This is a genomic window from Antarctobacter sp., from assembly GCF_965277915.1.
Lineage (GTDB): Bacteria > Pseudomonadota > Alphaproteobacteria > Rhodobacterales > Rhodobacteraceae > Antarctobacter.
In genome coordinates this window covers 1,753,910-1,984,595 of the sequence record NZ_OZ255849.1, presented here as the reverse complement: position 1 = coordinate 1,984,595, position 230,686 = coordinate 1,753,910, and the positions used below count along the sequence as shown (strand labels likewise).

Genomic DNA, 230,686 nt, shown 5'->3' with positions numbered 1-230,686 from the left:
AGCATCTCGCTGACGGCGGCGCGATCGCGGGTCGGCACCAACTGGATAGCGGTTTCCGGCAGGCCGGCGGCGCGCAGCCCCTCGACCAGGCAGGCATGGATCGCGCCGGAGGAATGAAAGCTCTCGGACCCACCGCGCAGGATCACCGCGTTGCCCGCCTTGAGACAGAGCGCACCGGCATCCGCCGTCACGTTGGGGCGGGATTCATAGATCACCCCGACCACGCCAAGCGGCGTGCGCACGCGCTGGATGTGCAGGCCTGTGGGACGGTCCCATTCCTCGATGACCTTACCCACCGGATCGTTCTGCGCCGCGACCGATCGCAGGCTGTCGCAGATCCCCTGGATGCGCGCCTCGTCCAGCATGAGGCGGTCCATCATGGCCTTGCTCAGGCCCTTTTGCTGACCGAAATCGAGGTCGCGGGCATTGGCCTCGATGACCTGTGTTCGGGCCTCCCACAGCTTGTCCGCCGCGACCTCCAGCGCCTTGCGCTTGGCCTCGGCTGGGGCAAAGGCCAGTTCCGCTGCGGCGGCACGCGCCTTTTCTCCGATGTCCTGCATCAGGGCGGGGATGTTCTCGAGATCTTTCATGGGACGAACCCTCTGGCCAGAAGTGACTGCGTCTTTAGTAGTGGGATCGGTGGGACGGGTCAAAGAAAGCCGTCACACCGCCATGTCGTCGCGGTGGATCAGGACGGCGCGACCTGGATAGCCCAGGATGCGCTCGAAGTCGCGGCTGTGATGCCCGGCGATGGCCGTGGCTTCCGAGGCGGTATAGCGTGTCAGACCCTGCCCCAGTGTCAGGCCGTTCATCGTCCGGATCGTCACCGGCTCACCGCGCCCGAAATCGCCCTCGACCGCACGCAAGCCGGCGGGCAAAAGCGACTTCCCCGAGGCCAGCGCCTGCGCCGCTCCCTCGTCCACCTGCAGCGTGCCTTGCGGTTTCATCGCCGCGATCCAGCGTTTGCGCGCCGCATGCGGGTCGAGATGCGGGGTGAACAAGGTCGATGGCGCGCCGTTGGTCAGGCGTTTCAGCGGATGCAGTTCGGCGCCGTGCATGATGATCATGGCACAGCCCGAGGCGGTGGCCGTCTTGGCCGCCATGACCTTGGTCTTCATCCCGCCCTTGGACAGGCCCGAGCCTGCATCACCTGCCATCGCCTCGATCTGGGGCGTGATTTCGTCCACGGTATCAATCCGTTGCGCGCCCGGATCGCTGTTCGGATTGCCGGTATAAAGGCCATCCACATCCGACAAGAGCACCAGAAGGTCCGCGCCAACAGTCACCGCGACCTGTGCCGCCAGCCGGTCGTTGTCGCCATAGCGGATCTCATCCGTGGCCACGGTGTCGTTCTCGTTCACGATGGGCACGGCGCCGAACCCCAGCAGGGTTTCCAGCGTGGCGCGCGAGTTCAGGTAGCGACGACGGTCGGAACTGTCTTCCAGCGTCACCAGAACCTGCGCGGTCGTCAGCCCGTGCGGTGCCAGCGCCTCTTGCCAGGCGCGGGCCAGGTGGATCTGACCGACAGCGGCGGCCGCCTGCGATTGTTCCAGTGGCAGGACGGAGGGCGGCAGTTGCAGGATTCCGCGGCCAAGCGCGATCGAGCCGGACGAGACCAGCACAACGTCGGCGCCACGCGCTTTCAGGTGCGCGATGTCCTCGGCAATTGCATCCAGCCAGCTGCGGCGCAAATCGCCACTTGCGCGGTCCACCAGCAGGGCCGAGCCGATCTTTATGACAACCCGACGCGCCTCTGTCAGGGCTGCCATGTCCCGTCCTCCTCGGGGTCCGCAGGACGGTCCGCCGCGCGGCGGGCCTCCACATGCGGACGCAGCGCGCGCAGCACCTCGGTCACACCCTCGCCGGAAGCCCCGGACATGAGCATGACGTTCTCGGCCCCTGCCGCCTCGAGTTCCTCCTTCAGAAATTCTCGCTCCTCGGCGTCCAGCGCGTCGATCTTGTTCAGAACGGTCACGCGGGGCTTTTCGGACAAGCCGGCGCCATAGGCGTCCAGCTCGTTGCAGATGGTCTGGTAGTCCTCGATCAGGCTGCCGGACGTGCCATCGACCAGATGCAGCAAGACCGCCGACCGTTCGACATGGCCCAGGAAGATGTCCCCCAGGCCCCGCCCCTCGTGCGCGCCCTCGATCAGGCCGGGAATATCGGCCACGACAAACTCGGTGTTGTCGACAGAGACGACACCAAGGTTCGGGTGCAGGGTGGTAAAGGGGTAATCCGCGATCTTTGGCCGGGCGTTCGAGGTCGCGGCCAGGAAGGTGCTCTTGCCGGCATTGGGCAGCCCCAAGAGACCCACGTCCGCAATCAGTTTCAGACGCAGCCACAGCGTCCGTTCGACCCCGTCCTGCCCGGGGTTGGCATTGCGCGGCGCCTGGTTGGTGGCGGTCTTGAAGCGCAGGTTGCCCCAGCCGCCATTGCCGCCCTTGGCAAGCTGCACCCGCTGACCCAGTTCCGTCAGATCGGCAATCACGGTTTCCTCGTCTTCCTCGAGGATCTCGGTGCCCACGGGCACGCGCAGGACGATGTCGCTGCCGTCGGCGCCGGTGCGGTTCTGCCCCTTGCCCGCCTGCCCGTTCTGGGCAAACCAGTGCTGCTGATAGCGGAAATCGATGAGCGTGTTCAGCCCGTCCACCGCCTCGGCCCAGACAGTGCCGCCGCGGCCTCCATCGCCCCCGTCCGGCCCGCCGTATTCGATGAACTTTTCGCGGCGGAAACTGACACAGCCGTTCCCGCCGGAACCGGAACGGATGTAGACCTTGCAGAGATCGAGGAATTTCATGATTGGGGCTTTCGGCGAGAGACAGGCGGCGGTTTACCGGGGTTTCCCCCGGCGCTCAAGCGGGCCTTGCGCGACGCCTCAGGCCAGCTTGCAGATATATGTCCAGGTTGGGACCTTGGCCTGGCGGGCCACGGAATAGGCCTCGGCATCGCCGATGTATTCGAACCCGCAGTTCACCAGCACCCGCGCCGAGGCGGCGTTGTCCTGGAAGACGCTGGCGAACATCGTGGCATTGCCCATCGGGTTGGCCTCGACCAGCGCGCGCACGGCTTCGGAGGCCAGCCCGGTATTCCAGAAGGCCGGCGCGACCCAGTACCCGACCTCGGACTGGTTGCGGTCCATCCGCTCCAGCGCGATCACGCCCATCAGCTCGGAGCCGCCGACCTTGGTGGCATCCATCGCCCAGACGTCTTCGTGCCGGTCAGGTGCGGTGACGCGCGCGACAAATGCCTCTGCCGCGCCCGGCGGCAGCGGGTGCGGAATGGATGTCGTCATCCGGGCCACGCGTTCGTCGCCGGTGTATAGCTCCATCAGTCCAATGTCGGACCGGCGCACGGGGCGCAGATCGAACCGCTCGGTCTTGACGACCGGCTGATCCTGGGTTGCATCAAGGCCCATGTGCACTCTCCTCTCGTGCATCGGACGAGATCGGCTCTGCCTGTTCTGTGACAGGTCATTTTGTCATTGGCATGACCGACCGGAGGCCCGTGACCGGGCCAGAAAAACAGCACCAGGAAACAGCGAAGGGGACCGGCGGTGCCGCCGATCCCCTGTCCGTTTCCGTGACACTGATCTCGGCGTTATTCCGCGGCTTCCGCCACCGGCAGGACCGAAATGAACGTGCGACCCTTGAGGCCCTTGCGGAAGGTCACGGCGCCTTCGGCAGTTGCAAAGATGGTGTGATCCTTGCCCATGCCAACGCCTTCGCCCGGCCAGAACTTGGTGCCGCGCTGACGCACGATGATATTGCCGGGGATCGCGGCCTGCCCGCCGTACAGCTTGACGCCAAGACGGCGTCCGGCTGAGTCGCGACCGTTGCGGGAGGAACCGCCTGCTTTTTTATGTGCCATTCGTTTCTCTCCTTAACTGTCTCAGACCAGAGTCTTGGCCTGTTCGACCCACTCGGGCTTGACCTTGGCGGCCTCGAAGGTTTCGGGGTCCACGGTCGCCAGCTGGGCAAAAGTGGTGATACCGGCCTCGGCCAGCTTCTTGGCGGCGGCGGGGCCAACACCAGTAATCTGGGTCAGGTCGTCGCCGGATTCAACCGCTGCGGGGGCTGCTGCCTTGGGGGCGGCGGCCGGCGCGGCTGCCTTCGGGGCCGAACCTGCGCCCTGTGCGGCCTTGACGCCGGTCGCATCTGCGCCTTCGGCGAGAATCTCGGTCACGCGAACCAGCGTCAGTTGCTGGCGGTGGCCCTTGGTGCGCTGCGAGCTGTGCTTGCGGCGGCGCTTGACGAAATGGATCAGCTTGTCACCCTTGACCTGGTCGATGACCTCGGCCTGCACGGCGGCGCCGGCCACGAAGGGCGCGCCGACGACGGTGGTGTCGCCACCCAGCATCAGAACGTCATTGAACTGTACGGTTTCACCCGCGTCTGCGGCCAGCTTTTCCACCCGGAGCGTATCGCCCGACTGGACCTTGTACTGTTTGCCGCCGGTTTTCATCACCGCGAACATGGTGCGTCATTCCTTTTCTGCCGCGTTCTGTGGCCCCGTCATCCGGAGTTTACAGGGTCCTTGCCCCGCCTCGAACAGCGCGTCCATTCGGACGATCGTTGAACGAAAACAAAAGGCGGGGCCAAAAGCCCCGTCTATTCGTGCGCGGCTTATGATCCGCGAAGCCCGTGGTTGTCAAGCCATTGTTGCAAGAGCCGGCCTCAGAGTTCCTGCTGCTGCATCTGCCGCGAGGCCGCCAGCCCGAGGGCATAGGAAATCTCGTCGTACATGGCGTTGAATCCGGCAAACAGCGCCCGGTTCAATGCCCGCCCCTGGGTGGTTTCGGACAGGGCGATATAGGCTTCCAGTTCCTCGTCCTCCAGCGGTTCGTAGGCGAGAAGGAGGTAGGCGAAAAGCCATTCGCGGGTGTCCTCGCGCGTGTCCTCCTCCTGGCTCCAGACATCGGAGAGGATATCGCCCTCGGCCATCTGCAAGCCGCCCCCGTCGACCAGGCCGGAGTAGAAGCGGAACGACGCATTCAACGCACCGGTCACGTTGGTTTCGAGAAGGTCGTTTACTTCGACGAAGCGGCGCAGCTGATCCAGGCGCGGGTCCTCGCTGCCCTTGATGTCCAGATAGGCCTGACGCGCGGCCTGTTCGACCTCGTCATCGATCATGGCACGCCGCGCTTCGAGTTCCAGGGTGATGATCTTCTGCCCGAGGTCGGACGAGAAAAAGGCAATCAAAGGCGCCGGGTCGCTGTCCTCGATGGCCTCCGCAAAGCCCTCGCGAACGATGGCGCGCATCTTGTCCGGGTCATAGATCGTGTCCAGCAACTCCTGCCAGGCAGGATTGCTGCCGCCCGGGATCATCTCATCGGCCAGTTCGGCGCCGTAGGCCATGCCCTCGACGCGCATCACCTCGATCATGGAATCGATCTGCAGCGCCTCGGCCAACTCGTCTATGGGCTCGGCCCGCAGCGGCAACGCAAGACAGAGGCAGGTAAGCCATGCCAACAGCGCCGGGATCAGGTGCCGGGCCGTCAGGGCCTTGGGTGTCGGGGCGTTTTTGATCATTTTGTCCTCGCGCGGATCTGGGCCCTGTTAGTGGTAGAGCAGAGCCGCGCCTACAACAACTGTCACGGAGTGTGCAGGCGGGTGGACGCCGTCACGATCACGACAACTGCGGGCTCTTTCACCGGCACGCGAAAAACTTGTGATTTGGCGGTTGCGCCCCGCTGGGGAATTGTCTAAACGCCCCTCTACCCAGACCCCCGCGGAGAGGTGCCGGAGTGGTCGAACGGGGCGGTCTCGAAAACCGTTGTCCCTTCACGGGGACCCAGGGTTCGAATCCCTGTCTCTCCGCCACTTTCTCCAAGCCGCTGATGGTAAAGGAGAAAATCGCACGATGTCCAGCAAGTCGTTGTCCATAATGGACCACACAAAGGTGGCTGCGGACATGGACTATCTCATTCAACCACGCGGACCCGGCACCGGCTGGGTTTTCCGCATGATCACGCCCAAGGAGCTGGTGGGGCTGCCAAACCCATGGACCGGGAAGCCGTTCGGGAAAGAGATCAAGCGCGGGCTGGGAACACGCCACCCGGTCGAGGCACGCAAGCAACGTGACATCGTCCTTGGCCGCGTCCGTGAGTTGGTCGCCGAGGCCACGGGAGCCAACGACCTCAGCCTTGAGTCGGCGCTAGAGTGGCGGCAGATGATCGCTGAGGACACCAGCCGCGAACAGGGCGTGGCGATGGTCCTCGAAGACAAGCTCGAACGCGCCTCCCGGCAGGGCACGCCCACAGCCCAACTGCGGAGCTTCAACAAGGTAGCGCTGGGCAAGGGCTATCTGCTGAGCAAGGCGCTGCCGATGTACCTTGCGGACCGCGCTGACGGCAGCCGGAAGGGCTTCACAACTCTCAAGCCTACCACGGTCAACAACCTCCATACTGCAGTGAAGCACCTCCGGACTTTCCTCAATGACGACGACGAGCTTGCCTGCCTCGAAGATGTGACCCCTGCCCTAGCCGAAGAGTTCCGCATCGACTACCTGCCCAACCTCACCGGTCCACGCTCACCGAAGGGCATGACTCACAAGACCGTCGCCAAGAATGTCACCCTCCTCCGGTCGCTGTGGGTGTGGGCAGTCGAAGAGAAACACCTCACGCGGCGAGGCTATGCGCAGCCTTGGGTGATCAAGAAGGGAGGCCTGCGCAAGGCCAGCAAAGCGCCAGCCTCTCGGGACTACTTCACCGCCGCCCAGGTATCCACGTTGCTGGAGCACGCCGCGCCAGGCACTCGTGAGGGGGACCTGCTGCGCCTCGCTGTGGTGACGGGGTGTCGGGCGGATGAGATCGCAACGCTGCTGAGGGAGCAGGTCGCTCCAGACGGCTCGTCCTTCACGCTGTCTGACGGCAAGACCACCAACGCCTCCCGCTTTGTGCCCGTCCCAGAGGGCGCACAAGGCCTCCTCAGGGCGCGACTAGCCCCATCCCAAGGTGGGCCGAGGTTGTTCCCAGAGTGGCCCCTCCGGCCCTCTGTGGGCAAGGTCTATGCGCTACCCCAGTGGTTCACCCGTTACCGCAGGAAACACCTTGGAGAGGAGACCAATGACAAGCTGGTGCTGCACTCCCTGCGCCACACATGGCGGACAGTCGCCCGCCGTGCCGGGATCAACGAAGCGGACATCAACGACCTTGGCGGCTGGGCCGGTGTCCGGTCCTCCAACTCAGTCTATGACCACGGCCTGCTTGAGGAGCAGCTAGCGCAGGTGCAGGAACAAATATGGGCAGAGCTTGAGCGCTCCGGCTATCTAGCTTGCTTCTAGAAGCCGGTTTCCAAGCGGTATCGCAGAGACACACCTCCTACTCAAGGCGGCCCAATCCACCCATTTCCAGCCGCTGGCGCGAGCGAAGACGCACCCCTTGTCAGAAAATGCTTGTTCGGCAAGCAGGGTCAGGCGATCATCAGGTCCAAAGGGCTGGCCACTTGGGGAATGTCGGTTCATCCGGTCATTTTTGAGAAATCTGTTGAGGGGTGCGATGAGGGCAAAGCCGTTTGTCCTTCGGGTTCTTGATCGAAGGCCATTTTTTTCGTTTGCATTCGTGTTCGCTTCGTACATTGTTTTAGCTTGGATTGCTATCACCTTGTCGAGCAGCGCGTCCAACCACGTGAGGGCGTTGGGGAGAGCATTCGAAATTCTCTTTGTGTTATGGGGGCTTGTAAGTTCGCCATTAATCGTTGCCAGAATTGTGCGGCTCTTCGAGGGTAAGTAGTTTGAACCATCATTTTGAGTCATCCGACAGAGGTAGCTGTGGCTGCTGTTCCGCCTGAATTTCATGCCCGCACCGAGATGTGAATCCCTATTGTCAACACAACCTAGAATGGGCGCATTCCAAGAACCCGTTTTTCAAGGGTTTAGCCTTTGGCGATTGCTTGGTAATCTTTCTTGTAGGACCCTGTAGACGGAGGTCCGGGCGATCCCCAGCCTCCGCGCAATTTCGGTCGCACCCAGCCCCTCGACATCCCGCAGACGTTGCACTTCCTCCACGTCGATGGACGGCTTCCGGCCTTTGTAGACCCCTTCCGCCTTGGCCCTCGAGATGCCCTCCATCTGGCGTTCCTTGCGGAGGTTCGTCTCGAACTCAGCGAACACCCCCAGCATCTGGAAGAAGGCCTTCCCTGCGGCTGTGCTCGTGTCTACAGGCTGCTCCGTGGCCTTCAACGCCACACCCTTCTCCTGCAGTTCTCTGGCGATGCTGGAAAGGTCCTCCATGGACCGGGCCAAGCGGTCGAGCCGCGTGACCACCAGCGTGTCGCCCTCCCTGAGGAACTGGAGCAGGGTCTCCAGCTCTCGCCGCCCCTCGCGCTTCGCCCCGCTGACCTTCTCCTCGCGGATGATCTCGCACCCCGACGCCCTCAGCGCGTCACGCTGCAAGCCGAGGTCTTGGTCGGTGGTCGATACCCTTGCGTAGCCGTAGGTTGCCATGGCGGACTGTCCTTTTTGCCTCTAGACCCTGATTGCGTATCGTCCCGAAATGCAGGAAGCAACCCTAAAAGGACACTCGAAGTGTTCCGTCGCAGTGTTCCGCTACGGTATACCCATGCGGAACAGGGCGGGACGGCGTCCCTCTTCGACTTCAACGGCTCCGACATCCGTGTCATCGAGATCGACGGTGAGCCGTGGTTCGTCGGCGCTGACGCTTGTCGTTCTCTCAGCCTGAAACCGCACAAGACCAACGGGTCCTTCGCCAATCACTTCCGCAGGCTGGACGATGACGAACGCCAACCTACCCCGATTGAGGGTAGGGTCATGACGGTGGTGAGCGAGGCCGGTCTCTACAAGCTGATCGCCCGCAGCAAGAAGCCCGAAGCCCGTGCGTTCGACCGCTGGGTCCGCCACGTCGTCCTGCCCGCGATCCGCAAGGACGGCGGCTACGTCATGGGCGAGGAGAAGGTGGCGACCGAGGAGGACCTCTTGGTTGCGGGCATCAAGCCCCCATGCTACGGATCAAGGCAAGGCGAGCGATGCAAAGTGGCATTGCAATCAACACCTTGCACCAGTTGACACGCAAGGAGACTGCATTGCGCACCTACACTCTTCCCTTCCGCCTGTTCCACCTGACCTTGGTCATCTGCCCGTGCTTGAGGTGGCTGCCCCCAAAGGCGAGCATGGTCCTTGACGCCCCCAAGCCGGAGGCAGAGATCTACTGCGGCAAGGTCTCGCTCCTCATCACAGGAGGGAGGATGCCCCGCGTCTGACCTGATGTTGACCGGTGGGGGCACCCCCCGTCGCTAGGGCACGGGGGGAACCGCTCGCGCGGCCCCCATCGGTTACCGCCTCAAATGTGCGCTGCAAAACTGGTCCGGTGCCTGCCCTAGAAGGGGCTTCCGTCCAGTTCTGGGTACTCATCGGCCAGCCCAAGCTCGCCCAGGTGCTCCTCAATGAGGAAGCGGAGACCCTGCCTGCCCAGCCGCTTGGCGACGACCTGCGCCGCCGCTTCGATCTGGTGCTGTGCCATGAAGCCCAACGCCTTCCCGATCTGGTCATCCAGTTGCCGTGTCTTCTCTTCAATCATGGCCTCCCGATCCTCCTGTGTGTACTCACGCTGCCCGACCCCCTCGCGCCCGTTGGCTGCCATCAAAGCGGCTTGCCAGTTTGACGGGAGGAGGTCGCCCGTCTCATGGACAGTGAGCAAGTCGCGGTAGACCCTCCTCATCGTGGCGACCGTGCGCTCCGAGATGCCCGTAACCTGCGCCGTGTCGCGCTTGCTGTACGTACCCGGTCCACAACATACCAACCGCCAAGCCGCATCGCTGCGCTCCTGTTGCGTCAGGGGCAGCCGGGTCTTGCCGTTCTCCTTGAGCGCCAGCAGTCGCGCTTCCTCAAGGCTGCAATGGTGGACGATGACAGGGATCTTGCGTGTCCATCGCGCCCGCATGTACGCCACTCGCCTGTGGTGCCCGTCGATGACGATCAGCTCCCCCGTATCCGGGTCGGGCCAAACCGCGATGGGGTCGAGCGCTTGCCCGCTCGCCGGGATCTCCGAAAGAGAGCGCACGTGGTAGTCGTCGGTCTCGCAGTGCCGATACTGGAAGACCTCGGGGCGGCAAGTGATCTCGCTCATGCGGGCATTCCGCCGAACGGTCTTGCCATGCTGTTGATTCGGCATGGTTATTCCTTGAGTTGATGTGGTTGGCAGGGGTCGAAAGAGGCTTGATCTGCCTATGCAGAATGCACGCCCTGAGGCTGCATACCCAAGGTGCCCCCATAGCCCCCCTGTAGCCGCCCGCTTGGGCCGCACCTCAGCCGCCTTTAGCCGCGCTCCTCCACCATGCCACCACCATGGACAGCACTGCCACAGGGCAGCCACAGGACGGCAGGAGGGGCAGCCTGAGAGGAACGTTAGGAGGCCTCAGGACGCGGCTCAGGGCGGCGTTTCCGCCTCTGTGATGGTGGCCCCCAATGCCTTCCACCGCCCATGACCGCAACCCTTGCGTCCCTGCTACGCCTATGTCATTTTGCGTGGTACATCACGGACAACACCAAAAATGGACATCATCAGGCGGAATACTCTTTCAGGATCAAGCACTTAGTTGGGACGGCGTAGTATCCCTGTCTCTCCGCCACACATGCTTGAATTTAATAAGAAAAAGCCGCCCACGGCGGTCACACATGCCAACGCGCCCGTTATCCCATTTGCGCTTGAACGCGAAGTGTTGCGACACGGGGGGATAACCGCCACCCCCCACACCCCGCGCAACGCATTTGAGACGATCCGCCACCGGAAACCATCATGAGGCGCTCAATGCGACCTCGCAGAGAACCATGGCCCCGGACGGACAAACCGCTCACCCGCTTGACAAAGCCGCAATCAGAGCACGCTCTACAACCGATGAAAGCGCGGGAGAGAGATAGGCATCTTCGCGCGAATTCTCCCTGTGCTGGCCGACAGCCAAGTTTCTTTGTCAGTAAAAGCGAGCGGGCTCTCATGCGCCCACCCGCTTGTTTGCTGTTATCAGTCTGCGCGATGCCAGTCCGCAATGTTCCAGATCTGGCTGTCCCAGCTGTTCATCCGCACACCCTCCAGCGATTTCGCTTTGCCGGATAGGATCCGGCGATGGACCAAGGGAATGATGGAGTAGGAACCGACGAGCAGGTCGTTCATTTCGCGTGCGATGCGCCCGCGCTCCTCCAATGTGGCTGCAGTCCGGAATTCCGCGATCAACGCTTGGTAGGGTTCCGAACAGAAACGCTGGATGTTGTTGCCCTGCCACTGGGTTGTCGGGCCCGGAATGTCGTTGCAACTCCAATTCGCCAGAAAGCTCTCGGGGTCTTGGCCCTTGGAGTTGTCTGTGTACATTTGCACGTCGGCATAGAACTTCTGCCGGGTATCAGGCGAACCGGGATCACCTCCGAAGAAGACCGAGGCGTTGATGTTGCGAAGTTCCGTCTCGACGCCGATTTCACCCCACCATTGCTTGATAAGCGCCTGGGTGTCCTGGCGGACGCCATTCGTCGAGGTCTGGTAAAGGATGGACAGTTTCACGCCGTCCTTGTCCCGGATACCGTCGCCATCGCTGTCGACCCAGCCGGCCTCGTCCAGCAGAGCGGCGGCCTCTTCGAGGTCCTGGGTTTCGCAGCCATCAAACGTCGACGATTTGTAGAGCGCGGGGGCAGGCACGACAGCGCAGCCGGGCCGACCGGCTTCACCGTACAGAACTTCGGCGATCAGGGATCGGTCGATGGCCAGCGACAACGCCTTCCCGACCCGGGGATCCGTCAGGAAAGGATGCGCCCCGCCGTCAACGGTGGATCGCTGTTCGCCAAGGTCGGGATCGGGATCCGTCTGGTTGAGGAAGAGAAACTCAACGGCCGAACCGTTGCCTGCAATGACCTCACCCGGTCCGCCTTTCATCTGGTCCAGCACGTCCGGCGGCAGTTGCAAGTTCCAGGCGTAGTCCACCTCGCCGGTTTGCAGCACTGCCCGCGCCGAAGACGCCGGATCGCCGCCGCCCTTGATCGTCACAGTGCCGAAGGCGGGCTTGTCAGGATGACGGAAATTGGGATTGGCCGAGTAGGAGATGACGTCATTGGCCTGAAAGTCATCGACCACATAGGGGCCCGTCCCGATGGGGAAGGTGTTTTCGCGGGTGCACTGGGCCACGCGCGCACCTGTGCATTCGGCGAATTGCGCCTTTTGCAGGATCGGGGCTTCTGAACTGACAAAGGCCGTGTAGGGATAAGGTTTCGGCTCAGTAAAGCTGATCTTGACCTTTCGATCATCCAACGCGACGACGTCGGCGACATTGTCGAACATCGACAGGGCCGCGCATCCGCTGGCCTCGTCGGTACAGTATTTCCAGGTAAAGATAACGTCTTCGGGTGTAACCGCTGTGCCATCCGACCACTTGAGGTCTTCTTTCAGGGTCCATGTAATGCTTGTCAGGTCCGCACTCACGTCACCGTTCTCGACGGTCGGTATCCTGGCGGCGAGGATCGGTACAAGGGCCCCCTTTTCGTCGAACCGAGCAAGCGGTTCCAGAACGAGCGAGGCCGCCTCCACCTCCTTTGCGATCCCGGACAGGTAGGGATTCATGGTTGAGGCAGCCTGCCAGTAGAGGATCCGGAGATGTCCATCGCTGCCGCGTTCGGCGCCGACAGAGACCGGCGCGAGGGCCAAAGCCGCTCCGGCCAGTATTGTGAAAATCTTCATGATCCTAGTCTCCTGTTGGGGGTCTCTTGTTCGTTTGCGCCCACCGCTTGCAGTTGCTGCAGGTCTTTGTCGATTTGTATTAAATGTTGCAAACGACCCCTTTGCTAGTCAAGATGTAACAAACAATCCAGATTCCGCCGAGTATGATGTCGTCTTCACCAGATCTCGCCACACGGCTGCGCGAGACCGCGGTTTCGACCGCCGAGCGCAAAGTGGCCGCCGCCCTTGCCGAGAATTTTCCATCGAGCGCAGTGGGGACCGTTGAGACCCTTGCCACCCGCGCGGGCGTCAGCGGTCCTACGGTCTTGCGATACCTGGCCAAGCTGGGTTTCCCGCGGTTTGCTGCGTTCCAGGCCGCGGTCTTGGAAGAAATCGAACGGCAACTTGGGTCGCCGCTGCAGCAACTGAACGAAGAGGCCGGCCGCGAAACGGAAGGTGGGCACATCTACCGCAACACCCTCTTGATGCAATCAGAGGCACTCAGGAAAGCCGCCAACCAAGTTGTCCCGGCTGAATTCGACTCGATTGTCGAACTTCTGGCCAATCCGAAGTTGCGCATCAAGGCGCTTGGCGGCCGCTACAGCCGGAACCTGGCGGAACGGCTGGTCATGCAGATGAGCCAGGTGCGTGAAGGCGTTGTCCTGCTTCGGCAGGAGGTTGGCTTTGCCTATGACGCTTTGGCAGATATCGGCACGCGCGACCTTCTGATCATCTTCGACTATCGGCGCTACCAAAAAGAATTGCTGCAATTCGCCAGAGGCGCCTCGGATGCTGGGGCTCGTATCGTTTTGATGACCGATCCCTGGCGTTCGCCGATTGCGCAACATGCACAGGCGGTTTTGACCGCCCCCGATGACACATTGTCCCCGTTCGGCTCCCGGGTCGTTCCGACCGCTCAGATAGAAGCCCTTGTTGCGGCCGTGGTCGAACGTGACCGTGACGCCGCCCGCGCGCGACTGTCCCGCATGGAGGCGCTCCGTGCCCGGCCGGGAAAAGATGACACAGAGGTTGCCAATGATTGAGCATCCCGTCGTTTTGAACCCGGAAGGCCGTTTCCCGGGATTGATCGTGGTTGACCATGCCGGCACGGATCTGCCGGAACGGTTCGGCAACCTCGGTCTTGATCCGCACTGGCAGAGAACGCATCATTTCTGCGATCTGTGGATCGACGATGTTGCGCGCCGCCTCGCAGAGGTTCTCGACGCGCCGGTCATCCTGGGCACAGTCAGCCGGCTGGTGATCGATCTGAACCGCTGGCTGGAAGATCCTCGGTCGATTCCGATGCAGATCGAGGGCATTCCTGTAACCGGCAACATCGCCATGAGCGAGGCCGAACGGCAGGCCCGTCACGACGCGATCTTCTGGCCGTATCACCGGCGACTGACCGATCTGTGGACAGGAATTGCCGACCGGCATCCAGATCCGGTCTTTCTTGCGCTGCACAGTTGCACTCGCGTCTTCGACGGCCAGCATCGCCCCTGGGACTGCGGGACGATCTGGAACGACACCCCACGGTTCTCGAACGCCCTTTTGCGCCAATTGGGGCGCGATAGCGATCTGAACCTTGGAGACAACCAGCCGTATTCCGGGCGCAATGGCGTCTACACCATCGACCGGCACACACATGGCACGGGCCACTTGGCCTGCGGCCTGGAAATCTCCAATGACCTTTTGGAAAGCTCTGCAGACCGCGCAGCCTGGTCGGGTCGGCTTGGTTCTGCGTTGACGGCGCTGGTGAGCGAAGGAATGGCCCCATGACCCTAATCAAGGCTCCGCATTATGCCGAAACTGCACCGCCCGCGCCTCCGACAGCCCCGCTGACCGAGCATATCCAGGTGGATGTCGCCATCGTCGGTGGCGGGTTCAGCGGAACGATCTCGGCACTGGAACTTTGCCGAAAGGGACTGTCAGTAGCTCTGATAGAGGCGGGCGGGATCGGCAGCGGTGGCTCTGGTCGCAACCATGGTCAATGCATCCCTGTCTTCGGATACCTTGACGCCGAGACCTTGCCCCAGGCGGGCTTCGGGCTCTTGCGCGACTCAGCACAGATCGTATTCGATCAGATCGCCGATCTGGGCATAGAATGCGACGCGGTTCAGGGCGGCTGGCTGAATGCCGCCCACAGTTCTGCGGGCCTCGAACGTGCGAAGGCGGCCCATGCAAAATATGCCGCATTGGGAAAAGCCGGACCGTTTCTGGGCCCCGATGAGGTCACCCGGCTGAGCGGCGCGCCCGGGTACCTTGGCGGCTGGGTCCACAAAGACGGCGGACACCTCAATCCCTTGGCCTATGTGCGCGGCCTTGCACGGGCTGCACAAAAGGCGGGCTGTGCGATTCATACCGGCACACCGATGACAGGGCTGCGAAAGGCCCGCTCGGGGAAGTGGATCGTGGAGACGCCTGAAGGCGAGATTTCCGCCCGCAAGGTCGGCTTGACGACCAATGCCTACGGGACGGACGCGGTCCCCGCCCGGATGCGGCACAGCCTGGTGCCACTGACCTCCTATGCTGTGGTCAGCGCACCGCTTGGGGCGGATCAGAAAGACGCCGTGCTCCCTTCCGGCGTCACCTTCAGCGACACACGGCGCGACCCGATGTTCTTTCGCGTCGATACCTCTGGTCGCATCGTCACCGGGGGTCTTGTCGAACTGCGTCGGGGCCGCAAGAGCGGACCGACGGTCGAACAGGCCACGCGCAGGTTGGCTCGGCACTATCCCGTTTTGGAAGGCTTGCAATGGGAGTACCACTGGACCGGACAGGTTGGCGTCTCTGCAAAACAGCGCCCGGCAATCTTCGAACTGGATGATGGGCTCTGGGGGCTTCTGGGCTACTGCGGGCGGGGTGTTCCGACCACCGCGGTGCTTGGGCGTGCCTTTGCCGAGACCCTGCGCGATGCGAAGGCAGGGGCCGCGCTCTGGCCACAGGACCCGCCTGCACGGATACCCCTAGCCAGGGTCATAGGTACGGCCGTCCAAAACCTGCGCGGTCCTACGAACAAGGCGAGAGATCGTTTCGATTTATAGTTGTTTTTGAGGTTATTCGTTCACAACTCCAGAAAATGTCACAAAAGGATGGCACGTTCGCACTTCTAAAAGCCGCGACGGCCGCAGTTGGTCGGCGATCCCGGTAGCATCGTAGATCCTATGCAGATTTCGAGTTTCCGCAGCAGGCTCCTGACGGTGGATAAAAGCCAGCCCCCCCTGCCCTTGACGTACGTTTACTACTGCCTCGGGCATTGAATTGCTCCGCAATGGCCCGGCGAGAAGTGCGCACTTCGGAACGGATTGAGGCGGTGACCGGGGCAAGATCCAGGGCAAGCCCAAAATCAACCCGCTATCGCCGCGCCGGTTGAACGGGCGTTCACCTCGGCCAAGCACATGGCGAGGATAAAGAAAGCGGCAACGCTGCCCACGCTTCACCACAGCTTCGCGACCCATCTGCTGGAGGCGAATTCGGAGGTGCGGGTGATCCAGGTGCAGCTCGGCCACGCCAAGCTGACGAACCACTGCGCGTTATGCCATGTGGCCACCATCACATCGCCTATGGCTCTTGCAAGATACCGATGCCCGACAGGTGTATTGCGAGGCAATGTCCCGAAAGGGAGGCATTGCCCGAAGTGTCAGGGACCGGCGGTGCCCGACTGGATGGCGGCGCGCGCGGACGAATTGCTGCCGGTCGAGTGTTTCGACGTGGTCTTCACGTTGCCAGCCGAGGTCGCGCAAGTCGCCTGTTTGATCGAGCGGCAGCCTCACTACGGTTTCGAAGAAGCTACGCTGGCCCGGAGATCATCGCCGGTTGCTGCCTTTACGGAATGACGGTCGAAAATACCGCCCGTTTTCCGTCACACAGCAAGACCGCACATATCGAAGCCCGACCACCGCAAAGCAAGCTGTAGAAAACGAACGCAGAATCAGGGCTACCTCAACCCAAACAGAAGCAAGCTGATCCAGACAATAAGCCCCCCGGCAAAGGCCTGTAGCATGGGGAATGCAAGCGCCATCGCGCCGGCCCGATCCGCGGTTGCCCAGGTCATGCCGCGTGCGAAGGTACTGGAAACCGCCACCAGGCTGGTGAGTGCCGCGGTGCCCATGCCCATCACCATGACAGCGGCGGCGCCTGCGGTGCGGATCTCCATCTGCCAGGCAATCACCAAGAGGAAGATCGCGCCGGTACAGGGCCGTACCGCAATGCTTCCGACAAGCGCCAGCGCTTCGCGGAACGATGTCAGTTCAGAGACCTCTTGCGGCGTTGGCCCATGAGCATAACAGCCGCAGGCCCCGTGACCTTCGTGGACATGCTCATGTTGCCGGTTCTCCTCATGCCCATGATGCGCCTGCCGGTTTTCGTGGCGGCGGCCCGCCTGTCGACGGGCAAGGCCACGCACTCCGCGCCAGACCAGCACCAGACCGACCGAACCGATGGCGAGATAGCTGGCGGGGGCCAGAATATCCTCGGCCAATGCAGTCATGCGACGGGCCGACAGCTCAAACAGGGAAAACCCGCCATACACCAGCACAATAGCCCAAATCGCCTGGGCCAGGCTTGATGCAAGTGCCAGTCCCAAAAGCCGGGCGGTTGGTACAGAGGTTCCCAAGCCGACACCCCCGATCAGGTACTTGCCATGACCGGGTCCTACTGCATGGACGAAACCGTAGGATCCCGCCGCCGTCATCAGGGCGATCCAGGCCCCGGGTTGTCCGGTTTGCAGGGCGCGAACCGCGCGTGCCAAATCCGTCTGGAAGGCGCGCTGCCGTTGGGACGCCCAGGCCGCAAGGCTGGAGGTGTCGATCAGCATCGTCACGATGGCCAAGCTGGCCACGATCGCGACACAGGCAAGGATCAGCCGCATGTCAATGAAATCCGGTCAGCAAAGAGCGCGCCCACGTTGGCGATTTTCGGGGTTTCTTCCCGGTCCAGCGCCGCCAGGTCTGCCAACAGGCCGTCGGGCGCAGTCTCGGGATCGAAGCGAATGACCTTGGCGGCGCAGGCCGATTGTGCGGGCAAAATCCTTGGGGCGTTGGTGATGGAGAAGGCAAAGAAATAGGTGCTTTCGTAGAAGCCCACGTCGACCGACCGGCCGGCCAATGACACCGGAGTGGACAAGGGGCGGGTGAACGTCATCTGCAGGCGTCCGTCGATCACCTGCGCGTCGAGGCCCTGGGGCCAGTCAAGCGGCACCGGCAAGCCGTCAACGGACAAATGGGCCGAACCATCGAAATCCTCTGGCCAGTTGCTGAGGTGCCGGATCAACGCTTGGCGGTCGGAGTTGTCCAAGCCGCCCGAGCTGTCTAGTCTCAAACCTGCCTCGGCGATCATGTAGAGGGTTTCGAATTCATCGTAGAGCCAGGTGACCTGCAGCGCCTCGAGGATGTCCCCGTCCCGCATGGCAAAATCGACGCCCCCGTCGATCCACACATGAGGATGGGCCACGACCGGCCCCGCGACCGCAAGGGCCGCGAGACCAAACAGTGCCCATGATCTGCGTGCAATGCGCAAGGTTCAGGTTCTTTCGGCAGGTTGCGATCTCAGGTTGCCTTGCATCACACCTCTTCCTCCGGATCATCGACCGGATCGAGCACGAGCACGGCGCGTGTCTCGCCCGTGCCTTCGATCGGGGGAGAACGATGCAACAGTCCAGAGCGCGGATGCTCGGGCCACAATGTGCCGCGCAAGACGATCGGAGACCCGGTCGGGACAGTAAAAACCTTTTGCGGATCCGCACCGTCCGGCGAGATGGCGTATTGCGTGCCGGTGCCGCGGTAGGTGCAGACCAGCCGCGCCGTCACAGCGTCGATATGGAACTTGCGGCAGGCGTTCGTCGTGACAACGTCAAACCGCAAACGCAACCACCTGGCGCGCATGAGATCCGAAAAGGTGTCGGCAAGCGCCGCCACGTCGTCCACCAGGCGGTCCCGTTCGACATCTTCCGGCATCCCGGACGCTGCGCAGATCTGAGAGGCTGCGTCGCGAACGGCTTCGGGCCGAAGGAAGACACGGGCGCGCGGAAGCTGCGAAGGGTCGAGCGCGTCAATCCATGCCTGAAACGTCGGCATGGGCTGTCGTCGCCAGATCGCCGCGGCGCAACCCGGACGGTGGATCGCTGCAAGCCCTTCGGGTGTATCCGCGACCGCAACGCCAATCGCGGCATCCTTGACCGTTGTGCGGACCAGATTCATGCCGCAGCCTCGGCGAGACGCCAAAGCGGGAAGGGATCAGGCAGGTTCGGCAGGCTGTCCGGCCCGGCGGCGGCAACTTCGGGCAACAGCGCTGCGTCGAGCGCGGACTTCAGCGCGGGCCAGTCGATGCCGGCCCCGATAAAGACGATCTCCTGCCGTCGGTCGCCCCAAGGCTCCTGCCAATGCGCCTGCAAATAGGCGCGGGCGCTGTCGTGATCAGGCCAGCGTTCCTTCGGGACGGTCGCCCACCATGTGCCCAGCGGCTTGACCGAGGACAGCGCCCCGGCAAGCGAGAACTCGGCCACCCAGTCGGGCCTCGTGGCGATCCAGAAATGCCCTTTGGCCCGGATCACACCGGGCATGTCGCCATTCAGGACCGCCATGATCTTTTCTGGCACAAAGGGCCGCCGCGCACGGTAGACAAAGCTGGTGACGCCGTATTCCTCGGTCTCGGGCACGTGGTCGGCAAAGCCATAAAGCTCCTTGGCCCACATCGGGTGCTCATGCGCCTTTTCAAAATCAAAGAGCCCCGTGTCGAGGATCGCTTCGCTCGCCACTTCGGAATGGTTGGTTTCGATGATCTGCGCGTCGGCGTTCAGGCTGCGGATGATCTTGCGCGCCGCGTCGGTGCGTTCCGGCCCGGCATCGGCCACCTTGTTGAGGATCACCACGTCGGCGAATTCGATCTGTTCGACCAGCAGGTTGACCAGCGTGCGCTCGTCGTCCTCGCCCAGGGTTTCGCCCCGATCCCGCAGGAAGTCGTGGCTGGAATAGTCATTCAGCAGGTTCACAGCGTCGACCACCGTCACCATGGTGTCGAGCCGCGCCACGTCGGACAGGCTGTCGCCGTACTCGTCGCGGAAATCAAAGGTGGCAGCAACAGGCAGCGGCTCGGAAATGCCGGTGGATTCGATCAGAAGGTAGTCAAAACGACCCTCGGCAGCCAGCTTGCGGACCTCATCCAGCAAGTCGTCACGCAGGGTACAGCAGATGCAGCCGTTGGACATCTCAACCAAGGTCTCGTCGGTGCGCGACAGTTCGGTGTCGGCGCGCACGAGGTCGGCGTCGATGTTGACCTCGGACATGTCGTTGACGATCACGGCGACGCGGCGGCCTTCGCGGTTGTTCAGGACCCGGTTCAGTAGCGTTGTCTTGCCCGCACCAAGAAAACCGGAGAGGACGGTGACGGGAAGGCGGGTGTCTGTCATGGGATGGATACCTCTACGGGGATTTTCAGGTCGGCTGCGGCCAACCGATTGTGACCAGGTGCGCGGCGCACGCCGAGGCATGCGCCGCCGCGACGACCGGTCCGCTTACGACCCCAGCGCCTGCGCCAATGTCTTTGCATTGTGGCGCATCATGTCGAGGTACGTCGGTGCCGGTCCGTCAGGGCCGGAGAGCGCGCCGGGGTAGAGCGTGCCGCCGATGGTCGCGCCGGTCTCGTTTGCGATCTGCTGCAGCAGACGGCTGTCCGCGATGTTTTCGATGAAGACCGCCGAAATGCCTTGGTCGCGCATCTGCTCGATGAGGTGGGCGACATCTTGGGCCGAGGCTTCGGATTCCGTGCTGAGGCCCTGAGGTGCAAGGAAGGTCAGCCCGTAGTCGCGACCGAAATACTGAAAGGCGTCGTGGCTGGTGACAACGGTCCGGCGATCCGCGGGCAGTTCGGCGACGATGGCGCGAATTTCGGCATCCAGCGCCTCGATCTCCGCGACATAGGCCGCGCGGTTCTGATAGAAGGTCGCTGCATTTTCCGGATCGGCTTGCGCCAGCGCCGCGGTGATATTGTCCACGTAGATCACAGCGTTGCGCAAACTCTGCCAGGCGTGCGGGTCGAAGGCGCCATGGTGGTGATCGTCATGATCGTCGTGGTCGTCATGATGAGCATCTTTCGCGTGCTCGTCGCCGTGGTCATCATGGTGATCATGGTCATCATGATCGTCATGGTGATCGTCCTCAAAGGCGATCGGCTCGATCCCGGTAGTTGCCACAACCCGCGCCCCATCAAAATCCGAGGCGTCGACCAGACGATCCAGCCACCCCTCGAACTCCAGCCCGTTGACAACAAGCACCTGCGCTTCGCTGACCGAGCGTGCCGCTGCGGGGGTCGGTTGATAGACATGGGCGTCACCATCCGGACCGACCAGGGTGGTCACGTTGACGAACTCACCGCCAATACGCTCGACCATGTCGCCGAGGATCGAAAAAGTCGCGACGACGCGGGTCGGCTCGGCCGTCTGCGCGGCAACGGGACCGCCCAGTGACAACGCGACCATCGCGGCGGCGGATTTCAGAAAGCTTCTGCGAGTGGTCATGAATTTTTCCTTTCAGACTTCGAAGTGACGGCGCGGCAGAGCCTGCGCGATTAGGCCGCCCACCGGTCCGAAGACCAGCGACACCCCGTAGGCAATGCCCGCCACGAGGATGATCGCCGGCCCGGATGGCAGGCTGTAATGGTAAGACAAGAGAAGGCCGATCAGGCTTGACGCGATGGCGATGATGATCGCGATCAGGACCAGACCGCCGATGCCGGCCGCCCAGAACCGCGCGGCCGCGGCGGGCAGGATCATGATGCCCACCGCCATCAGCGTGCCAAGCGCGTGAAAGCCGCCGACGAGGTTCATGACAACCAGCGCGAGGAAGGTGAAATGCGTGACCGCGCTCAGCCCGCTGACAGAGCGCAGGAATTGCGGATCGGCACATTCCAGCACCAGTGGCCGGAACAGCAGCCCGAGGACCAGAACCGACAGGCTGGCAAACGCGCACAACAGGATCAGCGCCGCATCATCCAGCGCCAGAACCGTGCCAAAGAGGACATGCATCAGGTCCACGTTGCTGCCGCGTGTGGACACGATCAGAACGCCAAGCGCGAGACTGATCAGGTAGAAAGCAGCCAGGCTGGCATCTTCGCGCAGGGCGGTCACGCGGGTCACAAAACCCGACAGCAGCGCCACCGCCATCCCGGCGATCAACCCGCCAATGGTCATCGCGCCCAGCGACAGGCCCGACACCAAGTAGCCAACCGCCGCGCCAGGCAGGATCGCATGTGCCATGGCGTCTCCGGTCAGGCTCATCCGGCGCAACATCAGGAACACACCCACCGGTGTGGCGCCGACCGAGATCGCGATGCAGCCAAGCAGCGCCCGACGCATGAAACCGAAATCGGCGAAGGGTTGAAAAACCGCGTCCCAGATCATGCCGCGCTCCGTCCGCAGACATGGGGCGGGCCGTCGCAGGCCTCGCACATCTGGCGCGCGCGGAACTGGTTCTCGGCCGTCAGCACCTCATGCGTCGGCCCATGGGCCACCAGTTCCCGCGCCAACAAGAGCGTGCGTGGAAAATGGGCCCGGACCATATCGTAATCGTGCAGCACGGTCAGGACCGTGCGCCCCTCTTCGTGCCAGCCTTCGATCACGGCGATCAGGTCGGCCATGGTGCGTGCGTCGATCGCCGCAAAGGGTTCATCAAGCAAGACCAGCTGTGCATCCTGCAACAGCAGCCGGGCAAAGAGCGCCCGCTGCATCTGACCACCAGACAGCGATCCGATGGGCCGGGTTTCAAAGCCGGTCAGCCCGACGGCGGCGACTGCGGTTTCGACGCGGGGCTTCTGTTTCCGGCCCAGCCCGCCAAAGGCACCGATTTCGCGCCACAATCCCATCGATACCAAGTCCAGAACCGTAAGCGGGAAGCTGCGGTCGATGTCGGCTTGCTGTGGCAGGTAAGCGATGTCGTCGCGGTTCAGCCCGCCAAGGGTCACGCTGCCGCCGAGCGGTGACAAGGTGCCCATCACCCCCTTGAGCAGGGTCGATTTGCCAGCCCCGTTCGGCCCGACAACAGCGGTCAGGCTGCCTGCACCGATCTCGGTCTGCAGGTGGTGCACGGCTGGATGCCGGTCATACCCCAGCGTCAGATCCCGAAACGCAATTGCAGTGGTCATGTTGGCCCCGGCGTGGCTGTGGCCCAGAAGAATCCGGCCCAAAGAAGCGCCACAACCAGCGCCGCACAGCCCAGTCGCGGCCCGGCGCCCAGAAGAAGCAGGCGCAGGATCGGCCATTGATCGATCATGGGGATACCTCTTCGTTTTCGCAGGAGGCACATTGGCCACGGAGTTCAATCACATGGCGCACGGGTCTGAAGCCCGAGCGCCCCGCCAGCGTCGACAGTGCCTCAAGAACTTCTGGCGCCGCGGCTTCCTCAACCTGTCCGCACTCGTCGCAGATCGACAGAACCGCGCTGTGATCCTGTTGCCCCGAACGGCAGGCGATAAACGCGTTCAGGGATTCGAGCTTATGCACTCGGCCCGCTTTGATCAGCGCCGCCAGCGCCCGATAGATCGTTGTCGGTGCCATCTTTGGCGTCGCGCGCCGCATCTCTGCCAGAACCTTGTAGGCGGACAGGGGCGCACCCTCGCGGCGCAGAATGGCCAAGACGTCTCTCTGCACCTGTTGTCCCCGCGTGTTCACAGACATGCCTCCTGAAATGCCCGAGACGGTTGCTACGTTATAACATTACATTACGCAAGAGCGATCAGCACACAGGCGCGACGCATTTCACCACAAGAGCGGGGGCGCTCCCGCCCCCGAAAACCTGTTCTTCGAGACGCACTTACTCGGGCACCAGTACCCCGGGCAGCGAGTTCACAGTCATGGTTTCGTCCGGCCGGAAGTGGATCACGGAGCGAATAGAGTCCCCTGCTTTAAGCAAATCGAAGGCAGTATTGATCTGGTCATGGGTCATGTGGTGCGTGATGTAGGGATCGACGCTGAATTCGCCGCGCAGCCATTCGTCGACCATGCCCGGCAGTTCGCTTCGGCCCTTGACCCCGCCAAAGGCAGTGCCGCGCCAGACACGGCCGGTGACCAATTGGAAGGGACGGGTCGAAATCTCTTGGCCCGCGCCCGCAACACCAATCACCGTGCACTCTCCCCACCCCTTGTGACAGGACTCAAGCGCAGCGCGCATCAGGTCCACGTTCCCGACCGCTTCGAAGGTGTAATCCAGCCCGCCATCCGTCAATTCCACCAGCACATCCTGGATCGGGGCGTCGTAATCCTTGGGATTGATGCACTCGGTCGCACCGAGTGCCTTGGCCAGCAGGAACTTCGACGGATTGATGTCGATGCCCATGATCCTTGACGCACCGCTCATGACTGCGCCTTGGATTACCGCCATGCCGACCGCGCCAAGGCCAAAGACTGCAACGGTTGCACCGGCCTCGACCTTGGCGGTGTTGCGCACAGCGCCCATGCCGGTGGGCACGGCGCAGCCCATCACGGATGCCTTCGACAATGGCGCGTCCTTGGATATCTTGGCGACCGAGATTTCAGGCAGCACGGTGTATTCGCTGAATGTGCTGGTGCCCATGTAATGCTTGATTTCCCGTCCCTTGTAGGAAAAGCGCGAGGTGCCGTCGGGCATGACGCCGGCGCCTTGGGTCTTGCGAATTGTCTGGCAAAGGTTGGTCTTGCCGGACTGGATGTATCGGCAGTTCGGATCCTCGGGAATGTAAAGCGGGATCACGTGATCGCCCGGTTTGACCGAGGTCACACCGGGGCCGATTTCCTCGACGACACCGCAGCCTTCATGGCCGAGAACACAGGGAAAGAGCCCCTCGGGGTCTTCGCCCGACAGGGTGAACACGTCTGTGTGGCACAGGCTGGTGGTGACGATCCGGACGAGGACCTCGCCCTCCTTCGGGCCTTCGAGGTCGATTTCTTCGATTTCCAGCGGCTGGTTCGGCGCCCAGGCGATGGCAGCGCGAGTCTTCATGATTGTGCCCCCTGTGTTGATTTCAGTGCATGAATCCGGTGTTGGTTGCTTGTGCCGGGTCATCGACAGGGTCGAGCACGAGGACGAACCGAACCCTGCCTGTGCCCTCGATCGGCGGAGACCTGTGCAGAAGTCCGGACAGCGGCTTTTCGGGCCAATGGGTGCCGCGCAGCACAATGGGCGCGCCGGTTGGCACCGCGTGGATCCGATGCGGCGCGGTGCCCGTGACGGCGGTGCCATATTGCGTGCCGGGGCCGCGGTAGGTGCAGATCAGCCGTCCGGTCACGGCATCCAGATGAAACTTGCGGCAGGCGTTGCCGGTAACGGTTTCCAGCCGCAGGCGCACGTACTTCACCCGCATGACATCGGCAAAGATCGCCGCAAGGGCCGAGACATCTTCGATCAGCAGGTCGCGTTCCGGCCCCTCGGGCGTGCCATGCGCCTCTGCCATATTGAGCAAGGCCGCGCCCACCATTTCGGCGCGCAGGACAATCCGCGCGCTTGGCAACTGCTCGGGCGGGAGAGCATCGATCCAGGACTGAAACCGCGTCGTTGGCTTGCGCTGCCAGATCGTTGCGGCGCAGGAGGGCCGGCGAATGGCCGCGATTGCATCCGGCGTTTCCGCACGGAAGATAGCATTGCCCGCGTCTTCGAATATGTCCTGATAATACGTCATCTCGCCTCCTGAAGTGCTGTCCCGTCGCGTGAGTGTCCTGCCTTGATCCCGGGCCTATGGCTGAAACGGCAGGGACGAATGGTGCAGCACGATGCGCAACACACCGTTGGCGTCCCGCTTGTAGCCAAAGCTCTTGTCGACCGTGGTGTCGTTGCCGTCGCGGTCGGTCAGGGTGACCCAGCCCATCCACATCGCGACATCGCCCTCGATGAATTCGGCCGAGGTCACGCTGTCCATCGCGCGCCAGCCGCGGATCGCAAACCCGGCATCGCGCGGGTAATCGTCGGAATGGCCGCAGAAATAGGCCAGTGCGCCCTCTTTGGTCGGGCGAAAGGTCTGTTCGCCGCTAGCCATGGTGGGTTTGAACAGCACCGGGCCGAGGTTGTAGCCGTAATTCGCGTCCAGGTGCGCCGTTGCGGCTGCGCGCGCCGCCTCGATTCCGCCATCCTCGAAGGCCTTGGAGATGGCGATTTTCTGCGCGCCCCACGTGGTGCGTGCAGCCAGAAGATCTCGTGATGTAATCAAGGGTCTTTCCTTCCGTGTCGTGTCAGATTGGGTGTCGGGGGGCTCAACTGTCGCTGCACGGCGCCTGCGCCTCGGCCACCAAACGGGACACGACCTCGGTCAGGGCAAGCGTCTGCGTTTCATCGGTGCCGTGCCGGCGCAGCGTGACGGTCCGGTCCTCGGCCTCGCGTGCGCCGAGGGCGATCTGAACCGGCACTTTCTTCAGCGCATGTTCGCGCACCTTGTAGCCAATCTTTTCGTTACGCGTGTCACGCTCTACCCGCAGGCCCGCCTTGCGCATCGTTTCGGCCACCTCGACCGCCCAATCGTCCGCCGCGCCAGTCACGGTCGCCACCACCGCCTGCACCGGCGCGAGCCAGAGCGGCAGGTGGCCGGCGTGATGTTCGATCAGGATGCCGGTGAAGCGTTCGAGCGAGCCGAAGAGCGCGCGGTGCAGCATGACGGGGGGCAGTTTTTCGCCCGAGGCCGCGACATAGGTGGTGCCAAAGCGTTCCGGCAGGTTGAAATCGACCTGAAGGGTGCCGCATTGCCAATCCCGCCCGATGGCGTCGCGCAGCACGTGTTCCAGTTTCGGCCCGTAAAAGGCACCCTCGCCTTCGAAAATCGTATAGGGATGCCCGGCCTTGTCGAGCGCCGTGCGCAACGCCTCTTCGGACCGGTCCCAGCTTTCGTCGCTGCCGATCCGGTTTTCGGGGCGGGTCGAAAGCTTGATGCGCACGTCCTCGAACCCGAAATCGCGATAGATGGACAGAACCAGATCGTTGACCTTCAGACATTCCTCGGTCAGTTGTTCGGGCGTGCAATAGATATGCGCGTCGTCCTGGGTAAAGCTGCGCACCCTGAGAAGCCCGTGAAGCGCGCCCGACGGTTCATACCGGTGCACCTTGCCGAACTCGGCGATCTTCAGCGGCAGATCACGATAGCTTTTGACCCCCTGACCATAGATCAGCATGTGCCCGGGGCAGTTCATCGGTTTCAGCGCATAGTCGCGGTCGTCCTCGGTGGTGGCGAGGAACATGTTCTCGCGGTAGTTCTGCCAGTGACCCGAGGTTTCCCACAGAGCACGGTCCATGATGTCGGGCGAATTGACCTCGACATAGCCCGCCGCTTCCTGCCGGGTGCGCATATAGCCGATCAGGGTCTGGAACAGCCGCCAGCCGTTGGGGTGCCAGAACACCGACCCGGGCGCGACCTCTTCGAAGTGAAACAGGTTCATCTCGCGCCCGAGACGGCGGTGATCGCGTTTCTCGGCCTCGGCCATCATGGTCATGTGCGCGTCAAGCGCTGCCTTGTCGGCGAAGGCCACGCCGTAAATGCGGCTCAGCATCTTGTTGTTGCTGTCGCCGCGCCAGTAGGCGCCGGCCACATGCGTCAGTTTGAAGGCACTGCCTGCGTCGCCGGTGTGGCGCATGTGCGGGCCGCGACACAGGTCGAGCCAGTCGCCCTGGCGGTAGATGGTGACCGGCTCACCCTCTGGGATCGCATCGAGCAGGGCCAGCTTGTAAGTCTCACCCGCGGCCTCGAAATGCGCCTGCGCCTGATCGCGGGTCCATTCTTCGCAGGTGAAGGGCCTGCGCGCCTTGATGATCTCGCGCATCTTCTTTTCGATGACGGGCAAATCCTCGGGCGTGAAGGGCGTTTCGCGGTCGAAGTCATAGTAGAACCCATGCGCGATGGCCGGTCCGATGGCGGCTTTCGTGCCGGGCCAAAGCGCCTGCACCGCCTCGGCCAGCACATGGGCGAGGTCGTGGCGGATCAGGTCCGGCGCGCGGGGATCGTCGCGCGACATCAACTCCACCTCGGCACCATCAGGCAACGGTGCTGACAGATCTCGTATCTCCCCTTCGACCACCACCGCCACGGCGCGTTTCGCAAGGCTCGGGCTGATGGCCGCGGCAAGGTCGGCGGCGGTGCTGGACTTAGGCAAGGCGCGGGACGCCCCGTCAGGTAGGCGGACGTGGATCATTTCGTGTTCTTTCGATTCGAGAGAGGGGACACCAGATCATATCCAGTGCCGCCCAAAGGAGTGCAGCGGACAAGGCGCCGGAGGGTCAGCCAAAGGCCGCGCAGCGGGGCGTGGGTCTTCAGCGCTTCGGTGGAATTGGTGAAGTCGTTTGGTTGAAACCGACAGGGCTGGCCCAACCGCGACGACAGGACCGACCTGCGGTTCAGAGGTGTCAAAATGGCGCAACATTCCTCAGAACGGCATATCTGCTGTCTGGTGAGACTCGCCGCCTTCTTGCTCGTTGGCCCGTGTGGGGTGCACGCGCAGTGTTTCGAGATTGGCCTTGAGGTCGCTTTCGTCGATGTCCCGCGCAATCACGACGACCCGGCTGGTCGTATCTTTGCCAGACCAGGATTTCAGAGGCACCGGTGCGTCGAAGATGTGCTGAACCCCATGAAAGACAAAAGGCCAGTTCATGCCCTCTACATGCGCGATGCCTTTCATCCGCAGGATATCGGGGCCCTTGAGCGCAATCAGCGTGTCGAGCCAGAAATCGAAAATACTGGAGGGGATTGGATCATTCACCTCGATCGAGGCGGAGCAGATCCGGTGATCATGGGCCCCATGCGCGCTGGCGCCGGAGATTGGCATGGTGGCCGATGGGGTGGGCTTGGTCGGAAACCCGGACAGGCCCGCCAAGGGGTCGGGCGTTTCCTCGGCCATCCCCAGCCAGCTAGATACGTCGGACGACGTCACGCCGCCGCGCATGGCCGAGAGACCGAACAAGGTGCCGGTGGGTACCCGCCCATGATCGCCGTGCACGCGACGGGCCGAGCGATTGATGCTGGCCAGCCGGGCTTCGAACCTCTGGACCTCCGCCGGTGCGACCAAATCGGTCTTGGACAGGATGATCACGTCGGCCATCGCGATCTGGTGCACGGCCTCGAACTGGGTATCGAGCGTGCGCGGTCCCATGGCGGCATCCGCCAGCGTCACGACGCCATCCATTCGAAAATAGGGCCCGACGATCCTATCCACGATCAGACTGTGCAGGATCGGGCCCGGATCGGCGATTCCCGTTGTTTCGATGACCACGCGGTCGAAAGCCAGATCGCCCCGGTCGCGCCGCGCAATCAGCTTGCCGAGGGTTTTCAGCAGATCCCCCCGGATCGTGCAGCACAGGCACCCCGACTGCATCAGGATGGTTTCTTCGGTGGCTTCTTCGATCAGGTCGTGATCCAGCCCCACATCCCCGAATTCGTTCATGATCACGGCAACGCGCCCGGCCTCGGGATCGCGGATCAGGCGGTTCAGAAGGGTTGTCTTGCCCGCACCAAGAAAACCGGTGAGGAGAGTCACCGGAACGCGGGTGTCCTCAAATTCCATCATCTCCTCCTTCTTTACATTTCCGGGGTACTGCGCGACAGGTCGTTATGTTATAACATAACTAAACGCAAGAGGCGACGATGACACAACTCGAATTCAAACCACGAATCTCGGTCGAGCAGGTTGAGGAGGGAACGGATCTCGCGCCGAAATTCGATGAGAACGGTCTATTGCCCTGCATCACCTCGGACGCCGAAACCGGTGAGGTTCTGATGCTGGGCTGGATGACCGATGAGGCACTACGGCTGACCCTCCAGACCGGCGAGGCACACTATTTCAGCCGGGCAAGGCAGGTGCTTTGGCACAAGGGCGCCACGTCCGGTCTCATTCAAAAAGTTGTCGAGGCAAGGATCGATGATGATCAGGATGCCATTTGGCTTCGGGTCGCGGTCGCTGGGTCGGGCGCGTCCTGCCACGTGGGCTACCGGTCCTGTTTCTACCGAGAGGTGTCCGTCGGTCCCTATGCTGGCCAACCCTTGGCTTTTCTCGAAGACCAAAAGACCTTTGATCCTGAGAGTGTCTACGGAGATGCACCCAACCCGACACAGCTCTGACCTCCAACGAATGCAGCGCGCCCCGGGGAAAGTCACCGGAAAATGTCGGAATACCTGTTCCAATCCATCGCTTTGCTGCGCAATCGCCTAGGACGGCACGACCATCGGTGAGACCGCCACACATCCGCGCCAGTTGCGAAAGGCCGGTTCGGGGAAAGTTGCGCCACAGAGATGATTATCTTGGCGATGGTCCGCTGTGCGCTGGAAGCGGCGGTCCATCTTGCCATGGCGGCTCGTCCTAGCCTCTGTGCTGCGAAAAGTCCGCTCTGAGCCAAAGGTGTGATCTCTGCGCGTTGATCTAATGTCCAATTTCGGTTCGGAGCGAGGCATGAGCTATTGTCACGCTCAGTTTCAGGCAGAGATTTCCATGAATTTGACGTCGCGCTGCCTCTGTCGCAAGTGCACCGTCAGCTATTCTGCGTGAACCCTGTCGGCCTCCCATGTGCCAGCGGCGGCGAGGATGCGTTCGGGGTCAGCATAGGCGTCGCGCAGGATACGTTCGTAGAGGCCCCCCTCCGATTGCCGCGTCACCGGACCGACGATCAGGCTTTCCAGCGCGGCGCCCAATGCGTCCACGGTGCCCGAGCCTTCGTCGAACTGCGCCTTCTTTCGCCAGACGAGACCGGCGGGCAAAAGATCTTCGCAGGCCTTGCGCAGGATCCATTTCTCGGTCGTCGGGCCAGTCGCGTCGCTGGCATCGGGGTCCGTATGCCGCATCTTCAACTCCGCCGGGATGGACTGTGCGAAGTCGATGAGGTCGCGGTCGAGGAACGGCGTGCGTGCTTCCAGGCTTTCGGACATGGTCACTCTGTCAACGCGTTGAAGGTTGATGTTGTGCATGGTGCAAAGGCTGCGCGTGAGTTCATCGGCGAGCGCGCGGGGAGCGTCGGCGTAGGCATGGTGATAGGTATAACCCGCGAACAGTTCGTCCGCGCCTTCGCCGGTCAGTACAGCCTTGACCTGCGCCCTTGCAAGCCGCGCGGCAAACAGAGTGGGCAGCGCCGAGCGCACCAGGTCCACGTCCGCGGACTCAAGATGATAGATGACATGCGGCAGGGCATCGATCACGTCCTGCGCGGTAAAGACCGCCTCTTGGTGATCGGCACCGATATGATCGGCAACAGCACGCGCGGCAAGCAGGTCCGGGCTGCCTTCGGTGCCGACGGCAAAGGTCTTGAGCGGACCAAGCCCCTGCGCGATCCGAACCTTCTGCGCGATGGCCGCAATGATCGAACTGTCCAGACCGCCAGACAGAAAGCTGCCGACCTCGACATCGGCCACCATCCACTTGGCGACCGCGGCCTCCAGAACCAGACGCAGTTCACGCGAGGCGCGTCCGATGTCGAAGCCGGGTTCCGCCGTCGCGGCGCCCTGAGGAGTGCGGTACCATTGCCGCCAGCCGTCGCGGCTGTCGAAAAGATGACCCGGCGGAATGGCCTCGATGCCGGCCACCGGAATGCCGTCGAAAGCCTTCAGTTCTGACGCAAAGATGACTCCGTTCTTCAGATGCGCAACGTATAGCGGCTTGATGCCAAGCGGGTCGCGGGCGGCGATGATCCGGTCTTTGGTGGCCAGCACAAAGGCAAACATACCGTCCAGGCGGTCAATCCAGCGGGTCTTGCCAGAGCGGAAAAGGTGCAGGATCGTCTCGCTGTCAGAGGCCGTTTCAAACGCCGCCTCTCCGAGGATCGCGCGCAGGTCCGCATGATTATAGATCTCGCCATTGGCAACCAACATGTCGCCCGTCTGGCGTATCGGTTGCGCGCCATCCTCCGGGCCGATGATCGACAAACGGCAATGCGCCATTGTCACGGGCGCACCGGGCAAGGCGGAGACTTGGACTTCGTCAGGTCCGCGATGCGCGATCTTTTCGATCATCCGCTTGGCAAGCGCTTTGTCATCAATGTTCCAAAGGCAGACGAAACCGCACATGGGAAATCCTTTCGAAATCTGGCGTTACACGCTCGACGGTTGCGGAGTGTGGCGCGTACGGGGATAGACCAGGCAGGCGTAGAGACGCCGGATCAGGGGCGCGGGCGATGGCCAAGCGAAAGAGGCCCTCAGCCGGACATCCGCGATCTCGCGCTGCAGATCGGCGGGGGCCCAACCTTGCGCCATCATGCAAAGCTCCAACTCGCCTGGTGCCCGAGTCTTTTCCTGTGCCATCGCTGGTATCCAGTCGTTGTTTGTCGGTCTGAAGAACAATTAGGGGCTCAGCGGCGTAAAGAAAAATGAAACGATCTTTCTCTGTGGATGAGTTTCATTTACCCAAGTATCTATGACTCGCCGACTGCCCCCCATGACTGCCCTGCGCACCTTCGAGGCGGCGGCCCGCCACGAAAGTTTCAAGCGCGCCGCCGAGGAATTGCATGTGACCAATGCGGCCGTGAGTCATCAGATCAAGACCTTGGAAGACAATTTGGGACTGAGCCTCTTCCGCCGCCGGGGCCGGACGGTGCAACCGACCGATGCCGCTAAGCGGTTTGCCGCACGTCTCGCTCAGGCCTTCGATACCATCGAGAACGCGGCGATGGACCTTCAGGGCAATCCGATGTCCGGCACCCTGCGCATCGGCGTCACCCCGTTTTACGGCAACAGGATCGTCCTGCCGCGCCTTTCGCGATTCCATGCGCTCTACCCCGAGATCCGGGTCGAGCCGGAAATAAGCGTCTCCCCGAACGACTTTGCCAAGAGCGACCTGGACGGCGGGTTGCGTTATGGTGAGGGCAACTGGCCGGGTCTGACGACAATCAGCATGCAGGACGACCAACTGCTGCCGGTGGCGGCTCCAACCGTGGTGTCGGGCCGCGACTTGCCGCTTTCAGCCGCCGAGATCGCGCAGCTGACGCTTGGCTACATAGATGGGCAGAAAGACGATTGGTCCTCCTGGTTCGAGATGATGGGGTACGAAGGCGCGGCGCCCAAGCAGATGATCGGCTACGGCAGCCGTGCTCGGGTCGTCGATCTGGCCTTTTCCGGCCATGGCGTGGCGCTCGCCGACAGGCGCTTGACTGCCGCCGATGTCGCGGCGGGACACCTGGTGCGTCTGAACGAAACGCCCGTCTCGACCGGCAGGGGCATCTGGCTGGTCTATCCGGACACGGAGTTCCCCGACCCGAGGCTACTGGCTTTCGGCGATTGGTTCAGAACGGAAGTCGGGCAGATCTGACCGTCAGACGCGCATGCCTTAAAAGAAACCGGTTTCGTGGTCTGGCCTCAAAAGACATCCACGAAAGTCCAGCGAATTGGCACTTTGTCCGCGAGTCGGTCAACTGACGTGAGGGTGAGTTGCGCGATGCTCGAAGGTCCGCAGTGGCAAAGCTGCGATGGACGGACGTTAGGGGCAGGACTCATAGCCAATAGATGACGGTTGCGTCGAGAGCGATGGCTGAGAGGAAGACCTTCGGACAACGGTCGTATCGTGTTGCTACACGCCGCCAATCCTTGAGCTTGCCGAACATGATCTCGCATCGCTGCCCGGCAGTGCATTGCATGGCAATGTCACGAGAGGGGCGGTTGCGTCGCTTGTATCGGCGCTTGTCGTATTTGACGGTCTTCTTCCGTGGCTTCCGACCAGGGACGCAGGCGCGTATCCCTTTGTCTTTCAATGCTTCCCGGAACCAGTCGGCATCATATCCGCGGTCCCCGAGCAGCCAGTCGACATCCGGCAGGCTGCCCAGCAGCGCTCATGCGCCGATATAGTCGCTGACCTGACCCGCCGTGACGAACAGGTTCAGCGGCCGTCCTTGGCTGTCGCAGATGGCGTGCAGCTTCGTATTATGCCGCCCTTGGTGCGGCCGATCAGGCGTCCACGCCCTCCTTTTTCACGCCCATGCTGGTCGCTGTTCGGTGGGCCTTGAGATACTTGCGCAGGCTCACTCGAACGCATGGCGTTCGCCTGCTCACGTCGATCATCACGGTCTTCTTTTCGCCGTTCTCGGCGGCCAGACCGGCCATCATCCGGGCGAAGACACCCTTGTCACTCCACCGTTTCCAACGGTTGTATAACGTCTTGTGAGGCCCATGGGCAGCAGGGGCATCTCGCCAGCGTAATCCATTGCGATTGATGAAGATAATGCCGCTAAGGACGCGCCGATCATCGACACGAGGCTTGCCGTGGGCCTTGGGAAAGAAAGGTTCAAGGCGCGCCATCTGCGCCTCGGTCAACCAGAAGAGATCAGACATGTCACCGCTCCGTTTTCAGAGCCGTGAATCACTCAACGGACCTGAAATCAATGGGTCCTGACACTAACTTCAACCGCGTCGCGCCAGGCAAAGGCTGCCTGATCACCATGACGGTCTCACAATCCATCGACGAACGGGTACCGGGAAACGTGCGAGGCTTCAGGCCGCTGCAGACGACCACGGTCAACAATCTCGACACCGCGATCCGGCATCTGCGCGGGTTCCTGCAAGATGACTCTGTGATCGCGTGTCTTGAGCATGTGACGCCTGCCCCCGCCCTCAAGTTCATAATTGACCACCTCCCCTCACAGACCTCCAATCGTGGATCACCGGACACATGGTACAAGGTCGTCGCCAAGAACGTGCCCCACCTCACAGACAGGTGACATGGGCTTTCGGTCAACGCCGGTACATGTCGCCGAGGATCTTCAAGTCTAGCACGCCACGCGCCCCGGAGCCTGATCTGCCCACCTGATCCTCGTTCGACGCCGAAGAGATTGGCCAGCTCTTTGCCCATGTACAAAGGGGGACACGCGAAGGTGACCGCTTGCGCCTCGCACTGGTCACCGGGTGCCGCGCTGATGAACTGGCGATGCTGACCGCGCTTGGCTATCTGCCCTGACCAGTAAGCCGACACCAGACAGGGCGCGCCCAATGTGTTACCGACCAAGGCGCCCCCGGTTGTGCTGACCCTTGATGACGTGACGAAGCAGCCGCGTCGCCTAACCGGCGACGGAATGGCGGCTGGGCGGTTCGCCGAACCAGCGCGAAAAGGCGCGGGAAAAGGCCGTCTGGTCGGAATAGCCCAGCGAAAAGGCCACATCGCTGAGCGACAGTTCGGACCGTTTCAACAGCGCCAGCGCCATCGACCGACGGCATTCGTCGCGGATGTCGTGGTAACAGGTTTCCTCGGCTGCCAGCGTGCGTCGCAGGCTGCGTTCGGACATGCCCAGTTCGCAGGCGATCTCCGCCTGCCCGATGGAGCCCTGCCCTATCCGTTGCAGGATCTGCTGGCGCACCCGGCGCGACACCGGCAGGTGGCGCAAATGGCTGCTCAGCTGCTGGTCCGGCGCCCCCCCGTCTCCCAATGCATCGGGCCGCGTCAGTGACAGGCAACGCACCGGAAAGACGAGGTAATTCTCGCTCTCGTCACAGAGGGTATCGGTACGGTTGTAACGTGAGATCGACTGCGTGCCGTCATCCGCCCCATGCTCGAACCCGACGTCCAGCAGCGCATGACGGTCCATGCCGAACCGCATGCAAACCCCGTGGATCATCGCCAAAGTCAGTTCCGCATCCGCCCGCCGGGGCCAGATATCGGGGTCGAGGATGCGATAGCCCACGCGCACCCGGTCCTCGGCAACTTCCATCGACAGCGCCGTGTTGCTTTGCACCAGCGGGATGCCATGCACGAAACAGCGCAACGCCGATCCCAGCGTGGGCGCCCGCAGGATGGCATCGCCCAGCACCCCTAGCGCCTCCAGAGGCAGTTGCTCACCCAGGCTCCAGGCCGATTGCCCCGCCCCCGGCTGCGCGCGTTGCCGTTCCAGCCCGGTGACAAAGAACGACAGCGGCACATCCGCCCCGACAGCCGGGGTCAGCCCGTCAAAGACAGACCGGGCAATGGTCGAGGATATGACTGACGTCTCCATGACGTGGCTCCAAGTGTTGCTGCGCCGTTCATAGAACTTTCACACTATCACATTTTGCCAATCGGCACGGAAATTGCCCGCGCTCTGCATCGTCGTCCGATCCATCGGGCAACCCCCTGAAAGTGCAGGGTCAAGTGGACCTGCCCAATTAAGCGGCAAGCGGCGGATCACCCTGCCCGCACCAGCCGCGCCCGCGATTCTGGGCCTGGTGCCTGCGTCGTCTCGCCCTCCAGCGCGATGATTCGGTCAAAGTGCTGCGCGCGCACCGGCCCCGCGTGGGCGGTGAACAGGCACAGCGCGCCGGGCAGATGCACCCGCAGGCCGGACAAGATGCGGGTGCAGGTTGGGGCGTCGATCTCGGAAAAGCTTTCGTCAAAGACATAAACCTGCGCAGGTCGCAGCAGCGCACGGGCCAGCGTGATCCGCTGTTGCATCCCGCCTGACAGGTTGGCCCCGGTTTCCTGCAAATCCGTGTCCAGCCCATTCAACCCCCGCGCCCAACCGGCCAGATCGACCAGATCCAGCACCGGCCACAGCGCGGCCTCCTCCGGGGTGTTATTGCCCAACAACAGGTTGTCGCGCAGCGTGCCCTGGATCAGGCAGGGCCTTTGCGGCACGAAGGACACCGCCCGGCGGCGGCTGGTCAGGCTGAACCCGGCGACCTCCGTGCCGTCGATCAGGATCCGCCCCTCGGCCAGCGGCGTTTCCCCGATCAGGGCGGACAGAAGGCGAGATTTTCCGATGCCCGAGCGCCCGTCGACCAGCACCCATTGCCCGGCCTCCAGATCGGCACTCAACGGCGCATGTTGCCCCCCCTGCCCGCGCGCGCCCTCGAACGCCAGCCGGTCAAAGCGGGCCGGACATTGTGCGCCCGCCTCGGGGTCCATACCGTCGCCCACGACATCTTCCAGCCGCTTCAGCGCCACCCGCGCCCGCGCCTGCGCGTGGTACAGGCCCAGCAGGTTGCGCAGCGGCCCCGACATCATCGTCGCATAGGCCAGAAACGCCACCAACGACCCGATCTGCCAGTCGCCGCGAATGACCAGCCAGCCGCCCACCAACAGCACCGCCGACCGCATCACCGCCGTCAGCAGCTGGCTGACCGCGCCCACGCCTTCGGTCCACAGCCTTTGCCGCGCTTGCGCGTCGAACAGCGCGCCCTGTTGGCGACCAAAGACCTCGGCCCGGGTGCTCAGCGCCCCCAGTGCGCGCAAGCCGCCGAGTTGCATGAAGGTTTCCGCCAACTGCCCGTTCAGCCCGCCGCGTTCGGCGCGCACCGCCTCGGCCCGCGCCTGCGTGCCGGGGCGCGCCCATGTCAGGAACCACAGCTCGAACGGCGCGGCCAGCAGCGGCAACAGCGCCAGCCGCCAATCCAGCAGCAGCATAAGCACCGTGCCCCCGGCCAGCCGAAACAGCGCCGTGACCGCGACCAGCAAGGAATCGAACAGGAATTTCTGGATCTCGGCGGTGTCGCCGTCGATCCGGGTCTGGATTTCGCCCACCGTCACCGGCGGCATCGCCGGGTTGCGGTGCAGCGCAGCACCCAGCACCGTCATCCGCAGATCGCCCAGCATCCGCATCGAGGCGCGCAGGTGCTGCATGCCGTTGAAGATGCCCAGCCCGACCACCGCCAACCCCACCGCGAAACTGACCGCCGCCCAGAACAGCAGCGCACCCATGTCGCCGCCCATGATGCCCTGATCGATCACCGACTTGGTGATCATCGGCGCGGCCAGCCCCGCCGCCGCCGCCACCAGCGACAGGACCAGCACAAAGCCCGCCCCCGGCAAGGCGCGCGCCATGACCGGCTGCAACCAGTCGGCGCCGTGAAAGACGCGGACGATCATCATCCGGGCGAGGCGAGTGCGGAGGCTCATGCGCAACGCCTTTCGCGGCCCGCGTAAGCCGCCCGCTCCGTCAATGTCACCATGATCGCGGCCGCGTCCCTAGCGTGCCCCGCTGACAATAGCGCCGCCACATGGCCGGTCAGCCGCGCAGCGCCAAGGCTGGCCCCCGCCATCCCCTGCCCGCCATGTTCCGGCGAATTGCACCAGGCCCCAAACAGCCTGCCGCGCAGATGCGACACCTGATCCCAGGTACAGCGCGCATCGCCCGTCGCGGCGATGACACCGGGATAACCGGCGGGAAAGGGCGATTGGCCCTGCGCCGGATGCGCGGCCACCAGCACCACGCCCGCTGCGACGGCCCGCGACACCGCCTGCGCCAGCACCGCGCGGTCCGCGGCCAGCCCAAGGCTGAGGCCCACGACCTGCACGTCCCCAGCCCCGCACAGCCAGTCCAAAGCCGCCGCCACCCGCAGCGCCGAGGTCACGGCGCGATCATCGAACACCTGCGCATGGCGCAGCGCCGCCTGCGGGCAGGCCCGCGCGATCATGCGTTCCACCGCCGTTCCGTGGCCCAGACGATCCGGCCGGGCGGCCACCGCCCGACCGTCACCGTCAAACGCCATTGCGTCGGCCCCGCGCAGATCGGCGGGGCCACTGTCGATGATGCCAACCCGCACCATCACTCGTCGCGCTGGAAGATACGGATGCTGGCCAGCGACATGGCGGCACCGCCCGGCATGTCCACCTGCCCCTTCTTCTCCAGCGTCTCGGCGTCATAGGCCGCAAGGTCCGACAGCGCCCCGCCCAGCCAGACGGTCTGCCCATCGGACGACACGTTGACCGAGTAATAGCTGTGCGGCAGCGGCACCCGCTTGATTGGCTCTCCACTGACAAGGTCGAAGCTTTCCAGCACGTTATAGGCCCCATAGGCGCGGGTCCGGTCCGGGTTCGCGGCGGTCGAGAAATAGAACACGTCCAGCGTGCGCACGTCCCGCATTTCCATCTCGCCGCTGCGCAGGTCCATGGTCAGCAACCCGGTGCGATAGGCCTCGGGATCGTCAAGGCTCATGTCGCTGCGCGCGGTGTAGAACGGCGTCACCAGCATGTCCGAGGTTTCGAACTGGCTCCACGCGTCCAGCACATCCGAGGGGTAATAGCCGGCGTCAGTCCTCCAGTCCTGGATCGGGTAGTCGTCCACGTGTTCACCCGTGGCCACGTCGAAGACATGCATCGACCGGCCCAGCCCATAGACCTTGCTGCCATCGGTCGAGAACATCACCACCGTGATCTGGCGCGGCACCTCGAAGGTCTTCAGCGTCTCCAGCGTGCCGGTGTCGATCAGCGACATGCGCGTCGGCAGCACCTCGAAATGCGACAGGTGCTTTTTCATCGGCGTCTCGAACACCGCCAACATCGACCCATCCGGCGACAGGTCCATCCCGAACATGGTCTTGACCTGTTCGGTCGGTGTGCTGAGGTCGCGCCGCGCCACGGTCTCACCGGTTTGCAGGTTCACCTTCACGATGCTTTCGGACTTGTTCACCGTGACATAGGCAAATTCGCCCACCGCATCGATGACCGGGATCATCGGCGTCGGCCCGGCGTTTTCCAGCGTGATCACCTTGTCGACGGCCATCGCCTCGGCATCCACGATCACCAGCTTGTCAGGCCGCGCGGGCGCAAGGATGTAATCCTTGGCCACGACCGGCGCCGACATCAGCAGGCTGGCCGCAACACACAACAGGGGGAGTTTCGTCAGCATCGGGCTCATCCTTTCGGCTCGGGGAAGACGGATTGCAGGTTGCGCCAGTCCTCGCCGACGTTGTCGGCGCCCGCGCTCCAGTCCGGGTAGGTGTTCAGCGTGTCGGCCACCTGCGCGGGCCACCAGCAGGGATCGGCGCAACCGTACAGGTCCGCCTCCATCGGCTGGCACAGGTTGGACACCGCGCCAAAGGCGTCTACCTCCCAACCGGGATCGAACGAGGTGGTGCAGCCCACAAGGCTGTTCATCGCCACGACTTCCTCTTCGCGACCCTCGGCCTGCGCCTCGACAAAGGCCTTGGCCTTGGAATTTGCGGGGGTGAGATGTTTCATTGGGCAATCTCCTGAACGGTATCAGTGGCTTGGGCGCGCGCGGGGCCGGGTTTCGACAATCCCGGTTTCGATAGGCGCGGCTCCAGTTGCGAGCGGAAGAAATCCGGGTTGGCCTGCATGATGCGGACATAGGATTCGATGCCGAAATCCACCCAATCGCGCATCAGATCGCAGTAGTGATAGACCGGGGCAAAGGCATCGCCCTGCCGGGCATAGCTTTCGTGGTAACAGCCGCCCGCACAGATCGACCGGATGCGGCAGGTCTTGCAGCCAAAGGCCGACCGGTCCTGCGCCTTTTCGATGAACCCGGCCAGCTTCGGCACATCGATGCCGCTGTCCACATTGCCATAGGTCGGCTCATCCGACCCGACAAATCGGTGACACAGGTGCAGGTCGCCCTCCTTGTCCACGGCCAGCATTCCCAGCCCCGCGCCGCAGGGCACCGCCTTTTTCGTGCCTTGGGCAATGTCTGTCAGCAGCTGGTGCATGTTGGAAAAGCCGATATTCTCGCCCCGGCAGGCGGCGTCGGTATAGCGGCGGCCAAGTTCCTTCATATCGTCGAACACGCGTTTCAGCGCACCGTCATCCAGGTTGAACACCGCGATCGGGCCGGAGGTGGCGGGGCCGAAACCGACCTCGGCAAAGCCAAGGTCATTCTTCAGGTGGTCATGGATGCCGATCACATCCGTCACGCCGCGCGTCAGCGTCACGCGCACGCCCACGGGCCGCGCGGTGTAGCGCTCCAGCAGCATCCGCACCTTGCGTTCGACCACGTCATAGGTGCCCTTGCCGCCCACGGTCTTGCGGTTCTTGTCGTGGAGCGCCTTGGGCCCGTCCATCGACACGGTCAGGGCAAAGCGGTGCGCGTTGAACCAGTCCACCAGTTCCTCGGTCAGCAGGGTCGCGTTGGTGGTCAGGCTGAAATCCACCACCTTGCCCTCTTCGGCGGCGCGCGGCACCGCATAGTCCACCACCGCGCGGATCAGCGGCATGTTGGACAGCGGCTCACCGCCAAAGAACACTACGTTCACGCGGTCCCGGTCATGCGCTTGCTTCAGCAGCATTTCGAAACTCTGTCGCGCGGTTTCGAACCCCATCTTCTCGCCCTTGGACGGAACGGTCAGATCCTCCTTGTAGCAATAGGTACAGGCCAGGTTGCAGCCGGTGTTCACGTTCAGGATGATCGTGGACAGGGGAATTTCCTCGACCTTGACGATCTGGCGCGGCACTTCCGGTTCTGCCGCGTCGCGCAGGATGTCGAGATCCAGAAAGCTTTGGACGCAGTCCGACAGGTCGGACGGGGTGTGCCGCGCGCCCAGCGACGTGCGCATCGCCTCGGCGTCCACCGCCGGGGTCCGCTGAAACAGGTCGTAGACGTCCTGCGACACGGGATCGAGTTCGAACAGCGACGAGCTGGGCACATGCATCAGCATCGCGTGGCCATCCACGTCGACCCGATGCGCATTGTGCTTGATAAGGGTCAGTTCTCCCATGATGCCTCCTCAGCGGATCGGGGTGTCGACAAAGCGCTGCACGGTTGCGTACAGATGCGCCTCGGCGGTCAGGGGGGTGGCACCGGCGTCATAGGTGGCGATGACCTTCAGGTTGCCGGTGTTGTTGGTGCCCATGAAACGCTCGGGGTTCGGCCCCGCGCCCGCGGGCATGAACAGGCCCGTCTGGTCGATGCTGCCTGCGTATTTCGCATCCTCGATGGCGGCGGCGGCCTCGTCCCAGTTGTCGACGACCCAGCTGACCTTGACCACGCCAAGCGGCAGGTCGTCGTCGGTACCCGGCTCTCCGTCCGGGCCATCGGCCCATCCCATCGCCTCGAACTGCGCCGGGACCTTGGGGATCGGGCCGCCGTTGCCACCGATGCGCGCCATCGCCTCCTCTGGCACGATGGTGATGCGGTCCACGCCATCATGCGCCACCAGGTCGGCAGGCGCCGTCAGATCGCCCAGCCCGAGGGTCAGCGCGCCCTCGGCCTGCGCCGTTACCGACAGCACCACCTTGTTCGGGCCGCTCTCGACCACCTCCGCCGTCACGCCCTCGGGCAGCACCGGATCGCCACCCAGCCCGCTGCCGATCAGCGTGACCTCCGTGGCCTGACCCACGGGGACTGAGGCCGGGCTCATGGACAGGATCTGCGGCGCGGCCTCGGTGGGCAGCGCGGTCAGCCGTCCGCCCACCGTGTCCTGATCCGCCACGAACCAGCGCCCCGACAGCGCACCATCCTTCAGCGCCATCACCTGCCGGATCATCACGTCCCCGGATGTCAGCGTCGCGCGCCATTCACCGGCACCGTAGATGATGCCGCTGCCGGTATAGATCTCTGATCCATCGGCATAATCCAAGGTCATGCTGACATCATAGCCACCCTCGGCGGCGGTCAGATCCAGCGTCCCGGAGTAATCCCCGCGCCCCGGCTCATGCCCCGCCACGACGTAGCTGCCCGACAGATCGCCGGCAAAGGCTTCGGGCGTGTCGCCCAGGGGATAGGCCTCGGCGAGGTAGGGAATGATCTGCTCATTGGCGATGCCCCACCAATCGCGGTCCCGCGCCAGCGCCTGATACTCCAGCGAGGGGAACTGACCCAGGTGGAAGTGGATCAGGTGGTCCCAATCCTCTGCCGTGCGCCGTTGCAACGCGACCCGCGCGTAAGAGTGGCAGCGCCCGCAGGTTTCGGTCATCAACTGGTCCGGCCCGGCATCGCTGGCCACCGGCTCTTTCTCAAGGATATAGCGCCAGCCCTCGGTTTCCGCGATGGACAGCCCCCGCGTGTCGGACAGGTAGGCCACGATACTGCGGCGTTCGTCCGCGCTGAGCGCGACGCCGTGATTGCGCATCATTCGCACCACCGTCATGTCCCAGGCCTCTGGCGTCTTGCGCACCGCGTCGATGCGCTCGATCGTCCCGTCCTCTCTTGTCACGTGGCAGGCGGAACATACGTTCTCTAGTATCTCCGCGCCGGTTTGGGCAAAGGCGGGCGTGGCTGCCCCGGTCCCCAGCACGACACAGGCGGTCGAGACGGACAGGGAAAAACGCGATCTGGATGTCATTGGTGTGGTCCTCCGGCGGATCGACAGGCCGTGTGCCGTCGATGTGGCTGTGATCTGGACAGGCTGACGAAAGACCGGGCGACCCGTCCTGACATTTCCGGCCACCGCGCGTTTTTGGCCGGAAATGTCAGGACGAGGCGCAGGCCGCGCCGGTTGAGTGATCACATGACAGGCAACCCCGATATGATCGTGCTGGGCGGTGGCCCGGCGGGCGCGGTTTCGGCATGGCTGGCCGCGCGCGAGGGCTTGCGCGTTCTGCTGATCGACCCCGAAAAACCCTCAGGCCGGATCGAGGGGCTGAGCCCACGGCTGCACCACTGGCTGCGCGCCACCGGGATCGGCGACGGCGGCACCACGCTGGGGCCGTTTCCGCGCCGCGTCGACTGGGCCAACCAGCCGCAATCGGTGAACACAGAACATGCCGTAAACCGGGACCGCTTTGACGCGCATCTGCGCGCAGCGGCGGTCGACGCGGGTGCGCAGGTACTGACCGGCGCGGCGCAGCTGTCCGACCGACAGGTGACATTGCAGGACGGCCAAACCCTGACCGCGCGCTGGATCATCGACGCGCGCGGACGGCAGGCGCGACGGGCCGACCGCACCCCCCTGCCCATTTCCACCCTGTCGATCTGCGGCTGGTATCGGCAGGACACCCCCGGCCCGCCCGGTTTCGACATCACCGCCCTGCCCCAAGGCTGGCTCTGGCGGGCGGCGCTGCCCGATGGCCGCACCTGGGCGCAGCTGACCACCGACGCCCGCAGCCCCGACCCGATGGAGGACCGGCTGTCACAGGCCCTGACCCGCGCGGGAACAACGGGGTTCACCCTACAAACGCCGCTATTGGCCCGCGCCTCTGCCCCGCTGCTGCCCGCGCCGATCGCGGATCTGACCTGCCTGCCCGTGGGCGATGCGCTGGCCGCGATGGATCCGCTGTCCGGCCACGGGCTGTTCTGGGCAGTGTCCAGCGCGCTGTCCGCCGCCGCCGCGCGGCGCACACTGACGGCGCAACCGGGGTCCGACGCGCTCTGCCGCCGCTACCTGCAAAAACGTGCGCGCGACACCTATTTGCGCAACGCCCGCATCGGGCGCGATTTCCTGCGGCTGGAGACGCGCTTTGCCGATCAGCCGTTCTGGACTGCCCGCGCAGGCTTTCCCGATGATCTCCCCGCTCATACCCCTGTAGAGCGCCCGGAAATCCGCCCCGGCATGGCGCTGCGCAACGGCCTGATCGCGGAAATGGACCTGCTGTATACCCCGCAGGAAACCGAAGGCGTCGGATGGTTCGGCCAGATCCCCGCCGCGGCCTTCTGGCGCGCGATCTGCGCCGGCCAGCCCCGCAACCAACTGATTGCGGACCATGGCCCCCATGCCGCCGCTCTCTATGACCGGCTGGCCCCCTACGCCACTGGCCCCACCTCGACCCGCCGCACACCGGGGTCGATCTCGGCATAGGCCCTGAGTAGCTGCGGCAGGAAATGTGTGCGGACGTCATCGGCCACGAATCACGACGGCGCGGCCAGCGTCACGCGCCCGACCTCATGCACCATATCCGGCAGTTGCCCAAACCAGGCCTTGGCCAGCAAGAGCGACGCCTCCTGCCGCCATGCGCCTTCGCCCGAAATGGAGAAGTCACAAACTCAGTGAAAACCCTTTATGGAGTCAGCAGCTTGCGTGAAGGTCGTGAAAGGAACGCTGCTCGCCTAATCTGACCTTCGAAGAACGCCTAAATGGCATGATGCAAAGATGCCGACCCCGGAACTCGCGGATCGGTTGGGCGTGCGCGCCTTCGACGATTTATCGCAAATTGCGCCGGAACTTCCTTGAAGACAGGATGAGGCCTGACCTCAACGGCCACCACGCCCTCGTCGCATAAGAGGTCTACGAGGAAGGTCGGGCGCTCCATCGCGACCTGTTCCGCCATTCCGCAAAAAAGACCGCCGTCGAAGCTGCGCACAAACGCCCGGCGCGCCATTACCTTGGCCCCTCGAACGGAGGTCGCGGCCTGGTCACGACTGAAGGACGGCATGGGCCACCGATGGTGTCAACACACCAATAGGGAACGCAAGAGATTTGCATAAGGAGACGAGGCCGCGAATGGCGGCCCCGCACAATTTCCGCGGACAAATCAGAATATGAAGTTATCTTCCCCGAGGTCAGCCAAGTCGACCGACTTCAAGATCAGCTTGTCGCCAGCTTCACCACCATCCAGCTTGGACAAATCGATGATGGTCGCCCAGCCCTGATCCTGCGCCGCCCCAAGAACCGTCGCCAGATCGGTGTCGTATCCCGATAGGTCCAGAACGTCATGCTCGGCTTCGAAGTCGTGGACGAAATCCTTGCCGGAGCCGTTGGCAAAGACAAAAGTGTCCGCTTCGCCGTCCACGGACCAGTTGCCGCCCCACAAGTGATCGTTGCCTGCGCCGCCTTCGATGGTGTCGGCGCCGGTGCCCCCCACCAACTTGTCAGTGCCGATGCCCCCGTTCAATGCGTCCGAGCCGGAGCCGCCATTCAGGTAATCCTTGCCTTCTTCGCCCGAAAGCACGTCGCTTCCGGACTGGCCTTGCAGGCTGTCGTTGCCCTCTCCACCGGCCATGACATCGTTTCCATCGGCGCCGTGCATGTTGTCGTTGCCTTCGTCACCGAAAAGCCGGTCGTTGCCCACACCACCATTGATTTGGTCGTCACCCGCGTTGCCAGAGATGATGTCATCGCCTTCGCCTCCGTTCAGGGTGTCGTTGCTCCCTTCGACCAAGGTCAGGCTGGGCTCTCGCAGGAGAACCGCAGAGTCGGCATCGACCGTCACGAAGGCGTCCGAAGACCGGGGATCAACCGCACCGTCGTTGGACCCGGTCGCGGGTGCCTTGGACATGAACTCGGCATAGGCCTGCCCCCGGTCCCAATCCATGTTCACGCGGAAGATGGCGCCGGTGTTGGCAGTGCTGCTGACCAGATCGTGGTCACCGCGGTTCAAGCCGTAGTACAGGTTGCCGTCGCCATCGAAGAAGACCGCGCCATAGGCACCGCGGGCCATGCTGGACACCATGTCCTCGCCATAAAGCGTGCCGGTGATGGCGATTTCGCTGACAATCGGCGTTCCACCATCAGCAACCTCGGACATGTCGATCTTGACGACCTTGCCGTCGGCGCCGTTCGCTTTTGGGGAAATCACCGCATAGAACGCCTGCTCGGCCGCGTTGAAGGCCAGGTCATAGGTCCGGTCAGTGAACATGGAGGCGTCAAAATGGTAATAGGTGATCTGCGGATTGCCATTGGCGTCCAGGTTGTCGACATCGACAACGCTGATGCGATCCAGTGAGGTGTGGAAGGTCCAGAGGTTGCCCTGGTCATCAAAGTCGCCGACATAATCGCCGTAGAACCCTGCACCGATGCGATAGGTCGCCCCGTCCGCGTCGATCATCACGATGTCAGAACTGCTCACCGCCTGGCCGAGCGTGTCCGTCCCGGCGGACTTGGCCACCCCATAGATCAGGTCGTCCTCGATGTTGAAGCCGACGGCATTGATCTTGAAGCCCGGTGCGTTGCCCACGGCCGTGTACGCGCCCGTCTGAGTATCGAAGACGTGGAGATGACCGTCAATCACCTGGTAAAGGGCACTCTGGCCCGGGGCAAAGGCCGCAACCGTGGTCTCGGCGCCCGCGATCGTCATGGACTTGTCGTAGGAAACGATCGCGCCTGAATGGTCGTAGGTCACGGCGTCAACCGGTTCGACCGCGCGAAAGCTCAGTTCGCCCTCGGCCCCAGAGCTGACGACGTCGATTTCATAAGTGGTATAGGCCGCCGAACTGGTCCGGACCGTTTCGACGACTTCGCCATTCCAAAGCACCTCGACCTCGGCCGCGGAAAAACCGCCAGCCAGGTTTGTCGCAAGCTCAAAGGAAATGGTGTAGGTTTCACCGGCGACGGTCGCCGCAGACTGCGCGATCCGGTCTGTCCCCTCATCGTCGGAAAAGCTCCAACCGCCCTGGCCGGCAAGAGCTTCCAGCGCCACCGGCGCAGCACCATTGTCCAGCAGGTTCAGGCCGTGGTCATCGCCAAGGATCGTGTCGTCTCCCACACCGCCATTGATGAGGTCGGCACCAAGGCCGCCCTCTGCGTAGTCGTTGCCCTCTTCAAGGTTCAGGGTGTCGTCACCCAGCCCACCAAACAGGTCGTCCGCGCCCCAACCCGCGTTCAAAAGGTCATTGCCAAGACCGGCACGCAGGGTGTCATTGCCCCAGTTGCCCAGCAGGACGTCGTCTCCTGCGCCGGTTTCGATCAGGTCGTCAAAACTGTGTATGGAGCCCCAGGCACTGACCACCACGGCCGCCGCGTCATAGACCCAGCGCCCGTCGATGAACTGCCATTCGTCGCCGACCATGTCACCGGCTGCAAGATCGCTGCCGCCACCTGTCGCGATGACGTCATCGCCTTGCAGACCGTTCACACGGTCTACGGCCTCGCTCGACGTTGCGGCGCCAATTGCGTTTGCGATCTGGTCGTCATGCACGGTGCCCAGGGTCTCAAAAACCGTCTGGCTCAGTATGGTCGACAATGGATTATCCTCTTCAGGCCTTGGCGCGAACTGCTTGGTGCGTCGCACGAAATATGGGTGACGTTTGCTTCCCTCCTGATGTCACAGGCCCGGAACTGCCGCCATTTCGCGGGCGGATCAAAAAAGGGACAAAAGGATAGGTGTCCTCGCCTCGTATCCTCGGATCGCCAAAATGGGCTATGCGGCACACTTGGAATCTGCCGCCATGACCTGTTCGGCCATACCAAGGAGCGGGTACCAAGCCAGTGTCGGGGTTTGCCAGATTTTTGATTTCAGACGGTTGGTGGTTGTCGGACCGTTTTTGCGTTTTCCCTGCCCTGGGTACCGGCGAGATTTGCCAACCTGTGTTCGTGATGGCGGCGCGCCTGCATCTGACCGGGAAAAACGTGATCGCGGAGACTTGGACGGCGATTCCGCGTGCGGTATGTTACCCGCTTAGAACAGGGCGCGCCGAGTCAGACCCGAAGCAAGAGCACAAACCAAAATTTAGCGAGTTTTCTGCGGGCACGGACATGATGACAAGACCGCCCCGGACAGACACGCGCGATCGGGCAAGGCGCATGCAGGTGAAACGCCTTGGCAACCTGCCCCCACGTGTCATTGCAACCCTGATTGCCTGTCTCCACGCATCGCCCAGCGGTGGGGATGACTTGGAACCATCGCAAATGCCTTTCTCGTCGCGCCCGGCGTTTGTGAATACCGCAGAGCCAGCAACCCCCGGCGCTCGGGAAATCGTGCTGGACTTGCCGAGCGCCCTGTATTGGCCGCGTCACCAGCGGGGCGAAATCGGTCAATGGACATATGTCATATTCCCCGACGGATCGGCCAAGATCCTGAGCCAGGGCGAAAAACGCAGGCTTGTTGCCCAGCTGGATTGCGAGGCCGCTGTTGGTTGTGACGTGCGATTTGAGGATGGTCGGGTTCTCACCGTGGATGTCGGCGCCGGTGAACGCCCTGCGATGCCCTCCGACCTCAATTTGGATACGGTCGCGCGCTACCTGGCAGCGTGGATCCTTGCCGGGACGGCACCACCACCGCCGCCACCATCGCCGGAACCAGATCTCGAAGCGGTTGTCGATGAAACGGTTTTGGAAACCACGGCCAAGGCACCGCCTATTCCCGAGGGGCCCGCCGATCTTCCGGAAGGGGTGCAACCGGTCGACCCGGCTGGAGGAGCGGACACCGGCGATCTTGTTGCCCCCGCCTCGACAGCGGCGCCTTCGGGCGGACCGTTGCCGGAAGTGGCCCCGGTCTGCGCAGAGCAGGAGCCTTTTGTTCCCTTTGCATGCGCCGAACCTACCGGCCCGCTGCAACCCGCCGAGGACGTGCCAAGGGCACAACCGGCAACACCGTTGACCGCAGCGGCGCCACAGTCCGTTGCGCCGGGCGCCAGCAGGGCTGCATCACCGGCACCTCCTCCGACACCTGCCGCCCTGACAAAACCGAAGGACTTCATCGAGCGATTCAACATCAACTGCTCGCTGACCGGCTCGACGTCTCTGGCGCATCTCAACCCGGACGAGGATAGTCGTGGGAACGCAAAACCGCGTGTCAGCCTGGGCTGCAGTGCCCGACTGACCGACAAACTGTCGTTCCGGGGCGCACTGCTCGCCTACACGAACCCCAAGGATCAGAAGCCCTGGGATCCGGACTATACATATGCGTTCACCTATCGCGTGACCGAGAAATTGAGCCTTGGGTACAGCAATTATTCCGCCCGGTTCACGAGCGGTGGCAGTCCGGTGGCCGACCTGTTCCGCGGCAAGCTCCGGGCCAGTTACAAGTTGCCCGCGTTGACACTGCCGAACGACAAGAAAATCCCCTGTACTGCCAGCCTTGGTCTGCCGCAACCGCTCAAGGAAAGCCTGAACCTGTCCTGCGGATATGCCGTCACGGACAAGCTGCGCGTCAGTGGCACGGCATATTTCTACAAACCGGGAGAGCAAGGCACTTATCAACCGGACTACAGCTATACGGCCAGCTATCGTTTCAATGATGACTGGATTCTGTCGTACAACAACTACAGCAACAACCGGTGGCCGTGGAACAAGGGCGACGCGCCGGGACCGGGAATAACCGGCGGCAGCCTGTCGCTCACCTACAAGTTCAAGTTCTGAAACCGGGCTCCCGTTCGATCCGCGCTTGGATCGAAAGGCCTATGCCTGACCGCCCCTTACCCGCTCAACAAAGCGTCCAGGTCGTCCAGCTTCGCTTTGAACTTGGCTGCGGTCTGCTCGACCGTTTCATCGTTCAGGTGGGTTTCCCCGGTTTCGATCTGCCTCGCCCATTCGACCATGTCACTGAACCCGAAAGCCATCGCGGCGCCCTTGAGCGAATGCGCCTGTTCGCTGACCTCTTCGTGGTCGCCAGCCCGTTCGGCGGCAAGCAGGGCCTCGATCCGCGAGCTTGAATCCTTGACGAATTTACCTGCGAAATCCGACAGCCCCTCCAGGCCAAAAACATCGACCAGCCGTTCATGCACGTCGGGCGACAACAGGTCGACAAGGCTCCGCGCTTCCCTGGTGTCTGCTTCTGGTCGGCTCTTGGGCTGCGTGACGGGCGCATTGGTCAAGGACGCATTCGGAACCCCGGGGAACATGGCGACTTCGATCGCGCTTTTCAGATCCTCGAAAGGAATTGGCTTGGAAAGGATCCTGTCGATACCGACCAACTTGGCCTCTTCCTCGATCGCGTCCATGACATGCGCGGTCAGCGCCATGATCGGCGGGATCTGCGCGTCCGACCACTTGTCGCGGATCCGGCGGGTTGCTTCCAGCCCGTCCATTTCCGGCATCGCCACGTCCATCAGCACCAGATCGTATTTGCCCGGGGCGAATTTCTCGAGCGCGATCCGCCCGTTCTCGGCAAGATCCGCCTTCAGTCCCATGCGGTCGAGATAGGTGAGCAGGAGTTTCTGGTTGATGATATTGTCCTCGGCAATGAGGACCTTCTTGCCGGTGATGTCCCCGGTCTGGTCGTAGGCTTCCGGCAGAGGATCGTTCTGCCCCCGGGCTTCGGGTCTTACGACTACCCGCACCGGGATCTCGAACCAGAATGTCGATCCTTCGCCTTCGGTCGTGGTCACCGAAATCGTGCCACCGATGCCCTTGATGATCCTTTTGCAAATCGCGAGGCCCAAGCCGGTGCCCTGCGCCGCGGCGGTCAGCGGGTTGGAAATCTGGGTGAAGTCCTTGAACAGGTTTTCGACCTCGGACTCGGGAATGCCGACGCCGAAATCTTCGACTTCGACCCGCAGCAAGGCACCCTCGGGGTGATCGCGCGCGGTTGCCCGTACGATGATCGGCCCATCCGTCGAAAAGCGCAGCGCATTGTTTACCAGGTTCGAGATCACCTGCCGGATACGTGTCGCGTCCCCCAGGAAAAGCGTGGGCACGCTGTCGTCGATCCGCGCAAAGATCCTGCGGTTCGCGCCATGCTCATGCGACGCCACCAGTATCCGGATGCTTTCGATCAGCGCCCGGATGTCCACGTTCTCTTCCTCGAACAGGAATACACCGGCCTCCATCTTGGAGAAATCGAGCACATCGTTGACGATCCGGCCCAGACCCACGCCCGCGGTCTTGGCGAAATTCAGCAGTTCGAGCTTTTTCGGATCTTCCTCATCCATCGACAACAGGTCGATCATCCCCAGCAGACCACCCAACGGCGTCCGGATCTCATGGCTCATGGTCGCAAGGAACCGGCTGCGTGCCGTCGAGGCGGCCTCGGCCCTCTCAAGGGCGCTGCGCAGTTCCGCCGTGCGTTCCAGCACCGCCTGTTCAAGGTCGGCGGAATATTCGGACAGCTTCTGGTTTGCCAGAAACAGGTCTCGGCTTTTCTGCTCCAGCAGGGCCTCGGCCTCGGCCTGGGCTTTCAAAGCCCGCTCGTAGCGGGCGCGCGAAACGCGATCGTCAGGGGTATCCGTCATCTGTTCAGGCGTGCAACTTGATATCGAAAGTCATGACGTTGGGATTGCCGGGGTGCGCAACGCGCTGAATCTCCCCTTCTTCGCCGAAACGTTTCAGGCACGCCTCGATCAACCCTTGGCAGAAGGCGTCCAACGGCCTGGGCGATGAGTACACCATTTCCATGCGGTTCTCGCCATGACGTTCCGTTTCGAACCGCGGCAGTTCAGCATCCGGGTACAATTTTTTCACCTCGACGTGGATTTCCCGATCCACCGCCTCCAGCAGCGAAAACGCGGATGTCCGGTCCACGAAGAACTCGGGATAATGCTCGGCAAAGAAATCCATCATCCAGTGCCCGAACTGGATTTGCAGGGCCTCGGCGCTGAGGCCAGAGTGGTTGCTGAACGCCACGACCATCTTGACCAGCTCGGAACAGGGGTAGTTGCCCACGGTCGTAAAGGCGCCGCCGTTCTCAAGATCGGCCTTTTCTATGACCATGTCCACTGTGTCTTCGCCAAAAGCCTGTTCGGCCATCTTGACCAACTCAACGAAAATCACGCCCTTCATCAGCGATGACCTTTCCTTAGTGTTCAGATCGCAAAGGCGGCCTGAGTTCTGTCCCGTCGCCGCGCAGTCGTGCAGCGCGATGATGGCCTGTCTGCAGCCTCAGTCGTGCCGCGGGGCAAAGCCGAACATATCAGCGCGCCACGCCGACGCCAATATAGCGAGTTGGCCCAAGGCTCCAAATGGCGAAGTCGACTTCCCTTTCCCCGTTGCACGGGGCATCGGGATTGGTCATCTATCCGAATGAGAAGGCGTCGGGACACTTGCGCCGCTGAAGACCCATCCGGGGGCATTCTCGGATCGACCGGAGCACGTTATCAAAATGATATCAATACACGGCATAGCAATCTTACCGTCAAACAAGGTCAGTCGAATCGTGGTAGCACAACGCTTCTCCAACGCTCACGCCTTCCTGTGCGGGGATTTGCCGACGCCACGCGCGCCACTGTCCGGCACCTTCAATCCGAACAGCCCTTGAATGCCCAACCTTGCTCCGATGACCCAACCACTCGAAGTCATAGTTGCCGAAGACAACCTGATCCAGCGGGCTTTCCTCGCCAAGGTCATCGAAAATCTTGGCTACAAATGCTCTACTGCCGAAAACGGAAAGGTCGCTTTGGAGTTGGTCCAGCAGACGGGCGCACAGATCGTCATCAGCGATTTCCGAATGCCGGTCATAGACGGCATCGAACTTACCAAACGGTTGCGGGAACTCGACCTTGGCCACTATGTGCATATCATCCTGATCACCGGCAGTGCTGACGAAAAGGTACGCTCTGATGCGCTTGAGGCCGGGGCCGACGATTTTCTAAGCAAGGGCCGCGACACGGCCGCGCTCCAGGCACGGTTGCGCGCGGCATCGCGCCTTATCCATCACGCGCGTGAACTGGCGGAACAGCACAGGATCCTGAAAGAAGCCAACGACCGGATTCAGACCGATCTCAAGACCGCGGCCAATGCGCAGCGGCAGCTGCTGCCCGAGCTGCACGAGGACATATTCGGAACGCATATCGCATCGGCTTTCGTGCCCTCCGCCGTGGTTTCGGGCGACATGTTCGGTTGTTTTCCGCTCGACGGCAAGCGGGTCGGTTTCTACGCCGTGGATGTTTCCGGACACGGGATCCATGCCTCGTTGCTGTCGGTCGCGATCGGCCACCTGATCACGCGCGAGTATTTCACGAATATGGTGATGGCGGACGGCAATTCGCCAAATCCCGCGGCTTTGGTTTTTGATCTGAACAAACGCTTCAGTGTTTCGGAAAACGATGATTACTTCACCATGTTCTGCGGCGTTCTCGACAACGACACGGGTCGCTTGGACTTTTGCCAGGCCGCTTATCCGTCACCCTTTTACATCGCATCGAATGAAATCGCGCAAGCCGTCGGAGACGGGGGGTTTCCGGTGGGAATGTTTCCTGATGTCGAATATGAAAACAACACGATGAGCTTTGAACAGGGTGGAACCTTGGTGATCTGTTCCGATGCTGCGCAAGAGGCGGACAATCCCCAGCAAAACCCGTTCGGAGTTGAACGCCTCCGGCAGACCATCCACCAAAACCGCAATGCGGATACGCACGAATTGCCGGAACGTATAGTAGAGGCATTGCATGACTGGCGCGGAGGCGCAGCGCTCGAAGACGATTTGACCGTGCTGGTTCTGACGAGGAAATGAACAGATGATCCACTCCAATACCCATGGCAAGAACGATGTCACCGTTATCAGACCGGGTGTAGAACGCCTGACGGCCATACATGCCAAGACCTTCAAGGAAGAAGTCGTCGCGCTCGTGGATGCGGGGGCAAACCGGATCGTGATCGACTTCAGCGCCACGAATTTCATCGACTCTTCCGGTCTTGGGGCACTGACCGGGGTCCTGAAAAAGATCGGTCATCGCGGCGATCTGGTCGTCTGCGGCTTGTCCTCGGACGTCGAGCAGATGTTCAGGATCTGCCGGATGGACCGGGTGTTTACCTTGTACAGGGACGAAGCAGCGGCCATCCAAGGACTCAACGAAAAGTCATGACCGTGCAGACCTTCCATATGTCCAATGATCTGGAGGCGGTCGACCCCATGGTTGTCGCCCTCGGTCGACAGGTGGAAGGACGGCTTGAAGGTGTCGCGCAATCCCGTTTCGGCATCTGCCTGAGCGAGGCCCTGACCAATCTGGTCCTGCATGCAGAGACCTCCAACAAGGACATTCCGATCCAGATACACTTGACCACTACCCAGCATGAGGTCGTGGTCGAGGTGTTCGATCCGGTAGGCGCCCCGGCGTTTGACCTGCGTCAGCACGGGAATGTCTTGTCGCAGGTCGACGCATGGGCCGAGTCCGGTCGCGGTCTGGGCCTGATCATGGAATGTGCAGATCGGGTGGACTATGGGCCGGTCGCGCGAAAAAACCGTCTATTGCTTGGCTTTCAGGTGGGAACATGACCGCTAGAACGTATCGAGTATCCGCAGATCGAGATCGGAGCACGCTGATGAAGATCAAGACCCTCACCATGACTGCCGCAGCCGGCGTATCGGTCTGTTTTGCCCTGCTCGCACCCAACGGTGTCCATGCGCAGGATGACCCCAAGCCTTCGGGATCGAAAACCGTGACGATCGACAACGTGACGGTCAACGGCGCCAAGTACAACAGCGTCACGATCACCTCGGAATCTCCGCTGATCATCAATTTCGACGGTGCCGAGCCCGCGGCGGAATGCAATCGTGGTCCGGGCAACATGTCCAAGGCGCACTTTGGCCGTAGCGGGCCTTTGACAGAGCGCGAAGCCAAGATGGCACGCACGGCCTGGTCCTACTTTGAAAAGCGGTTTCAGCCTGAAACCGGCCTGGTGAACGCGGTAGGATCCTATCCCTCGACAACCCTTTGGGACACGGCGTCTTACATCAGTGCACTGGTTGCCGCCTACGAGCTTTGTGTCATCGACAAGCGCGAATTCGATACCCGCGCCACAAAGCTGATCAACACGCTGCGAAATCTTGACCTGTACCGGGGCGAGGCCCCGAACAAGGTGTACAACACCAAGACCGGGGCCAAGGTGAACTATGCCAACGAACCGGGAGAGGTTGGCATGTCGGCGCTGGACATCGGTCGAATGCTGGTCTGGCTGCGCATCCTCAAAGAGCGCCACCCACATCTTGCCAACAGTGTCGACAACGTCCCGATGCGCTGGAATTTCTGCAACCTGGTGAACGAGGATGGCCGCATGTTCGGTTCGTTCACCCAGGGCGACGGCAAGACCCGCTACGTGCAGGAAGGCCGGCTGGGATACGAGGAATACGCCGCCAAGGGCTTTGCGCTTTGGGGCTTTGACGTGTCGCGCGCCTTGTCGCCCGAACCTCTGGCCTATACGACGATCTACGACGTCAAGGTCCCCCACGACGGTCGCGATCCGCGTGTCTTCAAGAACCAGAACTATGTCCTGACTGAGGGTTATATCCTTGATGGGTTGGAACTTGGGTGGGATATGCCCACAGATCGCAGCAACGACGGCCTGACCGCCTCACATGGATGGCGGGCGGAATTCGCCAACCGGATCTATCTAGTGCAGCAGCGCCGTTACGAGCAGACCGGCATCATTACAGCGCGTTCCGAACACCAGGTGAACGGCAAACCCTACTTCGTCTACGATTCGATCTTTGCCGATGGCTATGCCTGGAACACCCTGGATCCAACGGGCGAGTATCAGCCAGATCGTGCGGCGATTGCCGCCAAAGCGGCGATCGGGATGTGGGCGCTGTGGGATACGGATTACACCGACCTGCTGTTCGAAAGCGTCGCCGATCTGTACGAACCGGATGTCGGTTTCTACGAGGGCCTGTACGAAAACGGAAACGGGTTTATCCCTCTTCAGTCGGCCAACAACAACGGGATCATCCTGGCAGCCCTTCTGTACAAGGTCCAAGGCCCGATCCTGCAGCAGGTTTCGACCAACACCCAATTCTGGAACACATCCTTCGCCGGCACCGACTTGCGCGACAACAAGTGTCATCCGCGCCTGATGGAAGAAGTCGTGAACTGCTGCAATTGCGAAGGCGTGGAGATCGCCCCCGTGATCCCGCTGGACGAATTCCTGTATTGCCGTCCGGTCGCGACGGCAGGAGAAACCGCCGCAACCGACTGCCGGCCCGAGAAACACAACCTGCCGGCACCAAAGCCGCGCCGCGTCTTGCCGAAGTCCTGTGTCGCCCCTGCAGCAGCGACCAACCCATGAGTGTAAAGTCTCGTCTCGTCTGGTTCGACGCCAATCGCGTTTTCGCTGCGATGGGCGTCGTGCTCATTCACTCGACGACGGACTTCGCCGGCAAACCCTTTGCCGATGCCGAACCGTCGGAACGTTTGATTCCCGTATTCCTGCGCTCTATCGGCGAATTTTCCGGCTCGGAGATGTTCTTCTTCTTCTCGCTGTTCCTGATGGCAATGCGGGTGGATCGAAAACTGCCAAGTTATAGCGCGGCCATCGGGACGCAGGCAAAGCGCCTTCTGGTTCCCTTTGCGTTCTGGGTTGTGTTCTACGCCTTCTTCCGCCTGCTAAAGGCCGAGGCGTTCAACTACACCGATTACATCTGGACGCAGGTGACCGAGGTTCAGAACTGGTTCGGCTATTTCCTGCTGGGCAAGGTGCAGTATCACATGCACTTCCTGCCGACGCTGTTTGCGCTGTTCCTGTTCTATCCTCTGATGCGCGGCGCCACGCGGTATCCGGTGCTGGGCATGACGCTGTTCCTGACGCTGGGCATCATGAACAACACCCAGGGCTGGGTCTGGGGCCTGGGGCTGGAGCCCGAGATCCGCGATTACATCCTGAGAGCGCTGAAGATTTTCGGCTATGTCGGATACGGGCTCGCGGCCTTTGCCATCTACGGTCTGTGGAAAGACGGAATCCCGCGCGGAGAAAGCCGCCTCTTGCGGAGGGGCGGGTTCTACTTTGCGGCACTCGCCTATGTCGCGACGATACCGTTCTTCGCAGTGGCCTATGAGACTGGAAACTGGGGTATCCGCACCGGCTGGGATTTCTACGGACACTTCCTGATGCCGATCTGTATCTTCCTGATCTTTATCGGCGGGCAGTATCTTGATTGGTCGTCGCGATGGTCAAAGCTGGCGAAATACACCTTCGGGGTCTACCTGGTGCACCCTGCCGTGATCGACCTCTATGACATCGCCCTGTTCACATCGGGCCTGTCCGACGCCATGTCGCCGACGGCCATCGTCGTCCTGCGATACGCAGTGGCGCTGCCGGGGTCTTTCCTCGTTGCACTGGGCATCTCCAAAATCGGCCTTCTTGCGTGGACCATCGGGCTGGGTCCGACCCCGTGGGAGGCGCGCAAGGCGAAAGCGGGCGCATGATCGAAGACGACTATTTCCTGAAGTTCGAGCACCGGACTCCGCCGCCCCCGCTGGTTTATGACCCGTGGAGAGAGGCGTTGTGGCAATTCCTCGTCACCGTCGCGCTTGTCGTGGGGGGCTGGTACATCTGGTGGCGATGGACAGGATCGTTGAACCCCGATGCGATGTGGTTTGCCGTGCCCCTGGCCCTGGCTGAAACCTGCGCTTACTTCGGGATGTTGCTGTTTGCGTTCAACCTATGGAAGGATGAACCGGTCAAGCTCGAAGAGCCGCCTGCCCTGCTGCGGGACGTGGACCCGAACCATCCCGAAGGCGACCGGTTGATCGTCGTCGACGTGATGTTTGCCACCTACAACGAAGACCCCGAATTGGTGCGCTTAGGCATACAGGACGCCAAGCGGATGACCTATCCGCATCCCATCGACGTGCGCATCCACATTCTGGACGACGGCCGGCGGCCCGAAATGCGCGCCGTCACCGAATCCGAAGGCGCCAACTATATCACCCGCACCACGAACGAAGGCTTCAAGGCCGGCAACCTTCGCAACGCGATGGAGGAAACGCACGGCGATTTCCTGGTGATCTGTGACGCCGACACGCGCCCCTTCCCCACACTGCTGGAACATACACTGGGCTACTTCCGCGACCCGAAAATGGCTTGGGTGCAGACGCCGCAATGGTTCTATGACCTTCCCGAGGGCGAGCGCCTGCCCGCGCGGCTGGCCAATTTTCTGGGCGCACCGGGGCGTCTGTTGGGGCGCGGCATCGAAAAGGTGATCGGGCCGGTGACCTATGGCGATGATCCCTTCGTCAACGATCCCAAGATGTTCTATGATATCATCCAGCGCAGGCGGAACTGGGTGAACGCTTCTTTCTGCTGCGGCGCCGGATCCATTCACCGTCGAGAGGCGGTGATGGAGGCAGCCCTGCGCAGTTTCGGCAAGAAGGTCGAGGAACGCACCTGGGCCGTCGAAGAGGTCGTCACGGTGTCGTCCAAGGAGCGCGACATCGCCCCCGAACTCATGGAGGCAATCAAGACCGAAGCCGCCGCCGACGAAGTGCTGACGCCGTACCGGTTTCACGTCTCCGAAGACATCTACACTTCCATCGTCTTGCACTCTGACCGGGAGCGCGGGTGGAAGTCCAAGATGCATCCGATTGTCGAAAGCAAAATGCTGTCGCCTCAGGATCTCGTAACATGGACGGTCCAGCGGTTTAAATACGCGGGCGGCAGCCTAGACATCCTGGTCAACGACAATCCGATCTTCCGCAAGGGCCTGACCCTGGGCCAGCGGTTGATGTATGGCACGACCTTCTATTCCTACCTCGCTCCGTTGTGGAACATCGTCTTTCTGTTTGCACCGGTGGTCTACCTGTTCACCGGCATATCGCCGGTGTCGGCCTATTCGGCAGAGTTCTTCCTGCACTTGATCCCGTTTCTTGTGACATTGGAACTGGCGATCATGGTTGGCACTTGGGGTATCGCCGGATACGCGGCCAAGTCCAGCTACCTTTCGTTTTTCCCCTTGGGCCTGAAGGCCATCATGACCGTAGCGCGTGGCGAGAAGATCTCTTTCAAGGTAACGCCAAAGGTCCGCCAGGCCGGGAACTTTCTCGGCCTTGTCCGTCCGCAGATCGCCGTCGTCGTCCTGACACTGGCCGGGATGGTTTGGGGCGCTGGCGCGCTCTGGTTGGGTACGACCAACCATTCGGCAAGCGGCGTCGTTGCAAACATGCTTTGGGGATTGAACAATTGTTTTGCCATGGCAGGCATAATAGCGGCGGCCATGTGGCAACCACCCGAACCCGATAAGGATCAAGCGGTATGAGTTTTCGTGAGAACCTGATAAACGCTCGCAGCCATATCATCTTTCTGGTGGCGCTGGGGTGTGGCCTTGCCCTTGTCATTTCCTTGGAAGAGCACATGCCCTCTGACCCACCCGTCGTCGCCAAGCCGTCTTCCCCGCGGGCGCAACCTGCGGAATTCTCGGTGCCGCTTGATGCGCCAGACCCGATCGAGGCATTCGACAAGATCGACCCCCTGCCACTGGCGGTGACAGGGGCCAGCAGAACCGGGGATCTGTCGCATGCGCGCATCGCCTGGACCTATTTCGAGAACAACACCAACCCCGAAACCGGGCTGGTCAACTCTGCCGATCAATACCCATCGACCACCATGTGGGAGACAGGCTCTTATTTCGTGGCGGTCATTTCGGCCGATCTGCTGGGTTTGATCGACTCGTCCGAGGCCGAAATGCGCCTTGGCCGCGCGCTGAACACCCTGGCAACGATCCGGCTGTTCGACGACATCCTGCCGAACAAGGCCTACAACGTGCAGACCGCCGAACTGGTGGATTACACCAATAAACCGGTCGAACGCGGCCTTGGCTGGTCGGCGCTGGACATCGCCCGCATGGTCGCTGCCATGAGCCATGCGGAAAACAGTTACCCGGCTCTGGCCCCGAAAGTGGCCGCCGTCATGGATCACTGGGACCTCGATCAGATGGTCGAAAATGGGCAACTCATTGGCGGCAACATAGGTGAGAACGGCTTGCGCCGGGATCAGGAGGGGCGGGTCGGCTATGGTCAGTACGCGGCCAAGGCGATGATGCTCTACGGGTTCGACGCCATAAACGCCTATGACGCCGAGGCGAACCTGATGGTGAAAGAAGTGGCCGGACAGCCCATTCCGGTGGACGATCGCCTTCACCGGAACGTGACCCCGGCCTTCACGGTGTCCGAACCCTACGTCTTTGACGGGTTGGAATTCGGGTTCGACGCACGGTCGCACCGTTTTGCCAGCGCCATCTACATGGCCCAAGAAGCACGCTGGCGGGAAACCGGACAACTGACGGCGGTGAGCGAGTCGCATCTCGATGAGGCGCCCTATTTCATCTACTCGACAATCTGGGGGGGCGGAGCGCCCTGGGCGGTCATGACATTCAGCGGCGAAAGACTGGACAGCAAGCGCACGGTCACCGTGAAGACCGCCTTCGCCTGGGACGCTCTGTTCGGTACCGAATACACACGCGAACTGGTCACGGCGCTGGCCCCCCTTGGGGATCCGGAACGCGGCTGGCCCGAAGGCCTGTACGAAGCTGATGGGTCTACAAACGGGTCGTATACCACGAACACCAATGCCGTCGTGCTGGCGGCTCTGGCGTTCCGGGTGCACGGCCCGCTGGCCCGAGCGGATCAATGATGCAACTCGGTCGAAACCTCCGGGCCGTCTGCGTGGTGGCCGCTCCCGTCTGGGCCGGGCAAGCGATTGCCGAACCCTGCGTTGGCGCCGCATTCGATAGGCAATTCCCCGGGGCGACAGGTGTTCAAACCCGACACGCCGATGTTCCGTCGCCGCGGTTTCCCGGGCTTTGGCAAGAAGGTCGGATCAATGGGGATCGATATGTCCTCTACGCCAATGGCGAGGCGAGCCTGCAGGATGGTGCAGCGGAACCGGAATGGTCGATCTTTGTGCAATGCGATCTTGAGGCCGCGACCTGCACCGAGACAGTTGACGGATCGCCACCAGAGGCGGCACTGCAACTCGCCGAGGTGCTGGGACAGTGTTTCGTCAATCCGGATCGGGTGACAATGGCAGAGGTCGTTCCTCCCGCGCCACCGCTGATTGCCCCGCAGACGGATGGCTGGGCCTTGGCCCCGACAGGCGGAACGCCCATTGTGGAGCCGACCGATCCCGATCCGACACCTGCATCCAATCCCGCAACTGGACCAGCGCCGGAACCTGGCCCCGATCCAGATCCTGCTGCTGTGCAATGCGGTCTGGCTGCCGTCTCAGGCGAGGATGACGGTACAACGCTTCAGCTTCTCTTGGTCGAGGCAGGTGCTGACCCCGGTCCAATCGACGGCCTGCCCGGTCGGAAAACACGCCAGGCATTGGCCCAAGTTCTGGGGCCCGACGCCAGCGAGCTCGGGGTCCAAGCGGCCATTGACGCACTGGACGAGTTTTTGTGTCGGCCATCCGACTAGCACCGGCATTTCTCAAGCAGATGTTAGGAGCCAAGGTTGCTCAGTTATGCGTGTAGCGATTGCGTGCGATCATCTGTGATGACCACCTTGTGCGTTTCTCCGGCGATACGAAACCGTTTAGCAAAGCTCTTCAGAACCGGGTTGTGATCGCAGGCAACGCGTCGATCAGTATGGCGGTGTAACACATCTCTGGCGACAAAAGACTCGCCACGCGAACCCAAGCCGCTTCACGACTTACATAAACAAGCCGCCCGCGACTGAACTACAAACCGGTCCAGCTACAACGCGTCACTGCCCAAGCAGGGAGTCTCTGCTGGTCAGGCCCTCTGCCGCACAGCCCGGCAAGTCGCGTTGGCGCACTCCTATCCCTTCGTGGCCCATTCGGATGCTGGAGAACAGCATTTGGCGAAGGGTGCCTCGAATCGAAATTTCGTGCTATGATTGTATGAGAGGTGATACCGTATGTGTCGTTTGTTCTAGAAAAGCTCTTGATGGGAAATTGAATTATGGATGACGCGCCAGAGTTTGGCAGCGTACCGTCCAGTCCCTTCGGCGAAGAAAACAGTAATCGGTCTCAGGCTCAGGGCAATTCAGGCCTTCAGCTGCCAGGTATAGAATTGCCGAAAGGTGGCGGTGCCATTCGCCCGCTAGGCGAAGCTTTCTCTACCAATCCGGCCACGGGAGCGGGATCGCTCTCCATTCCGCTTGATCTCACGCCGGGGCGCGGCGGTTTCGGGCCGAACCTGTCCGCGTCCTATTCGACCTCGACCGGCAACGGCATTCTTGGTTTCGGATGGTCGCTCTCGTCTGGATCGATCCGGCGGAAGACGTCCCGGGGCTTGCCCAAGTACAATACCGACGATGTGTTCGTGCTGGCGGGCGCGGAAGATCTGGTACCGGTGGACGATGCCGATGCAATGCGTGGCGCGTATCACGTCGTCCGCTTTCGCCCCCGCATCGAAGCCGCTTTTGCACGTATTGAGGCATGGATCCACCGCGGTACCGGAGAGATGCATTGGCGCACGATCACCGGCAACAACGTCACCTCGCTCTTCGGTGTCGATAGCTCCAGCCGGATCAGCGACCCCGCCGATCCCAGGCGCACGTTCGAATGGTTGATCGCCGAAAGCTACGACGACAAGGGCAACCTCATCGTCTATTCCTATGTTCCCGAAGACGACAACGGAGTCGATACCGAGGCACCCGGCGAAAACGGGCGGAGTGTCAGCGCGGGCCGATACCTGAAGACAATTCAGTGGGGCAACCGGGTATCCAATCTCGTCGATCCCGATTCCGCTCGGAGGGATTGGCTCTTCAGCGCCATCTTCGACTATGGAGAAGACCACCTGCGTGACCTGCCCCCGGACCCGGACCGTCCCGCAGAAGAACAGCATCGCTACGCCGACGCTTCATGGGCGGCACGAAAGCCATGGCCGGCCCGGCCGGATCCATACTCCACCTATCGATCGGGCTTTGAAATCCGGACCCGTCGACGCTGTCATCGCGTACTGATGTTTCACCACTTCGAGGAATTGGGCGAAACGCCTTGCCTTGTTTCCTCGACCGAATTCGACTTCGCAGACCTTGAGCATGCCGACGAAACCGGTGCCGCAGCGCGCGCCCATCAGGGCAGTTCGCGATATGGCAGTTTCCTGCGTTCGGTCACGCGGCACGGTTTCGTGCGCAGCACAGGCTCGACGTACCTCAGACGAGCAGTCCCTCCAATGGAGTTCGACTACTCACGCGCGATTGTCTCCAAGACCGTGGAACGGCTTTCGCCCGGAGCAATGGAGAACCTGCCACGCGGTGTGGAGGGAACAAATTACCAGTGGCTCGATCTGAACGGCGACGGTCTGCCGGGCATCCTCAGCCGCTCTGGTGGCATCTGGTACTTCAAACCCAATTTGGGCGATGGCGATTTCGGGCCCGTGAAACAGGTCTCGCCAGCGCCCTTACTTGCCCAGGGCGGCAGGGCGCGGACATCATTTGTCGACTTTTCGGGCGACGGCCAACTCGATGTCGCTGTGATGGACGGCCCGGTTCGCGGCTTCTACGAGCGGACGAAGACGGAAAACTGGGCGCCTTTCCGGCCTTTTGCCCGGATACCGAACATCGATTTCAACGACCCCAACTTGCGTTTCATCGACCTGACCGGCGACGGTTTGGCCGACATACTGATTACGGAGGACGATGCCTTTGTCTGGTACGCGTCAGAAGGCGAAAGGGGTTACGCCGACGCGCGACGAACGCACCAGCCGTACGACGATAATGATGGCCCGCGCCTCGTGTTCAATGATGGCGAAGCAAGTTTTCACCTGGCCGACATGTCGGGCGACGGGCTTTCGGACCTTGTGCGGATCCGAAACGGTGATGTGGTCTACTGGCCGAACCTTGGCTACGGGCGGTTCGGGCGGAAGATCCGTCTTGCCAATACACCCTGGTTCGATCGCCCGGACCGTTTCGAAAGCCGCCGCGTTCTGTTGGGCGATATCGATGGGTCGGGCACGACGGATATCCTCTATCTATCGCCAGACGCCGTCCGCATCCATTTCAATCTGTTGGGCAACAGCCTCAGCAAGCCCGCGGTCATCGAAGACCTTCCGATCGACCGGACCGCTATCGTTACTCTGACGGATGTTCTGGGCAAGGGGACCGCGTCGCTTGTCTGGTCCAGCCCGTTGACAGGCGGTGCACTTGGCCCGATCCGCTACATCGACCTGATGGCCGCGGGCAAGCCGCACCTGATGGTCGCCTCTCGCAACAACCGCGGCCTAGAAACCCAAGTCGAGTACGCCCCTTCGACACGGTTCTTCCTTGAAGATCGCGCCAATGGACGCCCCTGGCAGACGCAGTTGCCCTTTCCGGTTCATGTCGTGGTCCGCTCGACCGTCACCGACCGCGTGGCACGCACTCGGTTTAGCACGCGCTTCACCTATCACGACGGCCACTTCGACGGACACGAACGAGAGTTCGGCGGTTTCGCCCAGGTCGACCAGATCGATACCGAAAGCCTTGGCGCCCTCACATCCGACAGTGAATTGCCTGCGGCCAATATCGATGCTTCCTCGCACTCACCGCCGGTACTGACGCGGCGTTGGCATCACACCGGCGCGCATCTGGAGGCCGGGCCGCTATCTGCCTATTTCGCCGGACGGTTCGGTCGAGACCGGGGCGCGTACTTCCGGGAACCGGGGCTGACCGAAACAGAGATCAGGGCGCAACTTCTGCCCGATGGCACGCTTCCGGACGATCTGACCGATGACGAGGCCCGGCAAGCCAGCCGCGCCCTGCGGGGAGCAGTGCTGCGAGAGGAGGTCTATGCACTCGATGACTCGGACAGGGAACCCCTGCCCTACTCCGTAGCCGAACGCCGACAGGAGGTCCGGCGCCTGCAACCGATGGGCAGGAACCCTAGCGCCGTATTCCTGGTATTCGACGTAGAATCCCTTGCGTTTGCCTATGATCGCCAGGTCGTCCATGTCCAAGACCACCGTCTTGTGGATGCAGACCGGCCCGGGGCGATCGCCCGGCTCGACCCCCGGATTTCACATTCCATCGCGCTGGAACACGACCGTTTCGGGACGGCACTGAAATCGGTCCAGATCGGTTACCCAAGGCGTTTCACCGATCCGGCCTCGCCTCAGGATGTGCGCCTTGCACAGGCCGAAACAAAAATCGTCCTGAACGAGATCGACGTAACGAACGAGATTGATGATAGCGACACGCGGCGCCTACCGACGACGTGGCAATCAACGACCTACGAATTGACAGGATACCGGCCAAGCGGCGATTTGGGCTTCTTCCGGCCCAGCGACTTCGTGCGGCGAGGATCGGGTGACAGGTTCGAAATCATCCGCGATGCCGATGTTTCTTTTGACATGGCTCCGGCGGAGGGACGCACGCGCCGCCTTCTTTCGCGCCAGCGGACCCTGTTCCGGCGCGACGATCTGGACGGTCCGCTTCCTGTCGGCGTGCAAGGCACGCGCGGCCTGGTCCACGAAGCCTTTGACCTCACGACAACCGACAGCATCGCCCGGGCCGCCTATGGCAAACGGATCGATGCCTCGTCGATTGGTGACGCGACGGACTTGATCAGGCTGACACGTTTACCCGGCGATCCGGAGGATGGCTGGTGGACGCCATCTGGCCGCATGTTCCTCGCACCGAAGGGGATCAAGCCCCCGGCGGAGGAATTGGCCTACGCGGAACGCCATTTCTTCCTGCCGCACAGGCTCCGCGACGCACATCACAGCGCGACGCATGAGACCGAAAGCCATTTGCGCTATTGCCGCTACGATCTCTTGCCGGAAGAAGCCGAGGACGCCCTTGGGAACCGCGCAACCGTGGGCATACGGGCGCCCGATGGCACGATTATGGAACGCGGTCATGACTATCGTGTCCTGCAACCCGGCATCCTTTCCGATGAGAACCGGAATGTCTCGATGGTGGCATTCGACGCGCTTGGTTCGCCCGTCGCGGCGGCAACGGGCGGCAAACCCGAGGATAACGAGGGTGAGCGTCTGGACACAACGCTCAAGCTTGATCTCACGGAGGCCGAGTTTTCGGCACTGTTCGATGCCCCGGACGGCCCAATGGCGACCGAGTTGCTGGGCACGGCGACAACGCGCTCGATCGTCGACCCGCGGCCGGTTCCCGGCGGCGATGCTCCGCGTCCGTCAGCGGCGCTTTTGCTGGCCCGGGAACATCACGGCGCCGATCCCGGTCGGATCACAACCACGCTTGTTCACTTCGATGGCCTCGGGACTGCGATCCAGACCAAGTCACTTCGTGACAATACGGAAACCCGGCGCTGGACCTGCTCCGGCTGGGTCGTGCAGAACAACAAGGGCTTTCCGGTCCGCAAGTTCGAACCGTTTTTTGCCGACACGCACGAGTATCAGTTCGACGCGCGCAACGGCGTCAGTCCGATCATGCTGTATGATCCTCTCGGGCGGGCGGTCGCAACGATCCTTCCCGACCATACTTTCACCAAAGTGCGCACCACACCCTGGCGCGCGGAGGCATGGGACGCAGGGGATAACATCCTTACCTCCGACCCGTCCCGAGACAACGATATCGGCCCGTTCATCGAACGATTGCCACCCGCCGACTACCTGCCAACATGGTATGGCGCACGCATCGATGGCGCCAAGGGACCGGAGGCAGAGGAGGCGGCGCGCCGCTCGGAAATTTGTTCCGGCACGGCGGTCATATCTCATACCGACAGTCTGGGCCGGGTCATTGTCAGCCAGACCCTCAACCGGGTGCGTGACGAGAACGGTATCGTCACCGAAACGCAGGAAAGGTCATCGGCAACCCTGGATATTGCCGGTCATCCGCTGACCGTCAGTGACACCCTCGGGCGCCGCGCCATGACCTATGCCTACGACATGGCCGGGCAGCAGATCGCACAGGCATCGAACGAGGCAGGCAGACGCTGGGTGCTCGTCGATGCATCCGCCCAACCGGTCCTGACCTGGGACGACATGGGCCGACGAATGCGCACCGAGTTCGATCAGTTGCGTCGTCCGGTCGCGATCTGGATGTCGAAAGGTGGCGAACCCGAGGTGCAGATCGCCGCCACGACACACGGCGAGAAAATCGCCGATGCCGAAGCGCGGAACCTCCGAGGGCAGGTCGTGGAGACCCGCGACCAGTCCGGCGTGACCGCGGCGGACCGCTTCGATTTCAACGGTAATCTGATGCGTTCTGTCAGACGCATCGCGCAGTCGTTCGATACCCTCCTGGACTGGTCAGGCGACGTCCCTCTGGAGCCCACGCGCTTTGTCACCGAGGCCGTCTTCGACGCGCTCGCACGACCGATATTGAGCATCCCTCCACATGCCGAAGGTCGTGGCCCTCATCATGTGATCCAACCGCGCTTTGACCAACTGGGACAAGTCCGCGCCATCCACGTCTGGCACGATCGGCACGACAAACCCGAAGAGCCCCTCGATCCGGACAGAGATCCGCCCTCCGCAGTCGGGGTGAGCGATATCACCTACGATGCGCGTGGCGCGAGAACCGCAGTCCTCCACGCCAACGGTGTGCGCCGCCGCTACGAGTACGACCCGGAAACCTTTCGGCTGGTGCGGCTTACATCCGAACGCGCCGACGGCGTCCTGCAGGATATGCGCTACACGCACGACGCCGTCGGTCACCTCTCGCACATCGTCGATGCCGCGGCACGGACGGGCTTTTTCGACGGGACCGTCGTCGGGGCCGATCAGAGTTTCGAACATGACGCCAAGGGGCAACTTGTCCGCGCCAGCGGGCGTTTGCATCTGGGCCAGACCGGCGGAGAGGCCGGTGCGGGACCCGACGCGCCGGGACGGCCCCTGCCACACCCGAATGACGGGCTGGCGCTGGCCCGCTATGTCGAGACCTACACATACAACGCAGCGGGCAATATCCTGCAGATGCGGCGCCGCGTTCCGGCGCGGCCCGAGGCGAGCTGGACCCGGCGCTACGATTATGACGAATCCGGGCAGCTCGATCCCGAGTTTCCCTCCAACCGCCTCACCGCGACACATCTGTCGGCGGACACGGCCGAGCGCATCGGCGGCTACGACGCACATGGCAACATGCTGGGCCTGCCGCACCTGGCGGCAATGGAGTGGGACCATGCCGACATGCTGAGGATGACCGAACGCACCTTGAATGGCGACCGGACATGGTATGTCTATGACGGCTCCGGCGTGCGCATCCGCAAGGTCACCGTCGATGCCGAGGGGCGCCGCAGACACGAGCGGCTTTACCTGCCCGGCGGTGTCGAGATCTTCCGCCGTTACGGGACACACCCGCTGGTACGCGAAACCCTGCATGTAAGCGATGGTTCGGCGCGCTTTGCCGAAGTCGAGACACGCCTTGCCGGCGACGAACCGGGACAGGAGCTCCGGCAGATCCGCGTTCAGTTGGCGAACCACCAGGGCAGCGTCGCGCTGGAGGTCGATGACAACGCGCGAGTGATCTCGATCCAGGAATTCTCGCCCTACGGGGCACGCACTTTCCTGTCGGTGGCGAACGACCGCGAAGCCCCCCGCCGCGCCTATACCGGCCAAGAGCGCGACACGGAAACCGGGATGCAAAGGCACGGGCTGAGGTACTACGCGCCCTGGCTGGGGCGTTGGACCAGCGCCGATCCGGCGGGGATAGTGGATGGATTGAATTTGTATCGGTACTGCCGGAACGACCCACGGAACAGAGTGGACACCGGCGGGACGGATTCCGAGTGGTGCATACTCTGCAATCCGTTTTCAGACGATGTCTCATTTGAACCCGTGGAAGCGGTCGGTGCTGTCTGGTCAAATGCCGTGGAGGGTTCGCAGGTCATTACGGGCGCAATCAGCGAAGGCACCGATGCAGCCGGAGATTGGGTCTCTGACAAAGGGAACGACTTGGCTGCGGCTATTGACGACGCCGGTTTTTCAAGGACTGCGTCTTTTGTGAAGGGCACGACAATTCTTGCGGCAACCCTGACGAAAACAGTTGGCGAGGTTGGTGGTCAGACCCTGGCCATAGGCCCCAACGCAGTCTTGGGACTGGAATACGGCGGAACATCTATTGGCGAAGGCATTGGCAAGCTTGCAACTTCGAACACCACAGAAGGAAAATTGGAGGGAATTCAAGGTATCTTGGAGGGGCTAGGCGCAGGCGCATCTGTCGGTTTGATCTTTCTGGGCGCTGGTCGTCCTACGGGACCCAAATTACCACCCAAAGGGCCGGTCAGAGGTGTGGCGAGGACCAGAATCAACCAATCGAAAGGCCTGACGTCGCCGAAACCAGGCAATAAGCCGAAAGCCGGTCTAAGGTTCATGCCAAAGAAGACTGGGAAGGACGGTGTGAAGAGGCCCGTTCAGAACGGAATGGATCATGTACGCAAGGGGCACACTGGCGGAAACAATAAGCAATCTCAATTCACGGCACCTCCAGAAAAGGTTCTTGCAAATAAATCTGTTGTAAAATCAGAACCGCGCCCTCTGCCGCTCGGGGATGACGTTAGCTATGTCCGCCAGCAGGACCTGCCTACAGCGATAGGACGCACCCGACATGCAGATGGCGGCAGACTAACCAATGCAGTTCGAGTTCAGACAGATAAGGCGGGTAATGTAATCACCGCCTATACGATACCTGGGTGGCGGGCCGAATTCAATATCATGATGGCCGCGCTTGGGATCACTTTCTCCCAAAATCAAATCGCTAAAGACCGAAAGGAGAAGTGATCGAAGTGAAAACCACCCCCTTGGCTAGACCAGATACAATGCGCCCATATCAAAGAGACAAGTTGGACAATACAACTCCAAATTTTGGGTCCGGATCATTTGATTGCGCACGACATATTGGATTGACACTATGCCCCGAATAATCGCAATTCGCCTTCTTTCCGAAACGCCTGTGACGCCGGGGACGTTCACCAACTACCTCGAAGACCTCGAGATCACGGTCTTCGACGCCTCTTTCGACGACCCCGCGGCCGAGAACCCGGCGTCGGAACTGGGGACGGCAGAATACATCGCACCGGCAACGCCGCTTTCCACCCCGCCCGTCGATACGGACGTTCTCGAGCACGACCCGAACACGACCATTGTCCAGCATGACGGTGTCAATCCCGACAGTCTTCCACTGGCCCCCGTTCCCACGATGTTCGCGGTCGGCACCGCCGTCATTGAAGTGCCGGACGGTGTGCCTGCCGCCGAGCACGAAACCGTCGACCTCAGGATCACGATGGAGCGGAACGGCGCGACGATCACCCACAAGCGGCGCTATTTCAACGTCCCGACGACGAATGGAAATCTGCCCGGCGATCCGCTTGGTTTTCAGCTTATCCCTGCCAGCCTTTACCTCTTTCTGCCCGCCCCGGGAGTGGAGACCGGCGGCACGCTGAACGTGCCCGAGGACGGGACCGCGCCAAACTTCGATCAGCTTTTCGCCGCGGTTACGAACGTAATGGACGACGACCCCGGCGACACCATCGCAATCGACAACCTGAGCCCGATCCAGGCCCGGCACATCGCCTCCGAAATCGTCTGGGACCGTGCCGCCCGCCCACTGCCCGTGCCGGATGCCCACCTCAACCAGCTCTACACCCTTCCTTTTGCCGAGGGGGATGGACCCGAACGCACGCGTGCCATGTTCGAGGGCGATCTCAAGACCTATCAGGTCGGGAACGATGCCACGGCAGAGCGTCTGGCCAATTTCGTCTTCACGATGTCGGCGGCGCTTTCCATCGCCGACAGCATCCTGACAGGTCCCGAAGGAGACCGCGCGGCACTGACCATCCCGGCCGAACCGGGTGATGCGGAGACAGCGTCAACGCGTATCAAGCTCACCGGGCTCACCGGAACGGCGCCCTTCGTGGTGCCCGCCGGCTACATTTATGCCCTGACCGCGACGCTGCCCTTGCAGGTCACGGTCGAGCAGCGCTTCCGCATGGTGATCTTCGGCAACGAAACCGGAACGATCTCGACACTGCAAGAAGCCGTGCACAACGGCATTGTCGCGCTCGATCCCGGCACAAACCTGCACCAGGCCGCACGGCGCCTATCAGCCTTGGGGGGCGCACGAGAGAACGGGTTGCCGGAATGCCCCGCCGGGGACGAAGCGGATGTAACGGCTTTGATCGCCGGCTGGCTGGCCGAGCAGGATGAAGAAATTTCGACATTCTGGTCGGCGCTGGATCCTGCCGGAACGAGAGGTCATTTCCTGATGGTCCTCTGCGCGATCACGCACGACCACACGAACCTCGTAGCTGCCATCCGCAACGATCTGGATGGAGGCGTCACGACGATTTCGGCGCTACGTGCCGTCACGGACGAACAGTGGCTCGCCCTGTTTCAAGGCGATCCGTCGCTGCTGCCGCCATTTACCCACCCCGGTTCAATTGCCGAACAGACACGCACGTTTCTGCGCAACCTCCGAAAGTTCTTTGACGCGGCACTTGCCCTTTCCGCGCCGACCCCGGCGCAACCGGGGACCCTGCCGCTTCTCGGTGAAAACTGGGACGATATTCTGTCCAACCTCGGCGGTGATATCGAAAATTTCGATCCCGCGGCGAACGGTGCCCTGCTCGACAGTCTCTTTCCCGATGATCCCGCCGGTCGCACAGAGTTCATCGCCTGGCTGGAATGCCTGCAATCGGTGCTTGCGCTTACGGCGGGCATCGCTCCGGAAGAGCTTCGTTTTTCCGTGGCCGAGGCCCTTTGGGCGCGAGGTTTCGTGACGCCTGACCACTTCGCGGGTTTCGACCTGGACGCTTTGACCACTGCATTGATCGGAACCGTAGCACACGCGCATGCCTCGACCATCCTGGCGAACGCGACTGCAGCGGGGGCCGAACCGCTTGATCCGATCGGTCCGTTTGCACCTGTAAATCCCTGGGGTGCATTGACGAATTGCATACCCCCCAAGCATGTCTCGCCGCTCGGTCCGGTCGCCTACCTCAAGGAAATGCTCCAGGTTACCGAAGCTGCAACATGCGATGATCCGCTGGCGGCTACGGATGGCGCGAACACACTTGGCGCGGCGCTTTCGGGGCGGCGCGGTCCGATAGGCCAGCTAGCGGCGAGCCATTCCAATGCCTGCATTCCGCTTCCTCAGATCGACATGGTCAACGAAACGCTGGAACATGTCGTGGTTACCGGATCTCCGCCGGGTACGATCTGCGACACACAGCGGGACACACTCGGCGGTCATACGCTGGACACGCATCCCAATCCGCCCGCAGGTGCGACACCGCACGCGGCACAAACGCTGTTCTGTGCCCTGCCCGAGCATTCGACGCCCGCCATTCCGACCGCGGAACAAGCCGCCTGGGAAACGCTGGCAGAGGATTTTTCAGCCTGCACCCTTCTCTACAACCAACCGTTGGACGTGACTCGCAGCACGCTCAAGGCCCTGGGCACCAGCCGATATGCAACGATGCGGGCCTTCTCGCGTGAGATACACTCGTTTGTACATGCACCGGGGTCGGTGCCTGCTGATTTTCAGAACCACCTCTGGCGCTATCCCGTGCCACTGCCACTGGCGCTCGACTATCTGTGCATCACACAGGAAGAATACGACGTCCTGTATAGTCCGGGACAGCTTGGGCCTGCCGCTCTTCCCGAACACTACGGTTTTCCCGGCCTCCCCGGTGTCGATCCCGATACCTGGATGGAAGAGGTCGTCATCCTCTCGGTCTTCCTCGAACGCACTTGCCTCAGCTACTGCGAGTTCCGGGAACTCGTTCAATCGGGATTCGTCGATATTGTTGTCCGACATCGTCGGCAAGACGACCTGCCAGAGTGCGAGCCCTGCTGTCTGGACGAATATCGGTTGGAATTCCCCTCCGATCCCGGCCTCTTCGGTCCATTGAAGCGCCTGATCGTCTTCATCCGGCTATGGCGGCGTCTGAACCAGATGCCGAACGCTCGCTACTCGTTCGCCGAACTTGCCGACATCGCGACTGTATTGACGCTTTTCAACGGAAACACCGCCAATGCGATGTTCATCCCTCAACTGGCTGCGTTCCAAATGCTCCGCGACGATTTTGGGTTGGCCCTGGTCGATAAAAACGATCCGCCAGGTGCGGGGTCCGTCGGCGCGAACCGCACTCATCTTCTTGCGTTCTGGGCGCCCGGTGCAACCAAGGCGCAGTGGGCGCTCGATCACTTGCTGAACCGTATCCAGCAATATGCGATCGGCACCTATCATTGCCCGTGCCGCCCGCCGGAATTCATCAAGCTGCTGCGCAGCAACATGGACCCAGTGTCGAGACTCGCCGGGTTTGACCCGGATACCGCCGGGCGGGAATGGGACGCCTCGCCTCGTCACACCCTGCGCATGGCAGAGATCCTTGCCAAGATCTATGCCTCGAAATTCGAGGTCGGGGATCTGCTGTTCCTGTTCACGGCCGACCCGCAGCTTCAAGGCGGTGACCCCTTTCCTGCCCAAACCCGCAACGAAGCCCGCGACCTGCCCTTCGACCTTCCCGACAACGAGGACGAAAATACGCTCTTTGCCCTGCGCGACGTCCTGCGCCATGTGACAATCGATCCGCAGGAGGCCTCGACCTGGACATGGGCGAGAATGGGCAAGACCCTGCGCGAGACCTATGGCATGCCCGACGGGACGCCGGAATGGACAGCTTTGGGGACGCACTTCTTTCCGGACATCCTAGAAGCTGAAGGCCTGACGGTTGCCCCCGCCGACCGCGTATGGCGCGCCAACCTGCCGGCCGGGTCCACATCCGAGGCCATGTGGAACACGCCGGAAGGTCCCTTTCGATACCTCGCCGGATCGCAGGAACTGGAGACGCGCGTCCCGCTTGTCGATGCAGAAGTAATCGCCAAGCTGGCCCGTATCCGGCAATTGACCGCAGCGGAACAAGCCGTCGTGAGCACCCTCTACATGGCGCCGCGCGCACTTCTTGCGTTCTTCGGTTTTCTTTTTGAAAACCAAACTGACGCAGAATTCTCGCTGCTAGAGACCACCAGCCCGGCAGATCGCTGGGCATGGTTCCAGAACACGTTCGCACGCTTCCACGAGCGCAGCCTGGCCCTGGCCGATCATCTGGCCGCGCATATTTCGCGTGTGACGGGTGATCGCAAGAAGGACGGCGCGGAAACAGCCCTGCTTGTCCTCCGGCATCTCTGGGCCGACGAAAACGCGGCAACAGGCCCATGGGAGAACGATAGCGGCGCGGTTCCCGGAGTGCAGTGGACGCCACGACCGAACGGGGGCGCCTTTCACGCCCTTCACGGTGTCGTCGGCACCGGGCTAATCGCGGAATATCGCGGCGACACCCCTTTGATCCGGTGGCGCGAAACCCGGGGCGGCATCGAAGCGTTCGGCTCAGCCGAAAATGCCACCAACGGTCCCATTCCGACCGTCCTGCCGGCCATGAACACGGCGTTGACACAGGAACAACTGGATTACGTTTCGATCCGAAACGGCTATGCGATGGGCAATGAGGACGGCACGCCGGTCGGCGGCGCCGAACCGTTCGCGCTGACATGGCGCGGCCTGCTCTTGATCGAGGAAGGCGGGAAATACGGCTTCCGTGCCGGCGCGCCACGCCCGGGCAACGAATTCCCCGATTTCGAGGCGCTAGAGCGCTTCCATCGCTGGCGTGTGATGCTGCGCCAGGGTCAGAAAACCCTGGTCCTCCTTGCGCACGGCCATGAGGAAGAAGAAGCGCCGCCGGATTGTGCAAAGGCCATTTATCTGGAGCGCGGGTTCTATGAAATCGAGATCGAGTTCGAGCGGTTACCGCTTGTCTTCGACGGTCCGGAAGACATTTGCGCGCAGGAAACCGGCTTTCAGTTGAAATATGACGGCCCGGACTCTGGCGGCGACTGGCAGGTTATCCCGCATGACAAGCTTTTCATCGGAACCGGCGAGCGGCTGGATGCCGGTCTCGATACCGGAACGACCCAACCGGGCGTTTTCGGCGTGCTTGCGGCGCGACATGTGGTCAGCGTGCGCTCGATGCGGCGGACCTACCAGCGCGCGTTCAAGGCACTGCTCTTTGCCGATCGGTTTGCCCTGGGCGCCGTCCCGGTGGCCGACAGTGGACAGTCCGAGTTGGGATACATGCTGTCACAACCCGAGGCCTTCGCCGGGCAGTCCTATTTCGATCCGGGCGGCGGTTTTCAGCCACACCGGGCCAATTTCGACTTCAACCTGTTTCCGGTGCTCGACAACTACTTTCCGCCACTCCCGGCTGACGACCAGCGCGCTGCACCCACCGTCCAGCGCAGTTCGGCGCTCTTCGACTGGTGGGAGCGATTGTTCGACTACAGTGTCATGCGCGCCGATGTCGCCGGTGGCGACGAAACACATCCGGTCCTTCTCTTCCACGAGGCGGCGGAAGCACATGTGGACGAACCGGCGCAATTGCTGCGCCATATCAGGGTCGGCATTCGCCAAGTTCCTCTTGTCCTCGACTATTTCGATCCATTCGCGGCGGGACTGACCTTCGAAATCGACAGCGGCGATCTGATCGACGACCGCTGGGCCATCCGTGTCTGGCGCGCCGACAAGTGGATCGACCGCCTGCGCGACGACTTCCTCGAAGCGGATATCGACGTCGCCAAGCCCCATCTCTGGGCCGCGCACCCGGTCGATATGGGCGGCCTGTCCAACCTAGCCCAATTCTATCGTGACGGCCTGATCGAAAACGGCGATCCGCGCCGCTACAAGGAAATCGAAACGCTGAATGATGGCCTCCGTGAACGTGGTCGCGACGCATTGGTCGCCTATCTCACGGCGATGAACCGCCTGCCCCTTCCCTGGGGTGGCTTTGCAACGCGGGCGCGCGATCTCTCCGATCTGTTTCTTCAGGACGTCGACGCCGGTCTTTGCCAGAAACTTTCCCGCGTGGAAGAGGCGATCAGCGCGGTGCAGCAGTTTGTCGACAGGGCGCGACTGGGGCTGGAAGCAGGCTTTACACCCGGCCCCGCTTTTGCATCCGCCTGGGACCGCCACTTTGCCGATTTCCGCACCTGGCAAGCCTGCAAGCGCCGTGAGATCTATCGTGAGAACTGGATCGGCTGGAGTGAAGAGGCGGTCGTCAAAGGGTCCGAGGCCTTCCGGTTCCTGAAAAGCGAATTGCGCCGGAACGATCTGACACTGCCCATACCCGGTGGTGGCGTCCACTGGTCCGGGCCGGATGTGCCTCCGGCAACTGCGCTGACCTTGTTGCAAAAGCGCGAACCGGCGACCATGCAGCGGCTGGAAGCCCCGCGGCAGGGCATCGGTCTGAAAGGAACACCCGATCGTAACGCCCGACCTGATTGGTTGTCGCCCATTCCGGGCACCTCTCGCAGAGATGACGGCGTCATTCTTTCCGACACCTCTGCCGCTGCCGCGGCGGGCGGCCAAGGTGCCAGTTCCGAAAGGACGCCTGACCTGCCCATGTGGTTCGAAGCCCCGGTCCGCCTTGGCACGCGCTTCCTGCGCATCGCCGCGGCCGGACTGCCATATGCATCAGCCACTTACACGCCGAAGTGTACCACACCCGACCCGACGATCTGTTGCAAAGACTGTGGCCGCAACCATCCACCCGTCATGGAAGAATACTATTTCTGGTTAGACGTTTCAGAAGAGTTCCTTCCCGTCGAGCAAGTCGCAGAATGGGTCTCTGCCACAGATGGTGACGGCGACGATGTCGATCGGGACAGCCTGCCGGTCGATGGCACCGGAGCACCGATTGTCGATACCGTCTGGCACGATCCGCAAGCCCTGCCCTCCGCCCTTGCCTGGGCGCCGCGCCAGATCGCGCGCCTCAACTGGTGCCGCGTCCACAACGGCGAATTCCAAACGCCTCGGCGATCAAGCGAAGGGGTCCTGTTGCAACAGGACCTTCCGGCGGGACAACCCGATCTGACCTTCCGGGGACGCATCGCCGACTCGCTCTTTTTTGACGTGGTCGGCGGGGTCGAGCGTGTAGGAGTTCCCGGGCCACCCTCGCCGGGGTTCCGGTACGATCTCGCTCCGGACGAGGCGATCCCCCTCCCCGAACTGACCCAGACCGACGTGCCCCCGATCCCGGGCGGCCTGCCCGCCTTCCCGTGGTTCGCCTTTACCTGCCCCGGGGATCCGATCCTGCCCAACCGCACCTTCGCAACGGTTCTGGCGGTAGCCCAGCACCTGTCCACGCACTGCCGCTACGAGGAAGCGCTGAAGTGGCTCGAGCAAGAGTTCCCGCCACTCCAAGGAGACAATACCTGGGCCGAATGCGACCGGCCAGATCCGATCGATCCCGATCCGACGATCCCGGATGATACTCCCGACGACACCCCGAATACGCCTGTTCCAGTGCCGGCGGTGTTGCCGCCACGTCGCTCCAGCCATCCGGGCGAATGTTGCTGTGCAAGCGATCCCGTATCGGACCAGCGTGCCGAACGGCGGCTTATCATGATGACCTACGGAGAAATCCTGCTCGATTGGGCCCAGGCGCTCATCCGCAAAGACGCGCCCGAGGCGTATCAAAGGGCTCGGACGCTGACCGATACCGCGCGCCGCATCCTTGGCGACTTGCCCAAGACCGTGGTGACGGAGCCGGACGACATTCCGGCCGCTCCGATCCGGGATGTGACGCTTGCCTGTGCGCCACTCAATCCTCGGTTGATGTGTCTGTACAATCGGGCCGCGGATATCGAAGGTCAAATCCACGCGTGCCTGGATTCACGTCGCCACAAGTCCGGCCGGCCGAACGACGAACAGCCCTTCTTCGGCGATGACCCGCGCCGGGAATGCTGGCAGGTTTCGGGCGATGCCTGTCTTGACGCCGCTTTCTGGTGCCGCCGACGCAGCCCGCACCGCTTCAGCGTTCTTGTCGAAAGGGCCCGCCGCGCCGCGTCCGAATGCGCCACCATGGGTCGCCAGCTCTTGCAGGCCTATCAGCAGGGTGACGCGGAATACCTGTCGTCCCTGAACACCAAGCACCAGCGCCAGGTTGCCGATCTCACTCTCGACATTCGCAAGAACCAGTATCGCGACGCGGATTGGAACCGGCAGGCGTTGGTTCTGGCCAAGGAACACGCGATTACCAACCTGGCATTCTACCAGGGCCTCCTGGCCGCCGGATTGCTTTCGGGCGAAGCGCAATACGAACCCTTGATCGGCACCTCCACAGGTCTTCGTTCAGCCGGGAACGTCGTCGAGGCAATCGGTCAGGCAATGAACCTCATCCCCGATCCGAATGTCGGACTGATGAGTTTCGTGACGCTGCCGCCGGGAAAGAAACTGGCGATGATCTTCTCTTCCGCAGGAACGGTGGTGAACGTGGCCGCCGACATCGTCAATACCGTCGCATCGCTGGGTCTGACCAAGGACGGATGGGAGCGGCGCGCCGACCAATGGGAACACAACAGGGCTCTCAGCGAAATCGACGTCGCACGGATCGAACGGGAAATCCTGGCCGCCGAGCGCCGTCGCGACGCGGCGCTACGCGAGCTGAACAATCATCGCCAGAACATGGCAAACACGGCCGAAGTCGAGGATTACCTGCGCGACAAGTTCACGAGCCACGAGCTGTTCCTGTGGCTTCAGAAGGAAACCGCGGCACTTTATGCCCAGTGCCACGACCTCGCGCTTCAATGCGCATGGGACGCGGAACGCGCCTTCAATTTCGAGCGTGAACTGTCTGCCGACCGCTTCATCGCGATGGACATGCCGGACACCCTGCATGAACGACTACTGGACGGCGAGCGCCTGTCGCTTGCCTTGGCGCGCATGCAGAAAGCCTATGAGGATCGCGACCGGCGCCCCTACGAGTTGATGAAGCACATTTCCCTTCGGGAGCATTTTCCATCCGCCTTCCTGCAACTGATCTCCACCGGTCGCTGTGTGATCGAGCTTCCCGAATGGCTTTTCGATTGCGACAATCCCGGGCATTTCCTGCGCCGCATCCGCAGCCTTTCAGTTACCCTCCCCTGCATCGTTGGGCCGTATCAGGGCGTCAATTGCAAGGTAACGCTACTGGCGTCGAGTATCCGGGTCAGCCCCGAAGTCTTTGCCCCCGACCACCGCTGCTGCGACGACACGGGCTGCAACTCCGGCTACGAAGCCCTGCCCGACGACCCGCGCATCGTCCACCTTTACGGCGCCGCCGAGGCCATAGCCACGTCGTCCGGACAAAGCGACGCCGGGCTTTTTACCCTGGATCTCAACGATCTGCGTTACCTGCCGTTCGAGTACCAGGGCGCGGCCTGCAAGCTATGCATCGAACTCCCAGCGGAAACGAACCGGTTCGACATTGACACCCTGAGCGATCTTGTTCTCCACATGCAGTACACCGCACATGAAGGCGGTGACCGGCTGCGGGCTGCGGCGGCGGCATGCGCAGAACGTCATCTGCCGGGATCGGGCACGCGTTTCATAGACGCCAAGCGTGAGCTGCCGGGCCTGTGGCGCACCATGCCGGCACCGATGCGCCACGGGATTCCGGCCAGCCGCGACGGCGAATATCTTGGCCTGCGTCTCGATCGCGGCATGTTCCCGTTCCTGACCGGCAATCGCCGCCCCCTCGTCAATCGCATCCAGGTCCTGTTCGAAGCGCCGGGCGCCAACCCAAGCCGGCATCACGACGTGATTTTCTTTGCCGGCGAAGCTGTCGAGACGATCAAGCCGGACACCTGCCGCGAAGGCGTTTTCACGATCGATTGCGCGGCCGACGCAGCATGGCCCGGCTTCTTCCATGGCGTGCTCGACATTGATGCGGTTGAGATCGCAGGCCGTGACGGCACGTCGCTGGCTGTGCTTTCCTTCCATCCGGAAATCCGCCGATTGTGCAACGTATGGCTCCTGTTTTCCTATAGTGCGACCGAGGCGAAGGCGTCCTGCGACTGGACAACAGCTGTGCCGGAAAACGGGTGTCGGGTTTGACCAAGCGGCGCGGTTGGCCCTGGAGGTAGCCCGGCTCTGGAAACCGGCCTGCCGCCAGACACCCCGAAATCACGCCGCCCATGCACGAAGGGTCGAAACGTCAGCGTCAGTACCATTGCGGCCGTCGTCGAAGTTCGCAGGCGCGCTTTCGGCGCGTGATCCCGTCAACCCATCAAGTGCAGGCGGCTGCCACTGGAAAATCGACTATTAGGCGCTCGGCTCGGCAGATTTGAGAGCAACTGTCGCCTCCAGCATCACCGGCGCGTTTCGCGGCAGGCGGCTCACGCCGAGCACGGTCCTCGGGTGCCGCCCCGCGGGGCCCAGCGATGCAATGATCCTCTCGGATGCGGCATCGGCCACGGTGGAGATGTCGAAACCGTCATCCCCGACAGCAACATAGACCTGCAAGCGTAGGACGCGGTCGACCTCCTCGTCGGGAAGACGCTCCTGCGCCAGCCAGGCAAGAACCTGTCCTGCCGCAAGACGCGCACTCTCGCAGGCGGTCTCCATGTCGATCGCTTCTCCACACCGGCCTGACGCATGGATTGTCCGAGGGTCGGTCTTGGGGATCTGACTGGCCAGCAGGATGACGCGACCGTGCCGCGCCGCCATGACATATTGGTACTCGGTCCCGATTGGGTCCGGCAGGACGAGGTCTTGACTCATTGGGCAACGCTTTCTTTCATATGCAGGCTGCGACGCTGGAGGCCATAGACACCGGCCAGCAGAACAAGCCCCGTGAGCGAGGTCCATCCGCCCGGGTGCACCATCAGGATCGCCGTGCCGACCAGCCCCGCCCGTCCCACCAGTGACAGCCGCGCGCCGAACAGCCAGCCGATCACGACCGCCGACAGGGCGCCGACCGCCAGAACCGAGCGGCCCAGGGTGTAGAGCAGGTCCAACGACCCCTCAGGCGTCAGGAGGACGGTGTTCGAGACAAACATGAACGGCACGATGTAGATCGGCAGGCCGATCAGGAAGGCGGTCCAGCCCACCCGGCTGGCCTTTTCGCCGGCAATCGGCGCCGCCGCATAGGCGGCCACGGCCAGCGGTGGCGTGATCTGGCCAAGAACGGCGTAATAGAAGACGAACATATGCGCGGCCAGAGGATCGGCCCCCAGTTTCGTCAGGGCGGGCGCGACCAGCGTGGCCTGCACGATGTAGGCCGCGGTCGTCGGCATCCCCATGCCAAAGATGAAGGCCGCGATCATCGCCAGGACCAGCGCCACATCCAGCGACCCGCCGGCAAAGCCGGTGACCACCGAGCTGAACTTGAACCCAAGTCCCGAGATCTGGACGATCCCGACAATGATCCCCGCCGAGGCGCAGGCGACGGCGACCACGGCCGCACCTTCGACACCCAGTCGCACACCGGCGACCAACTGCCGCCAGCCGATAAAGGTTGAGGGCCGCAAATAGGGAACGGCGATCGCTGCCAAGACCCCGAAAAAGGCGCTGTACCCCGGCGAGTACCCCTGCAGCATCAGGGTGACCAGCAGGACGACCGGGATCAGGAAGGTCCAGCCAGAGGCCAGCACGCGACGGGTCGACCCTGCCTCTGCCTTGGCCAGCGGCTGCAGGTCCAGCTTGAGAGACGCCAGGTGCACGGCCAGCAACAAGGCGACGTAGAACAGCACGGCAGGCAAGAGAGCGGCGGCAACCACTTCGAGATAGGGAATGCCCAGGATCGCAGCCATGAGGAAAGCAGCGGCCCCCATGATCGGCGGCGTTATCTGACCCCCAGTCGAGGCGATGGCCTCGACCGCGCCTGCGAAGCGACGTGGATACCCCAGCTTGAGCATCATGGGGATCGTCATAGACCCCGTCGTGGCGACGTTGGCCACGGAACTGCCGGACATCATGCCCATGAGGCCACTGGCCACCACGGCGATCTTGGCCGGGCCGCCCCGGGTCTGTCCGGTCATGGCCCGGGTGATGGTGATGAAAAAGTCACCGCCCCCCGCGACTTGAAGAACGGCACCGAACATCACGAAAAGAAAGATGTATTCCGCCGACACGCCAAGGGCCGTGCCGAAGATGCCCTCGAAGCTGAAGTACATCTGGTCGACGAATTCGCTCAGCCCGACGCCGCCATGCGCCAGCGGACGCAGCCAGCTCACGAACCTCAACTCTGGCCCGACAAAGGCGTAAGCAATGAAGATCAGGCAGAGCCAGACAATGGCCATGCCAAGGGCGCGACGCGTCGCTTCGAGGACAACGACCAAGGCGCCCAATGCGACGAACAACTCTACTGGCGTGGCCTCTTGTGTCCAAGGTGGCCGGACCACGATCGACGGTTCGAACAGGACCGCGTAGCCAAGCGAAACCACTGCCAACACACCGAGGATCACATCGACAATGACCCCTGCCCTGTGTCGGGCAGCGGGCATCAGCAGCAGTATCACGATGACCGCCATCAAGGCATGGGCGGCCCGCAATACCAGGTTCGGCGCCAGCCAGAACGGCGAGGCCGCGGCAAGGTGAAATGCAATCATGATCAGGGCCAGGGCGGTGACTGCACCGTTCCTGTAGCCTTTCCCCTGAATCTGCTCTGCCGCGACCTCCGTCATGTGTCAGGCTCCCAGCGACGATTCAGAGTAAGGGATACCCATCTCTTCGAAATAGGCCTTGGCGCCGGGATGCAGCGGGATGATCATGCCGCGGCCCACCGTCTCCTCGGAGATATTGCCAAGCAGCGAATGCACTGCCTTGAAGTCGTCGAGGTTTTCCCAAAGCTGCTTGACGATGGCATAGGCCGTGTCGTCCGGCATGTCCGCAGACGCGAAGAGGATGGTGTTGGTCCCCACCGTATCGGCCGGAACATCCTGCCCTTCGAACAGTCCTGCGGGCAAGGTTACGCGCTCGAACCCGGCGCCGCTGTCCGCCATGAACTTGTCCAGAACCGCCGAGTCGAAGGACAGCGCACGCATCTTGCGCACGGTTTCGTTCTGCATGACCGTCGGATGCGGCCAGAGCGAAAGCCACATCACCGCGTCCAGCTGGCCATTGCGCAGCGCCTCGTGCGACTCGCTCCAGCTGAGCGGGTGCAGCTTGCCACCATCTGCCTCGATATCGTCCGTGGTCATGCCGGCGGCAGCCAGCAGGTTTTCGAAGGCCAGCCACGAGGTCTGTCCCGGCTGGCCGGCGCTGACCTGCTTGCCACGCAGATCGTCGAGCGAGCGGATGTCGCTGTCGGCATCCACCCAGATCTGGATGGCACTCTGCATGATGTTCATCAGCCCGCGTGCGTTTTGCACCGGACGGTCCGGAGTGGCCGGATCGCGGCCTTCCCAGGCGTCCAGGGCATTGTTTGCCGAGGTGATGCCAAGATCCGCCTTGCCATCCCGCACCCGCAGGAGGTTCGGGCCAGAGCCGCCGGGCTGCACATCGATGATCGACGAGGGGAAGACCCGGGACAGGATGTCGGCCACACCTGTGCCGACGATGCCAAACACACCGCCCGAAGGACCGCCCCCGATGGTCAGGAAGTCCGGCGCCTGGGCAACAGACAGTCGCGGCATCGCGGCAACAGGCAGCGCGGCGGCAGCCGTGGCAAGCAATCTGCGGCGGGTGAGTGTGTCGGTCATTTTGGTCTCCATCATCACAAGCACGGCATCGTCCGTGCGGCCGTAGGTATTGGCCACAGGAGACGCGGAGGCGCAGTTTCAATCAATTAAAAACTTATGTCTCAAACTTCAGATTCATTGAAGTCAGTTCGGAATGATCCTCTCTTCGCGCTTCGCGCGGTCGATACCTTCGATCACCGCCTTTTCAAAGGCGCTGGCGACCGGGACCATTTCAGACTGGGCACGGGTCATGATTTCGACGTGTCGGCGTGCTGTCGGATCGGCCAAGGGGACAAAGACCAAACCGGGACCCAGCCCTTCGATCGCGAGACGTGGCAGAACCGTCACGCCGACACCTGCCCGGACCATGCCCAGAACAGAAGCCGTATTGCGGATTCGCAGGTTTGCCGCCTCGTCTATGGCCCGGAAGGCGGCATTTTCGATCACGTCCCCGGAAGCGTTCGAGATGACGGGGACCCTGGCCAGATCCTCCCAGGACAATGGCGCCGTGGAGGCGGCCAGAGGATGATCGACCGCGCAGATCACGCCGAACGGTTCCGAAAACAGGACGACGCGTCTCAGCGCACCGGTCGGGCCCCGGCCGGATCCGATGCCGATGTCGATGCGGCCAAGTTCGACCTCTCGCTGAACGGTGCCGGAATCCATGTCGCGCACCTGGATCACCACGTCCGGCCGATCGTGCACGAAACTTTGCACCACGTCCGGCAGGATCGCCGTCGTCACCGAAGGAACCGCTCCAACCCTGACAATTCCACTGCGGGCCTGCGTCATCTGCACGATGGACTCGATGCATCGGTCGAATTGCGCTGTCCCGGCGCGCGCCTCTGTCAGGACCAATTGTCCCAGCGTCGTGAGGCGGTTCTTGCGGTCGCTTTCGAACAGCGGCGCTCCCAGATGATCCGTCAGTTGCTTGAGCGACATGGACACCGCCGAGGGCGTGCGCCCCAACCGGTTCGCCGCGTCATTCAGGTTGCCATGCTCCGCGACGGCGACAAAACAGCGGAGCATTTCGATCTTGATGGCCATAGTGATTCAACGATTCTTAAGTTGGGTTCAAATATTTGAGTGTGACTGAAGTCACCCTGGCGCGCCATAGTTGCATGACCTTTGCAGACTAGAGAGTTCCATGCCCCAGACTTACCGGATCGACTGCCTCCAATACGCCAATTGGTCTCCGAAAATCTTCGACCAGATGCGAAAAGGCGGTCTGGACGCAGTGCATGTCACCATTGCCTACCACGAGGATTTCCGCGCCACGGCCGCGAATGTCGCGGACTGGAACCTGCGTTTTCAGCGGCACAAGGACATGATTTTCAAGGGACGGACCGGGGATGATGTACGACGGGCCCGGGAAACCGGACGCACCGCGATCTTCCTTGGCCTTCAGACCCCTGCCCCCATCGAGGCCGACATCGGACTTGTCGAGGTCCTCCATGACCTGGGCGTGCGGTTCATGCAGCTCAGCTACAACAACCAGTCACTGCTTGCGACGGGTTGCTACGAAGCCGACGACCCCGGCATCACGCGGATGGGGCGGCAGGTCATCAAGGAAATGAACAGGACCGGGCTGGTGGTGGACATGTCGCATTCCGCCGACCGCTCGACACTGGAGGCAATCGAGATCTCGGACCGGCCCATTGCGATCACCCATGCCAACCCCTCGGCCTGGCACCCCGCCAAGCGCAATAAGTCCGACGATGTGCTGCGCGCGTTGGCGCAAAGCGGCGGCATGCTGGGCTTTTCGCTCTATCCCCATCACCTGAAGGACGGCAGCGACTGCAAGCTGGACGACTTCTGCGAAATGGTGGCGCGCACAGCAGACCTGATGGGCCCTGACCGCATCGGAATCGGCAGTGACCTCTGCCAGGATCAACCGGACAGCGTGGTGGAATGGATGCGCGTGGGTCGCTGGACCCGCGAAATGGACTATGGCGAAGGATCGGCCTCTGCCGCCGGCTTCCCGCCGCAACCGGACTGGTTCCGGGACAACCGGGACTTTTCCAACCTTGAATCGGGCCTGCGCCGCGTCGGTTTCTCGGAAGAAGACGTATCCGGTATCATAGGCGGAAACTGGCTCCGTTTCTACGACGAGAGTTTCGGACCTGTCACATGAACCACGCATGTCGGTTCATCGGTCCCGAGGATTGGACGGACATGGCATGGCGCAACGGAGGCGGCACCACCTCCGAGATTTGCGCGGAGATGCGCGATGGCACTCTGCTCTGGCGACTGAGTACAGCCATCGTCGATCGGGATGGACCTTATTCGGTCTTTCCCGGTCTGACACGCATCAGCACAGTAATCGAAGGCCAGGGCACGAGGATCGCGAAAGCTGGCACGGATGATTGGCACGAGATTGCCCCCCTCGTCCCGACCCGCATCGACGGAAACCGGCCAATCGACGGGCGCCTGGTGAACGGCCCGGTCCGTTACCTGAACCTGTTCTTTGACCCTGCGCGTCTTGGGGGACAGGTCTCGGTCATTCGGCTGAATGGCAGCGTGAGGTCAGAGAATGCGCCCAGTGCGATTTTCTGTGTCGCAGGAAGATGTGCAATCGCCACATCACCAAGGTTCTCGATCAATGCCAAGACCCTGGCCAGGGACATTGCGGCGAAAACGCTCCTCACCGGAGACGCAACCCTGCTGTCTGTGGTTCTGTACCCCACCTGAACTTTGACCACAGGGCCAATCAAGTGTTCGCAGCCCGAATGGGGCCGGAACACAAGGTCGGAAGGGATCCCCGCCCCCTCCGACCTTCATTGTCATGGCCATGTACCCGCGGCCTTGTCTGCCAGTGTGCTCGCCAGGACGCGCAGTCCGCCTCCAAACAGCATGTCCAGCGAAAAGGCGATTGGCAGGGCAATCAGGATGCTCGATCCCCAGACTTGCAGCCATTTCCAGGAGAGGCCGAACTCCAGCCAGCTGAAGACCCCCGATAGCGCCGCGGACATGAACAACGACATGACCAGCGATCCGACGATCCGTTGAAGGCGCTCAGGATTTCGCATGTCAGGCAACCTCCAGCACAGCGAGGGCCTTTGCCGCGGCGGTCAGCTCGTTCAAAGCGTTCCGCTCAGTGACGCGCCCTGTCGCGGTATCAAACAACTCATGGAAACTGGGCACGGAAACGGCCGCCTTCAGGTCCACACCAAAGAACCGGGCAGAGCCCTTGGCCGAGGCCAGCACGCTGGCCGCGCCACCGGGCCCCGGAGAGGTCGAAAGGAAGACGGTGGGCTTGTCCTGAAATACTTTCTGATCGATCCGACTGGCCCAGTCGAAGAGGTTCTTGTAGGCGGCGGAATAGGATCCATTGTGTTCGGCAAAGGAAACAATCACGCCGTCAGCGGACCCGATCTTGTCGAAGAACGCCTTGGCGGCCGGGGGATGGCCGATCTCTTTCTCCAGATCTGCGCTGAAGATCGGCAGCTCGTACTCTCTCAGATCCAGGACTTCGACCTCGGCCCCCGGGACAAGTGTTGCGGTGAAATGCGCCAGCGCCTTGTTGATGGACTCTTTGGAGTTGCTGGCACCGAATGCGATGATTTTCATGGGTGGTCTCCCGTCTGTATTCAAAGGTTCCAATGTTTGGCTCGGTCGAGGCGGCATCCGCCCTGCGTTTCCAGCACAGGGCAAACACCGCCTCCCCGGACTTGCCGGTATTGGTCAGGGACCTTGGCAAGGGTCAGCCCGACGACATTGTGCTTGAGCTCGGCGACCGAATAGTCGCGGACGCCAGTCATCAGTCCTACCAGGTGGTCAACAAGAACGAGCGCGGTGTTGTGCTGCGTCATCGGTTCGGGGTTGGAATAGGTCATTGGAATTTCCTTTTCTTAGGGGTGGTGGATGGGAGTTCTGTTCCGCAGGACGCTGCGGTTCAGTCGATGGAGCCAAGCTTTCCGGCCGCGTGGGCGGCGATCACCGCGTCCAGCTGCTCGGCATCGCGCATCGCGAAAGGCCCCTTTTGAACGAAGGGTTCGCGCAAGGGTGTCCCTCCAAGCAACACGGCCTGGCCGCCTTTGTCGCTCAGCAGGAGGATCTCCTCGGCACCATGGCTGGCCAGCGCCGTATCGCCGCTCAACCGATGACGGGTGCCGTCAAGCTCGACCTCGACCTCGCCGCGGATGAGATGCAGCCAAGTGGCCTCTCCGGGATCGGCGCGATGGGTGAAATTACCGCCCGCCGGCAAGACGATATCGAGGATGGTCAGGGGCAAGGCGGGCGGGATGGCCCCAGTGACGCCGTTGCTCTGGCCGGTCATCACCCGCACCCGGTGGTCCGGTCCTTCGATCAGCGGCATCTGGGTCGCGGGCACATGGCGCGCGTCAGGCGCCTGCAGCTTTTGCGCGGCCGGCAGGTTGACGAAGATCTGCAACGCATGTGTCCGCGATCCCGGCGTCGGCGCCTCGTCATGCACCGCACCTCTGGCCGCCTTCAGCCAGTAGAGATCGCCCGGCGCCAGGTCGATGTCGTTGCCCAGCGAGTCCCGGTTGCGAAAGCTGCCGGTGCTGTCCTCGAACAGCACGCTGACCGCGGACAGCCCGGCATGGGCATGCGCCGCAAATGTTGGCTGGGTCATGGTGAAATGATCGACCATGATCATCGGATCCATCAGCCCGTCGAGCTGGCGGTGAATGAAGCTGAGTGCCTCGAACCCCGTGCCCCGGGTCATCTTCTCCCCATGCTGAACCGCGGTGATCGCGGTGCCGGGGTCCTTGTCGTGAACTTTGTGTTGCAAGGTCATGTTTGCCTCCTTTGCTGAACATGAACCTACAAACGGGACACGAACCCGAAAATCCGTTGATTTCGGAACCCTTCGTTCTGTATTTGGAACGAGAATAACTGCGGAGAAGGTCGGGCAATGGATCTCAACCAAGCCTACTACCTTGTGCATGTCGTCGAGAAACAGGGCTTCTCAGCCGCGGCACGGACGCTCGGCATTCCCAAGTCACGGATCAGCCGACAGGTTAAGACCCTCGAAGAGGCTCTTGGCACGCGCCTGTTGAACCGGGATTCACGGCACATGTCCCTCACGGAAGCGGGAGAGGCTTATTACCGGCATGCCAGGATGGCGCTGGACTGCATGGCAGCCGCCGAAGCGGCGGTGCGCAAGGGCAAGGACGCCCTCGAAGGCACCGTCACCCTGTCCTGTTCGGTCGGTGTCGCGCAGTTCGCGCTCAGTCACATCCTGCCGCGTTTCCTGGCCGAGAATCCGCGCGTCGTTCTGCGGCTCCAGGCCTCGAACGACTATGCCGACATGATCGGCGATGGCATCGACCTCGCCATTCGCGGCCATGTCACGCTGCTGCCGGACTCCGGCCTGATCCAGCGACGTATCACGGATGTCCCCTGGCACCTGTTCGGCGCCCCGGATCTTGCTCACGAGATCGGAACCGGAGCAGCGCCGACAGACTTGCAGGGTCAGCCGGGTCTTGCGCTGGGGTGGCGCCCCGGTGGCAACTCATGGTCGCTGCAAGGACCGGGCGGCAGCACCGCCTCGATTCCATACGCCGCGCGGATGCGCAGCGATGACATGGTCTCGTTGAAGCAGGCGGCCGCGGCGGGGCTCGGCGTGGTGGCCCTGCCGGCCTATGTCTGCGCCGAGGATGTTTCGGCAGGACGGTTGAGCCGCCTTCTTCCGGACTGGACCGCCGGGTTGCCGGAGATCAGCCTGCTGATGCACGAACGGCGGGGCAACCCGCCACAGGTGGACGCACTCGCCGCCTTTCTTCGCCGCGAATTGCCCAACGCAATGAGCGGTACCGGAAGCTGAAAAAGGTGACTGCGACAAGAGCGTCACGAGACCGGGTGCAGACGTCCCCGCGGATGTGGCAAGATGCCGGGAATCCTCACCCGCGTCATGTCTACAGGCAGCGCGGGCAGAGAGCTTGCACCCGTATGGAGAAGGCACATGGCCGATAAATCCCCCTCATCGACAAAGGTGACCTCCAGCCATTGGGGCGCGTTCGAGGTGGACGTGGAGGGCGACCGGATCGTCGCGACCAGAGGGTTTGCCAAGGATCCGCACCCCTCGCGCATCCCCGACATTCTCCCGTCGGCTGTCCATCACAAGACCCGCGTCGCGCGCCCCTCGATCCGGCGTGGATGGTTGGCGGCGCGGGAACGTGGCGGACGGGGCGAACAGGAGTTTGTCGAACTGCCCTGGGACGAAGCGCTGGACATCGCGGCAGCAGAGATCGACCGCGTGCGCCACCACCACGGCAACGAGGCAATTTTCGGTGGCTCCTACGGGTGGGGATCGGCCGGTCGCTTTCACCATGCCCAAAGCCAGGTGCACAGGTTCCTGAATTGCATCGGAGGGTATGTCGCCTCCTTTGGCAGTTACTCGACCGGATGTGCACAATCCATCATGCCGCATGTGCTGGGCGTGAACTTCCTTCAGTTGCTTTACGAGCACCAGGACGGATGGCAGACGATCCACGACAACACCGAGACCCTGGTGATGTTCGGCGGCATCAACCCGAAGAATTCTCAGGTCAGCATGGGCGGCATCACCGAGCACGAGACTGCCGGCTGGTTCGATCGTATTGCGGCCAAGGGCACGCGATGCATCAACATTGGCCCGCAACGCACGGACGCGCCGGATGGCTGTGAATGGATGCCCGTCCGGCCCGGGTCGGATACCGCACTGATGCTGGCGCTGGCCTATGTGCTCGAAGCAGACGGCCTGGTCGATCGCGGCTTCCTGGCAAGCCACACGGTTGGCTACAACAGGTTCCGGCCCTACCTGTTGGGCGAAACTGACAGCGTGCCCAAGACGCCTGACTGGGCGTCGCCCCTGTGTGGCGTGGGCGCCGACACGATCCGCGCGCTCGCGCGCCGCATGGCCTCGACCCGGACGCTGATCACCGTGGCCTGGTCGCTGCAGCGCGCCGAACATGGCGAGCAGCCCTACTGGATGTCGGTTGTCCTTGCGGCGATGCTTGGCCAGATCGGCCTGCCGGGCGGTGGCGTCGGCTATGGCTACGGAGCAATCGGCGGCGTGGGCAAATCGCTCGTTGGGCTGCGCGGCATGACCTTCCCGCAACTGTCGAACCCGGTCGAGGAAACGATCCCGGTGGCGCGTATCGGCGACATGCTCCGCAATCCCGGGCGCCCCTACGAGTTCGACGGCCAACGCAGGACATACCCCGATGTCCGGCTGATCTACTGGGCCGGGGGCAATCCCTACCATCATCACCAGGATCTCAACGCCTTGCACGAGGCATGGCAGCGGCCCGAGACGATCATCGTCAACGATCCGTGGTGGACGGCGACCGCCAAGCGCGCCGACATCGTCTTTCCCGCCACGACCCCCTACGAACGCGAGGATATCGGTCGCACCAACTTGGACGACTACCTGTTTCATATGCCCCGGCTGATCCCGCCCGTGGGTCAGGCCCGCGACGACTACGACATCTTCAGCGGCCTCGCGGAACGCTGTGGCGTGGGTGACCAGTTCACCGAAGGTCGCAGTGCCGAAGAATGGATCGAAAAGCTCTACGCGGGATACCGGGAAGCGGCGGCGCATGTCGGTATCGACGTGCCCGAGCTGGATACCCTGCGAGAGCGCAACTGGATAAAGCTGCCAATCAAAGCCGAAGGACCGAACCGCACGTTCTTTGCGCCTTTCCGCGAGGACCCCGAGGCGTTCCGTCTGGGCACTCCGTCCGGGCGGATCGAGATATTCTCGGACGCCATAGACAGCTTCGGCTACGACGATTGCCCCGGACATCCGGTCTGGTTGCCGCCGTCGGAATGGCTGGGCAGCGCCACCGCGGCGACGCCCCTGCACCTGGTTTCTCCCCAGCCGGGCGACAAGCTTCACAGCCAGCTTGAGTCCGCGCTTGCCGATGTCGAAGAAGCACGGCCCGAGACCCTCGTCATCCATCCCGACGACGCAGCGACTCGCGAAATCAGCACCGGCGACCTGCTGCGGGTCTACAACGCGCGGGGCGCCTGCCGCGCCCGGGCGTCGGTATCGCGCGACATCAATCCGGGCGTCGTGGCCCTGCCGACAGGGGCATGGTTCGGCGACCCGGGCGGCAACATCGACCCCGATGGCAACCCCAATGTCCTGACCTTGGACAAGGGCACCTCTCGGCTTGGCCAGGGATGCAGCGCCCATACCGCCCTGGTGCAGGTTGCGCGGCTTTGAACAGGCCAAAGTTGAACTGAGAACAAGCCCCGGCGCGGTCAACACCGCCGGGATAATTACTTTGGAACAGAGAAGAGAGAGGGGCCGGCATGACCCGTCCTCTCCCTCCCCGGCCTAGGATCGCGCGCGGCGGCCCGCCCCAATGCCAGTTGCGCTGGCCACTTCGTCCGGCGCGGTTTCCAGCGACAAGGCGATCTGACGGTCGGTTGCCTTGGCGATCAGCCCAGGGTCGTGACTGACCAGCAGCACCGCAATCCCCTTGGTCCTTGCAAGATCGGTCAAGAGGCGCATGACCTGCTGTTGCGTCAGAGGATCGAGGCGAGAGGTCGGCTCGTCTGCGAAGAGCAACACCGGATCCAGCAACAGCGCGCGAACGATGGACAGGCGTTGCAGCTCACCGCCCGAGACCGCATCGGGGCGGCGATCCAGCAGGGCCGGTTCAAGCCGCAGCTGTTCCAGCAAGGGGGTCAGCCGGTCGCCAGGGATCCGGTGCAAGGAAATGAGATCTTTCAGCGCCCTGCCAAGCGAGAGCTTGGGCGCAAAGGCCGCCGGAGGATCCTGCCACAGCTTCTGAAACCTCTCGCGCGCCAGGCCGGCTCCGCGCAGGACAGTGCCCGCCGCAGGCGCCGTGATGCCAAGCAACGTGTCCCCAAGCGACGATTTCCCGACGCCGGACGGGCCACAGAGACCGACGACTTCGCCGGCACGCAGCGACAGGTCCAGCCCGTCGATCAATCGGCGTCCGCCGCGCGCCACCGACAGCCCCCGTGCCGTCAGAACCGGCGCACCGGCCTGTGCCGCGGGTTTGTCCGGCCAGTTGCGCGGCTGGGCCGCGACAAGTTCGGCGGTGTAGGACTCCGAGGGGCACCGCAGCACCTGTGCGGCCGGGCCGCGTTCCACGAGGCGCCCGTTGCGCAACACCAGGATCTCGCCGCCAAGCGCCTCGGCCAGGTCAAGGTCATGGGTGATCGTCAGCAGCGCCCCGCCATCCCGCGTCACGCTTTTCAACCGCCGGGCAACCTCGTCCCGGCGGGCGATGTCGAGACCCTTGGTCGGTTCATCGGCCACGACGATCCTTGCGCCACCGGCCCGCGCGGCGGCAATGGCCAGGCGCTGCGCCATGCCGCCCGACAGTTCAAAGGGGTAGCAGTCTGCCGCCTCGCCGAGATCCAGCGCCGCCAGATCCGCCTGCGCCGCAGCCTCCGGGTTCTCCTGTCCGGTGACAAGGGCATGGACCTCTGCCACCTGCTGCCGCGCCCGCATCAGGGGATCGAGCGCGCGCCAGGGTTCCTGTGGCAGGACGGAAATCACCTTGCCCCAGAGACCGGCCAGCGCCTGCGGATCGTCGAGGGCCACGTCCTGCCCGGCAATGCGCAGCCCTCCCGAGGCGCTCAAGTCTTTGGGCAAGGTGCCCAGGATTGCCTGCGCAAACAGGCTTTTGCCCGATCCTGTTTCCCCGATCAGGGTCACGCATTGCCCCGGTTCGATCGCCAGCGAGATCGGCGCAACCATTGTCCCCTGCCCCGAGGTGACGGTCAGGGCCTCTGCATGCAGCACTGTCATGCTTTTGCTCCTCCGGCTATCAGGGTCAGGGCCAGCAAGGTGGCCAGGGTCGCAATCACAGGCTGCAGCAACGCCCAGGGCGCCTCGCGCCAGTAGGGCAGCAGTTCGACCATCATCAACCCCAGTTCAGGGGTCGGCGCACGGACGCCGACAGAGACGAAGCCAAGCGCGGCAATGCCCATGACGACGGCGGCAAAGGTCAGCGCAAAGGTCGCGCGCAGGACCGGGGCCAGTTCGGGCCAGAGGTGCGTGCGGAAAATGTAGAGGGGACCAAAGCCCAACAATTGCGCCGCCTCGACCGCCGGCGAGGCGATCTGCGACCGGATCGTGGCACGGGTCAGGCGAAAGATCTCGACCCATAGCGTTGCCGACAGACCTGCCCAGAACGCCAGCGGCTGGTTCGGCAGGATCAGCCCCGCGATCAGCACAATCAGAAGCGCCGGCAAGGCCACCACGGAATCCGCGAAGAGCACCAGCGCCCTGTCGATCCAGCCTCCGCGCCAGCTTGCCAGAGCGCCAAGGGCAACACCGATCAGCGCCGTCGTGACCAACGTCACCAGGGCAATCGACAAGGACAGCCGCAGCGCCGCAGCCATCCGCGCCGACATGGACCGCCCCAGGTGGTCGTAGCCCAGCCATCCGTCCGCCGAAGGTGGCTGTAGCGATTTCATCAGGCTCTGGCTGACCGGATCCGCACCGCTGATCAGGGGCAGACCAAAGGCAAAGCTCAGAACGGCAGCAAAAATGACCGTCCCCGCAAGGCGCCCCGTCATCGCGTCGCCTCCCTTGGGTCCAGCAGCCGTGCGGCGACATCGGCCAATGCATTGACCAGGACAAATGCCAGCCCCATGACCAACGCAGTGCCCTGCACCATCGGCACGTCGCGGTGAAACACCGCGTGCACAAGCGCGTGTCCGATCCCCGGCCAGCCAAAGATCGTCTCGACCACGACAACGCCTTCCATCAGGGCGACGAATTGCGCGGCGATCAGCGTCAGCACCGGAACCGCGACATGGCGCAGGCCGTGGCGTCGGACCACCTGGGCCTCGGTCAGGCCTTTCCAGCGGGCAAACCGCCACCAGTCAGAGCCGCGCGCCTGAACCACCGCCTCGCGGGTGATCCGCGTGGTATTGGCCGCCAGTCCCAGCGCAAGCGTCAGTCCGGGCAGGATCATGTGGCGCAACTCTCCGTGTCCGGCGGCGGGCAAGAGACCCATGCCGATGGAAACCGCGACGATCAGCACCAGACCCAGCAGGAATTGCGGCGTCGCCTTGAAGACCGAGGCCATCAATACCGTGGCCCGGTCCAGGACGCTGCCGGGGCGCAGGCCGGCGAGCAGGCCCAGGGGCGGGCCGATCACCAGCGACAGGACAATCGCGATCCCCGCAAGCTGTGCCGTGGCCCCGAACTGATGCGCGATCTCGGCACTGACGGCCTCTCCGGTCACAAGCGACCGGCCCAGATCGCCGCGGAACAGGCCCGCGATCCAATCGAAGAAGGCCGACAGGCCCGAAGGATCGCCGATCTGCGCCCGCACCAGTTCGGCGTTTTCAGCGGTGACATTGTCATAGCCGAACCGGGCCGCGGCGATGCGAAAGATCATGTCTCCGGGCAAGGCGCGCATCATCAGGAAACTCAGGACACCGACAAGGATGGCCACCAGCCCCGCCTGGGCCAGACGCCAGCCCAAAGGCCTTGCAAGTGTCGCGATCATTGCGACCAACCGACTTGCGACAGGCCAAGGGTGCGTTCGAACGGATCGACCACCACGCCGGTCACCTTGTCCGAGACGGTCATGGTCAACTGGTACCAGGCAATCGGCAAGACCGGCAGTTCGGCATGCAGCGTCGCGACCAGCCGGTCGCGTGTCCCTTCGTCTGCCGATCCGGCGGCAAGCGCCTTGACCCCTGCGGTAAATGCCTCGTTCGACCAGCCCATCGCACCCCAGTCGCCGCCCGGCGCATAGTCCTGCAACAGCGTTCCGACCGGATCGGGCACCAAGGCAAAGTTGCGCGCGAATAGGGCCGTCGACAGGGAACCATCCCCATGTTTCGCCGGGATTTCCGAGAAGTTGGTGGAGTTGATCACAGGCCGGGCGCCGATCGCGGCGAACTGCTGTTCCAGGACGGCGGCGACAAGCGGCAGTTCGGGACGGTCGGGATAGGTCAGGATCTCGATTTCCATTCGTTTGCCGTCCCTTTGCAGGATGCCGTCGGCATCCGGGGTCCAACCGGCCTCGGCCAGGACCGTCCTTGCGGCCTCGGGATCATAGGCCAGCGGGGGCAGTTCAGGATCATGCCAATCGGCCATGCCCGGCGGAAACATCTGCGTGGCCCCTTCGGGGAACCGCAGCACCGCGCGGGCAATGCCGGCCCGGTCGATCGCCAGGCTCAGACCTTTGCGTGTTTCCACGTCAAAGACAGCGCCATTGACCTTCAGCATCAGAACCCGCGGGATCGGAACAGAGATCACGGACAGGCCGGCGGCACGGTTCAGGCGGGTGACAGAGGCCGGATCAAGTGTCAGCGTGATGTCGGCATCCCCGCTTTCGGCCATCAGGGCGCGGGTCTCGGACCGGCTGATCCCGTGGTAGACCGCATCGGCGATCACCGGCGCCTGCCCCCAATAATCGGCAAAAGCCGCCACCGTCATCTTGTTCGGCGGAGCATAGTCCGTCACGCGATAAGGCCCGGTGCCGATGGCGCCGGTCACGCTGCCATCCTCGGCGATCGCGGCGGGCGCGATGATGGCCGAACGATACTCGGCCAGCATGGACGGCAGCATTGCAAAAGGTTCGCTCAGCGTGATCTGGACGGTCATGTCGTCGAGCGGCGCGATCTCGTGGATCGGCGCCTTGGCAAGCAAGCCGCCATTGCCACGCGACCGTTCCAGCGACTGCGCGACCGCCGCTGCATCCATCTTGCTGCCGTCATGAAAGGACACCCCGTCCCGCAGGACAAAGCGCCAGGACAGCCCATCCTCGGCCACGGTCCAGGACGTCGCCAAACCGGGCAACAGCGCCCCGGTGGCATCGGCATCCACCAGTGTTTCGGTCACGTCCATCTTGATGAGGATATTGCCCGATTGCACCGGATCCGGCCCTTTCAGCTCAAAGGGTGCGACCACGTCGAGCACCCCTTCGGTCGCAAGGGCGGGCAAGACGGCGCCGGACATGAACAAGGCAAGGGAGAGAGTTCGGAACATTGACGTCTCCTGTTGATTGACTGAGGTCCCGGGATATCGACACCGCAAGACCCGGAACTGGCGAAGGGCAAAGGCGTCAGCTTCCCGCCTCGCTGATTGCGGCTTTTAATACGTTATAACATCACAATCGCAAGCCCAATTTCGCAGCGACCAGATCTTCCAGTGCAATGCAGTCCCTGCCGGGAAACGCGTGCCGGAGTAGCGCAGGGAAGGGCCTCGCCGCTGAGACAAACCGCCTCCAACAAAGGCCCGCCGGATCGAAGGCCAAGGGACCGGCACCTCGGCGGAGAGACGCTGCGGAATCGAGGACCCGACCATCCGGCCCTGAAAGACACGCACCAACATGGAGTGAGTCGCCCGCACCAATAAGGGCCATTTCCATTGGCACGAAGGCAGTTCGGCGCGGAAACGACATGCATCCGGATAGGACTGATCTGGCGGATCGCTTCGTCCTCCGTCAAGTAAGGGACCGAGTCAGGCAGCAGTGGACCGTTTCATGATCAAGGACTTTTCGTTTTCGGCACTCAACATGGGCGTGTTGGCTGCCTTCGTCGGCTACGCGGCCTCTTTTGCGATCGTTCTGGCCGGGCTGACGGCGATGGGCGCCTCGGACACCCAGGCGGCCACGGGCCTGTTCTTTGCCACCATCGGCATGGGGATCTGCAGCATCTGGTTGCCGATTGTCACCCGCACCCCCGCCGCCGTGGCATGGTCGACGCCCGGGGCCGCATTCCTGGCCGCCACGACCATGCTCGCCGGAGGCTTCGGCGAGGCGGTGGGCGCCCTGATCATCTGCGCCGCGCTGATCGTGCTGACAGGTATCGTTCCCAGCCTGGGCCGCGCTGTCGCCGCGATCCCCAAGCCGATCGCGAGCGCGCTGCTGGCCGGGGTTCTCCTGAAGCTCTGCCTTGCCCCCGCGCTTGCGATCGGGAACATGCCTCTTCTGGTCCTGCCGATCGTCGTGGCCTGGGTCGCGGGCCTGGCCTGGAACCGCATGGCCGCGATGCCCCTGGCTGTGGTCGTCTTCGTTCTGGTACTCTTGCTGTCGGTCGACCCATCGGCGCGTCCCGACGCAGCGCCTGTCAGCTGGGGTCCCGTCCTCGATATCGTTCCGCCCAGCTTCTCTCTGCAATCGGCGATCTCGGTGGCCTTGCCGCTCTATCTGATCACGATGGCCGGGCAGAACATTCCGGGGTTCGCGGTGCTCGAGCTGAACGGCTATGGCGTCAATCGCCCCTTCCTGCTGCGGAGCACCGGCATCGTCAGCCTGCTCATCGCCCCCTTCGGCGCGATCCCGGTCAACATGTCCGCGATCACCGCCTCGATGATGGCCGGAGAGGACGCCGGACACGACCCGGCGGGTCGGTACTGGTCCGCCATCGTCTCGGGCGTCTGCTATGTCGCCCTTGCCTTTGCCGCGACAGCGATCACCGCGCTGGCCAGCCTGGCCCCGACAGAGGTCATCACGGCCGTTGCCGGGCTGGCGCTGATCCCGGCCTTTGTCGCCGCGACAACCGCCGCGTTTGCCCGCGCGGACCAGCTGGAGGCCCCTGCCCTGACCTTCCTGATCGCCGGAAGCGGGATGTCCCTGCTGGGGATCAGCGGCGCGTTCTGGGGTGTTCTTGCGGGCGTGGCAATCTGGGGCCTGAAGGCGCTGGTCAATCGGGAACAGACCACCCGAGAGTGATCGCTTGATCCCCAGGCATCAACGGCTTGATCGAAGATGGCGCCGGCGGCTGCTTCTCATGCCTCGATCTCGCGGCAGCAAGCCAGCGCAACGGCGGTCGGCGCGCAGACGCCACCGGCTGCCTTCAGATTGCGCGGTGATCACTCTGGCGTATCGAAGGTCAAGCGATTGTCGAAAGGCCGGAAGAAAACCCGCCGGCTTGGGTCTGGCGACTGTCGGAGCTTTGTCAGGTTCCGCGACACGCAAGTTTCCGGAACACTGCGCACTGGTAGGACCGCCGGACCGCGCTTGGTTAGTTCTTTACACGCGGTTGCAATCACCCCTAGTGTTTCAACCAATTGTAATCAAAATCGGAAACAGGAAGACATCTCATGGCAGACCCATTTCTCGGACAGGTCACGATTTTCGCGGGGAACTTCGCGCCGCGCGGATGGGCATTCTGCGACGGGCAGTTGCTGCCGATCAGCCAGTACAGCGCGCTTTTCTCCCTCTTGGGAACCATCTACGGCGGTGACGGCCGGACGACATTCGCCCTGCCCGACCTGCGTGGCCGGATGCCGATCGGGCCGCGTCAGGGGGCCGGGCTTTCCTTCTATCGCGAGGGAGAGAGAGGCGGCGCCGAGAGTCGGACGCTGACCATCAACAACTTGCCCTCGCACAACCACACGGCCACGGCCCAGATGCGCGCCGAGAGCCGCAACGGATCGCTTCCAGATCCGTCCGGCAACATCCTCGCCGCAGGCTCGAACATCTTCCGACCGAATTCGCCGGTCGAAGACGTCACCATGGATCCCGCCGCCGTGGCGGTCGAAGTGCAGAACACCGGCGGCCAGCAGTCCTTTGACATCATGAACCCCTATCTCGCGATCAACTACATCATCGCGCTGCAGGGCATCTTCCCGTCGCGTAGCTGATACCCGGCCGGACCAGAAAGGAGAACGCCATGAGTGTTCTGTTGACAGTGTCGCGCCGGGCCGTGCTTGCGGGCAAGGCCGCGCTTGCGGGGCTGGCTGCCCTGCCGGGGGCGGCGCTTGCACGCGGGGACGCAGCCGCGCCCGACGCCTTGCATGGCGGACCGGCAGAACGGGCCGCCGACGCGCTGCGCCCACCGCGCTGGCACGACGCCACCGCCGAGGAGCTGAGGCCGCTGGTCGGTGACAGGTTCCGGGTCTCGACGCCCCGGCATGGAGACATGGTGCTGCGGCTCAAGGCGGTCGAAGCCGGTCATTCGGGCATGGATCGCCCCGCCCACCTGCCCCGCCGCGAAAGCGTGACGGCGGTCTTCGACAGTCCCGACAGCGCCCCCCTGGTGGCCGATGGTGACGGGCTGCACCGGGTCTGGCATCCGCGTATGGGCGCGGCCGACCTCTACATGACCGCCGTGCCGCGCCGCTCTGGCGGTGCCGACATCGAGATCGTGCTGAACTGAGCGTGGTTTCGCAACGTCCGGGATTGCGCCCGGTCCGCGAGGCGGACCGGGCCTTTCTCATCAGCCTCTACAGGGAAACACGCGACGACCTCGCCGCCCTGCCCTTGCCGCCCGCGGCATTGACCCAGATGCTGGAAATGCAGTTCGACGCACAGGCGCAATCCTACGAACGGGGCTTTCACGGTCACCACTGGGACATCATTTTGCACCGCGATACACCCGTCGGACAAATTCGGGTTCTGCGCGGCACGGACGAATTCGTCGCCATCGACCTGTCGCTTTTGGCCGCGTCCCGAGGCCGGGGCATCGGCAGCCACCTCTTGCGCAACCTCCAGCAGGAGGCCCGAACCGCTGGCCTGCCGCTGAAATTGAGCGTCGAACACAGAAACACCCGCGCCCGGGCGCTGTACGACAGATTGGGCTTTGTCGCGGTCAAAGACCTCGGGGCGCACCTCGCGATGTGCTGGCCTCCTACGGCCGGACCCTAGCTGAAGCTGATCTGATAGCGCGTCTCGTCTCCGACCTGCGCGAAGGGAGACAGGAACAGGGCCGTCTCTCCGAGCCCCGGCAGCGACATCGGCCAAGTTCCCTGCTCGAGGATCGGCGACAGCGGCCCGACAAGGGTCAGCGTGAACGGCGCGCGCATTCCCTCTTCGGGGGCATCTCCCGTGGATTGGACCCGCGTGATGCGCAGCGGCAGCGGACCTTCGGAGGTGGTCACGGTGATCGGCTCTCCGATCAGCGGCTCGAAACTCTCGGGCGACAGCGTGGCAATGTCCATTCGGCACAGACTCCGGGCAACAGGCGACTTCGTCACCGTTCTTGCAACCTTATGGGGGCTTTTCAAGTGATGTGGGACCGCATATGACTCAACTGACAGGTATTCTAAAAACTCTTGAAAATTTGGCGCGAAACAAAGGGCGGAAATCATGGCGGAATTCGAATTCGACTTCGGGGCGACAGGGGCCGCTACGGGCGCAACCGCGACACTCAGCCTGACCGACGAGGGCGTGAATTTCACGCTCAGTACCTCGGGCAACGGGGCAGACACGAGTATCATCCAATTTCCGAACCTGGGCGCGGACGGTTACATCTCGCTTACCGGGAACAACCTTGCACAGCCCTTTACCCTTGATGTGACTGCCGGGAATCCCAGCGGCTCCTTCTTCGCGGGCAACGGCTTGCAGTTGGAAATCGGGACCTTCGTGCTTGGCAACTGGGATGTCACCTTTGTCGCCTCGAACGCCGCCGATAATGCGCAGTTCACCAATGTGACCACAGGGCAGGTCATCGATCTTGGCTCCACGTCCACCGTCTTTAACGAGATCCGGTTTACCCCGAACTCCGCGGGGGGCATCCTGACCATCGATCGGCTGGACGCCACGCTGCTGTGCTTCCTCGAGGGGACAAAAATCGCCACGACCGAGGGCGAAAAGGCGGTCGAGGAGCTGCAGGCCGGGGACGTGTTGCGGACCGCCGATGGTGGCACCACCACCGTGGAATGGCTGGGCCGTCAGCCCATCGATACGACCCTTTCGAACCCGGCAAAGACAAACCCGATCCGCATCCGCGCCGGTGCGCTGGCCGACAATGTGCCCGCGCGCGACCTGCTGGTCTCGCCCGACCACGCCATCGGCATCGACGGCTACCTCGTGAATGCCTCTGCCCTGATCAACGGCACCACCGTGACACGCGAAGCGCGTATGCCGAGCGAGGGTTTCACCTATTTCCACGTCGAGACCGGCACCCATGAACTCCTGCTGGCCGAGGGCTGCGCCGCGGAAAGCTATGTCGATTTCATCGGTCGCGAGGGGTTCGCCAACGGCGCTGAACGCCTTGCCGCGCCGGCGATCCCGGAAATGGCCGCCCCCCGGATCTCTGCCACGCGTCACCTGCCACCGGCGATCCGCGAAACGCTGGCACAGCGCGCCGAGGCGCTTGGCCTCACCGTTCGCGCCGCCTGATCGGCGCACTTTTCGACGTGCATGAAACAGGCGGCCCGCGGAGTGACATCCCGGGCCGTCTTGCCCATTTCCGCGCCCCAACAGGAATGCCAGCCATGACAGCGACCACCGCGCCGACCGACGCCGCCGCCCTGGAGGCCGTCAACGAGGAAATCGCCCGCATCACCCGCCACCAGAACGCCGGCCGGTTCAAGGAGGCGGGCGAGGCATTGGAGCGCCTGCTGGAACAGTACCCCGGCCACCCGAGACTGACGCATCTCAAAGGGCTGAACCTGGCCCGCAGCGGCGATGCCGAAGCGGGGATGAAGCTGCTGGAAGACGTGGTCGCCCATCAGCCCGATGACGCGGCGGCACTGGTCGATCTCGGCACCTTGCTGGCACAGTCCGGTCGCATGGAAGAGGCTCGCGCGCATTTCGAAACCGCCACCGAGGCGGCGCCGAACTATGCCCTGGCCCATGCCAACCTGGGGGCGGCGCTGGTGATGGCGCAGGAATACGCCCGGGCCATTCCGCGGTTGGAACGCGCCATCGCGCTGGATGGCTCGGTCCTGGATCTGCACCTGAACCTGGCCCAGGCCCACTTGCGCACCGGCAATTTCCAGCAGTCGGTGGATGCTCTGTTCCGCGCGCTTTCGGTGGATCCGCAATCGGTTGCGGTGCATGTCAACCTTGCCCATGCATTGTATCGCCGCGAGCGCCACGAAGCCGCCGAACACCATGCCCGCCGGGCCATTGAACTCGCGCCGAAGGCCGGGGAGGCCTGGCTGCACCTTGGCAATATCCTTGCCGCCGCGGGCCGCATGGACGAGGCCGCCGAGGCGCTCCTGACCGCCGCACGGATGCCGGGCATGGCGCTTTCGGCGCTGGCGCGGCTGGTGACCCTGCGCAAGACCCGGGCCGACAGCCCGGAATGGCAGGGGTTGCAGCAACTGGCCAACCGGGTGGACACCTTGCCGGACGAGGCAGGTGCCACGCTGGAATTCGCGCTTGGCAAGGGCTGCGATGACCTGGGCGACCATGACAGGGCCTTTGGCCACTACGCCGAAGCCAACCGGCTGAGCCGTAAGCTGTATCCCTATGACCGGCAGGCCAATACAGAGCGTGCCGAACGCATGCGCGCGCTGGTAACGCCCGCGCTTTTGCAGCGCCACGAGACGGCCGGGCTGGCGGGCGTCGAACCGATCTTCGTTTGCGGAATGCCGCGCTCGGGCACCACGCTGATGGAGCAGATGCTCTCACGTCACCCAGAGGTACAGGCCGGCGGGGAACTCCCGGCCGCGCTGCGGGCCTTTCACGCCAGCCCACGCATCCGTGCGGTGATGGAAGAACGCGCGCCGGACGACAGCCTGCAGGACGACGATTTCACCAAGCTGGGCGAAGAATACCAGGCTTTCCTGCATCGCGAAGGCCTGCGCAGTGCCCGCGTGACCGACAAGATGCCGGGCAACCAGCTTTATATCGGATTGCTGGCGCTGGCGCTGCCAAAGGCGAAATTCCTGGTGATGCGGCGGCATCCACTGGATTGCCTTCTGTCGAACTGGGTGCAGAACTTTGGCCGGAACCAGCCGGGGTCGACCGACCTGGCGGACCTGGCCGAGGCCTATCGCCAGTTCGACCTGAACACGAAACACTGGACCACCTTGTTGCCCGACCGCGTCCGCGAGGTTCCCTACGAGGCGCTGGTGGCCGATCCCGAGGGCATGGCGCGCGACGTGCTGGGCTTTCTCGGGCTGAATTGGTCGCCCGACGTGCTGGATCACACGGCCTCGTCGCGGCAGGTCAACACGGCCTCGGTGGCGCAGGTCCGCGAGCCGGTCTATGGCACCTCCGTCGCCCGCTGGCGCCGCTACGGAGCACACCTGCGCCCCTTGGCAGAGGCACTGGGGGATATCCTGACAGACGAAGAACGGATCGCCTGCGGTCTTTGAGCGGATGGTCTGCGTCGACCTATCGAGTTAGGTCGATCCTGTCATTTCCCGCCCCCGAGGCCAGCGCATGAATACCGCCAAAAGACGTTGGTGGCGGCGTCCGACGTGGCATCGGATGTGCAATTTCCTCTTCCGGGCAGACTTTCGGCCGTCCGCATGCGCCAGGAAGGTCAACGCCCTTCGCAGCGCGGACAAGGCGCCGTGGCGACCTCCTTTTTCGCGACATACCGTGGCCAACATCGCCTTGACGCTGCCAAGATCCGACAATGGCGCTAACGGCAGAGGAGAGTCACCTTACAGTTCAATCCGGAACACATGCGACAAGTACTGGCCGCGCATCCCGACCTCTTGCGTCTGGGCGCGCCGTTCCGGGAAACCGTCCTGATGGAGATAGACCGGGTGAATATTGCCTGACATTCGCCAAGGGCCCGTTCCCCCGGACCCAGCGCCAAGACCCTGGCGGTTTGTCCGGCGCAATGATGCCGTTTTCCAGCCACACCCGAACCAGCACAAATTCCCGCGTCGAGAACGCGGCACCGGACAACCTGCGCGTGCGGATCTTTGACAGGGCCACGATCCCGCGGATCGCCCTCTCGCGGAGCCGGTCACGCCCCGCGGCAAGAGTTTCGACGATCTGGGCAACGGATTTAGCCATGTCAGAATCCTTCTATCGGTAAGAAGACGTCGCACCTTAGGCCGCCCGCGTTGCGAAGGATCATTCGGCCGCCCCCCCCCATTTCAGACGCCGCAGGTTTCAGGCGGAAAAGGAACTGCATGACGAGGTCTGTGTCAGCGCCACCTGGGCCGGGGTCATGTCTCCGATTAGGCTTTCCTTCAATGCGCACCCCGCATCAATGTCGTGGTGTTCGGTCTGGCTGTCGTAAATCTGGCTGATGGATGGCTGGTGGTCGTCTTTCGAGATCCTGAAATGGATCTGACCGGTCCGCATCGAGTGATGCCCATGCAACAGAGCAACCCACCCGCAGCGCCTTCGCTCGGGTTTCCGGCTACGTCGACGATGCGGCCGGAGACGCGCTTCGCCTTTTGGTCTTCGAATGTGAGGTTACGCGTGTCCGTCCTGCCTTTGCGTGTTGTTGTTCAGTGTCCTGCTCACCAGAACGCCCCGGCCGCGGGTGCTGGAGGCGACTTCGCCAGCCGCGCCGCACCGGACTTTGGTGGACAGTAATTCCTGAAAAACATACAAGATGGCGCGAGGGGCCGCGTCCTCGACGCCCTCTGTGACATCGGCGCGCCTCATGCGAATGACAACGACGATCCCCGCCATCCGTCGCACCAGCGGCGCCGCCTCTCCTAGGTCCTGCCCTTCGAAATGGACGACGATATGCCAGCCCAACCGCGCAATCTTGGCCGCGATCCATTCAAAGACCACCTGCGGCGTCGCATCGACAATGGCGGCGTTGTCCGTGCCGTAATAACTGCCGTGTACGTTCACGTTGCGCGCAAAGCCAAGGTGGTCGCGCGGGCCGAACAGCTGGTACTCGGGTGCATCCACCGCCCCGTCGGGCAGATGGTGGTCCGGTCGCTACGGCGACGGGCGAACGGGCAGATGGCCCGGTGTCATCTCGCCCATGCCTCGGCCTCCTTGGGAAAGACAATTCCATCCATCAGCTTGCGCGCGGTCCGCAGCACCTCGGCGCGCGTCACCTCACCACCCTTCAGGTGAGCAACCACCGTCATCTCGCCGCTCGGGTGTTCCACCGACAGCGCCTTTGGATTGCCCGCTGGCAAGACAGCCAGGTCATGGCCCACGGCGCCCTCGGTCAGGCAGGCCGTGGCCACGCTGACGGCGCCCAGTACCCCGATCGCCTTGTGACAGCGGTGCGGAATGAAGCTGCGCGTGGCAATCGCACCACCCGCGCGCGGCACGCTGACGATGGTCATCTTGGGCACCGATTTCTCTGCCAACTCGCAGAGATTCATCAGCGGCCCCGCCGCAAGCCGGATCGCCTCCAGCCGGGCACGCAGGGTCCCATCCGCCTCAAGCACCTCCGGCACCTCGTCGCCCGCGATGCCAAGGTCCGGCGCCCGCAGCACGACACAGGGCATGCCGTTGTCAATCAGTGTCACCTCGACACCGTCGATGACGTCCGCCACCCGACCACTGGGGAACAGCGCACCGCAACTGGATCCGGCAGTATCACGAAAGGCAATCGGCACCGGCGCCGCCGTCCGCGGAACCCCGTCGATCCGCGCGTCACCGGAATAGACGACACGCCCGTCCGGAGTCGCCACGCGCGCCACCGCCACCTGGCCGCTGTTCTCCATCCAGATCGTCACCGGGGTTTCCTCGCCGCGTATCTGCACCAGCCCGCGCTCGATGGCGAAAGGTCCGACACCGGCCAGGATATTGCCGCAGTTCTGCGCATCCGTGACCAGCGGCCGATCCACGAAGACCTGCAGAAACAGGTAGTCCACGTCGATCCCCTCACGGGCCGAAGGCGCCACCACCGCGACCTTCGAAGTCAGCGGATCGGCCCCGCCCATCCCGTCGATCTGGCGCGGATCGGGCGAACCCATGACCCCGAGCAGAACAGCGTCCCGCGTCGGCACGTCCCGGGGCAGGTCCGAGGCCAGGAAATACCCGCCCTTCGACGTGCCGCCGCGCATCCACATGACCGGCAGCCCTTCAGACATATTTCAGCCCCTTCTCGGCCAGCCGGCCACGCATGTCGTAGATATCCAGCCCCAGCTCGCCCGAAGCCAACCGCTGCCGCTTGGACTCTTCGGCATCCAACCGCGCCTGCGCCTTTTCCGTGACCGCCGACGCCTCCACGCGCGGCACCACGCAGACACCATCGTCATCGGCCACCACGACGTCGCCGGGATTGACCAACGCACCGGCACAGACCACCGGCACGTTCACGCTGCCCGGGGTCTCCTTCACCGTGCCCTGCGCAGAGACCGCCGTGGACCAGACGTGAAATCCCATCGCCCGCAGGTCGCGCGTGTCCCGAACGCCGGCGTCGATCACCAGCGCCCGGCAGCCCCGCGCCATCGCGCTTGTCGCCAGGAGGTCACCGAAATACCCCATGTCGCAGGGGGCCGTGGGCGCCAGCACCAGAACGTCGCCCTCCCGCAACTGCTCGATCGCCACATGCACCATCCAGTTGTCTCCCGGCGGCGCGCTGATCGTCACCGCCGACCCGGCGATCCCCACGTCCTGCTGGATAGGCCGCATCGCCGAGGACATCAGCCCACGCCGCCCCATCGCCTCGTGCACCGTGGCGACACCAGCCGCCCCCAGCTTCGCGGTCAGCGCCGCCTCTGCCCGAACCACGTTCTGCACAACGACGCCCATGACGCGCGCCTCCCTGTTTCTTCTCTCTAAAAATACTCAAAACGGCGCGCAGCCCCGGCTCAGTGCCTGACAGGCGGCGTGCCATGCGTGTGGAAGCTCTCGATGGTCTTCAATCCCCAGGCCTGGCCTTTCTTGCGGTCGGCCTCGGTCCAGACCACCGGGTCCCAGTCGGGCGCCAGCATCAGACGGGCACCGGCGTTCGCCAGTTCGATCCGGTTGCCCGCAGGCTCCCAGGCATAGAGGAAAAAGGATCCCTGGATCGCATGTTTGTGCGGGCCCGTCTCGATGTGGACGCCGTTTTCAAGGTAGATGTCGGCGGCGCGCAGGATGTCCTCGCGCTGGTCGGTGGCATAGGTGACATGGTGCAGGCGCTTCTGCCCGCCACCGCGCTCCTCGGAACAGACAAGATCGTAGGTCTTGTTGTTGCAGGTGAACCAGCACCCGCCCAGGCGCCCGTTGTCCAGCTGGATCAGTTCGGTCACCCGGTGCCCCAGGCAGGTGTCCACGAAACGGCGGAACTCGGACACGTCTTCGCCGAGGAGGTTCACATGGTCGATCCGCCGGGGCGAGATCCCCTGCGCGTGAAACCGGCTGGACAGGTTCTTGAGCGCCGAGGCATCCTCGGGCGGGGCCTGGTACTTCACCGTCTCCCAGTAGAGCTCGAAGACATGGCCAAAGGGATCCTCGAACCGGAAGGCGGGCCCGTGGCCCATGTCATCCCCGGTCCAGCCCAACACCTTGTAGTCAGAGGCCTCGATGGCCGCGACCCGGCGCTCCAGCGCCTCGGGCGAGGAGCAGCGATAGGCGACATGGCCGACGCCCGTCGTCTCATGCGCCGTCAGCTTCATCGAGTGGAACTCGTAGTCATCCCAGGCGCGCAGGTAGGCGCTGTTCCCTTCGCGCCCAGAGAGTTTCAGCCCGAAGACCCGCGTGAAGAAATCCAGGCTCTCTTCGAACTTGTCGGAGTAGATCTCGACATGGCCCAGGTGCGCGATGTCGAAGTTCGGATTTGTCGGTTGGATCATTGCGGGCCTCCCAGTTCATCAACGGTACGCGGAAAGATCGACTGATAGCCTTCCGCGTACTGGCAATCGCGCCCGCCGGACTGGCCGCCCGAGTTGCGCTTGAAATGGTTGGCGCGCTGCTGTGCGACGCGGGTGTAATAGTCCCACAGGTGGACCTGCCCCTGCATGCATTCCATCGCCGCGCGCTTCTTTTGCCAGACCGGCGTGATGTCGAGGAAGACATCCGGTTTCCATCCCATCTGCTCTGTCTGGTGCGGCTCGAACAGGTATAGCTGCGGCGCCCCCAGCACCTTTTCGCCCGGATTGTGCCCCCAGGCCTGCGCGACAATGCGCGCCTCCAGCGCGATCTGGGTCATGTACATATGGTCGGTGTTGTAGGGGTCGTACTGGCTATGGCTCATCATGAAGTTCGGCTGAACCTCGCGGATCAGGTCCACCAGCGCGAACTTGTCCTCCCGCTCCAGATGCAGGGGATAATCGCCCAGATCGTAGCAGACCAGGTCATGCGCTCCCAGCGCCTCGGCAGCCGCCTCGGCCTCGCCCCGGCGGATGTCCTTGACCTCCTGCAGGCTCTTGCCTTCCTTCCAGAGACGCGCGCTTTCGCCCCTTTCGCCGAAGGACAGGCAGGCCACCGTCACCTCGTAGCCCATCTCTGCATGCAGGGCGATTGCGCCGCCGCAGCGCCAGACGAAATCCGCCGCATGGGCCGAAATCACCAGCGCAGTCTTGCTCCCGCTCATGCCGCCTGTTCCTCCTCCGCTTGCGACCGACAGTCTGCCCCCGATGACGGGAAACGGCCAATTCGAAAGGCGCGGAAGTCATGAATTCTTGCTATAGCGCGCCAGACGCGCGCGGATCAGAACTTGGCGCCCCAGCGCGGGTGCTGATCGTCGATCACCAGCGGGTGGGAATGTTCCCGGTGGCCCTGGAGATGCGGATGATCCAGCGGCAGGTTGTCGTGCCGGTGCGGCACCTCCACCGGGTCGCCGACGGGCCAGAGCCGCAGCGCCAGCACCAGCCCGACCGACCCCAGCGCCGCAAGTCCAAGCAGCGCGGGCACCGTCCCAAGCGCGGTCATCAGCCACCCCGACAGCGGATAGGTCAGCAGCCAACAGGCGTGGCTGAGCGCGAATTGCGCGGCAAAGACCGCCGGTCGATCCTCGGGATGGGCGGAGCGTTTCAACAGCCGCCCCGAAGGCGTCAGCACCGCCGAATAACCCAGCCCGACGCCCAGCCAGACCGCCGCCAGCAGCGGCCAGTTGAGCCCTGCCAGCCTGATCCCGAAGGCCAGCGCCACCAGCGCTCCGATCATCAGCCCGGCCCCGGCCAGCATCACCGGACGGTCCACGCGCCGGTCCAGAACCCGTGGCAGCGCCAAGGCCGCCAGCATGGAGCCCGCGCCAAAGGCGAACATGGTCCAGGCCAGCGCGCTTTCATTCAGCCCCAGTTGCCCGCGTACAAGCACAACCGTGTTCACCAGCACCATCGCTCCTGCCGAGGAGGCCGCGAGGTTCAGGGCAAGCAAACCGCGCAGGCGCGGCGTGGCAAGGTAGATCCGGATGCCCCGTGTCGTCCGGTCGTAGATCCCGCGCCGCGCCCCTGCCGACGGACTGGGCAACAGGACCGAGACCACCAACAAAGCCGAGGCGACAAAGCCCGCGACCGTGCCAAGGAACAGCAGGTTGTAGCTCATGACCGCCAGCAACAGCGCCGCCAGCGTAGGAGAAACGATGTTTTCCAGGTCGTAGGCCAGCCGCGAAAGGGACAGCGCACGGGTATAGCGCGCCTCGTCAGGCAAGACGTCCGGGATCGTCGCCTGGAAGGTCGGCGTAAAACCCGCCGAGGCCGATTGCAGGACAAAGACCAGCGCATAGACCTGCCAGGTCTCGGTCACGAATGGCAGGCACAGCGCCACAGCCGCGCGTACCACGTCCAGTCCGACCAGCAGCGCCCGCCGGTTCACCCGGTCGGCAAAGGCACCGGCCACAGGCGCGATCCCGACATAGGCCACCATCTTGATGGTAAAGATCGTGCCCAGCACCATGCCCGCACTGTCGCCCGCCAGGTCAAAGGCCAAGAGTCCCAGCGCCACGGTCGCCAGCCCCGTCCCCAGCAGCGCGACGACCTGCGCCAGGAAAAGGTGCCGGTAGGTTCGGTCCGTGAGAATGTCCAGCATAGGGTCTGCTCCGCGCTTCTGCCCAAATGGCTAGCGCGTCGCACCGCGCCCTTGCAAGAGAGGGCCGCAGCCCCTTGCGACGGTCGCGCCCGGCAGAAAGACTGACCGGAGCAACAGGAAAGCCTCATGCCTCGCATCCTTCAGATCACCGATCCCCATGTCCTTGCCGCCGGATCACTGGCCTATGGTGTCGTCGACACGGGCGCGGCGCTGGAACGCACGGTGGCGGGCATCCGCTCCGCCCTGCCCCGCATCGGCCCCATCGACCTTGTCGTCGTCACCGGCGACCTGGTGGACCACGGGACGGCCGAGGAATACGCCCGTTTCATCGAGATCATGACCCCGCTTAGCCTGCCGCTTTGCGCCGTGCCCGGCAATCACGACGCGCGGGAACCGATGCGAGAGGCCTTCGCCGGCACCGGCTGGCTGCCACGGACCGGCGCTATCCGTTGGCGGCAGGATCTCGACGGCACCTGCGTGATCGGGTTGGACACGCTGGTGCCGGGCGCGCCGCATGGTGCTCTGCGGTCCGAGACGCTGGATTGGCTGGCCGACGAAATGGCGCAGACGGGCCCCGTGCCTCTGATCGTCGCCATGCACCACCCGCCAATCCCCACCGGCATCGTGCAGATGGATCGGCAGGGCCTCGCGGCGCCCGAGGCCTTGCAGGCAGTCCTGGAACGGCACCCCGGTCCCGTTCGAATCATCGCGGGCCATGTGCATCGGCTGGTCATGGGCAGCCTTGGGACGGTCCCGGTGGTCACCGGCCCCGGCACCTCGCACGCCGTCACGCTGGATCTGCGCGCCGCACGGTCGGCAACCTTCGACATGGAACCGGGCGGCGTGCTGATCCACGAGGCGGGAACGGAGGGCATCCGAAGTCATCTCTTGCCGCTGGGCGACTGGTCCGGCCCGCACCGTTTTTCCGGCTGAGGTCAGGCCTGTCCAGTCCGAGCGGCCCCCGTCAGGCGGTGACGGTTTCGCCACATGACGATCTCGGCCAGGATCGAAAGCGCGATCTCGCCGGGTTCCACCGCGCCGATGTCCAGCCCCGCCGGAGCCTTGAGCCGCCCGGCCCGTTCGCCCGACATGCCGTCCTCCAGCAGGCGTTTGCACAGCACCGCCGTCTTGCGACGCGAGGCCACCATCGTCACGTTGCCCGCGCCGCTCTGCAAGGCGGCCTTGAGGCAGGCAAGATCGCCCTGCCCCTGTGTGGCCACCACGATCACGTCCCGCTCTGCCAGGTCCAAGGCCTCCAGTTCGGTCCCCTCGAACCGAAGGCAGTTGCCGTCGAACGGCACCTCGTCCCGCAGGGCGATCCGGTAGCCCGCCAGCGCCCCATGCGCTGCCACGGCCCGCGCGATGGGCGTATCGCCAAGGATGCAGAGCATCGGCGCCCGGGAATAGGGTTCGATCAACAGTTCCACGGTCCCGCCCGAGGGGCACCCGCTCTTGTAAACCTGCGTGCCGTCCGCGTCGCGCAACGCGACGACCTTGTCCTTTGGCTTGACCCGGATCACCTTGGGACAGCCCTGGGCCAGAGCCTCGCGCGCGGCCTTTTGCACCGCCCGCGTCACGCAGGCACCGCCCAGGTGGCCGATCACCTCGCCCGCCTCGGTCACGGCGGCCTTGCCGCCGGGCCGGGCCGAGGTCACCTCTGCCGTGCGCACGACGGTCGCCACGCAGAAGGGACGGCCCGTGGCCCGCAGGTCCGCAATCCTGTCGAAAATGTCGAAACCGTCCATCTCCTGCTCCCTCAAAGTCTTGCAAGGTCCTGTTCAAGCGCCGCCAGCGCCGCGATGGTATTTGCGGGCAGCAACGCATCGAGGTGCGGGCGCGCCGCCGCCATCGCACGGGCCACGGGCGCGTGATCGCGCCAGCCCGGCAGCGGCGTCAGCCAGACGATCCGCCGCGCCCGCCGCCGCAATCGTGCCAGCCCTTCGGCCACCGCTTCGGGTGGACCGGTGCAATAGCCGTCGCTGAGGATCAGCACGACGGTCCGTCCGTTCAGCGCCCGCGCCCCGTATCCCCGATTGAAGGCGCGCAGCGCGCCGCCGATGTCGGTGCCGCCGCCAAAGCCCTCGGCCATGAGGCTGAGCCGCTCGGCCGCGCGCAGCGTGTCCCGGTCGCGCAGCGCATCGGTGATCCGCATCAGTCGGGTGTGGAACAGGTAGGCATCCGCTTGCAGATCCGCGCTGATCAGACCCTTGAGAAAGGCGAGGAACACTCGGGACACCACCGTCATCGACCCGCTGACATCGCACAGCGCCACGATCCGCACAGGCCGGTCCGGACGGGCCCGCCGCGGCAGGTCCAGCGGTTCGCCCCCGCGCGCAAGGCTGGCGCGCATCAGTCGCCGCATGTCAGGTTCCTGCCCCCGAAGCGCCCGTTTGCGACGACGTGAGCGGCGGTCGCGGATCGCCCGGGCCAGGTCGCGCGCCACACGCTCGGCGGCGCGCAGGCTGTCCCCATCCATCAGTTCGCGCAGGTCGCGTCGGCTCAGCGCCTCCGTCCGGGTGGCGATCAGCCGCCCTTCGGCACCCTCGGCCTCTTCGGTGCCGTCATCGTCAGGCCTGCTGTCACCGCCTTGTCCGCCCTCTGGTCCGTCTTCGCCCAGATGAGCCTGCCACAACGCGGGTTTCGCGCTTTGCACCCGGACGTGGGTCGGGGTGTCGTGCCGCGTCGTGCGCCCGGTGTTGAACCAATAGCCGTCAAACAGATCGTCGAAGCGACGCCATCCGTCGGCATCCGGAACCAGAACGACCTTGAGCGCGCGCCGGGCCTCTGCCGTGTCGGTGGCCCGCACCTGCGCCAGTGCTGCCAGCGCCGCCGCCGTTTCTGCCGGCCCCAGAGCCAGCCCGTTCATGCGCAGATGCGCGATGAACCCGGCCATGCGGTCGGCCAGCCCCTCGGCGCGGGCGGGAAAGCGCGTGACCCCGCTCATGCGACCTTGCCCAACAGGCGCGCCAGCGCCTCGGGCGGCAGCGCATCACGGTCGGCGGCGGTCTTGAGCAGGCAGACCAGCGTCGCCTGCACCTGCGCCGGATCGGCGGCGAGGTCGTTGATCCCCAGGCCGGACAATGCCGCGGCCCAGTCCAGCATCTCAGCGATGCCCGGTTTCTTTTCCAGGTCTTCTTGGCGCAGGGCCTGTACGGCGGCGATGACCTGCCGCGCCAGTCGGGCCTCGATCTCCGGTGCCCGACGCGACAGGATCGCCAGTTCCGTGTCCCGGTCGGGATAGTCGACATAGGCATAAAGGCAGCGCCGCCGCAGCGCGTCCGACAGGTCGCGCGTGCCGTTGGCGGTCAGGATGACAAACGGCCGCGACCGGGCAGAGATCGTGCCCAATTCGGGGATCGTGATCTGAAATTCCGACAGGATTTCCAGCAGGTAGGCCTCGAACTCCTCGTCCGCGCGGTCGATCTCGTCAATCAGAAGGACAGGCGGCACCTCCTGGCGGATCGCCTCCAGCAAGGGGCGTTGCAGCAGGTATTTCTCGGAGAACAACGCCTCTTCGCCCGTGCCCTCGGCCCGGATCGCAAGCAATTGCCGCTGGTAGTTCCATTCGTAGATGGCATGGCCCGCGTCCAGCCCCTCGTAGCATTGCAGCCGGATCAGGCGGGTAGTCAGAACCTCGGAAAGCGCCCTTGCGATCTCGGTCTTGCCGACGCCGGCCGGGCCCTCCAGCAACAGCGGTCGGCCCAAGGTCTGCGCAAGGTGCAGCGCCATGACCAACGTGTCGTCCGCGACATAGCCGGTCGCGGCCAGATCTGCGCGCAGCTTGTCCTGCGGTGTGCTCATCGCAACAAGACCTCCGCCTCGACCTCGATGGCAAAGTTCATCGGCATGCCCGACGCCCCCATCGCCGAGCGGGAATGCTGTCCGACCTCCGGGCCGAAGACATCCAGCACGAGGTCGCTGAACCCGTTCATCACAAGGTGCTGTTCGGTGTAGCCCGGAACAGAGTTCACCATGCCAAGAACCCGCGTCCAACCGGCCACCTGGTCCAGCGGGCCGGTTCTGTCGCGCAGGTTGGCCATGACCGACAATGCCACCGCCCGGGCGGCTTCGTATCCCTGTTCGGTGGTCAGGTCGCGGCCCAGTTGACCATAGGGACCGATCAACCGCCCCGTCCTGTCCTGCGCCGGATGCCCCGAGATAAGCACCCTGTCACCGCGCACCGTGATCAGCGAGAACGGCAGGTGCACCCCGTCCGGCAATTTGACCGGCGCCGGCAGGGACAATCCCAGCTCTGCGAGCCTGTCTTCAGGTGTCATCCGGCATCGCCCCACGACTGGCAGAAAACTGCGGGGCGCCCGCCACCCGGACCGGGTGAATGCAGGGCGCCCCGCCCCCCTTGGTCACCCGTGCAGCCCCATGTCCCGCGCAATCTTCCACACCCGCCAGTGATCGTGCGGCATGTGGCTTTGCGTCAGGCCGAAGGGCCGAAACGCATCGTGAACGGCATTCGAGAAACAGGGCACGGATCCCACGTTGGGGCTTTCGCCCACGCCCTTGGCACCGATGGGATGGTGAGGGCTCGGCGTGACCGTGTGGTCGGTCTGATAGGTCGGTGTCTCCCACGAGGTCGGCAGGAAGAAATCCATCAGCGTCGCGGTCTTGTGGTTGCCCATGTCGTCGTAGGCGATCTCCTGTCCCATCGCGATTGCGTAGCCTTCGGTCGCGCCGCCATGTACCTGTCCCTCGATGATCATCGGATTGATCCGGGTGCCGCAGTCATCCAGCGCGTAGAACTGGCGCACCTCGTGTTCGCCCGTGTCCACGTCGATTTCCATCACGCAGATGTAGGCGCCGAAGGGATAGGTCATGTTGGGCGGGTCGTAGTAGCTGACCGCCTCAAGCCCCGGTTCCAGTCCGGGAATGGCCTGGTTGTAGCTGGCAAAGGCGATCTCTTTCATGGTCTTGAAACGGCTCTCGTCGCCCTTGACCACGAAACGGTCGACGTCCCACTCGACGTCGCCATCGTGCACCTCCAGCAGGTAGGCGGCGATCATCTGCGCCTTGGCGCGGATCTTGCGCGCGGCCATGGCCGTTGCTGCGCCGGCGACGGGCGTCGAACGCGATCCATAGGTACCAAGCCCGTAGGGCGCCGTATCCGTATCGCCCTCTTCCAGCGTGATGTCATCCGCGGGCAAACCAATCTCGGAGGCGATGATCTGGGCAAAGGTCGTCGCATGCCCCTGCCCCTGGCTGATCGTGCCCAGCCGCGCGATGGCGGACCCGGTCGGATGGATGCGGATTTCGCAACTGTCGAACATGCCAAGGCCAAGGATATCGCAGTTCTTGACCGGCCCGGCGCCGACGATCTCGGTAAAATGGGTCAGGCCGATGCCCATCAGCTTGCGCGTCTTGCCGGCCTTGAAATCCTCCAGCCTCTGGGCCTGTTCCCTGCGCAGATCGTCATATCCCACCGCCGCCAGCGCCTTGTCCCAGGCGGTGTGGTAGTCGCCCGAGTCATATTCCCACCCCAGCGCCGACTGGTACGGAAACTGGTCCTTGCGGATGAAGTTGATGCGCCGCAGCTCGGCCGCGTCCATGTTCAACTTGATCGCCAACACCTCGATCATGCGTTCGATGAAATAGGCGGCCTCGGTCACGCGGAAGGAGCAGCGGTACGCCACGCCGCCCGGCGCCTTGTTGGTATAGACCCCGTCCACCGCCAGGTAAGCCGTGGGAATGTCATAGGACCCGGTGCAAATATTCATGAATCCCGCCGGGAACTTAGTGGGGTCGGCACAGGCATCAAAGCCGCCGTGATCAGCCGTGGTGTGACACCATAGGCCCGTGATCTTGCCCTCCTTGGTGGCGGCGATCTTGCCCTGCATCCAGTAATCGCGCGCAAAGGCAGTGGACATCAGGTTGTCCATCCGGTCCTCGACCCATTTCACCGGCTTGCCGGTCACGATCGAGGCCACGACTGAACAGACATAACCCGAGTAGGCCCCGACCTTGTTGCCAAAGCCCCCGCCAATGTCCGGAGAGATCACCCGGATGTTGTGCTCGGCGATGCCCGAGATCAGCGAGACCACGGTGCGGATGGCGTGCGGCGCCTGGAACGTGCCATGGAGCGTCAGCTTGCCCGTCACCTTGTCCATGCTGGCGACACAGCCGCAGGTTTCTAGCGGACAGGGGTGCGTGCGGTGGTAATAGACCATCTCCTCGGCCACCATGTCGGCCTCGGCCATCACCGCCTCCGTCGCGTCCTTGTCGCCCTGCTCCCATGTGAAGATATGGTTGTGATGCTTGCGCGGGCCATGCGCGCCCTCACTCTGGCCCGCCAGATCCTCGCGCAGCACGACGTCGGATTTCAGCGCCTCGAACGGGTCGGTCAGGACGGGCAATTCCTCGTATTCGACCTCGACCGCCTCGACGCCATCGGCGGCGGCATAGCGGTCGGTTGCGACCACAAAGGCCACTTCCTGCCCCTGGAACAGGACCTTGCCGTCTGCCAGCACCATCTGCTTGTCGCCCGCCAGCGTCGGCATCCAGTGCAGGCCCAGAGGTTCCAGGTCCTTGGCGGTCAGCACCGCCAGAACCCCGGGCACCTTCAGGGCCTCCCCGGTGTTGATCGAAACCACCTTGGCATGGGCATAGGGCGATCGAACGAAATCACCAAACAGCATCCCGTCCAGCTTGATATCGTCGACGTAATTCCCCTTGCCCTGGGTGAACCGCACATCCTCCACCCGCTTGCGCGAACAGCCCATGCCCTTCAGGCCGGCGGAACGTTCCTCGGGCGATTGCACCTCGTCTTTCATTCCGCGGCCTCCTTCTGGGCATTCATCACGTCCGCCGCCGCCAGGATCGCCTTGACGATGTTCTGATACCCCGTGCAGCGGCAGAGGTTCCCGGCCATGCCAAAGCGCACCTCCTCCTCGGTGGGCGTCGGATTCTCCTGCAGGAAGCGGTGCGCACGGGTGATCATCCCTGGCGTGCAGAACCCGCATTGCAGCCCGTGATGCTCGCGGAACATCTCTTGCAGCACCGACAGGGACCCGTCGGCATTCACCAACCCCTCGACCGTGGTCACATCCGCGCCCTGTGCCTGCGCCACAAAGACCGTGCAGGATTTGACGGACCGCCCGTCCATGTCGACCGTGCAGGCCCCGCAATGCGAGGTCTCGCAGCCCACATGCGGCCCGGTCACGCCGAGGCTTTCCCGCAGGAAGTGGATCAACAGGGTGCGTGGTTCGGCCAGCCCCTCGACGGCCGTGCCGTTCACCGTCAGCTTTACGTGCATCTTGCTCATGACGCCCCCCTCAGCCCGCAACGCGCGAGAGTGCGCGAGCGATGGCGCGGCGCAGCACCACGCCCGCCACATGCCGCTTGAATTCCACAGGCCCGCGCATGTCTTCCTGCGGGTCAATGGCTGCGAGTGCGGCGCTTACGGCCCCCTCCCTGTCTCCAGCCGCCAGCGCCGCACCCGCCTCCGCCGACCAGACCGGCACGTCGGCCAGGTTGGTCATGGCAATCGAGGCAGAACCCTCGCCGACCAGAACCGCCGCCGCCGCGGTGGCATAGTCGCCGATCTTGCGTTTCTGTTTTTCATAGGCGTAGCCCGTGCCCGCGGCAGGGATCGGCACCGTGATACGGGTCAGGATCTCGTCATCCGCCCGGGCCGTGAAATAGGCGCTTTCGTAGAAATCCCGTGCCCGGATCTGCCGTGAGCCGTCCGGTCCCGTGACCTGGTAGGTCGCGTCCAGGCATTGCATGAGCCCCGGCATGTCGTTGCCCGGATCGCCGTTGGCCACATTGCCCCCGAGGGTCCCAAGGTAACGCACCTGGGGGTCGGCGATCTGCAACGCGGCCTCGCGCAACAGCGGCACGGCCTCTGCCAGGCCCGCGTGTGCGATCAACTCATGCTGCGTGACCATCGCGCCAAGAGAGATGCTGTCGGCGCCGATCTCAATCCCCTGCAGGTCCGGGATGTCGCGCAGGTCCACCAGATGTGACAGCACTGCCATGCGCAGTTTCATCATCGGCACCAGACTGTGACCGCCCGCGATCACCCGCGCCTCGTCGCCATGTTCCTGCAACAGGCTAATGGCAGCGCTCAGCTCTGCTGGCCTGTGATAATCAAACCCTGCCGGTATCATCTGTGATCATCCTCCCCCGCGATCTTGCGCCGCTTCGGGGAGGGTTCCGCCAGACCGCGCCGGAACCAACGTCAGAGCCATAAAAGACAGGCATTCGCGCACGAAATGCGAAATGGCTGCACGAATGGAGAACCCTTTATGGCCGAGGACGGTGGGCGGGGCGAGGTGACGGCCGCAAGGCCGGCACCAGCGCCGCCCCGGCGTCCGCGCCTCAGACGCCCAGCACGCGGCGAACCTCGGCCAGGCGTGACCGGCTGACCGGCACCTTGCCCAGGGCCTCGACCCCGTCGAAATGACAGACGCCGGTATCCTTGGTGCGCCGGAACTCGGTCACGAGGGCGGGATTGAGCAGATAGCTGCGATGCGCCCGGATCAGCCCCGCCGGTGCCAGCCGCTTCGCCGCCTCGGAAATCGACCAGGGGCAGAACAGTCGCTCCGCACCGGAGTAGAGCACCGTGTAATGTCCCTCTGCCCGGACCGCCGCGATGGCACCCGCATCGACGAATTGCGTACGGCCCTCTTTCTCATAGGGGACTGGCACCCTTCCCGGCGCCGCGCGTTCCACGGGTTCTTCGGTGTCCGGGACCTGCTCCGCCGGAACGGCAAAAAAGGTCACGCTGCTCAGCAGGAATGCGCCGCAGATGACGAATGAGCTGAGCGCCACGCCCATCGCCAATGTCTCGTTCGACAAGGCGGGACCGACGGTGTCGCCCCCGTCCAACCCGACGAAACCGGTGCCCGCCATCGCGATGAAATGCACCGCGAAAACCGATAGGCCAAAGACCAGGGTACCCAGCATGATACTGCCCCGCGTGCGTTCGCCATAAGCAATCCAGATCGCCGTAACCGACAGCGCCAGCGCCGCGACCAGCGCCACCGCCAGTCCCCCGAAGTTGTAGACCGGGCGGCACAGTTCCATCCCGCTCATGCCGACGTAGTGCATGGCCACGATCCCGCAGCCGACGATCCCGCCAGACAGGGTCAGCGTCAACGGACCGCGATCGCGGAAATGCAGGATCAGCAGCGCCAGCCCGACCATGAGGATCGCGATCAACGCCGAGATCAGCGTCACCAGCCCGTCGTAGAAGAAGAGGATCGGCAGTTGCAGCCCCAGCATGGCCACGAAATGCATCGACCAGATTCCGCCGCCCAGAGCCACCGCCGAGATCGCCACCACCAGCTTGCGCCGGGTCAGCGGCAACGCCGAGGCCCCACGCGTCAGGGATAGCCCGCTGAACCCGGCCATCAGCGCCACCGCCAGCGAGGCGGCCACAAACGCCGGGTGATGCGAGAATTCAAGCACACCACCGCTCCTTACAATGCGCGGGATTTAGGCACATGCCCTGCGGCGGTGCAAGCATGGGGGAGTCACGCGCCGCCTCGCGACACAACACTAAAAAGAACCCCGAGGCGCAGCATCGCCCTCTCGCCCTGTTCTCGGAAACAGTCGCCGCCACAAGTGTTTACGGTTTCTTAACCTGCACCAATGACGCGGAATTAACATTTTCCAGCCCTGCGGGCCCCAAATTCCCCGCTTCCAAGTGGTCTTGTGACCGATCTGCTCTTGGTCCGCTGCGCCGTAGACCGCCAAAGGAAACCCCGATGAACGCCCGCCCAAGGCACCTTCGCGCCCTGCCTCCGGTCCCTGTCGGAGCAAGGCATTCGCTGTCCTCCGGCGATACGCCCTCCTCGGATGAATGCAACCTCGCCGCGTTGCTGCGTGAACGCTTGCGCCACAACGCGGCGGAACGGGGGCTGGCCTGCCCCCACTCATGGATAACCGCGCATGGCCGATCAATCGTACGGGCACAACTTATGCGCGAAATCTCCGACGGGACCTTGCTTTCCGGTCCCAGACTGGAATTCTCGGTCAGTGATGCCACGATTACCGGCGACCTGCTCGACGTCTTCGCCAAAGCCCTTCTCGACCGCTGCCCCGCGTCCCGACGCACCTGACAAACAGGACCTGACCCATGTGCTTTCTCTGCCAAAGCCTCGACCCCTCGATCGAAATCTACGACAGCCACGGTCTGACCGGCCCGACGGCGGCGCCCTCGGGCGGTGACAGCGCAACAACGGGCGCCGCCTTGCCGGTCTTCACGCTGGACCAGGTGGCCTATCAACTGACGCATGGCTACTGGCAGAACGGCGGCGGTGACTGGCGGGCCTTCGACGTGCAGGCCGGCGGCGCGATCAGCGTCAACATCGACGCGCTGGACGAGGCGGGCAAGGCCGCCGCCCTTGCCGCGCTGGACGCGTGGACCGCCGTTTCCGGAATCCAGTTCACCCTGGTCCCGGATAACGCCGACATCACCTTCGACGACACCGAAAACGGCGCCTACGCCTATTCCTACATCTACACGAGCTGGAACGAAATCGACCGGTCCTTCGTCAACGTGCACCCCAGTTGGCAAGGCTACGGCGACTATTACTACCAGACCTACATCCACGAGATCGGCCACGCGCTGGGGCTGGGCCACGGCGGCAACTACAACGGGGCCGCAAGTTTCGGCAGTGACGCACATTACGCCAATGACAGCTGGCAGATGTCGATCATGTCCTACTTTGCCCAGTGGGAGAATCCCAACGTCGACGCATCGGGCCTGTACCTGGCGACGCCTCAGATGGCCGACATCCTGGCGATGCACACGCTTTACGGCACGCCCGACAACGTCCACACGGGCAACACCGTCTACGGCGACAACACCAACCTGACCGCCACGGGCATGGACCTGGCACCGGGCCGGGCGGTCGCGATCTTCGACAGTTCCGGCATCGACGTGATCGACCTCGGCTCGCGCGGGCATGACCAGCGCCTCAGCCTGGTGGATGAAACCTGGTCGGACATCGACGGCTATGCGGGCAATTTTGCAATCGCGCGCGGCGCGGTAATCGAGAACGCCATCACCGGCAGCGGTGACGACCATATCACCGGCAACGCCGCCGCGAACGACATCCAGAGCGGGGCCGGCGCGGATACCATCAAGGGCGGCGAAGGCGACGACACCATCGACGCCGGCGCAGGAGAGGACGTGGTGGTCTTTGAAGGCGCCTCCGAGGGCTTTGCCCTGGCTTGGAACGGCGCGCTGACCGTCACCGACATCGACCCGATCAATGGCGGCGACGATGGCACCGACACGCTTCTGGGGGTCGAGACGCTCAGCTTTACCGACGGCGCCTTCGGGACGGTGCAGGACAACGGCACTACAACCCTTGTCCGGCTTTACAAGACGGGCAGCAACCTGACTGCCGCCACGCTGGAAATCGACGTCGACAACACCAAGGACTGGGAGACGATTGCCCGGGATTTCACCGCGACCGGACAATGGGCGAAGCAGACCAACATCTACGACAACGGCCGGGTGCTGGAGATCTTCTACTCGGACGGGCTGCGCACCACCTCGACCATGACGGACGGCGCCGACGTCTATGCCTGGGACAGCTACACGAGCGGTTACGATACCAGCAACGTGCGGATCTACCACGAAATCGCCTGGGACAACGGCATGGTGGTCGAGACCTTCTTTGACGGCACGGGTGCTCGCACCAGTTCCCTGATGACCGATGGCGGCGACGATCAGGGCTGGCACACGATCGAACGGATTTTCGATGCCACGGGATCCCAGACCGGGCAGACAAACCTCTATGACGACGGGCGCGTGATGCAGATCACCTATGTCGACGGTCAGAAGACCACGATCCAGGTCGAGGACGCCGGCAATATCGCGCTCTGGACCAGTTATACCGACAGCTACGACACCGTCACCGGCGCCCGCACCGCGCGAGAGATGACCTATGACGACGGGCGCACGGTGGAAATCGGCTTTGACGGCGGACAAGTGGTCACGCACCTCCTGACCGATGGCGCGGATGAATTCCTCTGGTCGTCGATCGCACGCACCTGGGACAGCGGGGGCAATCTTGCCAGCCAGACGAATACCTACGATGACGGACGCGTGGAGGAGATCGGCTATACCGACGGTATCCGCAGCAGTTCCGTTCTGACCGACACGCAGGATGTCTATGCCTGGACCACCACGTCGGAAACCTACGACGCCAGCAGTACGCTGATCGAGAGGGTGACGACCTGGGACGATGGCAGTCAGGATGTGGTCACCTACGGAGACAGCCCGGCGGTCTGATCCTCTTTCGGGCGCGGCCTAGTCGGTATTGCTGCGCCCGACCGCCTCGACTGGCGGGCGTCCGTCCACCGGAACCACGTCGACGCTGTGATGGGTGCTGTGAAATCCCGAACTGCGCAGCGATCCCTTGACCGGCGCAACATCCGCATAATCGCGCCCGACGGCCACGCTGATATGGTCGGCGCCGACGCGCATGTCGTTCGTCGGGTCGATCTCGATCCATCCGACTTCGTTGCCGCACCAGGCACGAACCCAGGCGTGCATTGCATCCGCCCCCGCCAGACGCGGCTGACCCTCGGGCGGTTCCGTCCGCAGGAAGCCCGAGACATAGCCCGCCGGAATGCCGATCCCACGCAGCGCGGCGATCATGATGTGACTGATGTCCTGGCAAACCCCGCGCCGGTTCGCAAAAGCCGTGGCCGGGTCGGTGGTCACGTCGGTTGCAGTGGCATCAAAGGTGATTTCCTTGTGCAGGGCCCGCGAAATCGCCTCCACCACGGTGAGCACGGGCTGGTCCATCCGGGTGATCCCCCGCGAGAACGTGGTGATCGCGGGTACCGGCACCACCCGGTCCGACGCCCCCAAGAAATGATGCGGCGCATCGGGCGCCAGCGAGGGCACCTCGGCCAATTCGCGCCGCATGTCGGCCAGCGCACAGGACAGGTCCAGTTCCTTGGGCAAGTCGTCGCGCCGGATGCGACCGGTGAACCGAAAATCGACCGTGTCCAGCGGTGTGTCATAGGCCATCTCGGTCAGCGCATTGCCAAAGAAGTCCACCCTGTCGCGGCGAAACGCGGGCGCTGGATCGGCCTGCAGGAGGCCCGAAACAAGGCGTTGCGCCGGTCCGTTCCCCGGCATCATGCGCAAGTGCATCCGCGCCGCCGCGGCGGAAAGCGCGTAGGCGTAGCGAACGGAAAGCGTGACGTCGTAGAGCATCCCCTACCCCATGTACTGGGTGTGGATCGCATCCGACACCGCCTGCAGATCGTCGGCCAGCTTTGCCAGCGCGGCGCTGTCCAGCACCTCGGGCGTGGCGACCGAGAGATCGGTATGCACTCTCAGGATCCGACGCCCGACCTCCGTCAGCTGGCTGGACTTGCCCTGCCGGGGCAGTTTGGCCTGTTGATCCAGCAGGACCCCGGCCTGGTAGATCACTGATCGCGGGTTTTCCGGGTCCAGCGCCAGCAAGTCGACCACCGTGTTCCGGTTTGTCTCGACCGAGTAGCGCCGGCGGTGGGTCATGACGCTGTCGCCGATTTCCAACGCCGCGTCCAGGCTGCCCTGCGCCGCGCCGCTGGCGGAAAAGACCGCCAGCAGGTCCGAGATCTGCACCCCGCGTTCCAGCGCGCGCCCCATCGACATGAAGCGCCAGCCGGAAAAGCGGAACATGTTGTCGTTCACGAGCCCCGCAAATCCCGCCAGCTTGCGCAGAAGCTGGCTCAGGGCGCGGCCCGTCGCATCGCCGTGGTCCACCGCCCCCGCCAGATCGCGCGCCGCTCCTTCCAGTTCATCCAGCGCGTACCAGCCGTCATCGGAAAACCGGTCGCGCACCTTGCTGGCACAGCCTCGGGCCCGTTGCAGCAGGTTCAGGAAAAGATCCGGCAAGGGTTCCGCCAGGTACAGCCCCCGCCCCTCGAGATAGCGACCAAGCTGGTCGAAAACGGGCATCGGCGTGCCGCCGTTGTCCTCGAGCCGCAGGTGGTAGGCCCGCAGGGTCCGCGCGGTGAAATCAGCCCTTTCGACGTAGCGGCCCAACCAGAACAGGTTGTCCGCCGCCCGCGCGGGCAACCGCCCGGGCATCCGACGGATGAACGGCCCGGGCTGCTGACCAGACAGCGTTTCGGTGGACACCGGCGCGTCGCTGACCACCCAGACATCGGCCACCGAACCGCCGCTTTGCATCGCCAGAGCGGTTGGGTCCTCTGTCCGGCCGATGCGGGCATAGCCGCCGGGCATCACCGTCCAGCCGTCCCTTGTGCGGACCGCGAACACGCGGACAACCATCGGCCGCGGCAACAGCTTGCCATCGATCATCGCCGGCGTGGTCGACAGTGTCACCGCCTGTTGCCCGACCAGGGAACCGCCGTTCTTGTCCAGCCAGTCGCGCACCGGGCCGCGCGCATTGTCGCGGAACCGTCCGCCAAGCGCGGTGGAACTGTCGATCTCGAACGGCAGCTGTGTCGAGAGCGCCGGCCCGATCATCATGCGTTCCAGGTTTTCGCGCACATAGGCCCGTTCGCTGGCCTGCCCGCACCACCATGTCGCGATGTTGGGCAGCTTCAGCCGCTCACCCATCAGCGCCTCGGAGATGCGCGGCATGAAAGCCATGAGCGCCCGCGCCTCCAGCACGCCGGACCCCAGGCAATTGAGCATCGTCACCGCGCCCGAGCGCAGCGTACCGACCATGCCCGGCGTCCCGAGCGCCGAGCTTTCGTCCAGTTCCAGCGGGTCTGCAAAGCGCGAGTCCAGCCGCCGCCACAGCACACTGACCGGTTCCAGCCCGCTGATCGTGCGCACCATCAGCTTGCCGTCGACGCTCACCAGGTCCTCGGACTCCAGCAGCAGGAAGCCCAGGTAGCGCGCGATGTAGGCATGTTCGAAATAGGTGTCGGTGTTCTGGCCCGGCGTCAGGATCGCCACCTGCCCCTGTTCGGGACCGCGCAACTGGGTCAACCGGTCGCGGAAGGTTCGAAAGAAGGCGGCCAGCCGGTGAACATTCGTCTCCTGGTAGAGATCGTTGAAAACCCGCAGCGTCGCCATGCGGTTCTCCAGCGCAAAGCCGGCGCCAGAAGGGGCCTGCGTCCGGTCCCCCAGCACCAGCCAGCTGCCATCCGGAGAGCGCCCGATCTCGAACGCGAGGAAATGCAGGTAATGTTCCGAGCGCGGTTTGACCCCCACCATCGGGCGCAGCCATTCCGGGTTGCGCGCCACCAGCTGCGGCGGCAGGATCCCGCGCTTGACCAGGGTCGCCGGGCCGTAGAGATCGGCCATCGTGCGTTCCAGAAGCTCGGCCCGCTGGGCAATGCCCGCGGCGAGCCTGGTCCACTCCGCCTCACCGATGATGACGGGGATATGGCTCAGCGGCCAGTCGCGCTCGGTGGATTCGTCGCCAGTGTACTGGCGGTAGTAGACGCCCGCATCCTGCAGGTAGAGGTCACCGCGGGCAAAGTCCTGGTTCACCTGGTCGGGTCTGCGCCCGGCCAGGTGGTCGATCATCGGCTGCCAGACCGGGCGCAATGTACCGTCAGGGCGCAAAAGCTCATCTGCCACCCCCTTGGGTGGCAGATAACTGTCCAGCGGCGCCTTTCGCGCCGGCGTAACGGCGCCGGTTTCGCCCATGTCAGATCCAGGGCGCGCGCCGCAGGTCCAGGGTCATCGGGAACTCCGGGTGCGGGTTTTCAGTCGCCGGCCAATAGGTTCCGGGCGTATGCCCCCACTTCTGGAAACGTGCCAGGCGGCGGGCATCGGCCTCGTTCGTATTGACCGGGAAAGTATCATAGCTGCGCCCGCCGGGATGTGCCACATGATAGGTGCAGCCCCCGATGGCCCTGCCCGACCAGGTGTCGAAGATGTCGAAGACCAGCGGCGCGTTGACCGGCAGCACCGGGTGCAGCGCCTCGGCTGGTTGCCAGGCCTTGAAGCGCACGCCGCCCACCTTGCGCCCGCTGGTGCGGGTGCCGTGCAAAGGCACCTGCCGCTGGTTGCAGCAGACGACATAGCGGCTGGGATCCAGCGCGGTCAGCTGCACCTGCATCCGTTCCACGGAACTGTCGGTATAGCGTACGGTGCCACCGATGGCGCCGCGTTCACCCAGGACGTGCCAGGGCTCCAACGCCTGCCGCACTTCCAGGTGGACGTCCTCGGCCTCGATTTCGCCCGCAAAGGGAAAGCGGAATTCGCGCTGTGCCTCGTACCATTCCGGGCGCAGGTCGAACCCGTGTTCCTTGAGGTCGCGCAGCACGTCCATGAAGTCCTGCCAGACGAACTCCGGCAGCATGAACCGGTCATGCAGCGTCGTACCCCAGCGCACCGGCTTGCCCTTGACCGGAGATTTCCACAGCCGCACCAGAAGCGCGCGCAAGAGCACCTGTTGCGCAAGGCTCATCCGCGCATCCGGCGGCATCTCGAAGCCGCGGAATTCCACCAGGCCAAGCCGCCCCGTCGGTCCGTCCGGGGAATAGAGTTTGTCGATGCAGATCTCTGCCCGGTGCGTGTTGCCGGTCACGTCGATCAGGATGTTGCGCAACAGACGGTCCACCAGCCAGGGTTGCGGCTGCTCCCCTTCGGACGGATCCGGGATCTGGCTCAGCGCGATTTCCAGTTCATACAGCGTGTCGTGCCGCGCCTCGTCGATGCGGGGCGCCTGGCTGGTCGGACCGATGAAGGTGCCCGAGAAAAGGTAGCTGAGCGAGGGGTGCCGCTGCATATAGAGGATCAGCGAGCGCAAGAGGTCCGGGCGGCGCAGGAAAGGCGAATCCATCGTCGTGGCCCCGCCGACGACAACATGATTGCCGCCGCCGGTCCCGGTATGCTTGCCGTCGATCATGAACTTGTCGGCGCCGAGACGGCTGTTGCGCGCCTCCTCGTAGACCGCGCTGGTGATGTCCACGCATTCCTCCCAGCTGCCGGCCGGATGCACGTTGACCTCGATCACGCCAGGGTCCGGCGCCACCTTGATGACGTTCAGGCGCGAGTCATGCGGCGGCGTATACCCCTCGATATGCAGGGGCAGGCCCAGGGCCTCCGCGGTCTGTTCGGCTGTGGAGATCAGCTCGAGGTAGTCCTCCAGCATTTCGACCGGCGGCATGAAGATGCACAGCTTGCCGTCGCGCGGCTCGACCGCGATGGCGGTCCGGACGACACCGCCCTCTGGCGTGACCGCCTGTTCGCGCTGCACCGCCGCCGGTTCATCGGCCCGCAGGCGCGAGACGGGCTGTTCGCGGCCCGGAGTCGTCCGGGGCAGCGTGTCCCGCTCTTCGGCGGCGATCTTGCGCAGTTCCTCGAACAGCGCCTGGCGCTTGTCATCCATCTCGTGGAAGTCGGGAAGGTCCTCGACCGGCACGGTCGGGTCCGCCGGATAGACATAGGGATAGGCCGAGGCGCTGACATGCGGCAGCGCCCCCAGCGGCAGGCGAAAGCCCACCGGGCTGTCGCCGGGGATCAGGAACAGGTGGCCACGTCGCGTCTGCCAGCGTTCCGAGCGCCAGCCACGGCCGAATGCGCGGGATTGCCAGCGCTGGATCGGCAGGATGAAGCCGGCCGGCTTGTCCAGCCCGCGTTCAAAAACGCGGGCGATGCGCGCGCGCGCCTCGGGATCCTTGAGGCGCGAATCCTCGGGGGTGACGTTTTCCGGCAGTTCCGCCTCTTTCAGGATCCAGACCGCCGGGTCCTCGAACGCGGGCTGAACATATTCGGTACCGATCTCCAGCGCCTTGGCGAAACCGGCCATGAAAGCCTCGGCGTCGGCCGCGGTCGCGTCCTTGGAGGTTTCCTTGGCCACCAGGTCTAGGTTCTTCCAGACGGGTTTTCCGTCCCGCCGCCAATACAGCGAGAAGGTCCAGCGCGGCAGGGTTTCACCCGGATACCACTTGCCCTGCCCGAAATGCAGGAAGCCGCCCGGCGCGAACCGATCGCGCAGGCGCCGGATCAGGTCATCGGCCAGGGCGCGTTTCTGCGGGCCGACGGCGGCGGTGTTCCACTCGGCGCTTTCGAAATCGTCGATCGAGACGAATGTCGGCTCACCGCCCATCGTCAGGCGCATGTCCTGCGCTTCGATCTCGGCATCCACCTTTTTCCCAAGCGCGTCCAGCGCGTCCCAGCTTTCCTCGGAAAAGGGTTTGGTGATGCGCGGATGTTCGGCGACGCGGTGCACCTCCATCTCGAAATCGAAATCGGTCTTGGTGTCCTTGTGGCCGCTGAAGCCACCCACGATGGGGGCGGCGTTGCTGTAGTGCGGTGTGGCCGCCAGGGGGATGTGGCTTTCCCCGGTGAGAAGACCACTGGTCGGATCCAGCCCGACCCAGCCGGCGCCAGGAAGATAGACTTCGCACCAGGCGTGCAGGTCGGTGAAATCGTGGTCGGTGCCCGAGGGACCGTCCAGCGCCTCGAGGTCCGGTTTCAACTGGATCAGGTAGCCGGAGACGAAGCGCGTGGCAAAACCCAGGTGGCGCAGGATGTTGATGAGCAGCCAGCTGGTGTCGCGGCAGGAGCCGGATTTCTTTTCCAGCGTTTCCTCCGGTGTTTGCACACCGGGTTCCATCCGGATCAGGTACTCGGTCTCCTGTTCCAGCTGGCGGTTCAGTTCCACCAGCATGTCGATCGTGACCTGTTTCTTGCGCGGGACGCTTTCGACCCATTTCTTCAGCAAGGGCGTCAGCGGTTCGGTCTTGCGATAGACGGCGAGATCGGGGGCGATTTCCTCGGGGTATTCGAAGGGCCATTCCCGGGCGACATCATCGACGAAGAAATCGAAGGGGTTGTAGACCGTCATGTCGGCCACCAGGTCGACCTCGATCCGGAATTCGGTCACCGGTTCGGGAAAGACGAACCGGGCCAGCCAGTTTCCGTAGATGTCCTGCTGGTGGTTGACGAAGTGCCCTTCGGGCGAGACCTTCAGCGAATGGCTGATCACCCGGGTCCGGCTGTGCGGCGCCGGTCGGAGCCGGATGATCTGCGGTGACAGGTTCACCGGGCGGTCGTACTTGTAATGGGTAAGATGCCGGATGCTCGCAGTAATCGCCATGATGTTTCCGTCTGTCCCAGGGTCTGAATGTCCTCAAACCAGAGAAGCCCTCCGGAGAGACGATGTAAACCCGCAGATGAAGACAGGGCCCAATCCGCCGATCATTGCCGCAAGCAGGTGACAGAGCGCGGCTTTTGCACGCTTCTTGTGCAGTTTGCGGCGGGGCGGATGGCGATTGCCGCATTTGGCGTCGTCAAATGTCGGCCCGCCCCGCGCCTGTGCCGTGTCAGGCGGCCCGAATTCGTCCCGCCGCGGCCTCCGGTCCGGCAACACCTGGGGTCCGGGTATCAGAGCCGGTGACGAAACGGCCCACGGTTTCGCTGAGCGCGCCTGCATCGCTGCGCATCATATGCGCCGAGGCGGTGGATTCCTCGACCATCGCGGCATTCTGCTGGGTGACCCGGTCGAGGTTGGAAATCCCGACGTTGATCTCCTGCAGGCCCTGGGCCTGTTCCCCGGCACTGCTGGCGATGCCCGTCATCATGTTCGACACCTCGGCCACGCGGCTCAATACGTCGTCCAGCGCGCCGCCAGCCTCTTCGACCAGCCTGACGCCGCTGGCCACCTGTTCGCCCGCACCGGTGATCAACTCCTTGATCTGCTGGGCCGCAGCCGCGCTGCGCTGGGCCAGTCCGCGCACCTCTGTCGCCACCACGGCAAAGCCCTTGCCGCTTTCGCCCGCGCGCGCCGCCTCGACCCCGGCGTTCAGGGCCAGCAGGTTGGTCTGGAAGGCAATGTCGTCGATGACGCTGGTGATTTCCCCGATCTGCTCCGAGGATTTCTCGATCACGCTCATTGCCTCGATGGCAGAGCGCATCACCTCGCCGTTGCGTTCCGCGATCTCGCGGGTCTGGCGTACCTGGTCATCCGCGTTGCGGGCATTTTCCGCCGCCGCGCTGACGCTGCTGAGCAGTTCTTCCAGCGCCGCCGCAGATTCCTCGAGCGTGGCGGCCTGTGTTTCTGTCCGCCGGGATAGATCATCCGAGGCCGAGGCGATCTGGTTGGCATTGTCCAGGAGGCTGTCGGCGCTGGCCGAAACTTCGTCGACCACCCGGCGCAGGCTGGCAATGGCACGGTTGTAGTTGGTCCGGAGAGCGGCGTATTCCTCGGGGAATTCGGCCACGATCTCGCGGTTCAGAACGCCCTCCGCCAGCACGTCCAGCGCCTGGCCCAGGTGAGACACCATCTCGACCTGGCGTTCCATGTTGCGGGCGCGCTCTTTCTCGGCGTCTCGCGCAACGCTCAGGGCCCGGGTCATGTCCTGCATGCGGGCGGCGATGCTGCCGAATTCGTCGCGCCGACCGCTCATCCCGATTTCGCTGTCGTAGTCGCCATCGGAAATACGCTCGACCGCCTCCGTGACCTGGCGCAGCGGACGGCCAAGGCTGCGCTGCAACAGGAGCAGCGTCGCCCCCAGCAGCACGATGAAGACTGCCGCCGCCGTCAGCAGGATGCTCATCTTCTCGGGCCTTACGTCGGCAAGGGCCGAATCCGCATTCCAGGCCATCGCAATCACGCCGATTACCGGCCCTTCGGGTCCGGCGAGAACAGGTTCCGCAACCCAAAGCCCGCCTTCGGTACTGATCCGGGTGCCATCGGCCAGGGCCCGTGCGGCAAGGTCGGCAACACTGTCCAGCAGCGATGTATCCTCACCGACCGCGGCGAGGCGCTCGCCCTCGGCCCCCAGTACCATCGCCACGCGCCCGTTGGCCCCGGCCGCGGTCATCGCGGCCGAGACTTCTTCTTCTACCTTCGGCAGAGCCTTGAACCGGATCGGCTTGTTCAGCGCGCTGGCGCTGAGTTCGACCGTCCGCGCGGCCTGGTCGACCACGCCCTTGACGGCGAGGTCGTCGACCAGCCGCAGGGATTGTACCGACAGCACGGCTGCCACCACGATCGTGGTCACAGCCATGATGCCCGCGCACCTGATGAAAACCGAGTGCAGGCCCGCGCCTGACCTCGTCTTGCCGCCGTCCTGTGTCATGCTCATTTTCCTTGCCTGAAGATGGGGGGCGCCGCGGCCTTACAGCAGCACTTCGGCATCGACCCCGACGGTCATGGCACCGATCGGCTTGCCGGTGTCAGGGTCCGTGATCGTGATCGAGATCTGCACCTGGTAGGACTGGCTGGATTCGTCGAATTCCACCTCGCCGAAATGTACAGCGCCGGCGCCCTTGGGATAGGTTTCCAGGTACTTGGCCTCGTCCCCCTGCCAATAGTCCGAAGTCGCGCCCGAGGCCGCCACGTTCAGCCCCTTTGCGTCCATCACGATCACCTCGGTAATCATTCCGCCACTGGCCTCCACCCGCGAGCGCAGGAAGTCGGCGGCGGCGTTCATCAGGACACCGTCGACCAGGGCCGACCCCGTGCCCACCTCGGCCCGCCAGGTTCCGTCCAACTGGGTGATCCGCGTGGCGTCATAGCCGCCGGTCCGGACATTCTGGGCCTCGATCGCCTCGACGATCGCGGTTTCATGGGCCCAGGCCATGATTTCACTGTCGACATAGGCCTGCATGGCCGCGTGAGGTTCGACCGCAAAAGCAGCGGGCGCCGCCCCGAAAAGCGCTGCGGACAGTAGCAATGCACGTTTCATCCATAAGTCTCCGGTGTGGGTTCAAGATGACGGCACACTATGCAGCCCGCGGTTTACGGCTGTTTAACCGGCTGTAAAATTGAAACTATTTAGATCACCGGGTCAAAAACGACATGACGTCGCTTTCTGCGGAGACAGAGCAGACCCGCCCCTGCAGACTGGCTTTCATGAAGATGCATGTCGCGGTTATCTCCTTGATCCTGCGCCAGATTGGGGCACGGCGCGGGCGCGCCGCCCGGGGACGTCCGAGCAGGCAGTAGGCCCCCTGATCCCTGCCCCAATCCCTCGGAGACACGACAGATGACAGCCCCTCTTTCCCGCCGCGGCGGCGGTCGAGCCGCCCGCGTTGCCGCCCGCACCGCCGCCCTGTCCGACGACCAGCGACCGGTCCGCGCCGGCCTTATCGGCGGAGGCTATCGCCCGCTGACAGAGGCAGAGGTCGCACGCATCCACGCAAGCGCACTGATCGCGCTGGACGAAATCGGCCTGTCCGGAGCGCCTGCCTCCGGGGTCGAGATCCTGACCGGCGCGGGCGCGCGACTGGGCGAAGACGGACGCCTGCGCTTTCCGCCAGCCCTGGTAGAAGACATGCTGGCCAAGGCCGCGCGCGACATCACCCTGCCCGCCCGCGATCCCCGTTTCGACCTCGACCTGTCGGGGCAGAGTGTCCACTACGGTACCGCCGGTGCGGCGGTGCACCTGGTCGAGATCGACGGGAAATCCTACCGCGAAAGCACGCTGCAGGATCTGCACGACGCGGCGCGGATTGCGCATCAGCTGGACAATATCCACTTTCTCCAGCGCCCGATGGTCGCCCGTGACATCACGAACAACCTCGAACTCGATCTGAACACGCTCTACGCCTGCTGCGCCGGGACGACCAAGCAGGTGGGCACCTCGTTCTCCGACCCCGCCAACGTGTCGGCTTCGCTGGACCTGCTGCACATGATTGCCGGGGGCGAGGCCGCCTGGCGCGCGCGGCCTTTCGTGTCGAATTCGAACTGCTTTGTCGTGCCACCAATGAAATTCGCCACGGAAAGCTGCGAGACGATGGAGGCCTGCATTCGGGGCGGCATGCCGGTGCTGCTGCTGTCGGCGGGCATGTCAGGGGCGACCGCGCCCTCGACCATCGCGGGGGCCATCGTGCAATCGGTGGCGGAATGCCTGGCCGGGCTTGTCTACGTCAACGCCATTGCCCCGGGCCACCCCGCGATCTTCGGCACCTGGCCTTTCGGGCTGGATCTGCGGACCGGGGCCATGTGCCTGGGATCCGGAGAGCAGGCGCTGCTCAGCGCGGGCTGTGCCCAGATGCACGCGCATTACGGCCTCCCAGGAGGCACTGCCGGCGGCGCGGCGGATTCGAAATTGCCGGACATGCAGGCGGGCTGGGAACAGATGTGTTCCAACGTGCTTGCCGGGGTGGCCGGGGCAAACATGGTCTACGAGGCGGCGGGGATGCATGCCTCTTTGCTGGGGTTCTGCCATGAGAGCCTGATCCTCGGCGATGACCTGATCGGTCAGGCGCTGCGCTGCGTGCGCGGGATCGAAGTGGACGATACCACCCTGGCCCTGGACCAGATGCGCGCTGTCTGCCTGGGTGGGCCGGGCCATTACCTCGGCACGCCGGAAACCCTGGACAGGATGCACCGGGACCACCTTTACCCGCAGTTTGGCGACCGCACATCGCCCCGCGAATGGGAAGAACTGGACAAGCCGGACCTCGTGGCCAAGGCCACGGTACGCAAGGAAGCCATCCTGGCCATGCGCAGCCCGGCCCGCTTCGATGCCGCCACCGACAAGGCGATCCGCGCACGGTTCCCGATCCACCTGCCCGCCTGATTCAGGTCAAGAGCACGGGCGTGCCGCGGCTTGTGCCCGGGGCGCGCCCGCGCTAGCCCTTTGCCTGCGAATTTCCGGAGACCGCCATGCCCTACCTCTTTCTTGCCTTTGCCGTGCTGGCCGAGACCATCGGAACCACCGCCCTGCAGGCGAGCCAGCAGTTCACGCGGGTGGTGCCCACGGCGATCACCGTGGTGGCCTATGCGGCCGCCTTTTACCTGCTGGGGATTGCGCTGAAGTATTTTCCCGTGGGCATCGCCTACGCGATCTGGTCGGGGCTTGGCATCGTTTTCATCGCCGTGATCGGCCTGGCGGTCTTTGGCCAGAAACTGGACCTGCCGGCGATCCTGGGGATGGGCATGATCCTGGCCGGGATCCTAGTGATCCACCTCTTTTCCAACACTTCGCCGCACTAGGCACGACCGAACGGAAAAGCCCCCCGGAGAACTCTCCGGGGGGCCCGCGCCTTCCGCTCACATGAGGGGGACGATCAGAAGCGGAAGGTTGCCCGCAGCGAATAAGTCTGCGCGTCCACGTCCGCGCCCGAACCGCCGACGTCTTCAAAGCTGTGTGCCAGCGCTTCGCCACCAATCGAGAACCGGTCGGTCACCTTGTAGTCGAGGCCAACACCGCCGACGGGTCCAGTCGCATCGCCCAGCGACGTGTCGATGCGTGCCACGCCCGCGGTCCCGTAAACCAGGGTCCGGCCAAAGTCGGCACCGACCCGGCCCTTGAGCCGCATTACGTTGTCCACGTCGACGCCACCAAGGCTGTAGCCGTTGCCGTCCTGGTATTCGAACTCACCACCGACGACGTAATCGCCGAAGTCATAATCGTAACCGCCGAAGACGCCATAGATGCTGCCGTTGTCGGAGGTGCCGCCACCCTGAGCGTTCAGGTTGCCAAAGCTGAAGCCCGCATAAGGGCCGGTCCAGTCCACGCCAACCGGGGCAGCGGGCACAACGGGAGCCGCCGGTTCGACTTCGACCGGTGTGCGGTCGATGCTGCCGGCCAGCACGGGTGCTGCGCCAAGCGATGCGGTCGCTGCGATCACTGCAAAGATGCTCGATTTCATGACTGTCTCCTTTTCTGGTTCCGTTACGCTGCGGACTCGCAGCGCGTCATGCTGAGCCGCAAGTAACGGCTCGTGATGTTCTTTCAACGGGTCGGATGCCCAGTTGTTCCGCGTTGCGCACCCTGCCCCCGCGTCACCGGCCAAAGCCCGCTGAGGGACCCCGACGGGCCGGCAAACCTCCGCCGGTTCCCCTTGGCGCTCTCGCAAGCGTGATCCGTGATCCCCTTGCAACGCGCTTGCGGCAAATCGGCACTGGTCTTTTTGTCCCTACCCGGCTAGTCCCGCGCCAACTCCGGACAAAGGAACCATCTCATGGATTTGCGCAACGTCGCGATCATTGCACACGTTGACCACGGCAAGACGACGCTGGTGGACGAATTGCTGAAACAATCCGGCGCCTTCCGCGCCAACCAGGCCGTCGCCGAACGGGCGATGGATTCGAACGATCTGGAACGCGAACGCGGCATCACCATCCTTGCCAAGGCGACAAGCGTCGAGTGGAAAGGCACACGGATCAACATCGTCGATACCCCCGGCCACGCCGATTTCGGCGCCGAGGTGGAACGCATCCTGTCGATGGTCGATGGCGTCGTGCTGCTGGTCGATGCCGCCGAAGGCCCGATGCCGCAGACGAAATTCGTGACCTCCAAGGCACTGGCCCTGAGCCTACGGCCTATCGTTGTGCTGAACAAGGTCGACAAGCCCGACGCCGAACCGGATCGCGCGCTGGACGAGGTCTTTGACCTGTTCTCGGCCCTTGATGCCGACGAAGACCAGCTGGACTTTCCACACCTTTACGCCTCGGGCCGGTCGGGGTGGTGCGACGCCGAGCTTGACGGTCCGCGCAAGAACCTGGACGCGCTGTTCAACCTGATCGTGAACCACGTCCCGGAACCCAAACAGATCAAGAAGCGCGACGAGGATTTCACCATGCTGGCCGTGACGCTGGGGGCCGACCCCTTTGTCGGCCGGATGCTGACCGGCCGCGTCGAGTCCGGCAAGTTGAAGGTGGGCCAGACCGTCCAGTCGATCTCGCGCATCGGCCAGAAGATCGAACAGTTCCGCGTCACCAAGATCCAGGCCTTCCGCGGGTTGCAGCAACAGGACATCGAAGAGGCCGAGGCCGGCGACATCGTCTCGATCGCGGGCATGACGAAGACCACCGTTGCCGATACGATCTGTGCCCTGGCCGTCGATGAACCGCTCGAGGCGCAACCGATCGACCCGCCGACCATCACGGTGACCTTTGGCATCAACGACAGCCCTCTGGCTGGCCGTGACGGCAAGAAGGTCCAGTCTCGCGTCATCCGCGAGCGTCTGCACAAGGAGGCGGAAACTAACGTCGCGATCCGCATCAAGGACACGCCCGGCGGCGAGGCCTTCGAGGTGTCTGGCCGCGGCGAACTGCAGATGGGCGTCCTGATCGAGAACATGCGCCGCGAAGGCTTTGAGCTTTCGATCTCGCGCCCGCAGGTCATCATGCGCGAAGAAGACGGCGTGACGATGGAACCGGTCGAAGAGGCCACCATCGACGTCGACGACGAATACACGGGCGCAGTGATCGAAAAGCTGACCGGCGCCCGAAAGGGTGACCTGGTCGAGATGAAACCCGCCGGCGCCGGCAAGACGCGCATCATCGCGCATGTCCCCTCGCGCGGGCTTATCGGCTATCACGGCGAATTCCTCACCGATACCCGCGGCACCGGCGTGCTGAACCGCGTCTTTCATGGCTGGACTCCGCACAAGGGTCCGATCCCGGGCCGTCGTGCAGGTGTCCTGATCTCGATGGAAAACGGCGAGGCGGTGGCCTACGCGCTGTGGAACCTCGAAGAACGCGGCAAGATGATGATCGGAGCTCAGGCCCCGGTATATACCGGCATGATCATTGGCGAGCACTCGCGTGAGAACGACCTCGAGGTGAACCCGCTCAAGGGCAAGAAACTGACCAACGTGCGGGCCTCCGGCACCGACGAAGCGGTGCGCCTGACCACCCCGATCACGCTGAGCCTCGAAGAGGCGATTGCCTACATCAACGACGACGAACTGGTCGAGGTCACGCCCAACGCGATCCGCCTGCGCAAGCGCCACCTTGACCCGCATGAGCGCAAGCGCGCCGCGCGCGGCGCCTGAACCTGTTCTGGCTCCGCCTCATTTCAGGCGGGGCCGGTTCACGTTGCGCATGAAGTTCGCCAGATAAGGGCCTGACAAAAGGGGATAAACGCCCCCAAAACCAAAAAAGGCGCGGGGTGGCAGTCCCCGCGCCTTTCCGATTCATTGGGCTGCAGCTCAGTGCTTGCAGGCCGACTTCTTCGCCACGTAGTAGCCCGCCTTCACGAGGTGCTTGGACTCCTTGTAGACCGCCGGATAGTGGACCTTGACCATCTGACCGTGCTTGTACTCCCACTCGGTGTGGGCAGCCATGATCAGATGCTGCTTGTAGGCGTATTTGGCCGGAACCCAGACCTTGTCGTAGCACGCAACGACCTTGCCTTCCCAGGCCATTGCGGGGGCGGCGAATGCGGCCGCGAGAAGTGCGCCAGCAAGAACTTTTTTCATGATCTTTCTCCCAAGAAATTGAAGGTATCCAAACTCTAGCCAAGAAAATCGCGCCCGCGCGACAGGAATTCCTGACTTGGCGCGGCAAAAAAGGGCTAACCCCCCAATTTTCTGCCCAATTCACGGATTCTGTGGTTGAGGTGCCATAGTTTTGCAACGGTCCAGCAAGAAGGACCGCATGTATTTTTTTCCGTTTCGGGAACAATTACCGAAAGCGAAAAAATTGGCCACTCTGGCAAGCGTAGCCGAGAATGTCGCACGAATCACTCATCTTCCCAACGCCCGCTCTGACCTGCGGCAGGAGCCCGCTCAATATACGCGCCAGCCGGGCGAAAAAGCGCCGATATACGGAAGAGCGCCGATATATCCGTCAGAAGTCGGGGCAGACCGGATCGCCGAGGGCAATCACTCCCGGTTCAAGCACCGAACAGCACCAACCTCCATGCCCGCGCAAGGCCGTGTAGCCGCCCGTGCCAAGAACCTGCTCCATCCGGGAACAGGGCGCGCAAGGGACCTCGATCGACAGCCGGACCGAACCGATCCGCAGGCCGAATTCCCGTGTCGCGGTCAGGTTGAGCCCAGAGATGACAAGGTTGCGCCTCAGCAATTCGGGCGGAAGGTCGTCCCGCCCGACAAGTGCGGCGATCACAGGCAGATGTTCCGCCTGGATCAATGTGACGGCCCGTTTGCCGGACCGGCCATGATCTCCATCCAGACCATCGGCGGTGATCCGGACATTCTCGACCGGGGTCAGACCTGCCTTGCGCGCGGGCCGCAGCCCGATCCAGTCGAGCCGCCCCGGCCCGTTGAAGGACCGGCGCAACTCGGCGAGCGGTTTCACTCGCTGGTCTCGACGACCATCAATTCGCGCTCAGAGGCGCCGCGCGCGTGGCTCAGGGCTTCCTGGTAGGCGTCGGAATGGTAGCAGTCCACCGCCGCCTCGACCGAGGGGAACCGTGCCACGACGTTGCGCGGACGTTCCTTGCCTTCAAGCTGCACGAAACGCCCGCCCCGGGCGATGAAGGTTCCGCCATGCGCGGCGATGGCCGGTCCGGCCAATTCCGCGTATTTCCCGTAGGCCTCGGCGTCACTCACGGTGACATGGGCAATCCAGAGTGCGGGCATCTCAAGCTCTCCCTACAGCGGTTTGAATGACGGATTGGGCCGCTTCCATGGCGCCACTCCAGTTCTCAAGCGATGGCGCACCGCCTTGAGCCAGCGTGGGACGTCCACCTCCGCCCTTACCTCCCAGTGCCCCTACTACAGCCCGAAGAATATCGACGGCGGAAACGACTTTGGAAACTTCATCCCCAACGCCTACTGCAACCGCCACCTTGCCACCGTTTTCTGTCGCCAGAACAGTAACACCCGCGTTGCCTTGAGCCTTCAAGTCATCAATCATCGGCGGGAGATCCTTACCAGAAACGCCAGCCATGACGTTTCCGGAGAATGCAATCCCGCTCACGCTGGTCTCTTCCGAGCCTGCGCCCTGCCCCGCGCCACCGGCCATTGCCAGTTCGCGGCGCAACTGTGCCACCTCGGATTCCAGCTTCTTGCGCTCATCCATCAGCGCCTTGACCCGACCCGGAACGTCAGAGGCGCTGGCCTTCAGAACGCCTGCCACCTCTGCCAGTCGGTGATCCTGCTGCGTGAGATAGTCGAAGGCAGCGGCCCCGGTCAGTGCCTCGATCCGCCGGACTCCCGCGCTGGATGCGCTGTCGCCCAGCGTCACGAAGAGACCGATGTCGCCGGTCTGGCGCACATGGGTGCCACCGCACAGTTCGATCGAATAGGTCTGGCCGTCGGTGCCCTTGCCCGAGCCGGGCTTTGTCCCCATCGAGACGACGCGCACCTCCTCGCCGTATTTCTCACCGAAGAGCGCCTGCGCGCCGATCTCGCGCGCGTCGTCCGGCGTCATGATCCGCGTGCTCACCGGCGCGTTCTGCCGGATAAAGGCGTTCACGTCGCGTTCGACCTCTTGCAGGTCCTCCAGGCTCAGCGCCTGGCCATGGCTGAAGTCGAACCGCAACCGGTCCGGCGCATTCAGCGACCCGCGCTGCGCGACGTGATCGCCCAGCCGTTCGCGCAGTGCCTCGTGCAGCAGGTGCGTGGCCGAGTGGTTGGCCCGGATCGCCGAGCGACGGCCATGATCCACCTCGAGTTGCAGCGCATCGCCCTTGGCGAAGGTGCCGCGATCCACGGTGACGTGATGCGCGTAGACCGCGCCCCCCGCCATTTTCTGCGTATCGCTGACGGTGGCGCTGTCATCCTCGTTCTCCAGCCGGCGCAACCAGCCGGTATCACCGACCTGCCCGCCGGCTTCGCCGTAGAACGGCGTCTGGTTCAATACGATCCACCCGCTTTGACCCGCCGACAGGCTGTCGACCGGCTTGCCGTCCGCCACAAGCGCCAACACCTGGCCTTCGGCCGTTTCCGTGTCGTAGCCCAGGAAATCGGTCGCACCATGCGTATCGGCAATATCGAACCAGATGGTCGCATCCGCCGCTTCGCCGGATCCGCTCCATGCCGCGCGGGCGCGTGCTTTCTGCTCGGCCATCGCGGCGTCAAAGCCTTCGACGTCCACTTCCCGGTTCTTCTCGCGCAGCGCATCCTGCGTCAGGTCCAGCGGGAAACCATAGGTGTCATACAGCTTGAAGGCCGCAGCGCCCGGCAGCGGCGCGTCACCGTCAAGCCCGGCCAATTCGTCATCGAGAAGCTTCAGCCCGCGATCCAGTGTCGCCTTGAACCGCGTTTCCTCGGATTTCAGCGTTTCCTCGATCAGTGCCTGCGCGCGAGTGAGTTCCGGATAGGCCTGCCCCATCTGGCGCACCAGCGCCGGGACGAGGCGGTACATCAACGGGTCCTGTGCGCCCAAGAGATGCGCGTGACGCATGGCGCGGCGCATGATCCGGCGCAGGACGTAGCCGCGCCCGTCGTTCGACGGCATCACGCCGTCCGCGATCAGGAACGAGGTCGAGCGCAGGTGGTCGGCAATCACCCGGTGATGCATCTTGCCCGGCCCGTCCGGATCGGCGCTGGTCGCATCTGCGCTGGCCTCGATCAGGCTGCGCATCAGGTCGGTGTCGTAGTTGTCGTGCTTGCCCTGCAGCAGCGCACCAATCCGTTCCAGCCCCATGCCGGTGTCGATCGACTGCATGTCGAGCGCCTTCATCGAGCCGTCTTCGAACTGCTCGTTCTGCATGAAGACGACGTTCCAGATCTCGATGAAGCGGTCGCCGTCTTCCTCGGGCGTTCCCGGCGGGCCGCCCCAGATGTGATCGCCGTGGTCGTAGAAGATCTCGGTGCAGGGGCCGCAGGGGCCGGTCGGCCCCATCTGCCAGAAGTTGTCCGAGGTATCGATGCGGATGATCCGGTCCTCGGGCACGCCGACCTTCTTCCAGATCTCGAAGGCCTCGTCATCGGTGTGATAGACGGTGGTCAGCAGCCGCTTCGGGTCGATTCCGAATTCCTTGGTCACCAATTCCCAGGCAAAGGGGATCGCCTCGGGTTTGAAGTAATCCCCGAAGGAGAAATTCCCCAACATCTCGAAGAAGGTATGGTGACGCGCGGTGTAACCGACATTGTCGAGGTCATTGTGCTTGCCGCCCGCCCGCACGCATTTCTGCGAGGTGGTCGCTCGGTTGTAGTCGCGTTTTTCCACCCCGGTAAAAAGGTTCTTGAACTGCACCATGCCCGAGTTGACGAACATCAGCGTCGGGTCGTTGCGGGGCACCAGCGGGCTGGAGGCAACGACCTCGTGCCCCTGCTTTTCGAAATAGGTCAGAAAGGTCGAGCGGATGTCGTTCAGACTTGCCATTGCGGGCCTCTTTGCGGGCGAGTGATCGGCGCAGATGTAGCGGCGCCATCCGCAAGTGTCCACAGTCGCCTGTCACCCCGCACGGGACAACAAAAAAGGCGCTCCGAAGAGCGCCTCTTTCATGTCCGTCATATCGCCGGATCAATCCTCGGTCAGTTCCGGGTCACCCTCGGGCATGTCGAAATCCAGGCCGTGTGCCGCGCGGATCTTGTCCTCGATCTCCAGCGAGACCCGCGTATTCTCACGCAGGTAGGTTTTCGCATTTTCGCGCCCCTGCCCGATCCGCTCGTCGCCGTAGCTGAACCAGGAGCCGGACTTGTCGACGACACCGGCCTTGACGCCCAAGTCCAGCAGTTCGCCCATCTTCGAGATGCCCTCGCCGTACATGATGTCGAATTCGACCTGCTTGAACGGCGGCGCCACCTTGTTCTTGACCACCTTGACGCGCGTCTGGTTGCCGACAACTTCGTCGCGGTCCTTGATCGAGCCGATGCGGCGGATGTCGAGGCGCACGGACGAGTAAAATTTCAGCGCGTTGCCGCCGGTGGTCGTTTCGGGCGAGCCGAACATGACGCCGATCTTCATGCGGATCTGGTTGATGAAGATCACCATGCAATTGGACCGGCTGATCGAGCCGGTCAGCTTGCGCATCGCCTGGCTCATCAGGCGGGCCTGCACGCCGACGTTCGAGTCGCCCATGTCCCCTTCGAGTTCCGATTTCGGCGTCAGCGCGGCGACCGAGTCGACCACCACCATGCTGACCGCGCCCGAGCGCACCAGCGTATCGGTGATCTCCAGCGCCTGTTCACCGGTGTCGGGCTGCGAGATCAGCAACTCGTCCAGATCGACGCCAAGTTTCTTGGCGTATTGCGGGTCCAACGCGTGTTCGGCATCGACAAAGGCGCAGACGCCGCCCTTTTTCTGCTCTTCAGCCACGCAGTGCAGCGTCAGCGTCGTCTTGCCCGAGCTTTCGGGGCCGTAGATCTCGATGATCCGGCCCTTGGGCAACCCGCCGATTCCCAAGGCGATATCCAGCCCCAGCGAGCCGGTCGAGGTGGCCTCGATATCCTTGATGGCATTGTCGCCACCCAGTTTCATGATCGAGCCCTTGCCGAACTGTCGCTCGATCTGGGCGAGTGCGCTGTCCAGGGCCTTCTGTTTCTCGGCCTTACGCTTGTTATCCATGCTCAGAAGATCTGCCGTTGCCATGCGTTTCGATCCTTATTCCATATGCCGGCGAGCGCGGCAATCGCTGCTTTCGTTCACCCCTTGTTCCCAATAGCTATGAGACCAAACCATGAACAGTTCAAGTGAATTCTTTCTCTTTCCAGCTTGGCGCGCGAGGGTTAAGGCAAGGTTACCGAAACAGGAACAAATCGAATGCTCGTTTTCTGGAAAGCGCGCCTGGTCATGCTGGCGGTCCCCAAGACCGGCACCTCTGCCTATACGCGGGCGCTGGCTCCCAAGGCTTCGATGGCGGTCTCCGACCCGCCCGAGTTGAAACATGCGCCGGTCTATCGTTACAACCGTTTCTTCCGCCCGATGTTCGAGAAGGTCGGCGGCGAGATGGAGCTTTTGGCAGTGATCCGCGAACCGGTGGACTGGCTTGGCTCCTGGTACAGGTATCGGCAGCGTGATTTCCTGGATGGCAAGCCGACCTCGACGCGCGGGCTCAGTTTTGACCAGTTCTGCGATGCCTATGCCCGCGGCGATCGTCCGCCATTCGCGAACGTCGGCAGCCAGGCCAAGTTCGTGGAGCCGCGCCCCAACGGTGTCTCGGTCAACCATTTGTTCCGCTACGAAAACCAGGCCGGCTTGCTGGCCTTTCTCGAAGAGCGGCTTGAGACGAAGATCGACCTGCCGCGCGAAAACGTCTCTCCGCGGCGGGACCTGTCGCTGTCCCCGGAGATCGACGCCAAGCTGCGGCGCAAATGTGCGGCGGATTTCGAGACCTGGGAAGGCGCGACCTAGCGCCCGACCGTCAGTTGAGTTGCTGGTGCACCGTCTCGGTCAGGTCCGATAGAGAGAAGGGTTTCGGCAGGAAGACGGAATTTGGAATTTCCTCGCTGCCTTCGCCAAAGGCGTCTTCGGCATAGCCCGATACAAAGACCACCCGCGTATCGGGGCGGCGTTCCCGCGCCTTGCGCACCCAGGTCGGGCCGTCCATCCCGGGCATGACGACATCGGTCACGAAGATGTCCACGGCCAAATCGTCATCATCCAGCGTCGCGAGCGCATCCTCGGCGGTCTCTGCCTCGATTACCGTGTAGCCACGCAGGCGCAGCGCGCGGGCCGCGAAGGCCCGGACCGGGGCCTCGTCCTCGACCAGCAGGACCACGCCCGATCCTTGCTCGGGCAGCTTCCGCTCGGCCTTCTCCTCGGTGGCCACAGCTTCTTGCCGGGGCGCCTCGAAGGCCGGGAAAAGCAGGGTGAAACAGGTCCCCTGCCCGACCACGCTGTCCACGAAGATGAAACCGCCGGTCTGCTTGACGATGCCATAGACGGTGGACAAGCCAAGCCCCGTTCCCTCACCGGTGCGCTTGGTGGTGAAAAAGGGCTCAAAGACCTTTTGCAGCTTGTCCTGGGGGATTCCCATCCCCTTGTCCGTCACCCGGACCGAAACATAGAGCCCGGGCGCGACCACCGCGCGGTCGCGCGTCATCGGTTCGGCCAGTTCGCGGCGCTCGGTCTCGACCACGATCTCGCCACCCTCGGGCATGGCGTCGCGGGCGTTGACCACCAGGTTCATCATCACCTGTTCGAGTTGCCGCCGGTCACCGCGCACCGTTGGCAGCACGGGATCATGTTTCAGCGTCAGCCGCACCTTTTCACCCACCAGCCTGTTCAGAAGATGCGCAAGGTCCGAGAGAGTATCGCGCAGGTCCATGACCTCGGGCTGCATGGTCTGCTTGCGCGAAAATGCGAGGAGCTGCCCGACAAGCGCCGCCGCCCGGTTGGCGTTCTGGTTGATCTGGACAAGGTCGCCGTAATCCGGATCGCCCTGGTCATGCCGAAGCAACAGCAGGTCGCAATGCCCCGAGATCGCCGTCAGCAGGTTGTTGAAATCATGCGCGACCCCGCCCGCAAGCTGGCCGATGGCCTGCATCTTCTGGCTCTGGACGAATTGCGCCTCGAGCGTCTTGAGCTCGGTCGCGTCATTGAGAACAGCGACGAGCGCCGTCTCGCCGTCGTCGATCACGCGGTTCAGCGTGACCTGCACAAAGACCTCGCGGTCGGCACGGGTCAGGCGCAGGAACTCGGAGCGGTGCAGCCCACGGCCATCGGCAGCCTCCTGCAACCAGTCCTTGATCGCACGGCCCAGCCCTTCCATGTGCTCGGCAAGGTAACCGGGATCGACCTGGCCCAGGTTCAGCAGGCGGCGGGCCTCGGGGTTTGCGCGCAGGACACGACCGTCGGGTGCCACCTTGAGCAGCGGCACCGGAAGGCCGTCGAAGCTGCCCATCAGGTCCTGGCGCCCGGAATCCTCGGCTATGGGCGACAGCACCAGTTCCTGGCGCCCGCCGCCGATATCGGCACTGTGGACAAGAACGCTCTGCCCGGCATGGGCGCCTTTCAGGCAATGCACCCCGTCGGTCCGCAACGGCAAGTCGGCAAAGATGTCATCCAGCCGCTTCACACGCTGGCCCACGAGGTCACGCGCCACCGGGTTCATGTAGAGCACCGCCCCATTGCGCCCCAGCGAGATCACCGCGAGGTCGGCCCGCGTCCGCCCGCCCGCGCGTTGCGATTCATTCTCCAGACGCCAGAGCATCATGTCGGGCCGGAAGGCACGGACGTAGATCCTGTAGCCTTCGGAATGGCTGGTGACATCCTCGACCGCGGCGCCCTCGGTCAGGGCCTTTTGCTGCAACCGGTAGATGATGCCCTCGGAACTGGCAAAGACGTCGCGCAGCAAGGTGGACAACTGGCTGATGCCCTCGCTGGCAAAGCGTTCACGCGCGGTACGGTTGCTTGTCAGCACCGCCCCCTCTGCATCGGTGAGGAAACAGAAGGCAGGCTCTGTCTCGATGAAATCCGCGAGAAGGGCGAGCCGTCTTTTACGGCGCCCGCCGGACACCCGGTCGACCAGCAGCCACACCACCGCCAGACAGCCGAACGCGCCCGTGGCCGCCAGCGCAACCACCTGGACCGAGCGCACCGCAGCCACCTGGGAAATCAGCAGGGAGAGCGTCGCCAGGACGACCAGCGCTGCCGCGCCGATGATCGGCGTCATGCCGCTCTGTCGTTTCTGTGCGATGTCGATCGCAGCTTCCACCTTGTCCCCCCGGGTCACGATTCTCTTCCTGCCATAATGCCGGCGTAGACCGTTAAGGGGACGTTAACTGTCGCAAATGCTCGCGCCAGAGTTGTGGCTTTCAGGTCGCGGTCCGGCGAAGAACCGCGGCAAAAAAGCCATCCCCGCCAGACCCGGGGAGGAATTGCCGCTGCTCTTCGACCGACCAGCCGGGCCTGCGTTCCAGAAAGGCGCTGACCTGCGTGGCGTTTTCCTCGGCCAGCACCGAGCAGGTCGCATAGGCCAGCACACCGCCCTTGACCACGTAACCTACCGCCCGATCGAGAATATCGGCCTGGATGGCGCAGAGTTCGTCCAGCCTTTCTTCCGTCAGGCGCCACTTGCCTTCGGGCGCACGGCGCCAGGCACCGCTGCCCGAACAGGGCACATCACAGAGTACAAGGTCGAAGTCCCCCTTGGGCCTGGCCGCGATACGGACATCCGCCCCGGCGCGGGACGCGCGTGCCGGCAGGTCGATCATCCGTTTCGGAGCCGCATCATGGGCCACAACCGGCCCGCCCCGCATCTGTGCCGCCATCGCCAGCGCCTTGCCGCCACCGCCGGCGCAATAGTCCAGAACCCGCATGCCCGGTTCCAGCGGCAGCAGGTCGACCACCGCCTGGCTGGCCGCATCCTGCAATTCCACGAGGCCGTCGAGATATGCGCCGCTGCGCATGATCCTCCGGGCACCCTCCGTCACACGCAAAGCGGTCGCCGAAAGCTCATGAGGTTCGGCCAGAATCCCGTCTTGTCCCAGACGCGCCATTGCGGTTTCAGGCGTGGCCCGCAAAAGATTGACACGGAGAAAGACATCGGCCCGGGATCGAAGGGCCAGCGCCGTCGCATCTGCCTCTGCCCCCAGGCTGTCCCGGAAACGCGGCGCCAGCCAGTCCGGCAGGTCCAGCGCCGCCGCCCCGTGCGGCGCCTGCCCGGCGGCCAGTTCATCTGCATCAAGCGGGGCCGGGGCATGGCCCTGCCCCGAGAATACCTGGGCGGGATCTTCTTCCCTGAGGCGGAGCAGCCCCAACAAACGCGCCCGGCCGGTTTCGCCCCCGCCCAGGGCCGCGGTCGACCGCCAGCAGCGCAGCGCGTCGAACACAAGGTCGCGTACTGCGGCCCGGTCCTTGGATCCGGCATAGCGGGCAGAGCGTCCCCAGCTGGTCAGGGCCTGTTCCGCCGCCTGCCCGGCGGCGATCCGGTCCAGCAATTCAATGGCGGCCTGCACGCGGGCGGCGGGGGTCATGGGCTGTTCTCCAACGGCGGCAATCGCCTCTGCCTAGACCAGAGACACAGGTTTGACGATGCCCCGGCGCATGTTCCGCGCCGGGGCATTGTTTCAAAGTTTACCGGAAACAGTCCGGACAGAACTCATCCAATCCGGTAATTGGGGCTTTCGCGGGTGATCTGAACGTCGTGCACATGGCTTTCCTTCAGCCCTGCCCCGGTGATCTTCACGAAGGTGCAGTTGCGGCGCATCTCCTCGACCGTGGCGCAGCCGGTATAGCCCATCGCGGCCCGAAGTCCGCCGACCAGCTGGTGCAGGACCACGCCCGCCGGCCCCTTGTAGGGAACCTGCCCCTCGATCCCTTCGGGGACCAGCTTGTCGCTGGCCGCGTCCTTCTGGAAATAGCGGTCAGCCGAGCCGCGCGCCATGGCGCCCAGGCTACCCATGCCGCGATAGGCCTTGAACGACCGCCCCTGGTACAAAATCACCTCGCCCGGGCTTTCGTCTGTCCCGGCGATCATGGACCCGACCATCGCGCAGGAAGCCCCCGCCGCGATGGCCTTGGCGAAATCGCCCGAGAACTTGATGCCGCCATCCGCAATCACCGGCACGTCACCGGCCGCCGTCGCACATTCCATGATCGCGGTCAGCTGGGGCACGCCGACACCGGCCACCATCCGCGTGGTGCAGATCGACCCGGGTCCGATCCCCACCTTGATCGCATCGGCGCCCGCGTCGATGAGGGCCCGCGCGGCATCCGCCGTCGCCACGTTGCCTGCGATCACCTGCACCTCGTTCGACAACAGCTTGGCGCGTTCGACCGCTTCCAGCACACCGGCGGAATGGCCATGCGCCGTGTCGACCACGATGATGTCGACCTGCGCATCCGCGAGGGCCTGAGAGCGTTCATAGCCCGAGTCGCCAACGCCCGTGGCCGCCGCGACGCGCAGACGCCCGAGGTCGTCCTTGCAGGCGGTCGGGTTCACCACCGCCTTTTCCGTGTCCTTCAGCGTCAGAAGCCCCGTCAGCTTGCCGTCCTTGTCGGTCACCAGCAGCTTTTCGATCCGGCGGGCCTTCATCAGGTTGATGGCTTCCTCGCGGTCCGCCGGTTCGGTCAGGATCGCGAGGTTGTCGCGGGTCATCATGGCGTGAACCGGCGTGCCGTCGTTCTCGGCAAAGCGCATGTCGCGGTTGGTGACGATCCCCACGACGCGATGCGCCTCGTCGATCACGGGAAAGCCGGTAAAGCCGTAGCGCTCCGTCAGCATCCGGGCATCGCCCAGGGTCTGATCCGGGCGCAGGGTGACGGGGTTGTAGACGATGCCGCTTTCAAAGCGCTTGACCCGCCGCACTTCGCGCGCCTGTTCCTCGATCCCGAGGTTCTTGTGGATCACCCCGATACCACCGGCCTGCGCCATGGTGATCGCCATCCGGCTTTCGGTGACGGTGTCCATCGCGGAACTCAAAAGCGGAATATTCAACGCAATCGACTTGGTCACTTGCGTCCGGGTGTCCGCCGTCGACGGCAACACGTTCGAGGCCGCGGGAACAAGCAGGACGTCATCGAAGGTCAGGGCCTCGCGAATCTCCATTGGGGCACTCCTTGGGAGGGATCGGTTGGCGCGTCCCTATCGCATGCGGAGACGGGAAAGGAAAGAGCGCGCGGTGCGTCGCGGCGTCGTGCCCGGATCGGGGTGAAAGATATCCTCTTCCAGCGGCACGTCGAACCGCCAGTCAAACGGAAAGACCCGGTCGCGCGGCAGGTCCAGCGTATCCGGGGCCTGCGGGTCCTGACTATCGATCCAGCCACTGTCGCTGAGCCAGAAGATCGCGCGCAGCGTGCCGCCGCTGTCGGTATCCACGACAAAGACCGAGGCCAGTTCTGCCCCGTTCGAGAGGATCGAGGTGCCGTGCATCCAGTAATCGCCGTCGGCCCTTGACACCTGCGACGGGTTGCGAACCGCGTGCTGCCCGGTCTGCGGATCACTGCGCAGGACAAAGCGGGGCGCGCCGTGCAACAGGTTGATGCGCTTCATCGTTTCCTGATCTACCACGTCTGACCTCTTGTGCTCACTCGGGCGACACGTCTTGCCAATGGTCTTCCATGATCAGGCTGTCCAGGTCCAGCCGCTTGCGCCAGCCCCGCGCCTGCAGTTCCGGCTGGCCAAAGGCCTCATCGATATGACCGACGCAAAGGTAGGCGACGACCTCAACATGGTCGGGCAAGCCCAGCAGCGCGCGCAGATCCTCTTGCCGAAAGATGCTGACCCAGCCGACGCCCAGCCCCTCGGCCCTCGCCGCAAGCCAGAGGTTCTGCACCGCGCAGACCGTGGAATAGAGGTCCATATCCCGGTTATGCGTCCGCCCCAGCACCACCTTGCCGCCGCGGGTCCGGTCGCAGGTCACCGCGATGTTCAGCGGCGCCTTCAGGATGCCTTCCAGTTTCAGCGCGGCGTATCGGCTCCGCTTTTCACCTTCGAACATGGCTTCGGCCTCGGCATTGGCGGTCTCGAAGGCGGCATGGACCGCCCGCCGCCGGGCCGCATCGCGGATCAGGATAAAGTTCCAGGGCTGCATGAAGCCGACCGAAGGCGCCGCATGGGCCGCCTCCAGCACGCGGCGCAGCATGGCGGGATCAATCGGGTCGGGCAGGAATTCGTTGCGCACATCCCGCCGCGCGCAGATCACATCGTAAAGTGCCTGACGCTCGCAGGCGGAGAATTTGCGCGCTTTCTCGGGCGCAGCTTGGGGATCGGGCATTCTTCGGCTCCGCAAATGACAATGACCGGACGCTGTCCAAGGCGCCGGTCCGTGTCGTCAGGCCGGTCTTCTGGCTTGGGGTCTGCCGGGGCGGACGCCTTCCCGGGGCTGGCCCCAGTGGCATCTGTCCGCTCCATCCCCCTTACAGCGGCGGGCCCGCGCCGGACTTGCACCGGCTTCCCGATTCTCCCCATATCGGGGCACCTGACAGCGCCAGAGTGCGTCAGTCCATCCGCAGGGGCAACCATCCAGGCGCAACAGGCGCCCCAAGAGGCGCCTGCACGGATCCGGCAATTGCGGGTTTCAGTCAGAGGCTGCGTCGGCCTTTTTCTTGTCCGCCTTCTCGACCGCCTCGCCAATGGACTGGACCGACCAGGCGAAATCCACGTCCAGCGCCGTATCGAAGACCCAGTAGTCGCGCGGGACATAGAAATTCGCCGCATAGCCCGAGCCACGTCCGCCCCAGGCCGCAAGACCGTGACAGGTCATGCAGTTGGTCTGGATGCCCATGTCCGTCGTCGTCGTTGTCCAGCCGCCGGCGCCATCGGGGATCTGTACGGTCTCGGTGATGCCGATGACCGGCGTGCCGAACCCGGCCTCCAGGTAGGGGTTGAAGGCCGTCACCAGCGCACCGACGTTCTTGCCCCCGACAAGGGGTTGCGCCGGCACCAACATCGAGTAGGCCGGCGCCATCGCGTAATGCGCCGCCTGCGTGGTCAGCGTGTCAGGCCGCGCCGAGGCGATGGCGGCACTGGAGGGCGTGTTGGGCCGCGCGGCATCCGCCTCCCACCAGAAGGTCTGCCATGTCCACTGGGTCGTTTCCCGAGACGTGACATGCATGGCCACCAGCAGGGCGATGGAGGTTTCGCCGTCGGTCAGGTCGCTGCTGTCGCCCGTCGACTTGTTGACGAAAGCCGCATCCTCATCCTTGAGGTTGACCGCGATGAAATCGTCGACGGAATAGATGTTCCCCTCGGACGGGCTTTTGCAGTTGACGTCGACGCCGGTCGATTTTGTCGGGCCATCAAGGTCAAGATCGACATAGACGCATTGCTGCCAGAGCGTTTCGGGATAGCCGCCTTGTTTCATGTCCGGTGTCCAGTTCGCCAGGTCCGGCTCTCCGGGCCAGGCCGTAAAGGCGTATAGCCTGCGGGTCCGGCCGTCTTCGCCCGTCCATTCGGTGATGCGATCGTCGGTGATCAACTTGTAGACCGGTTTGACGTTCACCGCCGCGTCGGGAAAGCGCACCTTGTCTCCCTGCTCCAACAACCGGTCCAGCACCTCTGGTTTGCCGGTGCCGGTGTCCAGCAGGTACTGCGCCGAGGGCGGGCTGTAGGCCACGTTTTCCAGCACGTCTGTATTCACGATAATCCCGGCGGCATTTTTCGCCGGCTCGGTGCCGTCCTTCTTTTCCTGCGCCGCGTTCGCGAGGAAACCATCGACCAGCCCGTGTTTGAACATCTGATTGGACTCGCCCAGCCGGAACCGGTCTTCCGGGGCCTCGCCGGTAAAGACGTCGATCACATCCGCCTTGGTCAACCAGGTCTGATAGGTCAGTCGGGCATAGGCGCCCTCACCCTCGACCGGTTTCGTCAGGCCGGCCCAGATCCCCCAGGCATGGGCATGGATGGCGCCCGTATTCTGCGGTTCGGCCCGAATCCAGGCGTCGATCTCGGCCTCGGGCGTCGGAAAGCGGACGCCAGGCGCAGGTTCCGCTGGCATGTCGACGCCAAAGTCCTGTGCCAAGACTGTCAGCGGCAGCCCCGCCAGCGCGATGGCCAACAACGGCCCGTTCTTGTTCAAAAGGTTCATTCCAGTCCCCCATTGCAATCAAAGATTGTATTCATGTGACGCACGGTAACCCCTCACCGCGTGTACACAAGAACAACCTTTCAACCTTAACGATTAATTTTATCCTGACGCGCAATGCCCCTTGTTGCGCGCGCCCCTCCGACTAGGCTGGCGCCAATCAAGGAGACCCCTATGAGTCACGGTTACGAATCCGGTCGGCTGAACCTTCCGTTCACCGGCATCTGCACCTTTGCCAAGGCCCCCTATCAGCCCGATTGGTCCAATTTGCAGGCCGACGCGGCAATCCTTGGTGCGCCTTTCGACGCGGGAACCCAATGGCGCGCGGGGGCACGGTTCGGCCCGCGCGGCGTGCGCGAGGCCTCGACCCTGTTCAGCTTTGGTCATGCAGGTGCCTACGATCACGAGGACGACGTGACCTATCTGGACGGCGTGCAACTGGTCGACATGGGCGACGCCGACATCATCCATACCGACACCGCAAGCAGCCATGCCAACATCCGCCGCGGCGTCGAGGCGGCGCTGGCTGCGCGCGCCCTGCCCGTAACCATTGGCGGAGATCATTCGGTCAACATTCCCTGCATCGAGGCCTACGAAGGCCGCGCGCCCTTCCATGTCCTGCAGATCGACGCGCACCTGGATTTCGTCGATGAACGGCACGGCGTCACCCGCGGACATGGCAATCCGATGCGTAGGGCGGCGGAGAAATCCTGGGTCACCGGGCTGACGCAACTGGGCATCCGCAACGTTTCGTCCACGGCGCGCGAGGGTTACGAGGATGCGCGCGCCCGTGGCTCCGACATCCTGTCGGTCCGGCAGGTGCGCAGGCTGGGCCCCGAGGCCACCGCCGCCCGCCTGCCCGAAGGCGTGCCGATCTACATCACCATCGACATCGACGCCTTCTGCCCGTCGATCGCGCCGGGCACCGGCACACCCAGCCACGGCGGATTCCTCTACTACGAGGTGCTGGAGATCCTGCAACAAGCGGTCCGCTCTCATCCGGTCGTCGGAATTGACCTGGTCGAGGTCGCGCCGGACTACGACCCGACCGGCAGCACCTCGATCCTGGCCGCACAACTTCTGATGAACCTGCTGGGTTTCGTCTTTCACGCCGGGTTGCCAAGACCCTAGGCTGAATTCCGCATCAAATATGCTGCGCACCCGCGAAGGATCGCGCAGCCCCCATCACAGGCCTTGCCGTCACCGCCTTGTCGCGTTTCTCTGGTGTAGAGCACCCGACCCAGAACAGGACCCGCCCATGACCGCCCCCCTTGCCGGATACGTCATTCTTGACCTGACGCATGTCCTTGCCGGCCCTTTCTGCACGATGACGCTGGCGGACATGGGGGCGCAGGTGATCAAGGTGGAACCCCCCAAGGGCGGCGATGATACCCGTGCTTTCCCCCCCTTCAAGGATGGGAAATCCGCCTATTTCGCAGCCATCAACCACGGCAAGAAAAGCATCGCACTGAACCTCAAGGCCGACGAGGATCGGCTGATCTTCGAACGCCTGCTGGCCCGCGCCGACGTCATCGTCGAGAATTTTCGCCCCGGGGTGATGGAACGTCTGGGCTATGGCTGGGACGACCTCCACGCGGCCTTTCCCCGACTGGTCTATGGCGCGGTATCCGGCTTTGGCCATTCCGGCCCGGACGCGCGGCGCCCGGCCTATGACATGGTGGTCCAGGCGCGCGGCGGCGTGATGTCGATCACCGGCGAAAAAGACCGCGACCCGGTGCGCGTGGGCGCCTCGATCGGGGATATCGTGGCGGGCATGTTCCTGTCGCAGGGCATCCTTGCCGCGCTGCTGGACCGCGACCGGTCCGGCCTGGGGCGCAAGATCGACGTGGCCATGCTGGACAGCCAGTTGGCGATCCTTGAGCACGCGGTGGCTCTGACCACGGTGACCGGCAAGGCGCCGGGACCGTCCGGGGCCCGCCATCCCTCGATCACGCCCTTCGAAACCTTCCATGCCTCGGACGGGCTGTTCGTGATCGCCGCCGGAAACGACCGCCTGTTCGAAAAGCTCTGCATCGCGCTGGACCTGCCGATCTCGGACGACCCGCGCTTTGCCACCAACCCGGCGCGCTGCGACAATGCCCGCCTGCTGAAACGGCTGATCGAGGCGGTGACGCTGGAGAACACCCGCGCCTACTGGATCTCGCGCCTGACCGCGGCGGGCGTCCCCACGGGGCCGATCCAGGATGTCGGACAGGTCCTGAAGGACCCGCAGATCCTGGCCCGCAACATGGTGGTGGACGTGCTCGACAAGAATGGGCGGCAGGCCTACAAGGCCGCCGGAAACCCGATCAAGATGACCGACGCGCCGGACCCCAAGTCGCGCGCCCCCGCGCCCGACCTTGACGGCAACCGGGGCGAGATCCTGCGCTGGCTCGAACAGGGCTGACCTCCGCCCTGCCGTCTATTGCCACGCCGGGCCGACGCCCGGTGCGCCGTGCCGTTTTCCGCCCTGATCCTGACGCCTTGTGTCTTTCCCTCGCCGGTGCAGCCGCTATGGTCCGCCCAACCCGGAGGTTCGCTTCATGACCAAAGATCCGCTTGTCGTCTTCACCCCGTCCGGAAAGCGCGGCCGCTTTCCCGTCGGCACGCCCGTCCTGACCGCCGCCCGCCAGCTGGGCGTCGACCTCGATTCCGTCTGCGGCGGACGCGGCATCTGTTCGAAATGCCAGATCACGCCGTCCTACGGCGATTTCCCGAAACACGGTGTGCATGTCGCGCAGGACGCCCTGTCGGAGTGGAACAAGGTCGAAGAACGCTATGACCAGAAACGTGGGCTGAAGACTGGGCGCCGTCTTGGCTGCCAGGCCACGGTGCAGCGCGACGTGGTGATCGACGTGCCCGCCGAAAGCCAGGTCCACCGCCAGGTCGTGCGCAAGGCCGCCACTGCCCGCGTGATCGAGATGGACCCGGCCACGCGGATCTTCTACGTCGAGGTCGAAGAACCCGACATGCACGAACCCACGGGCGATCTGGAACGCCTGGCCCGTGCGCTCAAGGCGCAATGGGACATCCCCGAGATCACGGCAGAGTTTTCTCTTCTGGGCCAGTTGCAGCCGATCCTGCGCAAGGGCGGCTGGAAGATCACTGTGGCCCTGCATAAATCCTCGGCCGAGGCCACCCCGCGCCTGATCGCCGCCTGGCCGGGACTGCACGAGGACGGGATTTACGGCCTGGCCATCGACCTTGGATCCACCACCATCGCGGCCCATCTGACGAACCTCGACACAGGCGAAGTCGTGGCCTCCTCAGGGATCATGAACCCCCAGATCCGCTTTGGCGAAGACCTGATGAGCCGGGTGTCCTACGCGATGATGAACCCCGGCGGGGATGTCGAAATGACCCGCGCCGTGCGTGAGGCCATCGACACTCTGTCGGTGGAGATCGCCAAGGACGCCGGGATCGTGCCCTCGCTGATCCTGGAGACGGTCTTCGTTTGTAACCCGGTGATGCATCACTTGCTGCTGGGCATCGACCCGGTGGAGCTGGGACAGGCGCCCTTTGCGCTGGCCACATCCAACTCGTTGACCCTGACGGCGCGCGATCTCGACCTGACCTCCCTGCCCGCCTCGGCGCAGGTCTATGTGCTGCCCTGCATCGCAGGCCACGTCGGCGCCGACGCCGCCGCCGTCGCCCTGTCCGAGGAACCGGGCAAGTCCGAGGACCTGGTGCTGGTCGTGGACGTGGGCACCAACGCCGAGATTCTCCTTGGCGACAAGACCCGCGTGCTGGCCTGTTCCTCGCCCACCGGCCCCGCCTTCGAAGGGGCACAGATCAGTTCCGGACAGCGGGCCGCCCCCGGCGCCATCGAGGCCATCCGCATCGACCCCAAGACCAAGGAACCGCGCTTTCGCGTCATCGGTTGTGACAAATGGTCGGACGAAGAAGGGTTCTGGGAGGACACCGCCGCAACCGGCATCACCGGCATCTGCGGATCCGGCATCATCGAAGCGGTGGCGGAACTGCGCACCGCCGGGCTGCTGGATCCCTCCGGCCTGATCGGCGGCCCCGCACAGACCGGCACACAGCGCTGCTTTGCCGAGGGCCGGACCCACAGCTACCTGATCCACGACGCCAGCGCAGACGGCGGGCCGCGCATCACCGTCACCCAAAGCGACATCCGTGCCATCCAGCTTGCCAAGTCGGCGCTTTATGCCGGGGCGCGCCTGCTGATGGACACGCGCGGCGTCGACAAGGTGGACCGCGTGGTGCTGGCAGGGGCCTTTGGCGCCCATATCTCGCCCCAGCACGCGATGGTGCTGGGCATGATCCCGGATGTGCCGCTGGACAAGGTGACCAGCGCGGGCAACGCCGCCGGGACAGGTGCGCGGATCGCGCTGTGCAACCTGGCCGCCCGGCGCGAGATCGAGCGCGTGGTGCGCGAGATCACCAAGGTCGAAACCGCGATCGAGCCGAAGTTCCAGGAGCATTTCGTCAACGCCAACGCGATCCCGCATGCCACCGACGCCTTCCCGGAACTCCACAAGATCGTCAGCCTGCCGAACGTCAGTTTCAACACCGGCGGAGAGGATGGTGGCGGGCGGCGCAGGCGGCGGCGCGGCTGATTCCGCGCCACGCAGCCCTTACAACAGGCCGCGCCCTGCCAGGTTGCGCATCAGAGCCGAAGTTCCAAAGGTCCAGGGCGCGCATTCGGTGGACAGACGCACGGTGTTGCGCAGGCTGCCCAGTTGCGGCTCGGAGATCTCGACGACGTCGCCCAGCTTGTGCGTGAACCCTTCGCCGGGGATGTCGCGATCCTCGGTGGGGGCAAAGAGCGTGCCGAGCATCAGGAAAAACCCGTCAGGATACTGGTGGTGCGCACCGCAGGTCTGCGCCACAAGGTCCTCGGGATCGCGGCTGATTTCGGACATGCTGCTGCGTCCGTTCAGGACAAAACCATCGGTCCCGGTCACGGTCAGCGTCAGTTCCGCACGGCGCACCTCGTCCAGACCATAGCTGTCGTCGAAGAGTCGCAGCATCGGACCCACGGCACAGGACGCGTTGTTGTCCTTGGCCTTGCCCAGAAGCAGCGCGGACCGCCCCTCGACATCGCGCAGGTTCACGTCATTGCCCAGCGTGGCGCCGCGGATACGACCCTGCCCGTCGCAGGCCAGCACGATCTCGGGCTCCGGGTTGTTCCAGGTCGATACCGGATGCAAACCGACACTGGCACCGAACCCCACGGCGGACATGGGCTGTGCCTTGGAGAAGACCTCGGCAAAGGGGCCGATACCCACCTCCAGGTACTGTGACCAGACGCCATCGGCAATCAGCACCTCCTTGAGTTGCCCGGCCTTGTCCGATCCCGGTTCCACCGCGCGCAGGCTCTCGCCCAGGATGGCGGTACAGCGTTCGCGGATCGCCAGTGCCCGGGCCGGATCGCCCTTGGCCTGTTCCTCGATCACCCGTTCCAGCATCGACGAGACAAAGGTGACACCGCAGGCCTTGACCGGCTGCAGATCGCAGGGCGCCTGCAAGTGCGGACCCTGTGGATCTTCGGTGGATGCCTCCGCCAGGGCCTCGATCGGGCCAAGGCTGTCACCCGGCGCATTCTGCGCAAAGCTCACCGGATCGTCGAGGTCCAAAAGCGCCTGCATGGTCGGCACTTCGCGGCAGGTGATATCGACCGCCTCGGCGCCGCGCCGGGCAATCAGCGCGGGGCCGTTACGATCCGGCCGCCAGGCGCGGCCGACAAAGGTGCCAGTCTGGGGCAATGCAAGTGTCATGGTTCGGTCCTCCCGGGATCTTCGTTCTTGCTGACGGGTCTAGAGGAAATGTTGCCGGCGCGGAACCATCCCCGGTGGGATCGGTTTGACCTTGAACCACCTCTGGTCCTGCGGTATCCAGTCGGACGCTGCGGGTGTAGTTCAATGGTAGAACGGCAGCTTCCCAAGCTGCATACGAGGGTTCGATTCCCTTCACCCGCTCCATTCCCCTTTGCCTTGCACCTGTCACACGACCTGTTTCAGCCGGTCCTGCAAACGGGAGACGTCCGCCCTTAGGTCGCCTGAAATCGCGCCCGCGCGCGGGGTGTCCAGAAGCGTCGTGAACAGCGCCTCCTCCGGCTGTCCCTTGCGGTGCCAGACAAGCGCGCGCAGCACGGTTTCGGCCTCGGGCGGCAGGCGATCCGGGGCCTCCTCACCCGCGATTTCCCCCCAGACCGCGGTCCAGCACCGGGCGACCGTCCAGGGATTGTAGCCACCTCCGCCCGAGACGATCATCCTTGGCGCCAGCGGCCGCAGCGCCCGGACCGCCGCAACATGGCTCCGGTTGGACAGGCCCAGGCGGGCCAGCGGATCCTCGGCCAGCGCATCTGCCCCGCATTGCAGAAAGATCGCATCGGGCCGAAACGCCGCGACCGCCGGCAGGATCATGTCCCGCAGCACGAAGTCGAATTCCGTGTCGTTGAACCCGCGCGCCACGGGCAGGTTGAAGGACGCGCCTCCCGCCCTGTCCTCCAGCGCGCCGGTAAATGGCCAGCGCCGCGCCTCGTGGACAGAGATCATGCGAACCCGTTCGCTGCCGTCAAAAGCCAGTTCCACCCCGTCGCAATGATGCGCGTCTATATCGACATAGGCCACCCGCTGCAGCCCCATGTCCAGCAGGCGACGCATGGTCAGTACCGGCTCGTTCAGAAAACAAAAGCCCGCCGCAGCATCGGGCAAGCCATGGTGCTGACCGCCGCCGGGGTTGTGAACGATCCCGCCATCGCGGACCAGTTCCGCCGCCAACAACCCGCCGCCAACCGCTGTCGCGGGCCTGCGGTACATCTCGGGGAAAACCGGGTTCGACAGGGTGCCCAACCCATGACGCACCCGCACCTCTTCATTGACCTCCTGCGCGGCCTCAGCGGTCTTGAGGGCCTCGACATAGGCGCGGCTGTGGAACCCTGTCAGCGCCACCGGCTTGGCGCGGGGCGAGGTCCGATAGCGCGCCTGTGGCAACCACCCCAATGCACGCGCAAGGTCTGTGACAGCGGGCACCCGCTGGATCGACAGCGGATGACGCGGGCCATAGACCGAACCGCGGTAGATACGCGAGCCGATGAAAACGGGACTGGACATGCCCCCAGAATTAGAGCCTTCGGGCGTCAAAGGAAATCCGGCCTGCATTGCACCTTTTCCGGGACCGGCCTATTCAAACCGACATGTCACAAGTGCCTTCTTTGCGCCTGGTCTGGCAGACCGCCCTCATGTTGTGTTTCGGTGCCCTTGGCGGGGCCTTGGCAAACCTGGTGCATCTGCCCATGCCCTGGATGCTGGGTGGATTGTTTTCCTCGGCCCTGGTCGTCCTTCTCTGGGCGCCGCCGATCCTCGAAGACTACAGTTTCCCGATGCCGTTCCGGACCGGTTTCGTTGCCTTGATCGGGGTGATGATCGGCACCCAGGTCACGGCAGAGCTGGTGGCGCTGGCGGGCAAGCTGCCTTGGACGATGGCGGGTCTGGTCGTCTTTGTGGTGCTGGCCCATTTCGGGAACATGGCGATCTTTCGCTACCTTGGCGGATATGACCGCGCCACGGCCTTCTACTCGGGCACGCCGGGCGGGCTGATGGAAAGCATCGTCATGGGCGAAGGCGCGGGTGCAGACATCCGCATCCTGACCGCCCAGCAGTTCCTGCGCATCATCGTGGTGATCACGCTTTTGCCGTTGGGGCTGTCGCTCTGGATTGGCGCGCCGGTGGGCAGCGCGGCAGGGCTGCAATCGGCGATGGGACAAACCCAGGTAACACCTCTGGCTCTGGCGACGATCGCGCTGGCGGCAGGTCTGGGACTGTACCTTGCCCGACTGGTGCGTCTGCCCGCCGCCCAGTTGAGCGGCCCAATGATCCTGGCCGCCTTGGCCACGGTGACCGGAGTGCTGGACCTGCACCTGCCGATCTGGCTTATCGCCGCGGCCCAGCTGGTGATCGGTGTCAGCCTCGGGATGCGGTTCAAGGGGGTGAACATGGCGCTCCTGCGCCGCTGCGCCTGGCTCGCGCTGACCTCTGTGGCTTACATGCTGGTGCTTGGCGGTGTCCTGTCCGCCCTGCTCTGGCAGATCACCGGCATCGAATGGCTGCACCTGCTGATCAGCTTCGCGCCCGGTGGCGTCGCCGAGATGTCGGTGGTGGCGCTGAGCCTTGCCGCCAATCCGGCGCTGGTCAGCCTGCATCACGTCGCCCGCATCCTGATGACGGTGGTCGAACTGAGCCTCGCCGCGCGCCTTCTGGGCATGCGCTGATCCTTGCGTCCAAGGGGCGACCAGGGGCCTGACCCCCTGCTCAGGCCTCCTCGGACTTCTCCATCAGTTCAAGCCATTCTTCCTCGGCCGCGCTTAGCGCCTCCTGGCGCTCGACCAGCGCATCGGTGGCTTTCTGGAATTTCAGCGGTTCCTTGGTGAAAAGATCGGGCTGGGCAAGGAAATCTTCCAGCTTGGCGATCTCGGCGCCCAGCCGGTCGATCTCACCCGGCAATTCCTCCAGCCGGTGCTTCTCGGTAAAACTGAGCACAGGCTTCGCCGGCGCCGCCGCGGCCGGCTTCGGCGCAGTCCCGGACTTGGCCGCAGGCTTCGCCTTTTTCGCCGGCCCCGCCTCCTCGCGCTTCTGAGCCTGGTAGTCGGACCAGCCCCCGGCATAGACGGTGGCGCGTCCGCCGCCTTCCATCGCGACGGTCGTGGTGGCGACGCGGTCAAGGAAATCCCGGTCGTGGCTGATCAGCATCACGGTGCCGTCGTAATCGTCCAGCAGTTCCTGCAACAGGTCCAGCGTCTCGACATCCAGATCGTTGGTCGGTTCGTCCAGCACCAACAGGTTCGATTCCCGCGCCAGCAGTTTCGCCAGCAAGAGCCGCGCCTTCTCGCCCCCGGACAGAGACCGCACCGGCGCACGTACCTGGCGTTCGTCGAACAGGAAATCCTTGAGATAGCCAACAACATGCTTCGGTTGTCCCCGCACCATGACCTGGTCGGACTGGCCCGACACGCGCATGTCGCGGTCATTGGTCAGGCTGTCCCAGAGAGAGGCGTCGGGATCCAGCTGCGCCCGGCTCTGGTCAAAGATCGCCGGCACAAGGTTCGTGCCCAGTTTCACACCACCAGCGTCGGGGGCGATTTCCCCGGTCAGGATCTTGATCAAGGTGGTCTTGCCCACGCCATTCGGCCCGACAAACGCCACGCGGTCCCCCCGCTGCACCGTCAGGTCGAAATTGCGCACGATCTGCTTGTCATCGAAAGCATGGGTGACGCCCTGCGCCTCGATCACCTTCTTGCCGGATTTCGGGCCGGAGGCCATCTCCATCGCCGCCGCCCCCTGCCGCCGGATCTGCGAGGCGCGTTCCTTGCGCATGTCCTGCAACGCCCTCAACCGGCCCTGGTTGCGCTTGCGGCGGGCGCTGATGCCCTCGACGGCCCAACGGGCCTCGGCCTTGATCTTGCGATCCAGCTTGTGGCGCTGCTGGTCCTCTTCCTCCCAGGCCTTGTCGCGCCAAGCCTCGAAAGCTTCGAAACCGCGCTCCTGCCGCGCCACCTGCCCGCGGTCGATCCAGAGCGTCGCACGGGTCAGCTCGCTCAGGAATCGCCGGTCGTGCGAGATCAGGACAAAGCCTTTGCGCGTGGTCTTCAACTCGTCCTCGAGCCAGGAAATCGCCTCGATATCCAGGTGGTTGGTCGGCTCGTCCAGCAGCATCAGGTCCGGGGCCTCGGCCATCAGCTTGGCCAGCGCGGCGCGACGGCGCTCACCGCCGGATGCCGTCTCGACCGGACGGTCGGGATCGAACTTCAACCCTTCGGACGCGCGCTCGACCCGGTACATCTCCGAGGCGGCGAGCTGCGAGGCGGCGAACTCGCCCAGCGTGGCAAAACCGGTCAGGTCCGGTTCCTGTTCCATGTAGCCCACGGAAATCCCCGCCGGGACCACGCGGTCGCCCCGATCCGGCTCGACAAGCCCGGCCATGACCTTCATCAGGGTCGATTTGCCCGAACCGTTGCGCCCGACAAGCGCCACGCGGTCGCCCTGGTGGACGGTCAGCGACAGATCGTCAAAGACCGGATCGCCGCCAAAGGTGAGAGAAACAGAGGTGAGCTGAAGCAAGGGAGGAGGAGCCATGCGCGCAGCGCTAATCCCGCCCGCGCCATTCGTCAATGGGCTCCGGACCGGCGTCGGCCCTTCCGCCCGCATGGGCGTCTACTTGGGAAAGGGACCCTGGGGGCGGGGCAGCGCGCCCGGTCCGAGGTATCCAACCAGATGGGCTGCGCCAACGCCTTGGTCAGGCGCGCCCCAGCACCAGCACGGCGTTCAACCCGCCAAAAGCAAAGGCATTCGACAACACCACGTCGACCTCTGCCTCGCGCGCCACGTTCGGGACAACGTCCAGCGCACATTCCGGGTCAGCCTCCTCGTAGCCGATGGTCGGCGCGATCACGCCGTCCTTCAGCGCCATGAGACAGGCCAGCAGTTCGACCGCGCCGGTGCCGCCGATCAGGTGGCCATGCATCGACTTGGTCGACGAGATCATCAGGTCGTCCGCATGGGTGCCGAAGACATCCGCCACCGCCGCGCATTCGGTTTTGTCATTGGCCGCCGTCCCGGTGCCATGCGCGTTGATGTAGCTCACCCGTTCCTTGCTGACCCGCGCATCGCGCAGCGCGCCGGAGATGGCCCGCGCCGCGCCATGCTTGGAGGGCATGACGATATCCGCCGCATCCGATGTCATGGCAAAGCCCAGCACCTCGCCGAGGATCTCGGCGCCGCGGGCCTTTGCGTGCTCATATTCTTCGAAGACGAAGACACCCGCGCCCTCGCCCTGCACCATGCCGTTGCGGGTGGCGCTGAAGGGGCGGCATGCGTCCTTGGACATCACGCGCAGACCTTCCCAGGCCTTCACGCCGCCAAAACACAGCATCGACTCCGACCCGCCGGTGATCATCGCCGTGCACATGCCCGAGCGGATCATCTGGAACGCCTGCCCCATGGCGTGGTTCGAACTGGCGCAGGCCGTGGCGACGGTGAAACTCGGTCCCTTGACGTTGAATTCCATGCTGACGTGGCAGGTGGCCGCATTGTTCATCAGCTTCGGGACGACAAAGGGATGAACGCGGTTCTTTCCCTCTTCGTAGACGGCACGATAATTGTCGTCCTGTGTGCTCAGCCCGCCGCCGGAAGTGCCCAGCACCACGCCCGAGTTGTTGGCCAGGTCTCCCACGAATTCCAGCCCGGCCTGGGCGACCGCCTGTCGGGCCGCCAGCAGGGTAAACTGCGTGAACCGGTCATAAAGCGCAAGTTGCTGGCGGTTGAACACCGTCTCGGGTTCGAATCCCTTGACCTGTCCGCCGATGCGGATGGCCAGACGCTCCACGTCGCGGAACTCCAGCTCGCCGATCCCACAGCGCCCCTCGCGCATGGCCTCCAGCGTCGCGGCGACATCCTGGCCCAGGGCATTGATCGTTCCCGCCCCGGTTATGACGACGCGCTTCACGATTTCTGCTCGGCGATCAGTTTTTCGATCCCCTCGACGATCTTGGCCACCGAAGAGATGTCGAAATCCGATTCCGACGGGTCGTTTGCATTGAAGGGCACCGAAATGTCGAACTGTTCCTCGATCGCGAAGATCGATTCCACCAGCCCGAGAGAGTCGATCCCCAGCTCTTCGGGCGTGCTTTCCATCGACACGTCCGAGACATCGAGCATCGCCTGCTCCGCGATGATCTGAATGACCTGTTCCTTGACGTCCATGACCTCAGCCCCGCGCTTGTCCAGAATTGCCGGACACTTAGTCATTTCCCACCAGCTTTGAAACTGCTTTCTTGAGCTCTGCGACGTCGCGGAACAGACGCGGCAGGCGGCGCAGGCCCTTGTAGGCCTCTACGTGGGTCTCCATTTTCATCGCCGGATAGCCCAGCATGACGCGGCCCGCGGGCACGTTGGCCAAGGCAACGGTCGCCCCGCCTAGGATCGCACGATCCCCGATCCGCAGATTGTCCGACACACCGACCTTGCCGCCCAGAACCACGTTGTCCCCCACCACGGTTGACCCGGCGATGCCGACGTTCGCGCACAGCAGGCAGTCGCGCCCGATCACGACATTGTGGCCGATCTGCACGAGGTTGTCGATCTTGGTGCCATTGCCGACGCGGGTGTCGCGGATCGTGCCCTTGTCGATGGTCGACCCGGCGCCGACTTCGACATCGTCGCCGATACTCACGGCGCCCACGCTGGCGATGCGAGCCCAGGACTGCGTCACATCCGTGCCTTCGCCCCCCAGCGAGGCGCGCGCCTTTTCGACGCCCGAACGCTCTGGCGTGACAAAGGAAAACCCGTCGCCCCCGATGATCGCGCCGGGCTGGGCGATGAAACGGTCGCCGATGACGACCTCGGACATGATCCGGACCCCGGCATGCAGCAGGGCCCCCGCGCCAATGTGCACGTCGCGTCCGACATATGACTGTGGACCGATCACCGAACCCGCCCCGATCCGGGCGCCCGCCTCGATCACCGCGTATGGCCCCACCGACACGCCCTCGCCCAGTTCGGCGGTCGGGTCGATCACCGTTTGCGGATGGATGCCAGATGCATATCCCGGCCCCCTGTCCATCATGGCGGTCAGCCCGGACATGGCGAAACGCGGGCGATCAGACAGAAGCGCCGCCTGCAGCCCCAGCCCCTGCCAGTCCGTTCCGGCGGCCAACATCGCCGCACGGGCCTGCCCCCGGCTAAGGGCCTCGACGAACTCGGGCCTGGCCGCCATCGCCAGCTGATCCGGTCGCGCATCTGCCGGTTCGGCCAGACCGGTGACGGTCAAAGACAAATCGCCCTCGGCACTCAGGCCGAGGGCGCTTGCGAGCTCTTCGATGGTGAAAGGCATAGTGTCTCCCGGACGTTGCAGGGCGCGGTCCGGGAGAGGTTTAGCTGCGACCTGCGCGCAGGGCCACCCCTTCGTTGGCCAGCGCCCGCCAGAGGATCGCATCACGCCCGTAGATGTCGTTGCGATAATTCATCTTACCCTTCGCCTTGGTAAAGGCGGTCCGGTAGATCAGGTGCACGGGGACCGGCGTTTCCAGCGGGATGCGCGTATTTTCCCCCGACGCATGGATCCGCTTGAAGTAGGCCTCGGGGTCGTCGACCTGGCGGCTGAGGATTTCGTAGGCGAATTCGTGCGGATCATCCAGGCGGATGCAGCCGTGGCTGAACGTACGCACCTCGCGCTTGAACAGGTGCTGCGACGGGGTGTCGTGCAGGTAGATGTTGTACTTGTTCGGGAACAGGAACTTGACCGACCCCAGCGCGTTGCTCGGCCCCGGGGGCTGGCGCATGGTGAAGGGAAAGTTGCCCGAATTGGCGTAGGCCGACGCGGTTTCCCGGCTGACCCTACGCCCGCGGTAGTCGACGATTTCCAGGTGGCCTGCCGCATAGGGATTGGCCCGGATCGCGGGCAGGTATTCGCCGCGGATGATCGACTGCGGAATGAACCAGTAGGGATTGATGACCAGCAGTTCCATCACGTCCGAGAACTCGGGCGTCCGGCGGTCGTGCCCCTGAGCGCCGATCACGGACCGGGTTTCAAAAGTCACCTTGTCGTCGTCGATGATCTGGGCATGGAAATCCGTCAGGTTGACGAGCACATGCCGCTTGCCGCGCCCCTCGGGCAGGTTCAGCCAGCGTTCACGCTCCATCGAGACCATGATCGACTGCAGCCGTTCCTCGGGCGATACATTGATGGCCCGCATGGTGTTGCCGCCGGCGACGCCGTCGACCTTTATGGCGTGGTCTTCCTGAAACGCGCGCACGGCGGCTTCCATCTCGGCATCATAGGTCATGCTGAGCGAAGGCGCCATGTAACCCATCGCGGTCAGCCGGTTGCGCAGGGCGACGACAGCATTGCCGCTGTTGCCCGGACGCAGGCTGCCCACGGGGACTGTCTGACCCCAGCCACCACTGCGGATCTTGTGTTCCAGACGCAGCTTTGCGCGCATGAGACGCGTATATTCTGGGCTGCTCGGCACGAGGCTCAAGAAGACGGCGGTCGGATCCTCGCTGGTCAACCGGGTCAAAAGCATTTCCGGATCCCGACGCGGCGCTTCGCGCTTGATCCCATCGATAACATCGCCCGGTTCCAGGATGCCGGACTGAAGATCGTTGGCGAATTGCAGGAAGGTGCGGGTCAGCTCGATTTCCAGCATCCCGCGCGACCGGCCATCTGTCACCTGGCTCATCAGTTGCAACAGGCGGTCGGGATCATAGCGCCCGGCGGGCAGCCCGTGGTCATCCGCCAGCGAAAAGGCCTCCATCAAGGCCAGGCGGCGGGCGCGGTCACCCTCACCGGCGCCGGTCCAGATCGGCGCGAAATCCCGTGCCCGGTAGAAGGCGGCAATGCTGTCATCGTCGGCGACGTTCTCGGCCACGGCCTGCTTGAAGGCCGTCACCTTGAGCGTAAGCCCATCCTCGGCCGCCGCTGGCAGCGCGGCTCCCAGCCAAAGGGCCCCTGCCGCGAGGGCCGCCTGGAACACGGCCCGGGTTTCACTCTTATTCATACTCAAATCCTTCATCGACCAGCTATCCCCGAAAACACATTGCCGACAGGGTCATAGGTCTGTCTATTCACATTTGTGCCAAGTTGTCGACCACAGGGTCGCCAAGGCGAACTGTGACCGAAATGAGGCAGCGCCGAGAATTCACGAGATAACAGGACCAATGTGGGCAAAATCTCGCCAATTACCCCTTGATCATTACAAATCATCACAAATCGCCCTTTTTGCGCCATACGATTCGTGTCATATAGGCCTTGGCATCTGGGGATAGATGGCAGGTGGCGCACAACGATGCGCCAGGAATCAGGTAATACGGCGACCACGGGACAGGCGGTCATCATGACAGAGACGAATTGCGGCGGCTTCACCCGCCGGGCACTTCTTGGCGCGTTCGCAGCGACAGCTGTCGCAGCCGCGCCGACTTACTCCAACGCAGCGGGTTTCTTGCGCGGCGCGGGCGATGTCCGGCGCATCCGGATGTATTCCGGCCGCACGGGCGAACGGGTGGACATGATCTACTGGATCGAAGGCGACTATCTCGCCGACGCGATCAAGGAGATCAATTACTTCATGCGCGACTGGCGCAACAACCAAGTCAAATCAATCGACATCAGGACGATCGACATCATGGCTGCTTCGCACAACCTGCTGGATGTGTCTGAGCCTTACATGTTGATTTCTGGCTACCGCAGCCCGGAAACGAACGCGATGTTGCGGGCACGCTCTTCCGGCGTGGCCAAGAATTCGCGCCATCTAGTCGGGCAGGCAGCGGACCTTCGGCTCGCGTCGCGCTCTGTCAGCCAGATGTATCGTGCGGCCAAGGCCTGTAATGCAGGCGGCGTGGGCCGATACACCCGGTCGAACTTTGTGCACATGGACTGCGGTCCGGTCCGTTCCTGGGGCAGCTGATCTTCTTCCCCCTCCTTACAGTCTCTGGTTCTCTTCTTCAGGCGTCCCGTTTCGGGGCGCCTTTTGTTTCGCACCTTGTCATTTTGCCTCGAAAACAGCGAACGGCATAGTCAGGAAATCCCGACGCGGTTAACCAGTCGTGTATCGATGTCTAAGGGAGGAACACGCGTGGACGCCGTTGGTTCCAATGTCCACCAAGGTTTTTTGGATGAAGCGTTGGCGCCCAAACTTCCACAGGTAAGGAAGAAGTGGCGCGGTTGACGGGGCTCGAACCCGCGACCCCCGGCGTGACAGGCCGGTACTCTAACCAACTGAGCTACAACCGCGCTTTCGCGTCGGGCCGTTGCGTTTCGGGGCAGTGTTGGCGCGGTTGACGGGGCTCGAACCCGCGACCCCCGGCGTGACAGGCCGGTACTCTAACCAACTGAGCTACAACCGCTTGACTGCCGCCGTGACCGCTTGGCCGTGGCGTGAGAGGCCTTCTATGCGTAGCCCCCTGCCCCGTCAAGCGCTTTCGACCCCCAATTTCGTGCATTTTTTCATCCGCGCCAAAGAATCTAAAGTGGCGCATAGGTCACGGGTTGAAGGTCGTGTTTCACGGAAATGTCAATTCGCCTTGCGACTCCACGGGTCGCCCGGCTTTTCTCAACAGGTCTGCACGCCCCAAGCCTAGCCAAGGTCGCATCATGTCTGAATTTTCTCGCCGGACATTCCTGTCCGCCGGCACAGCTGCCGTCACCCTGCTTCGCCCGGACACACTCTGGGCGGCCCCCGACATTGCCCTGCCGGGGGATGTGACGCGAACGGATCCGGTCACGGTCACTGCCGTGAACACATCCTCACCAGTTGTTGCAATGACGTTCGATGACGGGCCGCATCCGACCCTGACCCCACTGCTCCTTGATATCCTCAAAGCCCGTGGTCTGCGTGCCACGTTTTACCTTATAGGTAGAAGAGTGGTGACATGGCCGGATATTGTCAAGCGTATTGCAGACGAAGGACATGAGATCGGGAACCACAGCTGGTCGCATCCCAACCTGGCGGGCTATTCCAATGCGGGCGTTCTTAGCCAGATCGACCGCACCTCGGATGCGATCTTCAAGGTCACGGGCCGGCCGCCGGTCACTTTCCGTCCGCCCTACGGCGCCTTTACCCAGCGCCAGCGCGTGATGCTGCACAATTCGCGCAAGCTGCCGACGATCCTGTGGTCGGTGGATCCGCAGGACTGGCGCCGTCCCGGTGCCAGCGTGGTGGCCAGCCGCATCCTGTCGCATTCGCGTCCGGGCGCCATCATCCTGACCCACGACATTCAATACGGCACTGTTCGTGCCATGCCGCGGACGCTGGACGGGCTGACAGCGCGCGGAATCAAGCTGGGTACGATGAGCCAGATGATGGGCTGGCCGCTCTGGCAGAACCGGAACTTCGTCCGGACCGCCTCGGCCGGTTGAACCGGTCGGTCACCGGCGGACATGATCCGGTGCGAGGGCGGGGTCAGCCGGGAGCATGTGCACCCGGACCATCGCCACGCCCATCGGCAGAGACGGCGACGAAAATTGCCCCTAGATGGTTCGATCGATCAGCGGACCAAACCAATCGCCCCAACAACAGACATTCTTCGCCACCGTACTATCCTTCACGTCAAAGCGTTCCTTCCGAGGACCACGCGCGTCCCTCAATCCGGCAAGGGAATGAACTCGTCATCATCGCCCGGCGGCAGTTGAAAACGGCCGTGCTCCCAATCGCCGCGTCGCCAGGCCTCCTTTGCCTCTTCGATGCGCTCTTTCGAGGAGGCGACGAAGTTCCACCAGATGTAACGGCTGCCTTCCAACGTGGCTCCGCCCAACAACATCAGACGGGCACCTGTAGCACCGGCCCGCAAGGACACCCGGTCGCCGGGACGAAAGACCATCATCTGCCCCGCCTCATAGCGCGTACCGGCCACTTCGACGGCCCCCTCTACGACATAGACACCCCTGTCCTCATGCTCGTCCGGCAGCGGCAGGGACGCCCCCGGCTGCAGCACCGCATCGGCGTAGAACATCTCTGAAGGGGTCCGGACGGGCGCGCGTTCACCCCAGGCATTGCCAAGGATCAGCCGCACCTGCTTGCCCTCGCCATCCAGCACAGGCAGCGCATCCGCCGGCGCATGGATGAAGTCCGGCGCGCTATCCTCCTGATCCTTGGGCAAGGCGACCCAGGTCTGAATTCCGAAAAAGGGCATCGGCCCAGCCTGGGTGGCATCATCGGTGCGTTCCGAGTGGGTGATGCCCTGTCCTGCCACCATCCAGTTGACGGCCCCGGGCTCGATCCACTTGTCCGTGCCAAGCGAGTCGCGGTGATGCATCCGGCCGCGATAAAGGTAGCTGATCGTCGCCAGCCCGATATGGGGATGCGGGCGCACGTCCAGTCCACGGGTAGGCAGGAACTCTGCCGGGCCCATCTGGTCGAAAAAGATGAAGGGGCCCACCATCTGCCGGCGCGGCGCAGGCAAGGCGCGGCGCACCTCGAATCCGCCCAGATCGCGGGCGCGGGGGATGATGACGGTGTCGATACTGTCCACGGCATCGCCGGTGGGGCAATGGGGATCAAGTGCGGGGTTCCAGCTCATCTCGGGTCCTCCTGATGTGTTGGTTTCAATATAGCCCCTGAAATCTCGAACGATACGCCGACAAACACCGTCCATATGTGCATTTTTGCACATTAATACCAAAATGCGCGTTCGGTGCGCGCCCCGAGGCAGTGCCTTGCTGTGCGGCGTTGGCCTTGCTAGGGCTGTAATGGCTCTGAAGGGAGGGCCGCATGGACGACAGCCTTGAACCACTGCCCGGCATGATCCGTTTTGGCTGGGAGGAATGGGTCTCATTGCCCGACCTTGGCCTGCCTGCCCTGCGCGCCAAGGTCGATACCGGCGCCCGAACCTCGGCCCTGCATGCATTCGACATCGAGACGTTTGGCCCGGCCTCGGCGCCCAAGGTGCGGTTCACCGTTCACCCGGTGCCCGGACGGGATGACCTGGTGATCCCCTGTTCGGCCCGGATCGTCGATCGTCGCACCGTCACCTCCTCGAACGGCGAGTCTGAATCCCGCTATGTCATCGCCTCCACCATCCGCGTGGGCGATGAAAGCTGGCGCATCGAGATGACACTGACCGACCGCTCGACCATGGCGTCGCGCATGCTGCTGGGCCGCGAGGCGCTCAAGGATCATATCACCATCGTGGCCACCGACCGTTTCCAGCAGCCCAAGCTCAGCTATGACGTCTACACCACCGCCCGTGTGCGGCAGGCGGCGCCGAACCGGGCGCTGCGCATTGCCGTCCTCAGCCGCGAGGACAATTATTCGACCCGCCGACTGGTCGAGGAAGGCGAAAAGCGCGGCCACACCGTCGAGGTGATCGACACAACGCGCTGTTACATGGCGATCAACGCACTCTCGCCAGAGGTGCATTACGACGGTAAGCGCCTGCCCCGCTACGACGCGGTGATCCCGCGCATCGGCGCCAGCGTCACCTCTTACGGGACCGCCGTGATCCGCCAGTTCGAGACCATCGGCACCTTTTGCGTCAACGGATCCGAGGGGATCACCGCCTCGCGCGACAAGCTGTACGCACATCAATTGATGGCGCGGCACAAGATCGGCATGCCCAATACCGCCTTTGCGGCCTCTCCCAAGGACACGCAAAGCCTGATGCGGCTGGTGGGCACTGCGCCCCTGATCGTCAAGCTGCTGGAGTCCACGCAGGGCAAGGGGGTCGTCCTTGCCGAAACCAAGAAGGCCGCGGAATCGGTGATCGACGCCTTCCGCGGGCTCAAAGCCAATTTCCTGGTCCAGGATTTCGTCAAGGAGGCGGCCGGCGAAGACATCCGCTGTCTCGTCGTCGGCGGCAAGGTCGTGGCGGCGATGAAACGCACCGGGGCCGAAGGCGATTTCCGTTCAAATCTTCATCGTGGTGGCCAGGCACAGGTCGTGCGCATCACCAAGGAAGAACGCGAGACTGCCCTGCGCGCCGCCCGCGCCTTTCGATTGAACCTGGCGGGCGTGGACCTGCTGCGGTCCGAGTCGGGCCCCAAGGTGCTGGAGGTCAATTCCAGCCCCGGGCTCGAGGGGATCGAGACGGCGACCAAGAAAAACGTGGCCGAAAAACTGTACGAGCATCTCGAATCCAAGGTGCGCCCGGCCCCGGTCAAGCGCATCAGCAAGGCAGAGGACAACTGAACCGGCAAGCGGTTCGGGCCCGGTCCGTTCAGTTCGGGAACATAAGCCCCACGAACCATCTGATGACCACGATCCAGAAATGCAGGCCAAGCAGGGCCACTGGCAGAATCCACCAGCCGTGACCCAACGACCACTGGATCTGCTCGGATTGGTCGTGGTCCCTCTGATCCGCTCGCGGAAACGCGTCCGTCTTTGGAACACCGCCAAGCACTGACACCAATGTTGAGAGCATAATGATTGTCCTCTCCAGTTCTGGCCGATCCCGGGTCATCGCTTCGTTGCAGAGGGACGCAGATGTCGGGCAATCTGCCCGCCGAACCGACCACAACTCACTCTAAAGTTGTATATAGCCGGACTCTGGACATGTCACGATAGATGTATCGAAGATTACCTTTTTGTCTGGTCATCAGAACCAATCCGGACGGCGGCTGTCTTCTGTCCCAAGCATGACCCGCCGGCAGGCGACCTGCTTTAATCGCCTGACGATCTTTCGAGGGAATGCCCTCCATGCTCTTTACCGCGCCCCGCACTTTTCCTATATAATTGCTCAGCTATTCGGACACGAGGACCGCAATGACCGAGCAGAATACGCAGATGGAGGGCGCCCCGCTGATCGCGCCCTCAAGCACCGATCACCCGCTTTACGATACGGTGGTCGAGGCCTGCCGCACGGTCTACGACCCTGAAATCCCGGTCAATATCTACGATCTGGGGCTGGTCTACACCGTCGACATCAACGACCAGAACGAAGTCAACATCATCATGACCCTCACCGCGCCGGGCTGTCCCGTCGCGGGCGAAATGCCCGGATGGGTCGCCGAAGCGGTCGAACCGCTGCCCGGCGTGAAGCAGGTCGACGTCGATCTGACCTGGGAGCCGCCCTGGGGGATGGAGATGATGTCCGATGAAGCACGGCTGGAACTGGGCTTCATGTAGAGCAAGACGTTACTTTTGCAAAACCTCAAAGCAAATCAAAACCCTTGCATTTTCGCAATGCAAGGGTTTAGTTTTGCATATGGTCGAAACCTCCGCACATGACTTTGCCAGCGTCCTGACCGGCGATCTTGTCGCCTCACGCCGGCATGGGCCCGACGCCCTGGATGAGGCGATGCAGGTGCTGGAACGCGCCAGCCATGACATCGGCGAGGACACTGGCGCCCCCCCCCTCTTTCAGCGCCATCGCGGCGACGGTTGGCAGATCTTCCTGCCTATGGCGCAGACCGGTCTGCGCGCGGCCCTGCGCATCCAGGCCGCGCTTGTCGCCGCCGGATCCCTGTCCACTCGAATTGGTATCGGCGTCGGCCCCGCTCAAATCCCCGATGACGGCAACCTGGCCGCCGCCTCTGGCGGGGCCTTTCACATGGCAGGTGACGTGCTGGCCGGGATGGGACGCGGCACGCAACTGGCCCTGCCCCGCATTCCCAGTGCCCTCGGCGAGGCGCTCGGCGCGCTCATGCTCTTCGTGGATCGCGAAGCGCAAGGCTGGAACCGGACCCAGGGGCAAGCCCTGTTCGAGGCACTGCGCGTCCAGGCTCCGACACAGGAAGAGATCGCGCAGAAAGCTGGTGTGACCCGACAGGCGGTCCAAAGCCGGCTGTCCGGCACCGCTCTTGACGCGCTGCAGGAAACACTGAGGGTCTACGAAGACCGCGTAGAGATGATCCGGGACAACCTGTGATGCCCACGACACTGCCCGTTCTTGATCCGCTGGCCGCGCAGAGCTTTGCCGCGCTGTTCCTCGCGCACGTCCTGGCGGATTTCGTGTTTCAGACCGGCTGGATGGTCGACCGCAAGCGCAACCTCGGGGTCCTGCTGTTGCATGTCGGCGTGGTCTTTGTGCTGACATGGGCGGCCCTAGGCGGCGCCTGGGTTGTGGCGCTGATCGTGGCGCTGGCACATTTCGGCATCGACGCGGTCAAGGCCTGGTCCCCTGCCCGCTGGCGGGACACGCTGGGTGCGTTCCTGCTGGACCAGAGCGCTCACATGGTCACGCTGCTGGCTGCCGCCCTGTGGTGGCCCGCTGCCGCGTCCCAGGGGCTATGGTCACCCTGGCTGCCGCATCTGGTGGCGCCTGCGCTCTTCACGGCCGGACTGATCACCACGGTGCTGGCGGGCGGTTACGTCGTGGGGATGCTCACCGCCCGGTTCGAGGTTCCGCTGAAGGGTTTGCCAGAGGCCGGTCGCCTGATCGGACAGCTTGAACGCGCCCTGATCTTTCTCTTTGTCACCATCGGGGAGCCTACCGGCATAGGCTTCCTGATCGCCGCTAAGTCGGTGCTGCGCTTCGACACCGCCAAGGAGGATCACCGCGCCAGCGAATACGTCATCATCGGCACGCTTGCCTCCTTTGCCTGGGCGCTTGGCGCCAGCTACGGCACCCAGGCCCTGATGCAGATCGCCCAGCCCTGACAAAGCGTTACCGAAGTTTGTCAAAGCCGTCACGCGCCCGTTACCCAACGCCCCGATGAGAAGGGCCTCTCAACAGGAGGCTCCAATTCATGAAGACGTTCACACTCGCCCTGGCCTGCGCCACTCTGGCTGGCCCCGTGCTGGCCGAAACCCACGCCAATGCCTATGACGCCGGTCTCACCTATGGTGTCCGCCCCGCCTACCTAGTGTCGCGGATGGAAGACGGCGCGCTCAAGGACAAGCTGCAGTCCTGCCTTGGCAACACGCCCGCGCGCACGCATTTCTCGGTCGGGCACCGCGGCGCACCGCTGATGTTCCCCGAACATACGGTCGAATCGAACCGCGCCGCAGCGGGCATGGGCGCAGGCATCCTGGAATGTGACGTGACCTTCACCGCCGATCTGGAACTGGTCTGCCGCCACGCCCAGAACGACCTGCACACCACCACCGACATCGTGGCGGGCCCGCTTGCTTCGAAATGCACCACGCCCTTCACCCCGGCCTCGGGCGATGCCAAGGCCAGCGCGGAATGCCGCACCTCGGACCTGACCCTGGCCGAGTTCAAGACCCTGACGCCCAAGATGGATTCCTCCGATGCCTCGGCCACCACGGCAGAGGCCTACCTCGGCGGCACCGCCAACTGGCGCACCGACCTTTTCGTCAGCGGCGCGACCCTGATGACCCATGCGGAATCGATCGCCCTGTTCGACAGCCTCGGCGCAGACTTCACCCCGGAACTGAAAGCTCCGTCGGTCGAGATGCCCTTCAACGGTTTCAGCCAGGCCGACTACGCGCAAAAGCTGATCGACGAGTACAAGGCTGCCGGCATCGACCCGTCGCGCGTCTGGGCCCAGTCGTTCGACCTGTCGGACGTGCTCTACTGGATCGAGAACGAGCCCGAATTCGGCGCCCAGGCGGTCTATCTGGATGATCGCTACGAGGCCTCGGACGAGGACGAGGGCCTGATCGATCCGATGGATGCAAGCACCTTCAAGCCGACGATGGCCGAACTGAAGGAGATGGGCGTCAACTATATCGCTCCGCCGCTGTGGATGCTGGTCACGCTGGACGACAGTGGCGCAATGGTGCCTTCGGTCTATGCCGAAGAGGCAAACGCCGCCGGCCTGAACATCATCACCTGGTCGCTTGAACGCTCCGGCCCGCTCGGCTCGGGCGGTGGCTGGTATTTCCAGTCGGTCAAGGACGCCACCGACACCGACGGCGACTATTTCGAGATCCTCGACGTTCTGGCCCAGCAGGTCGGCGTCAAGGGCGTCTTTTCGGACTGGCCCGCCACGACCACCTTCTACGCCAACTGCATGGGCCTCTGAGCCTCCTGCTTCGGCAATTCAACCTTGTTCGGGGCCGCCTTCGGGCGGCCCTTTCACGTTGGCGCCAATTCTCTGCTGTCGCCCGGGCGAAAAAACGGGTACCGCATGGACAACTTTTGATTGAACCCAATGCGACAGCCTCCTGCCTCTCCACCCAGCCTGGTCACGCTTGTCCTGATGACGGTGCTGGGCATCGTCTCGGTCAACATGTTCCTGCCCTCGCTGGCGAACATGGCCCGCAGCTTTTCCATCTCCTACGCCACGGCCAGCCTTGCGATCTCGCTCTTCATGCTGCTTACCGCCGGGCTGCAACTGGTAATCGGCCCACTGTCGGACCTGTATGGGCGGCGCCCAGTGTTGCTGTGGTCTCTGGCGCTGTTCACCTGCGCCTCTCTCGGCACGGCACTTGCGCCGGATTTCTACAGCTTCATGGCCTTCCGCGTGCTGCAGAGCGCGGTGATCGCGGGCAACGTCCTGTCGCGGGCCATCGTGCGCGACACCTCGGCCCCCAGCGAGGCCACCAGCCGGCTGGGCACGATCGGCATGGCCATCGCCCTGGGGCCGATGATTGCCCCGGTGATCGGAGGCGTCATGGACCAGGCCTTTGGCTGGCGGTCGACGCTCTGGGCCTTCACCGGGCTGGGCGCCGGGCTGCTCTGGCTCTGCTGGATGGACGTGGGCGAAACCAATCCACGCCGCGGCCGGGGCTTTGCCGCGCATTTCCGCGCCTATCCCGCGCTGCTGACCAACCTGCGCTTTTGGTCCTACACGATCTCGATGGGGCTGGGCATCGGCATCTTCTTTGCCTTCCTTGCCGGAACGCCCCTGTTGGGAACGGCTCATTTCCACGTTTCGGAAAGCACGGTCGGCGCGCTGATCGGCCTGCCACCGGTAGGTTTCGTCATCGGCTCGTATTTCTCGCGGCGCCTGGGCGCCCGCGTGGCGCCGCCGCTGATGGTCCTGGCCGGGCGGCTGGTCTCGGTCCTGGGCCTGGGTGTCGCGCTGCTGCTCTGGATGCTTGGTCCCGGCAGCGCCTGGAGCTTTTTCCTGCTGATGCCGGTGATCGGCGTGGCCAACGGTCTCAGCACGCCTGCGGGTATGGCCGGTGCCATGTCGGTGCGTCCGGATCTTGCCGGCAGCGCGGCTGGGCTGTCCGGTGCCGTCACCATCGGTTGCGGCGCGGCCATGACCTCGGTGTCCGGTGCCATTCTGGGCGCGACACCGGATCCGACGCGCCTGATCTGGTTGCTCTGGGGATTGGCGCTGCTCTCGGCTCTGGCCGCCCTGCCCGCCTTGCGCCCGGACCACCGGCCAAAACCCGTGGGCTAGGCTTTCAGCCCGGACGAGAGCGATTGGCTACGGTCCCCTCATTCGCGACTGCCCACCTGTTCAACGACGCGTCCGACACGGGTTGGTGGCAACACAGCGCACCCTGTCAACGCAGCGCCCGAATCCCTGGCCGTTTCCGCAAGAACCATGTTGCGCAAGCAGTCGGCCGGACCGGCCACGACCCGCGCAGTGACACGGCGCATACAGTGGGGCGACAAGAGCCGTGGCCGTGCGCCGACGAAGGCCTTATAGCAACCCAAAATCTCCTATGCTCGCGCGGCCTTCATCCCGGCGACATCTGAATTTCCAGACGCCCCCAATGGCCCCGGCGCACGGCCTCGCGAGCGGCCTCGATAAGGATCAGTTCCGTTTCGCACAGCCGGTCATCCGAACCGACAAATTTCCGGCACGGCTGTGGGATCCATTGCCTCTCGACAGGTTAAGGAACGGCCCTCCGCCCCGCGCTGCAGTGCCTGAAATCACGGTCATGACAGTTGCAAGCGCCCCGAAAAATTGGTTCACCTCAACCCCGATCCGCAGTCTGAAATACCCGGCGACAACAGCGCGCGCCGCCTGCCTCTTGAGTAGAGGCACCCGCTCCCTTAAATCTTGGTATGAAAGTGAGGTTTCACACATGTTTGGCATACCCGGTCAGTCCCCCGTGACGATCACCCCCACCGCCGTGGCCCAGATCCGCAAATTGATGGAGCGGGACGGACGCTACGCCCTGCGCATCGGCGTCAAGAAAGGCGGCTGTGCGGGCATGGAATACACGATGGATTACGTCGACGGTTCCGAAGCCAACGACGAAGTGGTGGAACAGGACGGCGCGCGCGTCCTGATCGCGCCGATGGCGCAGATGTTCCTTTTTGGCACGGAAATCGACTACGAGACATCGCTGCTTGAATCCGGTTTCAAGTTCCGCAACCCCAACGTGGTGGACGCCTGCGGGTGCGGCGAGTCCATCAAGTTCAAGGATGTCGAGGAACTCTCGGCCGAGCAGGGCAGCCAAGGGTGAGCGTCTCCGCCGAAGAGATCGCCTTTGCCCGCGATCTCTTTTCGGGCCTCGGAGACATCACCACCCGTCGCATGATGGGCGGTCTGTGCCTATATCACGAAGGCACGATTTTCGCGATCCTGCACCCGGAAGGCGGCATATACCTCAAGGGTGCGGGCGCTTTCATCGGCCGGCTGGAAGACATGGGCTGCACGCGATGGACCTATACCCGCAAGACGGGCCAGAGCGCAGCCATGCCTTACTGGACCCTGCCCGGCGCCGCGCTAGACGATCCCGAAGAGGCCGTTGCCCTGGCCCGTGAGGCCCTGCGGCACTTTTGACCGCCGCGCGCCCCGGCCCTGACGATGCCCACGTCACCCGGCCTTCAGGTGCAGGTAGGTCTCGTTGAACCGCCGTTCGAGGTGTGCCCCGGCCGAGACCCTCTCTCCAGACCCGATTGGCGCCACGTTGGTGTCCCAGTCGGGGTTGAAGAACAACGGCACAGAGATCCGTTCATCCGCCGATCCCCGCACCCGGTGCAGCGTCGCCTTGACCCGTCCGCCGGTCCAGATCTCCAGCATCTCGCCAAAGTTGATGATGAACTCGCCCGGATCGGCGCGCACCGGCAGCCAGTCGTCCTCGGGCGTCAGCACCTCCAGGCCCGGCACCCCGTCTGTCCCCAGAAATGTCAGACACCCATAGTCGGTATGCGCTCCGATGCCGAAATCCTTGTCGCCCGCCCAGCCCGGGCGCGGCGGGTAATAATTGCCGCGAAGCAAGGCCATCGGCCGCGCGAACTTGTCGTCGAAAAAGCCCCGGTCCTCGCCAATTGCCTCGGCAATTCCCCGCAGCAGGTCCATCGCCACCGCCATAGCATCGCGGTAATAGGCTTCGATCACCTGCCGGAACCCCTCGGGGCGCTCTGGCCAGAGGTTGGCGGCATAAACCGCCAGCCCCGTGTCCGGCGCCTCGAATCCGCAATCAAAGACCTGCTTGTAGTCCGGGTTGGCCTCGGGATCGACCTGTTCGCTGAGTGACGCGCCCCAGCCACGGTTCGATCCCGTCGCCGCCATGTCGACGGCGCGCTTCTCGGCCTCCGGCAAGTCGAAGAACGCCCGGTAAGCCGCCAGGACGAAACGCATGCGCGCCTGGGTGATCCCGGTGTTGTAGACAGTCAGGAACCCGCTCTGTTCCGCACCCGACTTCAACGCCGTCAGGGCCTCGGGATCGCGCGCCGCGATCTTTGCCGCATCAAGTCTGGGGATCATGAGCCTCTCCTTCTGACAGCCCCTTGTCACGAGGTCGCGTGCACCGCAACCGGGCTTGACGTCGCGCCGCGCCCGGTGACACTTGGCCCCGCAAAAAGGAGAGGGCACATGCGACGCAAACTGGCCGCGGGCAACTGGAAGATGAACGGAACGCGCGCTGCGCTGGACGAACTGGCGGCGATGGGTGCCGCTGCGGACGGCGCGGCCGAAATCCTGCTGTGCCCGCCTGCCACCCTGATCGCGGCGGCGGCCCAGTCCGCGAAGGGCATCGCCATCGGCGGCCAAGATTGCCACGCCGCGGCGTCGGGCGCCCATACCGGCGATCTTTCGGCGCCGATGCTGGCGGATGCAGGGGCAAGCTATGTCATCCTTGGCCACTCCGAGCGCCGGGCCAACCACGGCGAGGATGATACCCTGATCCGGGAAAAGACCCGCGCCGCCTGGGACGCCAACCTGACGGCGGTCGTCTGCGTCGGCGAAACCCTGGACCAGCGCGAGGCCAACAACACGCTGGACATCATCGGCGGACAACTGGCCGCCTCGATCCCCGACGGGGCCACCGCGCACCGGCTTGTGGTGGCATACGAGCCGGTCTGGGCCATCGGCACCGGCAAGGTGCCGACGATGGAACAGATCGGCGAGGTTCACGGGTTCATTCGCGCCCGCCTGGAACGCCGTTTCGGCGCCGGTGTCGGGCGGTCGACCCGGCTGCTTTATGGCGGCTCGGTCAAACCCGGCAATGCCGGCGAGATCTTTGCCGTCCCGAACGTCGACGGCGCCCTTGTCGGCGGCGCCAGCCTCAAGGCCGCGGATTTCCTGCCGATCATCGAGGCCCTGAACGCCGCCCCGATGGAAGCCTGAAGCGCAAGGCGCGCCGATCCTTATCGTGACAAGAAAAAAGGGCCGGTTTCCCGGCCCTTTTCCTTATTCCGCAGCGCGCGCCTCGCAGAAGGCGGCCTCGAGCTGGTTGGTGGGCGGTGCGCCCTCGCAGTTGATCTGCGGCCCCATGACGTTGTCTGGCAAGACCGTCGAGATGACCGGGATGTAGGTTACCAGGATCAGGAAGACGAAAAGCACGGCCAGGAAAGGCAGCGCCGCCTTGACGACCCGCATCATGGGCATGCCCGCGACACCGGAGGTGACGAAGAGGTTGAGCCCCACCGGCGGCGTGATCATCCCGATTTCCATGTTCACCACCATGATGATGCCCAGGTGGATCGGGTCGATGCCCAGTTGCAGCGCAATCGGAAAGACCAGCGGCGCGACGATCACCAGAAGACCCGAAGGCTCCATGAACTGACCGCCGATCAGCAGGATCACGTTGACGATCACCAGGAACATGATCGGACCGAACCCGGCGTCAAGCATCGCAGCCGCGATCTGCTGCGGGATCTGCTCGTCGGTCAGCACGTGCTTCAGGATCAGCGCGTTGGCGATGATGAACATCAGCGTGACCGTCAGCTTGCCCGCCTCGAACAGCGTGTTCTTGGTGTCCTTGTGGAAAAAGGCGGTGATCAGGGCGATGGGTTTGCGGATCAGCGGCGTGTTCGGCGCCCCGTCCTTACCGGCCAGCGGCCCCATGTCGCGATAGACGAAGGTCGCGATCACGAAGGCATAGACCGCCGCGACCGCGGCCGCCTCTGTCGGGGTAAAGATACCGCCGTAGATGCCGCCCAGGATGATGACGATCAGCAAGAGCCCCCAGAGCGCGTCGCCCCCAGCCTCGGCCACTTCGCCCCAGCCTTTCCATTCGCCCTTGGGCAGGTCGCGCATGATGGCGATGATCAGGATCGTGGCCATCAGCATGGTGCCCGCCATCAGGCCAGGGATGACACCGGCCAGGAACATGCGGCCAACGGAAACGTCGGTGGCCGAGGCATAGACAACCATCACGATCGACGGCGGGATCAGGATGCCAAGGGTGCCCGCATTGGCGATGACACCGGCGGCGAAATCCTTGGAATACCCCACCTGGCGCATACCGGCGATCACGATGGACCCGATTGCGACCACGGTTGCAGGCGAGGACCCGGAAAGCGCCGCGAACAACATGCAGGCAAAGACACCGGCGATGGCAAGACCGCCCGGCAGGTGCCCGACGCAGGCGATCGAAAAGCGGATAATCCGCTGCGCCACGCCGCCCGTCGACATGAAGCTGGACGCCAGGATGAAGAAGGGAATAGCCAGCAGCGTGTAGTGCCCGGCCATCGCCTGGAAAAAGCTCTGCGCGATGGAGGCCAGCGAGGTGTCGCTGAGGACCAGCAGGAAAACGATCGAGGAGAACCCGAGCGAGACGGCAATCGGCACACCGATCAGCATCAGGCCGATCACCATCCCAAAGAGAATGACAACATCCATCGGATCAGTCCTTGTTCATGTGCGCGACGTCTTCGACCGCGTCTTCGGCTTCGTGGCTGACGATCAGGCTCTCGGCTTTGCCGCGCCAGATGCGGACGGTGGCCTGGATGAAGCGGACGAGCAGCAAGAGCGCGCCGAATGGCAGGATGACGTAAGGGATGAAACGGGGTATCTTTTCATAGGCTTCGCCCTCGTTGATCCAGGGCTCGATGAAGCGCAGCCACTCGGGCATCGGAATGTCGATCACCTCGTACCAGGAACGGTAGGAGGTGCGGCCCATTTCCTCGAACCCGGTGGGGAACCAGCGGCCCGTGGTCTGCGGCAGATTGGCGAAGTTGGCCCAGTAATCCCAGGCGCCTTTCAGCAACAGGAAGGCATAGCCGATGCAGACCGCCGCCGCGATCAGGGTCATGACCTTGCGGGTCGGGGCGGAGACAACGTTCAGCACCGCGTCGACGCCCAGGTTCGCGGTCTTCTTGACCGCGTAGCTGACCCCGAACAGAACCAGCCAGGCAAAGAGGAACGAGGTCGCCTCCAGCCCCCAGATCAGGCCACCGGGCAGGTCCACGCCCAGCAGGCCCTCCAGCCAGCGGCCGAATTGGCTGTTCACGCCATAACGCAACACGACGTTGATGAAAGTGATGATCGTCATCGCGCCAAGGATGAGCGCGATCACCGTCTCTTCCAGTTCGTCGATGAAACGTCCGAACATACCGTTCGGTGGATTGTGAGCTGACATGGTCCCCCTCCTTGCCCCGGTTCGGGTACAAAAAACCCGGCCCCCATACCGTCACGGGGGCCGGGCGTTCGGCGCTCAGGCCATTACATGTTGCTGTTGATCGCCTGTGCGGCGTCGATCTTGTCCTGGCCCACGTCGTCGACGAACTGGTCCCAGACCGGCTTCATCGTGGCGACCCAGGCCGCGCGCTGCTCGGCGGTCAGTTCGCGCACCGTGCCGCCGGCGTCGATGATCGCCTGCCTGGCTTCCTGGTTGACCTTGAAGCTCTCCGCGTTGCGGGTTTCGGTCACCTCGCCGATGATGGTCCCCAGCTGGTCGCGCACGTCCGCGTCCAGGCCTTCCCACCAATCCACGTTGGTCACGACAAGATAGTCGATCACGCCGTGGTTGGTCTCGGTGATGCCGTCCTGCACCTCGAAGAACTTCTGGCCGTAGATGTTGGACCAGGTGTTTTCCTGCCCGTCGACAACGCCGGTCTGCAATGCGCCGTAGACCTCGGAAAAGGCCATCGGCTGCGGGCTGCCGCCCAGGGCTGCCATCTGCGCCTTGAGCACCTCGGAGTTCTGCACGCGGAATTTCAGACCTTCGGCATCACCGGGATCGACCAGCGGCTTGTTGGCCGACATCTGTTTCATGCCGTTGTGCCAGAAGGCCAGGCCCAGCAGGCCGCGGCGAGTCATGGATTCCTTCATCTCCTGCCCGGTGTCGGACTGCTGGAAGGCGTTGACCGCATCGATGTCCTTGAACATGAACGGCAGGTCGAAGATACGGAACTGCTTGGTGAACTGCTCGAACTTCGACAGCGAGGGCGCGGCCAGTTGGACGTCGCCCTGCAGCATCGCCTCAAGCACCTGATCGTCGTTGTAGAGGGTCGAGTTCGGGAAGACCTCCATGCAGGCCTTGCCATCCATCTCGGCGTTCACGCGCTCGGCCAGCAGGGTGGCAGCGATGCCCTTGGGGTGACGGTCGGTGTTGGTGACATGGCTGAACTTGATGACAAGCTCACCCTCGTCGCAGGCGGCCTGGGCACCGGTGGCACCGGTCACGACAAGGGCCGCCGCCGCGGCGGTCATCAGAAACTTTTTCATGGGTATCCTCCCAGATACGGTTTTCAGTTTCGCGGCACCCCTCCTCGAGGCACCGGATGCCGAATAGAAAGCCGCCTGTTCCGAATCGGATCAAGAGCGCGTGATCGGAAACTCCCTCGCGTCGCTTTCCTGAAACAAAATCATATCGTTACGATGGAACTCCTCGCGCGACCGGCGTCTTGGCACCGCAGGTCGTGCGATTCTCCGCACAGCTATTTCCGCTCGCTGTGCGGAAATCCGCACAGATCGTGCAATGGTCGCGAATCCCTGTACCCACAGGCGGGATGCAGCATCAGCCCCGGTAGGTCTCGGGTTTCAGGCCGTATTTGGCCAGTTTGTCATAAAAGGTCTTGCGCGGCAGTTTCAGCGCCTCGGCGGCAAGCCGTGCCTGTCCCTCGTTCTTGCGCAGCGCCTCGATCAGCAGGGATCGTTCGACCTGCGCCATTCGCTCGGCCAGGCCGAGACTGCCCTCCGGCGCGGCCACGTCGCCCAGACCCAGCACAAAGCGCATGGCCGTGCTCATCAATGCACGGGCGTTGCCCGGCCAATCCTGTGCCATAAGGCTGGAGATCAGGTCCTCGGTGATCTCGGGTGGCGCAAGCCCGGCCTGTTCCGCGGCCTGGGCGACGTAATGCCGGAACAGAACCGGGATGTCCTCGGGCCGTTCCGCCAGCGACGGGATACGCACTTGGCAAACCTCGAGGCGGTAATAGAGATCACTGGACATCTCGCCCTTTTCCGCGGCAACCGCCAGATCCTGCGTGCTGCCCCCGATCAAGACCGCGTCGCCCTGTTCCATGAGGTCGATCAATGCCAATTGCGTGTCCTGGCTGAGCGCGCCGATCCCGTCGAGAAACAGCGACCCGCCTGCGCAGCTTTGCCAGAGCGCCTGCAGTTCGGCCCGGTCCAGCCCCGCCGCCGCGCGTTTCTGGAACGGCGCCTTGGCCCGGGGTGACGCCAGGTGGATGACCTCGGCCACCTTGGAAATGCCGGTGCCCGGCGCGCCCGTCACCAGCGCCTCTGTCCCGGCACGCGCGGCGATGCGCACGCGGGCCCGCAGCCGTTCCGCCGCGGGAGAGATTCCGAAGATCAGCCGCGCCGCCGGGTCGCCGGTTTCCAGTTGCGCCTTCAGCCGGCGGTTTTCCAGCACCAGGCCACGCGTCTTGAGCGCGCGGCGCACGACAGCGGTGAAATCCGCAGGGCTGCAGGGCTTTTCCAGGAAATCGAAGGCGCCTTGCGACATGGCCCGTACAGCCATCGGGATGTCGCCTTCTCCGGTCAACAGGATCACCGGCAGTTCCGGGTCCTGCTGGTGCGCATAATCCAACAGGTGAAAGCCATCGCGCCCGGGCATCCTGATATCCGAGACGATCACGCCCTCGAAATCCGGGCGGATCCGATCCTTGGCCTCGACGAAGGACCCCGCCGTCAGAGTATCGAAATCCGCCAGTTCCAACGACTGCCCCAGCGCCTCTCGCACCGAGGCGTCGTCATCGACCAGCAGCACCCGGCTGACCATCATGCTGGGCCTCCCCAGGGACGGTGGGCGGGGCGAGGTTTCGTCCGCAGGGCGGGACATGCGTCGTCGTTTGTCCTCACGCGGCCATCTCCGCCCGCCAGTAATCCAGTTCGACCGAGAACAGCGCCCCGGTTTCCGTGTTGGTGCCACGAATGCGGCCGCCAAAGCTTTGCACCAGACCATAGGAAATCGACAGGCCCAATCCCATCCCGTCCCCTACCTGCTTGGTCGAATAGAAGGGTTCGAACACCTTCTCCGGATCGGCGATGCCAGGTCCGCTGTCCTGCACCCGCACCTCCAGCCGGTCGCCCAGCACCAGCGAGACCTCGATCACCTTGACCTCCTGTCCCGACATGGCGTCGGCCGCATTGTTGATGAGGTTGACGAAAACCTGCCCCAGACGCACCTCGCCGCCCATGACCCAGATCGGCGCGGGCCAGGATGCCGGGTTCCAGTGCAGTGTCACGCCATCGGATTTCAACCGGGCCTCCGTCATCTCCACCGCCGAAGTCAGCACCGCCACCACATCGACCTTGCCCATCGGCTCGGCCTCGTTTCGGGCAAAGGCGCGCAGGTTCTTGATGATCCGCGCCGCCCGCGCTGCCAGCCCTGCGATCCGGTCCAGGTTGGCGCGCGCCTTCTCCGGCTTGCCCTTGTCCAGAAAGGCCGCGCCGTTCTCGGCGAACTGGCCGATGGCCATCAGCGGCTGGTTCAACTCGTGACTTATGCCCGCCGACATCTGCCCCAACGCGCTCAGCTTGCCAGCCTCCACCAGCTCTGCCTGCGCCCGTCGCAACGCGGCCTCGGCTTCTTCGCGTTCCGACACCTCGCGCCGCAGCGCCAGGTTCGCCTGTTCCAGATCCTGCGTGCGGTCCCTGACCCGCCCTTCCAGTCGCGCGTTGGCGATGCTGAGCGCGCGCCGCCGTTCGGTCGCCAGGAACAATAACGAACCGAAGAAGAGGCAGAGCACGACCACAACGGCAGTCTGCAACCAGGCAAGCCTGCGCGCCGGCCCCACGTCCACCAGCGCCTCTCCGGTCAGGCCGATCACCGGAAGCGGTTGAACCAGGTGCAGCGCCGCAGGCGGGACATAGGGGCTGAGACGCTGGTGCCAGACCTCATGTTCGCCGACCATCCGCCTGTCGACATCGACAACCGCCCCGCCGGGGCCGATCATCGCGTTGTCGGTGCGCTGCCAGAACAGCAGTTCCGACCGGTTGGTGACGAAGACCTGGTTCATCGCGTCGGTAAAGAAGACCGAAGGGCGCGACCCGCTCCACTCCCATTCCAGCGCCTCGATGTCGGCCACCAGCACCAACACGCCGCGCACCTTGCCATCGGGTCCGAAATCCGGCGCACCGTGGAAATAGGCACGCCGGGCAGCGCCCGCGCTGATCCCGCGATCGGCCCCGAGAGCCCCGTTGACCGCCCGAAGAAACCAGGGCTGTGCCGACAGATCGACAGGGACCTCGCCCCGGGCAGAGGCCAGGACGCGCCCGTCGCGATCCGCGTAAAAAGCGTTCAGCGCGCCCGTATGGTCAAGGTTGCGCAACAGCACCGCCTCCGCCGCGCCTCGGTCGCCACCTGTGTGCAAGGCCGCGAAGGCCGGGTGATCGGCAAGTGACACCGCCAGAGAGCGATAGCGCTGCAACCCTGTCACCAGCCTGTCGGCGGCCAGCCTCAGGTCCGACCGGCCCTGTGCCTCGACCTGGCGCAGCGCCTCGGCATAGCTGGTGGTCCAGACGATCCAGCCCAGCCCCGCGACCGCGGCCAGGAACAGCCCGACGATGGGGGCGCGTGCTGTGGGTCCGTCTCTCATGACCAGCGATCATAGACCCCTCTTGCCTGTGCTGCCAAGACACGCCAAGCATCCGCCATGCAGCGCTTTTCCCAAGACCCGACCGAAGCCGGATTCGTCCAGGACCCCTACCCGTTCTACGATCGTATGCGCGCCGCCGGCGACCTGGCCTGGTGGGAGGACTACGCGATGCCCTGCGCGGTTTCTCACCGGGCGGTCAGCGCACTCTTGCGCGACCGCCGTTTCGGGCGGGAAATCCCGCCGGAACTGGCACCGACTGTCCCGCCCCACATGGCCCCTTTCTACGCGGTCGAGGCGCATTCCATGCTGGAGCTGGAACCGCCGCGCCACACCCGCCTGCGAGGGCTTGTTCTGCGCGCGTTCACCTCGCGCCGGATCAAGGCGTTGGGGCCCGAGATCGCGCAGCTCTCGCATGACCTGATCGACCGCCTGCCCGAAGGCGACTGTGACCTGTTGACCGGCTTTTGCCAACCGCTGCCAGTGATCGTGATCTGTCGCCTGCTGGGAGTGCCGGAGGCCCAGGCAGAACAACTGCTGGCCTGGTCGAACGCGATGGTCGCGATGTACCAGGCCCGCCGTGACCGCGCGATCGAGGACAGTGCAGCGCGCGCAGCGCAGGAGTTTTCCGATTTCCTCAAGGGCTATGTCGAATCCCGACGCGGCCAGCCCGGCGATGACCTCATAACGCATCTAATTGCCGCCGAAGAGGATGGCGAGAAGCTCTCGACCGACGAACTGATCACCACCTGCATCCTGCTGTTGAACGCGGGCCACGAGGCGACCGTGCACACGCTGGGCAACGGTATCAAATGCCTGTTGGAACGAGGGCATGGCATCACGTCGGATTCGGCCGACACCACGGTCGAGGAGATCCTGCGTTTTGACCCGCCCCTGCACATGTTCACCCGTTACGCCTATGAAGAGGTGGAGGTTTTCGGGCATCCCTTCCGGCGCGGAGACCAGGTGGCACTGTTGCTGGGGGCCGCCAACCGCGATCCCGCCGTCTGGCCCGACCCGGCGCGTTTTGATCCGGCACGCCCGATCAGCGCCAACACCAGTTTCGGCGCCGGTCTGCACTTCTGCGTCGGTGCGCCGCTGGCGCGGCTGGAACTGCAAACGGCGCTGCCGATCCTGTTCGAACGCCTGCCGACCTTGCGATTGGCCGAACCTCCGCGCTACGCCAACTTGTATCATTTTCACGGACTGGAGCGGCTCCTGGTCAGCACACCCTGACGCGGGCCAAGCGCTTGCGGTCACAAGGGCAGTGCCGTCGTCGCCTTGATCTCTTCCATCGACAAGAGCGCGGTGACGTTGTGCACTTTCACCTCTGAAATCAGCGCTTGGTAGAACACGTCATAGGCGCGGGCGTTCTTCACCCGCACCTTCAGGATATAGTCGATATCGCCCGCCAGCCGATGCGCTTCCTGCACTTCGGGGCGTTCCTTCAACGCCTTGAGGAACTTCGCCTGCCAGTCCGCCTCATGCTCTGACGTGCGGATGAGGACAAAGAACGTCGCCTCGAAGCCCAGCTTCTCGGCATCGAGGACAACGGTCTGCTGACCCAGCACACCGCCCTCGCGCAGCTTGCGAATCCGGTTCCAGACCGGGGTCTTGGAGGACCCCACTTTCCTGGCGATCTCGTCCAGCGACTGCCCGGCATCACGCTGCAGTTCCGCAAGAATTTTCCGATCTGTCTCGTCGATCTTCACCGCTGTTCTTCCTCTCGGCCGGTATTGGAACATTCCTCCGCACAGGCACGACTGGTAGAACAAATGTTCTTAGTTTTCCAGCCCCATAGGCAAAACGGGGGACGATTTCCTATTATCAAGGGCAGACGCAAGGAGTTCCGAAGTGCAGCACTTCCCGATCTTTCTCGATCTCGCCGGGCGGCGGGTGATTGTTTCCGGCGGCGGCGATGCCGCTTTGGCCAAGCTGCGCCTGCTCCTCAAGACAGAGGCGCAGATCACCGTCTTTGCCGCCCATCCCGACAGCCAGATCATCGCCTGGGCCGCCGAAGGCGCCTTGACGCTGGTGCGTCGCGCCCTGGAACCGGGCGACACGCTTTGCGCCGTGCTGTTCTACGGCGCCAACGAGGACGCCGACGAGGATGCCCGCACGGCCGCGCTGGCCCGCGCAGAGGGCGCGCTGGTCAATGTCGTCGACAACCTGCAGGACAGCCAGTTCATCACGCCTGCCATCGTCGACCGCGACCCGGTGACCGTGGCCATCGGCACCGAGGGCGCCGCCCCGGTTCTGGCCCGGGCGATCAAGGCCGACCTCGAAGAGCGCCTGCCCGCCACGCTGGGCACGCTGGCGCGCATCGGCAAGACGTTCCGCAAGATGGCCGAGGCACTGCCCTTTGGCCGCGCACGTCGCGACTTTTGGCAGGACTACTACTTCTACGCCGGTCCCCGCGCCATCACGCAGGGAGAAGAGGCCGTCGACGAGGCGCTGGACGACCTGCTGGCCCGTCATCTTGAGCGCGATCAACGCCCCGGGCACATCTCCTTTGTCGGCGCCGGCCCCGGCGATCCCGACCTGCTGACCCTGAAGGCGCGCAAGGCGCTGGATGCCGCCGACGTGGTGATCCACGACCGGCTGGTGCCGCAACCGATCCTGGAGCTGGCCCGCCGCGAGGCCACCATGATTGATGTGGGCAAGACCGGGTTCGGCCCCTCGACCGCACAGGAAGACATCGACGCGCTGATCGTCAAGCACGGTCTCGAAGGCGCACAGGTGGTGCGGCTCAAGGGCGGGGACTGCACCGTCTTCGGCCGCCTGGACGAGGAAATCGAGGCGGTCCTGGCCGCAGGCCTGTCCTATGACGTGGTGCCCGGTATCACCGCCGCCTCTGCCGCCGTCGCCTCGATCGGCCAGTCGATCACGAAGCGCGGGCGCAATGCCGCGGCGCGGGTGATGACCGGCCACGACATGCAGGGTTTTGCCGATCACGACTGGCGCAGCCTGGCCCGTCCCGGCGAGGTCGCCGCGATCTACATGGGCAAGCGCGCCGCGCATTTCCTGCAGGGTCGGCTGATGATGCACGGCGCCGCGCCCGACACCCCCGTCACCGTGGTCGAGAACGCCTCGCGTCCCGACCAGCAGGTGCTGGAAACCACGCTGGACCGTTTGGCCGCCGATCTTGGCACCGCCGGTTTCGACGGCCCTGCCCTCATGCTTTACGGCCTCGCCCCGCGCGATGGCCTTCCCGTCACGACATTCGATCAGGAGGCTCACCCTTGGCCCGCAAATTCACTCCCAAAGTCGTCACAGCAAACGCCCTCCTCGCTGGCGACGTCGTCTATCTGACCGCCGACGACCGGTGGAGCCCGGACCTGCGCGAGGCGGAACTGCTGACCGACGAGGCCCACGCCCAGTTGCGGCTGGTCGAGGCCAGCGCGCGGCATTCCGAGGTGGTCGGCGTCTACCTCGCCGACATGGCACCTGGCGCCGACGGCCCCGAACCCACGCACTTCCGCGAGGCTTTCCGCCGCACCGGCCCTTCGAACTACGCGCACGGCAAACAGGCCGAGCTGTAAGATTTTCCGACCCCACGCGCCAAGGCGCAAAGGAGACGACAGATGTACGCATACAATGACTTCGACGCCGCTTTCGTGGCGGAACGCAACCGCCAGTTCCGCGCCCAGGTGGAGCGCCGCATCGACGGTTCGCTGACCGAGGACGAGTTCAAGCCGCTGCGCCTGATGAACGGCCTGTATCTGCAATTGCACGCCTACATGCTGCGCGTCGCCATCCCCTATGGCACCCTGAACAGCGCCCAGATGCGGCAGCTGGCCTATATCGCCGAGCGCTGGGACAAGGGATATGGCCATTTCACCACGCGGCAGAACATCCAGTACAACTGGCCCAAGCTCAAGGACGTGCCGGACATGCTGGACGCGCTGGCCGAGGTCGAGATGCACGCCATCCAGACATCGGGCAACACGATCCGCAACGTGACCGCCGATCACTTTGCCGGGGCCGCAGCCGACGAGATCGCAGATCCGCGCCCGGTGGCCGAACTCCTGCGCCAGTGGTCGACCGATCACCCGGAATTCCAGTTCCTGCCGCGCAAGTTCAAGATCGCAGTCACCGGCTCGCCCAATGACCGCGCCGTGACTGCCGCCCATGACCTGGCCATCCGGATCGTCGAGAAGGACGGGCGGATCGGATATGCCGTTCTGGTCGGTGGCGGGTTGGGTCGAACACCGATGATCGGCAAGATCATCAACGAGTTTGTCCCGCAAGAAGACCTGCTGCCTTACGTCGAGGCCGTCGTCTCGGTCTGGAACCTGCTGGGTCGCCGCGACAACAAGTACAAGGCGCGCATCAAGATCACCGTGCACGAGCACGGCATCGAAGAAATCCGCCGTCTGGTCGAAGCGCGGTTCGCCGAGACCAAGGCCGCGTTCAACGGCGCCGACCTCGAGCTGTTCGAGACGATCAAGGGCCATTTCGCGGCGCCTTCGTTCGCGAAACGCCCCGTTTCGGCCTTTGACCGTGCCTATGACAACGATCCGGTCTTTCGCGCCTGGGCGGACACCAACCTGTCCGACCACCAGGCCGAGGGCTATGCCATCGCGCAGATCAGCCTCAAGGCGCATGGCGAAACGCCGGGCGACGCCACGGCGGACCAGATGCGCGTCATGGCGGATATCGCGCAGGAATTCGGCCATGACGAGTTGCGCATCAGCCACGAGCAGAACGTAATCCTGCCGCATGTCCACAAGGACGATCTGCCGGAGATCCACGCCCGGCTGAAGGCGCACGGGCTGGCCACTGCCAATATCGGGCTGGTGTCCGACATCATCGCCTGCCCCGGCATGGACTATTGCGCCCTTGCCACCGCGCGTTCGATCCCGATCGCGCAGGAGATCGCCACGCGGTTCGACGAGTTGAAGATCGAGCACGAGATCGGCGACCTGAAGATCAAGATCTCGGGCTGCATCAATGCGTGCGGGCATCACCACGTCGGCCATATCGGCATTCTTGGCCTGGACCGCGCTGGGGTGGAGAACTACCAGATCACCCTTGGCGGCGATCACACCGAAACCGCGGCCCTTGGCACCCGCACCGGCCCCGGATTTTCGGCCGAAGAAATCGTGCCGGCCATCGAACGCATCGTGGACGCCTACCTCGACAACCGCGACAGCGCCGATGAGACCTTCTTGCAAACCTATCGCCGCCTGGGCATGACACCCTTCAAGACGGCACTCTACGGTGAAAAGGCCGACAAGCGGTCCGAGGCGGCCTGATCCGATGAATGCCTTCACCCCGCCCAGACCTGCCGCGCAGGACACGCGGCAGGACATGACCGACCGCGCCGAACGGGTCGCGGCGCTGAACGCGCGTTATCGCCATCACAGCGCCACCTCGGTCCTGGAAGGCGCGTTGCGCGATCCCGACGCCGGGCAACTGGCGTTGGTGTCCTCCTTCGGGGCTGAATCGGTGGCGCTGCTGCACCTTGTGGCGATGGTGGACCGCAAGACGCCGGTACTGTTCATCGACACGCGGCTGTTGTTCGCGGAAACCCTGGCCTACCAGCAGGAGGTGGCGGAAAGGTTGCGGCTGGAGAACCTTCGGATCATCCGCACCGACCGCGAGACACTGGAGAAGCGCGACCCCTATGGCGCGTTGCGGATGACGGACACCGATGCCTGCTGCGCCCTGCGCAAGACAGAGCCGCTGAACGCCGCGCTGGACGGGTTCGACGGCTGGATCACCGGGCGCAAGCGCTATCAGTCCGGCACCCGCGCCGCATTGGAGTTCTTTGAACTCGAGGACGGCACCGGCCGGATCAAGCTGAACCCGCTGGCCCATTGGACGCCCGAGGACGTACGTGCCTACATGGAGGAGAACCGCCTTCCCAAGCATCCGCTGGTGGCACAGGGGTATCCATCCATCGGCTGCCAGCCCTGCACGTCCAAGGTGGCACCCGGAGAAGATCCCCGCTCGGGCCGCTGGCGCGGGCAGGACAAGGAAGAATGCGGCATCCATTTCGTGAATGGCCGCCCCGTCAGAAACGCCCCCGGTGGCGGCGAGACACAAGGAGAAAAGGCATGACGATCATCGTGCGCGACGACGGCTTTCACGCCGAGGATTGGAACGGCGACTTCGACGGTCCGGCAGCCCAGGACCTGCCGTCCGACACCGCCCCGGACAGCCTCGCCTTTGACGACGACACCGGCATGATCCGCATCGACTTTCCCAGCTTTGCGGACGGGCGCGGCTTTACCCTGGCGCGGCTTCTGCGCCTGCGCGGGTACACCGGCCGACTGCGGGCGCGCGGGCACGTGATCGCGGATCAATATGCAATGGCCCGCCGCGCCGGTTTCGACGAGGTCGAGATCGACGAGGCATTGGCCGAACGCCAGCCGGAGGATCAATGGGTATTCCGCGCCGACTGGCGCGCCCATGACTACCAGGCACGGATGCGCGGCACCGCCTGACGCATTTCGCGACGTTGACGGGCGCAGGCCGGGGCAATCCCGGCCCGCGCCCTTGCGCCGCCTTTCACCTGATGCAGATCAAAGCTAGATATGAGGTGCCGGTTTACCTAACCGGCAGGACGACATGACAGAGATGAGCCCCGTGACCGACGCCACCGCAACCGAGACCGCCCGCGCGCCCCGCACCCTTGCCGTGCCGGACGCCCAGACCGTGACCGAGGTCAAACACTATACCGACCGGCTGTTTTCCTTCCGCTGCACGCGCCCCGCATCGCTGCGCTTCCGCTCGGGCGAGTTCGTCATGATCGGCCTGATGGGCGATCCCGATCCCAAGACCGGCAAGCAAAAACCGCTCTTGCGCGCTTATTCCATCGCCTCGCCCTCATGGGACGAAGAGCTGGAGTTCTACTCGATCAAGGTGCAGGACGGCCCTCTGACCTCGAAGCTGCAGCACATCAAGCCGGGCGACCAGATCATCCTGCGGCCCAAGCCCGTGGGCACGCTGGTGCACGACGCCCTGCTGCCCGGCAAGCGGCTGTGGTTCTTCGCCACCGGCACCGGCTTTGCGCCCTTCTCGTCGCTGTTGCGCGAACCGCAGACCTATGAGGACTACGATGAGATCATCATCACCCACACCTGCCGCGAGGCCGGCGAACTGACCTACGGCCGCGAGATCATCGAGAGCCTGAAGACCGACGAACTGCTGGCCGAGGTTATCGGCGAAGGCTTCTGGAAGAAGATCAAGTATTACCCGACCACGACCCGCGAAGAGAGCGCCAAGATGGGCCGCATCACCGACCTGATGCGCTCGGGCGAGGCCTTCGAGGACCTGGGCGTTGCCCCGCTCAACCCCGACACCGACCGGGCCATGATCTGCGGCAACCTGGCCTTCAACCTTGAACTGAAAGAGATGCTGGAGGAATACGGGCTGGAAGAAGGCGCGAATTCCGACCCGAAGCATTACGTTGTCGAAAAGGCCTTTCTCGACTGAGAAAGCCTCCAATCTCTGGCAAGCGAAAGGGCCGTCCGATCAGGCGGCCCTTTTGCATTGCGGGGAGAGACATGCGGCACCGGGGCACAAGACCAATACCCGGTCCGCATACAAGGTCTCAATCACGCGCGGCGCCGCGACCACGGTCGGGGACCGTGGCAGGCATGAATGGCACCACGCGATTGGTCGCGCTCGGCGCGCACCGTTGCGCTGGTCAATCCGCGACGCAGTCGGCGAAGTAGCTGACCTCGCCGGTCTTGCCGGTCTCTTGCAGCAGGCCATGGATATCGGTCTCGAACCCGGGACATTCGCGGGAAAATTCGCGGTTGAAACGCAGGTAGTCCACGATCTCCTTGCTGAAGATCTCGCCCGGAACAAGAAGCGGAATACCCGGTGGATACGGGGTAACTAGGCTTGTGGTCACACGACCTTCGAGATCGTCGATTCCGACCCTCTCGGTCTTCCTCCGCGCGATGTGTGAAAAGGCTTCTGATGGCGACATGGCCGGGTAATGATCGCTGGTGTAGATCTTGGTTGTCAAACGGGCCACGTCATATTTCGCATAGAGTTCATGCACATGCTGGGACAGATCCTTGAGCCCCATGTGTTCGTAGCGGGACTGCTTGGCGCAGAATTCCGGCATGACGCGCCAAAGCGGCTGGTTCCGGTCATAATCGTCCTTGCACTGCTGGAGCGCGGCGAGAAGCGTGTTCCACCGGCCTTTGGTGATGCCGATGGTGAACATGATGAAGAAACTGTAGAGGCCGGTCTTTTCGACAACGACGCCATGTTCGGCCAAGTACTTCGAGACAATCGAGGCCGGGATGCCGGTTTCTTCGAACCGGCCATCGATGTTGAGCCCGGGCGTTATGATCGTCGCCTTGATCGGGTCCAGCATGTTGAAGTTGCGGGCCATGTCGCCAAAGCCGTGCCAGGCGTCTTCGCCCGAGCTTTCGACCGCTTCGCTGTCGGTCTTCTTCAGTTCCCAGTCCTTGGCTCTGCCAATCCCGTCTTCGGCAAGCTCGTCCGGTCCCCAGACCTGGAACCACCAGTCATTGCCGTACTCTGCGTCGACCTTGCGCATGGCCCGCCTGAAATCGAGCGCCTCCAGCAAGCTTTCTTCGACAAGGGCGGTGCCACCCGGTGGCTCCATCATGGCCGCCGCGACATCGCAGCTGGCGATGATCGAATACTGCGGACTCGTCGACGTGTGCATCAGATAGGATTCATTGAACAGGTGACGGTCGAGCTTCGTCTCCTCGGAGTCCTGCACGAGAATATGGCTGGCCTAGCTGATTCCGGCCAGGAGCTTGTGAACCGATTGGGTGGCGTAGGTCACGGAATGTTTCGTGCGCGGCCTCCGGCGCCCCATCGCGTGGTAGGTGCCATAGAACGGGTGAAAGGCGGCATGAGGCAGCCAGGCCTCGTCGAAGTGCAGCGTTTCGACATAACCGTCCAGCAGGTCCTTCACCACTTCGGTATTGTAGAGAACACCGTCATAGGTGGATTGCGTCAGCGTCAGGATGCGGGGTTTTACCTGATCGGCATCAAGCCCTTCCAATTGCGGATTTGCCCGGATCTTGGCGCGGATCGCCTCCGGCTCGAACTCGGACCGCTGAATGGGGCCGATGATGCCCCAGTGGTTGCGCGTCGGCTTGAGGAAGATCGGGATCGCTCCGGTCATTATGATCGCGTGCAATACCGACTTGTGGCAATTGCGGTCCACCAGCACGACATCGTCCCGGGCGACGCTGTGATGCCAGACCATCTTGTTCGACGTCGAGGTGCCGTTGGTCACGAAAAAGCAGTGATCGGCATTGAAGATCCGCGCCGCATTCCGTTCCGACGCCCCGATGGCCCCATTGTGATCCAGCAGTTGCCCCAGTTCCTCGACCGAGTTGCAGACATCGGCTCGCAGCATGTTTTCGCCGTAAAACTGGTGATACATCTGCCCGATGGGCGATTTCAGGAAAGCGACCCCGCCGGAATGCCCGGGGCAGTGCCACGAGTACGAGCCGTCCTCGGCGTAGTCGAGAAGCGCCTTGAAGAACGGCGGCTGGATATATTCGAGATAGTTCTTCGCTTCACGGATGATGTGGCGGGCGACGAATTCGGGCGTGTCCTCGAAGGCGTGGATGAATCCGTGCAACTCTCGCAGGACGTCATTCGGCAGGTGCCGCGATGTCTTCGTCTCGCCGTAGATGTAGATCGGCACGTCCTCGTTCTTGGAACGCACTTCCTCGATGAAATGCCGGAGGTTGAGAACCGCCGGATCGAGGTCCGGGCCGGGGCTGAACTCCTCGTCGTCGATGGACAGGACGAACGCAGAGGCCCGGCTTTGCTGTTGCGCGAACTGTGACAGGTCGCCGTAGCTGGTTGCGCCCAGGACTTCGAACCCCTCGTTTTCCAACGCCCCTGCAAGCGCGCGAATTCCAAAGCCCGAGGTGTTTTCGGACCGGAAGTCCTCGTCGATGATGACGATGGGAAAGCGAAACTTCATCTGTCTATCCTTGATGCGACCCTGAACGCGGGATTGTTCTCAAAGCCTCGGCAACCGCGTTGACGTCACGATAGACCACGCGGAACAGGCATCCAAGATCCACAGGGCGCACGACCTCTTTTCGGTGCGGCCTCTTTCCGAGCCGGGCAGTCGCCAAGTCCGCCAGATCGTACCGGGGCAGACAAGACCGCCCGCCATTCCCGGTTCTGTTGCCCGACATCGTATCCTGCCGACGAAGATACCGTCTTGATGCCAGGCGACAAAACAAAAGGGCCACCCGATCGGGCGGCCCTTCTGCGTCGCGGTGTGGACGGGTCCTATTCTTCGAGCCCCAGAAGCGCCTTGACCTGGTCCAGCGCGGTCTGGGTGATCTCGGGATTGTCCCGGACAGATTCCAGCGCGGCCTTGGCGCTGGCCTTTTTCAACTCGCCCAGCTCGGAGTTGTCGATGTAGTCGATCACCTTGTCATAGTCGAAGCCTTCAACGGTCAGCAGCTCCTGGATCGACGGAGCCTCGGCCGTTTCGACAGGCTCGGCGGCAGGATCAGCCGCGGGTTCGGCGGCGGGGTCCGCCGTTTCGACGGGCTCGGCTGCCGGATCGGCGGCGGGCTCTGCGGTCGGTTCCGCAGTTTCGACAGGGTCGACCGCCGGATCCGCGGTTTCGACGGGTTCGACCACCGGATCGGCGGTTGCCGAGGGCTCCAGCACCGGCTCCGAAGCCGGGTCAGCCGTCTCGACAGGCTCGGCGGCGGGGTCTGCGGCCGGCTCGGCGGTCTCGGCAGGCTCTGCTGCGGGGGCCGGATCGACGGCCTCGGGCGCATCGGCGTCGACAAGGGCGGTGTCCACCACATCCTCGGCGTCCTTGGCCACGTCCATCGTCGCGTCGGCGGCATCCTTGGCGGCATCCACGGTCACGTCAGCCGCATCCCTGGCCGCGTCCACGGTCGCATCCGCGGCATCCTTGGCTGCATCCACCGTCTTGTCCGCGGCACCGGCCAGTGCATCGCCAAGCGCTGCCTTGCCCTCTGCGACGTCCTTGGCGGCATCCGCCAGCGCGGTTTCGGCGGCATCCACGGTCTTGTCGGCGGCGTCCTTGGCCGCGTCCAACGTGGCATCCGCTGCGTCCTTGGCGCTGTCGGCCACATCCTTGGCGGTGTCGACGGTCGTGTCCGCTGCGTCCTTGGCCACGTCCACGGCATCCTCTGCCGCGTCCTTGGCCGCCTCTTCGGCCTTTTCAGCCGCTTCGGCCGCCGCCAGTTCGGCAGCCCGGGCCGCCTCGGCCGCGGCGCGCGCCGCTTCTTCCTTGGCCTGCTGGTCTGTGTACCACAGATAGCCACCCACGCCCGCTGCAACCGCCACCAGGACGAAGATCAGGTTTCTCATGAGAACCTCCATCACGTTCCGCCCCGCGCGCCGGTGCGCAGGGTTCCTAGGAAGCGGTGTGCGACGCTCCCCCGCCAGCTTCAAGCGGAATCCGATTGCAAGTGGTGCACAGGCGTGGAATTGCCGCTTGAAAGCCTATGCGGCCAAGTTTACCTTGCCACCCTGATGAAAACCGCAAATGGAGCATTCCGATAGCCCGCAGACCACATAACGCGCCGCCCACGCGCGACACAGGCCCCCGAGTGAACGACCGTATCCGGGCCCCTGAAATCCGGCTCATTGGCGCCGAAGGCGAAAACGTCGGTGTCGTCACGCCTGCCCGTGCGATGGACCTGGCCGAACAAGCCGGGTTGGATCTCGTTGAAATCTCGCCCAATGCAACGCCGCCGGTCTGCAAGATCATGGACTACGGCAAGTTCAAGTACGAACAGCAGAAGCGAGAATCCGAGGCGCGCAAGAAGCAGAAGATCATCGAGGTCAAGGAGGTCAAGTTCCGCCCGAACACCGACACCCATGACTACGAGGTCAAGATGCGCAACGTGTTCAAGTTCCTCGAGAACGGCGACAAGGTGAAGGTCACCTTGCGGTTCCGCGGACGCGAGATGGCGCACCAGAACCTTGGCCGCGAACTGCTGCAACGGGTGGCGGAAGACGTCAAGGAAATCGGCAAGGTCGAGAACATGCCGAAGATGGAAGGCCGCCAGATGGTCATGATGATCGGCCCCTCTGCCAAGTGAGGGACCGGCACATCGCCGCCTGAAAGTGCATCAGCCGCACATGAGCCCGCCGCCAAGGCGGGCTTTTCGTTTCTGCCGCCCAAGCGAGAAAACCTGTCAGAGGAGCTCATCCGCATGAACTGGGACAATCGTTTCGCCACCGAAGAGTATGTTTTCGGCACTTCCCCCTCGGGCTTTCTGACTGCGCATGCAGGGCTGATTCCACAGGGCGCCCGCACGCTGTGCATTGCCGATGGCGAAGGGCGCAATTCGGTCTGGCTGGCACAGCAAGGATGTGATGTCACCGCCTTCGACCTGTCGCCAAATGCCATCGCCAAGGCCGAGAAGCTGGCGGAAAAGGCAGGCGTGGCCCCGGATTTCAATGTCTCTACGATCGAGGACTGGGACTGGAGCCGGACCTATGACTTGGTTGTCGCTGTGTTTTTCCAGTTCCTCTCGCCAGAGGAACGGGCGCCGGTCTTTGCCGGGCTGCGCCGCGCGCTGGCTCCGGGCGGGCGCCTGATGCTGCATGGCTACACGCCGAAACAGGTGGAATACGGCACTGGCGGCCCGGGCGACCCCGCCAATATGTACACCGCAGGGATGCTGCGTCAGTCCTTCCCGGACCTGACCCTGTTGCGGCTTGCGGAATACGAACAGGACCTGCAAGAGGGCGCGGGTCACAAGGGCCGTTCGGCCCTGATCGACCTGATCGGGGACGCACCCCGCTGAACCAACGGGCGCCCTGCCCGCTATTCCGCCACGACGCTGAATCTAATCTGAACAGCAGTACCGCAGAGCCCCCCACCTGCGGCTCAGGCCTCGCGCAGACGGCCGCGCGCCGGGATTTCCTTCAGCAGACCGCCGACACCCATGCCCGCGATGTCCTGCGGTGTGACGGAAACGCCGCAAAGCAGCCGCTCCAGCACCCAGTCCGCGCCATTGAGCGCCGGGGCACGGGCACAGCCCGGCAGGCCGATCACCGGGCGCCCGGCCTGTTCGCCGTAGAACAGCAGGTTGCCGGGATCCACCGGCATTCCGAAATGCGTGACAGAGCCGCCGGCCTGTCGCACCGCCTCTGGCGCCACATCGTGGAAGTCAGAGGTGGCAGACCCCGTCAGGATCAGAACCGCATCCGCGTCGGTCGCCGTGACCGCCTCTGCCAGCGGGCCAACCTTGTGCGGCACCACCTGTTGCGGGCCGATTTGGACCCCCAACCGGTCCAGCCGGTCCTGCGTGACCTTCTGCCCCTTGTCGCCGGTTTCCGACCCGTCGACCGTTGTCTGGATCAATTGCGCCGTCCTGCAGACAACGGGCCGCAGGCGCAGGCCGGATTGCCCCGCGAGACACGCCGCCTCCAGCGCCGCTTCGGGCACCGCGTAAGAGATGATCTTGACCGTCGCCACCATGCCGCCTTTGGCAACGCGCTGCCACTCGGGCACTGTCGCCACGGTGATCATCGGGTGCAGCGCGTTCAGCGCGTGGATGCGGCCCGCCAGGACCTCGACAACACCGGGCGCCTCGGCATGCAGGTTGACACGCCCCGTCGCGGCCTTGCCGATCTTGAGCCCTGCGCGGTGGGGATCAGGGACCAGCGCCTGTGCCAGACGCGCCGCGGCGGCATCCTCGCCGATGTCGCCGGGTTCCAGGCGCGCGGCGATGACCTCGTCCATGCCCGCGCCGCGCAGCTTGTCCAGATCCTCGGGACACAGCACCCGCCCCTTGCGCAGGCGCCCCTTTTCCAGGGCGACGCTATGCGCCAGCACCGCGCCTTCGGCCTCGTCCAGCGGAACGGCGCCGAACTTCATCGCAGGTCCCCGCGGCGCAGCACCTGCGTCATCTGGGCGATGATTGAGACGGCAATTTCCGAAGGACCCGCGGCACCGATGTCCAGCCCGATGGGCGCGTGGATGCGCGCGACCTCATCTTCGGAGAACCCCGCCTCCGTCAGCCGGGTCACGCGCTTGGCATGGGTGCGTGTCGATCCCAGCGCACCGATATAGAAACAGCCAGAGCGCAGCGCCTTTTCCAGCGCCGGATCGTCCAGCTTGGGATCATGGGTCAGAAGGACCAGCGCGGTGCGCGTATCCAGCCCCAACTGTTCCACCGCCTCGTCCGGCCAGTCATGCAACAGCCGCGTGTCGGGAAACCGCTCGGTCGAGGCAAAGGTCTCGCGCGGGTCGATCACCGCCGGGTCATAGCCCGCGATACGCGCCATGGGCAGCAGAGCCTGGGCGATATGCACTGCCCCCACCACGATCAAGCGCAGCGGCGGGTTGTGGATGCCGACAAAGACACGGCTGTCCGGCTCGAACCCGGATCGGTCCATCCGAAAGCGGTCGGGAAACCTCTGCCGGTCCAGCCAGCGGTCGCTGCGGTCCAAATCGACGACGTAGGCGACCGGCTCGCGCGCAGCGCGGGCCTTGACCAGATCCTCGAGCAGGAGTTCGGGCAGGACATCCCCCACCGGCTCCACCAGCACGCGGATCGTACCGCCGCAGGCCAGACCCACGGCAAAGGCATCCTGATCCGAAACTCCGAATTCCAGCTCGCGCAGCTCCCCCGATTCCAGCGCCTCCAACGCCTCGACGATCACCGCGCCCTCGACGCACCCGCCGGAGACCGAGCCTTCGATCTGACCCTTGCCGGAAATCGCCAGCTGGCTGCCGACGCGACGCGGGGCAGAGCCCCATGTCTCGACCACCGTGGCCAGCACGGCGCCATCACCCGCCTGATGCCAGGCCAATGCCTGTTCGGGAATCGCGTCTACCCTGTCCATGAATGCCTCTCCCCTGTGACGGGCCATGTCTATCATGTAGGGACGCGGTGTCTCCCCCTTCAATGGTCGGACGGATCAGGCGCCGCGCGTCACGTCATGGCCGTAAAGCCAGTCGAACTGGTGCAGCATCCTTCCCGGTGCGAGGCGTCCGACCACGCCCAGGCCCAGGTGCGCCACGCCGCGCACCAGAGGGTTACGCAGATGATATTTCCAGGCATTGCCATTGGCGGCCTCGATCACCCGGGCCACCCGATCGCGGCGCCGTTGCTGGTAGGTGGCCAGCGCCGAGGCCATGTCCGGCGCCTCTGACAAGGCATCCGCCAGCACCCAGGCGTCTTCCATCGCCATGTTGGCGCCCTGGGCCAGAAAGGGCAGCGTCGGATGGGCCGCATCCCCCAGCAGCACCGCGCCCTCGCCATGCCAGACCCGGGCAACCGGATGGCGGAACAATCCCCAGAGACCAGGCCGATCCGCCCCTGCCAAAAGCCCGGGCACCAGCCCGCCGAAACCCGCGAAGGCCGCGCGCAGGTTGTCGCCCGTGTCCCGGTGGCTCCAGCTTTCCTCGACCCAGCCACGCCGCTCTTCGACCGCAACGAGGTTCACCTGCGCGCCACCGCGAAGCGGGTAGCTGACCATATGGCGCCCCGGCCCCATGTGCACGCGCGCCTCGGGCGGATGATCGACGGTGTTGGGCACAACCGCGCGCCAGGCCACCTGGTTGGTAAAGAAAGGGTCCGCGTCTCCGTTCAGTTCCGGGCGGAGCACGGAATGCAGCCCGTCCGCGCCGATCACCAGGTCGGCCTTGGTGGTATCGCCATTGCAAAGCAGAATTCGCGCGGGCGTGCCCGGCACGACCTTTAGCACCTTTTGCAACAGCCGTACCCGAATACCCGCCGCCCGTGCCCGCGCGGCCAAAAGATCAACCAGGTCGGCCCGGTGCACGAAGCGATAACTTTGCTCGGCGGGCAGCCGGGTCAGATCCAGCCGCAGCACCTCTCGCCCACCCGCATCGCGCAGCGAGACCGCGCGCCCGGCGACCGAAATGGATCGAAACCCCTCGGCAAGTCCAATCGCCTCGATCACGCGCAGGCCGTTGGGACTGACCTGGATCCCGGCGCCCACCTCGCGGATGGCCTCGGCCTGTTCGAGAATGCGCACCTCCGCCCCTCGTGCCCGCAGCGCAAGTGCCGCGGTCAGTCCGCCGATCCCGGCGCCGATGATGGTGATGTCGCGGCCCGTCAGTTCCATGCCCTTCCATTGGCAAAGGAAAAACGCCGAGGCAAGGCCCCGGCGTTTACCATGTCGTGTCCATGTGGTCGCGGCTCAGTCGTCGCGGTGCACCTTCTCACGGCGCTCGTGGCGTTCCTGCGCCTCGAGGCTCATGGTGGCGATCGGACGCGCATCCAGCCGCTTCAGGCTGATCGGTTCGCCGGTCACCTCGCAGTAGCCGTATTCGCCCTCGTCGATCCGACGCAGCGCCTGGTCGATCTTGCTGACCAGCTTGCGCTGACGGTCGCGCGTGCGCAATTCGATCGCGCGGTCGGTTTCCTCGCTGGCACGGTCGGTCACATCAGGGATGTTCCGCGTGCCTTCCTGCAGCGCTTCGATGGTGTCGCGGCTGTCGGACAGCAGCTCGGCCTTCCAGGCCAGCAGCTTGCGGCGAAAGTATTCTGTTTGCCGCTCGTTCATGAACGGTTCGTCTTCGGCCGGACGGTAATCATCGGGCAGAAATGTCTCAGGCTTCATATCCGCTCCCTCATCAACGCCAATATCCGCCATGTTGAAATTCCTCAGATATCTGGCACCCCTGCGGGCAGGCATTAAAGCAAGCCGCGACGGTTGTCACGTCACATTAGTGTCTTTCCCCGGCCGATTTACGGCTGGCCCTTGGTATCTTTGTGACAAGCTTGGGGCGTCCCGGCCAAGCCCTTCTCGCGACTGGATTTCCGGCCGGAAACAGCCCCGTCTAGGCATGGTTGCAGGTCCGTCCATTGCGCTCCCCGCAGGGTTGAGAAGCGGAATGCGACAGGAACGCGCAGGTCTTGTCAGCCACCTTGCCGAACCCCTCAGGCGATACCGACAGCGTGACGCACTGGGCGGGGTCCGGGTGCTGCACTTGCAAAGGTGCCCGCCGCGCACTACCCCTCTGGCGACAGGTTACAGCAAGAAGGTCGCGACATGCGTTTCGAAGGCACCGAGGAATACGTCTCTACCGACGATCTGACGATGGCGGTGAACGCCGCGGTGACACTGGAACGCCCCCTTCTGGTCAAGGGAGAGCCGGGCACCGGCAAGACGGAACTGGCGCGCCAGGTGTCCAAGGCCCTGGGCCTGCCGATGCTGGAATGGGCGGTAAAATCCACCACGAAGGCACAGCAGGGGCTCTATGAATACGACGCCGTCAGCCGGCTGCGCGACAGTCAGCTGGGTGACGAGCGTGTCAACGACGTGGCGAACTACATCCGCAAGGGCAAGCTCTGGCAGGCCTTCGAGGCCGAAGGCAAGGTTGTCCTGCTGATCGACGAGATCGACAAGGCCGACATCGAGTTCCCGAACGACCTTCTGCAGGAACTCGACAAGATGGAGTTCCACGTCTACGAGACCGGCGAAACGATCCGGGCCAAACAGCGCCCCATCGTCATCATCACCTCGAACAACGAAAAAGAGCTGCCCGACGCGTTTCTGCGCCGCTGCTTTTTCCATTACATCAAGTTCCCGGACACCGAGACCTTGCGCAAGATCGTCGAGGTGCACCATCCGGGCATCAAACCTGCGCTGCTGACGACGGCCCTGACCCAGTTCTACGAGCTGCGCGAACAGCCGGGGCTGAAGAAGAAGCCCTCGACCTCCGAGGTGCTGGACTGGCTCAAGCTGCTGCTGGCCGAGGATCTGGACGCCGAGGATCTGAAGCGCGACGGCGCCAGTGCCCTGCCGAAACTGCACGGCGCCCTGCTCAAGAACGAGCAGGACGTGCATCTGTTCGAGCGGCTGGCATTCATGGCGCGACGGCAGCGGTGAGGGCGCGCAGACCGCGGTCGCTCAGTTTCCGATTTCGTTGAGCAGCCGCTTGCGCCGCAACCATCCGGTAACCTGGCGTGTCAGAACGTCCGGGGACCGGAATCGGAGGGAGTCACCTTCGCGCAAGACGTCGAAACGTTTGTATCCGCCCATCAGGCGGTGAGCCTGTTGCGCGGCCACGACGACCGTGATCTCGATCGAATGACAGGTTTCGGCGGTGATGCTCTCCCCTTTTTGCTGCGCCGCGCGCTTGAGGATGTTGGCGAAAGTCCCCAGATCAACCGCCTCGCCACCGGCCAGCGGTCCCTTGGCCGTCCTTTCGCGAAAATCGCCGCCCAAGGCATTTTCCTGTTCCAAGTGATCCGTGACTAGCGCCTCGCGATAGCCGCCTTCGCAGGAAAGGTCGACCTTGATCCCAAGGATATAGACCGTGTCCGCGCCCATGTTTGTCACGATGCAGCGCGCCTGCTGGTCAGCGCCCGCCGCCATGTCGATATGGATCACCGCGCGCGTCGAACGGCGGAAACTGACGTAGATCAGTTGCAGATAGGTGATCCAGACAACCAGCATTGCCGAGTTCAGGACCACATTCACCATCGCCGAATTGGATGCCAGCCAGTTCCACATTGCAGATCGCTCCCTTGCGCCCTTAACTCCGGTGGATACTGGCCGGTTCCCCTCGGGCCCTTGCGGCTCCGGTCGGTGCGTGCTTTGACCGGCACCGCCACAAGAGACGACGCGCACCATGCTGAACATCCTCACTCATGACATCCTGCCCGTCTTCTCGATGCTGGCGCTGGGATTCCTGCTGGGAAGGTTCGGCAAGATCAGCCGGGACGAGGCAACCGCGATCAACAAGGTCGCCTTCCTGATTCTCCAGCCGGCACTGATTTTCCCGCTGATCGCCGGCGTCGATTTCCGAGCCTTCGAATTCAGCGCGCTGGCGGTTTATGCCGGCTGCGAGGTACTGGCTTTCGCGCTTTCCTTTGCCCTCGCCCGCCTTGTCTTTCGCCGCGAGGTCGCCGAGGCTTGGTTGTTGGCAATGGCCGTCGTTTTTGTGAATTCGTTGCTCTATATCTGGCCGATTTCCTACCTGATTTACGGCGAGGCAGCCGCACTTCCGATCACGGCGATCGTTGCCTGGGACTCTGCTGTCAGCTTTGCCTTTTTCATCATCTCCGCCGACCTGATCGCCAACAGGGGCGCCGGCGGACATGCGGCTGCGCGGCGGGTCATTTCCAACCCGGTGCTGGTCGCCATCGCGCTGGGGGCGGCCGTCAATCTCGCCGGGATTTCAGCGCCAGAGCCTTTGCTGACGGCAATGGATTTCGCCGGTGGCGGCGCGGCTCCGCTGACGCTCTTTGCACTCGGCGTGATCCTGTCCGGGCAAAAGCTGGTTCCGACACCGACGGTCGCCGGGTTCACGGCGCTCAAGCTGTTGGGGTTTCCGGCGCTGGTCTGGGCAGCGCTGAACCTGGTCGAGGTCGCGCCAAACTGGGATCAGCTTTTCCTGCTCAACGCGGCCGGGCCGTCGGGTGCGATGGCCTTTGCGCTGGCGCTGCTTTACCGTGTCCGAACGGATGCCATTGCCCCGGTCATCATCTGGACCAGCCTTCTGTCGCTGATTTCGCTGGCCTGGCTCGCCTGAATTGCCCAGAAAACGCCATCCTTGACCGGGCAGAGTTGGTATCGACACAGGCGAACAGTGGCAATTCGGACTCACCCAATCCGAGAATGCCCCTTAAAATTAACGTTTTCCAAACCCGTTTCCCGATCTCGGGAAAAAATCATCCACAGGCGGGCATAGTGCTGGGCAGAAACCAAGGTTTTGCCCTATAGTGATCCCATAGAGGACAGAAAATCCAAGGATGTCTTAGAGCATCCACACGGAACACAAAGCAGGCAGGCTTCGAAAGTGTCCCCAAAAACGGCTCTCACGGTGCGCCCGCTGGCCGCCGCGGACGAACCGGCGTGGCGTGAGCTCTGGACGGCCTACTTGGCCTTCTACGAAAGCTCCGTTCCCGACCCGGTCTATGCGTCCACCTTCGCACGCCTTCTGGGCGATGATCCGCGCGACTTCAACGCATTGGTCGCAGAGCTTGACGGCCGGCTGGTCGGCCTGACGCACTACCTGTTTCACCGCCACGCCTGGAAGATCGAGGAGGTCTGCTACCTGCAGGATCTCTATGCGGTTCCCGACGTGCGCGGTCAGGGTATCGGGCGTGCGCTGATACAAGGCGTGTACGACAAGGCCGATGCCCATGGCGCCGCAACGGTCTATTGGCTCACGCAGGACTTCAACACCACGGCCCGCCAGCTATACGACCGGATCGGTACGTTGACGCCTTTCATCAAGTACCAGAGGACGTGATGCGAAGGTCCTGCCGCCTGATGCTGCCGCTGTTCCTTGTGCTGGGCGCCTGTATGCCGGTCACGCCAACCGATACCGCGGCGACACGCGCGGCATCGGTCGACGGAACCAGCGGCCTGCCCCCGATGAAGAGCTTTGCCGCACCGCGTCCGCAGGCGCCCCTGGCCTCGAACCAGGATGTGGCCCGGGATTTCCTGGACCTGGCCTTCACGCTGGAATCAGGCCGCCCGCTGCAAAGCTTCACCCGCTTTGACACGCCGATCACCGTTCGTGTCACTGGCGCGCCGCCTGCCTCGCTGGCACCGGACTTGCGCCGGTTGCTGCACCGGCTGCGCACAGAGGCCGGGATCGACATCGCGCTCAGTGGCGACCCGCAGGCCAATATCACCGTCCAGGCCGTCAGCCGGGCCGATATCCGCGCCGCCCTGCCCCAGGCCGCCTGCTTCGTGGTGCCCAATGTCTCTTCCCTGGCGGAATACCGAAGCAAGCGGCGGTCCCGGTCCGTCAGCTGGTCCACGCTGAAACAGCGCGAGCGGCTGGCGATCTTCCTGCCCAACGACGCCTCTCCCCAAGAGGTTCGCGACTGCCTGCACGAGGAATTGGCCCAGGCCATCGGACCACTGAACGACCTTTATCGCCTGCCCGACAGCGTGTTCAACGACGACAACGTGCACACGGTCCTGACCGGCTACGACATGATGATCCTGCGGGTCTACTACGACCCGGCACTGCGCACCGGCATGACACGGCGCCAGGTTGCCGACCGGCTGCCCGCCATCCTGGCCCGCGTCAACCCGCGCGGCCAGGGCATCGTCCCGCAGAGGCTGGCGAAAACCCCGCGGGTCTGGATCGACGCGGTGCAGACGGCCCTCGGCCCCGGCGCCAACCCGGCGCAACGGCGCGCCGCCGCCATCGAAGCGCTGAAAGTTGCCTCGGCAATGGGCTGGACCGATCATCGCCGCGCCTTTTCGCATTACGCGATGGGTCGGCTGCTGCAGGCCACCGACCCGCAGGCGGCGCAGGATCAATTCGTTCTGGCGCAACGCTACTTTGGCCGACGCCCGGACACGGCGCTGCATCGCGCCTATGTCGCCTCGCAACTGGGGGCCTATGCCATCGCCTCCGGCAATGCGGAAAATGCGCTGGCCCTCATCGGCCCGCACCTGGACACGGCTGCGCGGCATGAAAACGCGGCCCTTCTGGCCACGCTCTTGTTGCTGCGCGCCGAGGCGCTGGAACTGTCGGGCCGCGTCGCCGAGGGCCGCAGCGTCCGGGTGGACTCGCTCGGCTGGGCGCGCTACGGGTTTGGCTCTGATTGGGCGGTGCGCGCGAAACTGCGCGAGATCGGGTCGCTCAATCCAGCGAGGCAGGGACAAGGTACGTTATGATCGTGATCCTCGGGGCGCTTCTGGGCGCTATCATCGGCGGCACAACCGCCAAACGGCGCAAGGGCAACTGGGCCGATATCGCGCAGTACGCGGTGATCTATGCCATCGCCTTCGCCCTGCTTGGGCTGGTCGTGACGATCGCGCTGGAAAAGACCCTGCTGGGCTGAGGCCCCATTTCCACCGCCGTCGAAACGCGATAGCGTCGCGCCCATGTTCGTACCCTTTTTCGAAACCCTGCGGAAATCCGGCGTTCCCGTCACGCTGCGTGAATACCTGACCTTTCTCGAAGGGCTGCGCGCGGGCCTGGCCACCTATGACGTCGAGGCCTTCTACTTTCTGGCGCGCAGCGCGATGGTCAAGGATGAGCGTCACCTCGACCGTTTCGACCGCGCCTTTGCCACCGCCTTCAAGGGATTGGAGCAGATCAGCGCCGAAGAGGTTTTCGAGGCCGTCAATCTTCCCGCCGACTGGCTGAAGAAACAGGCCGAGAAACACCTCACCGAGGAAGAGCGTGCAAAGATCGAGGCGCTCGGCGGCTTTGACAAGCTGATGGAAACGCTCAAGGAGCGGCTGAAGGAACAGCAAGGCCGGCACCAGGGCGGCAACAAGTGGATCGGCACCGCCGGCACCTCGCCATTTGGCGCCTATGGCTACAACCCCGAAGGCGTGCGCATCGGCCAGGACGAAAGCCGGCACCAACGGGCGGTCAAGGTCTGGGACAAGCGCGAGTTCCGAAATCTCGACGACAGCGTCGAGCTTGGTACGCGCAACATCAAGGTGGCGTTGAAACGGCTGCGCCGCTGGGTGCGCCAAGGCGCCGAAGAAGAGCTGGACCTGAACGGGACCATCCGCGCCACGGCAGAGCATGGCTACCTGGACGTGGTCACCCGGCCGGAACGGCACAATGCGGTCAAGGTGCTGCTCTTTCTCGACGTGGGCGGCTCGATGGATCCCTTCATCAAGGTGGTCGAAGAACTGTTCTCGGCCGCGCGGTCCGAGTTCAAGCACCTCGAACACTACTATTTCCACAATTGCCTGTACGAAGATGTCTGGCGCGACAACGCACGCCGCTATGACCAGCAGACCCCGACATGGGAGGTGCTGAACACCTACGGGCCCGATTACAAGTGCATCTTTGTCGGCGATGCCTCGATGTCGCCTTATGAAATCGCCTATCCCGGCGGCGCCAACGAACACTGGAACGCCGAGGCGGGCCAGGTCTGGCTGCAACGCGCGCGCGACCAATGGCATGATCACCTCTGGATCAACCCGGTGCCAGAGAAGCACTGGCAATATACTCAGTCGATCGCCATGATCCGCGACATCTTCGAGGACCGCATGGTACCGATGACGTTGGAAGGGATCGACCGGGGCGTTCGCATGCTGGGCTGAGACCATCAACGAACGGTCCCGACCCTGGCCCGGGACCTCCTACTAGCCGCGCCGAAGACCCAGGGGCAATATCAGATCATTGCTGCACCAGACCCCGTGCCGCACCCAGCGTGCCCGGGCCGACCTTGGCATCCAGCGCGCCGTCGTAAAGGCCACGTTCCTGCAGGATGCGCTGGAAGGCCAGCGCCGTGTCGCGGTCCCAGGCAACGGCACGGCCATCCACCCGGCCCCGGATCTCGTTGACCGAAATCTGACCCGACTCCAGCGCCTGGATATAGAGAGAGGCCGCCTGTTCCGGATCATAGTCGACCCCCTCTCCACGTTCGTAGAGAAATCCAAGCGCGTTGATCGCTGCCGGATCCCCGCCCTGGGCGGACCGTCGGATCAGTGCCGCGCGCTGTGCCGGATCGGTGACCGGGCCATCCTCGGAATAGAGCTGCGACAGGGCTCGCGCCGCATCCTCGTTGCCCTGTTTCGAGGCCCGCTCGAGCATTTCGGCCGCCTTGACCACGTCCGGCAGGCCCAGTTCCTCGGCCAGGCTGCGCGATAGGCTGCGCGGGTTCATGTAGATCGAGGCGAGACGCAGTTGCGCAAAGTGATAGCCTGCATCCGCGGACTCCTGCAGTAGGCTGACCATCTGGCGAGAGTCGCGCGAGGTGCCACGGCCCAGCCCGCTCATAATCGCCAGCGTCGCCTTGGCGGGCAGATCGCCGGCGTCCGCTGCCGCACGATATTCGGTGATGGCCCGGTCCAGATCCTCCTGCACGTCGCCAGTCCCGAAGTTGAAGTAATCGCCCAACTTGGTCCGCGCGGCGGCCACCCCGGCCTCGGCAGCAAGCTCAAAAGTTTCCAGCGCCAGTGCATGTTCGCCGTCCGCCTGCATCAGTACCGCCACCTGGAACAGGGCTTCGGGATCCGGATTTGCCCCGATCACCGCACGTTCGCAGGCCGCCCGAGCAGAGCGCAGTGCGCGGAAATAATCGCTGACCGCCTGCTTGCTGACCGGCGCCTCGGCCGTGGCCGGACCGGCCAATTCACGGCAAAGCCGGGCGGCCTCTTCTGCCCCGGCGGCCTGGGCCGGAACGGCCAGCGGCATCAGCGCCGCAGCAAGAATCACTTTGGTAAGGTCTCGTGTCGAACGGATCATCCGCGCGTTCCTTTCAACTTTTCGGTGATATTTTCGCAAATGACCTGTGGGCTGTTGCCCGGATGCAAGTCTTCGCGGAAATCCGCCACCGGTTGCCGAAGCAGTTTGACTAAAATCCAGAGATACTCTTTCATTCCAATCGGATGAGATCAAACCCTATCAACGGACACATCGGTGCATGATCCGCTTTGCGGCCTTGCAGCCACAGGATGGTTGCGGGCCGGGTTGGCGAGTTCCCGCCCAATGCGGGGTATGCCGTGCGCATCGTCATTGTTCGCTTAACGCTTCGCGACTAGGAGGCAGCGTCATGATGAAGGCACACTCCTCCGATCTTGAAATCACCGCCGAACGCAAGGGCTGGATATCCAGACTTGATTCCGCCGCTCGCCGTCCCGGCCTCGTTGCCGCCGCGCTGGGGTTTGCTGCCCTGAACGCGGCCGCCGCCGTGACCGTTCTTGTCATGATGCCCGACGATCAGGGGCCGACTGCCGCACCCGCGACACCGGTTACGGTCAGCAAGCTGGCCCCGACCGGCAAGCCGGCCCCGGCCGCAGAGCCCAGGCACGCCGCCCTGAGCGAGGTGGTCCACCGCCTGCCGCGCGCACAGACCTGGCATCCGCCGCACCAGTTGCCTGGCGGTCGCGATCATTCCGTGGCCCCCGACATTGCACGCAGCGCTCCCGTTGGCCTTGCCGCCCCGCGCGCAGACGGTCTGCCGACGCCGGAACTGGATAGCATGCCGCTGGCTCTAGCCTCTTTTCCGCGCGACGTCACGCCGGAACCGGACAAGGAAGTTCTGAACTCTTCGCTGGTTCCGCAGATCGCGACATTGGGCGCGGTCCGCCCTCGCGCCCGTCCCGAACTGGACATTCCCGAGACACCGGAAACCATCCAGGTTGCGGTCTCACTGCGTCCGAAACTGCGTCCGGAGGGTCTGAAACTGCCTGCCCCCAGCATCGACCGCGCGCCTGACGCTGCGGCGCCGACAGCCACGCTTGCCGCCCTGCCGCGCGCGATCGAGCGCCCGGTCTCCGGCGCGACCTGCAACTCCCGCCTGACCCGCGCCATGCCGAACCGTCGTGGTTCGGCCAAGGGCGGCGACGCGGTCATGGCCGGCCTGATGCGCACCAGCGGCACCGAGCGTGATCGCCGTGTCGCGCGTGAGATCCTTGCCGGCAACATGCCCTCGTTCCTTCAGGACCTTGTGCCTGTCCAAGTCTCGGGCCGCGCACGCGACGGCTCGCCGATCCGGATCACCTTTTGCGCGACGCCCGATTACCTTGCCGTCGGCAGCGACCGGGATTTCGTGCGCGTGCCGATGGGCCTGCCCGCCGCGATGCAGATCGCCGCGCGCTTTGACATGATGCTGCCGACACGCCGCATGGTGGACCAGATCTATCGCGCCGCCGACACACGCGTGGCTCCGAAACCCATGACCCCGGGTCCGCAGATGTCCTCGACTGACTACCTCGTGCGCCACAACCGCACCGTCGAAGGGCAGTTGCGCGGTGCCTCGGTCGCCGGGCACCTGACCTCTGGCCACAAGAAGGACCTGGTGCTGACCAATCGGCTGAACAGCAACCGCGGCCGTGTGGCGATCTATGGCTGGCACCGGACGAACGGCAAGGCGATCCAACCGCTGAGCACCGTTCACGGCGCCACCTACGCCGACTATAGCCACGGCGTTCGCCTGATCAGCCAGACCGCCTACCTGAACGGGCGCCCCGTGCGCCTGGCCGACCTGATGGCCGACCCCGACTATGCGTCGCTGATCAGCGACGAAGGCCCGATCCGCGCCGCGCAGCTGCGGGTCGCTAGCGCCAACTGAAGGCACGAATAACCGCACATATCGCCAGACTGGCACGGTTGAGAGGGGGCGTTGCCCCCTCTTTGCTTTGCAGCCAATTCACCCCTGGTGGTTTTTCGGCCCAAAGAGGTACGGATCGTATACCTCCGGGTGACACTGGCGCGGCGTCAGGCCGACTACGATGAGCACATGAAAAATGCCGCCGGCCCTGGGCCCGGCGGCATTTCCCTTTCGCGTGGCACAAGACGCGTCTAGTTGACGTCCTTGAAGCAGCGGAACCCGAGGTGGTAGTTGTGATGGCTGCCCTTGGCCAGCACGCGCGAGCCATGCCAGTACGGGGCGCGCCAGCGGCTCCAATGGGTGTGGGCGCGGATGGTGTCCCAGATGAACCAGCTGCCCTTCATCTCGGTCACGCCCAGCTTGCGGCTGCCACGGCTGGCCATCTGGTCTGCCGCGAGCGGCAGGTTCATGTGCTCGGCTGCGTTGCCGTCGATGTCATAGACACCGAGCGGGCTTTTGCAGTTCGGGAAACTGCCCGCCGGGTAGGTGTTGGAGCCGCAGCCGGTAAAGCTGCCGCCGTTGCAGCTGCCGGACTTGAAGCTGCCGGTGGCGCAGACGCCCCTTTTCCAGGTCGGGCCGATGCTGTAGCGCGCGCTGGACTGGTACTTGCGGTTATGGGCCGCCCGCGCCGCCTGCACGCTCATCCCAAAGAAATAGTCCGGCGGGGTCAGCGCCCCGTGAGAGGCCCCTTCCCATTCATGGGCGTCGCCGATTCGCTTGCCCTCGGCCCAACACAGTTCGGCCGCCTCACGGGCGCGCACCCACGTCACGGGGTAGGCCAGGGGCACGTTCGGCCATTCGAACATGTCGGCGCAAACCTTGGCATCCTCGGGCTGTTGTGTCGCCGGGTCGTAGAGCGGCGCCATGTATTTCTCGCCGCAGATCTTCTCGAACCGCTTGTTGCGGTAGAACTCCAGCGCCGGGGCCGGCAAGCGCGCCTGGGCCTGTTCCGGGGTCAGCGGGTGCCGCGTCACCGCAGGATTGCCCTGCCCGATCCAGCGAGAGCCGGCAAAGATCTGGCGAATGCGTCCGATCTCGGCATTGGTGACGCCACGCGCCGCCTGCATTTGCCGGAACATCGCCTCGTTGTTCTGTTGCAGGGTCTGGGCAGCGCCTTCGGACGCCCCCATCACCCCCGCAAGCACGAGCCCGAGGGCCGCGCCGATCACGTTGCGCCTTGTCTTCATGTCGCTCACTTCCTCAGCAGGTAGATGAAGTCACGGTTGTCCGCGAAACCCACGAAACGCGGGATCGGCGTGCCGTCACGGCGGCGATCGTCGATCGAGGCCATGCCGCTGACCAGGTGATGCGGCACCACGGTGCCGTCCTCCTGGGTATAGACGGCGGCGTAGGTGTGTTCCTGCGAGTTCATGTCCAGAAGCATCGCGTAATCACAGCCATAGGCCTGGAAGGTACGCGCCATCGCCGACGGCGTTGCGGTCGAGAAATAGGCGTAGATCAGGAACTTGCGCCCGGCGGCGGTCTTCATGCAGGCACCGCCACGCAGGGTGCGCAGCTTGGCGTCCGCATTGCCGGACCAGTTGCCACCCATCCAGCTGCGGACCTGGCTGCCCGGAACACCCTCGCCGGTGGCGGGATCAGGCTTGACCAGGGGCACGCCGTTCTGACGGGCAAAACGGATCCGCGGCAAGAGCTTGTTGTCTTCTTCGGTCCAGGCACGCATGTCGATGGTGCCATCATCCAGCACCAGGATCGTCGCCAGGTCGGGCTGCAGCTTGGAGAAGATCACCCCCTCGCTGATGAAGCCGTAGTGGTGACCATAGTTGGTATAGGCCTTCTCCGTCAGCCGCCATGCGCCGTGGCTGCGCTTGAACCCGGCGGCAAAGGTGCCCACGACACGGTCGGTCTTGGCCGGGGACAGCATGCCCGAGCGCACCAGCGGCGCCGAGTCGTCGATCCCGTCGGGGCCGGGAATGCGATAGTTGCGCCCCGCCCCGGAAGGCCGCGGCGACCAGCCCACACGCGGGTGTTCCGTGCCCAGCTCATAACCCAGTTCGAACTGTTCTAGGTCGAAGGCGATCATGTAGACGTCGGCGCCGCGCTCCACACCGTCCAGCCCGTGGGTTTCGCCGGGCCGCGACAGGATCTCGCGCGAGATCATGCCGGGCTTCATCGCGCTGGCATAGACGCCGGGGATGTCCTTGATGGCATACCAGCTGCCCGCCTCGACACGGCCGCCTTCGGCGCCCTCGAGGTCGAAATTGAAGCTGGCCCGGAAGACCGGCGCATTGTCCAGCCTGGCCTTGCCAAGCGCCTTGACCGTCTCGCCCGCATCGGCGCCCTCGACCACGGGGCCGGAGTTCATGAAAGCGTCCTCGTAGAAGGAACCCTTGATCATGTTCACGATGCTTTCGCCGAAGACGACGTTGTCGCGCAGGAATTCCGCCACAGCCTCTCGGTTGGTGGAGTTGCCACGCACCTCGTTGCGCAGGAACACCCGTTCCTCGCAGATCGGCGCGAAGGGCAGTCCGCGATACTGGGCCTCGTCCAGTTCTGGGCTGCGGCCCGACCAAGGGGCACATCGGTATTCCGTGGCCTCGCCGGTGATCACCAGTTCAGGCTCGGCGCCGCCAGCCAGCGCCATGACCGAATGTTCCGGGTCGGCCAGTTCCAGGTGGAACCGGCGCGTGCTGGACCAGAAGCCTTCGGAACTGACGGTCAGGACATACCAGGAATTGATGCCCGGGTTCAGCGACACCAGTTCATAGCTGGTGCCGTCGGCGCCCTGGGCGGTCTGGGTGGTCCGGAAGGGTTGCAGTTCGAGAATGCTCTTGGTGCGGTCCTCGTTGTACTGCTGCATCTGAAGCGCGCGCGTCTGCGGATCCAGCACCCCGCCCGCCTCTGCAAGTGCGGGCGCGGTCTGCAGGGAGGCGGCGGAAATGGCCGCCACCGCGATGGCGCTGATAAAGCTCTTGGGTCGCACGATTATCCTCTCGCGTTGTCCCGCGAAAGCGGCCTGCCGCCTTCAAAGGAAATGAACAATTTTCTCCGTACCCCGCCTGGCTGGAAAATTATCCGGCAGCGCCAAGCGGACGCGGACAGTCAAAGTTACAAATGACAATTTTGCGTGTGCGAAAGCAACCCTCGCGGCACAGGTCTCGTGCATGTAATGCAGAGGCGCCACAGGGGCAGTCGGACCGCGGGCAATCTTGCCGCGATGGGCACATTGTAGGCCATTCGGAAACACCCGAACCGGGTCGGGGCCGTTGCGACGCTTCACGGGGAATGGTGGGTGATGAGAGACTCGAACTCCCGACATCTTCGGTGTAAACGAAGCGGATGCTCGCCAAGGTATTGATTTTTGGCCAGCCAAACCGTTCGTAAACAGGCGTGTTTCACGGTTTGTCCAAAGTTTTCAGGTTCACACAGGTTCACTGAACTTCCATGCACTTCGTAAAAAGCGCTCAATCCGTCCGCGTTCCCCACAGCGCGTCGCCGCCGGGATTGTAGAACCGATGCATGTCAGAGGCGCCGACATGGCGGCAACGACGACACTGGCAGCGGCGCAGGACCTGGTCACGCAGCAGGCCGTGACTCTCTTGCGGGGCGGGGATCGTATTCTCGAATCCGCATGCTGCGCAGGTGAACCAGAGGTAGATCATGGGGCTTGGTTGCACTGATCACTGTGCGAGACAATCCTGGACAGGCTTGGAAGTCCACCCCAAGGTCGGCCCTTAGCGGACGTTCGGTCCAAACTCATCCAATTGCTTCTTTGAGTCATAACTTATCTAAGGCGCTAAAACCGGCAAGTCGGACGGGGCGCGCGTGCGCCCTGTCCTTCGGCATAGCAGGTAAATGCCGTTATTGCCTCGAAAGGGGCGCGTAGACCGCGCTCTCGAAATCCATATACCCTGGAAAGGAGACCCCATCTGCGAACGGAAGGATCTGCGTTGCCCAGTAGCCACCGATCCCGTTCTTCCGATCTATCCAATAGTAGCTGTTCGCCAGCCCGGCCCAGCCGATAGCGCCGGCCGGGCGACCGGTCGGCGCGTCTTCGGTGTTGACCATGAAGGTGTAGGACCAGTCCTTGGGCATGCCCGGAAAGAACTCTGCATCATTCGAGAGCGAGGGAATGACGCCGGGCAGCATGGTGACTTTCTGCGGCGGGACAAGTGCGCCCTGCACGGCCCATTCGACTGTTTCGGGCTTCAGGACCCGCCCGTTCGGACCGGCACCGTCGTTCAACCACATGCGGATGAACTTCATGTATTCCGGCACAGTCGCGTAAAGCCCGTGGCCGCCCATGTGGACCTCGGGTTCATCAGGTAGTGCGAAGTCGTCCATCGGGGTCAGCCCGCCATCCTCGCCCCGCGCGTGGATGGTCGCGGTCCGCTCCTTCATGTCGGGCGTCCGGGTAAAGGCGATATCCTGCATGCCGAGCTGGTCGAAGATCCTCTCTTTCATGACCTCGCCCAGGCGTTTGCCGCGGATGCCTTCGACGACCTGTCCGACCCAGTCGATGTTCGAGCCGTATTCCCACTTGGTGCCTGGATCGAACAGCAACGGCGTCTCGATACAGGCGCGGCTTCCGGTGACGACAGAGGGCTGGCCCTGCTCTTCGGCAAGGCGCCTGTAGACCTCGTTGAAGAAATCATAGCCAAAGCCGGCGGTGTGCAGCAGCAGCTGTCGGGTCGTGACGTCGCTTTTCGGGGCGCGCAGGCGGGGAGTGCCATCAGCGTCGAATCCGTCGATCACCTTCAGCTCACCGATGGCCGGGGCGTAGTCTCTGGCGGGGGCATCGAGGTCCAGCAGACCCTCCTCGACACATTGCAGAGCGGTCGTGCCCGCGATGGCCTTGGTGGTCGAGAAGATGGCAAAGACCGTGTCCTCCGTCATCGCGTCGCCGTCCAGCCGCCGCTCTCCGACCGCGCCGGAGTAGATATCGCCATTGCGGTCCGTCGCCATTGCGACAACACCGGGCACACGCGACGGACCGGTGACCAGCCCGTTCAGAACGGCGTCACACCGGGCTTTCAGATCGTTTGTATTGATGTCCTTCATTGGTTCCTCCCTTGAAGACGTGAAGGGAAGAATGCGGGACACCGATCGGGCGCGCTGTCCGCGACCGGCACTGCCTGTCCATTTTCGGAAACAAAGTCAGTGCGGGCGGATGCGTCGCGCTGAACGGCCACGCGTCTGCGAAGGCGTTTCTCCGAACCTGTCGCGATACCGACCGGCCAGAGCGCCGAAGTTCGAAAAGCCCCAGTCGGCCGCAATCGCGGTGACGGTCACATTGTCTGGCAACGTTTCAAGATCCCGCCGAAAGCCCTCAAGCCGCCGCGCCACGAGGAATGCCCGAGGCGAAATACCTCGAAACTTCTGAAATCCGCCGGACAGTGTCCTTGCAGAAACGCCGACACGCTTGGCCACATCGCCGATTGAAGGTGCTTCACGCGCTTCGGCTTCCATGATCTCCTCGGCCGCGCGAACATACGCGGGAGCGGCACAGCGGGCCCCCGTCTCAAGGCTCAACCCGGTCGCCGATGCCCATTGGCGCAGCAGTTCGACGCAGAGCATCTCTTCGATATGGCGCGCCAGCACCGCGTCCGAGGAGACTTCGCCCCCTCGCGTCAGGGCACGGCTGGCAAAGTCGAGCAGCGCGGGCCAGGCCGAGTTGGGGCCGCCGATCTTGACGCGGCTGGTCCACAGGCGGTCATCGGGCACGAAACCGAACCAACGCTCGGCCGTGTCCGCCATCGCCTGATGCGGGATCGTGAGGTTCAGCTGCATATGGTCGGGATCACCCTCAAGCCAGTATTCAGCGCGGGAACAATCGACGACAAAGCTTTCCCCGGCACCGGTATCGACAGAGCCGCCATCGGTCTGGTGATCCAATGCCCCGCGCAGGGTGTTGAGCACGAGGATGTTGCCGGCATCAGGATCGAACCGGTCAAGATGGATACCCGTGCCGTAGGCAAACCGGGTCATGGTCACACAGCCTGCCTTCGCCGAAATCATGGTCGCGTCGGGTCGGGACAGACGATCCAATGGTTGCACACGATAGCGCATATAGACCGACCGGCAGAAGTCCTCCACCTCGTCCCAGTCCGCCGAATGGGTCTTTTGTTGATGCCGGATCGGCGCGCCCACCGAATCCAGGACTAGAGCATGTTCCAGCAAAACCCCGCTCCTCCTCGTGGTTCCAGCGTCAATGTAACACGATGTTGGCGAGGTAGACATCCGGCATTGGTCGTAAAGAAATGAACGTGTCGGTGGCGACGCGCCGACACGATCGTGATCTGGCGAAGGTTCTGACCGAGCGCGTTTTCCCCCCGGCGTGTGAGGCTCAATAGAGCCGACATTGGTTCAAGCCGCAGCGAATGACCACTTTCCGCCCATGCCGTCGAAAATGCTTCGGCGCCTTGCCGCCATCCAGTCGATCAGCGCGGCGCGCAGTACCCCGGCACTTCACCCGCAAACGGCCCCGCTTGGCGCTGCACGTCGATGTACCCACCCTGCGGATCGAACCGCGCGCATCGACCACATACCCCCTGCCCGATCAGCACCGCCCCGATGTCCCGACCATCGCCCAGGACGCAGCGCCCGACCTCTCGATCGTATGTCCGGTCGCCATTGAGACGGCAGGTTAGGTCCTGACCAGCAACCAGGTCGCGCATGGCAGCGGTCGCGAGCCGCCCGAGGTCAGAGCCGCGTTCCTCGCAATTCAACCCATTGAGGCGGATCGGAATGCCCGCGACCTCGATCGTGTCGCCATCGCGGATGTGGGTGACGCGGCCAGTGACCAGGTTTGGGTCAACGGGCTGTTTTGTGGGTTGATCGCTGGCGCGATCCAACGCCCAGCCACCAGCGACGAGGACCAGAAGAGCCGGAAGGATGCCTTTTTGAAGGTGGCGAACCGCAAGTCTTGCGTAGTCCAATCGTGCGCCTCCCCCCCATTTATCCACCGCAAACGCCCCAAAGCTGTGGAGAAAACAGCTCCAATGGCGTTTGCTAATGGCGATTTGACATGTTGTCAATTTTTCCGAAACACTAAAAATCAATGACTTACACGATTCGAAGTTCACGTCATGTGAGGTCAAGCGATATTTTCAGTACGCCCGCGCAAAAAACATCTCGGCGCAAAAGGCGACGCAAGATATAGTAGGCGATGTGACCCCTTGGTGGAATGGTAGACACGGCCGACTTTAAATCGGCAGCCTTGCCGGGCGGTGCGGGTTCGAATCCCGCAGGGGTTACATGGTCTCAAAACTTCCATAGGAGATTTCTATGGCGAAGGATAAAACAATGAAGGCCCTACTTGCATCCATCGAGGGCAAGGAGGCCGAGATCTTGCGCCTGCAAGCCCAAGTTGATGCCCTGAGAGAGGTCTACAATCAAGAGGCTGGCCTCTCGGAAGAAGGTAGAAAGAGGACCGGCGTGCCGGTCAAGACCACAATCCTCGACCTGTTGGAGAAGGTGGGCCACAACGGCCTTAACGCCAACATCGCATGCGCAATGGCACAAACCGAAGGTATTGAACTGCAGCCCAAATCTGTCTCGAGCCTACTGAGCAGGTTCAAGAGTGACGGAACCGTCATTCATGACGGTGCAAAATACTACCTCCCGAAATTCAAGGAAAAACGGCCAGGACCGACTATGCCAGCCCCGTTGCCAGGTGCGGATGTCGTACGGCCCCTGAGGACTTCTGGCCAGTCGTCGTAGGCGATTGGTGAAGAAGGCCGCCACCCACACCCAAGTCGTGGAAAGCTAGAGGTGTGGGCGGCGGGTACATGTCCAGTTGGAGATCCACATGGACAATCTAGAAGAGCGGTACATCTACCGCGCCTCGATCCGACTCCGTAACGGGAAACGGATCTATGCTTGGCAGTACGGACTTAAAGCGTTCCGTATCAAGGTGAAGCGGGATAGCCCCCCGCTACAGCTTGAACTGCCAAACCTCTGAAGAGGTTGCCAAGGGGGCGTTCGCGCCCCCTTGTGTTGTTTGGGATGGCAGACACAGCGTCGTTGACGCGCCTTGCCGGGACTTGCCTACCAACTTCCGCCTAAACTCTATCTTTGTTTAGTTTTACGGTGAAGGTCTTGCTGACGTAGCCGCAACATTTGCGAACGTTGATAGCAAACAGCTCAAATGCTCTATCCGACATTGAATTGCGGGCAATCCACCCCACCCACCAGATCGCGCGTCCAACCGGACATAGACCGCATCCGTGCGCGATACTCGGGGGCCACAGTGCCTGCCAGGCGGACCGAAAGGTCTCACAGGCCTTCCAGGGCTGGCGGACGTCGTCCCAGTAATGCGACCGGTCGTCCATCTGCACGCCGCGCAGGTCGACCCGGTCGAATCCCATGTCGATCAACGCGCCGGCACTTCGACCGGTGTCAGCAGATCCTCGGGTTCATCCGGCACGACGAAAACGGTTTCAGTCCGCGGCGGGCTGCAGGCCGTCAAGGCCAAGGCGATGCAGGTGAACCAGAGGTAAATAATGGGGAGGCCTGTAACCCGCCCCCCCCTTCCAACCAACTGCACAACCGCTGCTCTTGAAATGCTCATTGGCTGACGTTTATTGACGTCAGATCGACATAGGCCAAAAGGAAAGTGTGATGCTTAAACGAGTAAACGGCCAGGACGGATCCTGGCCGGACCTCATTAGCCAATGGGAAAAGCAGTGCGAAATCTACGGCGAGTCGCTTGACGATTTTGCGGTTGCATCACTGCCCGTTATCGAGGGTCTGGCAACCGGGGCACAGCAGCACTACGCAGGCGCCTACGCATACTCTGACGATGGCAACTACAAGGCGGTGTGTCACGTCAACTCAACGTTTCTTCCCAAATATGACGGCAAAGTCCTACGCGTCCGACATATTGTTCTTTCACCAGATTTTGACTTCTCAGACACACCAACAGTTGACGACTATACAGACGTCTTGGTGGGAGTTTTCGTTGGGGCAATCGCGCTCACTATGGAGGAGATGCCTTCCTCGCATGTAAAGTTTCATCTTCGCAGCCCGATCGAGCGTGAACTTGGTGAGCACTTCACAAAGGCAATCTCTGGCAACGCCGCCTTCAAAGATGTGGCCATGCAGGGTTCTTGGATTTACCTTTCAAAAGCCTAGATCTTGTACAATGGTGGGAATCAAGTACACGTGCAGACAACTGCCCGCGTGCTTTGATTAGCATGAATACCATATGTAGACCCAAGGAGATGCCCATGCCCAAAGTAGAGCGTTACGAAGCAGCTATCAGGATGGCGATGCTGCGCGCTGTGCACAAAACAGGCGTGCGGAGAATCAAGTCCGGCGAGTTTTTTGGCACGAATCAACGTCGCTCTGTTCGCTTGAAGCAGAAAAAAGCGGCCTAAGACAAACACTGTATCCTTCTATGGCGGCGCTTCGGCGGCGCCATTTTTCCATGACCTATTGTCGCACCCCAATAGTTCCCGCGTCCAGCCGGTCATCGACCGGATCCGCGCCCCACGTATCAATGAGGCTAGAAAAACGACGGTTTGACCGTCACCGATTCCTCCAGAACCGTCTGGGTGACGTCTGCAATCGTCACCCGCACCTGGATGCGCCAAACGGTCGATGACAGCGCCCCGTCGTCAAACTGCACCTTCACTGCACCGGCAGCCGCATCAGTGACCGTGACGGTCGGCTCGACGGTTGTCCCGCTGTACATGCTGGCAATCGCCTCGACGGTGGCGCCGGTGAGGTCGATAGCGTCGCCTGCCTCGTCCTCGACGGTCACCGCTAGGACAAGGTCGTCATTTTCCCAGATGGCCGCTATCGTCATGCCTCGCCTCTCCATGTTCCTGTTGCGCTGCGCGTGCGCCAAGCTCCGGTGGCCGTGCGCGTGTGAAATGTCGCCGTGACGGCCCGCGTGCGCCAGACCGCGGTGATGGACTGTCCGGCATTGGATGCAGCCACCAGGGTCACGACAGGTGCCAGCCCGATGGCCGACGATGCGCCCGAGTCCGGCAGGATGATGGCGCCAGCCGACGCGATGGGGGCGAGACCGGACGCAATCGAGGCGCCGACGCCCGGCTGCGCTTCGTCCCCTTGGCCTGCGATGACGCTGGGGGACAGGCCTGTGGCGCTGGCCGTGCCGGCCGGGACCGTGACGACCGCGCCCTGACCGGTGCTGACGCTTGGCACCAGGCCAATCGCCGTCGCGGCCCCTGCCCCGGGCTCCGCTACTGATCCAGCAGAGACCGAGGGCGCAAGCCCGGTTCCCGATGACACGCCCGCCCCCGGATCTGCACCGGCGCTGCCCCCGCCCGAGACCGTCGGCGCGCGCCCTGCGGCGGCGCTGGATCCGCTAGGCGGCTCCGCGACTGCGCCCGCCGATGCGGTAGGCGCCTGGCCCATAGCGCCGGCCAGACCGGCACCGGGCTGGGCAGCTGACCCGGCGGATACAATCGGCCCCTGGCCCAGTGCCGTCGATGCACCCGCGTCCGGCGCGCCCGACGATCCTGCAGCGACCGCAGGCGCCAGTCCGATCGCCGATGCCGCACCGGCCCCGGGTTCAGCCGCGGCGCCGGTGGCTGTCACTACTGTCGGGGCAAGCCCTGCCGCCGAGGCTGACCCAGCACCGGGCGCTGCCATCGCCCCCGCTGATGGTGTCGGCGCCTGACCTGTGGCGGTGCTGGACCCCGCGCCGGGTGTTGCCGTCGCGCCGCCGCCACCGCCTGCCGCCGGCTTGATCGCGACGGCGCAGAGATCCGCATAGGTGCTATTTGCATCGAGCGTCCAGAGCCATGTGCCGGTCGCGCCCGCTGTGGCTTGGGTGAGGTAAGCCGTCGCCTGTGCTGCGCGCGAGGTGGCCGTGTTAGGATTGAACGTGTTGTCGATCAGCGTCATCGGGCTTCCGACCGTCACCGACCGCTGGCCGATGAAACTCACCCAACCGCCGATCACGAGGCAGTCATCAACGCTCGTCGACAGGCCATCGTCCTCGAACGTGGTGGCCTGCCCGCCCTCAAACCGTAGTGCGTCAAAGCTGATCTTGTTCTGGACGTCGATCGGGTCTGTCGTGTCCGCGCCCCGGATCAGGATACACTGTGCCGTGCCGCGGACCGAGGCGTCAAACGTGAACACGTACGGTCCTGAACCCGCGACGTCATACGGGCACAAAAACATGTTCCAGCACAGCGACGAGTCGTTCGCGGCGTTGTCAACTGCGGTCCAATCGACGGACGGCGCCGTGACAGGCTGGCCGGTCGTCGTGCCGGGGGCGATGAGCACAAGCAAAAGGTCGCCGCTTGTCGCGCCCGATGGCTCAGGAAGTGACAGACTGGCGGTATTGCTGTTGGACTCGACCTCTGACGAGGCTTCAAAGGTAGGTGCTGCCATCAGGTCACCCGAATGCTGTAGGTCGCACCGATCCCGCGATGGGACGCGGCGATGCGCAGCCCGAGCGGCTCAAGCCGCTTATTCGCGCGGAAGATCAGGACGGAGGCCACGCGAGGGGCCGTCAGGGGCCCGCCGCCGGGCGTGTTGCCCCATACCGCCTGCACCAATGCATCCATGCCGATGCCGGGCCGATTTTGCACCACCTCGAAAATCCGCCACTCGGTCGGAGACAGAATGTCCTCCACCGCGTCCACACGGTCAGCCTCGAAAGGCTGGCCGCAGGAGGGGCAAAGGAGGTGCACCGCTTGGCGCATCAGGCCGCCGTGCCAGCCGTCGCCACATAGAGCCCGGAGGCGTTGATCGTGACCGTCAGCGGTCCGTTGGTCGTCGACAGGCTTCCGCCATCCTCCAGCTCACAAAACCACATCGGAATGTCGGTCCCTGCCAGCGCCCCGTTGGCATCGGCATCACGAACAATCACGGCGTAAGCGACGTTTGACAAGGTGGAGCCGGTCCACGACTGGTCGTCGCAATCTACGGTGACGGCCAGCCCCGAGCGAGAGACCGTCAAAGTGACCGGCTTGCCGTTTGTGGTGTAGCCGGTGCCGCTGATCTCATTTGCGGAAATGTCCGACCACGCATCATCGGCGCTCTGGTTCGGGGTGTAGCCGGTGCCGACCAGGACCATCCGGAAGCTGTCATTCGACAGGTCAACCGTGCCGTCCCAGACGGCCTCGTATGCGGCGCCGTACATGGCGAAGGGGTTTGCAGCCATCAGTCTACTCCTTTGGTGCAGGTTGGTTTCGTTCGCATTTCAGACGCCGATGCCGCGCAGCTGAGGACGGCGCGGCGTTCCGCACTCGCCGACGTGTGATCGGCACAGCGGGCGCGGGTCCAGACACCGGCCGCACAGCCGCGGGCGACGGTTTCGTCGATGCGCTCCTGGTCCTCGGTCGTCAGGCCCTGCGCGCCGGGCAGTGCATCACCGAGGGCGGCTGTCAGGCCCGGCACAGACTCCGGCTGCGAAATCCCACAGGCCCCCAGCAGCAACACAGTCGCGGCGGCCCAACTCCGCCCAGATCGCGGCTTTCGTGGCATCGTCATTCTCCTGTTGGATGTCTCGGGCGTGATCGCGCCGCCCCAGCGCGTAGATCCCCGCGGCGAGGCTGGCGGCCAGCGCCAGCGCAACGGCAAGGCGGGTCACTTCCGCACCGCCTTCCAGATGCGCGCCAGGACCAGCAGGCCGACCGCACCGACCAGGAACAGGCCCAGCCCCCAGGCCGCATCGAGCGCCCAGGGCGGCGCGTCGCGCAGCAGGTAGCCCGCCGTGCCCCCTGCCCCGAGGCCCGGCGCCGCCTTGGCTCCTTCGGCCAGCGCCTTGTCGATCCGCGCGGTCACCGGGTCCTTGGGATCCGGCTGCGGCGCGGCGCGGATCTGGCGCAGAGCGGTCATGACCTCGTCGATGTTGGCGTGCGCCTTGTTGAGCCCGTCACCCGCGTAATAGCTCTGCCCGGCACGCACGGTGCGCCCGAGCCGCTGGATGTCATGCGGCACCGGCAGCGATGCCCACTCTTTCGCCAGCGACAGCGCAAAGGCCGCGTCCGAGATCCGCCCGGCCAGGAAATCGTCCAGCCCGCGCCGCCGCAGCAGCCCCAGCGCCAGCCGGTCCTGCGTGGCCCGATCATAGCGCGCGGTCAGGGGCACGCCCGCCTCGCGGTAGAGCCCGCGCAGCGTGTCCTCGAGGATCTGGTAGGCGCCGGCCGCCTCGCTCTGGTACAGACGGTCGATGCTGTCCTGCCAGTCCAGCACTTGCCCCACGGTCATCTCGACCAGCGGGCGCGGCGGGTGGTCCCGCGATTTGATCCCGCCCCAGACGGCGCCGTAATCGTCGGCGCTTTCGTGCAGGCGCAGGACCGCCAGCAGCGGCTCCACCGCCGCGATGGTCTTGTCGGTCATGCCGAGTCCTTTCCATTTTCGGATGTGTCGTCGCGCACCAGCGCGCGCGGCAGCAGGGGCCCCCGGCGCCAGAGGCCCCAGAGATGAAGCGCGAGCGCCCGGATCATTCCTGTGCTTCAGTCGCCCGAGCAGAACGGTCCGAAGATCCGCCGCCGGCCGCGCATGTCGTCCATGACGTAATCGACGCAGACCCGGTGGGGCCGCACCGGTTGCGGGCATCCCTCCGTGAACCGGGCAAAGGGCATGCGGATCGTGCCCGAGGTTTCGGGCCGGTACGTCCATTTGCCATCGCCGTCGCAGATCGTCCGCCACCCGCCCGGGGTCGCGACCTGCACGCTCACGGTCCACTCGCCGCGCAGGACGCGTTTGATCTCGCGTGTGTAGTCGACCTGGTCACCGATCAGCTGCAGGGACACGTCGATCCACGGGCGCTGAGATGGCCTGTCGTCCCAGGCGTCCAGCAGGGGCTGCAACAGCAGCAGGACCAGCCAGCCGACCACCAGGAGGACACCGAGGGTCTTGTTCGACACGTCGCGCGTGGTCATTTGCCCCTCCCCAGGATGACCGCCACCCATTCGGCGATCTGCCCGCCGGTCAGCCCCACCAGGTTCTTGGCGATCGCGTAACCGGTCATGGCCAGAAGGCCGGCCACCGCGTTGCCGTAGACCTCCGGGTCACGCCCCAGCAGGTCCAGCAAGGGCCCCGGGAACATCGTCGCGCAGAACAGCCCCGAGGCCACCCGCGCCGCCGCCATCCGGATGGTGTGTTCCTCGCTGGTGAGGATGGACACGACGATGCCGCCCAGCACGGCCGCCACCATCCACACGTTGTCGATCAGCCAGTCAGCCAGATGTTTCACGCGCCCGGCTGCCCACATGTCATGTGAACCATCGCGCTACCCTTTCTGTGGTGTGATGGAAGTCCCCGGATCCGCCAGTGCGCGCGCCGGAGGGCGGTGTCTCAGACGGCGATCCAGCCCTTGCTCGCGCCGTAGCCTGCACCCGACTTGATGCGCATGAACTTCAGGATCGTCTGCGCGTTGGCCGTGGTGTCCACGGTCTTGCCTTGCAGGTCGTAGCCGCTGTTGAACGTCACCGAATGGCCGCCCGTCCCGTCCATCAGGATCGCAATGGTGATCATCTGGCCATAGCTGGGATCGTCGGCGCCAAGGTTCGCGTTGCTCGGCTGCTCGATGGTGATGTTGCCGTCGACCGAGTACTGGAAGAAACACCCATCATCGAGATCCGGCGTGACCGTCCCGCTGGCGCCCTCGGTCAGCACAAGGGGCGTCACCAACGTATCAATCTCGACGCGGCCATGCTCAACCCGGTCCCGCGCACTCTTGCTGTGGACCCGGCGACGATAGTCCGACGCCCCGCCACTGTACGACAGGCCGTAGAACTCCGGGGAGGTCGTATCGCCGGTGGGAAACGACAGCGCACCCGCGCCGTTGTAGTGATGGAAGCGCGAGCCGCGCGCGCTGTTGCGCACCTGCGCCCCGTTGGGCAGGAAATGAATATCGCTGTCCGTCAGGTCGTAGGCGTCGATGCTATTGGACAGCACACCGGAGCCGGTCGCCAGGAAGTTCATGTCGATCCGCGACTTGGTGATGGTCGAGTTGTCCTCGCCATAGATCGGCGCGGACGAACGGCCCGTCAGAACCAGGGCCTCCACAGAGGCGCCGTCTGCCACGCGGATGAAATAGTCGCCGGACCCTTCCACACGCAAATCGCTCATGGTCACGTTCGAGCAGGTGTCCGAGAAATGCACGGCGGCCTCGCCGTTCTGGAAGTTGAAATAGGGCGCGATGAACTGCGAGTTGTCGATGCCGGAGCAGCGGATGTAATGCGTGCCGCTCGGCACGGACGATCCGTTGAAGGCGCAGCCGATGAACATGTGCCGCGTGTTGCCACCAACAAAAGTGTGCGACGACAGGTCGATGTATTCCGAATTGACGGTGGTCTCGATCTGTTCGGTCAGCTCAAGCCCCGAGGCGCCGGCCTTGTAGGTCTCGAAATCGACGTTGATCCACTTGTTGACCTCCGACGACGCGCATTGCACGCTGGTCACATCGACATAGCCCCGGAAGGTCAATCGGTCGAACACATGCCCGCCCGCGTAGCCGTTGGTCGTGTTCCGGGCCAGGAGCAACATGCAGGACGGGTTGTGCGCCCCGTCCGAGTAGTTGGCGAAGCTGATGTTGCGGAAGGTCATGCGCGGCTTGCCGGTCAGGTCCCACGTCGGCGCCCCCGCCGTCTCGCACTTGATCAGGCTGTTGATCTGGTCGGACCCCTCGATCACGAAGCCGTAGTAGCCCGAGGAAATCCCTGCGGCCGACCCCGCATAGGTGCAGTCGATGGAGGTGACGACGCGGAAGGCGCCTTTCGGGAAATAGATGGTGACGCCGGGCTTGGACTTGCCGAAGTCCACGGCGGCCTGAATGGCCGCGCTGTCGTCCGTGGTGCCATCGCCCTTGGCGCCAAATGCCTTGACGTTGTAGCGACCCGAGACGCCAGGGATGACATACAGCTTGTCACCGCCCGCCGTGGTCAGGTGATGGTCCGATGCCCCCGAAGCCGCGACGACATAGCGAAAGCCGTCCAGCGTCTGAACACCCTCACCCTCCGCGAGGCTGTCCGTGCTGGCCAGGACCGCCGCCGGGTCGGCATAAACCCAATCGGGTTGCTTGCCAGCAATCGCCGCAAGTTCTGCGTTCAGGTCGTCAAAATCCGCCACGCGACCCGTAAGGTCGACCGCTCCATCTACAGCCATTTGCAGGCTCCTTTTAAGTCACTGTGAGTGCGTGCGGCCCGTCCGGCGGGCCAAGGCTGTCGGATGACCAGGGCACAAGCCAGAAATCCGCCGTGCCGGTCGTGACGCCGGTGAATGTGAGAGAGAAAGACGAGCCTGCGGTGACCGTCTGCGCCGCGCCTGTCGGGCTGGCCGATGTGAAGCCCGCGCCGGTGGTCGCCCGGTAGAGCCGGACTTGCGTGTAATCGGCATCGTTTGGCACGTCGCCGTCCGCATCCACTTCGCCGGTGCTGGCCCCGAGGCTCAGCACCACGTCCTCCAGCGGGTCCAGCGGATCGACAATTTCCAATTCGTCCGTGGTTTCGTCCCAATCGTAGAAGGTCGATGCTTCCTCGCTGGCGGTGATCGGCACGCGCATCGCAACGCCGCTGCTTTCGTCCTCGCCGGTGCCGGACAGCCAGATCCCCGGATCCGCGTTGGTGACGCGATACACCCCGTCCATGTGCGAAAGCCCGTCAAGGTCCACCGTGATCGTGCTGCCGGGCAGCAGGTCGAAGGCCGAAGGCGGCGCGGTGCAGGACAGCATTTTCTGCGCTTCCAGCCGCCGCGCCTCGATCAACTGGATGCGGCGGGCCTGCGAGGCGCTTGTGACCATGCCAAGCTCAAGCGACCGTTCCTCACCCGCGCCGTCCCGCACCTCGACCGAGGGTAGTTCCGCCGTTTCCCAAAGCCGCTGCGGGCGGGTGTAGGATGCCACCAGCCGCCGGGGAATGTCGCGGCCTCGCTGCATGGTGGTGAACTCGATCGGGTTGTCATCCAGCACGTCGCTGAGCGTGTAGCCGGGCGTCGTGTATTCGCCGGGGTAGTAGCCGATCTTGCCGCCCGAATAGAACAGGCGCCCCGCCCCGGCCCGTTCCAGCGGGCGCAACTGGTTGTAAAGCTCGCTCTCGGACCAGTTGATGGTTCCGGAGACCTCGTAGCGCGCTTCGGTCCCGCCGTTCAGCAAGTCGACGCTCTCATCCGCCACGTCGGCGGCGTCCTCGAACAGGTCCAGAAGGATCTGCGCGTCCGGCCAGGGCTGCACCGGGTTCTGCCGGATTGCGTCCAGCAGGCAAAGCGCGTGGTTCTTGCTGAATTCCCAGGTGTCTGGATCGTCCTTGTCCTGCGCCGGATCGCGCGGGTCCCACACCTTGCTGTAATCCATGACCACGTCGAAGGCGGGCGAGCGGGGATAGTTCGGCCAGCGGTTGGCGCGCTTCTGCAGACCATCGGAGCCGCTGCCGCCGGTATTCCACCGATACCAAAGCACCGTCAGCCCCGTGCCCGCGTCCGACTCGGTGAAAAACCCGTTGCACTCGTCAAGAATGCGCTGCGGTGGTTTTGTCTGGTCACCAAGACCGACCCAGACCCGCAAGAAATCACCCGTATTGAACGAAGCAAAGTTTCTTGGCTTGATGCTGTATCCGTCGCTGTCGAAGTCGAGCGGATCGCCCTGCGTGTAAACTGGATCACCGGGGTCACCGAGGCCGAAAGTCTCGCCAATCTCCGCCGGGATCGTGACCGGGCGACTATCCACGAAGAACTCCATCTCCCCGCCCTCGGACGGGCGCGACGACAGGATCACGCACCCGTAGACAGCTTTCTTGTTCGGCTCCACCGCAGGTCGAAAGAATTTCAGAGGCGTCCCCGACGCCATCGTGCGGCCATAGGCGTATCGGATTTCCGGCTGGCTGGTCGGCTGTTTCAGGACCTGCCGCTGCCGTGATTGGCTGGCTGTCGGGATGCGCAACGCCGAAGCGCCAAGCGCGATCACGGCACCCGCCGCCAGGACGCCAAGGACGTTCGCCGCCACGCCGCCAAGCCCCGCAGCCGAGGCCCACATGGCGACCTGAATTGCGATCCCGCCAGCGTCCGCAACATTCGGCCAAGCGGCCAGCACCAGCATGGCAATCACCGCGACCCTACGCATTCCACGACTCCACAGCCGAAGCGGGCGGCAGGATCAGCACGCCGCCCTCCGTCTTGACCCACCAGCCGCGCGAAAACCGCACGGCAAGGCTCTGCATCAACCCTCTGTGATGGCGGCCGACCGGCATCCGGACAACGCCGAACTCCCCGACACCGCCAACGCCAGCGATCAAACCCGCCCGCGTGGCGCAGTCGCGGGCCAACTGCAACAGCCCGCCGCCGCTGGCGACGACCTCGCGCGCGCCGTCCAGATCCGCACAGGCCCCGCGCAGGTGGCGCATTGGGTCGATGCCGTGCCACCGCTCGAAGGCGTCACAGGCCGCAGTGCAGCAGTCAGAGACACCCCACTCGAAGGGTCGCGCGTATATGTCCGCAATGTCCTGCATCAGTTTTCCTGGTTTTCCACGCCCAGCACAAAGGCCGCCTCGACGCCCGCCGCGTGGCGCAGCAGCGTATCGCCCGGATAGCTGCGCTGATGTTGCTCCGAGGTGTGAAACAGCCCGCTGCGCAAGCGCTGTGATGGCCCTGTCGTCGCCCCGAGTTGCAATGACCGCGTGCGCCCAAGATCCGAGGCCGCGATGCTTTCGCGCATCTGGTCCCCGCGCCCGCGAAAGACCTCTTGCGGCGTCCCGACGAGCGTTGTCCCGGCCCGCTCCGTGACGGCGCCAAACCAGACGGCACAGGTGATATCCCGTGCGTCCTCGGTGACAAGCGACGCCAGATCATCCGGCACGCCCACCAGCGAGAAGGCCGCCGAGTCCGCAGCGGTGCCGCGCTGTTCCGCCGGAAGCGCGATGCGGGCAAAGTCCCCGACACCGGCCCACGTCTGGCTGTCGAAGGTGATATTTCCCACGCCGGAATGCGCATAGACCGGGTCCCCCGGCCAATCGACAAAGACGAGGAACACCGGGAAAAAGAACGGCTTGCTGATTTCCGTCAGCAGCGTGCTGTCCACGTTGCGGCTCACCACGGGTCAATCTCCACGAAAGAGCCATCTACCTCATCCTCGAACAATTCGCGGAAATTCCATGTGTATGACCAATCGCCAGCCGAGGGCCGCACCGCGCGAGGATAGGGTCCGACAGGAAGGAATACGCCCGTGTCGGATGTACCGATACTGACGGCTGCGCCGATTGCGCTGGCCAGACTGCCAAACACCGGGATCGTCGCGGCGCCCGTTCCATCCGTCTGCGCGGCGGTCACGATCTCTGCGGTCTGGGCTGGATCGCTGTAGATGGTCAGGAACTCGCCCGGGCGCGCAATCAGGTAGTTTGCAGGCCCGCCGGAGATGGTGACTGTTGCAAAGCCGAGGCTATCGGTCCCCGTGGCGGTCACGGTCAGCGGCCTGTATTCCCACGTGACCGAACCCTCGCTGTCCTCCCACGTGACCGAACCCTCACTGTCTTCCCATGTTAGCGGCGCCTTGTTGCGTAGGGCGTTGTCGCCCCGGCCACCCCAGTTGACCGGCTTCGAATACAGACGGACAGCGTGCCTGCCAGCCAGCAGTCGTTTCAGCGATTCCATGTAACCTGCACCGGCCTCGGTATTGTCGATCCCCGAAACGACCAGCGTGGCCATCCGCCGGCTGCGCTGCGCGGCAGAGCGATAATCCGCCCCAGTGATCAGGGAGCGGCTGACATCCACCGGATCGACGCGCGTCCACTCATGCCCCAATGCCCCCACCGGCGGCCAGGCATAGACGTTGGTCATCCTATCGGCTCCTCTTGCGCGGCGCTGTAGGTGGCCCGCACCGATTGCTGCACGATGCCCGGCGCGGCGCGGCTTACAGCCGCGGTCGTTCGACGCTCGATCTGCGCCTGCAGGTTGCCGTTGTCGTCGAAATAGACGCGCACGTCGGTCTGACCTCCCTGCATCATGGCTGCCGTGTCCTGACGGC

At 63.8% G+C, this 230,686-nt stretch carries 194 protein-coding genes, 4 tRNA genes, 4 pseudogenes and 1 riboswitch (2 of these 203 cut by a window edge); of the genes and pseudogenes, 74 read left to right on the top strand and 128 right to left on the bottom strand.

The genetic code is table 11. The features are described from left to right. From ACQY5B_RS10505 to ACQY5B_RS10475, 7 genes are all read right to left on the bottom strand, one after another. Positions 1-590, bottom strand: the beginning of a protein-coding gene (locus tag ACQY5B_RS10505; protein ID WP_420325307.1) for a glutamate-5-semialdehyde dehydrogenase. It extends 676 nt beyond the left edge of the window; only the first 590 of its 1,266 coding nucleotides appear in the window; it begins with the start codon at positions 588-590; its stop codon lies off the left edge, out of view. A 72-nt stretch (positions 591-662) separates the two neighbouring features. Then, complete coding sequence (gene proB / locus ACQY5B_RS10500) at positions 663-1,769, bottom strand: glutamate 5-kinase (RefSeq protein WP_420325308.1); 1,107 nt, start codon at positions 1,767-1,769, stop codon at positions 663-665. After that, positions 1,757-2,797: a GTPase ObgE gene (obgE, locus tag ACQY5B_RS10495; protein ID WP_420325309.1), complete on the bottom strand. Its 1,041-nt coding sequence runs from the start codon at positions 2,795-2,797 to the stop codon at positions 1,757-1,759. The genes proB and obgE overlap by 13 nt, the downstream gene beginning before the upstream one ends. 78 nt (positions 2,798-2,875) lie before the next feature. Beyond that, complete coding sequence (locus ACQY5B_RS10490) at positions 2,876-3,415, bottom strand: GNAT family N-acetyltransferase (RefSeq protein ID WP_305971816.1); 540 nt, start codon at positions 3,413-3,415, stop codon at positions 2,876-2,878. Positions 3,416-3,597: 182 nt separating this feature from the next. Then, a complete protein-coding gene (gene rpmA / locus ACQY5B_RS10485) occupies positions 3,598-3,867 on the bottom strand; it encodes a 50S ribosomal protein L27 (protein ID WP_043138588.1) in 270 nt (89 codons plus the stop codon). A 21-nt stretch (positions 3,868-3,888) separates the two neighbouring features. Continuing rightward, positions 3,889-4,473 carry a 50S ribosomal protein L21 gene (locus ACQY5B_RS10480; RefSeq protein WP_420325310.1) on the bottom strand — a complete coding sequence of 195 codons (585 nt, stop codon included), beginning with the start codon at positions 4,471-4,473 and terminating at the stop codon, positions 3,889-3,891. A gap of 200 nt (positions 4,474-4,673) precedes the next feature. Further along, entirely contained in the window at positions 4,674-5,528 is an 855-nt protein-coding gene (locus ACQY5B_RS10475) for a DUF2059 domain-containing protein (RefSeq protein WP_420325311.1), read from the bottom strand. A 201-nt stretch (positions 5,529-5,729) separates the two neighbouring features. On the opposite strand from ACQY5B_RS10475, the gene ACQY5B_RS10470 reads away from it, so the two are divergent. After that, a tRNA-Ser gene (locus ACQY5B_RS10470) sits at positions 5,730-5,819 on the top strand. Between the two features lie 91 nt (positions 5,820-5,910). After that, positions 5,911-7,281, top strand: a complete 1,371-nt coding sequence (locus tag ACQY5B_RS10465; RefSeq protein ID WP_420325312.1) for a tyrosine-type recombinase/integrase — start codon at positions 5,911-5,913, stop codon at positions 7,279-7,281. 582 nt (positions 7,282-7,863) lie between these two features. Here ACQY5B_RS10465 and ACQY5B_RS10460 read toward each other — a convergent pair. Continuing rightward, on the bottom strand, positions 7,864-8,442 hold the full coding sequence (locus ACQY5B_RS10460) for a recombinase family protein (protein WP_420325313.1): 579 nt from the start codon (positions 8,440-8,442) through the stop codon (positions 7,864-7,866). Between the two features lie 81 nt (positions 8,443-8,523). Between ACQY5B_RS10460 and ACQY5B_RS10455 the strand changes: the two genes are divergently transcribed. Next, complete coding sequence (locus ACQY5B_RS10455; protein ID WP_420325314.1) at positions 8,524-9,021, top strand: BRO-N domain-containing protein; 498 nt, start codon at positions 8,524-8,526, stop codon at positions 9,019-9,021. A gap of 310 nt (positions 9,022-9,331) precedes the next feature. Here the strand turns inward: ACQY5B_RS10455 and ACQY5B_RS10450 are convergent, their stop codons facing one another. Together ACQY5B_RS10450 and ACQY5B_RS10445 are read right to left on the bottom strand one after the other, a co-directional pair. Next, positions 9,332-10,081: a ParB/RepB/Spo0J family partition protein gene (locus ACQY5B_RS10450; protein ID WP_420325315.1), complete on the bottom strand. Its 750-nt coding sequence runs from the start codon at positions 10,079-10,081 to the stop codon at positions 9,332-9,334. 891 nt (positions 10,082-10,972) lie between these two features. Then, positions 10,973-12,670, bottom strand: a complete 1,698-nt coding sequence (locus tag ACQY5B_RS10445) for a peptide ABC transporter substrate-binding protein (RefSeq protein ID WP_420325316.1) — start codon at positions 12,668-12,670, stop codon at positions 10,973-10,975. A 212-nt stretch (positions 12,671-12,882) separates the two neighbouring features. Between ACQY5B_RS10445 and ACQY5B_RS10440 the strand changes: the two genes are divergently transcribed. The 5 genes and pseudogenes from ACQY5B_RS10440 to ACQY5B_RS10420 all read left to right on the top strand — a co-directional run. Continuing rightward, on the top strand, positions 12,883-13,692 hold the full coding sequence (locus tag ACQY5B_RS10440; protein WP_420325317.1) for a MurR/RpiR family transcriptional regulator: 810 nt from the start codon (positions 12,883-12,885) through the stop codon (positions 13,690-13,692). Then, entirely contained in the window at positions 13,685-14,428 is a 744-nt protein-coding gene (locus ACQY5B_RS10435; RefSeq protein ID WP_420325318.1) for an N-formylglutamate amidohydrolase, read from the top strand. The genes ACQY5B_RS10440 and ACQY5B_RS10435 overlap by 8 nt, the downstream gene beginning before the upstream one ends. Then, positions 14,425-15,693 (top strand): NAD(P)/FAD-dependent oxidoreductase, encoded by a 1,269-nt coding sequence (locus tag ACQY5B_RS10430; RefSeq protein WP_420325319.1) that lies wholly within the window; start codon positions 14,425-14,427, stop codon positions 15,691-15,693. The genes ACQY5B_RS10435 and ACQY5B_RS10430 overlap by 4 nt, the downstream gene beginning before the upstream one ends. A gap of 289 nt (positions 15,694-15,982) precedes the next feature. Beyond that, a pseudogene (locus ACQY5B_RS10425) lies at positions 15,983-16,206 on the top strand (tyrosine-type recombinase/integrase); the annotation flags it as partial. Between the two features lie 57 nt (positions 16,207-16,263). Then, a pseudogene (locus tag ACQY5B_RS10420) lies at positions 16,264-16,398 on the top strand (transposase zinc-binding domain-containing protein); the annotation flags it as partial. Positions 16,399-16,586: 188 nt separating this feature from the next. Here the strand turns inward: ACQY5B_RS10420 and ACQY5B_RS10415 are convergent. From ACQY5B_RS10415 to ACQY5B_RS10345, 15 genes are all read right to left on the bottom strand, one after another. Next, complete coding sequence (locus ACQY5B_RS10415; RefSeq protein ID WP_420325320.1) at positions 16,587-17,519, bottom strand: nickel/cobalt transporter; 933 nt, start codon at positions 17,517-17,519, stop codon at positions 16,587-16,589. Continuing rightward, on the bottom strand, positions 17,510-18,100 hold the full coding sequence (locus ACQY5B_RS10410; protein ID WP_420325321.1) for a DUF1007 family protein: 591 nt from the start codon (positions 18,098-18,100) through the stop codon (positions 17,510-17,512). The genes ACQY5B_RS10415 and ACQY5B_RS10410 overlap by 10 nt, the downstream gene beginning before the upstream one ends. A 110-nt stretch (positions 18,101-18,210) precedes the next feature. Further along, entirely contained in the window at positions 18,211-18,846 is a 636-nt protein-coding gene (locus ACQY5B_RS10405; RefSeq protein ID WP_420325322.1) for a DUF1826 domain-containing protein, read from the bottom strand. Continuing rightward, positions 18,843-20,054, bottom strand: coding sequence for a GTP-binding protein (locus ACQY5B_RS10400; protein WP_420325323.1), 1,212 nt, complete (start codon positions 20,052-20,054; stop codon positions 18,843-18,845). The genes ACQY5B_RS10405 and ACQY5B_RS10400 overlap by 4 nt, the downstream gene beginning before the upstream one ends. A gap of 105 nt (positions 20,055-20,159) precedes the next feature. Beyond that, the gene (locus ACQY5B_RS10395) at positions 20,160-21,161 is read right to left on the bottom strand and encodes a metal ABC transporter substrate-binding protein (protein ID WP_420325324.1); all 1,002 of its coding nucleotides are present in this window, start codon (positions 21,159-21,161) and stop codon (positions 20,160-20,162) included. Between the two features lie 12 nt (positions 21,162-21,173). After that, a complete protein-coding gene (locus tag ACQY5B_RS10390; protein ID WP_420325325.1) occupies positions 21,174-22,043 on the bottom strand; it encodes a metal ABC transporter permease in 870 nt (289 codons plus the stop codon). Continuing rightward, positions 22,040-22,783: a zinc ABC transporter ATP-binding protein AztA gene (gene aztA / locus ACQY5B_RS10385; protein ID WP_420325326.1), complete on the bottom strand. Its 744-nt coding sequence runs from the start codon at positions 22,781-22,783 to the stop codon at positions 22,040-22,042. The genes ACQY5B_RS10390 and aztA overlap by 4 nt, the downstream gene beginning before the upstream one ends. Next, the gene (locus ACQY5B_RS10380; RefSeq protein ID WP_420325327.1) at positions 22,780-22,911 is read right to left on the bottom strand and encodes a hypothetical protein; all 132 of its coding nucleotides are present in this window, start codon (positions 22,909-22,911) and stop codon (positions 22,780-22,782) included. Before ACQY5B_RS10380 ends, aztA begins: the two co-directional genes overlap by 4 nt. Further along, positions 22,908-23,273 (bottom strand): Fur family transcriptional regulator, encoded by a 366-nt coding sequence (locus tag ACQY5B_RS10375; RefSeq protein ID WP_420325328.1) that lies wholly within the window; start codon positions 23,271-23,273, stop codon positions 22,908-22,910. The genes ACQY5B_RS10380 and ACQY5B_RS10375 overlap by 4 nt, the downstream gene beginning before the upstream one ends. 178 nt (positions 23,274-23,451) lie before the next feature. After that, complete coding sequence (locus ACQY5B_RS10370; protein ID WP_305971800.1) at positions 23,452-24,615, bottom strand: S-(hydroxymethyl)glutathione dehydrogenase/class III alcohol dehydrogenase; 1,164 nt, start codon at positions 24,613-24,615, stop codon at positions 23,452-23,454. 22 nt (positions 24,616-24,637) lie between these two features. After that, entirely contained in the window at positions 24,638-25,291 is a 654-nt protein-coding gene (locus tag ACQY5B_RS10365) for a DUF1826 domain-containing protein (RefSeq protein WP_420325329.1), read from the bottom strand. 54 nt (positions 25,292-25,345) lie between these two features. Beyond that, a complete protein-coding gene (locus tag ACQY5B_RS10360; RefSeq protein WP_420325330.1) occupies positions 25,346-25,816 on the bottom strand; it encodes a metal-independent carbonic anhydrase family protein in 471 nt (156 codons plus the stop codon). A gap of 43 nt (positions 25,817-25,859) precedes the next feature. After that, positions 25,860-27,782: a threonine--tRNA ligase gene (thrS, locus tag ACQY5B_RS10355; RefSeq protein WP_420325331.1), complete on the bottom strand. Its 1,923-nt coding sequence runs from the start codon at positions 27,780-27,782 to the stop codon at positions 25,860-25,862. Beyond that, positions 27,779-27,958: a membrane protein insertion efficiency factor YidD gene (gene yidD, locus ACQY5B_RS10350; RefSeq protein WP_428400350.1), complete on the bottom strand. Its 180-nt coding sequence runs from the start codon at positions 27,956-27,958 to the stop codon at positions 27,779-27,781. The genes thrS and yidD overlap by 4 nt, the downstream gene beginning before the upstream one ends. Positions 27,959-28,013: 55 nt before the next feature. After that, positions 28,014-29,147, bottom strand: a complete 1,134-nt coding sequence (locus ACQY5B_RS10345) for a CobW family GTP-binding protein (RefSeq protein ID WP_420325333.1) — start codon at positions 29,145-29,147, stop codon at positions 28,014-28,016. Positions 29,148-29,227: 80 nt separating this feature from the next. On the opposite strand from ACQY5B_RS10345, the gene hisI reads away from it, so the two are divergent. After that, positions 29,228-29,701: a phosphoribosyl-AMP cyclohydrolase gene (gene hisI, locus ACQY5B_RS10340; RefSeq protein WP_420325334.1), complete on the top strand. Its 474-nt coding sequence runs from the start codon at positions 29,228-29,230 to the stop codon at positions 29,699-29,701. 411 nt (positions 29,702-30,112) lie between these two features. Here hisI and asnB read toward each other — a convergent pair whose 3' ends face one another. After that, positions 30,113-31,579 (bottom strand): asparagine synthase (glutamine-hydrolyzing), encoded by a 1,467-nt coding sequence (gene asnB / locus ACQY5B_RS10335; RefSeq protein ID WP_420325335.1) that lies wholly within the window; start codon positions 31,577-31,579, stop codon positions 30,113-30,115. 421 nt (positions 31,580-32,000) lie between these two features. Between asnB and ACQY5B_RS10330 the strand changes: the two genes are divergently transcribed. Beyond that, positions 32,001-32,870 (top strand): LysR substrate-binding domain-containing protein, encoded by an 870-nt coding sequence (locus ACQY5B_RS10330; protein WP_305971791.1) that lies wholly within the window; start codon positions 32,001-32,003, stop codon positions 32,868-32,870. A gap of 181 nt (positions 32,871-33,051) precedes the next feature. On the opposite strand, the pseudogene ACQY5B_RS10325 reads toward ACQY5B_RS10330, so the two are convergent. Then, positions 33,052-33,886 (bottom strand): annotated as a pseudogene (locus ACQY5B_RS10325) (IS5 family transposase). A gap of 50 nt (positions 33,887-33,936) precedes the next feature. On the opposite strand from ACQY5B_RS10325, the gene ACQY5B_RS10320 reads away from it, so the two are divergent. Beyond that, positions 33,937-34,272, top strand: coding sequence for a hypothetical protein (locus ACQY5B_RS10320; RefSeq protein WP_420325336.1), 336 nt, complete (start codon positions 33,937-33,939; stop codon positions 34,270-34,272). Positions 34,273-34,608: 336 nt separating this feature from the next. Here ACQY5B_RS10320 and qhpR read toward each other — a convergent pair whose 3' ends face one another. From qhpR to peaA, 7 genes are all read right to left on the bottom strand, one after another. Further along, on the bottom strand, positions 34,609-35,538 hold the full coding sequence (qhpR, locus tag ACQY5B_RS10315) for an AraC-like transcriptional regulator QhpR (protein ID WP_420325337.1): 930 nt from the start codon (positions 35,536-35,538) through the stop codon (positions 34,609-34,611). Positions 35,539-35,705: 167 nt separating this feature from the next. Continuing rightward, positions 35,706-37,415 (bottom strand): ABC transporter transmembrane domain-containing protein, encoded by a 1,710-nt coding sequence (locus tag ACQY5B_RS10310; RefSeq protein ID WP_420325338.1) that lies wholly within the window; start codon positions 37,413-37,415, stop codon positions 35,706-35,708. Next, positions 37,412-38,065 carry a subtilisin-like serine protease QhpE gene (gene qhpE, locus ACQY5B_RS10305; protein WP_420325339.1) on the bottom strand — a complete coding sequence of 218 codons (654 nt, stop codon included), beginning with the start codon at positions 38,063-38,065 and terminating at the stop codon, positions 37,412-37,414. Before qhpE ends, ACQY5B_RS10310 begins: the two co-directional genes overlap by 4 nt. Further along, positions 38,065-39,147 carry a quinohemoprotein amine dehydrogenase subunit beta gene (gene peaD / locus ACQY5B_RS10300; RefSeq protein ID WP_420325340.1) on the bottom strand — a complete coding sequence of 361 codons (1,083 nt, stop codon included), beginning with the start codon at positions 39,145-39,147 and terminating at the stop codon, positions 38,065-38,067. Before peaD ends, qhpE begins: the two co-directional genes overlap by 1 nt. Positions 39,148-39,152: 5 nt before the next feature. Next, positions 39,153-39,479, bottom strand: coding sequence for a quinohemoprotein amine dehydrogenase subunit gamma (qhpC, locus tag ACQY5B_RS10295; RefSeq protein WP_420325341.1), 327 nt, complete (start codon positions 39,477-39,479; stop codon positions 39,153-39,155). Beyond that, entirely contained in the window at positions 39,476-40,972 is a 1,497-nt protein-coding gene (gene peaB / locus ACQY5B_RS10290) for a quinohemoprotein amine dehydrogenase maturation protein (RefSeq protein WP_420325342.1), read from the bottom strand. The genes qhpC and peaB overlap by 4 nt, the downstream gene beginning before the upstream one ends. Before the next feature lie 9 nt (positions 40,973-40,981). Beyond that, a complete protein-coding gene (peaA, locus tag ACQY5B_RS10285) occupies positions 40,982-42,538 on the bottom strand; it encodes a quinohemoprotein amine dehydrogenase subunit alpha (RefSeq protein ID WP_420325343.1) in 1,557 nt (518 codons plus the stop codon). A 165-nt stretch (positions 42,539-42,703) separates the two neighbouring features. Between peaA and qhpG the strand changes: the two genes are divergently transcribed. Beyond that, the gene (gene qhpG / locus ACQY5B_RS10280) at positions 42,704-43,990 is read left to right on the top strand and encodes a flavin-dependent monooxygenase QhpG (protein WP_420325344.1); all 1,287 of its coding nucleotides are present in this window, start codon (positions 42,704-42,706) and stop codon (positions 43,988-43,990) included. 673 nt (positions 43,991-44,663) lie between these two features. Here qhpG and ACQY5B_RS10275 read toward each other — a convergent pair. Then, positions 44,664-47,090, bottom strand: a complete 2,427-nt coding sequence (locus ACQY5B_RS10275; protein ID WP_420325345.1) for a calcium-binding protein — start codon at positions 47,088-47,090, stop codon at positions 44,664-44,666. Positions 47,091-47,443: 353 nt separating this feature from the next. Between ACQY5B_RS10275 and ACQY5B_RS10270 the strand changes: the two genes are divergently transcribed. Next, complete coding sequence (locus tag ACQY5B_RS10270) at positions 47,444-49,207, top strand: hypothetical protein (protein ID WP_420325346.1); 1,764 nt, start codon at positions 47,444-47,446, stop codon at positions 49,205-49,207. Positions 49,208-49,263: 56 nt separating this feature from the next. On the opposite strand, the gene ACQY5B_RS10265 is transcribed toward ACQY5B_RS10270, so the two are convergent. After that, positions 49,264-51,018: an ATP-binding protein gene (locus ACQY5B_RS10265; protein WP_420325347.1), complete on the bottom strand. Its 1,755-nt coding sequence runs from the start codon at positions 51,016-51,018 to the stop codon at positions 49,264-49,266. Positions 51,019-51,022: 4 nt separating this feature from the next. Continuing rightward, positions 51,023-51,565, bottom strand: coding sequence for a heme NO-binding domain-containing protein (locus ACQY5B_RS10260; RefSeq protein WP_305968704.1), 543 nt, complete (start codon positions 51,563-51,565; stop codon positions 51,023-51,025). 493 nt (positions 51,566-52,058) lie between these two features. Here ACQY5B_RS10260 and ACQY5B_RS10255 point away from each other — a divergent pair, with 493 nt between their 5' ends. From ACQY5B_RS10255 to ACQY5B_RS10215, 9 genes are all read left to right on the top strand, one after another. After that, positions 52,059-53,234 carry a PP2C family protein-serine/threonine phosphatase gene (locus ACQY5B_RS10255; RefSeq protein ID WP_420325349.1) on the top strand — a complete coding sequence of 392 codons (1,176 nt, stop codon included), beginning with the start codon at positions 52,059-52,061 and terminating at the stop codon, positions 53,232-53,234. 4 nt (positions 53,235-53,238) lie between these two features. After that, complete coding sequence (locus ACQY5B_RS10250; RefSeq protein WP_428400340.1) at positions 53,239-53,586, top strand: STAS domain-containing protein; 348 nt, start codon at positions 53,239-53,241, stop codon at positions 53,584-53,586. Next, on the top strand, positions 53,583-53,996 hold the full coding sequence (locus tag ACQY5B_RS10245) for an ATP-binding protein (RefSeq protein ID WP_420325350.1): 414 nt from the start codon (positions 53,583-53,585) through the stop codon (positions 53,994-53,996). The genes ACQY5B_RS10250 and ACQY5B_RS10245 overlap by 4 nt, the downstream gene beginning before the upstream one ends. Before the next feature lie 47 nt (positions 53,997-54,043). Next, a complete protein-coding gene (locus ACQY5B_RS10240) occupies positions 54,044-55,783 on the top strand; it encodes a DUF3131 domain-containing protein (RefSeq protein WP_420325351.1) in 1,740 nt (579 codons plus the stop codon). Continuing rightward, a complete protein-coding gene (locus ACQY5B_RS10235) occupies positions 55,780-56,919 on the top strand; it encodes an acyltransferase (RefSeq protein WP_420325352.1) in 1,140 nt (379 codons plus the stop codon). Before ACQY5B_RS10240 ends, ACQY5B_RS10235 begins: the two co-directional genes overlap by 4 nt. Further along, positions 56,916-58,748: a glycosyltransferase family 2 protein gene (locus ACQY5B_RS10230; RefSeq protein WP_420325353.1), complete on the top strand. Its 1,833-nt coding sequence runs from the start codon at positions 56,916-56,918 to the stop codon at positions 58,746-58,748. Before ACQY5B_RS10235 ends, ACQY5B_RS10230 begins: the two co-directional genes overlap by 4 nt. Further along, positions 58,745-60,121, top strand: a complete 1,377-nt coding sequence (locus ACQY5B_RS10225) for a DUF3131 domain-containing protein (protein WP_420325354.1) — start codon at positions 58,745-58,747, stop codon at positions 60,119-60,121. Before ACQY5B_RS10230 ends, ACQY5B_RS10225 begins: the two co-directional genes overlap by 4 nt. 1,291 nt (positions 60,122-61,412) lie before the next feature. Continuing rightward, positions 61,413-69,128: a SpvB/TcaC N-terminal domain-containing protein gene (locus tag ACQY5B_RS10220; protein WP_420325355.1), complete on the top strand. Its 7,716-nt coding sequence runs from the start codon at positions 61,413-61,415 to the stop codon at positions 69,126-69,128. 130 nt (positions 69,129-69,258) lie between these two features. After that, on the top strand, positions 69,259-79,275 hold the full coding sequence (locus tag ACQY5B_RS10215) for a Tc toxin subunit A-related protein (RefSeq protein WP_420325356.1): 10,017 nt from the start codon (positions 69,259-69,261) through the stop codon (positions 79,273-79,275). A gap of 207 nt (positions 79,276-79,482) precedes the next feature. On the opposite strand, the gene ACQY5B_RS10210 is transcribed toward ACQY5B_RS10215, so the two are convergent. From ACQY5B_RS10210 to ACQY5B_RS10195, 4 genes are all read right to left on the bottom strand, one after another. Continuing rightward, on the bottom strand, positions 79,483-79,941 hold the full coding sequence (locus ACQY5B_RS10210; RefSeq protein WP_420325357.1) for a RidA family protein: 459 nt from the start codon (positions 79,939-79,941) through the stop codon (positions 79,483-79,485). After that, complete coding sequence (locus ACQY5B_RS10205; protein ID WP_420325358.1) at positions 79,938-81,845, bottom strand: TRAP transporter permease; 1,908 nt, start codon at positions 81,843-81,845, stop codon at positions 79,938-79,940. Before ACQY5B_RS10205 ends, ACQY5B_RS10210 begins: the two co-directional genes overlap by 4 nt. A 3-nt stretch (positions 81,846-81,848) precedes the next feature. Further along, positions 81,849-82,862, bottom strand: a complete 1,014-nt coding sequence (locus ACQY5B_RS10200) for a TAXI family TRAP transporter solute-binding subunit (protein ID WP_305968692.1) — start codon at positions 82,860-82,862, stop codon at positions 81,849-81,851. 123 nt (positions 82,863-82,985) lie between these two features. Beyond that, positions 82,986-83,888 carry a LysR family transcriptional regulator gene (locus tag ACQY5B_RS10195; protein ID WP_305968691.1) on the bottom strand — a complete coding sequence of 301 codons (903 nt, stop codon included), beginning with the start codon at positions 83,886-83,888 and terminating at the stop codon, positions 82,986-82,988. Between the two features lie 100 nt (positions 83,889-83,988). On the opposite strand from ACQY5B_RS10195, the gene ACQY5B_RS10190 reads away from it, so the two are divergent. Together ACQY5B_RS10190 and ACQY5B_RS10185 are read left to right on the top strand one after the other, a co-directional pair. Beyond that, positions 83,989-84,975, top strand: coding sequence for a membrane dipeptidase (locus tag ACQY5B_RS10190; protein ID WP_420325359.1), 987 nt, complete (start codon positions 83,989-83,991; stop codon positions 84,973-84,975). Then, positions 84,972-85,532 (top strand): HutD/Ves family protein, encoded by a 561-nt coding sequence (locus ACQY5B_RS10185; protein ID WP_420325360.1) that lies wholly within the window; start codon positions 84,972-84,974, stop codon positions 85,530-85,532. Before ACQY5B_RS10190 ends, ACQY5B_RS10185 begins: the two co-directional genes overlap by 4 nt. 92 nt (positions 85,533-85,624) lie before the next feature. Here the strand turns inward: ACQY5B_RS10185 and ACQY5B_RS10180 are convergent, their stop codons facing one another. From ACQY5B_RS10180 to ACQY5B_RS10165, 4 genes are read right to left on the bottom strand one after another with little or no spacing between them, the layout of a single operon-like run. Next, positions 85,625-85,870, bottom strand: a complete 246-nt coding sequence (locus ACQY5B_RS10180; RefSeq protein WP_420325361.1) for a DUF2798 domain-containing protein — start codon at positions 85,868-85,870, stop codon at positions 85,625-85,627. Between the two features lies 1 nt (position 85,871). After that, positions 85,872-86,411 (bottom strand): NADPH-dependent FMN reductase, encoded by a 540-nt coding sequence (locus tag ACQY5B_RS10175; RefSeq protein WP_420325362.1) that lies wholly within the window; start codon positions 86,409-86,411, stop codon positions 85,872-85,874. Positions 86,412-86,431: 20 nt separating this feature from the next. Further along, on the bottom strand, positions 86,432-86,677 hold the full coding sequence (locus tag ACQY5B_RS10170; protein WP_420325363.1) for a hypothetical protein: 246 nt from the start codon (positions 86,675-86,677) through the stop codon (positions 86,432-86,434). Between the two features lie 59 nt (positions 86,678-86,736). Further along, positions 86,737-87,603 carry a pirin family protein gene (locus ACQY5B_RS10165; RefSeq protein ID WP_420325364.1) on the bottom strand — a complete coding sequence of 289 codons (867 nt, stop codon included), beginning with the start codon at positions 87,601-87,603 and terminating at the stop codon, positions 86,737-86,739. A 117-nt stretch (positions 87,604-87,720) separates the two neighbouring features. Between ACQY5B_RS10165 and ACQY5B_RS10160 the strand changes: the two genes are divergently transcribed. Both ACQY5B_RS10160 and ACQY5B_RS10155 read left to right on the top strand, forming a co-directional pair. Then, on the top strand, positions 87,721-88,632 hold the full coding sequence (locus ACQY5B_RS10160) for a LysR substrate-binding domain-containing protein (RefSeq protein ID WP_420325365.1): 912 nt from the start codon (positions 87,721-87,723) through the stop codon (positions 88,630-88,632). A 138-nt stretch (positions 88,633-88,770) separates the two neighbouring features. Beyond that, positions 88,771-91,017: a molybdopterin-dependent oxidoreductase gene (locus ACQY5B_RS10155; RefSeq protein ID WP_420325366.1), complete on the top strand. Its 2,247-nt coding sequence runs from the start codon at positions 88,771-88,773 to the stop codon at positions 91,015-91,017. A 114-nt stretch (positions 91,018-91,131) separates the two neighbouring features. Here the strand turns inward: ACQY5B_RS10155 and ACQY5B_RS10150 are convergent, their stop codons facing one another. From ACQY5B_RS10150 to ACQY5B_RS10135, 4 genes are read right to left on the bottom strand one after another with little or no spacing between them, the layout of a single operon-like run. Next, positions 91,132-92,580, bottom strand: a complete 1,449-nt coding sequence (locus ACQY5B_RS10150) for an ABC transporter ATP-binding protein (RefSeq protein WP_420325367.1) — start codon at positions 92,578-92,580, stop codon at positions 91,132-91,134. Next, positions 92,577-93,353 carry an ABC transporter permease gene (locus ACQY5B_RS10145; RefSeq protein WP_420325368.1) on the bottom strand — a complete coding sequence of 259 codons (777 nt, stop codon included), beginning with the start codon at positions 93,351-93,353 and terminating at the stop codon, positions 92,577-92,579. The genes ACQY5B_RS10150 and ACQY5B_RS10145 overlap by 4 nt, the downstream gene beginning before the upstream one ends. Continuing rightward, positions 93,350-94,294: an ABC transporter permease gene (locus ACQY5B_RS10140; RefSeq protein WP_420325369.1), complete on the bottom strand. Its 945-nt coding sequence runs from the start codon at positions 94,292-94,294 to the stop codon at positions 93,350-93,352. The genes ACQY5B_RS10145 and ACQY5B_RS10140 overlap by 4 nt, the downstream gene beginning before the upstream one ends. Then, complete coding sequence (locus ACQY5B_RS10135) at positions 94,291-95,784, bottom strand: ABC transporter substrate-binding protein (protein ID WP_420325370.1); 1,494 nt, start codon at positions 95,782-95,784, stop codon at positions 94,291-94,293. Before ACQY5B_RS10135 ends, ACQY5B_RS10140 begins: the two co-directional genes overlap by 4 nt. Before the next feature lie 496 nt (positions 95,785-96,280). Between ACQY5B_RS10135 and ACQY5B_RS10130 the strand changes: the two genes are divergently transcribed. From ACQY5B_RS10130 to ACQY5B_RS10115, 4 genes are all read left to right on the top strand, one after another. After that, complete coding sequence (locus ACQY5B_RS10130; RefSeq protein WP_305968678.1) at positions 96,281-97,471, top strand: benzoate/H(+) symporter BenE family transporter; 1,191 nt, start codon at positions 96,281-96,283, stop codon at positions 97,469-97,471. 371 nt (positions 97,472-97,842) lie between these two features. Next, a complete protein-coding gene (locus ACQY5B_RS10125) occupies positions 97,843-98,385 on the top strand; it encodes a phage tail protein (RefSeq protein WP_305968677.1) in 543 nt (180 codons plus the stop codon). 29 nt (positions 98,386-98,414) lie between these two features. Beyond that, positions 98,415-98,900, top strand: a complete 486-nt coding sequence (locus ACQY5B_RS10120) for a DUF6916 family protein (protein ID WP_420325371.1) — start codon at positions 98,415-98,417, stop codon at positions 98,898-98,900. A 2-nt stretch (positions 98,901-98,902) separates the two neighbouring features. Next, positions 98,903-99,388 carry a GNAT family N-acetyltransferase gene (locus ACQY5B_RS10115; protein ID WP_420325372.1) on the top strand — a complete coding sequence of 162 codons (486 nt, stop codon included), beginning with the start codon at positions 98,903-98,905 and terminating at the stop codon, positions 99,386-99,388. Here the strand turns inward: ACQY5B_RS10115 and ACQY5B_RS10110 are convergent. Then, a complete protein-coding gene (locus tag ACQY5B_RS10110) occupies positions 99,385-99,681 on the bottom strand; it encodes a DUF6916 family protein (protein WP_305968674.1) in 297 nt (98 codons plus the stop codon). The two genes, ACQY5B_RS10115 and ACQY5B_RS10110, sit on opposite strands and share 4 nt — an antisense overlap. 148 nt (positions 99,682-99,829) lie before the next feature. Between ACQY5B_RS10110 and ACQY5B_RS10105 the strand changes: the two genes are divergently transcribed. Both ACQY5B_RS10105 and ACQY5B_RS10100 read left to right on the top strand, forming a co-directional pair. After that, positions 99,830-100,864 (top strand): Hint domain-containing protein, encoded by a 1,035-nt coding sequence (locus ACQY5B_RS10105; protein WP_420325373.1) that lies wholly within the window; start codon positions 99,830-99,832, stop codon positions 100,862-100,864. Positions 100,865-100,959: 95 nt separating this feature from the next. Next, the gene (locus ACQY5B_RS10100; RefSeq protein WP_420325374.1) at positions 100,960-102,792 is read left to right on the top strand and encodes a tetratricopeptide repeat-containing sulfotransferase family protein; all 1,833 of its coding nucleotides are present in this window, start codon (positions 100,960-100,962) and stop codon (positions 102,790-102,792) included. A 1,063-nt stretch (positions 102,793-103,855) separates the two neighbouring features. On the opposite strand, the gene ACQY5B_RS10095 is transcribed toward ACQY5B_RS10100, so the two are convergent. The 6 genes from ACQY5B_RS10095 to ACQY5B_RS10070 all read right to left on the bottom strand — a co-directional run bounded on the left by ACQY5B_RS10095 (position 103,856) and on the right by ACQY5B_RS10070 (position 109,312). Beyond that, positions 103,856-104,305 carry an amidohydrolase family protein gene (locus tag ACQY5B_RS10095; RefSeq protein WP_420325376.1) on the bottom strand — a complete coding sequence of 150 codons (450 nt, stop codon included), beginning with the start codon at positions 104,303-104,305 and terminating at the stop codon, positions 103,856-103,858. A 65-nt stretch (positions 104,306-104,370) separates the two neighbouring features. Further along, positions 104,371-105,447 (bottom strand): 4-oxalomesaconate tautomerase, encoded by a 1,077-nt coding sequence (locus ACQY5B_RS10090; protein WP_420325377.1) that lies wholly within the window; start codon positions 105,445-105,447, stop codon positions 104,371-104,373. Beyond that, positions 105,440-106,111, bottom strand: a complete 672-nt coding sequence (locus ACQY5B_RS10085; protein ID WP_420325378.1) for a 4-carboxy-4-hydroxy-2-oxoadipate aldolase/oxaloacetate decarboxylase — start codon at positions 106,109-106,111, stop codon at positions 105,440-105,442. Before ACQY5B_RS10085 ends, ACQY5B_RS10090 begins: the two co-directional genes overlap by 8 nt. Before the next feature lie 59 nt (positions 106,112-106,170). Beyond that, positions 106,171-107,136, bottom strand: coding sequence for a VOC family protein (locus ACQY5B_RS10080; RefSeq protein WP_420325379.1), 966 nt, complete (start codon positions 107,134-107,136; stop codon positions 106,171-106,173). Continuing rightward, the gene (locus ACQY5B_RS10075) at positions 107,133-107,876 is read right to left on the bottom strand and encodes a PIG-L deacetylase family protein (protein WP_420325380.1); all 744 of its coding nucleotides are present in this window, start codon (positions 107,874-107,876) and stop codon (positions 107,133-107,135) included. The genes ACQY5B_RS10080 and ACQY5B_RS10075 overlap by 4 nt, the downstream gene beginning before the upstream one ends. 116 nt (positions 107,877-107,992) lie before the next feature. After that, on the bottom strand, positions 107,993-109,312 hold the full coding sequence (locus tag ACQY5B_RS10070) for an MFS transporter (RefSeq protein ID WP_420325381.1): 1,320 nt from the start codon (positions 109,310-109,312) through the stop codon (positions 107,993-107,995). Between the two features lie 126 nt (positions 109,313-109,438). Here ACQY5B_RS10070 and ACQY5B_RS10065 point away from each other — a divergent pair, with 126 nt between their 5' ends. Next, complete coding sequence (locus ACQY5B_RS10065; protein WP_420325382.1) at positions 109,439-110,245, top strand: phosphodiesterase; 807 nt, start codon at positions 109,439-109,441, stop codon at positions 110,243-110,245. Between the two features lie 2 nt (positions 110,246-110,247). Here ACQY5B_RS10065 and ACQY5B_RS10060 read toward each other — a convergent pair whose 3' ends face one another. The 8 genes from ACQY5B_RS10060 to ACQY5B_RS10025 form a co-directional block, all read right to left on the bottom strand. After that, a complete protein-coding gene (locus tag ACQY5B_RS10060) occupies positions 110,248-111,057 on the bottom strand; it encodes an XdhC family protein (protein ID WP_420325383.1) in 810 nt (269 codons plus the stop codon). An 11-nt stretch (positions 111,058-111,068) separates the two neighbouring features. After that, on the bottom strand, positions 111,069-112,256 hold the full coding sequence (locus ACQY5B_RS10055; RefSeq protein ID WP_420325384.1) for a vWA domain-containing protein: 1,188 nt from the start codon (positions 112,254-112,256) through the stop codon (positions 111,069-111,071). Beyond that, the gene (locus ACQY5B_RS10050) at positions 112,253-113,113 is read right to left on the bottom strand and encodes an AAA family ATPase (RefSeq protein ID WP_420325385.1); all 861 of its coding nucleotides are present in this window, start codon (positions 113,111-113,113) and stop codon (positions 112,253-112,255) included. The genes ACQY5B_RS10055 and ACQY5B_RS10050 overlap by 4 nt, the downstream gene beginning before the upstream one ends. After that, positions 113,110-113,589 carry a RidA family protein gene (locus ACQY5B_RS10045; RefSeq protein ID WP_420325386.1) on the bottom strand — a complete coding sequence of 160 codons (480 nt, stop codon included), beginning with the start codon at positions 113,587-113,589 and terminating at the stop codon, positions 113,110-113,112. Before ACQY5B_RS10045 ends, ACQY5B_RS10050 begins: the two co-directional genes overlap by 4 nt. 84 nt (positions 113,590-113,673) lie before the next feature. After that, positions 113,674-116,091: an aerobic carbon-monoxide dehydrogenase large subunit gene (locus ACQY5B_RS10040; protein ID WP_420325387.1), complete on the bottom strand. Its 2,418-nt coding sequence runs from the start codon at positions 116,089-116,091 to the stop codon at positions 113,674-113,676. Further along, positions 116,088-116,582 (bottom strand): (2Fe-2S)-binding protein, encoded by a 495-nt coding sequence (locus ACQY5B_RS10035; protein ID WP_420325388.1) that lies wholly within the window; start codon positions 116,580-116,582, stop codon positions 116,088-116,090. The genes ACQY5B_RS10040 and ACQY5B_RS10035 overlap by 4 nt, the downstream gene beginning before the upstream one ends. Before the next feature lie 10 nt (positions 116,583-116,592). Then, entirely contained in the window at positions 116,593-117,429 is an 837-nt protein-coding gene (locus ACQY5B_RS10030) for an FAD binding domain-containing protein (RefSeq protein ID WP_420325389.1), read from the bottom strand. 211 nt (positions 117,430-117,640) lie between these two features. Next, entirely contained in the window at positions 117,641-118,732 is a 1,092-nt protein-coding gene (locus ACQY5B_RS10025) for an MHYT domain-containing protein (protein WP_420325390.1), read from the bottom strand. A gap of 670 nt (positions 118,733-119,402) precedes the next feature. On the opposite strand from ACQY5B_RS10025, the gene ACQY5B_RS10020 reads away from it, so the two are divergent. Continuing rightward, the gene (locus tag ACQY5B_RS10020) at positions 119,403-121,571 is read left to right on the top strand and encodes a M10 family metallopeptidase C-terminal domain-containing protein (RefSeq protein ID WP_420325391.1); all 2,169 of its coding nucleotides are present in this window, start codon (positions 119,403-119,405) and stop codon (positions 121,569-121,571) included. A gap of 18 nt (positions 121,572-121,589) precedes the next feature. On the opposite strand, the gene ACQY5B_RS10015 is transcribed toward ACQY5B_RS10020, so the two are convergent. From ACQY5B_RS10015 to ACQY5B_RS09995, 5 genes are all read right to left on the bottom strand, one after another. Beyond that, positions 121,590-122,507 (bottom strand): transglutaminase family protein, encoded by a 918-nt coding sequence (locus tag ACQY5B_RS10015; RefSeq protein ID WP_305968653.1) that lies wholly within the window; start codon positions 122,505-122,507, stop codon positions 121,590-121,592. Positions 122,508-122,510: 3 nt separating this feature from the next. Then, positions 122,511-124,910, bottom strand: a complete 2,400-nt coding sequence (locus ACQY5B_RS10010; protein ID WP_420325392.1) for a circularly permuted type 2 ATP-grasp protein — start codon at positions 124,908-124,910, stop codon at positions 122,511-122,513. A 1-nt stretch (position 124,911) separates the two neighbouring features. Continuing rightward, the gene (locus ACQY5B_RS10005; protein ID WP_420325393.1) at positions 124,912-128,313 is read right to left on the bottom strand and encodes a transglutaminase family protein; all 3,402 of its coding nucleotides are present in this window, start codon (positions 128,311-128,313) and stop codon (positions 124,912-124,914) included. A gap of 226 nt (positions 128,314-128,539) precedes the next feature. After that, positions 128,540-130,297, bottom strand: coding sequence for a methyl-accepting chemotaxis protein (locus ACQY5B_RS10000; RefSeq protein WP_420325394.1), 1,758 nt, complete (start codon positions 130,295-130,297; stop codon positions 128,540-128,542). Between the two features lie 39 nt (positions 130,298-130,336). Continuing rightward, the gene (locus tag ACQY5B_RS09995; protein ID WP_305968649.1) at positions 130,337-130,906 is read right to left on the bottom strand and encodes a PDC sensor domain-containing protein; all 570 of its coding nucleotides are present in this window, start codon (positions 130,904-130,906) and stop codon (positions 130,337-130,339) included. Positions 130,907-131,206: 300 nt separating this feature from the next. On the opposite strand from ACQY5B_RS09995, the gene ACQY5B_RS09990 reads away from it, so the two are divergent. Beyond that, a complete protein-coding gene (locus ACQY5B_RS09990; RefSeq protein ID WP_420325395.1) occupies positions 131,207-132,745 on the top strand; it encodes a trimethylamine methyltransferase family protein in 1,539 nt (512 codons plus the stop codon). 86 nt (positions 132,746-132,831) lie between these two features. Then, positions 132,832-133,161, top strand: a complete 330-nt coding sequence (locus ACQY5B_RS09985; RefSeq protein ID WP_305968647.1) for an SMR family transporter — start codon at positions 132,832-132,834, stop codon at positions 133,159-133,161. A 74-nt stretch (positions 133,162-133,235) separates the two neighbouring features. On the opposite strand, the gene ACQY5B_RS09980 is transcribed toward ACQY5B_RS09985, so the two are convergent. After that, complete coding sequence (locus ACQY5B_RS09980) at positions 133,236-133,820, bottom strand: outer membrane protein (RefSeq protein ID WP_420325396.1); 585 nt, start codon at positions 133,818-133,820, stop codon at positions 133,236-133,238. 312 nt (positions 133,821-134,132) lie between these two features. Between ACQY5B_RS09980 and typA the strand changes: the two genes are divergently transcribed. Next, positions 134,133-135,950 (top strand): translational GTPase TypA, encoded by a 1,818-nt coding sequence (gene typA, locus ACQY5B_RS09975; RefSeq protein ID WP_420325397.1) that lies wholly within the window; start codon positions 134,133-134,135, stop codon positions 135,948-135,950. A gap of 156 nt (positions 135,951-136,106) precedes the next feature. Here typA and ACQY5B_RS09970 read toward each other — a convergent pair whose 3' ends face one another. The 5 genes from ACQY5B_RS09970 to recA form a co-directional block, all read right to left on the bottom strand. After that, entirely contained in the window at positions 136,107-136,376 is a 270-nt protein-coding gene (locus ACQY5B_RS09970) for a hypothetical protein (protein ID WP_305968644.1), read from the bottom strand. Positions 136,377-136,746: 370 nt separating this feature from the next. Beyond that, the gene (locus ACQY5B_RS09965; protein WP_420325398.1) at positions 136,747-137,217 is read right to left on the bottom strand and encodes an MOSC domain-containing protein; all 471 of its coding nucleotides are present in this window, start codon (positions 137,215-137,217) and stop codon (positions 136,747-136,749) included. Then, a complete protein-coding gene (locus tag ACQY5B_RS09960) occupies positions 137,214-137,501 on the bottom strand; it encodes a DUF1330 domain-containing protein (protein ID WP_305968642.1) in 288 nt (95 codons plus the stop codon). Before ACQY5B_RS09960 ends, ACQY5B_RS09965 begins: the two co-directional genes overlap by 4 nt. A gap of 1 nt (position 137,502) precedes the next feature. Further along, positions 137,503-140,193 carry an alanine--tRNA ligase gene (alaS, locus tag ACQY5B_RS09955; RefSeq protein ID WP_420325400.1) on the bottom strand — a complete coding sequence of 897 codons (2,691 nt, stop codon included), beginning with the start codon at positions 140,191-140,193 and terminating at the stop codon, positions 137,503-137,505. 141 nt (positions 140,194-140,334) lie between these two features. Beyond that, positions 140,335-141,402, bottom strand: coding sequence for a recombinase RecA (gene recA / locus ACQY5B_RS09950; protein WP_305968640.1), 1,068 nt, complete (start codon positions 141,400-141,402; stop codon positions 140,335-140,337). A gap of 171 nt (positions 141,403-141,573) precedes the next feature. Between recA and ACQY5B_RS09945 the strand changes: the two genes are divergently transcribed. Further along, on the top strand, positions 141,574-142,164 hold the full coding sequence (locus ACQY5B_RS09945) for a gamma-glutamyl kinase (RefSeq protein ID WP_305968639.1): 591 nt from the start codon (positions 141,574-141,576) through the stop codon (positions 142,162-142,164). A 10-nt stretch (positions 142,165-142,174) separates the two neighbouring features. Here ACQY5B_RS09945 and ACQY5B_RS09940 read toward each other — a convergent pair whose 3' ends face one another. From ACQY5B_RS09940 to ACQY5B_RS09915, 6 genes are all read right to left on the bottom strand, one after another. Further along, positions 142,175-144,427 carry an ATP-binding protein gene (locus tag ACQY5B_RS09940; protein ID WP_305968714.1) on the bottom strand — a complete coding sequence of 751 codons (2,253 nt, stop codon included), beginning with the start codon at positions 144,425-144,427 and terminating at the stop codon, positions 142,175-142,177. 142 nt (positions 144,428-144,569) lie between these two features. Beyond that, positions 144,570-145,730, bottom strand: a complete 1,161-nt coding sequence (locus tag ACQY5B_RS09935; RefSeq protein ID WP_420325401.1) for an RsmB/NOP family class I SAM-dependent RNA methyltransferase — start codon at positions 145,728-145,730, stop codon at positions 144,570-144,572. 125 nt (positions 145,731-145,855) lie between these two features. Then, on the bottom strand, positions 145,856-147,304 hold the full coding sequence (guaB, locus tag ACQY5B_RS09930; protein WP_305968637.1) for an IMP dehydrogenase: 1,449 nt from the start codon (positions 147,302-147,304) through the stop codon (positions 145,856-145,858). Between the two features lie 36 nt (positions 147,305-147,340). Then, a complete protein-coding gene (locus ACQY5B_RS09925) occupies positions 147,341-147,766 on the bottom strand; it encodes a hypothetical protein (RefSeq protein WP_420325402.1) in 426 nt (141 codons plus the stop codon). Positions 147,767-147,782: 16 nt separating this feature from the next. Further along, the gene (gene bluB, locus ACQY5B_RS09920; RefSeq protein WP_420325403.1) at positions 147,783-148,472 is read right to left on the bottom strand and encodes a 5,6-dimethylbenzimidazole synthase; all 690 of its coding nucleotides are present in this window, start codon (positions 148,470-148,472) and stop codon (positions 147,783-147,785) included. A 43-nt stretch (positions 148,473-148,515) separates the two neighbouring features. Then, a riboswitch (cobalamin riboswitch) is annotated at positions 148,516-148,695 on the bottom strand. A gap of 80 nt (positions 148,696-148,775) precedes the next feature. Next, complete coding sequence (locus ACQY5B_RS09915) at positions 148,776-150,284, bottom strand: hypothetical protein (RefSeq protein WP_420325404.1); 1,509 nt, start codon at positions 150,282-150,284, stop codon at positions 148,776-148,778. A gap of 171 nt (positions 150,285-150,455) precedes the next feature. Here ACQY5B_RS09915 and ACQY5B_RS09910 point away from each other — a divergent pair, with 171 nt between their 5' ends. From ACQY5B_RS09910 to ACQY5B_RS09900, 3 genes are all read left to right on the top strand, one after another. Next, positions 150,456-151,412 (top strand): agmatinase, encoded by a 957-nt coding sequence (locus tag ACQY5B_RS09910; RefSeq protein WP_305968633.1) that lies wholly within the window; start codon positions 150,456-150,458, stop codon positions 151,410-151,412. 127 nt (positions 151,413-151,539) lie between these two features. After that, on the top strand, positions 151,540-152,688 hold the full coding sequence (locus ACQY5B_RS09905; protein WP_305968632.1) for a CaiB/BaiF CoA transferase family protein: 1,149 nt from the start codon (positions 151,540-151,542) through the stop codon (positions 152,686-152,688). 136 nt (positions 152,689-152,824) lie between these two features. Further along, complete coding sequence (locus tag ACQY5B_RS09900) at positions 152,825-154,864, top strand: ASKHA domain-containing protein (RefSeq protein ID WP_420325405.1); 2,040 nt, start codon at positions 152,825-152,827, stop codon at positions 154,862-154,864. Positions 154,865-154,882: 18 nt separating this feature from the next. Here ACQY5B_RS09900 and ACQY5B_RS09895 read toward each other — a convergent pair whose 3' ends face one another. Beyond that, entirely contained in the window at positions 154,883-156,025 is a 1,143-nt protein-coding gene (locus ACQY5B_RS09895) for a fumarylacetoacetate hydrolase family protein (RefSeq protein WP_420325406.1), read from the bottom strand. A gap of 130 nt (positions 156,026-156,155) precedes the next feature. Between ACQY5B_RS09895 and ACQY5B_RS09890 the strand changes: the two genes are divergently transcribed. After that, positions 156,156-156,229: transfer RNA gene (locus ACQY5B_RS09890), tRNA-Gly, on the top strand. A 21-nt stretch (positions 156,230-156,250) separates the two neighbouring features. Here ACQY5B_RS09890 and ACQY5B_RS09885 read toward each other — a convergent pair. Next, on the bottom strand, positions 156,251-157,363 hold the full coding sequence (locus tag ACQY5B_RS09885; protein WP_420325407.1) for an acetoin utilization protein AcuC: 1,113 nt from the start codon (positions 157,361-157,363) through the stop codon (positions 156,251-156,253). Positions 157,364-157,446: 83 nt separating this feature from the next. On the opposite strand from ACQY5B_RS09885, the gene ACQY5B_RS09880 reads away from it, so the two are divergent. Beyond that, on the top strand, positions 157,447-158,520 hold the full coding sequence (locus tag ACQY5B_RS09880) for an AbrB family transcriptional regulator (protein ID WP_420325408.1): 1,074 nt from the start codon (positions 157,447-157,449) through the stop codon (positions 158,518-158,520). A 40-nt stretch (positions 158,521-158,560) separates the two neighbouring features. Here ACQY5B_RS09880 and ACQY5B_RS09875 read toward each other — a convergent pair whose 3' ends face one another. From ACQY5B_RS09875 to ACQY5B_RS25380, 6 genes are all read right to left on the bottom strand, one after another. Then, a complete protein-coding gene (locus tag ACQY5B_RS09875; RefSeq protein ID WP_420325409.1) occupies positions 158,561-160,381 on the bottom strand; it encodes an ABC-F family ATP-binding cassette domain-containing protein in 1,821 nt (606 codons plus the stop codon). 160 nt (positions 160,382-160,541) lie between these two features. Further along, entirely contained in the window at positions 160,542-161,750 is a 1,209-nt protein-coding gene (locus ACQY5B_RS09870) for a beta-ketoacyl-[acyl-carrier-protein] synthase family protein (protein WP_420325410.1), read from the bottom strand. Further along, positions 161,747-162,007: an acyl carrier protein gene (locus tag ACQY5B_RS09865; protein WP_305968713.1), complete on the bottom strand. Its 261-nt coding sequence runs from the start codon at positions 162,005-162,007 to the stop codon at positions 161,747-161,749. Before ACQY5B_RS09865 ends, ACQY5B_RS09870 begins: the two co-directional genes overlap by 4 nt. A gap of 37 nt (positions 162,008-162,044) precedes the next feature. Beyond that, on the bottom strand, positions 162,045-163,136 hold the full coding sequence (gene lpxD, locus ACQY5B_RS09860) for a UDP-3-O-(3-hydroxymyristoyl)glucosamine N-acyltransferase (RefSeq protein ID WP_420325411.1): 1,092 nt from the start codon (positions 163,134-163,136) through the stop codon (positions 162,045-162,047). A gap of 40 nt (positions 163,137-163,176) precedes the next feature. Further along, positions 163,177-164,802, bottom strand: coding sequence for a L,D-transpeptidase family protein (locus tag ACQY5B_RS09855; RefSeq protein WP_420325412.1), 1,626 nt, complete (start codon positions 164,800-164,802; stop codon positions 163,177-163,179). 205 nt (positions 164,803-165,007) lie between these two features. Further along, positions 165,008-165,103, bottom strand: a complete 96-nt coding sequence (locus ACQY5B_RS25380) for a hypothetical protein (RefSeq protein WP_500862116.1) — start codon at positions 165,101-165,103, stop codon at positions 165,008-165,010. A gap of 35 nt (positions 165,104-165,138) precedes the next feature. Between ACQY5B_RS25380 and mepK the strand changes: the two genes are divergently transcribed. Next, entirely contained in the window at positions 165,139-165,708 is a 570-nt protein-coding gene (gene mepK / locus ACQY5B_RS09850; RefSeq protein WP_305968623.1) for a peptidoglycan L,D-endopeptidase MepK, read from the top strand. Between the two features lie 249 nt (positions 165,709-165,957). On the opposite strand, the gene ACQY5B_RS09845 is transcribed toward mepK, so the two are convergent. Next, a tRNA-Asp gene (locus ACQY5B_RS09845) sits at positions 165,958-166,034 on the bottom strand. Between the two features lie 36 nt (positions 166,035-166,070). Further along, positions 166,071-166,147, bottom strand: a tRNA-Asp gene (locus ACQY5B_RS09840). A gap of 247 nt (positions 166,148-166,394) precedes the next feature. Between ACQY5B_RS09840 and ACQY5B_RS09835 the strand changes: the two genes are divergently transcribed. Next, positions 166,395-167,159, top strand: a complete 765-nt coding sequence (locus tag ACQY5B_RS09835) for a polysaccharide deacetylase family protein (protein ID WP_420325414.1) — start codon at positions 166,395-166,397, stop codon at positions 167,157-167,159. A gap of 224 nt (positions 167,160-167,383) precedes the next feature. On the opposite strand, the gene ACQY5B_RS09830 is transcribed toward ACQY5B_RS09835, so the two are convergent. Beyond that, a complete protein-coding gene (locus tag ACQY5B_RS09830; protein WP_420325415.1) occupies positions 167,384-168,319 on the bottom strand; it encodes a pirin family protein in 936 nt (311 codons plus the stop codon). Between the two features lie 191 nt (positions 168,320-168,510). Here ACQY5B_RS09830 and rimK point away from each other — a divergent pair, with 191 nt between their 5' ends. From rimK to ACQY5B_RS09790, 8 genes are all read left to right on the top strand, one after another. Then, the gene (rimK, locus tag ACQY5B_RS09825) at positions 168,511-169,926 is read left to right on the top strand and encodes a 30S ribosomal protein S6--L-glutamate ligase (RefSeq protein WP_305968620.1); all 1,416 of its coding nucleotides are present in this window, start codon (positions 168,511-168,513) and stop codon (positions 169,924-169,926) included. Positions 169,927-170,499: 573 nt separating this feature from the next. Beyond that, the gene (locus ACQY5B_RS09820; protein WP_069211640.1) at positions 170,500-170,862 is read left to right on the top strand and encodes an SUF system Fe-S cluster assembly protein; all 363 of its coding nucleotides are present in this window, start codon (positions 170,500-170,502) and stop codon (positions 170,860-170,862) included. A gap of 79 nt (positions 170,863-170,941) precedes the next feature. Further along, complete coding sequence (locus ACQY5B_RS09815; RefSeq protein ID WP_420325416.1) at positions 170,942-171,604, top strand: hypothetical protein; 663 nt, start codon at positions 170,942-170,944, stop codon at positions 171,602-171,604. After that, a complete protein-coding gene (locus tag ACQY5B_RS09810) occupies positions 171,604-172,335 on the top strand; it encodes a DUF3307 domain-containing protein (protein ID WP_420325417.1) in 732 nt (243 codons plus the stop codon). Before ACQY5B_RS09815 ends, ACQY5B_RS09810 begins: the two co-directional genes overlap by 1 nt. Before the next feature lie 89 nt (positions 172,336-172,424). Further along, a complete protein-coding gene (locus tag ACQY5B_RS09805) occupies positions 172,425-173,666 on the top strand; it encodes a glycerophosphodiester phosphodiesterase family protein (RefSeq protein ID WP_305968617.1) in 1,242 nt (413 codons plus the stop codon). A 129-nt stretch (positions 173,667-173,795) separates the two neighbouring features. Continuing rightward, the gene (locus ACQY5B_RS09800; protein ID WP_420325418.1) at positions 173,796-174,995 is read left to right on the top strand and encodes a multidrug effflux MFS transporter; all 1,200 of its coding nucleotides are present in this window, start codon (positions 173,796-173,798) and stop codon (positions 174,993-174,995) included. Positions 174,996-175,629: 634 nt separating this feature from the next. Further along, the gene (locus ACQY5B_RS09795) at positions 175,630-176,013 is read left to right on the top strand and encodes a HesB/IscA family protein (RefSeq protein ID WP_305968615.1); all 384 of its coding nucleotides are present in this window, start codon (positions 175,630-175,632) and stop codon (positions 176,011-176,013) included. Next, positions 176,010-176,333, top strand: a complete 324-nt coding sequence (locus ACQY5B_RS09790; RefSeq protein WP_420325419.1) for a TfoX/Sxy family protein — start codon at positions 176,010-176,012, stop codon at positions 176,331-176,333. The genes ACQY5B_RS09795 and ACQY5B_RS09790 overlap by 4 nt, the downstream gene beginning before the upstream one ends. Before the next feature lie 33 nt (positions 176,334-176,366). Here ACQY5B_RS09790 and ACQY5B_RS09785 read toward each other — a convergent pair whose 3' ends face one another. Continuing rightward, positions 176,367-177,260: an isopenicillin N synthase family dioxygenase gene (locus ACQY5B_RS09785; RefSeq protein ID WP_420325420.1), complete on the bottom strand. Its 894-nt coding sequence runs from the start codon at positions 177,258-177,260 to the stop codon at positions 176,367-176,369. Between the two features lie 108 nt (positions 177,261-177,368). Between ACQY5B_RS09785 and tpiA the strand changes: the two genes are divergently transcribed. Continuing rightward, positions 177,369-178,121 (top strand): triose-phosphate isomerase, encoded by a 753-nt coding sequence (tpiA, locus tag ACQY5B_RS09780; protein ID WP_420325421.1) that lies wholly within the window; start codon positions 177,369-177,371, stop codon positions 178,119-178,121. Positions 178,122-178,184: 63 nt separating this feature from the next. Here tpiA and ACQY5B_RS09775 read toward each other — a convergent pair whose 3' ends face one another. From ACQY5B_RS09775 to ACQY5B_RS09755, 5 genes are all read right to left on the bottom strand, one after another. Further along, positions 178,185-179,618, bottom strand: coding sequence for a TRAP transporter large permease (locus ACQY5B_RS09775; protein WP_305968611.1), 1,434 nt, complete (start codon positions 179,616-179,618; stop codon positions 178,185-178,187). 4 nt (positions 179,619-179,622) lie between these two features. Then, positions 179,623-180,357, bottom strand: coding sequence for a TRAP transporter small permease (locus tag ACQY5B_RS09770; protein WP_305968610.1), 735 nt, complete (start codon positions 180,355-180,357; stop codon positions 179,623-179,625). Positions 180,358-180,440: 83 nt separating this feature from the next. Further along, complete coding sequence (locus ACQY5B_RS09765; protein ID WP_420325422.1) at positions 180,441-181,445, bottom strand: DctP family TRAP transporter solute-binding subunit; 1,005 nt, start codon at positions 181,443-181,445, stop codon at positions 180,441-180,443. Between the two features lie 292 nt (positions 181,446-181,737). Then, positions 181,738-182,964, bottom strand: a complete 1,227-nt coding sequence (locus ACQY5B_RS09760; protein ID WP_306043587.1) for a sigma-54-dependent transcriptional regulator — start codon at positions 182,962-182,964, stop codon at positions 181,738-181,740. A gap of 76 nt (positions 182,965-183,040) precedes the next feature. Next, complete coding sequence (locus tag ACQY5B_RS09755; protein ID WP_420325423.1) at positions 183,041-184,783, bottom strand: sensor histidine kinase; 1,743 nt, start codon at positions 184,781-184,783, stop codon at positions 183,041-183,043. 57 nt (positions 184,784-184,840) lie between these two features. Here ACQY5B_RS09755 and ACQY5B_RS09750 point away from each other — a divergent pair, with 57 nt between their 5' ends. Further along, positions 184,841-186,016, top strand: a complete 1,176-nt coding sequence (locus ACQY5B_RS09750) for a cytochrome P450 (protein WP_420325424.1) — start codon at positions 184,841-184,843, stop codon at positions 186,014-186,016. A gap of 20 nt (positions 186,017-186,036) precedes the next feature. Here the strand turns inward: ACQY5B_RS09750 and ACQY5B_RS09745 are convergent, their stop codons facing one another. Continuing rightward, positions 186,037-186,525 carry an Lrp/AsnC family transcriptional regulator gene (locus ACQY5B_RS09745; protein ID WP_420325425.1) on the bottom strand — a complete coding sequence of 163 codons (489 nt, stop codon included), beginning with the start codon at positions 186,523-186,525 and terminating at the stop codon, positions 186,037-186,039. Between the two features lie 109 nt (positions 186,526-186,634). Between ACQY5B_RS09745 and cysG the strand changes: the two genes are divergently transcribed. The 6 genes from cysG to ACQY5B_RS09715 all read left to right on the top strand — a co-directional run bounded on the left by cysG (position 186,635) and on the right by ACQY5B_RS09715 (position 192,223). Then, a complete protein-coding gene (gene cysG, locus ACQY5B_RS09740; RefSeq protein WP_420325426.1) occupies positions 186,635-188,092 on the top strand; it encodes a siroheme synthase CysG in 1,458 nt (485 codons plus the stop codon). Next, on the top strand, positions 188,023-188,322 hold the full coding sequence (locus ACQY5B_RS09735; RefSeq protein ID WP_305968604.1) for a DUF2849 domain-containing protein: 300 nt from the start codon (positions 188,023-188,025) through the stop codon (positions 188,320-188,322). The genes cysG and ACQY5B_RS09735 overlap by 70 nt, the downstream gene beginning before the upstream one ends. Positions 188,323-188,364: 42 nt before the next feature. Beyond that, a complete protein-coding gene (locus ACQY5B_RS09730; RefSeq protein ID WP_420325427.1) occupies positions 188,365-190,038 on the top strand; it encodes a nitrite/sulfite reductase in 1,674 nt (557 codons plus the stop codon). 4 nt (positions 190,039-190,042) lie between these two features. Continuing rightward, a complete protein-coding gene (locus ACQY5B_RS09725) occupies positions 190,043-190,846 on the top strand; it encodes a phosphoadenylyl-sulfate reductase (protein ID WP_420325428.1) in 804 nt (267 codons plus the stop codon). After that, a complete protein-coding gene (locus ACQY5B_RS09720) occupies positions 190,843-191,232 on the top strand; it encodes a DUF934 domain-containing protein (protein ID WP_305968602.1) in 390 nt (129 codons plus the stop codon). The genes ACQY5B_RS09725 and ACQY5B_RS09720 overlap by 4 nt, the downstream gene beginning before the upstream one ends. A gap of 124 nt (positions 191,233-191,356) precedes the next feature. Continuing rightward, on the top strand, positions 191,357-192,223 hold the full coding sequence (locus ACQY5B_RS09715) for a ferredoxin--NADP reductase (protein ID WP_420325429.1): 867 nt from the start codon (positions 191,357-191,359) through the stop codon (positions 192,221-192,223). 214 nt (positions 192,224-192,437) lie between these two features. Here the strand turns inward: ACQY5B_RS09715 and ACQY5B_RS09710 are convergent. Continuing rightward, positions 192,438-194,723 (bottom strand): annotated as a pseudogene (locus ACQY5B_RS09710) (Orn/Lys/Arg family decarboxylase). Positions 194,724-195,040: 317 nt separating this feature from the next. Further along, entirely contained in the window at positions 195,041-196,105 is a 1,065-nt protein-coding gene (locus ACQY5B_RS09705) for a hypothetical protein (protein WP_420325430.1), read from the bottom strand. A gap of 242 nt (positions 196,106-196,347) precedes the next feature. On the opposite strand from ACQY5B_RS09705, the gene infC reads away from it, so the two are divergent. Next, a complete protein-coding gene (infC, locus tag ACQY5B_RS09700; RefSeq protein ID WP_428400339.1) occupies positions 196,348-196,842 on the top strand; it encodes a translation initiation factor IF-3 in 495 nt (164 codons plus the stop codon). Between the two features lie 114 nt (positions 196,843-196,956). Continuing rightward, positions 196,957-197,553, top strand: a complete 597-nt coding sequence (locus ACQY5B_RS09695) for an SAM-dependent methyltransferase (protein WP_420325431.1) — start codon at positions 196,957-196,959, stop codon at positions 197,551-197,553. An 83-nt stretch (positions 197,554-197,636) separates the two neighbouring features. Here ACQY5B_RS09695 and ACQY5B_RS09690 read toward each other — a convergent pair whose 3' ends face one another. The 4 genes from ACQY5B_RS09690 to dksA form a co-directional block, all read right to left on the bottom strand. Continuing rightward, complete coding sequence (locus tag ACQY5B_RS09690; RefSeq protein ID WP_420325432.1) at positions 197,637-198,629, bottom strand: molybdopterin-binding protein; 993 nt, start codon at positions 198,627-198,629, stop codon at positions 197,637-197,639. Beyond that, positions 198,626-199,600, bottom strand: a complete 975-nt coding sequence (locus ACQY5B_RS09685; RefSeq protein WP_420325433.1) for an XdhC family protein — start codon at positions 199,598-199,600, stop codon at positions 198,626-198,628. The genes ACQY5B_RS09690 and ACQY5B_RS09685 overlap by 4 nt, the downstream gene beginning before the upstream one ends. Before the next feature lie 75 nt (positions 199,601-199,675). Then, positions 199,676-200,848: an FAD-dependent monooxygenase gene (locus ACQY5B_RS09680; protein WP_420325434.1), complete on the bottom strand. Its 1,173-nt coding sequence runs from the start codon at positions 200,846-200,848 to the stop codon at positions 199,676-199,678. A gap of 75 nt (positions 200,849-200,923) precedes the next feature. Continuing rightward, on the bottom strand, positions 200,924-201,346 hold the full coding sequence (gene dksA / locus ACQY5B_RS09675; RefSeq protein ID WP_043145369.1) for an RNA polymerase-binding protein DksA: 423 nt from the start codon (positions 201,344-201,346) through the stop codon (positions 200,924-200,926). A 432-nt stretch (positions 201,347-201,778) separates the two neighbouring features. Between dksA and ACQY5B_RS09670 the strand changes: the two genes are divergently transcribed. Continuing rightward, positions 201,779-202,618, top strand: coding sequence for an AAA family ATPase (locus ACQY5B_RS09670; RefSeq protein WP_043145248.1), 840 nt, complete (start codon positions 201,779-201,781; stop codon positions 202,616-202,618). 21 nt (positions 202,619-202,639) lie between these two features. On the opposite strand, the gene ACQY5B_RS09665 is transcribed toward ACQY5B_RS09670, so the two are convergent. Next, positions 202,640-203,245 carry a hypothetical protein gene (locus tag ACQY5B_RS09665; RefSeq protein WP_420325435.1) on the bottom strand — a complete coding sequence of 202 codons (606 nt, stop codon included), beginning with the start codon at positions 203,243-203,245 and terminating at the stop codon, positions 202,640-202,642. Positions 203,246-203,363: 118 nt separating this feature from the next. Here ACQY5B_RS09665 and ACQY5B_RS09660 point away from each other — a divergent pair, with 118 nt between their 5' ends. The 5 genes from ACQY5B_RS09660 to ACQY5B_RS09640 all read left to right on the top strand — a co-directional run bounded on the left by ACQY5B_RS09660 (position 203,364) and on the right by ACQY5B_RS09640 (position 207,769). Then, the gene (locus tag ACQY5B_RS09660; protein WP_420325436.1) at positions 203,364-204,266 is read left to right on the top strand and encodes an AEC family transporter; all 903 of its coding nucleotides are present in this window, start codon (positions 203,364-203,366) and stop codon (positions 204,264-204,266) included. A gap of 267 nt (positions 204,267-204,533) precedes the next feature. Beyond that, positions 204,534-204,989, top strand: a complete 456-nt coding sequence (locus ACQY5B_RS09655; RefSeq protein ID WP_420325437.1) for a GNAT family N-acetyltransferase — start codon at positions 204,534-204,536, stop codon at positions 204,987-204,989. Next, a complete protein-coding gene (locus ACQY5B_RS09650) occupies positions 204,989-206,377 on the top strand; it encodes a DUF2927 domain-containing protein (RefSeq protein ID WP_420325438.1) in 1,389 nt (462 codons plus the stop codon). Before ACQY5B_RS09655 ends, ACQY5B_RS09650 begins: the two co-directional genes overlap by 1 nt. Next, on the top strand, positions 206,374-206,544 hold the full coding sequence (locus ACQY5B_RS09645) for an apolipoprotein acyltransferase (RefSeq protein ID WP_069211616.1): 171 nt from the start codon (positions 206,374-206,376) through the stop codon (positions 206,542-206,544). The genes ACQY5B_RS09650 and ACQY5B_RS09645 overlap by 4 nt, the downstream gene beginning before the upstream one ends. A 43-nt stretch (positions 206,545-206,587) precedes the next feature. Further along, positions 206,588-207,769 carry a vWA domain-containing protein gene (locus tag ACQY5B_RS09640; protein WP_420325439.1) on the top strand — a complete coding sequence of 394 codons (1,182 nt, stop codon included), beginning with the start codon at positions 206,588-206,590 and terminating at the stop codon, positions 207,767-207,769. Positions 207,770-207,845: 76 nt separating this feature from the next. Here ACQY5B_RS09640 and ACQY5B_RS09635 read toward each other — a convergent pair whose 3' ends face one another. Together ACQY5B_RS09635 and ACQY5B_RS09630 are read right to left on the bottom strand one after the other, a co-directional pair. Then, on the bottom strand, positions 207,846-208,916 hold the full coding sequence (locus ACQY5B_RS09635) for a tetratricopeptide repeat protein (protein WP_420325440.1): 1,071 nt from the start codon (positions 208,914-208,916) through the stop codon (positions 207,846-207,848). Next, complete coding sequence (locus ACQY5B_RS09630; protein WP_421917671.1) at positions 208,913-209,050, bottom strand: hypothetical protein; 138 nt, start codon at positions 209,048-209,050, stop codon at positions 208,913-208,915. The genes ACQY5B_RS09635 and ACQY5B_RS09630 overlap by 4 nt, the downstream gene beginning before the upstream one ends. Positions 209,051-209,223: 173 nt before the next feature. On the opposite strand from ACQY5B_RS09630, the gene ACQY5B_RS09625 reads away from it, so the two are divergent. Beyond that, entirely contained in the window at positions 209,224-210,744 is a 1,521-nt protein-coding gene (locus ACQY5B_RS09625; RefSeq protein ID WP_420325441.1) for a hypothetical protein, read from the top strand. 230 nt (positions 210,745-210,974) lie between these two features. Here ACQY5B_RS09625 and ACQY5B_RS09620 read toward each other — a convergent pair whose 3' ends face one another. From ACQY5B_RS09620 to ACQY5B_RS09595, 6 genes are all read right to left on the bottom strand, one after another. Next, positions 210,975-211,970, bottom strand: coding sequence for an SUMF1/EgtB/PvdO family nonheme iron enzyme (locus ACQY5B_RS09620; protein WP_420325442.1), 996 nt, complete (start codon positions 211,968-211,970; stop codon positions 210,975-210,977). A 5-nt stretch (positions 211,971-211,975) separates the two neighbouring features. Next, the gene (locus tag ACQY5B_RS09615) at positions 211,976-213,727 is read right to left on the bottom strand and encodes a hypothetical protein (RefSeq protein ID WP_420325443.1); all 1,752 of its coding nucleotides are present in this window, start codon (positions 213,725-213,727) and stop codon (positions 211,976-211,978) included. A gap of 481 nt (positions 213,728-214,208) precedes the next feature. After that, positions 214,209-214,406, bottom strand: coding sequence for a hypothetical protein (locus tag ACQY5B_RS09610; RefSeq protein WP_420325444.1), 198 nt, complete (start codon positions 214,404-214,406; stop codon positions 214,209-214,211). A 199-nt stretch (positions 214,407-214,605) separates the two neighbouring features. Beyond that, positions 214,606-215,805 (bottom strand): methyl acetate hydrolase AcmB, encoded by a 1,200-nt coding sequence (acmB, locus tag ACQY5B_RS09605; RefSeq protein ID WP_420325445.1) that lies wholly within the window; start codon positions 215,803-215,805, stop codon positions 214,606-214,608. Between the two features lie 96 nt (positions 215,806-215,901). After that, positions 215,902-216,924 (bottom strand): AraC family transcriptional regulator, encoded by a 1,023-nt coding sequence (locus tag ACQY5B_RS09600; RefSeq protein ID WP_420325446.1) that lies wholly within the window; start codon positions 216,922-216,924, stop codon positions 215,902-215,904. Between the two features lie 260 nt (positions 216,925-217,184). Next, complete coding sequence (locus tag ACQY5B_RS09595) at positions 217,185-217,829, bottom strand: thermonuclease family protein (protein WP_420325447.1); 645 nt, start codon at positions 217,827-217,829, stop codon at positions 217,185-217,187. Between the two features lie 202 nt (positions 217,830-218,031). Between ACQY5B_RS09595 and ACQY5B_RS09590 the strand changes: the two genes are divergently transcribed. The 4 genes from ACQY5B_RS09590 (at position 218,032) to ACQY5B_RS09575 (ending at position 220,124) form a co-directional block, all read left to right on the top strand. Continuing rightward, complete coding sequence (locus ACQY5B_RS09590) at positions 218,032-218,466, top strand: hypothetical protein (protein WP_420325448.1); 435 nt, start codon at positions 218,032-218,034, stop codon at positions 218,464-218,466. Between the two features lie 593 nt (positions 218,467-219,059). After that, positions 219,060-219,245 (top strand): hypothetical protein, encoded by a 186-nt coding sequence (locus ACQY5B_RS09585; protein ID WP_420325449.1) that lies wholly within the window; start codon positions 219,060-219,062, stop codon positions 219,243-219,245. Positions 219,246-219,366: 121 nt separating this feature from the next. After that, the gene (locus ACQY5B_RS09580; RefSeq protein WP_420325450.1) at positions 219,367-219,879 is read left to right on the top strand and encodes a hypothetical protein; all 513 of its coding nucleotides are present in this window, start codon (positions 219,367-219,369) and stop codon (positions 219,877-219,879) included. Between the two features lie 95 nt (positions 219,880-219,974). Next, positions 219,975-220,124, top strand: coding sequence for a hypothetical protein (locus tag ACQY5B_RS09575; protein ID WP_420325451.1), 150 nt, complete (start codon positions 219,975-219,977; stop codon positions 220,122-220,124). 128 nt (positions 220,125-220,252) lie between these two features. Here ACQY5B_RS09575 and ACQY5B_RS09570 read toward each other — a convergent pair whose 3' ends face one another. From ACQY5B_RS09570 to ACQY5B_RS09505, 14 genes are all read right to left on the bottom strand, one after another. Beyond that, positions 220,253-220,555: a hypothetical protein gene (locus tag ACQY5B_RS09570; RefSeq protein WP_420325452.1), complete on the bottom strand. Its 303-nt coding sequence runs from the start codon at positions 220,553-220,555 to the stop codon at positions 220,253-220,255. Then, positions 220,552-221,859, bottom strand: a complete 1,308-nt coding sequence (locus ACQY5B_RS09565; protein WP_420325453.1) for a TrbL/VirB6 family protein — start codon at positions 221,857-221,859, stop codon at positions 220,552-220,554. The genes ACQY5B_RS09570 and ACQY5B_RS09565 overlap by 4 nt, the downstream gene beginning before the upstream one ends. Positions 221,860-222,113: 254 nt before the next feature. Then, complete coding sequence (locus ACQY5B_RS09560; protein ID WP_420325454.1) at positions 222,114-222,428, bottom strand: hypothetical protein; 315 nt, start codon at positions 222,426-222,428, stop codon at positions 222,114-222,116. Next, positions 222,428-222,889 carry a hypothetical protein gene (locus ACQY5B_RS09555; protein WP_420325455.1) on the bottom strand — a complete coding sequence of 154 codons (462 nt, stop codon included), beginning with the start codon at positions 222,887-222,889 and terminating at the stop codon, positions 222,428-222,430. The genes ACQY5B_RS09560 and ACQY5B_RS09555 overlap by 1 nt, the downstream gene beginning before the upstream one ends. 207 nt (positions 222,890-223,096) lie before the next feature. Further along, complete coding sequence (locus ACQY5B_RS09550) at positions 223,097-223,318, bottom strand: hypothetical protein (RefSeq protein ID WP_420325456.1); 222 nt, start codon at positions 223,316-223,318, stop codon at positions 223,097-223,099. After that, positions 223,315-224,070 carry a hypothetical protein gene (locus tag ACQY5B_RS09545; RefSeq protein ID WP_420325457.1) on the bottom strand — a complete coding sequence of 252 codons (756 nt, stop codon included), beginning with the start codon at positions 224,068-224,070 and terminating at the stop codon, positions 223,315-223,317. Before ACQY5B_RS09545 ends, ACQY5B_RS09550 begins: the two co-directional genes overlap by 4 nt. Positions 224,071-224,186: 116 nt before the next feature. Then, positions 224,187-224,615, bottom strand: a complete 429-nt coding sequence (locus ACQY5B_RS09540; protein WP_420325458.1) for a hypothetical protein — start codon at positions 224,613-224,615, stop codon at positions 224,187-224,189. Beyond that, positions 224,612-224,929, bottom strand: a complete 318-nt coding sequence (locus tag ACQY5B_RS09535; RefSeq protein ID WP_305972528.1) for a hypothetical protein — start codon at positions 224,927-224,929, stop codon at positions 224,612-224,614. Before ACQY5B_RS09535 ends, ACQY5B_RS09540 begins: the two co-directional genes overlap by 4 nt. A 101-nt stretch (positions 224,930-225,030) precedes the next feature. Then, positions 225,031-226,842 (bottom strand): glycosyl hydrolase family 28-related protein, encoded by a 1,812-nt coding sequence (locus ACQY5B_RS09530; RefSeq protein WP_420325459.1) that lies wholly within the window; start codon positions 226,840-226,842, stop codon positions 225,031-225,033. A gap of 13 nt (positions 226,843-226,855) precedes the next feature. Continuing rightward, positions 226,856-228,790 (bottom strand): phage tail protein, encoded by a 1,935-nt coding sequence (locus ACQY5B_RS09525; RefSeq protein ID WP_420325460.1) that lies wholly within the window; start codon positions 228,788-228,790, stop codon positions 226,856-226,858. Next, positions 228,783-229,175, bottom strand: coding sequence for a DUF6950 family protein (locus ACQY5B_RS09520; RefSeq protein WP_420325461.1), 393 nt, complete (start codon positions 229,173-229,175; stop codon positions 228,783-228,785). Before ACQY5B_RS09520 ends, ACQY5B_RS09525 begins: the two co-directional genes overlap by 8 nt. After that, the gene (locus ACQY5B_RS09515; RefSeq protein ID WP_420325462.1) at positions 229,175-229,756 is read right to left on the bottom strand and encodes a hypothetical protein; all 582 of its coding nucleotides are present in this window, start codon (positions 229,754-229,756) and stop codon (positions 229,175-229,177) included. The genes ACQY5B_RS09520 and ACQY5B_RS09515 overlap by 1 nt, the downstream gene beginning before the upstream one ends. Continuing rightward, entirely contained in the window at positions 229,753-230,499 is a 747-nt protein-coding gene (locus ACQY5B_RS09510) for a hypothetical protein (protein WP_420325463.1), read from the bottom strand. Before ACQY5B_RS09510 ends, ACQY5B_RS09515 begins: the two co-directional genes overlap by 4 nt. After that, positions 230,496-230,686, bottom strand: the end of a protein-coding gene (locus ACQY5B_RS09505; RefSeq protein ID WP_420325464.1) for a hypothetical protein. 1,804 nt of this gene lie beyond the right edge of the window; the window shows 191 of its 1,995 coding nt (coding positions 1,805-1,995); the start codon falls outside the window, past its right edge; it ends in the stop codon at positions 230,496-230,498. Before ACQY5B_RS09505 ends, ACQY5B_RS09510 begins: the two co-directional genes overlap by 4 nt.

What these genes read in the sequence shown, in the direction of transcription:
- proB (WP_420325308.1), bottom strand. Translation starts at nt 1,769, where the DNA reads ATGGCAGCCCTGACAGAGGCGCGTCGGGTTGTCATAAAGATCGGCTCG.
- obgE (WP_420325309.1), bottom strand. Translation starts at nt 2,797, where the DNA reads ATGAAATTCCTCGATCTCTGCAAGGTCTACATCCGTTCCGGTTCCGGC.
- ACQY5B_RS10490 (WP_305971816.1), bottom strand. Translation starts at nt 3,415, where the DNA reads ATGGGCCTTGATGCAACCCAGGATCAGCCGGTCGTCAAGACCGAGCGG.
- rpmA (WP_043138588.1), bottom strand. Translation starts at nt 3,867, where the DNA reads ATGGCACATAAAAAAGCAGGCGGTTCCTCCCGCAACGGTCGCGACTCA.
- ACQY5B_RS10480 (WP_420325310.1), bottom strand. Translation starts at nt 4,473, where the DNA reads ATGTTCGCGGTGATGAAAACCGGCGGCAAACAGTACAAGGTCCAGTCG.
- ACQY5B_RS10475 (WP_420325311.1), bottom strand. Translation starts at nt 5,528, where the DNA reads ATGATCAAAAACGCCCCGACACCCAAGGCCCTGACGGCCCGGCACCTG.
- ACQY5B_RS10465 (WP_420325312.1), top strand. Translation starts at nt 5,911, where the DNA reads ATGGACTATCTCATTCAACCACGCGGACCCGGCACCGGCTGGGTTTTC.
- ACQY5B_RS10460 (WP_420325313.1), bottom strand. Translation starts at nt 8,442, where the DNA reads ATGGCAACCTACGGCTACGCAAGGGTATCGACCACCGACCAAGACCTC.
- ACQY5B_RS10450 (WP_420325315.1), bottom strand. Translation starts at nt 10,081, where the DNA reads ATGAGCGAGATCACTTGCCGCCCCGAGGTCTTCCAGTATCGGCACTGC.
- ACQY5B_RS10445 (WP_420325316.1), bottom strand. Translation starts at nt 12,670, where the DNA reads ATGAAGATTTTCACAATACTGGCCGGAGCGGCTTTGGCCCTCGCGCCG.
- ACQY5B_RS10435 (WP_420325318.1), top strand. Translation starts at nt 13,685, where the DNA reads ATGATTGAGCATCCCGTCGTTTTGAACCCGGAAGGCCGTTTCCCGGGA.
- ACQY5B_RS10430 (WP_420325319.1), top strand. Translation starts at nt 14,425, where the DNA reads ATGACCCTAATCAAGGCTCCGCATTATGCCGAAACTGCACCGCCCGCG.
- ACQY5B_RS10415 (WP_420325320.1), bottom strand. Translation starts at nt 17,519, where the DNA reads ATGCGGCTGATCCTTGCCTGTGTCGCGATCGTGGCCAGCTTGGCCATC.
- ACQY5B_RS10405 (WP_420325322.1), bottom strand. Translation starts at nt 18,846, where the DNA reads ATGAATCTGGTCCGCACAACGGTCAAGGATGCCGCGATTGGCGTTGCG.
- ACQY5B_RS10400 (WP_420325323.1), bottom strand. Translation starts at nt 20,054, where the DNA reads ATGACAGACACCCGCCTTCCCGTCACCGTCCTCTCCGGTTTTCTTGGT.
- ACQY5B_RS10395 (WP_420325324.1), bottom strand. Translation starts at nt 21,161, where the DNA reads ATGACCACTCGCAGAAGCTTTCTGAAATCCGCCGCCGCGATGGTCGCG.
- ACQY5B_RS10390 (WP_420325325.1), bottom strand. Translation starts at nt 22,043, where the DNA reads ATGATCTGGGACGCGGTTTTTCAACCCTTCGCCGATTTCGGTTTCATG.
- aztA (WP_420325326.1), bottom strand. Translation starts at nt 22,783, where the DNA reads ATGACCACTGCAATTGCGTTTCGGGATCTGACGCTGGGGTATGACCGG.
- ACQY5B_RS10380 (WP_420325327.1), bottom strand. Translation starts at nt 22,911, where the DNA reads ATGATCGATCAATGGCCGATCCTGCGCCTGCTTCTTCTGGGCGCCGGG.
- ACQY5B_RS10370 (WP_305971800.1), bottom strand. Translation starts at nt 24,615, where the DNA reads ATGAAGACTCGCGCTGCCATCGCCTGGGCGCCGAACCAGCCGCTGGAA.
- ACQY5B_RS10365 (WP_420325329.1), bottom strand. Translation starts at nt 25,291, where the DNA reads ATGACGTATTATCAGGACATATTCGAAGACGCGGGCAATGCTATCTTC.
- thrS (WP_420325331.1), bottom strand. Translation starts at nt 27,782, where the DNA reads ATGATCCACGTCCGCCTACCTGACGGGGCGTCCCGCGCCTTGCCTAAG.
- ACQY5B_RS10345 (WP_420325333.1), bottom strand. Translation starts at nt 29,147, where the DNA reads ATGGAATTTGAGGACACCCGCGTTCCGGTGACTCTCCTCACCGGTTTT.
- hisI (WP_420325334.1), top strand. Translation starts at nt 29,228, where the DNA reads ATGACACAACTCGAATTCAAACCACGAATCTCGGTCGAGCAGGTTGAG.
- asnB (WP_420325335.1), bottom strand. Translation starts at nt 31,579, where the DNA reads ATGATCGAAAAGATCGCGCATCGCGGACCTGACGAAGTCCAAGTCTCC.
- ACQY5B_RS10330 (WP_305971791.1), top strand. Translation starts at nt 32,001, where the DNA reads ATGACTGCCCTGCGCACCTTCGAGGCGGCGGCCCGCCACGAAAGTTTC.
- ACQY5B_RS10320 (WP_420325336.1), top strand. Translation starts at nt 33,937, where the DNA reads ATGGGTCCTGACACTAACTTCAACCGCGTCGCGCCAGGCAAAGGCTGC.
- qhpR (WP_420325337.1), bottom strand. Translation starts at nt 35,538, where the DNA reads ATGGAGACGTCAGTCATATCCTCGACCATTGCCCGGTCTGTCTTTGAC.
- ACQY5B_RS10310 (WP_420325338.1), bottom strand. Translation starts at nt 37,415, where the DNA reads ATGAGCCTCCGCACTCGCCTCGCCCGGATGATGATCGTCCGCGTCTTT.
- qhpE (WP_420325339.1), bottom strand. Translation starts at nt 38,065, where the DNA reads ATGGTGCGGGTTGGCATCATCGACAGTGGCCCCGCCGATCTGCGCGGG.
- peaD (WP_420325340.1), bottom strand. Translation starts at nt 39,147, where the DNA reads ATGCTGACGAAACTCCCCCTGTTGTGTGTTGCGGCCAGCCTGCTGATG.
- qhpC (WP_420325341.1), bottom strand. Translation starts at nt 39,479, where the DNA reads ATGAAACATCTCACCCCCGCAAATTCCAAGGCCAAGGCCTTTGTCGAG.
- peaB (WP_420325342.1), bottom strand. Translation starts at nt 40,972, where the DNA reads ATGGGAGAACTGACCCTTATCAAGCACAATGCGCATCGGGTCGACGTG.
- peaA (WP_420325343.1), bottom strand. Translation starts at nt 42,538, where the DNA reads ATGACATCCAGATCGCGTTTTTCCCTGTCCGTCTCGACCGCCTGTGTC.
- qhpG (WP_420325344.1), top strand. Translation starts at nt 42,704, where the DNA reads ATGACAGGCAACCCCGATATGATCGTGCTGGGCGGTGGCCCGGCGGGC.
- ACQY5B_RS10270 (WP_420325346.1), top strand. Translation starts at nt 47,444, where the DNA reads ATGGCGGCGCGCCTGCATCTGACCGGGAAAAACGTGATCGCGGAGACT.
- ACQY5B_RS10265 (WP_420325347.1), bottom strand. Translation starts at nt 51,018, where the DNA reads ATGACGGATACCCCTGACGATCGCGTTTCGCGCGCCCGCTACGAGCGG.
- ACQY5B_RS10260 (WP_305968704.1), bottom strand. Translation starts at nt 51,565, where the DNA reads ATGAAGGGCGTGATTTTCGTTGAGTTGGTCAAGATGGCCGAACAGGCT.
- ACQY5B_RS10255 (WP_420325349.1), top strand. Translation starts at nt 52,059, where the DNA reads ATGACCCAACCACTCGAAGTCATAGTTGCCGAAGACAACCTGATCCAG.
- ACQY5B_RS10250 (WP_428400340.1), top strand. Translation starts at nt 53,239, where the DNA reads ATGATCCACTCCAATACCCATGGCAAGAACGATGTCACCGTTATCAGA.
- ACQY5B_RS10245 (WP_420325350.1), top strand. Translation starts at nt 53,583, where the DNA reads ATGACCGTGCAGACCTTCCATATGTCCAATGATCTGGAGGCGGTCGAC.
- ACQY5B_RS10240 (WP_420325351.1), top strand. Translation starts at nt 54,044, where the DNA reads ATGAAGATCAAGACCCTCACCATGACTGCCGCAGCCGGCGTATCGGTC.
- ACQY5B_RS10235 (WP_420325352.1), top strand. Translation starts at nt 55,780, where the DNA reads ATGAGTGTAAAGTCTCGTCTCGTCTGGTTCGACGCCAATCGCGTTTTC.
- ACQY5B_RS10230 (WP_420325353.1), top strand. Translation starts at nt 56,916, where the DNA reads ATGATCGAAGACGACTATTTCCTGAAGTTCGAGCACCGGACTCCGCCG.
- ACQY5B_RS10225 (WP_420325354.1), top strand. Translation starts at nt 58,745, where the DNA reads ATGAGTTTTCGTGAGAACCTGATAAACGCTCGCAGCCATATCATCTTT.
- ACQY5B_RS10220 (WP_420325355.1), top strand. Translation starts at nt 61,413, where the DNA reads ATGGATGACGCGCCAGAGTTTGGCAGCGTACCGTCCAGTCCCTTCGGC.
- ACQY5B_RS10215 (WP_420325356.1), top strand. Translation starts at nt 69,259, where the DNA reads ATGCCCCGAATAATCGCAATTCGCCTTCTTTCCGAAACGCCTGTGACG.
- ACQY5B_RS10210 (WP_420325357.1), bottom strand. Translation starts at nt 79,941, where the DNA reads ATGAGTCAAGACCTCGTCCTGCCGGACCCAATCGGGACCGAGTACCAA.
- ACQY5B_RS10205 (WP_420325358.1), bottom strand. Translation starts at nt 81,845, where the DNA reads ATGACGGAGGTCGCGGCAGAGCAGATTCAGGGGAAAGGCTACAGGAAC.
- ACQY5B_RS10200 (WP_305968692.1), bottom strand. Translation starts at nt 82,862, where the DNA reads ATGACCGACACACTCACCCGCCGCAGATTGCTTGCCACGGCTGCCGCC.
- ACQY5B_RS10195 (WP_305968691.1), bottom strand. Translation starts at nt 83,888, where the DNA reads ATGGCCATCAAGATCGAAATGCTCCGCTGTTTTGTCGCCGTCGCGGAG.
- ACQY5B_RS10190 (WP_420325359.1), top strand. Translation starts at nt 83,989, where the DNA reads ATGCCCCAGACTTACCGGATCGACTGCCTCCAATACGCCAATTGGTCT.
- ACQY5B_RS10185 (WP_420325360.1), top strand. Translation starts at nt 84,972, where the DNA reads ATGAACCACGCATGTCGGTTCATCGGTCCCGAGGATTGGACGGACATG.
- ACQY5B_RS10180 (WP_420325361.1), bottom strand. Translation starts at nt 85,870, where the DNA reads ATGCGAAATCCTGAGCGCCTTCAACGGATCGTCGGATCGCTGGTCATG.
- ACQY5B_RS10175 (WP_420325362.1), bottom strand. Translation starts at nt 86,411, where the DNA reads ATGAAAATCATCGCATTCGGTGCCAGCAACTCCAAAGAGTCCATCAAC.
- ACQY5B_RS10170 (WP_420325363.1), bottom strand. Translation starts at nt 86,677, where the DNA reads ATGACCTATTCCAACCCCGAACCGATGACGCAGCACAACACCGCGCTC.
- ACQY5B_RS10165 (WP_420325364.1), bottom strand. Translation starts at nt 87,603, where the DNA reads ATGACCTTGCAACACAAAGTTCACGACAAGGACCCCGGCACCGCGATC.
- ACQY5B_RS10160 (WP_420325365.1), top strand. Translation starts at nt 87,721, where the DNA reads ATGGATCTCAACCAAGCCTACTACCTTGTGCATGTCGTCGAGAAACAG.
- ACQY5B_RS10155 (WP_420325366.1), top strand. Translation starts at nt 88,771, where the DNA reads ATGGCCGATAAATCCCCCTCATCGACAAAGGTGACCTCCAGCCATTGG.
- ACQY5B_RS10150 (WP_420325367.1), bottom strand. Translation starts at nt 92,580, where the DNA reads ATGACAGTGCTGCATGCAGAGGCCCTGACCGTCACCTCGGGGCAGGGG.
- ACQY5B_RS10145 (WP_420325368.1), bottom strand. Translation starts at nt 93,353, where the DNA reads ATGACGGGGCGCCTTGCGGGGACGGTCATTTTTGCTGCCGTTCTGAGC.
- ACQY5B_RS10140 (WP_420325369.1), bottom strand. Translation starts at nt 94,294, where the DNA reads ATGATCGCGACACTTGCAAGGCCTTTGGGCTGGCGTCTGGCCCAGGCG.
- ACQY5B_RS10135 (WP_420325370.1), bottom strand. Translation starts at nt 95,784, where the DNA reads ATGTTCCGAACTCTCTCCCTTGCCTTGTTCATGTCCGGCGCCGTCTTG.
- ACQY5B_RS10130 (WP_305968678.1), top strand. Translation starts at nt 96,281, where the DNA reads ATGATCAAGGACTTTTCGTTTTCGGCACTCAACATGGGCGTGTTGGCT.
- ACQY5B_RS10125 (WP_305968677.1), top strand. Translation starts at nt 97,843, where the DNA reads ATGGCAGACCCATTTCTCGGACAGGTCACGATTTTCGCGGGGAACTTC.
- ACQY5B_RS10120 (WP_420325371.1), top strand. Translation starts at nt 98,415, where the DNA reads ATGAGTGTTCTGTTGACAGTGTCGCGCCGGGCCGTGCTTGCGGGCAAG.
- ACQY5B_RS10110 (WP_305968674.1), bottom strand. Translation starts at nt 99,681, where the DNA reads ATGGACATTGCCACGCTGTCGCCCGAGAGTTTCGAGCCGCTGATCGGA.
- ACQY5B_RS10105 (WP_420325373.1), top strand. Translation starts at nt 99,830, where the DNA reads ATGGCGGAATTCGAATTCGACTTCGGGGCGACAGGGGCCGCTACGGGC.
- ACQY5B_RS10100 (WP_420325374.1), top strand. Translation starts at nt 100,960, where the DNA reads ATGACAGCGACCACCGCGCCGACCGACGCCGCCGCCCTGGAGGCCGTC.
- ACQY5B_RS10090 (WP_420325377.1), bottom strand. Translation starts at nt 105,447, where the DNA reads ATGTCTGAAGGGCTGCCGGTCATGTGGATGCGCGGCGGCACGTCGAAG.
- ACQY5B_RS10085 (WP_420325378.1), bottom strand. Translation starts at nt 106,111, where the DNA reads ATGGGCGTCGTTGTGCAGAACGTGGTTCGGGCAGAGGCGGCGCTGACC.
- ACQY5B_RS10080 (WP_420325379.1), bottom strand. Translation starts at nt 107,136, where the DNA reads ATGATCCAACCGACAAATCCGAACTTCGACATCGCGCACCTGGGCCAT.
- ACQY5B_RS10075 (WP_420325380.1), bottom strand. Translation starts at nt 107,876, where the DNA reads ATGAGCGGGAGCAAGACTGCGCTGGTGATTTCGGCCCATGCGGCGGAT.
- ACQY5B_RS10070 (WP_420325381.1), bottom strand. Translation starts at nt 109,312, where the DNA reads ATGCTGGACATTCTCACGGACCGAACCTACCGGCACCTTTTCCTGGCG.
- ACQY5B_RS10065 (WP_420325382.1), top strand. Translation starts at nt 109,439, where the DNA reads ATGCCTCGCATCCTTCAGATCACCGATCCCCATGTCCTTGCCGCCGGA.
- ACQY5B_RS10060 (WP_420325383.1), bottom strand. Translation starts at nt 111,057, where the DNA reads ATGGACGGTTTCGACATTTTCGACAGGATTGCGGACCTGCGGGCCACG.
- ACQY5B_RS10055 (WP_420325384.1), bottom strand. Translation starts at nt 112,256, where the DNA reads ATGAGCGGGGTCACGCGCTTTCCCGCCCGCGCCGAGGGGCTGGCCGAC.
- ACQY5B_RS10050 (WP_420325385.1), bottom strand. Translation starts at nt 113,113, where the DNA reads ATGAGCACACCGCAGGACAAGCTGCGCGCAGATCTGGCCGCGACCGGC.
- ACQY5B_RS10045 (WP_420325386.1), bottom strand. Translation starts at nt 113,589, where the DNA reads ATGACACCTGAAGACAGGCTCGCAGAGCTGGGATTGTCCCTGCCGGCG.
- ACQY5B_RS10040 (WP_420325387.1), bottom strand. Translation starts at nt 116,091, where the DNA reads ATGAAAGACGAGGTGCAATCGCCCGAGGAACGTTCCGCCGGCCTGAAG.
- ACQY5B_RS10035 (WP_420325388.1), bottom strand. Translation starts at nt 116,582, where the DNA reads ATGAGCAAGATGCACGTAAAGCTGACGGTGAACGGCACGGCCGTCGAG.
- ACQY5B_RS10030 (WP_420325389.1), bottom strand. Translation starts at nt 117,429, where the DNA reads ATGATACCGGCAGGGTTTGATTATCACAGGCCAGCAGAGCTGAGCGCT.
- ACQY5B_RS10020 (WP_420325391.1), top strand. Translation starts at nt 119,403, where the DNA reads ATGTGCTTTCTCTGCCAAAGCCTCGACCCCTCGATCGAAATCTACGAC.
- ACQY5B_RS10015 (WP_305968653.1), bottom strand. Translation starts at nt 122,507, where the DNA reads ATGCTCTACGACGTCACGCTTTCCGTTCGCTACGCCTACGCGCTTTCC.
- ACQY5B_RS10010 (WP_420325392.1), bottom strand. Translation starts at nt 124,910, where the DNA reads ATGGGCGAAACCGGCGCCGTTACGCCGGCGCGAAAGGCGCCGCTGGAC.
- ACQY5B_RS10005 (WP_420325393.1), bottom strand. Translation starts at nt 128,313, where the DNA reads ATGGCGATTACTGCGAGCATCCGGCATCTTACCCATTACAAGTACGAC.
- ACQY5B_RS10000 (WP_420325394.1), bottom strand. Translation starts at nt 130,297, where the DNA reads ATGACACAGGACGGCGGCAAGACGAGGTCAGGCGCGGGCCTGCACTCG.
- ACQY5B_RS09995 (WP_305968649.1), bottom strand. Translation starts at nt 130,906, where the DNA reads ATGAAACGTGCATTGCTACTGTCCGCAGCGCTTTTCGGGGCGGCGCCC.
- ACQY5B_RS09990 (WP_420325395.1), top strand. Translation starts at nt 131,207, where the DNA reads ATGACAGCCCCTCTTTCCCGCCGCGGCGGCGGTCGAGCCGCCCGCGTT.
- ACQY5B_RS09985 (WP_305968647.1), top strand. Translation starts at nt 132,832, where the DNA reads ATGCCCTACCTCTTTCTTGCCTTTGCCGTGCTGGCCGAGACCATCGGA.
- ACQY5B_RS09980 (WP_420325396.1), bottom strand. Translation starts at nt 133,820, where the DNA reads ATGAAATCGAGCATCTTTGCAGTGATCGCAGCGACCGCATCGCTTGGC.
- typA (WP_420325397.1), top strand. Translation starts at nt 134,133, where the DNA reads ATGGATTTGCGCAACGTCGCGATCATTGCACACGTTGACCACGGCAAG.
- ACQY5B_RS09970 (WP_305968644.1), bottom strand. Translation starts at nt 136,376, where the DNA reads ATGAAAAAAGTTCTTGCTGGCGCACTTCTCGCGGCCGCATTCGCCGCC.
- ACQY5B_RS09960 (WP_305968642.1), bottom strand. Translation starts at nt 137,501, where the DNA reads ATGCCCGCACTCTGGATTGCCCATGTCACCGTGAGTGACGCCGAGGCC.
- alaS (WP_420325400.1), bottom strand. Translation starts at nt 140,193, where the DNA reads ATGGCAAGTCTGAACGACATCCGCTCGACCTTTCTGACCTATTTCGAA.
- recA (WP_305968640.1), bottom strand. Translation starts at nt 141,402, where the DNA reads ATGGCAACGGCAGATCTTCTGAGCATGGATAACAAGCGTAAGGCCGAG.
- ACQY5B_RS09945 (WP_305968639.1), top strand. Translation starts at nt 141,574, where the DNA reads ATGCTCGTTTTCTGGAAAGCGCGCCTGGTCATGCTGGCGGTCCCCAAG.
- ACQY5B_RS09940 (WP_305968714.1), bottom strand. Translation starts at nt 144,427, where the DNA reads ATGACGCCGATCATCGGCGCGGCAGCGCTGGTCGTCCTGGCGACGCTC.
- ACQY5B_RS09935 (WP_420325401.1), bottom strand. Translation starts at nt 145,730, where the DNA reads ATGACCCCCGCCGCCCGCGTGCAGGCCGCCATTGAATTGCTGGACCGG.
- guaB (WP_305968637.1), bottom strand. Translation starts at nt 147,304, where the DNA reads ATGGAGATTCGCGAGGCCCTGACCTTCGATGACGTCCTGCTTGTTCCC.
- bluB (WP_420325403.1), bottom strand. Translation starts at nt 148,472, where the DNA reads ATGCCCGATCCCCAAGCTGCGCCCGAGAAAGCGCGCAAATTCTCCGCC.
- ACQY5B_RS09915 (WP_420325404.1), bottom strand. Translation starts at nt 150,284, where the DNA reads ATGAACCTTTTGAACAAGAACGGGCCGTTGTTGGCCATCGCGCTGGCG.
- ACQY5B_RS09910 (WP_305968633.1), top strand. Translation starts at nt 150,456, where the DNA reads ATGAGTCACGGTTACGAATCCGGTCGGCTGAACCTTCCGTTCACCGGC.
- ACQY5B_RS09905 (WP_305968632.1), top strand. Translation starts at nt 151,540, where the DNA reads ATGACCGCCCCCCTTGCCGGATACGTCATTCTTGACCTGACGCATGTC.
- ACQY5B_RS09900 (WP_420325405.1), top strand. Translation starts at nt 152,825, where the DNA reads ATGACCAAAGATCCGCTTGTCGTCTTCACCCCGTCCGGAAAGCGCGGC.
- ACQY5B_RS09895 (WP_420325406.1), bottom strand. Translation starts at nt 156,025, where the DNA reads ATGACACTTGCATTGCCCCAGACTGGCACCTTTGTCGGCCGCGCCTGG.
- ACQY5B_RS09885 (WP_420325407.1), bottom strand. Translation starts at nt 157,363, where the DNA reads ATGTCCAGTCCCGTTTTCATCGGCTCGCGTATCTACCGCGGTTCGGTC.
- ACQY5B_RS09880 (WP_420325408.1), top strand. Translation starts at nt 157,447, where the DNA reads ATGTCACAAGTGCCTTCTTTGCGCCTGGTCTGGCAGACCGCCCTCATG.
- ACQY5B_RS09875 (WP_420325409.1), bottom strand. Translation starts at nt 160,381, where the DNA reads ATGGCTCCTCCTCCCTTGCTTCAGCTCACCTCTGTTTCTCTCACCTTT.
- ACQY5B_RS09865 (WP_305968713.1), bottom strand. Translation starts at nt 162,007, where the DNA reads ATGGACGTCAAGGAACAGGTCATTCAGATCATCGCGGAGCAGGCGATG.
- lpxD (WP_420325411.1), bottom strand. Translation starts at nt 163,136, where the DNA reads ATGCCTTTCACCATCGAAGAGCTCGCAAGCGCCCTCGGCCTGAGTGCC.
- ACQY5B_RS09855 (WP_420325412.1), bottom strand. Translation starts at nt 164,802, where the DNA reads ATGAATAAGAGTGAAACCCGGGCCGTGTTCCAGGCGGCCCTCGCGGCA.
- mepK (WP_305968623.1), top strand. Translation starts at nt 165,139, where the DNA reads ATGACAGAGACGAATTGCGGCGGCTTCACCCGCCGGGCACTTCTTGGC.
- ACQY5B_RS09835 (WP_420325414.1), top strand. Translation starts at nt 166,395, where the DNA reads ATGTCTGAATTTTCTCGCCGGACATTCCTGTCCGCCGGCACAGCTGCC.
- ACQY5B_RS09830 (WP_420325415.1), bottom strand. Translation starts at nt 168,319, where the DNA reads ATGAGCTGGAACCCCGCACTTGATCCCCATTGCCCCACCGGCGATGCC.
- rimK (WP_305968620.1), top strand. Translation starts at nt 168,511, where the DNA reads ATGGACGACAGCCTTGAACCACTGCCCGGCATGATCCGTTTTGGCTGG.
- ACQY5B_RS09820 (WP_069211640.1), top strand. Translation starts at nt 170,500, where the DNA reads ATGACCGAGCAGAATACGCAGATGGAGGGCGCCCCGCTGATCGCGCCC.
- ACQY5B_RS09815 (WP_420325416.1), top strand. Translation starts at nt 170,942, where the DNA reads ATGGTCGAAACCTCCGCACATGACTTTGCCAGCGTCCTGACCGGCGAT.
- ACQY5B_RS09810 (WP_420325417.1), top strand. Translation starts at nt 171,604, where the DNA reads ATGCCCACGACACTGCCCGTTCTTGATCCGCTGGCCGCGCAGAGCTTT.
- ACQY5B_RS09805 (WP_305968617.1), top strand. Translation starts at nt 172,425, where the DNA reads ATGAAGACGTTCACACTCGCCCTGGCCTGCGCCACTCTGGCTGGCCCC.
- ACQY5B_RS09800 (WP_420325418.1), top strand. Translation starts at nt 173,796, where the DNA reads ATGCGACAGCCTCCTGCCTCTCCACCCAGCCTGGTCACGCTTGTCCTG.
- ACQY5B_RS09795 (WP_305968615.1), top strand. Translation starts at nt 175,630, where the DNA reads ATGTTTGGCATACCCGGTCAGTCCCCCGTGACGATCACCCCCACCGCC.
- ACQY5B_RS09785 (WP_420325420.1), bottom strand. Translation starts at nt 177,260, where the DNA reads ATGATCCCCAGACTTGATGCGGCAAAGATCGCGGCGCGCGATCCCGAG.
- tpiA (WP_420325421.1), top strand. Translation starts at nt 177,369, where the DNA reads ATGCGACGCAAACTGGCCGCGGGCAACTGGAAGATGAACGGAACGCGC.
- ACQY5B_RS09775 (WP_305968611.1), bottom strand. Translation starts at nt 179,618, where the DNA reads ATGGATGTTGTCATTCTCTTTGGGATGGTGATCGGCCTGATGCTGATC.
- ACQY5B_RS09770 (WP_305968610.1), bottom strand. Translation starts at nt 180,357, where the DNA reads ATGTCAGCTCACAATCCACCGAACGGTATGTTCGGACGTTTCATCGAC.
- ACQY5B_RS09765 (WP_420325422.1), bottom strand. Translation starts at nt 181,445, where the DNA reads ATGAAAAAGTTTCTGATGACCGCCGCGGCGGCGGCCCTTGTCGTGACC.
- ACQY5B_RS09760 (WP_306043587.1), bottom strand. Translation starts at nt 182,964, where the DNA reads ATGGTCAGCCGGGTGCTGCTGGTCGATGACGACGCCTCGGTGCGAGAG.
- ACQY5B_RS09755 (WP_420325423.1), bottom strand. Translation starts at nt 184,783, where the DNA reads ATGAGAGACGGACCCACAGCACGCGCCCCCATCGTCGGGCTGTTCCTG.
- ACQY5B_RS09750 (WP_420325424.1), top strand. Translation starts at nt 184,841, where the DNA reads ATGCAGCGCTTTTCCCAAGACCCGACCGAAGCCGGATTCGTCCAGGAC.
- ACQY5B_RS09745 (WP_420325425.1), bottom strand. Translation starts at nt 186,525, where the DNA reads ATGTTCCAATACCGGCCGAGAGGAAGAACAGCGGTGAAGATCGACGAG.
- ACQY5B_RS09730 (WP_420325427.1), top strand. Translation starts at nt 188,365, where the DNA reads ATGTACGCATACAATGACTTCGACGCCGCTTTCGTGGCGGAACGCAAC.
- ACQY5B_RS09725 (WP_420325428.1), top strand. Translation starts at nt 190,043, where the DNA reads ATGAATGCCTTCACCCCGCCCAGACCTGCCGCGCAGGACACGCGGCAG.
- ACQY5B_RS09720 (WP_305968602.1), top strand. Translation starts at nt 190,843, where the DNA reads ATGACGATCATCGTGCGCGACGACGGCTTTCACGCCGAGGATTGGAAC.
- ACQY5B_RS09715 (WP_420325429.1), top strand. Translation starts at nt 191,357, where the DNA reads ATGACAGAGATGAGCCCCGTGACCGACGCCACCGCAACCGAGACCGCC.
- ACQY5B_RS09705 (WP_420325430.1), bottom strand. Translation starts at nt 196,105, where the DNA reads ATGAGAAACCTGATCTTCGTCCTGGTGGCGGTTGCAGCGGGCGTGGGT.
- ACQY5B_RS09695 (WP_420325431.1), top strand. Translation starts at nt 196,957, where the DNA reads ATGAACTGGGACAATCGTTTCGCCACCGAAGAGTATGTTTTCGGCACT.
- ACQY5B_RS09690 (WP_420325432.1), bottom strand. Translation starts at nt 198,629, where the DNA reads ATGAAGTTCGGCGCCGTTCCGCTGGACGAGGCCGAAGGCGCGGTGCTG.
- ACQY5B_RS09685 (WP_420325433.1), bottom strand. Translation starts at nt 199,600, where the DNA reads ATGGACAGGGTAGACGCGATTCCCGAACAGGCATTGGCCTGGCATCAG.
- ACQY5B_RS09680 (WP_420325434.1), bottom strand. Translation starts at nt 200,848, where the DNA reads ATGGAACTGACGGGCCGCGACATCACCATCATCGGCGCCGGGATCGGC.
- dksA (WP_043145369.1), bottom strand. Translation starts at nt 201,346, where the DNA reads ATGAAGCCTGAGACATTTCTGCCCGATGATTACCGTCCGGCCGAAGAC.
- ACQY5B_RS09670 (WP_043145248.1), top strand. Translation starts at nt 201,779, where the DNA reads ATGCGTTTCGAAGGCACCGAGGAATACGTCTCTACCGACGATCTGACG.
- ACQY5B_RS09665 (WP_420325435.1), bottom strand. Translation starts at nt 203,245, where the DNA reads ATGTGGAACTGGCTGGCATCCAATTCGGCGATGGTGAATGTGGTCCTG.
- ACQY5B_RS09660 (WP_420325436.1), top strand. Translation starts at nt 203,364, where the DNA reads ATGCTGAACATCCTCACTCATGACATCCTGCCCGTCTTCTCGATGCTG.
- ACQY5B_RS09650 (WP_420325438.1), top strand. Translation starts at nt 204,989, where the DNA reads ATGCGAAGGTCCTGCCGCCTGATGCTGCCGCTGTTCCTTGTGCTGGGC.
- ACQY5B_RS09645 (WP_069211616.1), top strand. Translation starts at nt 206,374, where the DNA reads ATGATCGTGATCCTCGGGGCGCTTCTGGGCGCTATCATCGGCGGCACA.
- ACQY5B_RS09640 (WP_420325439.1), top strand. Translation starts at nt 206,588, where the DNA reads ATGTTCGTACCCTTTTTCGAAACCCTGCGGAAATCCGGCGTTCCCGTC.
- ACQY5B_RS09635 (WP_420325440.1), bottom strand. Translation starts at nt 208,916, where the DNA reads ATGATCCGTTCGACACGAGACCTTACCAAAGTGATTCTTGCTGCGGCG.
- ACQY5B_RS09630 (WP_421917671.1), bottom strand. Translation starts at nt 209,050, where the DNA reads ATGAAAGAGTATCTCTGGATTTTAGTCAAACTGCTTCGGCAACCGGTG.
- ACQY5B_RS09625 (WP_420325441.1), top strand. Translation starts at nt 209,224, where the DNA reads ATGATGAAGGCACACTCCTCCGATCTTGAAATCACCGCCGAACGCAAG.
- ACQY5B_RS09620 (WP_420325442.1), bottom strand. Translation starts at nt 211,970, where the DNA reads ATGAAGACAAGGCGCAACGTGATCGGCGCGGCCCTCGGGCTCGTGCTT.
- ACQY5B_RS09610 (WP_420325444.1), bottom strand. Translation starts at nt 214,406, where the DNA reads ATGATCTACCTCTGGTTCACCTGCGCAGCATGCGGATTCGAGAATACG.
- acmB (WP_420325445.1), bottom strand. Translation starts at nt 215,805, where the DNA reads ATGAAGGACATCAATACAAACGATCTGAAAGCCCGGTGTGACGCCGTT.
- ACQY5B_RS09590 (WP_420325448.1), top strand. Translation starts at nt 218,032, where the DNA reads ATGGCGAAGGATAAAACAATGAAGGCCCTACTTGCATCCATCGAGGGC.
- ACQY5B_RS09585 (WP_420325449.1), top strand. Translation starts at nt 219,060, where the DNA reads ATGCGACCGGTCGTCCATCTGCACGCCGCGCAGGTCGACCCGGTCGAA.
- ACQY5B_RS09580 (WP_420325450.1), top strand. Translation starts at nt 219,367, where the DNA reads ATGCTTAAACGAGTAAACGGCCAGGACGGATCCTGGCCGGACCTCATT.
- ACQY5B_RS09575 (WP_420325451.1), top strand. Translation starts at nt 219,975, where the DNA reads ATGCCCAAAGTAGAGCGTTACGAAGCAGCTATCAGGATGGCGATGCTG.
- ACQY5B_RS09570 (WP_420325452.1), bottom strand. Translation starts at nt 220,555, where the DNA reads ATGACGATAGCGGCCATCTGGGAAAATGACGACCTTGTCCTAGCGGTG.
- ACQY5B_RS09560 (WP_420325454.1), bottom strand. Translation starts at nt 222,428, where the DNA reads ATGCGCCAAGCGGTGCACCTCCTTTGCCCCTCCTGCGGCCAGCCTTTC.
- ACQY5B_RS09555 (WP_420325455.1), bottom strand. Translation starts at nt 222,889, where the DNA reads ATGGCTGCAAACCCCTTCGCCATGTACGGCGCCGCATACGAGGCCGTC.
- ACQY5B_RS09545 (WP_420325457.1), bottom strand. Translation starts at nt 224,070, where the DNA reads ATGACCGACAAGACCATCGCGGCGGTGGAGCCGCTGCTGGCGGTCCTG.
- ACQY5B_RS09540 (WP_420325458.1), bottom strand. Translation starts at nt 224,615, where the DNA reads ATGACCACGCGCGACGTGTCGAACAAGACCCTCGGTGTCCTCCTGGTG.
- ACQY5B_RS09530 (WP_420325459.1), bottom strand. Translation starts at nt 226,842, where the DNA reads ATGGCTGTAGATGGAGCGGTCGACCTTACGGGTCGCGTGGCGGATTTT.
- ACQY5B_RS09525 (WP_420325460.1), bottom strand. Translation starts at nt 228,790, where the DNA reads ATGCGTAGGGTCGCGGTGATTGCCATGCTGGTGCTGGCCGCTTGGCCG.
- ACQY5B_RS09520 (WP_420325461.1), bottom strand. Translation starts at nt 229,175, where the DNA reads ATGCAGGACATTGCGGACATATACGCGCGACCCTTCGAGTGGGGTGTC.
- ACQY5B_RS09510 (WP_420325463.1), bottom strand. Translation starts at nt 230,499, where the DNA reads ATGACCAACGTCTATGCCTGGCCGCCGGTGGGGGCATTGGGGCATGAG.